Annotated in this window: 192 protein-coding genes, 6 tRNA genes, 3 rRNA genes and 2 pseudogenes (1 of these 203 cut by a window edge); 122 read left to right on the forward strand and 81 right to left on the reverse strand. The window is 70.9% G+C overall.

The window, feature by feature from the left end:
• Window positions 1-531: 531 nt before the first annotated feature.
• From HDA30_RS00005 to rrf, 3 genes are all read left to right on the forward strand, one after another.
• A 16S ribosomal RNA gene (locus HDA30_RS00005) occupies window positions 532-2055 on the forward strand.
• A 436-nt stretch (window positions 2056-2491) separates the two neighbouring features.
• A 23S ribosomal RNA gene (locus HDA30_RS00010) occupies window positions 2492-5580 on the forward strand.
• 178 nt (window positions 5581-5758) lie between these two features.
• Window positions 5759-5875 (forward strand): 5S ribosomal RNA (gene rrf / locus HDA30_RS00015).
• The 16S, 23S and 5S rRNA genes sit together here, the layout of an rRNA operon.
• A gap of 152 nt (window positions 5876-6027) precedes the next feature.
• Here the strand turns inward: rrf and HDA30_RS00020 are convergent.
• Window positions 6028-6450 carry a hypothetical protein gene (locus HDA30_RS00020; RefSeq protein ID WP_158495355.1) on the reverse strand — a complete coding sequence of 141 codons (423 nt, stop codon included), beginning with the start codon at window positions 6448-6450 and terminating at the stop codon, window positions 6028-6030.
• A gap of 115 nt (window positions 6451-6565) precedes the next feature.
• Between HDA30_RS00020 and HDA30_RS00025 the strand changes: the two genes are divergently transcribed.
• A tRNA-Pro gene (locus HDA30_RS00025) sits at window positions 6566-6642 on the forward strand.
• Between the two features lie 148 nt (window positions 6643-6790).
• On the opposite strand, the gene HDA30_RS00030 is transcribed toward HDA30_RS00025, so the two are convergent.
• The 4 genes from HDA30_RS00030 to HDA30_RS00045 all read right to left on the reverse strand — a co-directional run bounded on the left by HDA30_RS00030 (window position 6791) and on the right by HDA30_RS00045 (window position 11182).
• Entirely contained in the window at window positions 6791-8860 is a 2070-nt protein-coding gene (locus HDA30_RS00030) for a hypothetical protein (protein WP_184240704.1), read from the reverse strand.
• A gap of 203 nt (window positions 8861-9063) precedes the next feature.
• Complete coding sequence (locus HDA30_RS00035; protein WP_184240705.1) at window positions 9064-9570, reverse strand: carboxymuconolactone decarboxylase family protein; 507 nt, start codon at window positions 9568-9570, stop codon at window positions 9064-9066.
• A gap of 32 nt (window positions 9571-9602) precedes the next feature.
• Window positions 9603-10283 carry an NAD(P)-binding domain-containing protein gene (locus HDA30_RS00040; protein ID WP_184240706.1) on the reverse strand — a complete coding sequence of 227 codons (681 nt, stop codon included), beginning with the start codon at window positions 10281-10283 and terminating at the stop codon, window positions 9603-9605.
• Window positions 10280-11182, reverse strand: a complete 903-nt coding sequence (locus HDA30_RS00045; RefSeq protein WP_184240707.1) for a fumarylacetoacetate hydrolase family protein — start codon at window positions 11180-11182, stop codon at window positions 10280-10282. The genes HDA30_RS00040 and HDA30_RS00045 overlap by 4 nt, the downstream gene beginning before the upstream one ends.
• Before the next feature lie 84 nt (window positions 11183-11266).
• Here HDA30_RS00045 and HDA30_RS00050 point away from each other — a divergent pair, with 84 nt between their 5' ends.
• The 3 genes from HDA30_RS00050 (at window position 11267) to treZ (ending at window position 16995) form a co-directional block, all read left to right on the forward strand.
• Window positions 11267-12274: an aldo/keto reductase gene (locus HDA30_RS00050; protein WP_246418662.1), complete on the forward strand. Its 1008-nt coding sequence runs from the start codon at window positions 11267-11269 to the stop codon at window positions 12272-12274.
• 96 nt (window positions 12275-12370) lie between these two features.
• On the forward strand, window positions 12371-14962 hold the full coding sequence (gene treY / locus HDA30_RS00055; RefSeq protein ID WP_184240709.1) for a malto-oligosyltrehalose synthase: 2592 nt from the start codon (window positions 12371-12373) through the stop codon (window positions 14960-14962).
• Entirely contained in the window at window positions 14959-16995 is a 2037-nt protein-coding gene (treZ, locus tag HDA30_RS00060) for a malto-oligosyltrehalose trehalohydrolase (RefSeq protein WP_184240710.1), read from the forward strand. The genes treY and treZ overlap by 4 nt, the downstream gene beginning before the upstream one ends.
• Here the strand turns inward: treZ and HDA30_RS00065 are convergent.
• Window positions 16966-18312, reverse strand: a complete 1347-nt coding sequence (locus HDA30_RS00065; RefSeq protein ID WP_184240711.1) for a DUF4032 domain-containing protein — start codon at window positions 18310-18312, stop codon at window positions 16966-16968. The genes treZ and HDA30_RS00065 overlap by 30 nt on opposite strands.
• A 183-nt stretch (window positions 18313-18495) precedes the next feature.
• On the opposite strand from HDA30_RS00065, the gene HDA30_RS00070 reads away from it, so the two are divergent.
• Window positions 18496-19383 (forward strand): DsbA family protein, encoded by an 888-nt coding sequence (locus HDA30_RS00070; RefSeq protein ID WP_262337650.1) that lies wholly within the window; start codon window positions 18496-18498, stop codon window positions 19381-19383.
• A gap of 89 nt (window positions 19384-19472) precedes the next feature.
• Window positions 19473-19546: transfer RNA gene (locus HDA30_RS00075), tRNA-Thr, on the forward strand.
• A gap of 64 nt (window positions 19547-19610) precedes the next feature.
• Here the strand turns inward: HDA30_RS00075 and HDA30_RS00080 are convergent.
• A complete protein-coding gene (locus tag HDA30_RS00080) occupies window positions 19611-20792 on the reverse strand; it encodes an acyl-CoA dehydrogenase family protein (RefSeq protein WP_184240712.1) in 1182 nt (393 codons plus the stop codon).
• 232 nt (window positions 20793-21024) lie between these two features.
• Here HDA30_RS00080 and HDA30_RS00085 point away from each other — a divergent pair, with 232 nt between their 5' ends.
• Window positions 21025-22779: an AMP-binding protein gene (locus tag HDA30_RS00085; protein ID WP_158495365.1), complete on the forward strand. Its 1755-nt coding sequence runs from the start codon at window positions 21025-21027 to the stop codon at window positions 22777-22779.
• An 88-nt stretch (window positions 22780-22867) separates the two neighbouring features.
• Here the strand turns inward: HDA30_RS00085 and HDA30_RS00090 are convergent, their stop codons facing one another.
• From HDA30_RS00090 to HDA30_RS00100, 3 genes are all read right to left on the reverse strand, one after another.
• A complete protein-coding gene (locus HDA30_RS00090) occupies window positions 22868-23650 on the reverse strand; it encodes an enoyl-CoA hydratase-related protein (RefSeq protein ID WP_184240713.1) in 783 nt (260 codons plus the stop codon).
• The gene (gene mmsB / locus HDA30_RS00095; RefSeq protein ID WP_184240714.1) at window positions 23647-24714 is read right to left on the reverse strand and encodes a 3-hydroxyisobutyrate dehydrogenase; all 1068 of its coding nucleotides are present in this window, start codon (window positions 24712-24714) and stop codon (window positions 23647-23649) included. The genes HDA30_RS00090 and mmsB overlap by 4 nt, the downstream gene beginning before the upstream one ends.
• A gap of 83 nt (window positions 24715-24797) precedes the next feature.
• A complete protein-coding gene (locus HDA30_RS00100) occupies window positions 24798-26297 on the reverse strand; it encodes a CoA-acylating methylmalonate-semialdehyde dehydrogenase (protein WP_184240715.1) in 1500 nt (499 codons plus the stop codon).
• 378 nt (window positions 26298-26675) lie between these two features.
• Here HDA30_RS00100 and HDA30_RS00105 point away from each other — a divergent pair, with 378 nt between their 5' ends.
• From HDA30_RS00105 to HDA30_RS00115, 3 genes are all read left to right on the forward strand, one after another.
• On the forward strand, window positions 26676-28706 hold the full coding sequence (locus HDA30_RS00105; protein ID WP_184240716.1) for a S8 family peptidase: 2031 nt from the start codon (window positions 26676-26678) through the stop codon (window positions 28704-28706).
• 145 nt (window positions 28707-28851) lie between these two features.
• Window positions 28852-28925: transfer RNA gene (locus HDA30_RS00110), tRNA-Val, on the forward strand.
• A gap of 174 nt (window positions 28926-29099) precedes the next feature.
• Window positions 29100-30974: a threonine/serine exporter family protein gene (locus tag HDA30_RS00115; RefSeq protein WP_343059239.1), complete on the forward strand. Its 1875-nt coding sequence runs from the start codon at window positions 29100-29102 to the stop codon at window positions 30972-30974.
• A gap of 38 nt (window positions 30975-31012) precedes the next feature.
• On the opposite strand, the gene HDA30_RS00120 is transcribed toward HDA30_RS00115, so the two are convergent.
• Window positions 31013-31690, reverse strand: coding sequence for a uracil-DNA glycosylase (locus HDA30_RS00120; protein WP_158495371.1), 678 nt, complete (start codon window positions 31688-31690; stop codon window positions 31013-31015).
• A gap of 68 nt (window positions 31691-31758) precedes the next feature.
• Between HDA30_RS00120 and HDA30_RS00125 the strand changes: the two genes are divergently transcribed.
• The 3 genes from HDA30_RS00125 (at window position 31759) to groL (ending at window position 35292) form a co-directional block, all read left to right on the forward strand.
• The gene (locus HDA30_RS00125) at window positions 31759-32043 is read left to right on the forward strand and encodes a DUF3263 domain-containing protein (RefSeq protein WP_158495372.1); all 285 of its coding nucleotides are present in this window, start codon (window positions 31759-31761) and stop codon (window positions 32041-32043) included.
• Between the two features lie 6 nt (window positions 32044-32049).
• Entirely contained in the window at window positions 32050-33306 is a 1257-nt protein-coding gene (locus HDA30_RS00130) for a LytR C-terminal domain-containing protein (RefSeq protein ID WP_184240717.1), read from the forward strand.
• Between the two features lie 348 nt (window positions 33307-33654).
• On the forward strand, window positions 33655-35292 hold the full coding sequence (groL, locus tag HDA30_RS00135) for a chaperonin GroEL (RefSeq protein WP_158495374.1): 1638 nt from the start codon (window positions 33655-33657) through the stop codon (window positions 35290-35292).
• Window positions 35293-35378: 86 nt separating this feature from the next.
• Here groL and HDA30_RS00140 read toward each other — a convergent pair whose 3' ends face one another.
• From HDA30_RS00140 to HDA30_RS00165, 6 genes are all read right to left on the reverse strand, one after another.
• Window positions 35379-36041 (reverse strand): TVP38/TMEM64 family protein, encoded by a 663-nt coding sequence (locus HDA30_RS00140; protein WP_262337652.1) that lies wholly within the window; start codon window positions 36039-36041, stop codon window positions 35379-35381.
• Window positions 36042-36046: 5 nt separating this feature from the next.
• Window positions 36047-36982 (reverse strand): DUF4031 domain-containing protein, encoded by a 936-nt coding sequence (locus HDA30_RS00145; protein ID WP_184240718.1) that lies wholly within the window; start codon window positions 36980-36982, stop codon window positions 36047-36049.
• A 69-nt stretch (window positions 36983-37051) separates the two neighbouring features.
• Window positions 37052-37342: a WXG100 family type VII secretion target gene (locus HDA30_RS00150; RefSeq protein ID WP_158495376.1), complete on the reverse strand. Its 291-nt coding sequence runs from the start codon at window positions 37340-37342 to the stop codon at window positions 37052-37054.
• Window positions 37343-37543: 201 nt separating this feature from the next.
• Entirely contained in the window at window positions 37544-39208 is a 1665-nt protein-coding gene (locus HDA30_RS00155; RefSeq protein ID WP_184242207.1) for a sensor histidine kinase, read from the reverse strand.
• Between the two features lie 17 nt (window positions 39209-39225).
• A complete protein-coding gene (locus HDA30_RS00160) occupies window positions 39226-39933 on the reverse strand; it encodes a response regulator transcription factor (protein WP_158495377.1) in 708 nt (235 codons plus the stop codon).
• 100 nt (window positions 39934-40033) lie between these two features.
• Entirely contained in the window at window positions 40034-40288 is a 255-nt protein-coding gene (locus HDA30_RS00165; protein WP_184240719.1) for a hypothetical protein, read from the reverse strand.
• A 233-nt stretch (window positions 40289-40521) separates the two neighbouring features.
• On the opposite strand from HDA30_RS00165, the gene HDA30_RS00170 reads away from it, so the two are divergent.
• The 5 genes from HDA30_RS00170 to HDA30_RS00190 all read left to right on the forward strand — a co-directional run bounded on the left by HDA30_RS00170 (window position 40522) and on the right by HDA30_RS00190 (window position 44979).
• A complete protein-coding gene (locus HDA30_RS00170) occupies window positions 40522-40905 on the forward strand; it encodes a cold-shock protein (protein WP_158495379.1) in 384 nt (127 codons plus the stop codon).
• Entirely contained in the window at window positions 40902-41423 is a 522-nt protein-coding gene (locus HDA30_RS00175) for a DUF3027 domain-containing protein (RefSeq protein WP_184240720.1), read from the forward strand. Before HDA30_RS00170 ends, HDA30_RS00175 begins: the two co-directional genes overlap by 4 nt.
• 177 nt (window positions 41424-41600) lie before the next feature.
• Window positions 41601-42308 (forward strand): metal-dependent transcriptional regulator, encoded by a 708-nt coding sequence (locus HDA30_RS00180; protein WP_158495381.1) that lies wholly within the window; start codon window positions 41601-41603, stop codon window positions 42306-42308.
• A gap of 180 nt (window positions 42309-42488) precedes the next feature.
• The gene (locus HDA30_RS00185; RefSeq protein WP_184240721.1) at window positions 42489-42983 is read left to right on the forward strand and encodes an HNH endonuclease; all 495 of its coding nucleotides are present in this window, start codon (window positions 42489-42491) and stop codon (window positions 42981-42983) included.
• 127 nt (window positions 42984-43110) lie between these two features.
• Window positions 43111-44979: an ABC transporter ATP-binding protein gene (locus HDA30_RS00190; RefSeq protein WP_184240722.1), complete on the forward strand. Its 1869-nt coding sequence runs from the start codon at window positions 43111-43113 to the stop codon at window positions 44977-44979.
• A gap of 85 nt (window positions 44980-45064) precedes the next feature.
• Here HDA30_RS00190 and HDA30_RS00195 read toward each other — a convergent pair whose 3' ends face one another.
• The 3 genes from HDA30_RS00195 to HDA30_RS00205 all read right to left on the reverse strand — a co-directional run bounded on the left by HDA30_RS00195 (window position 45065) and on the right by HDA30_RS00205 (window position 47806).
• Complete coding sequence (locus tag HDA30_RS00195; RefSeq protein WP_184240723.1) at window positions 45065-46948, reverse strand: N-acetylmuramoyl-L-alanine amidase; 1884 nt, start codon at window positions 46946-46948, stop codon at window positions 45065-45067.
• Between the two features lie 83 nt (window positions 46949-47031).
• Window positions 47032-47105, reverse strand: a tRNA-Arg gene (locus HDA30_RS00200).
• A 56-nt stretch (window positions 47106-47161) separates the two neighbouring features.
• A complete protein-coding gene (locus tag HDA30_RS00205; RefSeq protein WP_184240724.1) occupies window positions 47162-47806 on the reverse strand; it encodes a hypothetical protein in 645 nt (214 codons plus the stop codon).
• Between the two features lie 102 nt (window positions 47807-47908).
• Between HDA30_RS00205 and pcrA the strand changes: the two genes are divergently transcribed.
• From pcrA to sucD, 3 genes are all read left to right on the forward strand, one after another.
• A complete protein-coding gene (gene pcrA, locus HDA30_RS00210; protein ID WP_184240725.1) occupies window positions 47909-50413 on the forward strand; it encodes a DNA helicase PcrA in 2505 nt (834 codons plus the stop codon).
• A gap of 184 nt (window positions 50414-50597) precedes the next feature.
• Window positions 50598-51767 carry an ADP-forming succinate--CoA ligase subunit beta gene (gene sucC / locus HDA30_RS00215; protein WP_184240726.1) on the forward strand — a complete coding sequence of 390 codons (1170 nt, stop codon included), beginning with the start codon at window positions 50598-50600 and terminating at the stop codon, window positions 51765-51767.
• 31 nt (window positions 51768-51798) lie between these two features.
• Window positions 51799-52719, forward strand: a complete 921-nt coding sequence (sucD, locus tag HDA30_RS00220) for a succinate--CoA ligase subunit alpha (protein WP_184240727.1) — start codon at window positions 51799-51801, stop codon at window positions 52717-52719.
• A 139-nt stretch (window positions 52720-52858) separates the two neighbouring features.
• On the opposite strand, the gene HDA30_RS00225 is transcribed toward sucD, so the two are convergent.
• The 5 genes from HDA30_RS00225 to HDA30_RS00245 all read right to left on the reverse strand — a co-directional run bounded on the left by HDA30_RS00225 (window position 52859) and on the right by HDA30_RS00245 (window position 58082).
• Complete coding sequence (locus HDA30_RS00225; RefSeq protein ID WP_184240728.1) at window positions 52859-53659, reverse strand: hypothetical protein; 801 nt, start codon at window positions 53657-53659, stop codon at window positions 52859-52861.
• Between the two features lie 256 nt (window positions 53660-53915).
• The gene (locus HDA30_RS00230; protein WP_184240729.1) at window positions 53916-54680 is read right to left on the reverse strand and encodes a hypothetical protein; all 765 of its coding nucleotides are present in this window, start codon (window positions 54678-54680) and stop codon (window positions 53916-53918) included.
• A gap of 329 nt (window positions 54681-55009) precedes the next feature.
• The gene (locus tag HDA30_RS00235) at window positions 55010-55774 is read right to left on the reverse strand and encodes a hypothetical protein (RefSeq protein WP_184240730.1); all 765 of its coding nucleotides are present in this window, start codon (window positions 55772-55774) and stop codon (window positions 55010-55012) included.
• Window positions 55775-56024: 250 nt separating this feature from the next.
• The gene (locus tag HDA30_RS00240; protein ID WP_158495392.1) at window positions 56025-56810 is read right to left on the reverse strand and encodes a hypothetical protein; all 786 of its coding nucleotides are present in this window, start codon (window positions 56808-56810) and stop codon (window positions 56025-56027) included.
• 144 nt (window positions 56811-56954) lie between these two features.
• Window positions 56955-58082, reverse strand: a complete 1128-nt coding sequence (locus tag HDA30_RS00245; RefSeq protein ID WP_184240731.1) for a VIT1/CCC1 transporter family protein — start codon at window positions 58080-58082, stop codon at window positions 56955-56957.
• A 212-nt stretch (window positions 58083-58294) separates the two neighbouring features.
• Between HDA30_RS00245 and HDA30_RS00250 the strand changes: the two genes are divergently transcribed.
• The 3 genes from HDA30_RS00250 to HDA30_RS00260 are packed head-to-tail and all read left to right on the forward strand — an operon-like array spanning window position 58295 to window position 61743.
• A complete protein-coding gene (locus HDA30_RS00250) occupies window positions 58295-58864 on the forward strand; it encodes a helix-turn-helix domain-containing protein (RefSeq protein ID WP_184240732.1) in 570 nt (189 codons plus the stop codon).
• Between the two features lie 40 nt (window positions 58865-58904).
• On the forward strand, window positions 58905-59909 hold the full coding sequence (gene speB, locus HDA30_RS00255; RefSeq protein ID WP_184240733.1) for an agmatinase: 1005 nt from the start codon (window positions 58905-58907) through the stop codon (window positions 59907-59909).
• Window positions 59910-59919: 10 nt separating this feature from the next.
• The gene (locus HDA30_RS00260; protein ID WP_184240734.1) at window positions 59920-61743 is read left to right on the forward strand and encodes a thiamine pyrophosphate-binding protein; all 1824 of its coding nucleotides are present in this window, start codon (window positions 59920-59922) and stop codon (window positions 61741-61743) included.
• Window positions 61744-61820: 77 nt separating this feature from the next.
• On the opposite strand, the gene HDA30_RS00265 is transcribed toward HDA30_RS00260, so the two are convergent.
• The 3 genes from HDA30_RS00265 to HDA30_RS00275 all read right to left on the reverse strand — a co-directional run bounded on the left by HDA30_RS00265 (window position 61821) and on the right by HDA30_RS00275 (window position 64739).
• On the reverse strand, window positions 61821-62378 hold the full coding sequence (locus tag HDA30_RS00265; RefSeq protein WP_425488376.1) for a pyridoxamine 5'-phosphate oxidase family protein: 558 nt from the start codon (window positions 62376-62378) through the stop codon (window positions 61821-61823).
• A 99-nt stretch (window positions 62379-62477) separates the two neighbouring features.
• Window positions 62478-63467, reverse strand: a complete 990-nt coding sequence (locus HDA30_RS00270; RefSeq protein ID WP_184240735.1) for an inositol monophosphatase family protein — start codon at window positions 63465-63467, stop codon at window positions 62478-62480.
• Window positions 63468-63635: 168 nt separating this feature from the next.
• Complete coding sequence (locus tag HDA30_RS00275) at window positions 63636-64739, reverse strand: alkene reductase (protein ID WP_184240736.1); 1104 nt, start codon at window positions 64737-64739, stop codon at window positions 63636-63638.
• A gap of 213 nt (window positions 64740-64952) precedes the next feature.
• On the opposite strand from HDA30_RS00275, the gene HDA30_RS00280 reads away from it, so the two are divergent.
• Both HDA30_RS00280 and HDA30_RS00285 read left to right on the forward strand, forming a co-directional pair.
• Window positions 64953-67034: a hypothetical protein gene (locus HDA30_RS00280; protein ID WP_184240737.1), complete on the forward strand. Its 2082-nt coding sequence runs from the start codon at window positions 64953-64955 to the stop codon at window positions 67032-67034.
• A 216-nt stretch (window positions 67035-67250) separates the two neighbouring features.
• Complete coding sequence (locus tag HDA30_RS00285; protein WP_184240738.1) at window positions 67251-69275, forward strand: acyltransferase family protein; 2025 nt, start codon at window positions 67251-67253, stop codon at window positions 69273-69275.
• A 195-nt stretch (window positions 69276-69470) separates the two neighbouring features.
• Here HDA30_RS00285 and HDA30_RS10395 read toward each other — a convergent pair whose 3' ends face one another.
• Together HDA30_RS10395 and HDA30_RS10400 are read right to left on the reverse strand one after the other, a co-directional pair.
• The gene (locus tag HDA30_RS10395; protein ID WP_246418663.1) at window positions 69471-70010 is read right to left on the reverse strand and encodes a hypothetical protein; all 540 of its coding nucleotides are present in this window, start codon (window positions 70008-70010) and stop codon (window positions 69471-69473) included.
• Between the two features lie 100 nt (window positions 70011-70110).
• Window positions 70111-70677, reverse strand: a complete 567-nt coding sequence (locus tag HDA30_RS10400; RefSeq protein ID WP_246418664.1) for a hypothetical protein — start codon at window positions 70675-70677, stop codon at window positions 70111-70113.
• 263 nt (window positions 70678-70940) lie between these two features.
• On the opposite strand from HDA30_RS10400, the gene HDA30_RS00295 reads away from it, so the two are divergent.
• From HDA30_RS00295 to HDA30_RS00315, 5 genes are all read left to right on the forward strand, one after another.
• Window positions 70941-72257 carry an App1 family protein phosphatidate phosphatase gene (locus HDA30_RS00295; protein ID WP_184240739.1) on the forward strand — a complete coding sequence of 439 codons (1317 nt, stop codon included), beginning with the start codon at window positions 70941-70943 and terminating at the stop codon, window positions 72255-72257.
• Window positions 72254-72769 (forward strand): acyl-CoA thioesterase, encoded by a 516-nt coding sequence (locus HDA30_RS00300; RefSeq protein ID WP_184240740.1) that lies wholly within the window; start codon window positions 72254-72256, stop codon window positions 72767-72769. Before HDA30_RS00295 ends, HDA30_RS00300 begins: the two co-directional genes overlap by 4 nt.
• 74 nt (window positions 72770-72843) lie before the next feature.
• Window positions 72844-73254: a hypothetical protein gene (locus HDA30_RS00305; RefSeq protein ID WP_184240741.1), complete on the forward strand. Its 411-nt coding sequence runs from the start codon at window positions 72844-72846 to the stop codon at window positions 73252-73254.
• Window positions 73255-73321: 67 nt separating this feature from the next.
• Window positions 73322-73966 (forward strand): hypothetical protein, encoded by a 645-nt coding sequence (locus HDA30_RS00310; protein WP_184240742.1) that lies wholly within the window; start codon window positions 73322-73324, stop codon window positions 73964-73966.
• Between the two features lie 106 nt (window positions 73967-74072).
• Entirely contained in the window at window positions 74073-74846 is a 774-nt protein-coding gene (locus tag HDA30_RS00315; RefSeq protein WP_184240743.1) for a hypothetical protein, read from the forward strand.
• 156 nt (window positions 74847-75002) lie between these two features.
• On the opposite strand, the gene gdhA is transcribed toward HDA30_RS00315, so the two are convergent.
• Both gdhA and HDA30_RS00325 read right to left on the reverse strand, forming a co-directional pair.
• Window positions 75003-76343, reverse strand: a complete 1341-nt coding sequence (gene gdhA / locus HDA30_RS00320) for an NADP-specific glutamate dehydrogenase (protein WP_158495409.1) — start codon at window positions 76341-76343, stop codon at window positions 75003-75005.
• Between the two features lie 191 nt (window positions 76344-76534).
• Window positions 76535-77767, reverse strand: coding sequence for a glycosyltransferase family 4 protein (locus tag HDA30_RS00325; RefSeq protein WP_184240744.1), 1233 nt, complete (start codon window positions 77765-77767; stop codon window positions 76535-76537).
• Window positions 77768-77958: 191 nt separating this feature from the next.
• Here HDA30_RS00325 and HDA30_RS00330 point away from each other — a divergent pair, with 191 nt between their 5' ends.
• Together HDA30_RS00330 and purN are read left to right on the forward strand one after the other, a co-directional pair.
• Window positions 77959-79410 carry a cell division protein PerM gene (locus HDA30_RS00330; RefSeq protein WP_184240745.1) on the forward strand — a complete coding sequence of 484 codons (1452 nt, stop codon included), beginning with the start codon at window positions 77959-77961 and terminating at the stop codon, window positions 79408-79410.
• A 435-nt stretch (window positions 79411-79845) separates the two neighbouring features.
• Entirely contained in the window at window positions 79846-80418 is a 573-nt protein-coding gene (gene purN / locus HDA30_RS00335) for a phosphoribosylglycinamide formyltransferase (protein ID WP_184240746.1), read from the forward strand.
• Window positions 80419-80428: 10 nt separating this feature from the next.
• Here purN and HDA30_RS00340 read toward each other — a convergent pair whose 3' ends face one another.
• On the reverse strand, window positions 80429-81784 hold the full coding sequence (locus HDA30_RS00340; RefSeq protein ID WP_425488377.1) for an MFS transporter: 1356 nt from the start codon (window positions 81782-81784) through the stop codon (window positions 80429-80431).
• Between the two features lie 198 nt (window positions 81785-81982).
• Here HDA30_RS00340 and purH point away from each other — a divergent pair, with 198 nt between their 5' ends.
• The 4 genes from purH (at window position 81983) to HDA30_RS00360 (ending at window position 87406) form a co-directional block, all read left to right on the forward strand.
• Window positions 81983-83671, forward strand: a complete 1689-nt coding sequence (gene purH / locus HDA30_RS00345) for a bifunctional phosphoribosylaminoimidazolecarboxamide formyltransferase/IMP cyclohydrolase (protein WP_343059241.1) — start codon at window positions 81983-81985, stop codon at window positions 83669-83671.
• A gap of 214 nt (window positions 83672-83885) precedes the next feature.
• A complete protein-coding gene (locus tag HDA30_RS00350; protein ID WP_158495414.1) occupies window positions 83886-84374 on the forward strand; it encodes a DUF4870 domain-containing protein in 489 nt (162 codons plus the stop codon).
• Between the two features lie 93 nt (window positions 84375-84467).
• Entirely contained in the window at window positions 84468-85028 is a 561-nt protein-coding gene (locus tag HDA30_RS00355; RefSeq protein ID WP_184240749.1) for a hypothetical protein, read from the forward strand.
• A gap of 155 nt (window positions 85029-85183) precedes the next feature.
• On the forward strand, window positions 85184-87406 hold the full coding sequence (locus HDA30_RS00360; protein ID WP_184240750.1) for an NADP-dependent isocitrate dehydrogenase: 2223 nt from the start codon (window positions 85184-85186) through the stop codon (window positions 87404-87406).
• Between the two features lie 107 nt (window positions 87407-87513).
• On the opposite strand, the gene HDA30_RS00365 is transcribed toward HDA30_RS00360, so the two are convergent.
• The gene (locus HDA30_RS00365) at window positions 87514-88107 is read right to left on the reverse strand and encodes a methylated-DNA--[protein]-cysteine S-methyltransferase (RefSeq protein WP_184240751.1); all 594 of its coding nucleotides are present in this window, start codon (window positions 88105-88107) and stop codon (window positions 87514-87516) included.
• Between the two features lie 70 nt (window positions 88108-88177).
• Here HDA30_RS00365 and HDA30_RS00370 point away from each other — a divergent pair, with 70 nt between their 5' ends.
• Window positions 88178-89839 (forward strand): TIGR01777 family oxidoreductase, encoded by a 1662-nt coding sequence (locus tag HDA30_RS00370; protein WP_184240752.1) that lies wholly within the window; start codon window positions 88178-88180, stop codon window positions 89837-89839.
• 15 nt (window positions 89840-89854) lie between these two features.
• On the opposite strand, the gene HDA30_RS00375 is transcribed toward HDA30_RS00370, so the two are convergent.
• Window positions 89855-91714: a glutaminase gene (locus HDA30_RS00375; protein ID WP_184240753.1), complete on the reverse strand. Its 1860-nt coding sequence runs from the start codon at window positions 91712-91714 to the stop codon at window positions 89855-89857.
• Window positions 91715-91799: 85 nt separating this feature from the next.
• Between HDA30_RS00375 and HDA30_RS00380 the strand changes: the two genes are divergently transcribed.
• The 6 genes from HDA30_RS00380 (at window position 91800) to HDA30_RS00405 (ending at window position 100917) form a co-directional block, all read left to right on the forward strand.
• Window positions 91800-94529, forward strand: a complete 2730-nt coding sequence (locus HDA30_RS00380; protein ID WP_184240754.1) for an ATP-dependent RNA helicase — start codon at window positions 91800-91802, stop codon at window positions 94527-94529.
• A 189-nt stretch (window positions 94530-94718) separates the two neighbouring features.
• Complete coding sequence (locus HDA30_RS00385) at window positions 94719-96029, forward strand: extracellular solute-binding protein (protein ID WP_184240755.1); 1311 nt, start codon at window positions 94719-94721, stop codon at window positions 96027-96029.
• Window positions 96026-97000, forward strand: coding sequence for a carbohydrate ABC transporter permease (locus HDA30_RS00390; RefSeq protein ID WP_425488378.1), 975 nt, complete (start codon window positions 96026-96028; stop codon window positions 96998-97000). The genes HDA30_RS00385 and HDA30_RS00390 overlap by 4 nt, the downstream gene beginning before the upstream one ends.
• Window positions 96997-97851 (forward strand): carbohydrate ABC transporter permease, encoded by an 855-nt coding sequence (locus HDA30_RS00395; RefSeq protein ID WP_184240756.1) that lies wholly within the window; start codon window positions 96997-96999, stop codon window positions 97849-97851. The genes HDA30_RS00390 and HDA30_RS00395 overlap by 4 nt, the downstream gene beginning before the upstream one ends.
• A gap of 34 nt (window positions 97852-97885) precedes the next feature.
• A complete protein-coding gene (locus tag HDA30_RS00400) occupies window positions 97886-99169 on the forward strand; it encodes an ABC transporter ATP-binding protein (protein WP_184240757.1) in 1284 nt (427 codons plus the stop codon).
• A 203-nt stretch (window positions 99170-99372) separates the two neighbouring features.
• Window positions 99373-100917: a hypothetical protein gene (locus HDA30_RS00405; RefSeq protein WP_184240758.1), complete on the forward strand. Its 1545-nt coding sequence runs from the start codon at window positions 99373-99375 to the stop codon at window positions 100915-100917.
• Between the two features lie 142 nt (window positions 100918-101059).
• On the opposite strand, the gene HDA30_RS00410 is transcribed toward HDA30_RS00405, so the two are convergent.
• Both HDA30_RS00410 and HDA30_RS00415 read right to left on the reverse strand, forming a co-directional pair.
• Entirely contained in the window at window positions 101060-101989 is a 930-nt protein-coding gene (locus HDA30_RS00410) for a formyltetrahydrofolate deformylase (RefSeq protein ID WP_184240759.1), read from the reverse strand.
• A 146-nt stretch (window positions 101990-102135) separates the two neighbouring features.
• Window positions 102136-103620 carry a catalase gene (locus HDA30_RS00415; protein ID WP_158495426.1) on the reverse strand — a complete coding sequence of 495 codons (1485 nt, stop codon included), beginning with the start codon at window positions 103618-103620 and terminating at the stop codon, window positions 102136-102138.
• A gap of 232 nt (window positions 103621-103852) precedes the next feature.
• Between HDA30_RS00415 and glyA the strand changes: the two genes are divergently transcribed.
• Together glyA and HDA30_RS00425 are read left to right on the forward strand one after the other, a co-directional pair.
• The gene (glyA, locus tag HDA30_RS00420; RefSeq protein ID WP_184240760.1) at window positions 103853-105133 is read left to right on the forward strand and encodes a serine hydroxymethyltransferase; all 1281 of its coding nucleotides are present in this window, start codon (window positions 103853-103855) and stop codon (window positions 105131-105133) included.
• An 8-nt stretch (window positions 105134-105141) separates the two neighbouring features.
• Window positions 105142-106026, forward strand: a complete 885-nt coding sequence (locus HDA30_RS00425) for a bifunctional methylenetetrahydrofolate dehydrogenase/methenyltetrahydrofolate cyclohydrolase (RefSeq protein ID WP_184240761.1) — start codon at window positions 105142-105144, stop codon at window positions 106024-106026.
• Between the two features lie 13 nt (window positions 106027-106039).
• On the opposite strand, the gene HDA30_RS00430 is transcribed toward HDA30_RS00425, so the two are convergent.
• The gene (locus tag HDA30_RS00430) at window positions 106040-107554 is read right to left on the reverse strand and encodes an MFS transporter (protein WP_246418665.1); all 1515 of its coding nucleotides are present in this window, start codon (window positions 107552-107554) and stop codon (window positions 106040-106042) included.
• A 184-nt stretch (window positions 107555-107738) separates the two neighbouring features.
• Between HDA30_RS00430 and HDA30_RS00435 the strand changes: the two genes are divergently transcribed.
• The 7 genes from HDA30_RS00435 (at window position 107739) to HDA30_RS00465 (ending at window position 113955) form a co-directional block, all read left to right on the forward strand.
• Entirely contained in the window at window positions 107739-108341 is a 603-nt protein-coding gene (locus HDA30_RS00435) for an MraY family glycosyltransferase (RefSeq protein ID WP_184240762.1), read from the forward strand.
• A complete protein-coding gene (locus HDA30_RS00440; RefSeq protein WP_184240763.1) occupies window positions 108341-109267 on the forward strand; it encodes an exodeoxyribonuclease III in 927 nt (308 codons plus the stop codon). Before HDA30_RS00435 ends, HDA30_RS00440 begins: the two co-directional genes overlap by 1 nt.
• Before the next feature lie 17 nt (window positions 109268-109284).
• Window positions 109285-110394 carry a tryptophan--tRNA ligase gene (gene trpS / locus HDA30_RS00445; protein ID WP_184240764.1) on the forward strand — a complete coding sequence of 370 codons (1110 nt, stop codon included), beginning with the start codon at window positions 109285-109287 and terminating at the stop codon, window positions 110392-110394.
• A 94-nt stretch (window positions 110395-110488) separates the two neighbouring features.
• The gene (locus HDA30_RS00450; protein ID WP_158495432.1) at window positions 110489-111274 is read left to right on the forward strand and encodes an ABC transporter ATP-binding protein; all 786 of its coding nucleotides are present in this window, start codon (window positions 110489-110491) and stop codon (window positions 111272-111274) included.
• Window positions 111271-112554 carry an ABC transporter permease gene (locus HDA30_RS00455; RefSeq protein WP_184240765.1) on the forward strand — a complete coding sequence of 428 codons (1284 nt, stop codon included), beginning with the start codon at window positions 111271-111273 and terminating at the stop codon, window positions 112552-112554. The genes HDA30_RS00450 and HDA30_RS00455 overlap by 4 nt, the downstream gene beginning before the upstream one ends.
• A 91-nt stretch (window positions 112555-112645) precedes the next feature.
• Window positions 112646-113305, forward strand: a complete 660-nt coding sequence (locus HDA30_RS00460; RefSeq protein WP_184240766.1) for a hypothetical protein — start codon at window positions 112646-112648, stop codon at window positions 113303-113305.
• Between the two features lie 125 nt (window positions 113306-113430).
• On the forward strand, window positions 113431-113955 hold the full coding sequence (locus tag HDA30_RS00465; protein WP_184240767.1) for a hypothetical protein: 525 nt from the start codon (window positions 113431-113433) through the stop codon (window positions 113953-113955).
• Window positions 113956-114067: 112 nt separating this feature from the next.
• On the opposite strand, the gene HDA30_RS00470 is transcribed toward HDA30_RS00465, so the two are convergent.
• The 4 genes from HDA30_RS00470 to sdhC form a co-directional block, all read right to left on the reverse strand.
• Complete coding sequence (locus tag HDA30_RS00470) at window positions 114068-114859, reverse strand: succinate dehydrogenase iron-sulfur subunit (RefSeq protein WP_158495436.1); 792 nt, start codon at window positions 114857-114859, stop codon at window positions 114068-114070.
• Entirely contained in the window at window positions 114859-116646 is a 1788-nt protein-coding gene (gene sdhA / locus HDA30_RS00475) for a succinate dehydrogenase flavoprotein subunit (protein ID WP_184240768.1), read from the reverse strand. Before sdhA ends, HDA30_RS00470 begins: the two co-directional genes overlap by 1 nt.
• Before the next feature lie 93 nt (window positions 116647-116739).
• Window positions 116740-117222, reverse strand: a complete 483-nt coding sequence (locus HDA30_RS00480; protein WP_158495438.1) for a succinate dehydrogenase hydrophobic membrane anchor subunit — start codon at window positions 117220-117222, stop codon at window positions 116740-116742.
• 3 nt (window positions 117223-117225) lie between these two features.
• Window positions 117226-117630 carry a succinate dehydrogenase, cytochrome b556 subunit gene (gene sdhC, locus HDA30_RS00485; RefSeq protein WP_184240769.1) on the reverse strand — a complete coding sequence of 135 codons (405 nt, stop codon included), beginning with the start codon at window positions 117628-117630 and terminating at the stop codon, window positions 117226-117228.
• Window positions 117631-117820: 190 nt separating this feature from the next.
• Here sdhC and HDA30_RS00490 point away from each other — a divergent pair, with 190 nt between their 5' ends.
• The 16 genes from HDA30_RS00490 to ilvA all read left to right on the forward strand — a co-directional run bounded on the left by HDA30_RS00490 (window position 117821) and on the right by ilvA (window position 135496).
• Window positions 117821-118972, forward strand: a complete 1152-nt coding sequence (locus HDA30_RS00490; RefSeq protein WP_158495440.1) for a mannose-1-phosphate guanylyltransferase — start codon at window positions 117821-117823, stop codon at window positions 118970-118972.
• A 96-nt stretch (window positions 118973-119068) separates the two neighbouring features.
• Window positions 119069-120364 (forward strand): amidohydrolase, encoded by a 1296-nt coding sequence (locus HDA30_RS00495; RefSeq protein ID WP_184240770.1) that lies wholly within the window; start codon window positions 119069-119071, stop codon window positions 120362-120364.
• On the forward strand, window positions 120357-120773 hold the full coding sequence (locus tag HDA30_RS00500) for a cytidine deaminase (RefSeq protein ID WP_343059242.1): 417 nt from the start codon (window positions 120357-120359) through the stop codon (window positions 120771-120773). Before HDA30_RS00495 ends, HDA30_RS00500 begins: the two co-directional genes overlap by 8 nt.
• A gap of 71 nt (window positions 120774-120844) precedes the next feature.
• Window positions 120845-122203: a thymidine phosphorylase gene (locus HDA30_RS00505; protein ID WP_184240772.1), complete on the forward strand. Its 1359-nt coding sequence runs from the start codon at window positions 120845-120847 to the stop codon at window positions 122201-122203.
• A gap of 25 nt (window positions 122204-122228) precedes the next feature.
• Window positions 122229-122861 (forward strand): VTT domain-containing protein, encoded by a 633-nt coding sequence (locus tag HDA30_RS00510; protein WP_184240773.1) that lies wholly within the window; start codon window positions 122229-122231, stop codon window positions 122859-122861.
• A gap of 22 nt (window positions 122862-122883) precedes the next feature.
• Window positions 122884-124113 (forward strand): adenosine deaminase, encoded by a 1230-nt coding sequence (locus tag HDA30_RS00515; protein ID WP_343059243.1) that lies wholly within the window; start codon window positions 122884-122886, stop codon window positions 124111-124113.
• Between the two features lie 7 nt (window positions 124114-124120).
• The gene (locus tag HDA30_RS00520) at window positions 124121-124867 is read left to right on the forward strand and encodes a MazG nucleotide pyrophosphohydrolase domain-containing protein (RefSeq protein ID WP_184240774.1); all 747 of its coding nucleotides are present in this window, start codon (window positions 124121-124123) and stop codon (window positions 124865-124867) included.
• 68 nt (window positions 124868-124935) lie between these two features.
• Complete coding sequence (gene eno, locus HDA30_RS00525; RefSeq protein ID WP_158495446.1) at window positions 124936-126213, forward strand: phosphopyruvate hydratase; 1278 nt, start codon at window positions 124936-124938, stop codon at window positions 126211-126213.
• A gap of 172 nt (window positions 126214-126385) precedes the next feature.
• Complete coding sequence (locus tag HDA30_RS00530) at window positions 126386-127279, forward strand: septum formation initiator family protein (protein ID WP_184240775.1); 894 nt, start codon at window positions 126386-126388, stop codon at window positions 127277-127279.
• A 10-nt stretch (window positions 127280-127289) separates the two neighbouring features.
• Entirely contained in the window at window positions 127290-128972 is a 1683-nt protein-coding gene (locus tag HDA30_RS10610) for a DUF501 domain-containing protein (RefSeq protein ID WP_343059244.1), read from the forward strand.
• A gap of 10 nt (window positions 128973-128982) precedes the next feature.
• Complete coding sequence (locus HDA30_RS00540; RefSeq protein WP_158495448.1) at window positions 128983-130395, forward strand: NAD(P)/FAD-dependent oxidoreductase; 1413 nt, start codon at window positions 128983-128985, stop codon at window positions 130393-130395.
• Window positions 130396-130546: 151 nt separating this feature from the next.
• Window positions 130547-130621, forward strand: a tRNA-Leu gene (locus tag HDA30_RS00545).
• 244 nt (window positions 130622-130865) lie between these two features.
• Complete coding sequence (locus HDA30_RS00550; protein ID WP_184242217.1) at window positions 130866-131741, forward strand: Bax inhibitor-1/YccA family protein; 876 nt, start codon at window positions 130866-130868, stop codon at window positions 131739-131741.
• 143 nt (window positions 131742-131884) lie between these two features.
• Window positions 131885-132820: an aldose epimerase family protein gene (locus HDA30_RS00555; RefSeq protein WP_184240776.1), complete on the forward strand. Its 936-nt coding sequence runs from the start codon at window positions 131885-131887 to the stop codon at window positions 132818-132820.
• A gap of 79 nt (window positions 132821-132899) precedes the next feature.
• Window positions 132900-134117, forward strand: a complete 1218-nt coding sequence (locus HDA30_RS00560) for an AI-2E family transporter (RefSeq protein WP_184240777.1) — start codon at window positions 132900-132902, stop codon at window positions 134115-134117.
• Window positions 134117-135496 carry a threonine ammonia-lyase gene (ilvA, locus tag HDA30_RS00565; protein ID WP_184240778.1) on the forward strand — a complete coding sequence of 460 codons (1380 nt, stop codon included), beginning with the start codon at window positions 134117-134119 and terminating at the stop codon, window positions 135494-135496. The genes HDA30_RS00560 and ilvA overlap by 1 nt, the downstream gene beginning before the upstream one ends.
• A 58-nt stretch (window positions 135497-135554) precedes the next feature.
• Here ilvA and HDA30_RS00570 read toward each other — a convergent pair whose 3' ends face one another.
• The 3 genes from HDA30_RS00570 to HDA30_RS00580 all read right to left on the reverse strand — a co-directional run bounded on the left by HDA30_RS00570 (window position 135555) and on the right by HDA30_RS00580 (window position 137637).
• Entirely contained in the window at window positions 135555-136289 is a 735-nt protein-coding gene (locus HDA30_RS00570; RefSeq protein ID WP_184240779.1) for a GPP34 family phosphoprotein, read from the reverse strand.
• A gap of 197 nt (window positions 136290-136486) precedes the next feature.
• Window positions 136487-136981 carry a transcription elongation factor GreA gene (gene greA / locus HDA30_RS00575; RefSeq protein WP_158495453.1) on the reverse strand — a complete coding sequence of 165 codons (495 nt, stop codon included), beginning with the start codon at window positions 136979-136981 and terminating at the stop codon, window positions 136487-136489.
• Between the two features lie 194 nt (window positions 136982-137175).
• The gene (locus tag HDA30_RS00580; protein WP_184240780.1) at window positions 137176-137637 is read right to left on the reverse strand and encodes a DUF4307 domain-containing protein; all 462 of its coding nucleotides are present in this window, start codon (window positions 137635-137637) and stop codon (window positions 137176-137178) included.
• 178 nt (window positions 137638-137815) lie between these two features.
• Here HDA30_RS00580 and mca point away from each other — a divergent pair, with 178 nt between their 5' ends.
• Complete coding sequence (gene mca, locus HDA30_RS00585; RefSeq protein ID WP_246418753.1) at window positions 137816-138784, forward strand: mycothiol conjugate amidase Mca; 969 nt, start codon at window positions 137816-137818, stop codon at window positions 138782-138784.
• An 11-nt stretch (window positions 138785-138795) separates the two neighbouring features.
• Window positions 138796-139221: a hypothetical protein gene (locus HDA30_RS00590; RefSeq protein WP_343059246.1), complete on the forward strand. Its 426-nt coding sequence runs from the start codon at window positions 138796-138798 to the stop codon at window positions 139219-139221.
• A 64-nt stretch (window positions 139222-139285) separates the two neighbouring features.
• Here the strand turns inward: HDA30_RS00590 and trhA are convergent, their stop codons facing one another.
• Complete coding sequence (gene trhA / locus HDA30_RS00595) at window positions 139286-139969, reverse strand: PAQR family membrane homeostasis protein TrhA (protein WP_246418667.1); 684 nt, start codon at window positions 139967-139969, stop codon at window positions 139286-139288.
• A gap of 215 nt (window positions 139970-140184) precedes the next feature.
• Between trhA and HDA30_RS00600 the strand changes: the two genes are divergently transcribed.
• A complete protein-coding gene (locus tag HDA30_RS00600) occupies window positions 140185-140940 on the forward strand; it encodes an isoprenyl transferase (protein ID WP_184242221.1) in 756 nt (251 codons plus the stop codon).
• On the opposite strand, the gene HDA30_RS00605 is transcribed toward HDA30_RS00600, so the two are convergent.
• Window positions 140911-141612 carry a rhomboid family intramembrane serine protease gene (locus tag HDA30_RS00605; protein ID WP_158495458.1) on the reverse strand — a complete coding sequence of 234 codons (702 nt, stop codon included), beginning with the start codon at window positions 141610-141612 and terminating at the stop codon, window positions 140911-140913. The two genes, HDA30_RS00600 and HDA30_RS00605, sit on opposite strands and share 30 nt — an antisense overlap.
• 236 nt (window positions 141613-141848) lie before the next feature.
• Here HDA30_RS00605 and phoH2 point away from each other — a divergent pair, with 236 nt between their 5' ends.
• Window positions 141849-143207, forward strand: coding sequence for an RNA 5'-3' helicase PhoH2 (gene phoH2, locus HDA30_RS00610; RefSeq protein WP_246418755.1), 1359 nt, complete (start codon window positions 141849-141851; stop codon window positions 143205-143207).
• A 94-nt stretch (window positions 143208-143301) separates the two neighbouring features.
• Here the strand turns inward: phoH2 and HDA30_RS00615 are convergent, their stop codons facing one another.
• Entirely contained in the window at window positions 143302-144045 is a 744-nt protein-coding gene (locus HDA30_RS00615) for a hypothetical protein (protein ID WP_158495459.1), read from the reverse strand.
• Between the two features lie 580 nt (window positions 144046-144625).
• On the opposite strand from HDA30_RS00615, the gene HDA30_RS00620 reads away from it, so the two are divergent.
• Window positions 144626-145096 carry a prepilin peptidase gene (locus HDA30_RS00620; protein ID WP_184240782.1) on the forward strand — a complete coding sequence of 157 codons (471 nt, stop codon included), beginning with the start codon at window positions 144626-144628 and terminating at the stop codon, window positions 145094-145096.
• A 53-nt stretch (window positions 145097-145149) separates the two neighbouring features.
• On the opposite strand, the gene HDA30_RS00625 is transcribed toward HDA30_RS00620, so the two are convergent.
• The 4 genes from HDA30_RS00625 to HDA30_RS00640 form a co-directional block, all read right to left on the reverse strand.
• On the reverse strand, window positions 145150-145893 hold the full coding sequence (locus HDA30_RS00625; protein ID WP_158495461.1) for a hypothetical protein: 744 nt from the start codon (window positions 145891-145893) through the stop codon (window positions 145150-145152).
• 252 nt (window positions 145894-146145) lie between these two features.
• Window positions 146146-147582 (reverse strand): class II fumarate hydratase, encoded by a 1437-nt coding sequence (locus HDA30_RS00630; RefSeq protein WP_158495462.1) that lies wholly within the window; start codon window positions 147580-147582, stop codon window positions 146146-146148.
• Window positions 147583-147601: 19 nt separating this feature from the next.
• Window positions 147602-148240 carry a carbonic anhydrase gene (locus HDA30_RS00635; RefSeq protein ID WP_288817799.1) on the reverse strand — a complete coding sequence of 213 codons (639 nt, stop codon included), beginning with the start codon at window positions 148238-148240 and terminating at the stop codon, window positions 147602-147604.
• Between the two features lie 44 nt (window positions 148241-148284).
• Window positions 148285-148863, reverse strand: a complete 579-nt coding sequence (locus tag HDA30_RS00640; RefSeq protein WP_158495463.1) for a DUF4245 domain-containing protein — start codon at window positions 148861-148863, stop codon at window positions 148285-148287.
• Between the two features lie 124 nt (window positions 148864-148987).
• Between HDA30_RS00640 and glpX the strand changes: the two genes are divergently transcribed.
• Entirely contained in the window at window positions 148988-150004 is a 1017-nt protein-coding gene (glpX, locus tag HDA30_RS00645; protein WP_184240783.1) for a class II fructose-bisphosphatase, read from the forward strand.
• A 108-nt stretch (window positions 150005-150112) separates the two neighbouring features.
• On the opposite strand, the gene manA is transcribed toward glpX, so the two are convergent.
• Genes manA through HDA30_RS00665 form a run of 4 tightly spaced genes read right to left on the reverse strand, consistent with a single transcriptional unit; the run spans window position 150113 to window position 154753 of the window.
• Complete coding sequence (gene manA, locus HDA30_RS00650; protein ID WP_184240784.1) at window positions 150113-151345, reverse strand: mannose-6-phosphate isomerase, class I; 1233 nt, start codon at window positions 151343-151345, stop codon at window positions 150113-150115.
• 29 nt (window positions 151346-151374) lie between these two features.
• Window positions 151375-152955: an LCP family protein gene (locus HDA30_RS00655; RefSeq protein WP_184240785.1), complete on the reverse strand. Its 1581-nt coding sequence runs from the start codon at window positions 152953-152955 to the stop codon at window positions 151375-151377.
• A complete protein-coding gene (gene purE, locus HDA30_RS00660; protein WP_158495467.1) occupies window positions 152952-153524 on the reverse strand; it encodes a 5-(carboxyamino)imidazole ribonucleotide mutase in 573 nt (190 codons plus the stop codon). Before purE ends, HDA30_RS00655 begins: the two co-directional genes overlap by 4 nt.
• Window positions 153525-153574: 50 nt before the next feature.
• Complete coding sequence (locus HDA30_RS00665; protein ID WP_184240786.1) at window positions 153575-154753, reverse strand: 5-(carboxyamino)imidazole ribonucleotide synthase; 1179 nt, start codon at window positions 154751-154753, stop codon at window positions 153575-153577.
• Window positions 154754-155036: 283 nt separating this feature from the next.
• Here HDA30_RS00665 and HDA30_RS00670 point away from each other — a divergent pair, with 283 nt between their 5' ends.
• A complete protein-coding gene (locus HDA30_RS00670) occupies window positions 155037-155630 on the forward strand; it encodes a GtrA family protein (RefSeq protein ID WP_158495469.1) in 594 nt (197 codons plus the stop codon).
• Between the two features lie 30 nt (window positions 155631-155660).
• Here HDA30_RS00670 and HDA30_RS00675 read toward each other — a convergent pair whose 3' ends face one another.
• The gene (locus tag HDA30_RS00675) at window positions 155661-156347 is read right to left on the reverse strand and encodes a hypothetical protein (protein WP_158495470.1); all 687 of its coding nucleotides are present in this window, start codon (window positions 156345-156347) and stop codon (window positions 155661-155663) included.
• Between the two features lie 224 nt (window positions 156348-156571).
• On the opposite strand from HDA30_RS00675, the gene HDA30_RS10415 reads away from it, so the two are divergent.
• Complete coding sequence (locus HDA30_RS10415; RefSeq protein WP_158495471.1) at window positions 156572-157120, forward strand: WhiB family transcriptional regulator; 549 nt, start codon at window positions 156572-156574, stop codon at window positions 157118-157120.
• Between the two features lie 4 nt (window positions 157121-157124).
• Here the strand turns inward: HDA30_RS10415 and HDA30_RS00685 are convergent, their stop codons facing one another.
• Entirely contained in the window at window positions 157125-157589 is a 465-nt protein-coding gene (locus HDA30_RS00685; RefSeq protein ID WP_158495472.1) for a hypothetical protein, read from the reverse strand.
• Between the two features lie 91 nt (window positions 157590-157680).
• Between HDA30_RS00685 and HDA30_RS10705 the strand changes: the two are divergent.
• From HDA30_RS10705 to HDA30_RS00700, 3 genes and pseudogenes are all read left to right on the forward strand, one after another.
• A pseudogene (locus HDA30_RS10705) lies at window positions 157681-157893 on the forward strand (DUF3499 family protein); the annotation flags it as partial.
• Between the two features lie 88 nt (window positions 157894-157981).
• Window positions 157982-159535, forward strand: coding sequence for an adenosylhomocysteinase (ahcY, locus tag HDA30_RS00695; protein ID WP_184240787.1), 1554 nt, complete (start codon window positions 157982-157984; stop codon window positions 159533-159535).
• Window positions 159536-159557: 22 nt separating this feature from the next.
• On the forward strand, window positions 159558-160625 hold the full coding sequence (locus HDA30_RS00700; RefSeq protein WP_184240788.1) for a TIGR01906 family membrane protein: 1068 nt from the start codon (window positions 159558-159560) through the stop codon (window positions 160623-160625).
• 70 nt (window positions 160626-160695) lie between these two features.
• On the opposite strand, the gene HDA30_RS00705 is transcribed toward HDA30_RS00700, so the two are convergent.
• Complete coding sequence (locus tag HDA30_RS00705) at window positions 160696-162501, reverse strand: AMP-dependent synthetase/ligase (RefSeq protein WP_184240789.1); 1806 nt, start codon at window positions 162499-162501, stop codon at window positions 160696-160698.
• A gap of 104 nt (window positions 162502-162605) precedes the next feature.
• Window positions 162606-164192, reverse strand: coding sequence for a dolichyl-phosphate-mannose--protein mannosyltransferase (locus HDA30_RS00710; RefSeq protein ID WP_184240790.1), 1587 nt, complete (start codon window positions 164190-164192; stop codon window positions 162606-162608).
• Window positions 164193-164268: 76 nt separating this feature from the next.
• Here HDA30_RS00710 and rsmI point away from each other — a divergent pair, with 76 nt between their 5' ends.
• The 10 genes from rsmI (at window position 164269) to lepB (ending at window position 175413) form a co-directional block, all read left to right on the forward strand.
• Window positions 164269-165177 carry a 16S rRNA (cytidine(1402)-2'-O)-methyltransferase gene (rsmI, locus tag HDA30_RS00715; RefSeq protein WP_184240791.1) on the forward strand — a complete coding sequence of 303 codons (909 nt, stop codon included), beginning with the start codon at window positions 164269-164271 and terminating at the stop codon, window positions 165175-165177.
• A gap of 157 nt (window positions 165178-165334) precedes the next feature.
• Window positions 165335-166819: an NAD-dependent succinate-semialdehyde dehydrogenase gene (locus HDA30_RS00720; protein WP_184240792.1), complete on the forward strand. Its 1485-nt coding sequence runs from the start codon at window positions 165335-165337 to the stop codon at window positions 166817-166819.
• 91 nt (window positions 166820-166910) lie between these two features.
• Complete coding sequence (locus HDA30_RS00725; protein WP_184240793.1) at window positions 166911-167948, forward strand: TatD family hydrolase; 1038 nt, start codon at window positions 166911-166913, stop codon at window positions 167946-167948.
• A gap of 39 nt (window positions 167949-167987) precedes the next feature.
• Window positions 167988-168938: a 16S rRNA (adenine(1518)-N(6)/adenine(1519)-N(6))-dimethyltransferase RsmA gene (gene rsmA / locus HDA30_RS00730; RefSeq protein WP_184240794.1), complete on the forward strand. Its 951-nt coding sequence runs from the start codon at window positions 167988-167990 to the stop codon at window positions 168936-168938.
• Window positions 168935-169936 (forward strand): 4-(cytidine 5'-diphospho)-2-C-methyl-D-erythritol kinase, encoded by a 1002-nt coding sequence (locus HDA30_RS00735; RefSeq protein ID WP_158495481.1) that lies wholly within the window; start codon window positions 168935-168937, stop codon window positions 169934-169936. Before rsmA ends, HDA30_RS00735 begins: the two co-directional genes overlap by 4 nt.
• Window positions 169937-170031: 95 nt before the next feature.
• Window positions 170032-171834 carry an ABC-F family ATP-binding cassette domain-containing protein gene (locus HDA30_RS00740; RefSeq protein ID WP_184240795.1) on the forward strand — a complete coding sequence of 601 codons (1803 nt, stop codon included), beginning with the start codon at window positions 170032-170034 and terminating at the stop codon, window positions 171832-171834.
• A 99-nt stretch (window positions 171835-171933) separates the two neighbouring features.
• Window positions 171934-172005: transfer RNA gene (locus tag HDA30_RS00745), tRNA-Gln, on the forward strand.
• A gap of 66 nt (window positions 172006-172071) precedes the next feature.
• Complete coding sequence (gene glmU / locus HDA30_RS00750; protein ID WP_184240796.1) at window positions 172072-173535, forward strand: bifunctional UDP-N-acetylglucosamine diphosphorylase/glucosamine-1-phosphate N-acetyltransferase GlmU; 1464 nt, start codon at window positions 172072-172074, stop codon at window positions 173533-173535.
• A 131-nt stretch (window positions 173536-173666) separates the two neighbouring features.
• A complete protein-coding gene (locus tag HDA30_RS00755) occupies window positions 173667-174647 on the forward strand; it encodes a ribose-phosphate diphosphokinase (RefSeq protein WP_184240797.1) in 981 nt (326 codons plus the stop codon).
• 1 nt (window position 174648) lies between these two features.
• A complete protein-coding gene (lepB, locus tag HDA30_RS00760) occupies window positions 174649-175413 on the forward strand; it encodes a signal peptidase I (RefSeq protein ID WP_184240798.1) in 765 nt (254 codons plus the stop codon).
• Window positions 175414-175419: 6 nt separating this feature from the next.
• Here lepB and HDA30_RS00765 read toward each other — a convergent pair whose 3' ends face one another.
• The gene (locus HDA30_RS00765; RefSeq protein ID WP_158495486.1) at window positions 175420-176529 is read right to left on the reverse strand and encodes a PqqD family protein; all 1110 of its coding nucleotides are present in this window, start codon (window positions 176527-176529) and stop codon (window positions 175420-175422) included.
• A gap of 373 nt (window positions 176530-176902) precedes the next feature.
• Between HDA30_RS00765 and HDA30_RS00770 the strand changes: the two genes are divergently transcribed.
• Window positions 176903-177562, forward strand: coding sequence for a 50S ribosomal protein L25/general stress protein Ctc (locus tag HDA30_RS00770; protein WP_158495487.1), 660 nt, complete (start codon window positions 176903-176905; stop codon window positions 177560-177562).
• Between the two features lie 8 nt (window positions 177563-177570).
• The gene (gene pth, locus HDA30_RS00775; protein WP_158495488.1) at window positions 177571-178143 is read left to right on the forward strand and encodes an aminoacyl-tRNA hydrolase; all 573 of its coding nucleotides are present in this window, start codon (window positions 177571-177573) and stop codon (window positions 178141-178143) included.
• Window positions 178144-178149: 6 nt separating this feature from the next.
• Here pth and HDA30_RS00780 read toward each other — a convergent pair whose 3' ends face one another.
• Window positions 178150-178830, reverse strand: a complete 681-nt coding sequence (locus HDA30_RS00780; RefSeq protein ID WP_221419026.1) for an arsenate reductase/protein-tyrosine-phosphatase family protein — start codon at window positions 178828-178830, stop codon at window positions 178150-178152.
• Between the two features lie 6 nt (window positions 178831-178836).
• Window positions 178837-179340, reverse strand: coding sequence for a DUF2505 domain-containing protein (locus HDA30_RS00785; protein WP_158495489.1), 504 nt, complete (start codon window positions 179338-179340; stop codon window positions 178837-178839).
• A 213-nt stretch (window positions 179341-179553) separates the two neighbouring features.
• Between HDA30_RS00785 and HDA30_RS00790 the strand changes: the two genes are divergently transcribed.
• Window positions 179554-180699, forward strand: a complete 1146-nt coding sequence (locus HDA30_RS00790; RefSeq protein ID WP_158495490.1) for a MauE/DoxX family redox-associated membrane protein — start codon at window positions 179554-179556, stop codon at window positions 180697-180699.
• Window positions 180696-184427 (forward strand): transcription-repair coupling factor, encoded by a 3732-nt coding sequence (gene mfd / locus HDA30_RS00795; protein WP_184240799.1) that lies wholly within the window; start codon window positions 180696-180698, stop codon window positions 184425-184427. Before HDA30_RS00790 ends, mfd begins: the two co-directional genes overlap by 4 nt.
• Here mfd and HDA30_RS00800 read toward each other — a convergent pair.
• The 4 genes from HDA30_RS00800 to HDA30_RS00815 all read right to left on the reverse strand — a co-directional run bounded on the left by HDA30_RS00800 (window position 184405) and on the right by HDA30_RS00815 (window position 189202).
• Window positions 184405-185448: an acyltransferase family protein gene (locus HDA30_RS00800; protein ID WP_221419027.1), complete on the reverse strand. Its 1044-nt coding sequence runs from the start codon at window positions 185446-185448 to the stop codon at window positions 184405-184407. The genes mfd and HDA30_RS00800 overlap by 23 nt on opposite strands.
• Before the next feature lie 61 nt (window positions 185449-185509).
• Entirely contained in the window at window positions 185510-185782 is a 273-nt protein-coding gene (locus tag HDA30_RS00805) for a hypothetical protein (protein WP_184240800.1), read from the reverse strand.
• 33 nt (window positions 185783-185815) lie between these two features.
• The gene (gene deoC, locus HDA30_RS10425; protein ID WP_343059248.1) at window positions 185816-188314 is read right to left on the reverse strand and encodes a deoxyribose-phosphate aldolase; all 2499 of its coding nucleotides are present in this window, start codon (window positions 188312-188314) and stop codon (window positions 185816-185818) included.
• Window positions 188315-188395: 81 nt separating this feature from the next.
• A complete protein-coding gene (locus HDA30_RS00815) occupies window positions 188396-189202 on the reverse strand; it encodes a purine-nucleoside phosphorylase (protein WP_184242227.1) in 807 nt (268 codons plus the stop codon).
• Window positions 189203-189381: 179 nt separating this feature from the next.
• Here HDA30_RS00815 and HDA30_RS00820 point away from each other — a divergent pair, with 179 nt between their 5' ends.
• Entirely contained in the window at window positions 189382-190803 is a 1422-nt protein-coding gene (locus tag HDA30_RS00820; RefSeq protein WP_158495494.1) for an NAD(P)H-quinone dehydrogenase, read from the forward strand.
• A 64-nt stretch (window positions 190804-190867) separates the two neighbouring features.
• Here HDA30_RS00820 and HDA30_RS00825 read toward each other — a convergent pair whose 3' ends face one another.
• The 9 genes from HDA30_RS00825 to HDA30_RS00865 form a co-directional block, all read right to left on the reverse strand.
• A complete protein-coding gene (locus HDA30_RS00825) occupies window positions 190868-192295 on the reverse strand; it encodes an MFS transporter (RefSeq protein WP_184240801.1) in 1428 nt (475 codons plus the stop codon).
• A gap of 148 nt (window positions 192296-192443) precedes the next feature.
• Window positions 192444-194294, reverse strand: coding sequence for an acetyl/propionyl/methylcrotonyl-CoA carboxylase subunit alpha (locus tag HDA30_RS00830; RefSeq protein ID WP_184240802.1), 1851 nt, complete (start codon window positions 194292-194294; stop codon window positions 192444-192446).
• A 98-nt stretch (window positions 194295-194392) separates the two neighbouring features.
• A complete protein-coding gene (locus HDA30_RS00835; protein ID WP_158495497.1) occupies window positions 194393-195091 on the reverse strand; it encodes a nucleoside triphosphate pyrophosphatase in 699 nt (232 codons plus the stop codon).
• The gene (locus tag HDA30_RS00840) at window positions 195088-196770 is read right to left on the reverse strand and encodes a DUF885 domain-containing protein (RefSeq protein WP_184240803.1); all 1683 of its coding nucleotides are present in this window, start codon (window positions 196768-196770) and stop codon (window positions 195088-195090) included. Before HDA30_RS00840 ends, HDA30_RS00835 begins: the two co-directional genes overlap by 4 nt.
• A gap of 68 nt (window positions 196771-196838) precedes the next feature.
• Window positions 196839-197807, reverse strand: coding sequence for a nucleotidyltransferase family protein (locus tag HDA30_RS00845; protein ID WP_184240804.1), 969 nt, complete (start codon window positions 197805-197807; stop codon window positions 196839-196841).
• On the reverse strand, window positions 197804-199387 hold the full coding sequence (locus HDA30_RS00850) for a polysaccharide biosynthesis tyrosine autokinase (protein WP_184240805.1): 1584 nt from the start codon (window positions 199385-199387) through the stop codon (window positions 197804-197806). Before HDA30_RS00850 ends, HDA30_RS00845 begins: the two co-directional genes overlap by 4 nt.
• A gap of 164 nt (window positions 199388-199551) precedes the next feature.
• Window positions 199552-199821 carry a PqqD family protein gene (locus HDA30_RS00855; RefSeq protein ID WP_184240806.1) on the reverse strand — a complete coding sequence of 90 codons (270 nt, stop codon included), beginning with the start codon at window positions 199819-199821 and terminating at the stop codon, window positions 199552-199554.
• Between the two features lie 24 nt (window positions 199822-199845).
• Window positions 199846-200169, reverse strand: a complete 324-nt coding sequence (locus tag HDA30_RS00860) for a hypothetical protein (RefSeq protein WP_343059249.1) — start codon at window positions 200167-200169, stop codon at window positions 199846-199848.
• Window positions 200166-201695: an acyl-CoA carboxylase subunit beta gene (locus tag HDA30_RS00865; RefSeq protein ID WP_158496123.1), complete on the reverse strand. Its 1530-nt coding sequence runs from the start codon at window positions 201693-201695 to the stop codon at window positions 200166-200168. The genes HDA30_RS00860 and HDA30_RS00865 overlap by 4 nt, the downstream gene beginning before the upstream one ends.
• Window positions 201696-201957: 262 nt before the next feature.
• Here HDA30_RS00865 and HDA30_RS00870 point away from each other — a divergent pair, with 262 nt between their 5' ends.
• The 13 genes and pseudogenes from HDA30_RS00870 to HDA30_RS00930 all read left to right on the forward strand — a co-directional run bounded on the left by HDA30_RS00870 (window position 201958) and on the right by HDA30_RS00930 (window position 215695).
• Window positions 201958-202809 carry a biotin--[acetyl-CoA-carboxylase] ligase gene (locus HDA30_RS00870; protein WP_158495502.1) on the forward strand — a complete coding sequence of 284 codons (852 nt, stop codon included), beginning with the start codon at window positions 201958-201960 and terminating at the stop codon, window positions 202807-202809.
• A 17-nt stretch (window positions 202810-202826) separates the two neighbouring features.
• Window positions 202827-203345 carry a PH domain-containing protein gene (locus HDA30_RS00875; protein WP_158495503.1) on the forward strand — a complete coding sequence of 173 codons (519 nt, stop codon included), beginning with the start codon at window positions 202827-202829 and terminating at the stop codon, window positions 203343-203345.
• Window positions 203345-204433: an adenylate/guanylate cyclase domain-containing protein gene (locus HDA30_RS00880; protein ID WP_184240807.1), complete on the forward strand. Its 1089-nt coding sequence runs from the start codon at window positions 203345-203347 to the stop codon at window positions 204431-204433. Before HDA30_RS00875 ends, HDA30_RS00880 begins: the two co-directional genes overlap by 1 nt.
• 45 nt (window positions 204434-204478) lie before the next feature.
• A complete protein-coding gene (locus HDA30_RS00885) occupies window positions 204479-205234 on the forward strand; it encodes a PP2C family protein-serine/threonine phosphatase (protein WP_184240808.1) in 756 nt (251 codons plus the stop codon).
• Window positions 205235-205339: 105 nt separating this feature from the next.
• On the forward strand, window positions 205340-207715 hold the full coding sequence (ligA, locus tag HDA30_RS00890) for an NAD-dependent DNA ligase LigA (protein ID WP_184240809.1): 2376 nt from the start codon (window positions 205340-205342) through the stop codon (window positions 207713-207715).
• Window positions 207712-208668: an inositol monophosphatase family protein gene (locus tag HDA30_RS00895; protein WP_158495507.1), complete on the forward strand. Its 957-nt coding sequence runs from the start codon at window positions 207712-207714 to the stop codon at window positions 208666-208668. Before ligA ends, HDA30_RS00895 begins: the two co-directional genes overlap by 4 nt.
• A complete protein-coding gene (locus HDA30_RS00900) occupies window positions 208668-209165 on the forward strand; it encodes a hypothetical protein (RefSeq protein ID WP_184240810.1) in 498 nt (165 codons plus the stop codon). The genes HDA30_RS00895 and HDA30_RS00900 overlap by 1 nt, the downstream gene beginning before the upstream one ends.
• Window positions 209162-209644: pseudogene (locus tag HDA30_RS00905) on the forward strand (GNAT family N-acetyltransferase); the annotation flags it as partial. The gene HDA30_RS00900 and the pseudogene HDA30_RS00905, both read left to right, overlap by 4 nt.
• A gap of 165 nt (window positions 209645-209809) precedes the next feature.
• The gene (gatC, locus tag HDA30_RS00910; RefSeq protein ID WP_158496124.1) at window positions 209810-210106 is read left to right on the forward strand and encodes an Asp-tRNA(Asn)/Glu-tRNA(Gln) amidotransferase subunit GatC; all 297 of its coding nucleotides are present in this window, start codon (window positions 209810-209812) and stop codon (window positions 210104-210106) included.
• Between the two features lie 8 nt (window positions 210107-210114).
• Window positions 210115-211743: an Asp-tRNA(Asn)/Glu-tRNA(Gln) amidotransferase subunit GatA gene (gene gatA, locus HDA30_RS00915; RefSeq protein WP_184240811.1), complete on the forward strand. Its 1629-nt coding sequence runs from the start codon at window positions 210115-210117 to the stop codon at window positions 211741-211743.
• Window positions 211740-213245 carry an Asp-tRNA(Asn)/Glu-tRNA(Gln) amidotransferase subunit GatB gene (gene gatB / locus HDA30_RS00920; RefSeq protein WP_184240812.1) on the forward strand — a complete coding sequence of 502 codons (1506 nt, stop codon included), beginning with the start codon at window positions 211740-211742 and terminating at the stop codon, window positions 213243-213245. Before gatA ends, gatB begins: the two co-directional genes overlap by 4 nt.
• A gap of 183 nt (window positions 213246-213428) precedes the next feature.
• A complete protein-coding gene (gene tdh, locus HDA30_RS00925; RefSeq protein WP_184240813.1) occupies window positions 213429-214475 on the forward strand; it encodes an L-threonine 3-dehydrogenase in 1047 nt (348 codons plus the stop codon).
• Window positions 214475-215695 carry a glycine C-acetyltransferase gene (locus HDA30_RS00930; RefSeq protein ID WP_158495512.1) on the forward strand — a complete coding sequence of 407 codons (1221 nt, stop codon included), beginning with the start codon at window positions 214475-214477 and terminating at the stop codon, window positions 215693-215695. The genes tdh and HDA30_RS00930 overlap by 1 nt, the downstream gene beginning before the upstream one ends.
• A 91-nt stretch (window positions 215696-215786) precedes the next feature.
• Here HDA30_RS00930 and HDA30_RS00935 read toward each other — a convergent pair whose 3' ends face one another.
• Window positions 215787-216848 carry a phosphotransferase family protein gene (locus HDA30_RS00935; RefSeq protein ID WP_184240814.1) on the reverse strand — a complete coding sequence of 354 codons (1062 nt, stop codon included), beginning with the start codon at window positions 216846-216848 and terminating at the stop codon, window positions 215787-215789.
• Window positions 216849-216899: 51 nt separating this feature from the next.
• On the opposite strand from HDA30_RS00935, the gene HDA30_RS00940 reads away from it, so the two are divergent.
• On the forward strand, window positions 216900-217781 hold the full coding sequence (locus tag HDA30_RS00940; RefSeq protein ID WP_184242229.1) for a CPBP family intramembrane glutamic endopeptidase: 882 nt from the start codon (window positions 216900-216902) through the stop codon (window positions 217779-217781).
• Window positions 217782-217790: 9 nt separating this feature from the next.
• Here the strand turns inward: HDA30_RS00940 and HDA30_RS00945 are convergent, their stop codons facing one another.
• Window positions 217791-218444, reverse strand: coding sequence for a VOC family protein (locus tag HDA30_RS00945; protein WP_158495514.1), 654 nt, complete (start codon window positions 218442-218444; stop codon window positions 217791-217793).
• Between the two features lie 237 nt (window positions 218445-218681).
• On the opposite strand from HDA30_RS00945, the gene HDA30_RS00950 reads away from it, so the two are divergent.
• Together HDA30_RS00950 and metX are read left to right on the forward strand one after the other, a co-directional pair.
• Window positions 218682-220037, forward strand: a complete 1356-nt coding sequence (locus tag HDA30_RS00950) for an O-acetylhomoserine aminocarboxypropyltransferase/cysteine synthase family protein (RefSeq protein ID WP_184240815.1) — start codon at window positions 218682-218684, stop codon at window positions 220035-220037.
• A 2-nt stretch (window positions 220038-220039) separates the two neighbouring features.
• On the forward strand, window positions 220040-221179 hold the full coding sequence (gene metX / locus HDA30_RS00955; RefSeq protein ID WP_425488397.1) for a homoserine O-acetyltransferase MetX: 1140 nt from the start codon (window positions 220040-220042) through the stop codon (window positions 221177-221179).
• A gap of 44 nt (window positions 221180-221223) precedes the next feature.
• Here the strand turns inward: metX and HDA30_RS00960 are convergent, their stop codons facing one another.
• The gene (locus HDA30_RS00960) at window positions 221224-222063 is read right to left on the reverse strand and encodes an SGNH/GDSL hydrolase family protein (RefSeq protein ID WP_184240816.1); all 840 of its coding nucleotides are present in this window, start codon (window positions 222061-222063) and stop codon (window positions 221224-221226) included.
• Between the two features lie 89 nt (window positions 222064-222152).
• Here HDA30_RS00960 and HDA30_RS00965 point away from each other — a divergent pair, with 89 nt between their 5' ends.
• A complete protein-coding gene (locus HDA30_RS00965) occupies window positions 222153-222854 on the forward strand; it encodes an alpha/beta hydrolase (protein ID WP_184240817.1) in 702 nt (233 codons plus the stop codon).
• A 54-nt stretch (window positions 222855-222908) separates the two neighbouring features.
• Here HDA30_RS00965 and HDA30_RS00970 read toward each other — a convergent pair whose 3' ends face one another.
• Window positions 222909-223178, reverse strand: a complete 270-nt coding sequence (locus HDA30_RS00970) for an RNA-binding S4 domain-containing protein (protein WP_184240818.1) — start codon at window positions 223176-223178, stop codon at window positions 222909-222911.
• A gap of 70 nt (window positions 223179-223248) precedes the next feature.
• Here HDA30_RS00970 and HDA30_RS00975 point away from each other — a divergent pair, with 70 nt between their 5' ends.
• From HDA30_RS00975 to HDA30_RS01005, 7 genes are read left to right on the forward strand one after another with little or no spacing between them, the layout of a single operon-like run.
• Window positions 223249-224631, forward strand: coding sequence for a glycine--tRNA ligase (locus HDA30_RS00975; protein ID WP_184240819.1), 1383 nt, complete (start codon window positions 223249-223251; stop codon window positions 224629-224631).
• On the forward strand, window positions 224628-225797 hold the full coding sequence (locus HDA30_RS00980) for a GNAT family N-acetyltransferase (protein ID WP_184240820.1): 1170 nt from the start codon (window positions 224628-224630) through the stop codon (window positions 225795-225797). Before HDA30_RS00975 ends, HDA30_RS00980 begins: the two co-directional genes overlap by 4 nt.
• Complete coding sequence (locus tag HDA30_RS00985; RefSeq protein ID WP_184240821.1) at window positions 225794-226315, forward strand: hypothetical protein; 522 nt, start codon at window positions 225794-225796, stop codon at window positions 226313-226315. The genes HDA30_RS00980 and HDA30_RS00985 overlap by 4 nt, the downstream gene beginning before the upstream one ends.
• The gene (locus HDA30_RS00990; RefSeq protein WP_184240822.1) at window positions 226312-226926 is read left to right on the forward strand and encodes a cation diffusion facilitator family transporter; all 615 of its coding nucleotides are present in this window, start codon (window positions 226312-226314) and stop codon (window positions 226924-226926) included. Before HDA30_RS00985 ends, HDA30_RS00990 begins: the two co-directional genes overlap by 4 nt.
• 43 nt (window positions 226927-226969) lie before the next feature.
• Window positions 226970-227365 (forward strand): ankyrin repeat domain-containing protein, encoded by a 396-nt coding sequence (locus tag HDA30_RS00995; protein ID WP_158495523.1) that lies wholly within the window; start codon window positions 226970-226972, stop codon window positions 227363-227365.
• Window positions 227366-227401: 36 nt separating this feature from the next.
• A complete protein-coding gene (gene dusB / locus HDA30_RS01000) occupies window positions 227402-228685 on the forward strand; it encodes a tRNA dihydrouridine synthase DusB (protein WP_246418670.1) in 1284 nt (427 codons plus the stop codon).
• Window positions 228686-228719: 34 nt separating this feature from the next.
• A complete protein-coding gene (locus HDA30_RS01005; RefSeq protein WP_184242233.1) occupies window positions 228720-230042 on the forward strand; it encodes a deoxyguanosinetriphosphate triphosphohydrolase in 1323 nt (440 codons plus the stop codon).
• A 375-nt stretch (window positions 230043-230417) separates the two neighbouring features.
• On the opposite strand, the gene HDA30_RS01010 is transcribed toward HDA30_RS01005, so the two are convergent.
• Window positions 230418-230686: the final stretch of an anthranilate synthase component I family protein gene (locus HDA30_RS01010; RefSeq protein ID WP_184240823.1), read on the reverse strand. Its footprint extends 1384 nt past the window's final position; only the last 269 of its 1653 coding nucleotides appear in the window; its start codon lies beyond the right edge, outside the window — the gene reads right to left on this strand; its stop codon occupies window positions 230418-230420.

Raw genomic sequence — 230686 nt, forward strand, 5'->3', positions numbered from 1 at the left:
GGTGGAGTGTGTGTAGAGTTCTTTCTCGTGCTGAGGCGCTGAACGAGTGATCGTGAGGCGCGGTGAATAACACGGTTTCCGCGGATTCAAGCCGATAGTTGCTGTTTCTTGTGGTTGTGCTCACCGGGCATGCATTCGATGGTTGGCCGCTGTGGTGGTTGGTGTCGGATGGGTTTCTTGAATAGGTCGGTCGGTTTTGACAGCCGGTTGTCGTGTGGTAGAGTTGAGGCTCTCCGCTTGATGAACGGTTCGTGACGGTCTCGGAAACGAGGTTGACATTGTCGGATCGGTTGGTCTAGGATGGAGAAGTTGCTCCGGAGCGATGTGCCGCGGTTGCGGTGAGCTGAGGTTCGGAAGCGCCTGTTGTTTGAGAACTCAATAGTGTGCCAAGTTTTTTGATGCCAATTGTTTGAAACATATTGGTTGCCGTTGTCCCCACACCCCCGTGTGGGTTGATGATGGCATGCCAGTGATTGAATTGACATTGTGGATGGTTTTTCCGGCTGTCTGTGATGTTGTTTCTGTATTTTTTTTACGGAGAGTTTGATCCTGGCTCAGGATGAACGCTGGCGGCGTGCTTAACACATGCAAGTCGAACGATGAAGCCGGAGCTTGCTCTGGTGGATTAGTGGCGAACGGGTGAGTAACACGTGAGTAACCTACCCTTGACTCTGGGATAAGCCCGGGAAACTGGGTCTAATACCGGATATGAGTCATCACCGCATGGTGGTGGTTTGAAAGATTTATCGGTCTTGGATGGACTCGCGGCCTATCAGCTTGTTGGTGAGGTAATGGCTCACCAAGGCGACGACGGGTAGCCGGCCTGAGAGGGTGACCGGCCACACTGGGACTGAGACACGGCCCAGACTCCTACGGGAGGCAGCAGTGGGGAATATTGCACAATGGGCGGAAGCCTGATGCAGCGACGCCGCGTGAGGGATGACGGCCTTCGGGTTGTAAACCTCTTTCAGTAGGGAAGAAGCGAAAGTGACGGTACCTGCAGAAGAAGCACCGGCTAACTACGTGCCAGCAGCCGCGGTAATACGTAGGGTGCGAGCGTTATCCGGAATTATTGGGCGTAAAGAGCTCGTAGGCGGTTTGTCGCGTCTGTCGTGAAAGTCCGGGGCTTAACCCCGGATCTGCGGTGGGTACGGGCAGACTAGAGTGCAGTAGGGGAGACTGGAATTCCTGGTGTAGCGGTGGAATGCGCAGATATCAGGAGGAACACCGATGGCGAAGGCAGGTCTCTGGGCTGTAACTGACGCTGAGGAGCGAAAGCATGGGGAGCGAACAGGATTAGATACCCTGGTAGTCCATGCCGTAAACGTTGGGCACTAGGTGTGGGGAACATTCCACGTTTTCCGCGCCGTAGCTAACGCATTAAGTGCCCCGCCTGGGGAGTACGGCCGCAAGGCTAAAACTCAAAGGAATTGACGGGGGCCCGCACAAGCGGCGGAGCATGCGGATTAATTCGATGCAACGCGAAGAACCTTACCAAGGCTTGACATGTTCTCGTTCGCCGTAGAGATACGGTTTCCCCTTTGGGGCGGGTTCACAGGTGGTGCATGGTTGTCGTCAGCTCGTGTCGTGAGATGTTGGGTTAAGTCCCGCAACGAGCGCAACCCTCGTTCCATGTTGCCAGCACTTCGGGTGGGGACTCATGGGAGACTGCCGGGGTCAACTCGGAGGAAGGTGGGGACGACGTCAAATCATCATGCCCCTTATGTCTTGGGCTTCACGCATGCTACAATGGCCGGTACAATGGGTTGCGATACTGTGAGGTGGAGCTAATCCCTAAAAGCCGGTCTCAGTTCGGATTGGGGTCTGCAACTCGACCCCATGAAGTTGGAGTCGCTAGTAATCGTAGATCAGCAACGCTACGGTGAATACGTTCCCGGGCCTTGTACACACCGCCCGTCAAGTCACGAAAGTCGGTAACACCCGAAGCCGGTGGCCTAACCCTTGTGGGGGGAGCCGTCGAAGGTGGGACTGGCGATTGGGACTAAGTCGTAACAAGGTAGCCGTACCGGAAGGTGCGGCTGGATCACCTCCTTTCTAAGGAGCATTTAGTGCCAGCGGCATCACCGAGTGTGTGGTGGCTGGTTGCTCATGGGTGGAACATCAAAGAATTGTGTCTGGCTGATGGCCGTGTGCGGTGAGTACGCAGCCCTGTGTGGGTTGTTGGAAAGTCGTGCGTGGTTGTTGGTTGGGTGATTGGCACGCTATTGGGTTTTGGGACAGCAGGTACTGGCTGGCTTTCGGGTTGGTTGGTGACTGTTGTTTCTGTTTTTCACTGGTGTGAAGCATGCTGCTGTTGGTGGTGTGTGGAGTGCTGTGTGGGTTGTTGTTTGAGAACTGTATAGTGGACGCGAGCATCTTATTTTTTGTTGCTGCACTGTTTGAGCATGGCATGGCCCCCTGGGTGTGTTGTGTGAGGTGTGGTGATGCCGAGAATGATATCTAATTGCTCATTTTTGGAGCTTCTGAGTGTTTGGAAGTTTCTAAGGGCGCATGGTGGATGCCTTGGCAACAGGAGCCGATGAAGGACGTGGGAATCTGCGATAAGCCTGGTGGAGTCGATAACCGGACGTTGATACCAGGATTTCCGAATGGGGAAACCCCGCGCAACGTGTTGCGTGACCCCCGGTTGAACACATAGACCGGGTGGAGGGAACGCAGGGAAGTGAAACATCTCAGTACCTGCAGGAAGAGAAAACAAAAGTGATTCCGTGAGTAGTGGCGAGCGAAAGCGGATGGGGCTAAACCGTATGTGTGTGATACCCGGCAGGGGTTGCATGTGCGGTGTTGTGGGCCCATGTTGGGCAGGTCTGCCGGCCTGTCGCAGTGAGGTGCGGGCATATAGACGAACCGGTGTGGATGCCGGACCGTAGAGGGTGACAGTCCCGTAGTTGTAATGTGTTCCGCCGCTGTTATGTGGTTGCCCGAGTAGCACGGGGCCCGAGGAATCCCGTGTGAATCTGCCAGGACCACCTGGTAAGCCTGAATACTACCTGTTGACCGATAGCGGATCAGTACCGTGAGGGAATGGTGAAAAGTACCCCGGGAGGGGAGTGAAATAGTACCTGAAACCGTGTGCCTACAAACCGTCGGAGCCCTTTTGGGGTGACGGCGTGCCTTTTGAAGAATGAGCCTGCGAGTTAGTGATACGTGGCGAGGTTAACCCGTGTGGGGAAGCCGTAGCGAAAGCGAGTCTGAATAGGGCGATTGAGTCGCGTGTCCTAGACCCGAAGCGGAGTGATCTACCCATGGCCAGGTTGAAGCGCGTGTAAGAGCGCGTGGAGGACCGAACCCACTTCAGTTGAAAATGGAGGGGATGAGCTGTGGGTAGGGGTGAAAGGCCAATCAAACTCCGTGATAGCTGGTTCTCCCCGAAATGCATTTAGGTGCAGCGTCACGTGTTTCTTCCCGGAGGTAGAGCTACTGGATGGACGATGGGCCCTACAAGGTTACTGACTTCAGCCAAACTCCGAATGCCGGGAAGTGAGAGCGTGGCAGTGAGACTGTGGGGGATAAGCTTCATAGTCGAGAGGGAAACAGCCCAGACCACCGGTTAAGGCCCCTAAGCGTGTGCTAAGTGGGAAAGGATGTGGAGTTGCTGAGACAACCAGGAGGTTGGCTTAGAAGCAGCCACCCTTGAAAGAGTGCGTAATAGCTCACTGGTCAAGTGATTCCGCGCCGACAATGTAGCGGGGCTCAAGTACACCGCCGAAACCGTGGCATTCAGTTTTCTGGATGGGTAGGGGAGCGTCGTTCATGAGGTGAAGCCAGCGGGTAACTTCTGGTGGATTGTGGACGAGTGAGAATGCAGGCATGAGTAGCGAAAGACGGGTGAGAAACCCGTCCGCCGGATGACTAAGGGTTCCAGGGTCAAGCTAATCTTCCCTGGGTGAGTCGGGACCTAAGGCGAGGCCGACAGGCGTAGTCGATGGACAACGGGTTGATATTCCCGTACCGGTGAAGAACCGCCCATGTTGAACTGGTGATACTAACCGCCCAAAGCATCCTTCACCCGGGTCTTTGACCTGGGGTGGGGTGTGGAGCGCGGGACCTGAACTGGGGAGGCAAGCGCATTAACAGGTGTGACGCAGGAAGGTAGCCGGGCCAGGCAGTGGAATCGTCCTGGTCTAAGGGTGTAGGGCTCACGATTGGTAAATCCGTCGTGTTTGTGCTTGAGACCTGATGGGCGCCCCGTGTGGGGTGATCCGGTGATCCTATGCTGCCGAGAAAAGCATCGGCGTGAGGTTTGAACCGCCCGTACCCGAAACCGACACAGGTAGTCAGGTAGAGAATACTAAGGCGATCGAGAGAATCATGGTTAAGGAACTCGGCAAAATGCCCCCGTAACTTCGGGAGAAGGGGGGCCCTGACCTTGAGCACTACTTGCTGGTGTGAGGGGATATGGGCCGCAGAGACCAGGGGGAAGCGACTGTTTATCAAAAACACAGGTCCGTGCGAAGTCGTAAGACGATGTATACGGACTGACTCCTGCCCGGTGCTGGAAGGTTAAGGGGACCCGTTAGCTTCGGCGAAGCGGAGAACTTAAGCCCCAGTAAACGGCGGTGGTAACTATAACCATCCTAAGGTAGCGAAATTCCTTGTCGGGTAAGTTCCGACCTGCACGAATGGAGTAACGACTTCCCCGCTGTCTCAACCATGAACTCGGCGAAATTGCATTACGAGTAAAGATGCTCGTTACGCGCAGAAGGACGGAAAGACCCCGTGACCTTTACTATAGTTTGGTATTGGTGTTCGGTGTGGCTTGTGTAGGATAGGTGGGAGACTGTGAAGCGGGCACGCCAGTGTTCGTGGAGTCATCGTTGAAATACCACTCTGGTCACTCTGGATATCTAACTTCGGCCCGTGATCCGGGTCAGGGACAGTGCCTGATGGGTAGTTTAACTGGGGCGGTTGCCTCCCAAAATGTAACGGAGGCGCCCAAAGGTTCCCTCAGCCTGGTTGGCAATCAGGTGTCGAGTGCAAGTGCACAAGGGAGCTTGACTGTGAGAGTGGCAGCTCGAGCAGGGACGAAAGTCGGGACTAGTGATCCGGCGACTCGTTGTGGAACGGTCGTCGCTCAACGGATAAAAGGTACCTCGGGGATAACAGGCTGATCTTGCCCAAGAGTCCATATCGACGGCATGGTTTGGCACCTCGATGTCGGCTCGTCGCATCCTGGGGCTGGAGTAGGTCCCAAGGGTTGGGCTGTTCGCCCATTAAAGCGGTACGCGAGCTGGGTTCAGAACGTCGTGAGACAGTTCGGTCCCTATCCTCTGCGCGCGTTGGAAATTTGAGAAGGTCTGTCCTTAGTACGAGAGGACCGGGACGGACGAACCTCTGGTATGTCAGTTGTACCGCCAGGTGCATGGCTGATTAGCTACGTTCGGGATGGATAACCGCTGAAAGCATCTAAGTGGGAAGCCGGCTTCGAGATGAGATTTCCTTGCCCCTTTGAGGGTGTGAGGCCCCCAGCTAGAACACTGGGTTGATAGGCTGGATGTGGAAGCACGGACTGAAGACGTGTGGAGCTGACCAGTACTAATAGGCCGATGACTTACAAACACTTGTCACACTGTTGTGTGGTGGGGTGTTCGCGTCCACTGTGCGGTTGTCTGATTGCAACTGTGGTTTGCTGAGTGTGTTATGCTTGGTTGACTGTTTTGTGAATATGGTTCATGTGTTGTGATCCTTTAGGTTTCGCCTGCGCCCCGTAGTGTGTGGGGTGTGTGGTGTGTAGGGTTACGGCGGTCATAGCGTGGGGGAAACGCCCGGTTCCATTCCGAACCCGGAAGCTAAGGCCCACAGCGCCGATGGTACTGCAACCGGGAGGTTGTGGGAGAGTAGGTCGCCGCCGGACATTCTTTTGTGGTTGAGGCCCCCTGCCTGTTGGTAGGGGGCCTCCCCTTTTTGTGGGTGCACAGACCCACGCGGGCCGCCTGGACCGGATTCTTCGGTTTGCCATGCGTTGAGGTTGCCCGGTCGGGCTGCCCCGTGCGCTCCGTCGAGAACTCAGTCATCGGGGTGCTGGTGCGTCGCCCGATGCTGCGGAAAGCGCAGTGCCGCGACCTCACCCGCAGCCCTCAGGCGCGATCGCAGTCGCCGTCCGAGGCGCCGAGTGGCCCGCAGATGTTCGTGGTCCAGGGTGGTCAGTTGCGCGAGCAGCTCATCGGCCGCCGCAGGTTTCTGCCTGTCGGGAATGGCCAGAAACGCCGTCAGGGCGTCGGGAAGGTACCTGCCCACCACGTCCTCGACGTCCAGGCAGCTCGCCGCGTCATCGGCGCGCAGACCCTCCCAGGACGGCAGCAGCTGAGCCGTCCGCTCCGTCATTTCCCAAGCCAGCGACCAGCAGTCCGGGCGGAGCCTGTCGCGTTCCTCGCGCAGGAGGCGTCGCAGGGCGTCGATCTGCGTGCTGAGGGGAAGGGGAGGGCTCATGATGGTGCTATCTTCGCAGCTGCCTGGCTGCTCAGCGCGATACGTCGGCGGTGATTTGTCGACGTGAGGTGGTGCTGGTAAAGTCGTCCCCTGTTGGTTCGCGCAGCGATCTCAACGGGGTGTGGCGCAGCTTGGTAGCGCGCGTCGTTCGGGACGACGAGGCCGCAGGTTCAAATCCTGTCACCCCGACCATCACGTCGGTCTCCTCAGGCCGACAGAACACACGAGTGGGCCCCTCCGATTCTCGGAGGGGCCCACTCGTGTCTGGTCTGCCTCGTGCCCGTGCTCGTGGTCCGATCCGGGCAGGCCGACCGCGTTCTGGGCGATCGCGATGACCGCCTCAGTCTGTGGCGAACCGCAGGGTGGGGAAACCGGAGTCGTCCATGTCCACGGCCGTGACCCGTGCTCCTGCGGGCTGCCGCCGCACCTGAGCGTACAGGTGCCCGTGGAATGCCCAGTGGCTCTCCACCGCGTCGAGGGTGACGTTGGTGGCGTCCAGTGGACCCCCCAGCAGCGGGCTGAGCGTGGGGGCCAGGCACTGCCCCGGGTCCAGGGCCGTGATGCCCACGGCGTCGAACGCGCGTCGACGAGTGGCATCGTCGAACATCCGCAGCGGCTCGTCGGTGAGCAGCAGCACCGGCAGCACGGACGCGAGGTCGGCGATCTCGGTCCGGGAGGCCGTCGCGGGGTCGTAGCCGACGAGCATGGGGGTGTGGTCCACCGCCTCCTGCACGAACACCCTGCCGCGCCAGTCCATGATCAGCGGGACGGTGTTCACGTCGTCGATCCCGAAGAACTCTCGCAGCAGGGACGCCGCCTGCTCCGCCTCGGGCGCGCTGAGGAAGCGGAACAGACCGTGGTTGTACTGGGTCCCCGCGATCTCGAACCACGTCAGCAGGTTTCCGGTCAGCACGTCGCGCCCGGAAGCCGGGTTGTGCACGCGCTGCGTGACGTGGACGCCGGTGTCTGCGACGGGCTGATGGCGGCGGGCGTCCGCCCGAGGGGCCACCCCGGCCGTCTGATCCTCGTCCGGAGCGGGAACGAACGGGGCCTCGGTGCGCGGCACCGCCTGGACCTTGAGCTCGCCGTCCGGAGTGAACAGGTAGCCCTGCACGCGCAGAGCAGGGTCGAGCTCGGCTGCTGTGCGGTGCAGCCGGACGGACAGATCCCAGTACTCGTCCCAGGGCACGACGCGCCGGCGCATCGGCTCGTCGACCCCCGTCAGATGCGCGGGCACGGGCGAGGCCAACGCCACGGTGGCCGGGAGCCGATGCAGACGCAGACGGGCACACAGCGCCGCCTTGTCGCCCTCGCCGAGCAGGGTCGCCACGCGGGCGCCCCCGTCTTCGGCCGTGCCCTCCAGCGCCGCCAGCAGCAGGTCGAGGGAGAGCAGCTCCTCGCGTTGCAGTGACGACGGGTCGAAGGCGTCGACGACGCCGTGGCCGAGGCGTCGAGCCAGCACCCGCCCCCGCCAGTCGAGCGCGATCGGCACGACGGTCTCCGCGTCGTCAGGGAAGGCCGCGCGCAGCAGTCGGTCCACCTCCGGGCCGGAGCCCGCGTCCACCACGTGCAGCAGACCGTGGTTGTACTCGGCGCCCGCGACGCCGGCCTGGGAGATCGCGCCGTCGAGCTCGTCGTCACGGTAGGCGGCCGCGGTGGGGCCGGCCTGATCACCGGTGCGATGTAGCCGCGCATGGGGCACGCCCGCCGGTCCGGTGAACTCCGGGTCCTGGTCCGTGTCGAACACCAGGACGGGGCCGGACTCGGTGAGGCGCCGACCGACGACCATGGCCCCCTCCGGCGCTCGACGCATCTGGGCGGCCATGGCACCGAAATAGGACAGATAGGTCGAGGTGTAGGCCTCGGCGAGCAGATCGGGGGAGTCTTGCCCGCCCGCGAAGACCGGCCACGGCAGAGCGAGGCACCGGTGCTCGTCGAGGCGTTCGAGGCCGATCCGGGAGAAGGCGGCACGACGGTCGACGTCGTCGGCCAGGCGCTGCAACTCCTCGAGGCGCCCGGGGTGCGTGAGCAGCTCGACGAACTCGGAGAACTCCACCAGAGCTCGGGCCTGCTGGTGCGCCGGGTCCACCCGGACCACCACATCGCGGGCCGCCGTCCGCGCCGACTCGACGGGCGCCACGGTCAGCCGTGCGTACTGGCGGCCGCGCCAGTCCACCGCGACGGGCACGAGTGCCTGCGCCACCTGGGGGGCCAGGTGCAGGGCCAGGAACTCGTCGGCCAGAGCCCCCGTCTCGGCGGTGTGAACGCGCAGCAGGCTTTCGCCGAGCGTCTCTCCGGCGAGGCCGTGCCGGGTGACGACTCCGTCGAGTTCGTCGTCGCGATGGGCGGCCGGGGCGGCAGGACGGCTCGAGTCCGGGTCCGGGCGGGTCTGCTGCGTCATGGTGGTCATGCTCTCCTGTGTCGGGGCGTGCTGCCTCGGGATGTGATGGGTCCGGTATCTGCCACGCTGCAGAGTCGGTGATCCCGCGATTCCACCACACCTGCGCTCGGACGGTGGGGCCGCCGCGTCGCGTGATCGCGCATTCCAGCTGATCGGCCGATCTGCCGCGAGGCTCGGGCCGACCCGGCCGTGCGGCGGCCATGACCCACGGGTCAGCCGCGCGCTTCGGCCTCACGCGGCCGGACCGGATGGTGGGAGGCCATGCTGATGCGGTTCGTGGCGTTCATCAGGACCGTCAGCCACTGCACGGCCGCGTACTGGTCGTCGGACAGGCGGGGGTGGGACAGCAACTGGGCCACCTGCAGCTGCTCGTGCCCCTCCAGTCGGGTGAGCGCCTCGGCGAGCTCGAGCGCGGCCTGCTCCTGTTCTGAATACACCGACTCGGCTTCGCGCCAGGCCGGCAGCAGCGCGAGCCGCTGCTCGGAGACGCCCGCCTTCACCGCGGAACGCAGATGAGTGTCCAGGCAGAAAGCGCAGCCGTTGAGCTGCGAGACGCGCAGACAGACCAGCTCCACGGTCTGCGGGTCGAGACCGGCCTGGGCTGCGGCGGCGTCCACGTCCTGGCGCCAGGCCACGAGGGAGGACCAGACCGACGGCGCGGCCTTGTCCAGGTAGAAACGCAACGGGTCCTGGCGATCGGGGGCGGCATCGGAGCTCATGCGGCCATCGAATCACAGGCCGTGGAACCGCGTCACCGCCCGTGCAGAAGACGCTCCAGGCTCTCGGCGTCGTGCTCCGTGCCGAACGCGGCGCCGCCGGGCTCGAGGACCGCGCCCGCGGCGGAACCGGCGAACTCGACCGCGTCGTAGCCCATGGTCCGCACCAGGTTCGCGATCTCGCGACGCGCTCGGACCTCGTCGGCGGCCGAGCCCACGGCCAATGCCCGTCGCGGCGCGCGGACTCGGCCCGCCGCGGCAAGATCGTGATGGGAAACGTCGAAGAACGCGCGCACCACGGGCAATTCCGTGCCCGTGCGCAGCCAGGCGTCGACCTCGGCCGTCGTCGGCTGGGCCGCCGCATCCACGCCAGGGGCGTCCCACGTGTTGGTCATGTCGACGACGGTGCGTGTGCGCGGGCCGCGCAGCGCCGCCGGGTCGACGTCGTCCAGGGCGTCGCGCGGTACCGCGAGCACGGACACCTCAGCCTGCGCGGCGAGCTGTTCGGCGCTCACGGCCTCGGCCCGGGGCGCATAGATCGTCAGGTGGTGGCGCAACCGACGCGGCGGCGCCGTACTGGCCAGGCGAACGACCGGTGCGGATGCGCCGGGGGTGAGGGTCGGGATGCGAGCCAGCGCCCGGGCGAGAGCCGTGCCCGCTCGGCCCGCACCCAGCACCCCGACCGTCAGGGGCGCGGCGGACTCGGCGTCGCTCACCGGATCTCGGTGTGCTGCCGGCCCAGGCCGGTGATCTCGACCTCGACGACATCCTCGGACGTCAGCCACGCGCGTCGACCGTCCGCGTCCTTGCGGCCCAGGGCCACCCCGGACGGGGTGCCCATCAGGATCAGGTCGCCCGGGTGCAGAGTCACCATCTGAGAGACGTAGGAGACGATCTGCTCCGGGGTGAACACGACCTCCAGCGCGCGGGAGCGCTGCCGGCGCTCGCCGTTGACCCGGGTGAGGATCTCGGCCTTCGGGGTGAACTCGTCGGGCGTCACCAGCCACGGGCCGACGGGGGTGGAGGCGTCCCAGATCTTCCCCTGCAGCCACTGCGAGGTGCGGCCCTGGAACCCCCGCACGGAGACGTCGTTCGCGACGGCGTATCCGGCGATGTGCTCGGCGGCCTGCGACTCGGGGATCCGCCGACCGGGCTCGCCGATCACGACGCACAGCTCGCCCTCGTAGTCGAGACGGTGATCCTCCTGCGGGACCTCGATCGCATCAAGCGGTCCGGTCAGGGACTGAGCGAACTTCGCGAACAGCGTGGGGTGCTCGGGCGCCTCGAGGCCCGTCTCGGCGACATGGTCCTTGTAGTTCAGGCCCACGCCGACCACCTTCGTCGGGAACGGCACGAGCGTCTCGTACATGAGCGTGGCGACGTCGAGCACGCGGTTCGGATCCCGTTCGGCCGCGGCCGTGGCCTCATCGAGGACCTCCTGCCGCTGCTCGGGGGCCAGCGTGAGGAACTCGCCCACGTCCGTGCAGTCCTCGAGCGCGACGGCCTCGACCGCGATCTGCGGGTCCGTCGGGTCGGTCGCGGTGATGATCGCGGCGAAGGTGTTGCCGGGATAGGCGGCCTCGTCGTCCGGGAGGCGGAAAGTCGCAAGCTTCATGCGCCCATCTCACCACACTCCTGGTCCCGCGCTCCCAGTGCGCGTCCCGGCGCACGGTCGGGGTCGTGTGCGATGCTGGCGCTCATGATCGCCTCCTCCGCCCTCACCCCTGAAGAGCTCTCCGCCGAACGCTCCGCCCTGGTCCTGGGGACGATGACCTGGGACGACACGCAGCCCGAGGTGAACGCCGCCGCTCTGCGCGCCGGGCTTGACGCGGGGATCACGCTGCTCGACACCGCCGACATCTACGGGGACGGCGCCTCCGAACGGGCCGTCGGCGCGGCGCTCGCCGAGCTCGACGACGCCGAGCGGACGCGGCTGCGCGTGCAGACCAAGTGCGGGATCGTGCGCGCGAACCGTGCAACCGGCGTCGGCACAAAGCACTACGATTCCTCACCCGCACACATCGCCGCGTCCCTGGCCGGCTCGCGGGAACGCCTCGGCGTCGAGACGGTCGACACGCTCGTGATCCACCGGCCCGACCTGCTCACCGACCCCGAGACGACCGTGCGCGCCTTCCTCGACGCACGCGAGGCCGGGCACGTCGGCGAGCTGGGGGTCTCCAACCTTTCAGTGAGCCGGGCACAGGCGTACCAGGCGGCACTGCGGCGCCTGGCCGGTCCCGAGAGCCGGCTGGCCTGCGTGCAGGTGGAGCTCGGGCTGCACCACCGCGGACTTGTGGAGGCCGAAGTGCTCGCGAACCACACGGCGGCCCCCGCGACCGGCGGCGCCGTCGGCCTGGGTCAGTGGTGCCGCGACGAAGGCGTCGAGCTGCAGGCCTGGGGGCCGCTGGGTCAGGGGCGCTACACCGGTCGGGCGGCCACCGAGTCGGCCGCTGACACCTCTGACGAGGCCACCGTGGCCGACACAACGCAGGTGGTCGCGGAGCTCGCGGACCGGTATGGCGTCAGCGGTGAGGCCGTCGTGCTGGCGTGGCTGACCCGCCTGCCCTGGGGTGTGCGCCCGGTGATCGGCACACGGGCGCCGGAGCGCATCGCCGCGTGCGCGCAGCAGGGCCGGGCGGCGGAGGCCATGACGACCGAGGACTGGCACCGGCTCTGGACCGCGGCGCGAGGCGAGAAGCTGCCCTGAGATTCGCCAGGCCCCGGCCCGTTCAGCCGCCCGGGCCCCGGTGCTAGCGTCGGCGTCGTGAACGTCACCGACACGCTCCCGTCCACGGTCCCCGTCATGAGCGAAACCGGGGACGACCCGATGCCGCGCTCCACGTGCCGCCTGCAGATCAGCGCCGACTTCACCCTGGCGGACGCGCGGGCCGTGGTGCCCTATCTGCACCGACTCGGCGTGCACTGGGTGTACCTCTCGCCGCTGCTCGCCGCCGAACCTGGCTCAGACCACGGGTACGACGTCGTCGACCCGGCGCGGATCGACCCGGCTCGCGGCACAGAGGAGGATCTCGCGGCCCTCTCCGCGACCCTGCGTGAGCACGACATGGGACTGCTGCTGGACATCGTGCCGAACCACATGGGCGTGGCGACCCCGCGGGCCAATCCCGCCTGGTGGGATCTGCTGACGCATGGACCGGGCGCCGAGTCCGCCGCGTGGTTCGACGTGGACTGGGAACGGCACCACGGACGCGTGCTCATCCCCGTCCTGGGTGACGGCACCGCCGAGGACCCCGAGGCCGAGCTCGCACACCTGCGCGTCGACGAGGCGACCGGGACGCTGCGCTACTGGGAGCACGAATATCCGCTCGCGCCCGGGACCCTGGAGCGGGCCCGAGAGCAGGTCGACGCGCGGCCGCATGCCGAGGCCGGGGCTGACGCGGACGAGTCGAGGCTGGCGCGGGCGGTGCACGATCTGCAGCACTACCGCCTGGCGCCGTGGCGTCTGGGCGATGCCGAGCTGAACTATCGCCGTTTTTTCACCATCACGACCTTGGCCGGCGTGCGGGTCGAGGACCCGAAGGTCTTCGACGCCATGCACGAGCGGGTGCGCTCGTGGGTCGAACGCGGCTGGGTGCAGGGACTGCGTGTGGACCATCCTGACGGGCTGCGCTCCCCGGGCGGATACCTGCGGCGCGTACGCGAGCGGGTGCTGCCGGAGGGTCCGCTGTACGTCGAGAAGATCCTCGAGTCCGCGCTCGGGCCTGCGGGGGAGCGGCTGCCGGCCGCCTGGCCGACCGAGGGCACCACCGGCTACGACGCGCTCGGGGACATCGAGCGGGTCCTGATGCCGGTGGCGGCCGCGGGCCCTGCCGAGCATGACGAGCAGAAGAGAGCCGAGTGGGCACGCCTGACCGTGCAGCTCAAGCGCGAGGTGGCCCTCGGCCAGCTCGCCGCGGAGACCCGGCGGCTCGTGCGGGAGCTTCGCTCTGACCTCGACGCCGAGGCGGGCGTGGCGCCGCCTCACGCCCTCGCCACGCTGCGGGACGCGGGCGATCAGGCCGTGGCTGAGGCGCTGGCGTGGCTCATGGCCCACCTGCCGGTCTACCGCACCTACCTTCCCCTCGGCGCCGAACACCTCGAAGCGGCCCGCCGAGGCGCGATCGAGGACGGCGCGGACGCCGCGCTGGTCGATGCGCTCGCCGCGGTCGCCGTCGCACGTGACGGGCGGTTCGCCGCGCGTCTGCAGCAGAGCACGGGCATGGTCATGGCCAAGGGCGTCGAAGACCGGGCGTTCTACCGCTACTGCCGCTGGGCCAACCTCAACGAGGTCGGCGCAGACCCGTCCCATGTGCACCTGCCCGCCGCGCAGTTCCACGCCCGTCAGCACCATCGGCAGGCGGCCCAGCCCCACGCCATGACCGCGCTGAGCACCCACGACACCAAGCGCGGGGAGGACACCCGAGCGCGGATCGCCGCGCTGTCCGAGCATCATGCGGCGTGGACGGAGGCCGCCGCCGAGCTCGAGCGCCTGCACCCGCTGGGCGATAAGCACGCCGCGCGCCTGCTCTGGCAGTCCGTGGTCGGGGTGTGGCCCACGGACGGCACCGCGCCCGAGGCGCAGCGGCTCATCGACTACGCCCTGAAAGCCGCGCGGGAGGCCGGCGTGCACACGACGTGGACGGACCCAGGCGCCGAGCACGAACGGCTGCTGACCGAGGCGATGCGGGCGGCCGCGGCCGAGGACACCGCCACCCGCCGCATCATCCAGTCGCTCGCCGACACCGTCGCCGCCTCGGGCCTGGCGAACCAGCTCGCGGCCACGCTGCTGCAGCTCACCGTCCCCGGCGTGCCTGATCTCTACCAGGGCACCGAGCTGCCCGCGCCCTGCCTCGTGGACCCGGACAACCGCCGTGAGGTCGACTTCACGCGGCGGGCCGCCCTGCTCGAGCAGCTCGACGCGGACCTGGCCGCCGGGCGGGCCCCCGTCTTCCCCGTGCTCGCCGACGGACAGTGGCGCCACCCGGGGCCCGAAGGGCAGGACCTCGCGAAACTCGCCGTGACCGCCGCCGGGCTACGGTCCCGCCGTGACCGCCCCGAGCTCTTCACCGGTCACCGCGCGCTCGAGGTGGTCGGCCCCGCCGACGAGCACGTGCTCGCCTTCGACCGTGGCGGTGCGGTCACCATCGTGCTGCGTGAACCAGAGCGGCTGGCCCGATCCGGCGGCCTGCAGGACACGAGCGTGCAGCTGCCCGCCGGGCCGTGGGTCGACGCCGTCACCGGCCAGAGGCTCGGGTCCGGCGGTGCGCCCGAGGCCGAGGAGACGGGCTGGCCCGTGGCCGCGCTGCTGGCCGCCGGGCCGATCGAACCCCACGACGCGGTGGCCGAGGGCGTACGCCCCGTCGCCCTGCTGCTGCCGGCGGACGGCGAGGCATGAGCGCGCCCTGGCTGGAGTCGGTCGCCCGGGGCCGGCCCGCCGCGTTCGCCGTGTGGGCGCCGCATGCGCACCAGGTCGAGCTCGTCCTCGTCGCAGCGGCCCCGGGGACCCTGCATGCCGCCGCCGACGGCCCGGTCGTGGGACATCGCTGGCCCGTCGACGCCGTCGTCCCGATGCGCCGGCACGTCGCTCCAGTCGAGGCGGCCGACGACTACGCCGGCTGGTGGGTCCCCGACGCACCGCTCGATCCGACCCTCGCCGCCGTCGGCGCGGATCCGTCCGCGGCGCAGCCGGACGTGCTGCCCGGATACGGTTACCGCGTCGACGGGGCCGACCCCGTCCCGGACCCGCGCTCGCGCTGGCTTCCGGACACCGTGCACGGACCCTCCCGCCCGGACCCGGCCGCCGACTTCGCCTGGAGCGACCGGGCCGGCGAGCCTGGCGGCTGGACCGGCCCCGACGGCGTCCTCGCCGACCCCGACCTGCCGCAGGGCGGCGGCCTGCGTGGCGCCGTGCTCTACGAGCTGCACCTCGGGACATTCACGCCCGGTGGAACGCTCGACTCCGCGATCGAGCGCCTGCCGCACCTGAGCCGGCTCGGCGTCACCCACGTCGAGCTGCTGCCGGTCAACGCCGTCGACGGGCCACACAACTGGGGGTACGACGGCGTCGCGTGGTACGCGGTCAACCAGGCCTACGGCGGCCCCGCCGCCTACCGACGCTTCGTCGACGCCGCCCACGCGGCCGGGCTCGGCGTCGTCCAGGACGTCGTCTACAACCACGTCGGCCCCTCGGGGAACTACCACGGCGTGTTCGGGCCCTACACGGGCGGCGGGAACACGGGGTGGGGCGACGGACTCAATCTCGACGGCCCCGACTCCGACGAGGTCCGCCGCCACGTGCTCGACAACATCGCGATGTGGATCGAGGAGTTCCACGTCGACGGACTGCGCCTGGACGCCGTCCACGCTCTCGTCGACTCCCGCGCCGTGCACCTGCTCGAGGAGGCCGCCGCGCTCGCCGACCGGCTCTGCGCCCGTCTGGGCCGACCGGTGCCGTTGATGGCCGAATCCGACCGCAACGACCCCGCCACCGTCCTGCCCCGCGCCGGCGGACCCGGCGGCGAGGCCACCTCCGCCGGCCTCGGCCTGGCCGGGCAATGGGCGGACGATGTGCACCACGCGATCCACGTGGCCGTCACCGGTGAGACGCACGGCTACTACGCGGACTTCGCCTCGTTGTCCTGCCTCGAGACGACGGCCCGCGGTGTGTTCCTGCACGACGGCCGACACTCGAGCTTCCGAGGCCGCCGGCACGGTCGGCCTGTGCCGGACGCGGTGCCGGCCGAGGCGTTCGTCGTCTCGATCCAGAACCACGATCAGGTGGGAAACCGGGCCGCCGGCGACCGCACCGGCGCGAGCCTCAGCGAGGGTGCGCTCGCCGCGGCCGCCGCCCTGTTGCTCACCGGCCCCGGCACGCCGATGCTGTTCATGGGCGAAGAGTTCGCCGCGTCCACCCCGTTCCCGTTCTTCACCTCGTTCCCCGACGAGGACCTCGCCGAGGCCGTTCGCACCGGCCGCCGCCGAGAGTTCGCCGCACACGGCTGGGATCCCGCCGCCGTGCCGGACCCGCAGGCGCCGGAGACCTTCGCCTCGGCCGTGCTCGACTGGCAGGAGACCGACCGCGGGCGCGGTGCCAGGATCCTGGCGTGCTATCGCGAGCTGATCGGCCTGCGTCGGAGCCTGCCTGCGCTGACGAATCCCGATCGTTCTGCCACCGTCGTCACGGTCGACGAGCAGCGCCGGCACGTGCGCTGGGACCGGTCCGGCGTGGCACCGCCGACGGCGACGGCGCAGCACGCGTCGACGGGACAGACGGTCACCCTGCTGGCCGCTCTTGGGGACGCCCCGATGACCGTGCCCCGGGACCTGCGCGAGGCGCGTGTGCTGGTCGGCCACGGCGACGACGGTCCGCTCACCTCCGGTGTGCCGCCGCGGACGGTGTCAGCGCCCGGGTTCGTGCTGCTCGGCTGAGCCGTCGGCGGTGCCCGCGCCCGGACTCGACGGCGCGGGCACCGCGCGCAGCATCGTGGTGGTCGGGTGCAGGGCCACGGCGTCCTCGTCTCGCCGCGCGGCCAGCACCGTCGAGATGTACGAGGCGACGGCGTCGTCGAACGGAACCTCGCGCTGCTGGGCCTCGGAGAGGTACCAGCGGTGCTCGAGCAGCTGGTGCATGATCTCGGCCGGCTCGAGCTTGAGGGAGAGCTCGTCCGGGATCGACGCGAGCACCGGTTCGAACACGTTCACCAGCCACCGATGCGCCGCCTCGCCCTCCGAGAGATGGGGGTTGTTCGCCTGCCGGTTCGACTCGATGTCCTGCAGCAGCCGCCTGGCCTGGTTCTCCTGCACGTCGAGCCCCGTCAGCGACATCAGCCGCCGCTGGTGGTGGCCCGGGTCCACCACCTTCGGCCGCAGCACCAGACGTGAGCCGTCGTCGGTCGGGTGCAGGGCGTACTCCTCCACGTCGAAGCCCAGCTCGTTGAGGCGGCGAATCCGCTCCTCCACGCGCCACTGCTCTTCGGGCGCGAACTCGGTGTCCGCGGTGAGCTCCGCCCACAGGCCGCGATACGACTCCACGAGCATGTCCGCGGTGTCCGCCGGGTCGACGTCCGGGTCCAGCATGCCGCCGGCGGTCAGGTCCAGCAGCTCGCCTCCGACGTTCGTGCGGGCCAGCTCCAGATCGTGCTCGCGCTGCCCGTCCGAGAGCCTGGGCCGCAGCTCGCCGGTCTCCGCGTCCACCAGGTGGGCGGCGAACGCCCCGGCGTCGCGGCGGAACAGCACGTTCGACAGGGAGACGTCACCCCAGAAGAAGCCCTCCAGGTGCAGTTGCACGAGCAGCAGGGCCATCGCGTCCGTCAGCCGGACGAGCGTCTCGCGGCGCAGGGTCCGAGAGAACGCCGCACGGTAGGGCAGCGAGAACCGGAGGTGCCGAGTGACGAGCACGGCGGGCAGCGGCTCGCCGTCCGCGTCGACCCGACCCGAGACGACCGCGATCGGCTCGACCGACGGCACATCCTTGTGCTCCAGGCGACGCAGCAGCCGGTACTCGTGCAGGGCCAGCTGTTCGGTCGTCTCCTTCACCGCGACGACCGTCTCGCCCAGGTGGGCGAAGCGGACGACATGGCGGGAGATGCCCCGGGGAAGGGCCGCCAGCACGGACTCGGGCCACTGTTCCAGCGGCACCGACCAGGGCAAGGTCGCGAGTCGGGCGGCGGGTCCGGCGTTGGCACGCCCGCCGGCGGTGATGCGCAGCGATGCGGGCGTCGTGCCGGAGGGCGGTGAGTCGACCATGGCGGGCCTTCCTGACGGTCTGTCGGTGCGGTGGGCCGGGCACAGTCGATGCCGCCGGGCGGGCGCCCACGGGCCGACCGGGGACACCGATTGTGACGGATCGTCCGACGGTGTTTCCAGATTCGATCAGTATGCTTGGGCGCGGACACAACGCAACCCTTCCGACGTCACCGAGGAGTGCCCGTGGGATCGAACACCCCCCAGCAGTCGAGGACGCAGCGCGCCGCCGATTCGCGCGCCCGCGCCCGGCAGATCCAGCAGGACCAGATCAAGCGCGAGAAGCGCAAGCGCATGGCGATCGTCTGGGGGTCGGTCGTCGCGACCCTGGCCGTCGTCGCCGTCGTCGTCGCGTTCGTGCTCTCGAACTCGGCCAAGGACGTCCCGGCGGCCGGCCAGTCCTCCGGCTCCGCGAACAAGCAAGGCGGCATCGTGCTCACCGCCTCGGACGCGCTCGCCGAGCCGAAGGAGAAGCTCGCCAAGGACGTCGACGCCGATTCGGTGGACGTGCCTGAGGAGCCGCCGCAGGAGGACCCGAAGACCGTCCCGGGGGCCAAGAAGCCCGGCAAGGATGAGCCGCTGCACATCATCATCTACGCGGACCTCGCCTGCGTGCACTGCTGGGATTTCGAGGAGCAGAACGCCGAGGCCATGAAGCGCTGGCTCGACGAGGGCAAGGTGACGGTCGAGTACCGTCTGCTGAACTTCCTCGACAGCCCCGGCAACAAGAACTACCCGGCGCGCGGCGCCAACGCCGCGTACTGCGTGGCAGAGAAGAAGCCGGAGGCCTACAACGAGTTCGTCTCCACCCTGTTCGGCACGTTCGGCGACCATCAGGGTCAGGGCCTGTCCGACGACGAGATCGAGGCCGAGGCCGACAAGCTCGGCGCGGACATCGGCGACTGCATGGACGACGGCACCTACCGTCCGATGGTGAACTACACGACCGCGAAGGCCCGCGCGGCCGGGGTGCGCGGCACCCCCACCGTCTTCGTGGGCGAGGAGAACATGAAGACCGAGATGCCCCAGGGCCAGTCCTTCGAGCAGTGGGTCGAGTCCAAGCTGGACTCGTGACCGGGCGAGGGCTGCCGCGCCGCTGAGCGGGGCACCCGCGCGGAGCGGTTACCCTGGAGGGGTCCGTCGACAAGGACGGGCCCCTCTTCGCCTCCTTAGCTCAGCTGGCCAGAGCATCTGTCTTGTAAACAGAGGGTCGCCGGTTCGAATCCGGCAGGGGGCTCACGTCACGACAGCCCTCACCCCGCGCGGGGTGAGGGTCGTCGTGCTGTGCGGCGCGGCCGGGATCAGCAGAATGCCGAGACGCCGGTGAGGGCCCGCGCCGCGATGAGCGAGTTGATCGCGTACGTGCCCTCGTACGAGTAGATCGCCTCGACATCGTTCATGATCTTGGTCATCTCAAAGTCGGCGACGATGCCATTGCCGCCGAGCGCGTCCCGACCGAGCGCGGCCGAGGCACGGGCCAGGCGGGTGGCCGTCGCCTTCGCGGTCGCCGCGTGCAGCATTGTGAGCCGGTCGGCCTCCTGGAGGTCGGCGATCTGCGCCATCATGCCCGCGGTCGCACACAGGTTCCCGGCGATCTCGGCCAGGTGCTGCTGGATGATCTGGAACCCGGCCAGGGGCTTGCCGAACTGTTCCCGCTCGAGCGCGTAGTCGCGCAGGACCTCGAGGACGCCCTGCTGGGCGCCGAGGCCCTGCCAGCCGACCCAGGCACGGGAAGCGAGCAGCAGGCCGTTCGCCTGGGCGAAGGAGGTCGCGCCCGGCAGCATCGCGTCGGCGGGCAGGGCGACGTCGTCGAACACAATGTCCGCGTTCTGCATGATCTTCAGGCCGGTCTTGTGCTCGATCTTCCGCGCGCGGTAGCCCGGAGCGTCCGTGGGCACGAGGAACCCTTTGATCTGCCCGTCCTCGGCGTCGCGCGCCCAGACAACCGCCACCTGAGCGAGCGTTCCCGCACCGATCCAGCGCTTCGACCCCGAGATGACCCAGCCGTCGTCGGTGCGTCGGGCCTGCGTGCCCAGCCCCCCGGCGATGTCTGAGCCGTGGTCGGGCTCCGTGAGGCAGAAGGCGCCGAGGGACTCGAAGCGCTCCAGGCTGGGCAGCCAGCGACGCTTCTGCTCTTCCGAGCCCAATGTCGCGATGGTCGCTACGATCAGCTCATTGTGGATGCCCACCAGTGCCGACAGCGACAGGTCCGTGCGGGCCAGGGTGGCGTGGACGAGGCCCTGGAAGAGCGGCGAGGAGCCGTCCGTGAAGACATGTCCGAGCCCGAGTTCGGCGAGCCCGGGCAACAGCTCGGGTGTGAAGCGGTCCTGGACCCACGGCTCGACGACCGCCGGGCGGACCACCGTGCGCAGGTGCTCCTCGATCCGCTCGAGTCGCTCGCGTTCGGCGACGTCGAGCCTTCCGCGCAGTTCCAGCAGGTCCGAGTGCGGGAGGGCGACGGTCGGGGCGGGCGCGGCGGTCATGGGTCTCCTTCATGCAGTGAGCAGGCCCGCATCTGGGGAGTGAGCGGGGCCACATTGACGATGGTCAACACCGTACCGTCGCCCGAATGCGGATGAAAGAGTGAATCGCGATTCACTGACCAAGCATGTCTTCCACGTGAGGTACATCACGTCTACTGTGGGGGCATCGTTCCGGTGCGCGGCCCATGGGCAGCGCGCCGGTGCCGCCAGCCACGAACGGGAGGAGAGCCCCATGACCGTCACCGATCAGCTGCGCCAGGCCCGCGACCTGCTCGTGCGGCATCAGCAGGACTGGGATGCCGCGCGCGCGGAGTTCCGGTGGCCGCGCTTCGAGGAGTTCAACTTCGCCACCGACTGGTTCGACGCGCTCGCTGCGGACCCGCAACGCGCCGACGCCGACGCCCTCGTGATCGTCGAGGAGGACGGTCGCACGCTGCGCCGCACCTATGCGGAGCTCGCCGAATCCTCGCGCCGCGTCGCCACGTGGCTGCGACAGCAGGGCGTCGAGCGTGGGCATCGGGTGATTCTGATGCTCGGCAACCAGGTGGAGCTGTGGGAGTCGATGCTCGCGTGCATCCGCATCGGCGCCGTCATGGTGCCGACCACGACGCAGATGACCCCGATCGATCTGCAGGACCGCGTCGACCGGGCCGAGGCGCGGTGGGCGGTGGCGAACGCGGAGAACCTGGCGAAGTTCGAGGATGTGACGGGGGAGTGCACGCTCATTCATGTGCCGGGGGTCTACGCGGAGGGCGACGACCGGCAGGTCCCGCGGATTCCGGGCCGCACCGTCCTGAGCTACAGCGAGGCCTCCCAGGCTGACCCCGATGGCGGCCACCTGGACCGACCGACCGCCGCCGACGAGACGCTGCTGCTGTACTTCACCTCAGGCACCACGTCGAAGCCCAAGCTCGTCGAGCACACGCACACCTCGTACCCCGTCGGCCACCTGTCCACGGTCTACTGGATCGGACTGCAGCCCGGCGATGTGCACCTCAACGTGGCCTCGCCGGGCTGGGCGAAGCATGCCTGGTCCACCGTGTTCGCCCCGTGGCTCGCCGAGGCCACGATCTTCGTGGTGAACTTCCGCAAGTTCGAGGCCGCCACGCTCATGTCGGCCATGGGCGATGGAGGAGTCACCAGCATCTGCGCTCCGCCGACGGTCTGGCGCATGCTCATCACGGCGGATCTGGCTCAGCTGACGACACCGCCGCTGAAGGCGATCTCCGCGGGCGAGCCGCTCAACGCCGAGGTGATCGATCAGGTGCACAGGGCGTGGGGCGTGACGATCCGGGACGGCTTCGGACAGACGGAGACGACCCTGCAGATCGCCAACACACCGGGCGCACGCATGAAGATCGGCGGCATGGGGCGGCCCCTGCCCGGCTACGAGATTGTGCTGATCGACCCCGTGACGGGGCAGCAGGCCGAGGAGGGTGAGATCTGCGTGCGGCTCGACCCGCGCCCCGTCGGCGTGCTGAAGTCCTACTACGGGAACGCGGAGAAGACCGCTGAGGTCTTCCGTGACGGGCTCTACCACACCGGCGACATCGCCTCGCGCGACGAGAACGGCGTCTACACCTATGTGGGCCGCGCGGACGACGTCTTCAAGTCCTCGGACTACAAGGTCTCGCCGTTCGAGCTCGAGTCCGTGCTCGTCGAGCACCCGGCCGTCCTGGAGAGCGCGATCGTGCCCACGCCCGATCAGATGCGTCTGGCCGTGCCGAAGGCCTTCGTGACGCTCGCCCCCGGGCACGAGCCGAACGAGGAGACAGCCCGGCGGATCCTGCAGTTCGCGGTCGATCGGCTGCCGCCGTACAAGCGCATCCGCCGCATCGAGTTCCGGGAGCTGCCGAAGACGATCTCCGGCAAGGTGCGGCGCGTGGAGCTGCGCCGCGAAGAGGTCAAACGGCACGGCGGTGAGCAGCTCGGCGGCGTGGAGTACCGGGAAGAGGACTTGGGGATCCGACGCCCGTCGCGGGGCTGAGCCGCCCGCGGGCCGGTGCGTGCAGAGTCGAGGGCGCCCCGTCCGGATCCGTTCCGGGCGGGGCGCCCTCGTGCGCGTCGTGAGCGTCTCAGCGCTGCGACCACCGGGGCGGGCGCTTCTCGGTGAACGCGTCCATGCCCTCCTGCTGGTCCTGGGTGGCGAACAGGGAGTGGAACACTCGGCGCTCGTGGACCAGGCCCTGCTGCAACGGCGTCTCGAAGGCGGCCGCGACGACCTCCTTGGCCTTTTGGGCGGACGGTGTGGAGAAGCCGGCGATGGTGGCGGCGACCTCGCGGGCCGTCTGTTGCACCGCCTCGTCGTCCACGAGCCGGGACACCAGGCCCATGCGCTCGGCCTCCTCTCCGCCGACCTGGCGACCGGTGAGCACCATGTCCATCGCCTTGGCCTTGCCGACCGAGCGAGTGAGCCGCTGCGAACCCCCCATGCCGGGGATGACGCCCAGCTGGATCTCGGGCTGGCCGAAACGGGTGCCGGGGCCGGCGATCAGCACATCGGCCATCATGGCCAGTTCGCAGCCGCCGCCGAGCGCGTATCCGGTCACCCCCGCCACGAGGGGCGTGCGGACACGGCCCAGGCGCTCCCAGTCCCGGAACCAGTCCGAGGCGTACATCTCGGCGAAGGACTTGTCCTTCATCTCCTTGATGTCCGCTCCGGCGGCGAAGGCCTTCTCGGAACCCAGCACCAGGATCGCGCCGATCTGCGGGTCGGCGTCGAACGCCTCGGCGGCCTCGACGACGGCGTGCATCGTCGCCCGGTTCAGCGCGTTCAAGGCCGCGGGCCGGTTCAGCGTGATGACGCCGACGCGGCCGTCGGTCTCGGTCAGGATCACGTTCTCGGGATTCTCGCTCATGTCCGGTCCTCTCGGTCGACGCCGTTCTCGGCGTGGTCGGTCTGTGCAGCGTCCTGGGTCGGGGAGGCGGCCTCCAGCGAGGCCGACGCGGCGTCGGCGCGCACGGTCTCGATGATGCCGGAGAAGTCCTGGTCAGCGCCCTCGCCCGCCGCGAACGCCGCGTACAGGCGCTGGCAGGTGCGGCCCAGGACCGCGTCGACGCCCTCGCGGTTCAGAGCGCTCAAGGCCAGGCCAAGATCCTTCGCCATCAGCGCGCCCATGAACCCGCCCTCAAAGCCGCGGTTCGCCGGCGAGGCCGGGACGGGGCCCGGGACGGGGCAGTTCACGTTCACGGCCCACGACTGGCCCGTGGACTGGCTCATGACGTCGTACTGCACCTGCGGGTCCAGGCCGAGGCGCTCACCGAGCACGAAGGCCTCCGCGGCGCCGATCTGCGTGATCGCCAGCATCAGGTTATTGCAGATCTTCGCGGCCTGGCCCATGCCGTGGCCGCCGCAGTGCACAATCCGTGCGCCCATGATCCGCAGCAGCGGCTCGGCGCGGGCGAACGCCTCATCCGCTGCGCCGACCATGAACGCCAGGGTGCCGGCCTCGGCGCCGACGACGCCTCCCGAGACCGGCGCGTCCACGGCGGCGAAGCCGGCGGCCTCGGTGAGCCGCGCGATGTCCTGCGCCTCGGCGATGTCGATCGTGGAGCAGTCGACGAACAGCGTCCCGGGGCGTACGGCGTCCAGCAGGCCCTCGGCGTTCTCCTCGGCGCCGGAGCCCTCGGCGCCGACGTAGGCCGAGCGCACGAGTCGACCGTGGGGCAGCATCGTGATCACCACGTCGGCCTGGCGGACAGCGTCGGGGCCAGACTCGGCGATCTCGACGCCCGCGCCGCGGGCCGCCTCGACGGCCTCGGGAACCGGGTCGAACCCGCTCACCCGGACTCCCGCGGCCACGAGGTTCCGGGCCATCGGGCCGCCCATGTTGCCCAGGCCCAAGAAGGCCACGCGGCGGACGTTCTCCGGCACGTCGGGGGTTTCTGCGGTCCCGCTCGGTGCGGCGGTGTTCTCGGTCATCTCGTCCTCGTTCCTCTCCTCGTTCCGGTGCCGGGCAGCCGGGGCGCGCCTCCCGGCCGTCTGTGCCGTCGGCCGCGTGCGGGTCAGCTTCCCCGCGGCATGACGAAGGACGCTCCTTCGCGCACGCCGGAGGGCCAGCGGGTCGTGACGGTCTTCGTCTTGGTGTAGAACTTCAGCCCGTCGGTGCCGTACTGGTTCAGATCGCCGAAGCCGGAGGCCTTCCACCCGCCGAAGCTGTAGTAGGCGATCGGGACCGGGATCGGCACGTTCACGCCGACCATCCCGACGTTCACCCGGGTCGCGAAGTCCCGGGCCGCGCCGCCGTCGGACGTGAAGATCGAGACGCCGTTGCCGAATTCGTGCTCACTGGGCAGGCGCAGGGCCTCCTCGTAGTCCGCAGCGCGCACGACGCAGAGCACCGGACCGAAGACCTCCTCGCGGTAGACCCGCATCTGCGGGGTGACCCGGTCGAAGAGGGTCGCCCCGACGTAGAAGCCGTCCTCGTGCCCGGCGACGCGGGCCCCGCGGCCGTCGACGAGCAGCTCGGCCCCCTCGGCTTCGCCCGCGCCGATCAGCTCCTCGATGCGCTCCTTCGCCGCCCGGGTGACCACCGGTCCGAAGTCGGCGGACCCGTCATCGGAGGCGCCCAGACGCAGGCTCCCCATGCGCTCGCGCAGTGCGGCGACGAGCCGGTCGGCCGTCTGCTCACCGACGGGCACCGCGACCGAGACGGCCATGCAGCGCTCGCCGGCCGAGCCGAAGGCCGCGCCGACCAGGGCGTCGGCGGCCTGGTCGATGTCCGCGTCGGGCATGATCACCAGGTGGTTCTTCGCGCCGCCAAAGCATTGGGCGCGTTTGCCCTGGCTCGTCGCTCGGGAGTAGATCGCCTGGGCGATCGGGGTGGAGCCGACGAAGCCCACGGCCTGCACGCGCTGGTCGTCGATGAGCGCGTCGACGGCTTCCTTGCCGCCGTGCACCACGTTGAGCGCGCCGGCGGGCAGACCGGCCTCGAGGCCGAGTTCGGCCAGGCGCAGCGGCACGCTCGGGCACCGTTCCGAGGGCTTGAGCACGACGGCGTTGCCGGCGGCCAGCGCGATGCCCGCCTTCCACAGCGGGATCATCGCTGGGAAGTTGAACGGGGTGATCCCGGCGACGACTCCCAGCGGTTCGCGGGCCGAGTGCACGTCGACGCCGCGGGCCGCATTCGAGGTGAACTCGCCCTTGAGCAGGTGGGGCGCCCCGGCGGCGAACTCGACCACCTCGACACCGCGCTGGATGTCGCCGTGTGCGTCCGGGATCGTCTTGCCGTGCTCACGAGCGATGCCCCGGGCGAGTTCGTCGGCGTGCTCGTTGATCAGACGCACCCATTCGAGCAGCACGCGAGCGCGGCGCTGCGGGTTGACCGCGGACCAGGCTTCGAAGCCCCGCTGGGCCGAGTCGACGACCGCGTCGACGGCGGCCGCGTCGGCCAGCGGGACCTGCGCCGAGACCTCGCCGGTGGCGGGGGTGAAGACGTCCTGAGTCGGCTGGTCGTCGCCGCTGACGCGCTCGCCGTGGATGAAGTGCTCGATGACCTGAGGCATGGTGCTCGTCCGTTTCTCTCGGAGTCGGTGTCAAGACGGCCAGCGCACCCGGACTCCGGCCGCGCATGTGAGCCGAATCTCAATAGACGACATTACCTGGTTGAGTGAGGGGCGTCACGAGGCTATGTTTTGGTGGTGTCGTCATCCGAGGTGGCGAGAGGGGATGCGTCGGCTGATCGGGGAGGTCAGCCGTCGCTTCGGTCGACGTTTCGGCCGATCGGCTAAACATTCCTGGACGCACTGTTGTTGTGGGACAACTCGGCCCTAGCGTGGTCGCCGCCACCTGACGAGACCCGGGGGCTCGCCGAGGCGAGTCGGTCCCGTCGAGACACTGGTGGACCATCCATCCCCTCCACCGTCCCAAGAGGAGAAGAAGACATGGCGAACATCAACGAAGTCCGCGCGACCGGCCCGCGCCGCGCCGGCGCCGCCCTGGCCGCGGCCGTCCTGACCGGCACCGCCCTGGCCTCCGCCCCGCTGACCGCCGGTGCGGTCGACGGGGCCGCCGAGTCCAAGGGCACCGAGACCAAGGCCGCCGAGTCCAAGGGCGCCGCGTCGCCGCTGCACGGGCTCGTCGCTGCGCAGGACGTCCAGGTCGACCCGAACGCTGACGGTTACGACCAGTTCATCGTCACCTACAAGGAGGGCGCCTCCGCGGCGGCCACCGAGAAGGGCCGCGCTCAGGCCTGGGGCCAGGCCGCGCGCGAGGCCGGCGTCTCGGTTCAGGAGAAGCGCCAGATGGCCACCGGTGCCCGCGTCGTCACCGCCGACAAGAAGCTCCAGGGCGAGGACGCCGAGGCGTTCATGCGTCAGGTCGAGGCCGACCCCAGCGTGGAGTCGGTGGAGCCGGACGTGATGATGACCATCAACCGTGAGGACTCCTCCGCCTCGCCGCTGCTGGAGCCGCAGGACTCGCTGTACGACCAGCTGTGGGGCCTGCACGGCGAGAACGGCATGAACGTGCCGCCGGCGTGGGACAAGACCACCGGTGAGGGCGCCACCGTTGCGGTGCTCGACACGGGCATTGTGTCGCACCCCGACCTGGACCCGAACGTGCAGGGCGGCTATGACTTCATCTCCCGCGCCGAGGGCGCCCGGGACGGCGACGGCCGTGACTCGGACCCGCAGGACGAGGGTGACTGGTTCCAGGGCGGCGAGTGCGGCTCCGGCACCGGATCGGGCTCGTCGTGGCACGGCACGCACGTGGCCGGCACCGTGGCCGCCGCGACCGACTCGGAGGGCGTCGTGGGCGTGGCCCCGGACGCGACCATCCAGCCGGTGCGCGTGCTCGGCAAGTGCGGCGGCTCGCTGTCTGACATCACCGACGCGATCATCTGGTCGGCCGGCGGCGACGTGCCCGGTGTGCCGCGGAACGAGAACCCGGCCGATGTCATCAACATGTCCCTCGGCGGCGGCGGCATGTGCGGCTCCACCTACCAGCAGGCGATCGACTTCGCCGTGCAGCAGGGCACCTCGGTGGTCGTGGCGGCCGGCAATGAGAACCAGCCCGCCGCCAACGTTCGCCCGGCCAGCTGCGACAACGTGATCACGGTCGGCGCGACCGACAAGTCGGGCAACCGCTCGTACTTCTCGAACTACGGCGACGCCGTGGACGTCGCGGCGCCCGGCGGCGACACCCGCACCCAGGGCGGCGGCATCCTCTCGACCGTGGACACGGGCCAGACCTCGCCGCAGGGCCCGGGCCACGCCGAGTACCAGGGCACGTCGATGGCGACCCCGCACGTCGCCGGCGTCGCGGCGCTGATGGCGGCCCAGGGCCAGCTGTCCCCGGCTGAGGTCGAGGCCAAGCTCAAGGAGAACGCCCGCCCGATCCCGGGTGAGTGCCCCGAGGGCTGCGGCGCCGGCCTGGTCGACGCGGCCGCGACGCTCGGCGCCTCCGACGGCACCGACCCGGAGCCGACGCCGGATCCGGACCCCGAGCCCACTCCGGACCCGGAGCCGGTTGACGGCGTGGTGACCAACGGTGGCTTCGAGCAGGGGACCGAGGGCTGGACGGGCAACCCCGCCGACTTCGTCGCCGAGGGCGACCAGGCCCTCTCCGGCACGCACTTCGCTGAGCTCAACGGTCAGGGCCGGTCGAACACCGCCGTGATCGAGCAGGAGATCCAGGTGCCCGAGGAGGGCGGCCAGCTCAGCTACAACGTGCAGGTCGACACCGAGGAGACCACGCAGTACTCCGAGCGCGACACCCTGCGCGTGCAGGTCAAGGACGGCTACTTCGGCACGTACACGCTCGGGTCGCACTCCAACCTGGACGCGGGCGACTACTCGTCCGAGTCCGTGGACCTGTCCAACTTCGCGGGCAAGACCGTGACCCTGCGCTTCGTCGGCCAGGAGGACTACTTCGACGCCACCACGTTCCGGGTGGATGACGTGGCCGTGAACTGACGTCGCGTCCCACCTGAGGTGGACAACGCCGGCGGGGTCGCATCAGCTGCGACGCCGCCGGCGTTCGTCGCCCATCGGCGGCTGGCGTCCTCCTCGGGCGTGGTGTAGCATTGCTCGAGTTGTTCGGGCGTCGCCCCGATCCCACGGATCTTTAGCTCAGTTGGTTAGAGCGTTCGCTTCACACGCGAGAGGTCGCTGGTTCGAGTCCAGTAAGATCCACCGCCCCGCAGGCCCCGTCCGATCAGGACGGGGCCTGCGTCGTCTCTGGCTTGCCTCTGGCGCATGTGCGGACACCGACGCGGCTCATCAGGGCGTCCTCAGGTCCGTCATGATGTAATTTTCCCGACTCGGCGGCGTCCGCCGACCGACCCCGCGGACGACGAGGAGGCGATCGTGTCTGATGAGATGAAGCAGCAGCACCGTCTGGCCGCAGACAACGGCGCAGGGGTGTCGGAGTCACGGGAACCCTTCGAGCCGCGACTCGATGCGGAGCCCACCGAGCCCACGGTCGAGGTCTCCCAGATTCCCCTCATCCGGTCCGCCCACGACGACGCCGGGGAGTCAGGGACCGACGGTCAGCTCCCGGTGCTCGCCGCCGAGGACGTCGAACCGGTTCCCGACGCCGAACCGGTCCCGGACGCCTCGCTCGTTCTCGACCAGAGCCCCCCGGCGGAGACGGTGCGCCCCGACGTCGTCATGCCCCCTCCGGTCAGCGGGCAGACCCTGCCGGACGCGCCGCTGAGCGGCACGCCGCAGACGGACCCCATCCCCACCTCGGTGTTCGCCGCCACCCAGGAGCACCAGCGCCACCGCCGCGGCCGCCTGCGGCGAGGGGCGAAAGGCAAGGACCGTGGCCGCGCCGTCTACGACGAGTCCCTGCCGACGCAGGCGATCGCCCTGGCCGGCCGCCTGAGCGCCTCCTCTTACGGCAGTCGGGTCCGCTCGCGGGTGCGCACGGCCCGTGAAGCCGACGACGCCGCCGTCGAGGCCCGCACCACTCTCGACTTCGCCCTCAAGCTCGGCGAGACGATGTTCCGCTTCGGTGCGAGTTCGATGGACGTGGAGTCCTCGATCATCGTCGTCACCCAGTCCTTCGGGATCCACGAGACCGAGATCGACCTGACCAATCAGGCGATCTCTCTGAACTACGCCCCGGACTCCTCACGCGGAGAGGTGCCTTACACGCTCCAGCGCGTCGTGCGGAACTGGAGCACGAACTTCGCCGGGCTGGGCGCCCTGTACCGCCTGGTCGAGCAGATCGCCGATGGCGACATCACGCGCTCTCAGGCCCAGCGGCGCCTGGTCGAGATCCGCCGCACCCCCAAGCCCTATCCGGGGTGGGCCGAGGTGGTCGCGGCCGGCGTGATGGCCGGTGCGTTCGTGCCGTTCATCGGCGGCAACTGGTTCGGCGCGGGAGTGGGCATGGTCTCCACCTGGATCGTGTTCGGCCTCGCGGTGTTCCTCGAGAACCGGGGGCTGCCGGAGATCTTCAGCACCGTCGCCGGCGCGTTCTTCGCCACGGTGATCGCGCTGGGACTGCACGCGGCGGACATGCCGCTCGACCCGTCCGTCGTGGTGGCCGGAGGCATCCTCGTGCTGCTGCCGACCGCGAGATTCGTGATGGCGGTGCAGGACGCCATCCACGGTTTCCCGCTCACCGCGGGTGGACGACTCGTCTCCGCGATGCTGGTCTACGTAGGCATCATGGGCGGCATCATGATCGGCGTGGTCAGCGCCGACATGCTCGGGTTCCCGCCGCTCGACCTCGCCGAGGAGCCGCAGGGCAAGGTCGCCGCCGTCGTCGTGCTCGTGCTGGTGACCGTCGCCGCGATGACGCACGCGATCATCATGCAGGCCAAGTGGACCACCATGCTGGCCTCGGGATTCGTCTCCGCACTGGGTTTTCTCAGTTACGAGTTCTTCGACGCCATCGGCGCCGGCTCCCGTTTGACCCCGGCCGCCGCCGCGACGGTCGTCGGGTTCGTCGGGCGCATGTTCGCCGTGCGCCTCGGGTACCCGAGCATCGTCGTGGTGCTCTCGAGCACGCTGTTCCTGCTGCCGGGCCTGGCGATCTTCCGCTCGCTGTACGGGTTCACCGTGGAGACGGACAGCACCCTGCTCGGCGTCGCCGGCATCTTCAACGCGTTCGTCATCATCATCGCGATCGCGGCGGGCGTCGCTCTGGGAGACACGCTCGCCAGACCCATCACCGACCGGTTCTTCGAGAACGCACGTCGGCCCGCGGCCATGGTGGTGCACCAGCGGTGAGCGCCGCGGTCGGGCCGGTCGGACGCTCCGGCAGGCGGTCAGGCGGGCAGCCGCCAGTCGATCGGCTCGGCACCGTGCTCGCTCAGCCAGGCATTCGCTCGGGTGAACGGGCGTGAGCCGAAGAAGCCGCGGTGCGCGCTCAGCGGTGACGGATGCGGCGACTCGATGACGCCGGCCCCGGCCGACCGCAGCAGCCGCGCCATGCGGCGGGCGTCCGCGCCCCACAGCAGCGCGACCAAAGGAGTCTGACGTGCGGCGAGTGCCTCGACGGCTGTCTGCGTGATCTGTTCCCAGCCGAGGCCGCGGTGGCCGCCCGCCTCGCCAGCGGTGACGGTGAGGCAGCGGTTCAGCAGCAGCACGCCCTGCCTGGTCCACGCGGTCAGGTCACCGTGCGCCGGCGGGGTGATCCCGGTGTCCGAGGCCAGCTCCCGGTAGATGTTCGCCAGCGAGCGGGGCAGCGGTCGAACGTCGGCGTCGACGGCGAAGCTCAGCCCGATCGGGTGGCCGGGCGTCGGGTACGGGTCCTGGCCGAGGATGAGCACCGTGACCTCGTCGAACGGCTGCCGGAACGCGCGCAGGATGTGTTCTGGAGCCGGCAGCACCTGCTGACCGGCCGCACGCCGAGCCTGGACCTGCCTGCCCACGGCCTGGAACGCGGCCTCATGATCGGCGAACACGCGGGCCCAGCCCGCCTCGAGGGGTTCGATCAGCTGCATGCGCCCAGGCTAACGAGGCGGACGCGCCGTGCGAGGCCGCACAACCGGGCGGACGTACAGTAGAAGGCATGTCGTCGGCCTCCCGTGATCAGCTCTCCGAGCAGGAGCGTGCCATCCTCCGGCTCGAGGAGCAGCGATTCCGCTATTCCGGGGCCAAAGACCGGGCGATCCGGGACCGCACGGGCCTGACGCCGACGGCGTACTACCAGGTGTTGAACGCCCTGCTCGACCGGCAGGCCTCGATGGCGTACCGGCCCCTGCTCGTCCAGCGGCTGCGTGCCATGCGCGGCACGCGGCGTCGCGCGGTGCGTCCGTCCCCGTCCCTCCAGCCTTCCCCCTCCCAGGAGAACTGATCCGCGATGGCCTACACGCCCGACCGATTCGACGACGTTCCGGAGTACACGGACCAGCGCGGCAGCCACCGCGAGCACTACGCGCCGGTCGCCGCGGGCGGCTCCTTGCTGAAGCCCCTGATGATCGCGGCGGCCCTGGCCGTCCTCATCGGCCTGTTCGTGGGTGTCGTGCTGCCGTCGATGCAGAAGGACGACGCGCCGACGGCGAGCTCCTCGGAGTCGTCCGCCTCGAGCGATGAGAAGGCCGACGGCAGCGCGGCATCGTCGAGCCGGGCGCAGGTGGAGGAATCGGGGATGAGCGAGCCGGCCGGTTCCGCCTCGTCCCAGGCCGGGTCTGAGCGTGAGGGCGAGTCGGCCGACGGTGAGGCCGCGGCAGGCGGCGCTGCCGGCGCGGCGGCCGGGGGCGCCGCAGGAGAGGACCAGGCCTCGGCGGCGCCGTCGTCCGAGTCCGCGGGCGGGTCCGACGGCGGTTCCGCGGACTCGTCGAGCCCGGCGCAGACGGCGGCTCCGCAGGGCTCGGCGTCCTCGCGCGCCGCTGAGCGCGCGGAGGAGGAGCCCGGCGACGCCGCGGACGCCGACCGCTCCCGCCGTGCCGCCGAGTCCTCGGCGGCGGCCCTCCAAGCGTCCGAGAAGGCCGCCGCTGACGAGTCCCGCAAGGCGGAGGCCTCGCGCAAGGCGGAGGAGTCGAAGAAGGCGGAGGCCTCGCGCGAGGCGGAGGAATCGAAGAAGGCGGAGGCCTCGCGCAAGGCGGAGGAGTCGAAGAAGGCGGAGGAATCGAAGAAGGCGGAGGCCTCGCGCAAGGCGGAGGAGTCGAAGAAGGCGGAGGCCTCGCGCAAGGCGGAGGAGTCGAAGAAGGCGGAGGCCTCGCGCAAGGCGGAGGAATCGAAGAAGGCCGAGGAGTCCCGCGCGGGGGAGTCCTCCTCGCGCCCCGAGCCGTCCCGCACCCCCGCGTCGTCGGACGACTCGCAGCGGTCCGAGGGCTCCGCGCCGTCCTCGCGAGCCGCGTCGAGCCCGGTGATCGTCTTCAACGGCACCAATGTGCGCGGCCTGGCGGCCGGCTATGCGGACCGGCTCGAGTCGGCCGGATTCAGCGAGGTGGCGGCCCGCAACTGGCGCGGCTACGGCATCTCTCGCCCCACCGTCCTGTACAACCAGGAGCAGTTCAAGGACACCGCGGAGGCCGTCGGCGCCGAGCTGGGCTACCCCGTCGTGCAGTCGCCGAACCTGCAGATCAACGGCGTGGCGGTCGTCGTCTTCCGCTGATTCCGCGCCGGATTCGCGTCTCGGACCGAGCGGTCCGGAGCGCGTGGACGCCCCCGGCCGGGCCCGCCGTTCGAGGCCCGGCCGGGGGCGTCGTCGTCCCGGGGTTCCGCCGGAAGCGGATCCTCGCGTGCGCCGGGCCGAGCCTTTTGCACTCTCCTGCACAGAGTGCTCATAATGGGGTTAGCACTCCGATGGGTCGACTGCCAGAAGCGCCGGTGGCGCACGGCCGACGGTCCAGCGGAGCCGACCTGATCCGATGAGGGCCGCCGAGATGGCGGTCCGTCCGTCGCGGGCATCGAGCCAGGTCACCCGTGTTGGAACCATTCGTCCAGAAAGGACTGGCATCACATGGCCAAGACCATCGCATTCGACGAAGAGGCGCGCCGCGGCCTGGAGAAGGGTCTGAACACCCTGGCCGACGCCGTGAAGGTGACCCTGGGCCCCCGCGGCCGCAACGTCGTCCTCGAGAAGAAGTGGGGCGCCCCCACGATCACCAATGACGGCGTGTCCATCGCCAAGGAGATCGAGCTCGAGGACCCGTACGAGAAGATCGGCGCCGAGCTGGTGAAGGAGGTCGCGAAGAAGACCGACGACGTCGCGGGCGACGGCACCACCACCGCCACCGTGCTGGCCCAGGCGCTCGTCCGCGAGGGGCTGCGCAACGTCGCGGCCGGCGCGGACCCGATGGCCCTGAAGCGCGGCATCGAGAAGGCCGTCGAGGCCGTCACCGCCGAGCTGCTGAGCGCCTCCCGCGAGATCGAGACCAAGGAGCAGATCGCCGCCACCGCGTCGATCTCCGCCGCTGACACCCAGATCGGCTCCCTCATCGCCGAGGCCCTGGACAAGGTCGGCAAGGAAGGCGTCATCACCGTCGAGGAGTCGAACACCTTCGGCCTCGACCTCGAGCTGACCGAGGGCATGCGCTTCGACAAGGGCTTCCTCTCGGGCTACTTCGTGACCGACACGGACCGCCAGGAGGCCGTCCTCGAGGATCCGTACATCCTCATCGTCAACTCGAAGATCTCGTCCGTGAAGGACATGGTCGCGGTCCTCGAGAAGGTCATGCAGTCCGGCAAGCCGCTGCTGATCATCGCCGAGGACGTCGAGGGCGAGGCCCTGGCCACCCTCGTGGTCAACAAGATCCGCGGCACCTTCAAGTCCGTCGCCGTGAAGGCCCCGGGCTTCGGTGACCGCCGCAAGGCCATGCTGGCCGACATCGCGATCCTCACCGGTGGCCAGGTCATCTCCTCGGAGGTGGGCCTGTCTCTGGAGAACGCGACCCTGGACCTGCTGGGCACCGCCCGCAAGGTCGTCATCACCAAGGACGAAACCACCATCGTCGAGGGCGCCGGCGATGCCGAGCAGATCTCCGGCCGTGTGGCCCAGATCCGCGCCGAGATGGAGAACACCGACTCGGACTACGACCGCGAGAAGCTGCAGGAGCGCCTCGCGAAGCTGGCCGGCGGCGTCGCCGTCATCAAGGCTGGTGCAGCCACCGAGGTGGAGCTCAAGGAGCGCAAGCACCGCATCGAGGACGCCGTGCGCAACGCGAAGGCCGCCGTGGACGAGGGCATCGTCGCCGGCGGTGGCGTGGCCCTGATCCAGGCCGGTTCGAAGGCGTTCGACGGCCTGCAGCTCGAGGGTGACGAGGCCACCGGCGCGAACATCGTGAAGGTCGCCATCCAGGCCCCGCTGAAGCAGATCGCCTACAACGCCGGCCTGGAGCCCGGGGTCGTGGCCGACAAGGTCGCCTCTCTGCAGGACGGCCACGGCCTCAACGCCGCCACGGGCGACTACGAGGACCTGCTGGCGGCCGGCATCAATGATCCGGTGAAGGTGACCCGTTCGGCCCTGCAGAACGCCGGCTCGATCGCCGCGCTGTTCCTCACCACCGAGGCCGTCGTCGCCGACAAGCCCGAGAAGGCCGCGCCGGGCGCGGGCGCCGAGGGCATGGACCCGATGGGTGGCATGGGCGGCATGATGTGATCGGTCGGTGACGACCGGGCGCACGCCCACCACGAGCGAGGCCCGCTTCATCGCGGCTCGGAGACCGAGCGGCGACGAGGCGGGCCTCAGCCGTGCCCGGTCCGTTCGGCGCGCCAGCGCCGCCACGTGAGAGCCGTGAGCGCGAGCACCGTCAGCCAGGACAGCACCAGGATCGTCACGGTCAGGGCCGAGGGGGCGTCGAGCACCGCCCCGATCGCCACCAGCGAGGCCTGCCCGGGCAGTGAGCCGGCGAGCGTGGAGGTCAGGAACGGGCGCAGCCGCGCGCCGAACGCCCCGGCGCCGTAGTTCACGGGCCAGTAGGGCACGCCGGGCATCAGCCGCAGCATCGACATGGCCAGCACCCCGTCGTCCGCTCGCAGCCGGGTCGTGATGGTCTCGGCGTACCGGCCCAGCAGTCGTGCCACGGTCCGGCGGCCCAGCAGCCGAGCCAGCCCGTAGCCGAGGCAGGAGCCGGTGACGACCCCGATCATCGACAGGACCAGGCCGGGCAGCCAGCCGAACAGCGCGCCGCCGGCCACCGCCATCACCGTCACCGGAATCGGGGTGACGGCCACCAGTGCATAGAGGCCGACGAAGACGAGCCAGCTCGCCCAGCCGTAGGAGCCGATCTGCTCCCGCAGCTGGGGCCAGGCGGGCAGGTCGACGGTGAGCAGCAGCCAGGCCATCGCGACGACGGTGGCGGTCAACACGGCGGTGCGCAGCCATTCGCCCCAGGGCGGCGTGTCCACGGTCCTCATGTCAGTGCCTCGAGTTCGCGGGCGAGGTTCGCGCGGGCAGGAACCTCCCATCTGGCTCGCCCGTACGCGGTCGTGAACAGCGTGGGTGCCTCGAGCAGCGACCGCAGCACGTGCGCGCGGCCGCGGGCCCATGCGTCGTCGTCGACGTGGGCGAAGTCGGCGCGGACCGCGACCCGGTAGCGCTCGTAGTCCTCGGCAGGGCCGGCGAGCACCGCCAGGTCGGCGTCGCAGAGGGCGGCCGCGGCGGCGTCGTTCGATGACGGACGGTGCGCCGCGGTGACGCGGACCAGTCGTGCTGTCTCGGCGGCCTGATGGGTGGGCACGCGCAGGGCGTCCTCATCGAGCAGGTCGAGTGCCAGCCGAGCGGAGGCCTCCTCGTCCGTGCCCGCGGGGGCGGACGGGTCCGCGTCGTAGACGGCGTCGTGGAACCACGCGGCGAGCCGCACCACGGCGGGGTCGGAACCGAACGGGGTGCCCGCGTGCTCGAGCACATCCAGGGCGGCGAGCACCGCGCTCAGGTGCGTCAGGTCGTGGTAGTGGCGGTGCGGTTGGGACCAGCGGCGCAGCAGTTCGCGGCCGAGTCGGTCCACGGCCCCGGCATCGGCGCGGGGGAGGTGCTGTGCCCAGAGCCGCCCCCAGCGTCGGTGGAGGGCAGTCGAGACCCGCTCGGGGCGGGCCCGCGCCGGCACGCGCAGTCCCGAGCGGATCAGTCGGCGTACCAGCTCCCGCCCGTCGACGGGTGTGGCGCCGGCGGCGACCAGCTCGTCGTAGCGGTGCTTCGGGACGTCGTAGTGGTCCAGGTCGAACGCCCGCGTGCTCAGGCCCGTCGCTGCAGCGAAACGGTGCAGCTCGTCGAGGGAGGCGTCCGAGACCACATGCGAGAACACGGTGCCGTGGGCGGGCCAGGCGGGCGGGTCGATGAGCACGGTCATGCGCACCAGCGTAGGCCCGGCGCGGCCCGTCCCCCTCGGGCTGCGCCGGACCCATGCCGGTGCGGCGACTCAGGCGCGGAACATGCCGGCGTTGGCCTGCTCGGTGTCCCGGTACTGCGTGGCCGCCTGGTTCATCGCCTGACGGATATTCGCCAGGGACTCCTCGACGCGCGCCTGAGTGGCGCGCCAGTCGGTCAGCACGGTCTGGAAGTTCGTCGACGCCTGGCCGCGCCACGTGTCCTGCAGCTGACGCAGCGAGGCCTCCATGGTGTTGACCTCGCTCTGCAGCCGGCCGATGGACGCCTCGACGGCCGAGCCCTTGGCCTGCAGGTCATCGATGTCGATGTGGACGACGGACATGGTGGTTCCCCCTCACGGTGGGCCGCGGCGCCTCGGGCGGCCACGGCGGTGTCGGATTGCTCGTCGGTCGCTGCGGCGGCCGACGGGGATCACGCTAGGCGGCCGCGGGTCCGCCACCGGGCGGCTGCCCGGGAGGCTGGGGAGAACCCGGGCGCGACCGGGACCCTGTGCAGGGGTGAGCGCACGGACCTGTGACGCAGCTCAGCGGCGATCTGCGTCAGCCGGGGACGTCGCGTCGTTGCCGTACTCGCCCGGGGTCGGCTCGTCGGCGGCGTCCCCGTCGGCCTGTCCGGTGGTCATCTCGTCGGTGTCGTCGTCGGGGCCGTCCTCGCCGTCCTCGTCCTCCGGCGGCGGGCACCACGGCAGGCGCACCGAGAAGGTCGCGCCTCCGCCCTCGGTCGGTTCGAACCGCACCGATCCGTCGTGCTGGGCCACGATGCCCGCGACGATCGCCAGGCCCAGACCCGTGCCGCCGGTCTCGCGGTGACGCGAGGAGTCGGCCCGGTAGAAGCGCTCGAAGATGCGTGCGGCGTCCTCGTCCGAGACGCCGGGGCCGTGGTCCCGGATCTCGATGACCGAGTGCCGCACCGAGCCTTCGTCCGAGTGGGGACCCACGCCCCCCGGGCGACCCGAGCTCTCCTGCGTGCCCGGGAGCACGTCCACCGTGCCGACCGCCAGCTCGATCGGTGTGCCCTCGGGCGTGTAGCGCAGCGCGTTGGTCATCAGATTGGCCACCACCTGTCGGATCCGGCCCTCGTCGCCGAACACGGGCGCGGACTCCGGGCGGGCCCCGTCGAGGCCGACGAGCGTGACCGCGCGCTCCGGCGCGTTCACCTTCGCATCGAGCACGGCGTCCATGCCGAGCATCCGCAGGTCCAGGATCGTGTGCTCCGGGGTGCGCTGCTCGTCGAGTCGGGCCAGAGTGAGCAGGTCCTCGACGAGCTGTCCCATGCGCGTGGCCTCGGACTCGATGCGCCCCATCGCCGCATCGACGTCCTCCGGCTTGGTGATCCCGCCGTGGCGGTACAGCTCCGAGAAGCCGCGGATCGTCACGAGCGGGGTCCGCAGCTCATGCGAGGCGTCCTGCACGAAGCGGCGCATCGTCGCCTCGGACTGTTCCTTGTCGCGGAACGCGCGTTCGATGTGCGTGAGCATCGCGTTCAGGGAACGGGACAGGCGACCGACCTCGGTGTCCGGCGGGGCGTTCTCCACGCGCTGGGACAGGTCACCGGCCGCGATCATCGAGGCCGTGCGGTCCACGCGGTTCAAGGGTTTGAACGCGTGGCGCACCGCCATGTTCGCCACCGCGATCGCACCGGCCGTCGTGATGAGCCCGACCGTGACGACCAGGGTGGTCACGCGCTCCACCGACGAGGACACCGTCTCCAGCGGCAGCGCGACGGCGACGGTGCCCTCGCCCGTGTTGAGCCGGTAGAGCCGCACACGCCAGCCATCCGAGTCCGGTGCGGTGCCCGGCACGTCGAAGGCCTCCGAGCCGCGGGCGACCGCCTCGTCGGCGGTGAGGGCGTCCAGCTTCGGCCCGTCCATCGTCGGGGAGATGGGGGTGTTCACCTGCTGCTGACCCTCGTTGTCCCAGAGCTCACCGTAGAAGCGCAGGATCGTGTGCTGGGGGACGATGAAGTCCGCCTGCGACTCGACGCTGGTCAGGTACACCGAGACGTTGTCCCGGTTGGACTCCAGGTCACTGTCCAGCTGCCGCACCAGCTCCTGACGGAACAGGGCCGCCGTTGTCACGGCGGTCAGGGCGACGGTGAGCAGCATCAGGCCCGTGATCATCACGACCAGCTTGGTGCGCAGCGAGGAACCGTGCCAGGTGCGCAGCAGCGAGTGCAGGGGGGTGACCATCACGGGCGGGGCAGGATTCAGCGCTTGTCCGCGGTGCGCAGCATGTAGCCGACGCCGCGCTTGGTGTGGATCATCCGCTCGTGGTCGCCCGCGTCGACCTTCCGGCGCAGGTACGAGATGTAGGACTCGACGATCGAGGCGTCGCCGTTGAAGTCGTACTCCCAGACGTGGTCGAGGATCTGGGCCTTCGAGAGCACGCGGTTGGGGTTCATCATCAGGTACCGCAGCAGCTTGAACTCGGTGGGGGACAGGTCCACGCTCTCCCCGGCGCGCCGGACCTCGTGGGCGTCGTCGTCCAGCTCGAGGTCGTCGACGCGCAGCACCGCGGCGTCGTCTTCGCTCGGGGCGGTGCGGCGCAGCACGGCACGGATGCGGGCGACCACCTCGTCGAGGGAGAAGGGCTTGGTCACGTAGTCGTCGCCGCCGACGGTCAGGCCGGTGATCTTGTCCTCGGTGCCGTCACGGGCCGTGAGGAAGACCACCGGGAAGTGGCGCCCCGCCGCGCGCAGGCGGCGGGTGACGTCGAATCCGTCCATGTCCGGGAGCATGACGTCGAGCACCGCGAGGTCCGGGTTGAACTCCTCTGCGGCGGCCAGCGCGCTCATGCCGTCCTCGGCCGCGGCGACCTCGAATCCGGCGAAGCGCAGGGACGTGGCAAGCAGTTCTCGGATGTTCGGTTCGTCGTCGACCACCAGCAGGCGGGCCTCGGGGTTCTGGGATTTCATGCCGCCGATTCTGACGGCCGAGTCTGGGCGTCAGCTGGGTGTTGGCTCCGTGAGGGGGTCCATGGGCCGGGCCGTGGCGCTGCGCGGCCTCGGCGACCGCTCAGCGGTGCTCGAGGCGGGAGCGGCGGATCGCCGAGAGGACGACGTGCAGGAACATCAGGGCGAAGCCGGCGGGCAGGCCGAACATCGTCAGCGCGTACAGCGGCGGCCAGGCGGTGCCCGCCGAGAAGTACGCCGTCAACAGCAGGATCAGGGCCAGCAGCGAGGCGAGCATCACCACGACGCCCAGCACGAGCACCGCGGTGAGCAGGGGCGAGCCCGCGTGCTTGCGGTCGCCGAGGGAGGTGTCAGGCATGACGACCATGGTAGGCCGGACGGGGTATCCTTCTCGGTCAGAGCTCGCTCGCCCGCGCGAGTCGCCACGCAGACACGCACGGCCAGGAACGGTCCCTCCGATGCCGCGGCAGACCCATCACGCCGCGCCGGGGCGAGGACCCCGCCGAGGCGCCGCGGCCGCCCGCCCTCGACGGGGCCGCAGACGACCACGCGGATGAGCACACACCACGACGTCGATGAAAGTGAAGGCCCATGCCAACCGGACGCATCAGGTTCTACGACTCCGCCAAGGGGTTCGGCTTCGCCCAGACGGACGACGGGGTCGATGTGCACGTGCCCTCCTCGGTGCTGCCCCACGGCGTGACCGAGCTGCGCGCCGGGACTCGCGTGGATCTCGGGGTGGCGGAGGGGCGCCGCGGCAAGCAGGCCATCTCGCTGACCGTGCTCGAGTCCGCGCCGTCGGTCGTGCGCAACAATCGGCCCAAGCCCGACCAGATGGCGGCGCTGATTGACGATCTGATCCGTTGGCTCGACCAGACGAGCAACGGACTGCGCCGCGGCCGGTACCCGCAGCGGGGGCAGGCGCAGAAAATGGCGCAGGTGCTGCGTCGCGTCGCGGACGACCTCGACGCATGAGCGGCCAGGATCTCACCTCCGCGACGGAGGGCCCCACGCCCGAGCCCGTCGCGTCCGACGTCGTGGCCCCGGCACGAGCGCGACGCCGTGCGCCGCGCAAGGACGAGGTGCTCATGGGTGCCGTCGACGAGGCTCGGGCAGGCCTGGCGGGGCTGGCGACGCCCGAGCAGATCGGCGAGCACGTGGGGGTCGTCATGGACGACGACCGGCTGGCCACCCACCGCTTCGTCTCGCATCTGCCCGGCTACCGTGGCTGGCACTGGTACGCGACGGTGGCGCGAGTGCCCCGTTCGCGGCACGTGACCGTGTGCGAGGTGGGGCTGAGCGCGGGGGAGGACTCGCTCGTGGCTCCGCCGTGGGTGCCGTACGCCGAGCGGGTCAGTCAGGCGGAGCGCGCCCGCATGCAGTCCGTGGCCGAGGGGCGCGATCCGAATCGACCCGCCCCGTCCGACGAGAACACCGAGTCCGAGGGCTCGGACGCTTCGGCGCCGGAGCAGGAGCGCAACCCAGCGGAGTGACCGTGGTCCAGGCGTGCCGACCGGAGGCGCATCGCCGGCCCGATCGCCGCGACCATCGCGAACGCGGGCGTTCGGTGCTCTCGAGTCTCGGCCACGAGCGAAGTGCCCGATCGCTGTGGGATGCGCTGTCCTAGACTTCGGCCCAAGCATCGGAGCACGGAAGGCGGATGACGGGCCATGACGGACCTGATCGACACGACGGAGATGTATCTGCGCACCATCCTCGAGCTCGAGGAGGAGGGCATCACGCCCCTGCGCGCGCGCATCGTCGAACGTCTCGAGCACTCCGGTCCCACCGTCTCGCAGACGGTCGCCCGCATGGAGCGGGACGGCCTGGTCCAGGTGGCGGCCGACCGGCACCTGGAGCTCACCGCGCGCGGGCGCGAGCTGGCCGTCGCGGTGCTGCGCAAGCATCGCTTGGCCGAGCGGCTGCTCTCCGACGTCATCGGCCTGGACTGGGCCTATGTGCACGACGAGGCGTGCCGGTGGGAACACGTGATGAGCGACAAGGTCGAGGCGCGGCTGCGCGAGCTGCTCGACGACCCCACGGTCACCCCCTACGGCACCCCGATCCCGCCGCATCCCAGCGAGCCGGGCGGCGCCGGCTGGGGTGAGCGGCTCGGGCTCGACGGACTGCCGTTGAGCGAGCTCGTCGACGGCACGGCGGAACTGCAGACGGTGCGGGTGACCAGCCTGGCCGAGGCGATCCAGACCGACCCGGTGCTCCTTGACCAGCTGTTCTCGGCCGGGATCCGCCCCGGGGCGACGATCACGGTGCGGCCGGTCGAGAACACCGAGTTCGTGCGAGTCGAGGCCGCCGGGACGGACGCGCTCGAGATCGCCCGCGAGGCCGCCGCACATGTGCGGGTCTCGACCCTGCGGTGACCCTCAGGTGAAGTCTTGGCGTCGTAGGTGCTGGAGCGTTCCGTCTCCCCGGCCTCGTCCCTAGCGTAGGGGTGTTCGTCCACCGTCACGGCGTCCGCCCGTGCACGGGTGCGCTCTGCGGTACGGGGCACATCGGTGCGGCCACGTGGCGCGCGTCGGGGCCGATCGGAGAAGACCTGTATGCGCACCCTCGTCCTCAACGCCGGTTTCGAACCCCTGTCCGTCGTCTCGGACCGGCGCGCCCTGCTGCTCGTCGCCACGGGCAAGGCCAGCGTCCTGGAAAGCGGGGCGGACCCGATGGTCAGTCCCGGCCGCACGTGGGGCCGACCGCTGGTGATCCTGCTCCACCGCTACGTGCGCGTGCCCCACGCCGATGCGACTCCCGTCTCCCGGCGGGGTGTGCTGCGCCGGGACAGCCACCGCTGTGCCTACTGCGGCGCCCACGCCACGACCGTCGACCACATCCACCCTCGCTCACGCGGCGGGGAGAACTCGTGGGAGAACCTCGTCGCCTGCTGCCTGACATGCAACGGGGCCAAGGGGGACCGTTCCCTCGACGCGATGGGCTGGACGCTGCGCGTCACCCCGGGCCGTCCCCGGGGCGCGCTCTGGCGGCTGCGGGAACTCGAACGCCCGGCGGAGGCCTGGCGCGGGTACCTCGAGCTCGCCGCCTGAGCGGGGCGCGAGCCCGGGTGCTGACCCCGCGTGGTCCGGGCACGGGGTCCTAGACTGAGTCGTTCCGTGCGCGACCGCGTGCGGGCGTGACGGGCCACGCACGGGCCCGGAGAGGTCTGGACGAGACATGAGCATGGAACGGGCCGCTATGGCCTCGATGCGTCGCATGTCCCATTCGGGACAGGCCGGCACGACGACACTCGCTCCGGGCACCGTGCGCCGCACTCTGGCGTTCGCGGACAGGTACCGAACCACGCTGGCGGGCTTCCTCTTGCTGTCGGTGGTCACGGCCGTGCTCGGGGTGGCCTCGCCCGTGCTCGCCGGCGACGTCGTGGACGCGATCACCGCAGGAGGGGAGGCCGCGCTGATCGTGCGCCTGGCCCTGCTCATCGCGGCGGTCGCACTCGTCGACGCGGTGCTGCAGGTCGTCACGAAATGGACCTCGGCGTCCCTGGGCGAACAGGTGATCTACGACCTGCGCACCCGCGTGTTCGACCACGTGCAGACGATGCCGGTCGCGTTCTTCCAACGCGCCCGCACCGGTGCGCTCGTCTCGCGGCTGAACAACGACGTGATCGGCGCCCAGTCGGCGATCTCTCGAACGCTCTCCGGGGTGGTGGCGAACCTCGTCTCGCTGCTGCTGACGCTCGCGGTGATGCTCGCGACCTCGTGGCAGATCACGCTGCTCGCCCTCGTGCTGCTGCCCCTGTTCCTCGTGCCGGCCCGCTGGGTGGGCGGCACGCTCGCGGCGCTCTCGCGGGAGCGGGCCGGGCACAACGCGGCGATGGGCGACCAAATGACCGAGCGCTTCTCGGCCCCCGGCGCGACGCTCGTGAAGCTCTGGGGCCGTCCGGCCGAGGAGTCCGCCGAGTTCGCCCGCCGCGCCGACCGGGTCCGGCGGGCGGGAGTCACGATCTCGGTGCGGCAGTCCGTGTTCACGACGCTGCTCACCCTCGTCTCGGCGCTCGCGCTGGCGGCCGTGTACGGCGTCGGCGGCCTGCAGGCGCTGGCCGGCGGGCTCGACGCGGGCGACGTCGTCACGATGGCCCTGCTGCTTACCCGCCTCTACGCCCCGTTGACGTCGCTGGCGAACGCGCGCGTGGAGATCATGACGGCGCTGGTGAGCTTCGAGCGGGTGTTCGAGGTGCTCGACCTGCGGCCTCTGATCCGCGAGCCCGAGCAGCCCACGGCCCTGCCCGCCGGTCCGCTCGAGGTGCGGCTCGAGGCCGTGCGCTTCGCCTACCCGTCCGCGAAGGAGGTCTCCCTGGCCTCCCTGGAGGAGGTCGCGGTGCTCGATGAGCGCGGCGGCGTCGAGGTGCTGCACGGCCTGGACGTCACGGTGCCGGCGGGCTCGACCGTCGCGCTGGTGGGCTCCTCAGGCGCGGGCAAGTCCACGATCGCGCACCTGCTGACCCGCCTGTACGACGTGACCTCCGGCGCGGTGCGGATCGGCGGCGTCGACGTGCGGCAGCTGAGTTTCGGCGACCTGCAGCGGGCGGTCGGGATGGTCACACAGGACGGGCACCTGTTCCACGACACCGTGCGCGCGAACCTCACGCTGGCCGCCCCCGACGCCGACGACGCGCAGATCTGGGACGCCATCGACAGGGCCCGGCTGCGCCCGGTGATCGAGGCGCTGCCCGACGGGCTGGACACGGTGGTCGGGGAGCGGGGCTACCGGCTCTCCGGCGGCGAGCGTCAGCGCATGACGATCGCCCGCATGCTGCTCGCCTCGCCGCGGGTCGTGGTGCTCGACGAGGCGACCGCCGCCCTGGACTCCACGAACGAGCGGGCCATCCAGGAGGCGCTGTCCGAGGCGTTGGCCGGGCGGACCGCCGTCGTGATCGCCCACCGACTCTCGACGGTGCGCGAGGCCGACCAGATTCTGGTCGTCGAGGACGGGCGGATCGTCGAGCGCGGCACCCACGCCGAGCTGCTGGCCTGCCAGGGCCGGTACGCGCAGCTGCACCGCACGCAGTTCGCGACAGGGACCTGACCGGGCCGGCCACGGATGCGGTGCCAGGACGCCGGGGCGAGGGCCCGCATGGACCATCGCCCCGGCGTCGGGACGGGATCGAGGATCAGTCGATCGGGCGCGGCGCCGTCACGCTCGTGGTGGGCACCCACGTGGTGCGGCCAGCGAGGCCGACTTCCGTCCAGGAGCCGACGACGCGGCCGGTGAGCGCGAACTGCGAGCCGCTGCGGCGCACGCCGATGCCGGAGTAGCTCGCATCCGGACCGGACTTCAGCGTGACGTCCCGCAGGGCCTGTGCCTCGTGCGTGAACGGGTGCTCACCGGTCAGCCAGGATCCGGACACCCACGCCAGGCGGCCGTCGTGGGCGACCTCGCGCCAGCCACGATCCACCCGCCCGGTCAGCTGCACGGTCTCGGAGGCGCCGATCACGCCGTCGCGTTCGGCGCCCCACTCGGGCGTCGTCCGGGCGTGGACGGCCATCGTCAGGCCCGCCACGCTCGGGACCACGCGCGAGTCGGTCAGATGCTGGCCGGAGATCCAGCCGGTGCGGCCACCGGGGACCGTGACCTGGTGCCAGCCGCGGCGGACCGCGCCGGTCGGGAACACCGTCTGGGAGGAGGGCACGACTGCCAGGTAGGAGGACTTCCACGAGGGGAAGGTGCGCAGGTTCACGGACATCGTGGTCCGCGCGACGTGCGGCACGTGCGGGGCGTCCACGGTCGGCGGGTCCGGCACCGGCGCCGGGGCGGGGGCCTCGTCCTGCTCGAGCGCCTCGGCCATCTGGGTGCGGATCGTCGGCAGAGCGGCGATCAGGTAGCGGCCCGGGCAGCCGGTGGCCGATGAGGTGATGTGTCCGAACACGGTGGGCAGGGTGACCTGCTGGCCGTACCGGAAGCGGGAGCTCGACCACGACGAGTCGGCGGTGGAGGTCATCACCGTCGTGCCGTTCGGGTCGATCTTGTGGCGGGCCGCGAGCCAGGTCATCACCCGGGTGATCGAGGTGCGCATGGCCGCGGGCGCCTCGGCGGTCTCGTAGTTGCCCAGCGCCGAGACGCCGATGGACTCGGTGTTCATCCCGGCGGCGTGGAAGCCCTGCACGGGGGCGTCGATCGACCCGCGGCGCCCCTCGTAGATATCGCCGTACTTGGTGACGATGAAGCTGTAGCCGATATCGCCCCAGCCGAGGACGGCCGCGTGGTAGCGGTGGATATTGCGCACCTGCTGGGCGGACTGTTCGCGCGTGTAGTCGTTGGAGCTGGCGGTGTGGTGCAGCACGAGCGCCTTCGGGGCGATGACGGTGCGGGCGTCCGTGGTGATGGACTCGTCCGCGCCCCAGGCGGAGCGGGGGATGATCGTCGGGCGCAGGGTCTGCACACTGGCGGCCGCCGCTGACGGATCGGACTGCCGGACGGTGGAGGCGGTGGCCGGAGCCGCGGACGGCGCCGAGGCCGGGGCCGGCGCGGTGCCCTCGACCGTGGTGACGGCGGCCTCACCGGAATGCACGAGAGCCAGGCGGGCGCCGGGCAGGGACGCGCCGTCCTTCGTGGTGATGCGCACCTCGACCCCGGTGGCGCCGTCGGTGACGAGCGGCTCGGTGCCCACGCGGCCGGTCTTCGAGGCCTCGGGCATGGCGTCCACGTCGAGCTGCTCCCAGTCGGACCAGCCGCCGTCCTCCTTCAGGCGCATCTGCACGCGCTCGACCCGGTCCGCGGCCGAGGCGTCCCAGGTCAGGCCGGCGAGGGTGAACTCGCGAAGGTCCTCGGCGCGGTGCTCGGCGCCCGAGACCGCGATCTGGCGGTCCCGGGCCTCGGCGACGCGCGAGGGAGCGAACTGGACCTCGCCCTCGGCGGCCACCTTCCGCTGTGTGGTGAGGGACGAGCGAGTCGACTCCGGGGCGGCGGTCGCGGCGGGCGCGGTGACCATGACGCACTGGGCGGAGATCACGACGGCAGCGGCCAGGGCACAGAGCGAACGGGGGCGTGATGACATGAGGGTGCCTTCGAGTCGGGGATGATGACGGGGACAGGTGGGCTCGAAGGGCGCGACCTCGCCGCGGGGTCTCGCGCACGGTGTGCCCCAGGCCGGAATCGAACCGACGGCCTACCCTTTAGGAGAGGGTCGCTCTATCCAACTGAGCTACTGGGGCGTCGGCGCCACGTCAGACGCCGCGGGCCAGTTTAGCCATGCTGGCGGCCTGCCTGCTCAGCCCCGTCGGGGCGGAGCCTCCTGCGCGACGGGACGGCGTCGGACCAGCAACGCGACGATGAGCACGACGATCGCGGCGAGCAGCGCCCAGCGGGCGACGGTCAGCGTCGCGGCGAGCAGGGCGCCCTCGCCGCCGGCGGCGATCGCTGACTCGATCGCGATGTTCTCGGCGACGTCCACCACGGCGAAGACCAAGCCCAGCCCCGCGGCGGCCCACTTGTGTGCGGGCGACGTCAGGCGCCAGGCCCCGACGGCGGCCGTGGACAGGGCGACGGCGATCGGGAAGATCACGCCGGCGGTCTTGTGCACCCAGTTCAGCTGGCCACGGGCCGCCTCATCCATGGCGTCGGAGAGCGTGGCGATGTGCTCGCGGCCATAGCCGAACAGCATCGAGTCCGGCATGGGCAGCCCGCCGGTCAGCTGCGTCATCTGCTGCAGCACCAGCAGGTGGTAGTAGCCGCCGACGAACAGCGTCGTGCCCAGCAGGGCGAGAATCAGCATCGACGGGTCGCCGGGGGACTGGCCGGCGGCGGCGATGTCCTCGCGCGGATTGAGGTCGCGCAGGCCGGGGCGGCGCTGGTTGGCGTTCGGGGCTCCCGGGCCGGCAGGGGAGTTCTTGCGGTGTCTGGAAGAGGGGCTCACCCCGACAACTGTGCCAGCAGGGCGGGGTCGGGTCGGACAGCAACGCTTCGGCGACCGGGTCCGCCTCATCGTCTCCGCCCCGCCTCCTAGACTGGGCGGGCCATGGATGACCTGTTCTCCGCGCTCGGACGCGCCGCCCGCCCCACCCGCACCGATGACGCCCCGCTCGATCCGGAGGCGACGCCGGACCAGTCGGCCGCGCCCCGTCCCGTCGCCGGACCGGGGGCCCTCGTCGAGGGGCTGAACCCGCAGCAGGCCGCGGCGGTCGTGCATGCGGGCTCACCGCTGCTGATCGTCGCGGGCGCCGGCTCGGGCAAGACGCGCGTGCTGACCCATCGCATCGCCCACCTGTTGGCCACGGGGCGCGCCCGGCCGCACGAGGTCCTGGCGATCACCTTCACGAACAAGGCGGCCGCAGAGATGCGCGAGCGCGTCGCGGCGCTCGTCGGGCCGGCCGCCTCCCGCATGTGGATCTCGACGTTCCACTCCTCGGCGGTGCGGATCCTGCGCAGCGAGGCCGCGTCAATCGGCTTGAAGTCCACGTTCACCATCTACGACGCGGCCGACTCGCTGCGGCTGGTCACACAGATCGCGAAGTCCCATGAACTGGACCCGAAGCGCTTCAACCCCAAGGGCATCCTGAACCGCATCAGCTCGCTCAAGAACGAGCTGACCGAGGCGGACGACTACGCGTCCACCGTCGCGTCGAACGACCCGTGGGGCCAGGCCGTCGCCGCCGTCTACACCGACTACACGGCGCGCCTGCGGCAGGCGAACGCCCTGGACTTCGACGACCTGATCGGCATGACCGTCCACATGTTCGAGGCGTTCCCGGCCGTGCTGGACAACTACCGCCGCCGCTTCCGCCACGTGCTCGTCGACGAGTACCAGGACACCAACCACGCCCAGTACCGGCTGATCCGTCTGCTCGCCGGCCCGGCCGGCACACCCGAGGGTGTCGAGACCGGCGGCGGTGAACTGACCGTGGTGGGCGACTCGGACCAGTCGATCTACGCGTTCCGTGGCGCGGACATCCGGAACATCGTCGAGTTCGAGCAGGACTTCGACGACGCCGCCACGATCAAACTCGAGCAGAACTACCGCTCGAGCCAGACCATCCTCGACGCGGCGAACGCCGTCATCGAGAAGAACCCGGACCGCCGGCCGAAGAGCCTGTGGACCGCCGAGGGGGCGGGCGCGAAGATCGTCGGCTACGCCGCCGAGAACGAGTCTGCCGAGGCCGAGTGGATCTCCTCGACGATCGACCGGCTGCAGGACGAGCACGGGATCCGTCCGAAGGACGTCGCGGTGTTCTACCGCACCAATGCGCAGTCCCGCTCGCTCGAGGAACGGCTGGTCACCCGCGGCATCCCGTACCGCGTGATCGGCGGCACCCGGTTCTATGACCGCAAGGAGATCAAGGACGCCCTCGCGTATCTGCGGGTGATCGTCAACCCGGACGACGACGTGAACCTGCGGCGCATCCTCAACGAGCCCAAGCGCGGCATCGGGGACCGGGCCGAGGGGGCCGTCGCGGCCTGGGCCGAGCGGAACCGGCAGCCGTTCTTCGACGCGCTGCGGGACGCGGAGAACGCGCCGGGCATCGCCGCCCGCTCGCTCAAGGCGGTGCGCGGCTTCGTTCAGATGATCGACGACCTCACGCAGCTGGCGGAGGGTTCCGGCCCGGCCACCGTGCTCGAGGCCGTGCTCGAGCAGTCCGGCATGCTCGCCGCCCTGCGCGAGTCCGAGGACCTGCAGGACGAGTCCCGCGCGGACAACCTCGGTGAGCTCGTGGCCGTCGTGCGGGCGTTCGAGAAGGAGAATCCCGAGGGCGGGCTGCTGGAGTTCCTCGAGCAGGTCGCACTGGTCGCCGACGCAGACCAGCTGCCGTCGGCGCCCGACGTCGAGGGGGAACAGCTCGCCGCAGACCAGGGCGAGGTGACGCTCATGACGCTGCACACCGCCAAGGGCCTGGAGTTCCCCGTCGTGTTCCTCACCGGCATGGAGCACGGGGTGTTCCCGCATTCACGGTCGATGACCGACGAGAAGGAGCTCGCGGAGGAGCGGCGCCTGGCCTACGTCGGGCTCACTCGCGCCCGGCAACGGCTCTACGTGACGCGCGCCGAGGCCCGCTCGCTGTGGGGCCAGTATCAGTACAACCCGCCCAGCCAGTTCCTCGCGGAGATCCCCTCCGCGCTGATCGACTGGGAGCGGGAGGGTTCTGCCGGCCCGCGCGCCGGGGCCGCCGAGTTCGGCTCGATCTCCACTCTCGGCGGGGCCGGGACCGCGCGTTACGCGGCCCGCTTCGACCGCGGCGGCTCCGACACCGCGCCGCGCCGTCCGCAGCGACTGACCCGGGGTGAGGAGGCCCGCGATCTGACGGTGCCCGCGCAGCCGGTGCGCGGCGCGGCGCCCAAGCGCGTGAGCGAGCGGGAGATCATCTCCCTGGCCGTCGGCGATCGGGTTTCGCACGGCACGTTCGGCACCGGCACGGTCGCCGCCGTCTCGGGGGCCGGGGACAAGACCGTGGCCACCGTCGTCTTCGACGAGACCGGCGCTCAGAAGCGGCTGCTGCTGCGCTACGCCCCCCTGGAGAAACTGGACTGACGATCCTGGCCGCGGCCCTCCGGAACCGCATGCCCGGGTGGTCTAGAGTGACCGGTGGAGCGCCGTCGCTCTCCGTCGTGCCGTGCCCTGGGCCGGACGCGAACGAGGGCGGGGCGTCAGCGCCGGCGCACGCCTTCGGGCGGTGCCGGAAGAACCTGTCTTCGACCGAGAAGGACATACCACCGTGGACCTGTACGAGTACCAGGCGCGCGATCTGTTCGAGAAGCACGGCGTGCCCGTGCTGGCCGGCATCGTGGCGCAGACCCCGGAAGAGGCCAAGGCGGCCGCTGAGAAGATCGGCGGCGTGACCGTCGTCAAGGCGCAGGTGAAGGTCGGCGGCCGCGGCAAGGCCGGCGGCGTCAAGGTCGCCAAGACCGCCGACGAGGCCTATGAGCACGCCAAGGCGATCCTGGGCATGGACATCAAGGGCCACACCGTGCACCAGGTGATGATCGCCCAGGGCGCCGACATCGCCGAGGAGTACTACTTCTCCGTGCTGCTGGACCGCGCCAACCGCACCTACCTGGCCATGTGCTCCGTCGAGGGCGGCATGGAGATCGAGCAGCTCGCCGTCGAGCGCCCCGAGGCCCTGGCCAAGGTGCCGGTCTCCGCGCTGACCGGCATCGACGCCGAGACCGCGAAGAAGATCGTCGCCGAGGCGAACTTCCCGGCCGAGCTGCAGGACGAGGTCGCCGCCGTCATCCAGAAGCTGTGGACCGTCTTCGAGAAGGAGGACGCCACCCTCGTCGAGGTGAACCCGCTGGTGAAGACCGGCGACGGCCAGATCCTCGCGCTCGACGGCAAGGTCTCCCTCGATGCCAACGCCGACTTCCGTCAGGAGGGGCACGCCGCCCTGGTCGACGAGCGCACCGAGGACCCGCTCGAGGCGAAGGCCAAGGAGAACGACCTCAACTACGTGAAGCTCGACGGTGAAGTCGGCGTCATCGGCAACGGCGCGGGCCTGGTCATGTCCACGCTCGACGTGGTCGCCTACGCCGGGGAGAAGCACGGCAACGTGAAGCCGGCGAACTTCCTGGACATCGGCGGCGGCGCCAATGCCGAGGTCATGGCCAACGGCCTGGACGTCATCCTGGGCGACGAGCAGGTCAAGTCCGTGTTCGTGAACGTCTTCGGCGGCATCACCTCCTGCGACGCCGTCGCCAACGGCATCGTGAAGGCCCTCGAGATCCTGGGCGACGCCGCGACGAAGCCGCTGGTCGTGCGCCTGGACGGCAACTCCGTCGAGGAGGGCCGCCGCATCCTGGCCGAGGCGAACCACCCGCTCGTGACCGTGGCCGCGACGATGGACGAGGGCGCCGACAAGGCCGCCGAACTCGCCCACTCCGCGAACTGATCCGTCCGCTCAAGGCTGTAAGGAACCAGACATGTCTATCTACCTGAACAAGGACTCCAAGGTCATCGTCCAGGGCATCACCGGCGGCGAGGGCACGAAGCACACCCGCCTGATGCTCAAGGCCGGCACCAACATCGTCGGCGGCGTGAACGCCCGCAAGGCCGGCACCACCGTGTCCCACGAGGACAAGGACGGCAACGCGCTCGAGCTGCCCGTGTTCGGCTCGGTCTCCGAGGCGATGGAGAAGACCGGCGCGGACGTCTCCGTGGCCTTCGTGCCGCCGAAGTTCGCCAAGGACGCCGCGATCGAGGCCATTGAGGCCGAGATCCCGCTGCTGGTGGTCATCACCGAGGGCATCCCGGTGCAGGACTCGGCCGAGTTCTTCGCGCTGTCCCAGTCGAAGACCGGCGCCGACGGCAAGCCGAAGACCCGCATCATCGGCCCGAACTGCCCCGGCATCATCACTCCGGAGCAGGCCCTGGCGGGCATCACCCCGGCGTCGATCACCGGGTCCGGCCCGATCGGGCTGGTCTCCAAGTCCGGCACGCTGACGTACCAGATGATGTACGAGCTGAACGATTTCGGTTTCTCGACCGCGATCGGCATCGGTGGCGACCCGGTCATCGGCACCACCCACATCGACGCCCTCGAGGCGTTCGAGGCGGACCCGGAGACCAAGGCCATCGTGATGATCGGTGAGATCGGCGGCGACGCTGAGGAGCGCGCGGCCGAGTTCATCAAGGCCAACGTCACCAAGCCGGTCGTCGGCTACGTGGCCGGCTTCACCGCCCCGGAGGGCAAGACCATGGGCCACGCCGGCGCCATCGTCTCCGGCTCCTCCGGCACGGCGCAGGCCAAGAAGGAGGCCCTCGAGGCCGCGGGCGTGAAGGTCGGCAAGACCCCGTCCGAGACCGCGCGACTGATGCGCGAGATCCTCGAGAACCAGGGCTGAGGCGCCACCCGGGCCTCGCGTCCGGGTGCGCTACGACGGCGGCGGCCCCGACCCACCCGTGGTGGGTCGGGGCCGCCGCCGTCGTGATGGGTTCTGTGGGCGGCCGGCCCCCGCCGGTGGCGGGGGCGTCAGCGTGGGGTCACTGCTGCGAGGACACCCAGCCGCCGGTGCTCGGGTTGTTCGAGCGGACGAGGCCGGTGAAGGCGTTCTCGGTGGTGAACGTGCCGAAGGAGCCGGGCTGGCTGCCCAACTGGGCGGCCGTGCCGCCGGCGTAGTAGTTCGAGAACCAGTGCAGCGTGGACGGAACGCAGTAGTTCGTGCGGACCGGGAAGCTGCCGCTCAGGGCGGTGCCGGCCCAGCTCTGCGGGCGCGTGCCGGTGGCGGTCTGGTCGGGCACGGTCGCCTGCGTGGTCTCGCCCTTCCAAGTGAAGGTGAACACGTCGTACTGCTGGGTACGGCCGGTTGTGGGGTTGTTCATGGTGACGGTGCGGCGGGTGGGGGCCGTCCAGTTTGCCCCGGTGCCGTTCGTGAACGTGAAGGCCCGAGCGGTGTCGACCATGCCCGTTGGGTAGGCGATGACAAACTGCACGGGCTCGGCAAGGGTCGCCATGGTGGTCGGGGACATGCCCGATCCGTCGGTGCGCGGCTGGTCCACGATGCTGAACCCGAGCGGTGAGGTGCCGTGCGCCTTCTGGTTGGACACGGTCAGGCTAGTCAGATAACCGCCGTACTGACCCAGTGCGGAGTTGTAGCAATAGCCGTTGTAGGGACCGCTCAGATTCCAGTTGTGGTCCGTGTACACGGATCCGCGGAAGCGGTACGCGACGGTCTCGTCGATGACCGGCTCAGTGGCGGCCATGGCCGGGGCGGCAGTGGCCGCGGCGACGGCCGGAACGGACCAGGCGATGCCCTGGGTGACGGTGCGGCGTGATGTGGTCACGGTGATAACTCCCTCAGGTCCAGATCGGTGTGGTGCGCATGCCGGGGGCGTCGTCCAGGAAAAGACCCCGTGGTGGGGCGGCACGCATGTGGACCATAGGCAAAATGGACGCCCCGCTTCCATACGCGAGTCACGTATCGGCCAAAGTTTTATCGAACCCAAAGGTGGGCACATTGAGGCCACAGCGGGTCACGCGCCAGGGCCCCGACGAGCGCTGCTCGTCGGGGCCCTGGCACGAGGGGCCGCGGCGCCGCGGTCAGTTGGCGTAGTTGTCGTAATCCACCCAGCCGATGGAGCCGAGCGTGCCGTTGTAGCCGTTCTCGGTGGTGAACGTGCCGGTGTTGTTCAGGTCGTCTGAGCCGCCGGCGTAGTAGTTGGCGTAGTAGTAGCGCTGGTTCTCGACTGCCATGCAGCAGTCGGTGTTCACCGTGAAATCACCGGCGAGTCGCGTGCCGTCCCAGGCCGGGGCGCGATTCACGCCGTCGAAGGTGACGGTCGGCTGGGTGTGGTTGCCCTGCCAGGTGAAGGTGAACACGTCGTAGGTCCACGTCGTGCCGTCCGGGTTCGTCATCGTCTGCTGGCGCACGGTGGGGCCGGACCAGTCGCTGCCGCCCTCGGAGAAGGTGAAGCCGTTGTTGGCCGCGGTGGTGTCCACCATGCCGGCGGGGTAGGCGACGACGAACTGCAGGGGCTCGGCCAGGGTGGCGACGGTCTTGGGGGAGAGCTCCCCGGAGCCGTCGGTCATGCCGAGCTCTTCGATGGCGAAACCGTGCGGCGAGTTGTCGAAGTTGCCGAGGTTGGAGACGTGGAGGGCGGTGAGCGTGGAACCGCTGTTGCCGTAGGTGTCGGTGTAGCAGGCGACACCGCTGTTGTAGACCTCGCCGTACACCTGGGTGGTCGCGCCGTAGCAGAGCGCCTGCGGCTGGGTGGTGGCGGCCATGGCGGGGGCGGCGGTGGCGACGGCGACGGCCGGGGCAGACCAGGCGATGCCCTGGGTGACGGTGCGGCGTGAGGTGGTCATGATCGGTAACTCCCTGTGTTGAGGTCGGTGTGCGGCGTAGGCCGTGAAGCGCCCCGCGGCCGGCCCTGGAGGGGCGGCGACGAGTGCGTTCGATGAGCTACCGTAGGAATAACGGACGTACCGTTTCAATAAGAAGAGGCCCTGAGGGGCAAAGTCATACCAAAGCCATAGCGAGACACGGAGTGTTCACAGTGAAGAGAGGAGGTGAGCGCGGTGGCGCGACGCAGCAGGGTTTGCCGGATCGAGAAATGGGGGCAGAACGCACAGGACCCCCGCCTGAGCGTGCGCTCAAGCAGGGGTCCTGTGGTGCGGATAGGGTCCGCTGGAGATCAGCGCTGACCCAGGGTGATCCAGCTCTCCGGGTTGTCCGGGTAGTTGGAGTCGATCGGGAAGTCGATGTCTCCGGTGTAGCCGGTCTCGGTCGTGAAGGAGCCGGTCTGCGTCCAGTCGCCCTGGTAGCCACCGGCGAAGAAGCCGGTTCGCAGGTCCAGGGTGCCGTCGGGGTTGACGCAGTAGTTCGGATCGATCTTCATGTCGTTGGTCGTCAAGCGCAACGTGGAGCCGTCGAAGGTGTCGCCCGAGCCGGGGGCCCCCGTCGGCTGGGTGAGGCTACCCTGGTAGCGGTACACGAAGACGTAGTAGTCCTCGGTGACGCCGGTGATGGGGTTCGTCATGGTCACGGTGTCGACCACCTCCGGCGGGGCGTAGTTGCCCTCGACGATGCGGAACGCGGTCGTCGGGTCAACCTGGTCCAGGAAAAGGCCGGCCGGAAGAGCGAACACCAGGTCCAGAGGCCCCTCCACCGTGGCCATGGTGGCGGGAGACTCGGCGCCGGCCATCTCGTAGATGCCGAAGCCGTCGTTGGCGCCCGAGAACGGATCCAGGGTGCCGAGGTCGATCCGGGACACGCCGCAACCGCTGGTGGCGAGGCCTGCCTGGCCGCCCACAGCGACCTGGTAGCTGTACAGCGGGTCAGCCGGCGTGGTCGCGGCCATGGCCGGGGCGGCCGAGGCGGCGGCGACGGCGGGGACGGACCAGGCGAGGCCCTGGGTCACGGCGCGGCGCGACGTTGTGTTCTTGGTCGTCTCGGTCATGAGATCTCCTTGTGTGTTGGTGCGACGACGTTGGATCGCCGGGAGGCGAAGCGGTCATGTGTCGTCATGCACATGACGGATCGCCCTCGTGGTCACGCCGGGTGGCGCGCCGTCGTCCAGACTAGAACAGCTGTGTAGAAGCTGACTAGTTGATTGATTGAATTTCTGAGATGTTCACGTGATTGTGATGGGCGCAAGGCCGTCGAGCGCGGAGCGGTCCGCACCCGGCGGCCTTCCCGCACGCGTCACGTCAGCGGGCGCGGTACGGCTTCGTGCCGTCGTCGCCGCAGGCGTCCACGTTGTTCGGATCCATCCACAGCGTGATCTGGACCGGATCCACCGTGATCGACGGATCGGAGAAGTCGTCGTTGAGGAAAGCCACGTTGATGGACTCGATCCACGTCTCGGACAGCGAGCCCGCCGGGCCGCCGGCGTTCCAGCTGAGCTCGACGGCGCCCGGGGCGCCACCGGTGGCGTAGTACACGTCCTGGTAGGAGCCGTCGGAGCCCAGGACCACCGAGTCCCACTGCAGGTCGCCCTCGAGGATCGTGCCGGAGCCCTCGCCGTTGTACGGGTCCTCCGGCGCGACGGCCTCCATGCGGTCGATGTCCCGGATGACCATCGAGCCGCCGTTCAGCGAGAAGCGGGGATCGTAGGCGAACTCACCCTCCGGCACGATGCGGAAGCCCGAGTAGTCGCGGCCGGCGGGGCGCTCCACCACCAGCTGGTTGCCGCTCACGCTGAGGGTGGTCTCCACCTGGTCGCGGTTCGCGTCGAACGAGCCCATGTTCTCCACCTGGAACCACACCTCGCCGATGCCCGGGAACGTCACCGGCACGCGCAGCCAGCCGGCCGTGCTGGCGGGCTCGGCGCGTGACCAATCCAAGGTGGAGGTCACGGCCTGGCAGCCGGACGGGTAGACGGTGGAGTTCGCGAAGGCCGGGGCGGCGGTGGCCGCGGCGACGGCCGGGACGGACCAGGCGAGGCCCTGTGCGACGGTGCGGCGGGACGGGCCCGCGGTGACGTTCTGAGTCATGGTGATGCTCCTTCAGGCGGAAGACGTGCGTCGGCCCGCGCCGGCACGAGTGACGGTGGTGCTTGGCGAGAGGAGGGTGTGCGCGACCTCCCCCAACAGCACATGATGGTAACAGTCTTCCATAGGGTTTTGACAGGAGGTGCTTCAGCTCACGTCGGCGCCGAAGAGCCGCCCGAGGGCGAAGGTGACCGCCGCCGCCCCGAAGCCGATGGCCAGCTGGCGCAGCCCGCGCGAGAGCGGCGAGGCCCCCGAGAGCAGCCCCACCACGCCGCCGGTGAACATCAGTGCCGCCCCCACCAGCGCGAGCGCCGGCACCAGGGCCCACAGGCCCGACAAGCCGACCAGGAACGGCAGGATCGGCACGACCGCGCCCGCGGCGAAGAAGCAGAAACTCGACAGCGCGGCCGTCCACGCCGAACCGATCTCGGCGTAGTCCTCGGAGTGGTCGACCGGGCCCTGTGAGCCGTCCGGCCGCGCGGAGAACTGCGGTTTGCAGTCGCAGTCCAGGTATCCCAGCCGCTCCATCGCCCGGTGGCGAGCGTCCTCCGGTTCCATGCCGCGAGCCAGGTACACCAGCTCGAGCTCGTTCGCGTCGATGTCCAGATGCTCGGCGGCCTCGAGCGTCACCTGCGTCGGGGACGAGGCCTCGAGCAGCTCTCGCTGGGATCGCACCGAGACGTACTCGCCCGCCGCCATGGACAGGGCCCCGGCCAGCAGACCCGCGATGCCGGTGAACAGCACCACCGACGGCGCCACGCCCGTCGCCCCGATGCCCATCACCAGCGCCAGGTTCGAGACGAGCCCGTCGTTCATGCCGAACACGGCCGCACGGAAGTTCCCCGCCAGCTGTTCACGGCCGCGTGCGGCCAGGCCGCGTACGACCTCCTCGTGGATCGCCTCATCAGCGACCATGCCCTCCGGGACGTCCGAGTCCTTCGCGTAGGGGCTGTCCGACTCGGCCCGCTGGGCCAGTGCCAGCACGAACACCGAGCCGAAGACGCGGGCCAGCCAGCGCAGCAGCATCCGGTGCAGCGACGGGCGCGGCAGATTCCGGGACCGCTCGTCGCCGAGCAGGCGGCGCCAGTGCATCTCGTGCCGACGCTCGGCGTCGGCCAGGCCGAGCAGGATCTGCCGCTCCGCGCCCGAGCGGCGGGCGGCGATCTGCCGGTAGACCTCGCCCTCGGCGATCTCGTCGGCCAGGTAGCGGCGCCAGCGGCGCACCTGCTCCGGCGTGGGGCCCGGGTGTGTGGACGAGGCGGGACGGGACGTCACGAGACTCCTGCGAACGAGACGGGGCCCGTGCGGGGCGCCGCGCGGGACGGGGGTCAGTCTAGTCGGCGGGGTGTCGTGGAGCCGATGCGGCAGAGTCCAATATGAACCGTGGAGGTAAACGAGGGTTGTCTACTGTGCAATTCGGAGTGACGATGGACACTGCCCGTCCGGTGGGGCTGGCACATCGACGCGACGGGGGAGAGGAGACGCCCATGAAGGCCCTGCCCATCGAGCCGGCCGCCGCCGACCCGCAGATCGGCCGGCGCCTGCGGGCCCTGCGCGAGCGCCGTCGCGTCACGATTTCCCAGCTCGCCGAGGCGACCGGCGTCTCGAAGGGCTTCCTCTCGCGGCTGGAGCGCGATCTCACCAGCCCGTCGGTGGCGACCCTCATCAGCCTCTGCCAGGTGCTCGGCGTGAGCCCCGGGCAGATCCTCGACGCCCCCGACGTCACCGTCATCGGCTGGGACGACGCGCCCAGCGTGAACCTCGGTGGCGAGGGCATCGCCGAACGGCTCGTCACCCCGCGCGGGCGCCGCGATCTGCAGATCATCCGCGCCGAGATCGCCCCGCACGGCCGCGGTGAGCCAGAGCTGTACACCGTGGACTGCGCCGTCGAAGCCGTCCACGTCGTCACCGGCCGCCTCGAGCTGCACACCGCCGGCGGCGTCCACGCCCTCGGCCCCGCGGACACCGTCACCTTCGCTGGCGACGAGCCCCACACCTGGGCCAACCCCGGCGACCAGACCACCGTCGTGCTCTGGACCCTCGCCGGCGGCACCTGAGCCCTCACCCCCCAGCCCACCCACACTCAGGAGGCAACAGATGCTGAACATCCCTCGCGTCGAGGAGAACGGCCATATCGGCCCCGTGAACTCCGCGCTCGTGCCCCGCTACGGCGGCGCCCCCACCTACGCCCTGCTGCCGCGCCTCGACGAGGTCGCCGCGACCGGTGGCACCGCGGACATCAAGGTCATCGGTGTCCCCTTCGACGCCGGCGTCTCCTACCGCCCCGGCGCCCGCTTCGGCTCCGGCCACGTCCGCCAGTCCTCGCGCCTGCTGCGCCCCTACAACCCTGCCACCGACACCTCCCCGTTCGCGCAGGCGCAGGTCGTCGACGCCGGCGACATGGCCGTCAACCCGTTCAACCTCAACGAGGCCATCGAGATGGTCCAGCAGGACGCCATGGACCTCACCGAGGACGGCGCCTCCCTGATGACGATCGGCGGCGACCACACCATCGCCCTGCCGCTGCTGCGCGCCGCCACGGCTCGCGCCGGCGAACCCGTCGCACTGCTGCACTTCGACGCCCACCTGGACACCTGGGACACCTACTTCGGCGCCGAGTACACCCACGGCACCCCGTTCCGCCGCGCCGTCGAGGAAGGCCTCCTCGACACCGAGGCGATCTGCCACGTCGGCACCCGCGGCCCCCTGTATGGCAAGAAGGACCTCGACGAGGACCACCGCATGGGCTTCGGCATCGTCACCAGCTCCGACGTGTTCCGCCAGGGCGTCGACGAGATCGTCGACCGGCTGCGCCAGCGCATCGGGAACCGCCCGCTGTACATCTCGGTGGACATCGACGTGCTCGACCCGGCCCATGCGCCGGGCACCGGCACCCCCGAGGCTGGCGGCCTGACCAGCCGCGAGCTGCTGGAGATCCTGCGCGGACTGCGCGGCATGAACCTTGTCGGCGCGGACCTCGTCGAGGTCGCCCCGGCCTACGACCACGCCGAGCTGACCGGCGTCGCCGCCTCCCACGTCGCCTACGACTTGATCACCCTGATGGCCGACCTGCGGGCCCAACGCGCCCAGGCCGAGAGCTGAGGAGCCCACCATGAGCACCGAGAACCTCGAGAAGACCGCCGACGCCGCCGGCCCGGGAGCTGAGCCCGCCGCGACCACCCGCAACGGCGGCGACCTGGCCGTCGAGACCCTCTACGGGCTCGGCGCCCGCACCGTGTTCGGCATCCCCGGCCAGCACGCACTGGGCCTGTTCGACGCCCTCAACCGTTCCCCGCTGGAATTCGTCTCCAACCGGGTCGAGAACAACGCCGCGTTCGCCGCCGACGGCTACTCCCGCGCCACCGGCGAGGTCGGAGTGCTGTTCCTCTCCACCGGCCCGGGTGCCCTCACCTCGCTGGCCGGCCTGCAGGAGGCCTACGCGAGCGCCGTGCCGATGGTCGTCATCGCCTCTCAGATCCCGCTCTCCGGGCTCGGCGCCCGCCGCAAGGGCATGATCCACCAGCTCGACGATCAGAAGGCCTCCGCGCGGAACGTCACGAAGGCCCAGCACACCGTGCACCATGCCTCCGGCATCCCCTCGGCCATCCAGGACGCGTGGGCCGAGGCGATCACCGTGCCGCAGGGCCCCGTCTGGGTTGAGATTCCGCAGGATGTGCTGCTCGGGGAGGTGCAGGTGCCGCCGGTCAAGGACGCGCTCGCAGTGGCCTACGACCACCCTCCCCGGGCCGAGCTGATCGACCAGTCCGTGCGGTGGATCCGCGATGCGCAGCGCGTGGCCATCGTGGCCGGCGGCGGTGTGCGTCGCTCGGGCGAGACCGCCACGCGCATGCTGCGTGAGGTGGCCGAGCACCTGCAGGCCCCCGTCGTCTGCTCGCCCGGCGGCAACACCGCACTGCCCTGGGACCACCCGCTCTCCCTCGGGTCCTGGGTGGAGGACCGTTACGTCACCGAGCTGCTCCAGGACGCCGAGGTGCTGCTCGTCGTCGGCTCATCCCTGGGCGAGGTCACCTCGAACTACTTCACGCTGGAGCCGCGCGGGCGCTTGATCCAGATCGACGCCGAGCCGCGCGTGCTCGAGACCAACCATCCGACGCTAGGCATCCGAGCGGACGCCGGAGCCGCCCTGACCGCACTCGCCGCGGGGCTGCGCGGCCAGGCGCTCGAGCTCGATCCGACGGGCAGAGGCCTGACCGTCCTGGGCACCGCGCCGCTGGACGCCTCGCTGGCCGTGCCGGCCGTCGCCGAGTCGGAGGCACGCTGGCACGGACGGACCGCCGCGGACACCGTGGCCGAGGTGAACGCCCGGGTGGCCGCGCGGCTCGACGCGCAGGACCTGGCCGTCGAGCGCCGATTCATGGCGGACATCCGCGAGGCCGTGCCCGCTGACATGCAGACCTACTGGGACATGACGATCGCCGCCTACTGGGGCTGGAACTGCTGGGACGCGAAAGACGGCCAGTTCCACTCGGCTCAGGGCGCCGGCGGACTCGGCTACGGGTTCCCGGCCGCCGTGGGTGGCGCCCTGGGCCTGGCCGCGCAGGGGCGGACGGGGCGCGACAAGCGCGTTCTGGCCGTCGCCGGGGACGGGTCCGCGATGTACTCGCTCGCCGAGCTGGCCGCCGCGAAACAGCACGACGCCGCGGTGACCTGGCTGATCATCGACGACGGCGGCTACGGGATCCTTCGAGAGTACATGGAGGGCGCCTTCGGCCAGGCGACGGCCACCGAGCTGGACCGGCCGGACTTCCAGCGGCTCGCCGAGTCGTTCGGCGTCCCCGCCGAAACCGTGGGCGTGGAGGACGTGGCCGAGGCGCTGCGGCGCGGCTTCGAGGCCGAAGGGCCGAACGTCGTGGTGGTGCAGACGAAGCTCGCGATGTGGGCGCCCAGCCACCTGGGGCTCGCGCCGCAGGTGTGAACGGGCCAGGGCTCTGGGCCTGGTTGCTCAGGGCTCAGGGCTCAGGGCGCAGAGGCCGCGGCTCAGAGCCGGGTTGCTCAGGGCTGGGCGGGCGGCGTCTGCTCCTCGTCGCGCTCGGGGTGTGAGCCGAACAAGAAGTGCCGACCCGAGACCTGCTCCACCTCGACCCGCACGTAGAAGTCCTTGACCGAGGGCACCCACGGGGCGATCCCCAGCGATTCGGCCTCGGCGATCTCGTCGCTGGACTCAAGGCGGCGGGCGGTGCCCCGGGCGATCACGGACCACGCCTGGTCGGAGAGGATCCCGTCGGCCTGCACCACGACGGCCGGGTTCACGGTCAGCCCGGCCAGCTTCGAGCCCGGGGCCGTGCGGAAGTACAGGGCGCCCTCGTGCGCGGCGATGTTCACCGGCACGATGTCCGGCTGCCCGCCGACGGCCAGCCCCAGCCGGGCGTGATGGGTGTGCTCGAGCAGGCGCCAGCACTGGTCCTCGTCGAGCACGAGCGCCGCCTCGCCGTCGGGGTGCGGGAACATCGACGGGCCGGACGGGGTGGTCGCGGCAGACGGGACGGTCGCGCCGGACGGGGCGGCGGAGCGCATCATGCCAGGGGCGCGGGTGGTCGGTGAGTCGGTCATGGCGGGGCCTCCTGAGTGATGGGTGACGTGAATCTCACCCTATCGGGGTCGGCGCTCGTGCTGGCCCGTGCTCGTGCTGGCCCGTGCTGACCGGTGGGTTCAGCGGCGAGCGGCCACGATCTGCCGGGCGATCGTCTCGACCGTCGGCGCCGAACGACCCGGGGCCAGCCCAACGTAGTGCGGAGCTCGGTGGGGCGCCGCGGTGGTGTCGCCCGTCCGGCCGCCGAGCGGGATGTACCGTCCGCCGGCCCGGGTCAGGATCAGCTGCGCGGCGGCCACATCCCACGGATTCGTGTCCACGCCGAGTACGACGTCGGCCCAGCCGGCCGCCGCGTGGCACAGCTCGAGAGCACCGGAGACGACCCGTCGGACCGTCGCATAGGTCGTCACCAGCCGGCCGAAGCGGTCGAGCGCGGCGGTTCCCTCATGCGCCACGGCCTCTGCGGCCGGGTACGAGGTGACGACGTTCAGGTGTCGCTCGTCCGTGCTCGGTCGTGGTCGGGCGATCTCGTGGAGGGGGCGGTCACCGAGCCAGGCGCCCGTGTCGTCGGCCGAGAACTCCAGGCCGTTGGCCGGGTCGAGCACCACTGCGGCGACGACCTCGCCGTCGACCTCCGCGGCGATTGAGACCGAGAACATCGCGAAGCCATGGGAGAAGTTCGAGGTGCCGTCGATCGGGTCGACGATCCACAGCACGCGGGAGGCGCCCTGGGGCGATGACGCGCCGGTCTCCTCGCCGAGCACGCTTGAGCCGGGGACGGCGGCCGTCACCATCTCGATGAGCGCGCGTTCGGTGGCGGTGTCGTGGATGGTGACGAGGTCGTGTCGGCTGGTCTTGGCCTCGGAGGCGGCGCCGGAGGTGCGGAACGCCTCAGCCAGGGCCGGGGCGACGGCGCGGGCGGCGTCGAGGGCGATGCGGCGCAGTCGGCCCGGGCTCGGTGCGATCTCCAGGCTCGGCCCGAGCCCCGAGCCCGGTCCGCCTCCCGGCGCTGTGGTGCCCGGCGTGGTGCGAGGGGCGGTCCCGTGGGCGACGGTGGAGTCGTGCGCGGCGGCGGAGTCGTGCGCGGGTGGACGATGCGTGTCGGCCATGCGGTCAGCGTAGCGGCGCTCGGCGGCGCTCTGGCCCCCTGACGCCCTACGTCCGGGTTGACTTATGACCCCCGGGAACCCTGGAGGGCGTCACAACTCAACCCGGAAGGCGGCGGCCGGGGAGGAGGGGAGCGCCGCCTGCCCCGCGCGCCCTGACGCGCGTCACGCTCAGTCCGACAGCGCCGGGTAGTCGGTGTATCCGGTGGCCCCGCCGACGTAGAAGGTCGTCGGGTCCGGCTCGTTCTCGGCCGCGCCCTCTCGCCAACGCCGGGCCAGGTCCGGGTTCGCGATGACCGGCCGACCGACGCCCACCGCCTCGGCCAGTCCGTCCGCGACGAGGTGCGCTGAGTCCTCGCGGGTCGTGGGCACGGCGAAGCTCGAGTTGGCGATCAGAGGGGCCCCGGTCGTACGGCGGATCGACTGGACGATCTCGTCGGCGGGGTCGATGTGCAGCACGTCCACGTGGGACAGCGGCAGGTCCGCCACGGCATCGGCCCACGCGGCGTAGACGGCCGCGGCCTCATCCCGGTCCGGCTCCTCGGCGCCCTGCACATTGTGCTGCGGGGACAGGCGGATGCCGGTGCGCTCGGGGCCGACGGCCTCGGCGACGGTGCGCGTCACCTCGCTTGCGAAGCGGGCCCGGTTCTCGGGCGTGCCGCCGTAGCGGTCGGTGCGGTGGTTCGACGACGGCGCGAAGAACTGCTGCAGCAGGTAGCCGTTGGCGCCGTGGATCTGCACCGCGTCGAAGCCGGCCTCGACCGCACGGCGGGCCGCGTCGGCGAACTGCTGCACGACCTCGCCGATCTCCTGCTCGCTCAGCTCGTGCGGCACGGGGGCGTCGACCTTGCCTTCGGCGATGCGCACCGGCTGCGGTGCCGCCACCGGGCTGGCGCCCACGACGCGCCCGGTGCCCGTGATTTCGGGGTGGGAGATGCGCCCGCCGTGCATGATCTGCAGGGCGATCGTCCCGCCCTCGGCGTGCACGGCGTCGGTGACGCGGCGCCACCCGGCGACGTGCTCGGCCGTCTCGATGCCCGGCTGCCCGTACCAGGTGCGTCCTTCGCGGACCGGCCACGTGCCCTCGGTGACGATCATGCCGGTGTCCGCGCGCTGGCGGTAGTACTCGACCATGAGGTCGTTGGGGGTGCCGTCCTGCTCGGCCCGCAGTCGGGTCAGCGGCGCCATGATGACGCGGTTCGCCGCCTGAACCGCACCGAAGCGGACAGGAGTGAACAGGGGGTCGGTCGTGTTCTCGGGGGTCTCGGTGCTCATGGCGGGTCTCCGTTCTCCGGCGGTCTCCGGGCGTCTGAGGCGGTCTCGGGCGGCGTCGTGTGCTCAGGGTGAGACGGCGCGTTCTCGAGCAGGGGCAACCGGAGGCAGACCGCGGCTATTCCACGGATCGGACGAGGCCTCCGACGACGCGCCGGAGCCGCGGGTGCGAGAGGATGGCAGGACGCACCCGCAGTCGTCGCCTGGGAGGCCCGCATGAGCACCGCCGATCACGAGTCCGTCACCGCGCAGCGCATCGAGGCGGTGCGCGCCCTGCGCGAGGCGCTCGCGGAGCTGACGGACGGCGCCGCCGAGGCTGCGACTGATGCTGCTACCGCGGCCCCGCAGCCGCCCTATGACGAGCGGATCGAGTCTGGCCTGAGCGCCGTGCAGGAGCTGACGGGAGAAGATCCGGATTATCTGGCGCACATCGACGAGGTCGGCGAGAACGGCATCGCGACGGCGTCGCTGGCGCAGCTGGGCACCGTCGTGACGTTCCTGCGCCGTGGCGAGCGGCATGCGCCGGGGTTCATCGGCGGCGGGATCGCCAACGGGAAGGTCTCGGCCGTGGTGGACCGCCTCATCGAGCTGCGCCCGCAGCTGCAGGCGCCGCAGCCGGACGAGGCCGTCGTGCGCCTGGCCGTCGAGATCGCCGAGGACCCGCACGGCTGGCTCGAGCGCACCGGCGAGGACGAGCGGCCGGACCGGGACGCCCCCGTGATCGCGGTGCTGTGCCGGATGGGCGCTGGACTGGTGCACGACCTTGCCGCCGCACTCGGCCTCACCCCGCGCGAGGTGTTCCGGCAGGTGCAGGTCAGCACACTCGAGGCGCTCGCCCCCGATCCGGACGACACCGAGGCCGCCACGGCCGTCTCCGGCGCCGACGGCGCGGCGGGTGGCGACACGCCCGACGGCGACGGGTCGGCGGGGCCGGCCGAGCAGCGGTTGCGGCAGCTCGCGTTGGCCGAGCAGGCTGCGGACGACGCGCACCGGGCGCTGCTCGCGGTCGAGAACGGCCCGGACAGCGAGTACTACGCTGCCGCGCTGGCCCGCATGGGTCCGGTCCAGGCGACCGTGACCTTCGGCGTGCTCCTGCACAGGATCGCCGCGACGACGGCCGGCAGCACCGAGACCGACCTCGACACGGTCCTGCACAGCCTGCGCGCCGGTGCGCATGCCGGGTTCGACGCGGGCCGTGCGCCCGTCGAGCCGGAGGAGGACAAGCTCAGGACGCTGCACGGCCTCGCGATCGACCTCTCGGAGCGCGCGCTCACCGACTCCGCCCTGCACAAGCGTGTGGCCACCGTCGGTGATCCCACCGCGTTGTGGACGATGATGTGCAGCCTCGGCGTCGCCCACGTGCACCTGATCGCGCAGGACCGCGACGTCGACCCCGAAGACGTGTGGCGCCAGCTGCACGAGGGCCTCGGCGCGGACGGCGAGGCCGAGGGTGAGCCCGACGACGCGGCGACCGCCGAACGCGTGCATGAGGTGGTCCCGATCGCCTGGGCCGCGATGCGCCAGGGGCCCGAGTCGCGACCGTTCCTGAATCTCACGCTCATGGCGCCCCTGCCGGCGCAGATCGTGGCGTTCGGTGTGGGCCTCGAGCGGGTCCTCGCGCTGGCCGGCGAGCAGTTCGACACCGGCGTCGACGAGATCCGCCACGTGCTGCGCACCGACGGGCTCGACGAGCTGCTCGGCCGGGACACGGAGGCGGCCGCAGAGTCGGAGACCGAGGGGACCGGCACTGACGCAGCCGACCATGCCCCGCAGGACGCCGAGCAGCACCCGGCCACGCCGCAGGCCGAGCGTCCGGCCGACATGCAGGCCGAGCACGAGGTCCGCGAGCTCATGGTGGACCCCGCGCGCGTGCAGCAGGTCCTGGCCGAGCTGGTCGTCTCGGACGACGAGGGTCCCGCGCTCGCTGAGGCCGCCCGCGAGGCCGGGGTGCCGGGTGCGTTCCTGCTGCTGGTGGCCGAGCGGATCGTCGCGGCCGGCGTGGACCACTTGGCCCGTCGTGCACCGGGGCAGGACCGTGACGAGGCGTCCGTCTGGGCGCGGTTGCGGGCCCTACTCGAACGCGAGGCGGAGGCCGCCAACGCGGCGAGCGCCCAGGGCCAGAGCGCGACCGGGCAGGGTGTCGGCAGCCCGGGCCTGACGCCGTCCGTCGTGCTGAGCGCCCTCGAGGCGGGCCCCGCGTCGTCGACGTTCACGGCGCTCTACGACGCTCCGGACCGGGCGCTCGTTCCGGCGCTCGTGCAGGCGGTGCGGACCGTCGACGACGCCGCTCGAGACTGAGGCGCGCTTGCGCAGTCGGCGGCCCGCCACGCGCACGGGCGACCCAGGGCTGTGTGAGACACTGACGCGTCCGAGTCGGTCCGTCGGCGCTGGTCGTCGCGCGGAGCCGCCACCGGCGCCTCTTCTGCGGCGCGGGTGTCCTGGGCCCAAGGCTCGAGGTCGCCGCGCGCTGCGGCACAGCGTGTGCCGGCACCCCGACCCCCGAGGGAGAGAACCGTGCCTCGTCCAGTCACCACGTCCGCCGCCTACTATCCCGGGCTGGACGGACTGCGGGCGGTCGCGGTGGGCCTGGTGGTGGCCTACCACATCGGGGTCCCCTTCGCGGGCGGCGGCCTGCTCGGCGTCGGCGTCTTCTTCACCATCTCCGGTTTCCTCATCACCTCCCTGCTGCTCTCGCGCTGGGAGAAGCACGGGAACCTGGACCTGAAGAACTTCTGGATCCGCCGGTTCCGCCGGCTGCTGCCGGCCGTCGTGCTGCTGCTGGCCGCGGTGCTGGCGGCCACGGCGATCCTCGCTACGCACAACCTCGGACGGATCGGCGCCGAGTCGCTCGCGGCCCTGTTCTACGTGGCCAACTGGCACACCATCTACTCGGGCAAGAGCTACTTCGAGCAGCAGGAAGGCGTCGGCCCGCTGGACCACCTGTGGTCGTTGGCCGTCGAGGAGCAGTTCTACATCGTGTGGCCGCTGCTGCTGCTCGGCCTGCTCACGCTGTGCCGAGGGAGGTTCAAGAAGGCGGCTGTCGTCACGTTCGTGCTCGGCGCCGGTTCGATGCTGCTGCTCTCCGCGCTCGCGGATCCGGGGGCCGATCCGACCCGCGCCTACGAGGGCACCGACACCCGCGCCGGGGGTCTGCTGTGGGGCGCCGTCCTGGCGATGCTGTGGCGCCCGGCGAGGATCGCCACGGTCACCGGCGGCCGGGTCCGCGCGCTGCTCGACGGGGTGGGCGTCGTCGGGCTGGCCGGGATCTTCTGGCTGGTGGCGACGACGGACCAGCAGAGTCACAGCCTGTACACGTGGGGCATCGCCGCGCTGACCGTCACTACGTGCCTGGCGCTGATGCCGCTCATGCACCCGCAGTCCGTGTTCGGCCGGGTGCTGGGCGTCGGACCGATGCGGTGGATCGGCGAGCGCAGCTACGGCATCTACCTGTGGCACATGCCGGTCGTCGCGTTCCTGCCCGACCGTGTGCTCTACGGCCAGGACGTCGCCCGCGGTGCGCTGATCGTCGGGCTGACGCTCGTGCTCGCCGAGATCTCGTGGCGGTTCGTCGAGGACCCGATCCGTCGGCACGGGTTCCTCGCGCTCGTGACGGGCCGGGCCCGCCGGGAGCAGCAGACCACGCCGACCACGCAGGCCGAGGTTACGCCCGCGGCGCGCCGGGCTCCGGGCCTGGTCGCGATCGCGGCCGGCGGGCTCGGCGTCATGGCGCTCTCGGCCGCCTCGCTCGTCGGCCTGAGCGCGCTGCCGCAGAAATCCGTCGTGGACATCGCCCAGGAGGCGAACCGCGGCAAGGACCAGAAGGCATCCGCGGACTCGAACGCGCAGGACCGATCCGCGGTGAGGCCGACGGCGGCGGCGACGCAGTGCACGGACGTCGTGCACGTGGGCGACTCCAGTTCTCTGGGCGCGAGCAACGACGAGAAGCGCACCGAGATCTCCGACCCGAGCAAGCGGATCACCGCGCAGTACGAGGCGGTGGGCGTCGAGAACGTGACCGAGGACGTGCTCGGCGGCCGCTCGATGCTCGAGCACATGGACCGTGGCGGCAAGGACACCAACGCACCGGAGGCCCTGGAAGAGAACGCGTCGAAGCTCGGCGCGGACGGCTGCTGGGTGGTGAACGTCGGCCTCAACGACGCGGCGAACATGGCCAAGGCCGGGGATTTCTCCGGGGCGCAGAAGCGCATCGACTCGGTGATGGCCGAGGCCGACGGCAAGCCCGTCCTGTGGGTGACCGCGCTGACCATGCCGTGGGTCAACAACGAGCACTACGCCAACGAGAACGTGCAGAAGTTCAACGAGGCGCTCGTGCAGGCGGCCGAGAAGCACGACAACCTGTGGATCTACGACTGGTCGGCCGAGGCCTCCGAGCACCCCGAGTGGTTCCTCGAGGACGACGCGAACCACAACAACGAGGAGGGTTCGATCGCCAAGGCTGACCGCATGGCGAAGGCCCTCGTGGCGGCGTTCCCGGAGGGTGAGGAGCCCTCGAAGGAGCGGGTGGTCCTGACGGAGTGAGGCGGGGCCGGCCCACTGCATCCGCCCGCCCGCGTGCGGTGCTCTGAAACGACCGACCGTTTGCAACATTGCCGCAGCGAATCGCGTCGGCGATGTTGCAAACGGTCGGTATTTCTTAGAGAGGCGATGCGCGGAGCTGCCCACACGGGTGCCATCCCTCACCCTCGCACCCCTCACCACCACACCCAGCACCCCTCACCGCCGCGGCACCCCGAACGCCGTGAGGATCCGCGCCAGACGCTGCGGATCCCGCAGGTCCGCCCACGTCCAGTGCGCGATGCCGCTCGTCACTCGCTGCAGCGCCACCTCGCGCTCTTTCTCCCGGCGGATGCTTCGGCGCCGGGCGGCGTCGTCGCCCCCGTGCAGGGCGAGGTCGTACTTGCCGATCCCGTCGAACTCGCCCACAAGCCGTTCTCGTTCCCACCAGAAGTCGACGCGTGCGACCTGCCACCCCCGCTCGTCCCGTACCGCATGCTGCAGGGCCGTCGGCGGGGCGAACCCGAGCTCCTCGATCAGCACGCGCGAGAGCGACTCGCCCGCCGACTCCGACCGGGGATCCGCGAACACCGCCGCCCGACGTAGCCGTGCGCGGGCAGCGGCGGCGGGCACATGAGCGGGCGCCTCGCTCACCCACCGCTGCAGGGGTACCGGATGGCGCGCCGCGATCGCGTCCAGGGGCGGCACGGCCTGTCGAAACGGGTGGTGGGCACCGAGCACGAGGGCCAGGCTGGGCATCGCGTCCACGAGGACCGGCCCCGGGACACCCCGGTCGACAGCACCACCCCGACCGGTTCGGCAGTCGAGTTTGTGTTCGACGTCGACGCCGTCCCGCCGGTCAGCGTGGGCAGCCCCACCTGGCCTGCTGATCGGGCACAGACGGGACTTCCACGGCGTGGTCGAGGCCGGCGCAGACCGCCTGGGCCGTGAGCGGCTGCCGTCCGCGGTGCCCACGGGTCGTCGCGCGCCACTGGAGCGTCGGCGGCAGCACGGCGACGGGCAGCCCGCGCAGGTGCGCACCCGTCAGCCCGGTGAAGACCACGGGACTGGGCCGCGCGAGCGAGAATGCCGCCGCGGCGATGCTGTGTCGGTCCCACGCGGGCACTGAGCACCACAGCTGCGCCGACACGTAGGTCCGCCGGGCGAGCCGCACGAGCCGACCGGACCGCCACGCTCGTTCGAGCAGACGACCGGTGCGGTGGTCCGTCGGGTCCGCCGCACGCAGCAGTGGCCCGCGTCCCGGCACGAGCCGATGAGCGATCTCGGCGGTCGCGACGTCGTGCGTCGTGAGCCCGGCGACTGGCGAGGGCGATGGCCGCGGGGCAGGCGTGGATGATGTGGCCGGAGGCGGTGTCAGGACGGTGGGATCGGCGGCGGTGACGGCGCGGTCAGACGATGCGGGCATGTCCTCAGCATCGGCCGTGGCAGGTACCGTCGCCGTCGAGTGGCGTCGGTCTGGGGACGGACGGCGTGGAGCGGTCTGCTGTGGGGGAGTGGACAAGAAATGCCGCACGTTTGCAACATCGCCGCAGCGGAGCACGTCGGCAATGTTGCAAACGTGCGGCATTTTCCAGGCGAGGCGTCGTCGGGCCCGCGTCGCTCCCTCGGGCCCGCCACCGCCGCCCGCACATTGCCCGATCGGCACGGGGGTGCGGAATACTGGCCCGCATGGCCGATGCTTCCACGCCGCAGACCCCGTCCGCCCGAGCCGAGCAGCCGGGCGGCGCCCCGGACGACGCCGCCACGCCGGACGCCCGCGCCTCAGGCGCCCGCTCGCGCGACGAGCACCACAGCGACGAGCGCAACCGGGACGCTCACCACGACGAGAGCCCGCCGCCGAGCCGCCTGCGCCGCCTGCGGCAGAAGCTCGCGGTCACGTCCTCGCCCGTCGGCGGCGAGCCCACCGCCCCCGAGCACCTGGCCACGCGCCTGCAGAACCGGTGGAACCGGTTCCACCAGCAGCAGGCGTTTAAGCGCGGCAACGTGCCCACCGTCATCGCGTTCACCGGCTACGGCACCACGTCGTGGGTGCGCGTGCTCTCGCGCGTCGTGCTCGCCCCGGACGAGGACTTCCTGAACGGCCACCGCATGAACAAGGTCGTCCTCGACGGCGTGCGCGGGTGGCGCAACTTCATCTCTGCGCCCCTGGCGCACACCGACGTGCAGGTCATCGCCGGCGGCCGCACGACCACGGTGCGCACCGACCGCATGGGCGTGATCGACGCCGTCGTCGAGGGGGAGTTCGCTCCCGGCTGGCAGGAGGTCACCCTGTCGATCGACGACGACGAGGACGTGACCGCGGACGTCTACGTCTGCGACCCGGACGCGAACATCGGGCTCGTCTCCGACATCGACGACACGGTCGTGGTCACGGCGCTGCCGCGCCCGCTGCTCGCGGCGTGGAACTCATTCGTGCTCGACGAGCACGCCCGCACGCCCACCCCGGGCATGTCGGTGCTGCTGCGCCGCATCGCGTCCGAGCATCCGAAGTCCCCGGTGCTGTACCTCTCGACCGGCGCGTGGAACGTCGCCCAGACCCTCACCCGTTTCCTCGGCCGGAACCTGTACCCGCTCGGCCCGTTGCTGCTCACCAGCTGGGGCCCGACGGAGGACCGCTGGTTCCGCTCCGGTCAGGAGCACAAGGTGCGGCAGCTTGAGCGCCTGGCCACCGAGTTCCCGCACGTCAAATGGATCCTCGTCGGTGACGACGGCCAGCACGACCCCGAGATCTACGCGGACTTCGCCCGCCGCCACCCCGACCAGGTGCGAGCCGTGGTCATCCGTCAGCTCACCCCGTCCGAGGCCCTGCTCGCCGGTGGCCGCGCCCAGCAGACCCGGTACACGACGCCGGAGATTCCGTGGTGCTACGGGCCCGACGGCGCGGCGCTCGCCGGCCAGCTCGAAGACCTCGGGATCCTCGAGACCGAGTTCGTGGACGTCCGTCCCGCCGGTTGGCGCGCGGAGATCGAGAGCCGTGAGGAATGAGCGCCGCAGACCGTCCCGACTCCGTTCCCCCGCGCCTCGACGCGGCTGCACGCCGCCGCGCCGACACGTCGACGCCTCGTTCGGTCGAGGTCGCGGTCCCGTTGCGCTGGGCGGACATGGACGCCTACGGCCACGTGAACAACATCGCGGTCGTCCAGCTGCTCGAGGAGGCTCGCGTCGCCGCGTTCGGTGTTCCGTCCGGCACGGGGGCCGGCGGCGGCCCCATCCCGCCCATCGACCTGCTCGAGGGCGTGGCCGAGGGCGTGCGCACGTTCATCTCCGAGCACACCGTGAAGTACCGGCGCCAGATCCCGTACCGGCCGGTGCCGATGCGGGTCGTCGTCTCGGTCGAGGCGGTCAAGGCCGCCTCCGTGCACGTCGGCTACGCGCTGCATGATGGGGTCGACGACACCCTGTGCGTCACCGCGACCTCCGTGATGGTGTTCGTCGACGGCACGACGGGTCGACCCGTGCGCGTGACGCCCGAGCAACGCGCGGCGCTGACCGGCTGACTCCAGGCGGGCGGCACGCTCCGGCATCACACCACGCAGGATGGCCGCCGCGCAGGCCCACTATGATGTGCGCCATGCCCCGCACTTCGAACCCGTTCCTGCGGGCCGTCGCCGGCCTGCTGATGATCATGGCCGGCGTGTGCTGGTGCAGTGCCCTGGCCTTCGACACGATCGCCTCCCAGCAGGCGGCCACCGTCAGCCTCGAGTCGGTGCAGGGCGACCGCTGGCTCAAGACGATCGTCCCCGGCGCCGGTCACGCCTTCGCGCTGCTGTCCGTCGCGGCCCGGCCCCGGAGGTCCAGCCTGGTGCTGCTCGTGCTCGCGGTCGTGCTGCACGCGGTGTTCCTCGTCGGCGGTCTGACCGGGCAGCGATTCCTGCAGGACGAGGGCCTGCTGATCAGCTCGCTGTTCGCCTCCGTCGCGCTCACGGTCGTCGGGCTCGCGGGCATCGGGCAGGGGTTCCGGCTCTTCTCGCGCCGCAGCTAGGATCACGACCCAGGCGGTCTGCGGCCACGGGACGCCAACGACCACATGACTCCTGAGGGGGAAGCACATGTCCACCACGCTGTCCGACCGTCCGCCGCACCCGTCCGGCGAGCAGCCGCAGCGCTACACGCAGGCGCCCTACCAGACTCACTCGCAGCCGTCCCCCGAGGGACGCCACCCCCAGGACCGCTCGCAGGATCACCCTCAGGCGTCGGGCCCGGTCGATCCGTCGAGGGCCTCGCGAGGGCGCAGCATCGGCGCGGGCCTGTGCTTGATGCTCGGCCCCCTGCTGCTGATCTTCTCTGGTGCGCACGCCATCTCGAGTGCCCCGGAGAGACTGACGACGGCTCTGGTGTCGCCGAGTTACGCGGCCGGTCAGCTGATCGCCGATGTGATGATCGTGGCCGCCGGCGTCATCCTGATTTTCGTGTCCTCGCGGCTGCGGCGCAGTCGCGTCACCCGCGTCCTGTTCGTCACCGTCGCCGTGCTCGCAGCTCTGAGACTCATCAGCCTCGTGATCGCCATCTCGGCGGTGGGCGTGGCCCCGGAGGCTGCGTCGTACCTCATGGTCGTCTCCGTCACCGCGACCGCCGTGCTCGACCTCGTCGCCCTCGTCGTGCTGGTCTACGGCATCGTCATGCTGTTCCGCCGCGGTCACGTGCTCGAGTCGCCCGCCGCCCGGACCGCGGCGGACGGCCAGGCCCGCCGCTGAGGGGTTCGCCCCGTCTCGGGGGCGTCTGTACAGTGTGCGACCAGTCCCGCCGCCTCGTGCGCGGAGGGGTGAGACCACCGTGTACCCGACGAGACGAGACCCAGGAATGAGCTCCACGCACCCGCAGGACGGCCAGAACCCCGACCATCTCGACCGCCTGGACCCGCGAGACGACGCGGGGCGCCGCCACGTCGACGACCATCGCGGCCACGAGCGGGGCGCCGACCTCCACGACGACCGCGAGCGCCGTCATGACGACCGCGACCTCGACCGTCGCGACGACCACGACCACGACCACGACCGCCCGTACGCCGCGGACACCGGCCGGGCCGTCGACGACCGCGATCGTCGCGAGCGCCGTCATGATGACCGCGACCATGACCTGGACCGTCGCCGCCATGACCGCCATGACCGGGACGCGGTGCGAGAGCCCGGCCGGGGCAAGGCGATCCTCGCGGGCCTGCTGCTCGTCCTCGGCGGCGCCCTGCTGCTGACCGAGCTTGTTTCGTTCTCCGACGCCGACACCGCCACCGGCGACGGCCTGCAGGGCCTGATGGGCTCGATGGGCCGCATGCTGCTGCCGGTGCTCGGCCTTGTGCTGATGCTCATCGCGTTCATGGTCCGCAAGAGCAAGGCGACCATCCTGCTGCTCGTGCTCGGCGTCCTCGCCCTGCTCACCACTGTGGGCGCCCGTCTGTTCGGCGATCAGCTCGGCGCGCAGGCGGACACCGGCAACATGCCGGAGATCGTCATGATCGCCGGCGTGATCGCGACGGTGCTGACCGGCCTGCTGACGATCGCCCACGGCATCGTCATGTTCGCCCGCCGCAACCACGTCTCCCGCGCCGAGCGCCGCGCCCTGGCCCGCCAGCACCGCTGACCGGCCGCCGGCGGCGGACCATCCGGCGGCGCCGGCCCGGCCCGCACGACGACGGCCCCGCACCGATCAGATCGGTGCGGGGCCGTCGCGCGCGGTCGGCTTCGCCGGCCCGCGTCAGACCCGGCGCCAGGCCGGCTCGCGGCGCGTCCGGTGCCGTCAGACGAGGCCCTGCGCGAGCATCGCGTCGGCCACCTTGATGAACCCGGCGATGTTCGCCCCGGCGACGTAGTTGCCGGGGGTGCCGTACTCTTCGGCGGTCTCGACGCAGCGGTCGTGAATGTCCCGCATGATCTGCTCGAGCCGCTCGTGGGTGTAGTCGAAGTTCCAGGAGTCCCGCGAGGCGTTCTGCTGCATCTCGAGCGCGGACGTCGCCACGCCGCCGGCGTTGGCCGCCTTGCCGGGCCCGAAGAGGATCCCGGACTCGACGAACAGGTGCGTCGCGGCCTCGGTGCTGGGCATGTTCGCGCCCTCCGAGACGGCCTTGACGCCGTTGTTCAGCAGGGTCTTCGCGGCGTCGTCGTCCAGCTCGTTCTGTGTGGCCGAGGGGATGGCCACGGTGCCGGGGACGTCCCACACCGAGCCGCCCTCGACGTACCGCACATGCCCGCCGCGGCGCTCGGCGTACTCCGAGATGCGGCCGCGCTCGACCTCCTTGATCTGCTTGAGCAGCTCGAGGTCCAGGCCCTTCTCGTCGACGATGTATCCCTTCGAGTCCGACGCGGTGACGACCGTGGCCCCGAGCGCCGCCGCCTTCTCCGCCGCGTGCAGGGCCACGTTGCCCGAGCCGGAGACCAGCACGCGCTGTCCGTCCATCGACTCGCCACGGGTGCGCAGCATCGAGTCCGCGAACATCACCGCGCCGTAGCCCGTCGCCTCGGTGCGGACCAGGGATCCGCCCCACGTCAGGCCCTTGCCCGTGAGCACGCCTGCCTCGAACCGGTTCGTCAGGCGTTTGTACTGGCCGAACATGTAGCCGATCTCTCGGCCGCCCACTCCGATGTCGCCGGCCGGCACGTCGGTGTGTTCGCCGATGTGCCGGTGCAGCTCCGTCATGAACGACTGACAGAAGCGCATGATCTCCCCGTCGGAGCGACCGGCCGGATTGAAGTCCGAACCGCCCTTGCCGCCGCCGATCGGCATGCCGGTCAGAGAGTTCTTGAAGATCTGCTCGAATCCGAGGAACTTCACGATGCCCAGGTACACCGACGGGTGGAAGCGGATGCCGCCCTTGTAGGGGCCGAGCGCGGAGTTGAACTCAACGCGGAAGCCGCGGTTCACGTGGACGACGCCCTGGTCATCGGCCCACGGCACCCGGAAGATGATCTGGCGTTCGGGCTCGCACAGCCGGTGCAGGATTCCCGCCTCGACGTACTGGGGGTGGCGGTCGACGACGGGGTCGAGCGCCTCGAAGACCTCGGAGACGGACTGGTGGAACTCGGACTCGCCGGGGTTGCGGGCGAAGACCTCGTCTCGCAGGGCGGACAGTTCGGCGTGCATGGGCGGAACTCCTTCACGGGTGGTTCGGCGCCGCGTCACCGGCGGCAGAAGCGGTGCGCGACCGATCGGCCCAGCGTCCTTGATGGGGTTGCGTCATCATGTCATGTGATGGCTGTGACGTGTGACGCTTGACGTTCTGGCTGCCGGGCACGGACGCCGACCGCCAGCGTGCCGGCCGGTTCGCCGGGTGCTCAGCGCAGCGGCAGCCAGTTCTCGAGGGTGCCGTTCCACGTGGACGAGTTGCGCAGGAACCGCAGGGCGAACTCTCCGCTGCGGCGCTGCTGCACACGGATCGCCTTCTCGTAGTAGCCGATGAGCTGCTCGCACAGCACCGGCCAGGTGCGTCCCTGCACGGTGTCCCAGGCGGCCCGCGAGAACGCTGCCCGCTTGGCGTCGTCGTAGGCCAGGTCCGCGACCTGCTCGCGCATCTGGTCCAGATTGCCCGGTTCGTAGATCCATCCGGTGCGTGAGGGGTCCACCAGGTCCAGGGGACCGCCGCGGCCGACGGCCACGACCGGCACACCCGAGGCCATGGCCTCCTGGATCGTCTGGCCGAACGTGTCGGACTCACCGGGGTGCACGAACAGGTCCAGGCTCGCGACGTGGCGGGCGAGATCCTCGCCGCCCTGGAAGCCCGCGAAGTGGGCGCCGGGCAGGCGCTGGGCCAGCGAGTCCTTCAGCGGGCCGGAGCCGATGATCACCAGACGCGTGTCCGGCAGGTCGGCCAGCACGGCGAGGTCCTCGACCTGCTTCTCATGGGCCAGACGGCCGACGAAGCCGATCAGACGCTCGCCGTTCGGGGCCAGGCGGGCGCGCAGCGCCTCGTCGCGCTTGTCCCGGTGGAAGCGCTGCGAGTCGACCCCGCGTGCCCAGCGGTGCACGCGGCGCACGCCCAGGCCGTGCAGCTGCGCGATGGTGAACGTCGACGGGGCCACGGTGAGCGTGGCCGTGTTGTGCAGGCGGACAACGTGGTTCCACAGCACGTCCTCCAGCCAGGGCAGCCCGTACTTCGCCGCGTAGCGCGGCACCTCGGTCTGGTAGACGGCGACCGAGGGAATGGACAGTTCCTCAGCGGCCTGCACCGCGCGCCAGCCCAGCACGAACGGCGAGGCGATGTGCACGACGTCCGGCCGGAAGCCCTCCAGGATGCCGCGAACGCGGGCGACGGAGCCGGCCGCGACACGCACCGAGCTGTACCCGGACATGGGGACCGAGGGCAGGCGGTGGACCGGGAACCCCTCGACCTCGCGGGGCGCGGTGCCCTCATCGGCCCGCTGGGTCCAGCCGGCGATCCACGAGGAGGCCGGGGCGATCACGATCGCCTCGTGCCCCTGCGCCCGCAGGTGCCGCAGCACGTGCAGGACCGAATTGGTGACCCCGTTCATGTGGGGCAGGAACGATTCAGCAACCAGAGCAACTCGCACGCTCCCCACGGTAGGGACGTCCGGCCACGGGGCGACCAGCGGCATGTGGCCCCGTCATGGCCCGACAGTGAACTCTCTGTGACGCGCTCCGATGGATTCGGGTCCGTTCCGGCCGACGTCGCGGACCTCGGCGGCCGTGGAGGGGCGGGGCTGGTCGGGGCGCGCGCATGCGCGGTGGCACCATAGGGGGGATGAGTTCCCGCAGCCACCGCCTGTTGAAGCCCTTGCCCCTGCCGCTCTGGGTGCAGGGGGCGATCGAGGCCCTCGTGTCGGCGCTGCTGAGCCTGACGATCGTCGTCGTGCCGACGCTGGTCGTGTGGATCACCGGCGGCATCACCCAGGACCGGGTCGAGGACGTCGTGCGTTCCGGCGGTCTGATCTGGCTGCAGCTGCACGGCGTGCCCCTGCACGTCACCGCCGGCCTTCCCGAGGACGCCGAGGCCGCTGCCCTGGTGTGGATGGTGCCGTGGGCGCTGACCCTGTTGCCCGCGTGGTTCTGCTGGCGCTCCGGGCGTCGGCTCGCGCGCGCCTCGTATCGCGACCAGGCGTGGCAGGCGCTGGTCGGGGGGATGGGCGCCTACGGCCTGGCGGGTCTCTCGCTCGCCCTGCTGCCCGGCGCATCCTTCGGGACGGTGGCGGCGCCGGCCGCTGTGGTGTTTCCGATGCTCCTGTTCGCCCTCGCCGCCGTCGCGGGGGCGCGACGTGAGGCCGGCACGTGGGCGCACCTGATCGGCGTCGACGTCACCGAGCGCATCGCCCGGCGCTCGCAGTACGAACGGTGGGCCGGGTCCTACGCGTGGTCGATCATGCGGGCCTGCGGTGTCGCCCTGCTGACTCTGGTGGCGTTGCACGCGGTGCTCGTGGCCGTGATGCTCGGGCTGCGCTGGGCGGAGGTCGTGCACGTGTATCAGGTGGTCGACGCGGGACCGGCCGGCGGCCTGATGCTGACGCTGCTGCAGATCGGTTACCTGCCGGCCATGATCGGCTGGGCGATGGGCTTCACCGCGGGACCGGGGTTCGCGGTCGGCGCGCAGAGCCTGTACTCCGCGTTCGGCACGACAGCCGCCCCGGTGCCGGCCGTTCCCGTACTCGCGGCCCTGCCGCATCCGTGGCAGGCGTGGTATCCGGTACTGGTCGCCCTGCCCGTGCTCGCCGGCGTGGTCGCCGGGTTCTGGCTGCTGCGCGAGGGCGAGAACCACCTCGACGACTGGGTGGCCGCGAAGATCCGGCCACGGTGGGCGTCCCTGACCCTGTCGACCCTCGTGCTCGCGGTGCTGCTCGGCGCCGTGACCGGACTGCTGCTGCTCGTGCCCCTCGCCCTGACCTCCGGTTCGATGGGCGTCGGCGCGATGGACACCATCGGCGTCAACGTCTGGTGGGTGTGCGCGGCCGTGGCCGGGTGGATCGCCGCGGGGGGCATGCTCGGCTACTTCGCGGCGCTCGGCGCCTACACGCTGGGAACTGAACGCTCCGTCGGCGACCGCTCGACCGACGACCGATCCGCGGAGCTCACGGCGCGGGGACGAGCCGCTGCACGTGGGACTCGAAGCCGTTCTGGCACGACGCGCGGGAGCGCTCCGTCAGGGCCGAGTCGAGGCACTGCTGGAACTGGATCGACGCGTCCCAGGCCAGCAGCGGACTGAGCGAGAGCACGGTGGCAGCGGCCGCGACGACCACGCCCAGCCCGATCATCGCCCGCGTGAACGCCACGGCCGCCGCATCGGCAGAACCGGACGCCGGCGATGGGGCTGCCGTGCTGTGGTCGCCGCGGGACCCGGCGGTCTGAGCGTCGGAGCGCGCCTGCGGTGCCGGCCCGTGCGGCGGGCGCACCGGGCGCAGCCGCAGCCACGAGCGGATTCCGACTCCCACCGCCGTCAGGCCCGCGACGGCCGCCAGCAGCGTGAACGGCAGCGGCAGGGAGAACGCGAGCATCGTGACGCCGAGCAGGCCGGCCTGCACGAGCAGCGCCCGGTTCGCCTCCTGACGCCGAGAGTCGGGGTGCGACGGCGGCTTCGGGGCGGACGGCTGGCGCTGCGGAGGAATCGGGGCGGACACGCCCTTCAGCCTACGATGTTCGCATGCGCATCGTTGCCCTCGTCTCCGGGTCCGGAACCAATCTGCAGGCTGTGATCGACGCCGTCGCCGGTGGACACCTGCCCGTCGAGATCGCCGCCGTCGGCTCCGACGTGCCGGGCGCCGGGGGTCTCGAGCGGGCACGAGCGGCGGGGATCGAGACCTTCGTCGTCGCCCCGGCCGATCACGACGACCGCGCCGCGTGGAACGACGCGCTCGCCGAGACCGTCGCCTCCTACGCGCCGGACTACGTCGTGTGCTCCGGATTCATGCGGATCCTGGGGGAGAGGTTCGTCGAGCGCTTCGCCGAGCGGATCATCAACACCCATCCTGCGCTGCTGCCCTCGTTCCCGGGCGCACACGGGGTGCGGGACGCACTGGCCCACGGCGTGAAGATCACCGGCTGCACCGTGCACCTGGTGGACGCCGGCGTCGACACCGGGCCGATCCTGGCGCAGGCCGCCGTGCCCGTGCTCGACGGCGACACCGAGGCCGAGCTGCACGAGCGGATTAAGGTGCAGGAACGGGCCCTGCTGGTGCGTGTGCTCGGCGAGACGGCCGCCGCGCACCGGTCCTGAGCGCGCTCGCTCAGCCCTCGAGACGCGCGCCGCGGGTCTCCGGCGCACACCGCAGCATCGCCGCGACCGCGATGACCACGAGCGCGCCCGTCACGGCGAAGGAGCCCGCCAGCCCCAGAGCCGGCTGGAGCACCCCGACGAAGACCAGCGGTCCGACGCCGGCCGCCACTCGTGAGGCCGCCGAGGCCCACCCGAATCCGGAGGCGCGCAGCGGCGTCGGATAGAGCTCGGTGACATACGTGTAGAGCACCGGGACGGCGACCTGCACCACGAAGCCGAACGCGAGCACCAGCGGCAACGCGACCGTCGGGACGCCGATGACCGCGGCGAGCGCCATGAGCACGACCGCGGCCGCTGTCGCGCTCACGGCCAGCAGCCAGCGTCGGCCCGTGCGCTCGACCAGCAGCGCCGCGAGCACGACGCCGCCCAGGCCCACGGCGGCCATGCCCGAGGTCATGACGAACGCCGTGGACTGCTCGTAGCCGGCCTCGACCAGGAAGGCCGGCAGCCACTGCAGTGCCAGGTAGTAGGTCAGCATGATCGTGCAGAACAGCGCCCATGCGATGGCGGTGACCCGCGGTCGAGACAGCCACACGGAGCGCAGCTGGCCGCAGGCCGCCCGCAGTGCCCCGCCGACCGTCGCGGCGTCGGCGTGCGGCTGCCGGAGGCGCCGGCGCCGGGACGGAGCGCTCTGCACCGAGTACGGGCGCACCGGGGCGCCGGTCGCGGCGACGAGTCGGTCGATCACCTCGCGGGCCCGTGCCTCGCGGCCTCGGCTGAGCAGGAACATCGGGGACTCGGGCACGCCCAGGCGCACGACGAACACGAGCAGCGCCGGCAGCACCATGGCCAGCAGGGGCAGTCGCCAGTCGCCCCACGTGGCCACGAGCCACGCGGAGACCGCACCGCAGGCCGCGGCGCCGACGGGCCACCAGCCGTCCATCGCCGTGAGCACGCGCCCGCGCAGCCGCCGCGGGGTGAACTCGCCGACGAGGGCGTAGTCGACGGGCACGGTGCCGCCGAGGCCGACGCCGGCCAGGAACCGGAAGGCCACGAACCACGCGAGCGAGTCCGTCAGCGCGCCGGCGACCGTGAACACGGAGAACATCGCCAGCGTGGCGGTGAAGGCGGTGCGGCGGCCGATCCGGTCGGCGACGGTGCCCCACACGAACGCGCCCAGGCCCATGCCGATCAGATTCGCGGTGCCGATCCACGCCGCCTCGGTTCGGCTCAAGCCCCATTCGGCGGTCAGCAGCGGGATCATCACGCCGTTCAGGGCGACGTCCCATGCGTCGAATATGAAGCCCAGGCCGCCGATCAGGAAGATCCGGCCCTGCACGGACCAGCGCCAGGGCAGTTCCTGCACGATCTGCTCGCCTGTCGGAAGGGCCCCGCAGTCGCAGGCGGCACGGCAGAGGCTGGCTGTGTCATGGGCGTCTCCTTCGTCGCGGGTCAGGTTCATTATGCGGGGCGCGGGCTGGTCCGTTCCGTCGGCGTCGGCGGTGCGGCGGCTCTAGACTTGGCGGCAGCCGACGCACCCGTCCCCGAAGGAGCCTGGAACCTCGTGAGCACCGATCCGAAGAACACCGTCCTGGACACGGTGCCGCTCAAGCGCGCTCTGATCTCCGTCTACGACAAGACCGGGCTGGACGAGCTCGCGACGGGCCTGCACGCCGCCGGTGTGCAGATCGTCTCGACCGGATCCACCGCGAAGCGCATCGCCGAGGCGGGTGTGCCCGTCACCGAGGTCTCCGAGGTCACCGGGTTCCAGGAGTGCCTCGACGGCCGGGTGAAGACGCTGCACCCGCGCGTGCACGCCGGGATCCTGGCCGATCGCCGCCGCGAGGACCACCTCGCTCAGCTCTCCGACCTCGAGATCGAGCCCTTCGACCTGGTCGTCGTCAACCTCTACCCGTTTGTGGAGACCGTGCGCTCCGGTGCCGAGGAGGACGCGGTCGTCGAGCAGATCGACATCGGCGGCCCCTCGATGGTGCGCGCGGCCGCGAAGAACCATGCTTCGGTCTCGATCGTCGTGGACCCGGCGCGGTATGACGAGGTCGTTCAGGCCGCGCAGTCCGGCGGGTTCGATCTGCGGGCGCGCCGTCGCCTGGCGGCCCTGGCGTTCGCGCACACCGCGGCCTATGACAACGCCGTCGCCGCGTGGACGGCGGCGCACTTCGCCGCGGAGACCGACGACGAGGACGTGCCGGTCTTCCCGCCCTATGCCGGCTTCTCCCTCGAGCGGGCTGAGATCCTGCGCTATGGCGAGAATCCGCACCAGCCGGCGGCGCTCTACGCGGACCCCGCGGCCGCGCCGGGCATCGCCCAGGCCGAGCTGCTGCACGGCAAGCCGATGAGCTACAACAACTACGTCGACGCCGACGCCGCCGTGCGCGCCGCCTACGACCACGCCGAGCCGGCCGTTGCGATCGTCAAGCACGCCAATCCGTGCGGCGTCGCGGTCGCGGGCACCGGCGAGGGCATTGAGCGCGCCCATGCCAAGGCCCACGCGTGTGATCCGGTCTCGGCGTTCGGCGGGGTCATCGCGGCCAACCGCCCGGTGACCGCGGCCCTGGCCGAGCAGATCAAGCCGATCTTCACCGAGGTCGTCGCGGCCCCCGGTTTCGACGAGGACGCGCTCGAGATCCTCTCGGCCAAGAAGAACCTGCGCCTGCTGAGCCTGCCGGAGGGCGTTGAGCGCGAGGCGGTCGAGGCCAAGCAGGTCTCCGGCGGCATGCTCCTGCAGATCGCCGACGCGGTGGACGCTGAGGGCGACGACCCGGGCACCTGGACCCTTGCCGCGGGTGAGCCGGCGGACGACGCGACGATGGCCGACCTCGCCTTCGCCTGGCGGGCCGTGCGCGCGGCGAAGTCCAACGCGGTGCTGCTGGCTGCCGACGGCGCGACCGTCGGGGTGGGCATGGGCCAGGTCAACCGCCTCGACTCGTGCCGCCTGGCCGTCGAGCGCGCGAACACCCTCGGGGCGGCGCAGACCGGCGGGCAGGACGTCTCCAGTGCCGGCGGCGCCGAGAACGTCTCCGGCGACGGCGCCCCCGAGCGGGCCCGCGGCGCGGTGGCCGCCTCGGACGCGTTCTTCCCCTTCGCCGACGGCCTGCAGATCCTGATCGACGCCGGGGTGAAGGCCGTCGTCCAGCCGGGCGGGTCCGTGCGCGACGAGGAGGTCGTCGAGGTCGCGAAGGCCGCGGGCATCACGATGTACCTCACCGGGGCCCGCCACTTCTTCCACGGCTGACCGCCGCGCGGAGCCACGGCGTCATGCGGCGCCGGCCGGGTGCGGCGCCGAGGGCCTCGTTGCCGACGTCACGTCGGCGCGGGGCCCTCGGCGCTCGACATCCGGTGTTCACGTGTTGTTAGTGTCCGGGGAAATTCCCGCCGTGACGGGTCGCCACCGTGGGGCGCAAGCCCGCGACGACCGGTCACCACGACACACAAAGGAGAACAGCACGATGGCTCATCCCGCCTCGAACCAGAACGGCCCCCTCGACGACCGCATGCGCGGCTCGGAGCAGTTCGACGACCGCCGTAACGGCGCGTACGACCGTCGTGACCTGGACCGCGACGGCGGCTACGGCCACTATGACGGGCGCCGTGACTTCGACCGCCGCGACGGAGGCCTGAGCCACCACGACGAGCTCAAGGGCAGCAAGCACGCCACCGTTTCGCTGGTTCTCGGCATCCTCGGCTTCTTCTTCTTCGGCATCATTCTCGGCCCCCTCGCCATCTGGCAGGCCGGCAAGGCCAAGAAGTACGGCGTGAAGGCCACCGCGGGCAAGGTCCTGGGCTGGATCGTCACGATCCTGTCCATCCTGGCGATCCTCCTCGGCATCGCTGCCGCGATCTTCCTGGCGGCCAGCGGCATGACCCTGAACGACGTGGTCAACAACCAGGAGCTCGACGCCGACTCGGTGAACCTGGGCCTGGCCCTGCTGGGCTGACCACCGCGCCGACCGTCCGACGGCCGTCCCGCACCGCGCGGGGCGGCCGTCGCCGTGTGTCCAGGCCCTGCGAGGTCTGCCAGGATGAGCGCCATGAGCAGCAGCGAATATCAGAGTCAGAATTCCTCCGCAGGCGACCGGCCGGCGCAGGATCCTTCCCCCTCCGACTCTCCGCAGGCCGACGCGCGCTGGCCCGAGGAGGCGCCGCGGACGTCGTCCGTGCCCGACGTCGATGGGCGCGGTGAGCCCGGCAGTGACGCGCAGACCGGCTACGGACCCGGCGGTGACGCACCGGGTGGATATGGTGTCGGCGGTAACGGGCCGACCCCGACGGCATATCTGCCGCCGGTGAATCACCCCGCCGAGCGGGCCGCCCAGCTGGGCCTCGCCTTCGGCGTGCTGGGCCTGATCACCGGCCTGCTCGGGTTCGTCTTCGGCCCGCTCGCCCTGATGAAGGCGAAGGAGGCCGAGCGCTCCGGCGGCGTCGGCACCGGTGCCCGCGTGCTCGGCTGGGTCGCGATCGCCCTGGCCGCGCTCCTGGCGCTGGGCTTCCTCGTGTACGGAATCATGGTCGCCGCGCTGATCGGCTCCCTGTCAGAGATGGCCGATACGGGCTCGTCGGCCGGCGCCCTCGTGCTGTCGCTGGTGGGCTGAGCGCGAGCCCTCTGCCTGCCCCGACGTGACGGCCGTCGCGCTCGCGACTGCATTCCCGCGCACCCACGCGGTAGATTGGCGAGCAGTGGGAAATCCCGCATGCCGACCCCGGGCGCTGAGCGATCGTGCGCCCGACGAAGGAGTGACGTATTCGCATGTCCAAGATCATCTACACCTTCACTGACGAGGCGCCCATGCTGGCGACCGCCTCGCTGCTGCCGATCGTCCGCGCCTACGCGGGCACCGCCGGCGTCGAGCTCGAGACCCGCGACATCTCCCTGGCCGGCCGCATCCTCGCCGCGTTCAACGACGTGCTGCCCGAGGACCAGCGCCACGACGATGCCCTCGCCGAGCTCGGCCAGATGGTCAAGACCCCCGAGGCGAACGTCATCAAGCTGCCGAACATCTCCGCTTCCGTGCCGCAGCTGCGCGCCGCGATCACGGAGCTGCAGGCCGCCGGTTACGACCTGCCGGACTACCCCGACGAGCCGAAGACTGACGCCGAGAAGGACGCGAAGGCCCGCTACGACTCCGTCAAAGGGTCGGCCGTGAACCCGGTGCTGCGCGAGGGCAACTCGGACCGCCGCGCTCCGAAGGCCGTGAAGAACTACGCCAAGCAGTTCCCGCACTCGATGGGCGAGTGGTCGAAGGACTCGAAGTCCGCCGTCGCCACGATGGGCGAGAACGACTTCCGCTCGAACGAGAAGTCCGTGACGATGCCGGCCGACGATGAGCTGACCATCGAGTTCACCCCGGCCTCGGGCGAGCCCAGCACCCTCAAGCAGGGCCTGAAGGTGCTCGAGGGCGAGGTCGTGGACGGCACGTTCATGTCCGCCAAGGCTCTCGATGAGTTCCTCGCCGCCCAGGTGAAGCGCGCCAAGGACGAGGGCATCCTGTTCTCGGCCCACCTGAAGGCCACCATGATGAAGGTCTCCGACCCGGTGATCTTCGGCCACGTCGTGAAGGCCTACTTCGCGGACCTGTTCGAGAAGTACGGCGAGCAGCTCGAGGCCGCCGGCCTGTCCGCCAACAACGGCCTCGCCGCGATCGAGGCCGGTCTGGACAAGCTCGACGCCGAGACCGCCGCGGGCGTCAAGAAGGCCATCGCCGACGCCTACGAGAACGGCCCGGACGTCGCCATGGTCAACTCCGCCAAGGGCGTCACCAACCTGCACGTGCCCTCGGACGTCATCGTCGACGCCTCCATGCCGGCGATGATCCGCACCTCGGGCCAGATGTGGAACAAGGACGACCAGACCCAGGACGCCCTGGCGATCATCCCGGACTCCTCCTACGCCGGCGTCTACCAGGCCGTCATCGACGACTGCAAGGCCAACGGCGCCTACGACCCGACCACGATGGGCACTGTCCCGAACGTCGGACTCATGGCCCAGAAGGCCGAGGAGTACGGCTCGCACGACAAGACGTTCATCCTCGAGGAGGCCGGCACGGTCGCCGTCAAGAACTCCGCCGGCGAGACGCTGTTCTCCCATGAGGTCGAGGCCGGCGACATCTGGCGCGCCTGCCAGACCAAGGACGTGCCGGTGCAGGACTGGGTCAAGCTGGCCGTGACCCGTGCCCGCGCCTCCCAGACGCCCGCCGTGTTCTGGCTCGATGAGACCCGCGCCCACGACCGCGAGCTCATCGCCAAGGTTGAGACGTACCTGAAGGACCATGACACCGAGGGCCTGGACCTCCGCATCATGTCCCCGGTCGAGGCCGCCAAGCTCTCGGTGGAGCGCATCCGTCGTGGCGAGGACACCATCTCGGTGACCGGCAACGTGCTGCGCGACTACAACACCGACCTGTTCCCGATCCTCGAGCTGGGCACCTCCGCGAAGATGCTCTCCGTGGTCCCGCTGATCAACGGCGGCGGCCTGTTCGAGACCGGCGCGGGCGGCTCGGCCCCGAAGCACGTGCAGCAGCTGCTCGAGGAGAACCACCTGCGCTGGGACTCGCTCGGCGAGTTCCTGGCCCTGGCCGTGTCCTTCGAGCATGAGGCCACGACGAACGACAACGCCCGCGCCCAGGTGCTGGCCGACACCCTCGACGCCGCCACCGGCACGCTGCTGACCGAGGGCAAGTCCCCGAAGCGCAAGGTCGGCGAGATCGACAACCGCGGCTCGCACTTCTACCTGGCCCTGTACTGGGCCCAGGAACTGGCGAAGCAGACCGCGGATCAGCCCCTCGCCGACGCCGTCGCACCCATCGCGACGGAGCTGGCCGAGAACGAGGAGAAGATCGTCGCCGAGCTGGCCGATGTGCAGGGCTCATCGGTCGACATCGCCGGCTACTACTTCCCGAACGTGGCGAAGGTTTCCGAGGCCATGCGTCCCTCGGCCACCCTCAACGCGATCATGGACAAGCTCGCCAAGTGACGCCGTGACGACGTGACGTCGGTCAGGGGCCTCGTCAGGGCCGCCGACCTCGACAGGGCCCTGCCCTCCCGCAGCACCGGGAGGGCAGGGCCTTGTCGTGTGCCCGGTCAGTCCGCGTGCGCGGCCTCGTGCTCAAGCAACGCGCGCTTGGCCGCGACGCCGTAGAGGTACTGGCCGATGCCCCCGTCCGCCCGCACGACCCGGTGGCAGGGCACCACGACGGCCGCCAGGTTCGTCGCGCACGCCCCGCCGACAGCCCGCACCGCGGTGGGGGAGCCGGCCCGCTCGGCCAGCTGCGCATAGGTCACCGGGGCGCCCGGCGGCACCGAGCGCAGCGCGTCCCAGGCCCGGCGGCGGAAGTCTGTGCCTGGCTGGGCGACGGTCAGCGCGTCGAGCGCGCGCACCCGACCGGCGGTGTAGGCGGCGAGCGCGTCCGGCACGGCGGCGTCGTGCTCGACGGGGCGCGGGTTCATCTCGCGCTCAGCTGTGGCGGGGTCCAGCTGCTCCAGACGGTCCATGAACCGCAGCAGCAGGCCGCCGACGGCCGATGCGACGGTCTCGCCCGCTGCGGGCACGGCCACGCCGCTTGCGCGCACCGCGTCGTCCTCCGGGGAATAGACGGCGACCAGGGTCAGTTCGGCAGCCTCGGGCAACGCCTGTGCGGTCCAGCGCAGTTCGGGCAGGAAGACGGGGGCGGTCATGGGGGACATTCTCCCGCATCGGTGCCCAGCACTTGTCCGGACGGGGCCGAGGCGTGCGAGCGTGGGGACCATGAGCGATCCGCAGGCCGCACCGCCGCACGACGACCACCGCCACGACGACCGGGCACCAGCGACCGGGCGCGTGTTCGAGCACCGCACGCTGCTGCGGCACCCGCGCGAGGCCGTCTGGCGGTGGCTGACGAACCCCGGTGCCCTGACCCGCCTGACCCCGCCGTACGCTGGCCGGGTCATCGCCGAGCCCGAGGTCGGGCTGCCCGTCGGGGCGCAGGCCGTGCTCGAGCTCGACGCCCCGGGCTCGGCGGGCCTGTTCGCCTCGGCCGCCCACGGGGCCGCCACGGGCCTGCTGCCCTCGGCGGTGGCCTCGCGCGTGCCGGCACCGATCAGCCGCGCCCTGACCCCGCGGCTGACGTGGCGGGCCCGGCACACGGCGCTCGAACCGGGGCGGGGCTTCACCGACGAGATGGTCTCCGGTCCCGTGGCCTCGTGGACGCACCGGCACACGTTGCAGGACGCCGCCCCGGGCGAGGCCGACGCCGCGGACGGGTCGCGCGGCACCGTCGTGGTCGATGAGATTCGCTATGCCCTGCCTGCCGAGCGCGTGCTCGCCCGGGCATCCCGGCTCGGGGCGTCCCGTCGGGCGGCGGACCTGTTCGACGCGGAACTGCGCCGCCAGTTCGCCTACCGGGCGCGCGTGATGACCGACGACCTGGACTTTCATAGCCGGCACGGTTCGCCGGTGGTCGGTGGGAGCGCCCGACGGATCGCCGTCACCGGTGCCAGCGGGCTGATCGGCACGCAGCTGGTTGCGCTGCTGCGCAGCGGCGGGCACGACGTCGTGCGTCTGACCCGCTCGGCGACGACGGCGCCGGACGCGGCGGCGTGGGATCCGCTGCGTGGCCGGGTGGACGACGACGTGCTCAGCGGCGTCGACGTGGTCGTGAACCTGGCGGGCGAGCCCATCGCCGGCCGGTTGAGCGCGGCGCACAAACAGGCCGTGCATGACTCACGAGTGCTCGGCACCCGCACGCTCGTGGACGCGATACGCCGGCTGGCCGACGCTGGCCGCCCGGCCCCGGACCTGGTGAACGGCTCAGCCATCGGCTACTACGGGGCGGACGCCGGCGCGGGGCCGGCAGGCGAGGGCCTCACGGAGATCCTCGCCCCGGGTGAGGACTTCCTCGCCGAGGTGTGCGCCGACTGGGAGGCCGAGGCGCAGCGGGCCGCCTCGATCCGCCGCGCCGACGGCTCTCGGGTGCGCGTGGCCCAGGTGCGCACCGGCATTGTCCTGGACCCGCGCGGCGGCATGCTGCAGCAGGTGTTGCCCCTGTTCGTCGCGGGGCTGGGCGGCCGCCTGGCCTCGGGCGGCACGGGACCGGACGGAACCCCGTGGATGAGCTGGATCGGCGGTGAGGACATCGTGGACCTGTTCGCCCACGCCGCTGTCGATGCGCGCGTGAGCGGACCGTACAACGGGGTCGCGCCGCGACCGGTCACGGCGGGCGAGTTCGCCCGTGCACTGGGGCGGGTGCTCCGGCGGCCCGCGGCGGTGCCGGTGCCCGGCCTCGCCCCGGAGCTCCTGCTCGGACGGGAGGGCTACCGGACCCTGATCGCCGCGGATCAGAAGGCGTCTGCCGCCCAGACCGAGAAGTCAGGGCACCGGTTCCGCGACACCGAGCTCGAGCCGGCGCTGCGGCATCTGCTCGGCCGCTGACGGGGCGGGCCCCGGTCAGTCCTGCAGGGCGCCGGTCTCGCGCACCAGCTGGGCCAGCGCGGTGTAGGCGTCCCGGGCCAGCGACTCCCACAGGCGCATCGCCAGCTGCGGTGAGGCCTCCTGCAGGGCGTACATCACCTGGGCGGTCAGCACCTGGGTCGTCACCTCCCCGCGGGCCCGGACAGTGGAGGGCTGACGGCCGGGCTGACCCAGGGCCATCTCGCCGAACGTCATGCCGGGGCTGAGCACCGTGCGTCGGGTCCGTCGACCGCCCGTCGACTGGCCCGTGAGCACCACCTCGCCCCGGGTGATCACGTAGATGCCGCCGAAAGGCTGGCCCGCGCGGCGGATGACCTGACCGTCGTGGAACCGCCGCGTCTCCATCATCGACTCCAGCAGGGCGGCGTCGTCCTCCTCGAGGTGTTGCATCAGCGGCGAGTGCAGCGCCTCCTGGGCGTCCTGCGGGAACAGGTGCGGTGCGTGCCGGGCCAGCAGTCGCTGCTCGCACCACTGCATCGCCTGCGAGCGAGAAGCGAAGAACACGAACTGCGGGGCCGCCGTCGTCGGGTCGTAGGTGGCTGGATCCGCCTCGCCCTCACGGTGCACCGGGGGCAGGTTCACTTCGACGGACTCGTCGGCGGTGGCCACGAGCTCGTCGAGCAGGGTCTCGGTGCGGTCGGCCAGCACGACATCGACGCCGGAGGCGATCGCGTGTCCGATCCACTGGCCGATCAGCCGACGCGCCGGCGCGGAGATGCTGTGCACCGAACGGATGTCGAACACGAGGGTCTCGAGGGTCTCGGGCAGATCGGCAATCACGTGCACGAGGGCCTCGACCTGGCTGAACCCGATGTGCCCGCCCAGCTCGAGCAGGTGTGCGTGCTCGCCGTGCGCCTCCAGCGCGTGCAGGGCCTCCGCGGTGCGGGACGTGCCGGAGGGCGCCTGATCCACGCGATAGTGGCTGCGCAGCGCCGACAGCGGCGAGGAGACCACGTCCGAGGCGTGCAGCTCGAACTCTTCGACGAGAGTGCGCAGCGCCGACATCCCGCGCACGGACATGCCGTTCTCGTCGAGCTCGTCCGAGCGCAGGGCCAGGCCCAGGTGCCCGGGCACCACGAGCATGGTCACCCCACCGCTCGCGCTCGCCCAGCCGGGCTGGCCCACGTTCATGGCCCACAGCGGGTCGCGTGTCGTCAGGCCGCATGAGGCGAGGATCGAGGTCACGGCGCGGGCGGTGGAGTCGGAGAACACCCGGTCTCCCGTGTGCGGGTGCACGCCGCCGAGCGCGAAGACCGTCGCGATGGTCGCGACCTCCTGGACCGACACGGTCACGGCGCGCAGCCGCGCGAGGTCGGAGAGCACCGCCGTCGGGTCCGCGTCGAACGCGTCGAGGGACTTCATCAGCCAGGCGGCGGCGCGGGGGCGGTCCAGGGTCTTCTCCTCCGCGCGGGTCGCGGTGTCGGTCACGGACACCTCCCGATCCAGCAGGGAGGAGGCCAGCTGCAGCAGACGAGCGGCGCGGTCGCGACCGCCGCGGCCCTTGACGAGCGCGGTCGCGGCGACCACACCGGCGTCGTGCAGCGGGTTGAGGGCGCGGCCGGTCTCCGGCTCCACGTCGAGCAGGTGTCGTTGATCCGGAGTGGGAACCGTGCCGATCCGCTCGAGCACGCGGGGCAGCCCCAGGTCCTCGAGGGCGAGCGCGTACACCAGCGGCGCCGCCAGTGAGCTCAGCGGCACCTGATCGGTGGCCCCCGCCTCGTACTGGTGGCCGTCCGCGAGTGTGAGCGCCACGCCGAGCCGGCCGTCGCCCTCGGGCGCTCCGGAGGAGAACGATGCGGCGAGCCGGGTGAGGTACAGCTGGACGGGGGTGCTCATGGCTCCAGCCTAGTCGGCGCCGCGGCCGGTGGGACCCGTCGGCCCGCCCGTCGCGGGGCCGATGAGCAGGCCACAATGGACGGCGATGTCTCCGCGATGCCACACCCCTGACGCCGCCCCCGCCCTGAGCCGTTTCCCCGTCGACGCGCGCGTCCACGGTGCCGGGCTGACGGTCACGGACGAGCTGGGCCGGGTGCGCAGAGCCCTGGCCGACCACGGGGCCCTGGTGCTGCACGCCCCGCCGGGCACGGGCAAGACGACGGTGCTGCCGCCCGCCCTCGCCGGCTGGGCGGCCGAAACGGCCTCCGGCTCGGCGCTGAGCGGCACGAGGCCTGGCCAGGAACCGGCCGGGGAGGGTGCGGCACCGATCGGCCCGGGCCGGGTGCTCGTCACCCAGCCCAGACGGGTGGCCGTGCGCGCGGCCTGGCGACGTCTGTACGCGGCCGCCGGCGGGGACGACCGGGCCGTGGGCTACACGGTCCGCGGCGACTCCGTCGGCGCCGGGGCGAGCGCGGTCGAGTTCCTGACTCCCGGCGTGCTCGTGCGGCGCCTGCTTGCCGACCCTGAGCTGGGAGGCGTGAGCGCCGTGGTGCTCGACGAGGTCCACGAACGCGACCTCGACACGGACCTGCTGTTCGGCCTGCTCGCGGACCTGCGCCAGCTGCGCGAGGACCTGAGCCTGGTCGCCATGTCCGCGACACTCGACGCCGAGGCGCTGGCTGCTCGCTGGGCGGCCGGCATGGGGCAGGACCACGTCCCCGTGGTCCGCACCGCAGAGGTGGTGCACCCGCTCACGATCGATCACCGGCCGCACTCGGGCTCACGCCTGACGCCCGAGGGCCGAGTGGACCGGGACTTCCTGGACCACGTGGCCCGTGTGACCGCGCAGGCCCACGCGCGCTCCCTGGCCGAGGACCCCGGCACGGACGCCCTGGTGTTCCTGCCCGGCGTCGCCGAGGTCGAGGCCGTCGCCGACCGGCTTCGCGGGCACGCCGCGCGGCACGGCAGAGCCCTGGACGTGCTGACCCTGCACGGCCGCCAGGATCCGCACGAGCAGGACGCGGCGCTCGCTGGCCGCGCCGGGGCCGACGCGGCGCCACGAGTGATCGTCGCCACCAACGTGGCCGAGTCCTCCCTCACCGTCCCCGGGGTGCGCCTGGTGGTCGACTCGGCGCTGGCCCGGGAGCCCCGCCGCGACGCCGGGCGGGACATGACGGGCCTGGTCACGGTCCAGGTCTCCCGCGCTGCGGCGAGGCAGCGCGCCGGACGCGCCGGACGCCTCGGACCGGGGCACGCCGTGCACTGCTGTTCCGAGGCCGCCCTCGGAACCGCCCCCGCCGCGCCGACTCCGCAGCTGGCCGTCGCCGATCTGGCTCCGCTGGCGCTGCGCCTGGCGGCGTGGGGCGCCCTGGCGCCGATGCTCGACCCTGCCGGCCGCGGCCCCGTGCTGCCCGAGGACCCGCCCGCGGGCGCTCTGGCCCGGGCGGCCGCCCGGCTGCGCGAGCTCGGCGCACTCGATGCGGACCACCGCGTCACCGACCACGGGGCGCGGCTGGCGCGGATGCCCGTGGACCCGTCTCTGGGCCATGCCCTGCTGAGCGCGGCAGCCGAAGTCGGCCCGCGCGCCGCGGCCGAGGCAGTCGCCCTGCTGGCCGCTGACGTGCGTGCCCCCGAGGCCGACCTGGCCCGCGTGCTGGCCGATCTGCGCTCACCGCACGAGGGGAACGCCCGGAGCCAGGCCCCGCCCGGGACGGAGCGGGTCTGGCGTCATGAGGCGCGACGGCTCGAGTCACTGGTGGGCCCCTCGGACCGCGTCGGCGCGCGGAAGGAGTCGCCGGCGGGGGAGGAGGCCGTGGGCCTCGTCGCCGCCCTCGCCGCCCCGCAGCGGATCGCCCGGCGCGTCGAGGACGACGAGTACCTGCTCGTCTCCGGCACCCGCGCCCGCTTGCCGCGCGAGAGTCCCCTGTCGGGGCGTCAGTGGCTCGCCGTGGCCGAGGTCCAGCGTGTGGGGGACGGGGCCGTCATCCGGGCGGCGGCCGAGCTCTCCGGTGAGCAGGCCCTGCGTGCCGGCGCCGGGCTCCAGCGCACCGTGCGTGACGCCCACTGGGACGCCGGACGGCTCCGGGGCCGGCAGCGCCGGATGCTCGGCGGCATCGAGCTCGACTCCCGTGCGGCGCCGGTCGACGCGGACACCGCCGCAGACGCCGTCGTCCGCGCGTGGACCGAGCACGGCTCCGAGGGCTGGGGCGGCGACCCCGCGCGAGGGCTGCGGCGGCGCGTCCAGCTGCTGCACCACCGGCTCGGCCCGCCGTGGCCCGACATGCGCGACGCCGCCCTGGCCGGACGCGAGGACCTCACCGCCGCGATCGGTGCCGAACTGGCCCGGGGCGTCCCCCGCGACCGCGTCGACCTAGCCGGGTCCCTGCAGGGCCTGCTGCCGTGGCCGGACGCCGCCCGCCTCGAGGAGCTCGCCCCCGAACGGCTGCCCGTCCCGAGCGGCCGCCGCGTCGCCGTCGAGTACCCGGACCTCGATGACGAGGACGGTGCGCCCGTGCTCGCCGCGAAGCTGCAGGAGTTCTTCGGTGCCGAGGAGAGCCCGACCGTGGCCGACGGGACCACGCCCGTGCTGCTGCACCTGCTCTCCCCGGCCGGGCGTCCGCTCGCCGTCACCGCGGACCTGCCCTCGTTCTGGTCCGGCGCCTACGCCCAGGTGCGGGCGGAGTCGCGTGGCCGCTATCCGAAGCACCCCTGGCCGGAGGACCCGACCGTCGCCGAGCCGACCGCCCTGACCCGCGCCCGAGCGCGGGGCCGCTGAACCTCGGACAGTGCCATCGGGGCTGGTCCGCTGACATGCACGGACAGGTGCGTGACGTCAGTCTCCTCATGAGACAATGTCGGCACTCCAGTCATCGGACCTGGCGGAGCTGAGCCCGTCCGGCCCGACCAGCGGCCGGCGTCACTGTCGTCGTCGGACCGGTGGACCACATTTCGAAAGCCGAGCGACATGATCACTCCCCACACGCGGCGCCGCCGCGGGCGGACGCTGGCCACGGCGGCCCTCGCCGCCGCAGCGCTCACGCTCTCCGGCTGCGCGCCCGCCGAGGACGAGACCCCCGTCCTGACCTGGTACACGAACCCCGACGACGGCGGTCAGGCCACGATCGCGGCCGAGTGCACCGATGCCGCCCAGGGCCGCTATGCCATCCAGACCTCGATGCTGCCCAACGAGGCCTCCGCCCAGCGCGAGCAGCTGACTCGCCGACTCGCGGCGGGAGACACCTCGATGGACATCATGAGCCTGGACCCGCCGTTCGTCCCCGAGCTCGCCGAGCCCGGCTTCCTCGCGCCCGTGCCGCAGCAGCTGCAGGACCACGCGAAGCAGAACACCCTCGAGGGGGCGCTGGCCGGTGCCACGTGGAAGGACGAACTCGTCGCCGTCCCGTTCTGGGCCAACACGCAGCTGCTCTGGTACCGCAAGTCCGTTGCGGAGAAAGCCGGGCTGGACATGTCGAAGCCCGTCACGTGGGACCAGCTCATGGACGCCGCCGCGGAGCAGGACAAGCACCTCGGCGTGCAGGGCGCCCGCGCCGAGTCGATGACCGTGTGGCTGAACTCCCTGGTCGTCGGCGGCGGCGACCGGATCCTCGCCAACCCCGAGGCCCCGGCCGAACAGGTGCAGACCACCCTCGACTCCGAGGCTGGGAAGAAGGCCGCCGAGATCATCGGCCGCATCGGCGACGAGGGTCTCGGCGGCCCCGGCCTGCCGACCCAGCGTGAGAACGAGGCCATGCTCCAGTTCCAGGGCGAGAAGGGCTCGTTCATGGTCAACTGGCCCTTCGTCTGGGCCGCGACCAACGCCTCCGTCGAGGACGGAAGCCTGCCCTCGGACCTGCCCGAGGACATCGGCTGGACCACCTATCCGCGCACCGACGCCGACCGTGAGGCGGCCCCGCCGCTGGGCGGGATCAACCTGGGCGTGGGCGCCAAGAGCGAGCACCAGGCCGAGGCCTGGGACGCGATCTCCTGCATCACCACGAAGCAGCACCAGGCCGATTACTTCGTCACCAATGGCAACCCGCCCGCGAACCCGGCCGCCTATGAGGACGAACGGATCAAGGACGCCTACCCGATGGCTGACGAGATCCGTGACTCGCTCGACATCGCCGCGCCCCGGCCGCAGACCCCGTACTACAACGAGGTCTCCACCGCGATCCAGCAGCGGTACGCGCCGCCGGGCAGCGTCGACCCGGCCACCACGCCGGCGAAGGCCAGCGAGTTCATCGAGAAGGTCCTGCGAGGGGAGCGCCTGCTGTGAGCCACGTGTCCACTGTCGAGAAGACGCCCGGCGCCCGCTCGGCCGCTGGGCGCCGGACGGGGCGCGCACCCCGCTCGGCCCGCGCGAGGTCCGAGGCCCGCCTCGGCATGATGCTGGCCGCCCCGGCGTTCCTGATCATGCTGTTCGTCGTCCTGTACCCGATCGTGCAGGCATTCATCGACTCGCTGTTCAGCTACCGCCTCACCGCTCCCGGCGAGAAGGAGTTCGTCGGCCTCGAGAACTACGCGACGATCCTCACCGACCCGGTGTTCTGGTCCGGTCTGGGGGTCACGCTGCTGATCACGGTGGTCACGGTGGCCGTCGAGCTCGTGCTGGGCTTTCTGCTGGCGCTGGTGATGCACCACGCCATCCGCTCCACCCGCGGCCTGGTCCGCACGATGATCCTGGTGCCCTACGGGATCATCACCGTGGTCTCCGCATTCGCCTGGTTCTACATGTTCTCGATCGACTCGGGGTACATGAACAACTGGCTCGACTGGGTGCCGGGCATCTCCGCCGACACCAACTGGTTCGCCCAGTCTGGCACGGCGCTGACCGTGATCATGCTCTCGGAGATCTGGAAGACGACGCCGTTCATCTCGCTGCTGCTGCTCTCCGGGCTCGCGCAGGTCCCAGGTGAGCTCACGGAGGCGGCCGCCGTCGACGGTGCGACCCGCCTGCAGCGCCTGACGAAGGTGATCCTGCCGAACATGAAGGCCGCGATCATGGTGGCCGTGCTGTTCCGCGCCCTGGACGCGTTCCGCATCTTCGACGCGATCTTCATCATGACCAACGGCGCCTACGGCACCGAGGTGCTCTCGCTGCTGGCCTATCGCACGTCCATCGGCCGTCTCGAGATCGGTCTCGGGTCGGCGGTGTCCGTCATCCTGTTCCTCTGCGTCGGCCTGATCGCGCTGGTCGCCGTGAAGGGCTTCAACGTCGACCTCGCTGACCGAGGAGGCCAGAAATGAGCGGAAAGCGCGCCCCCGGAGCGCTGAAGACCACGATCGGCTGGTGGGTGCTCACCGCGGTGATCGGCCTGTGGTGCCTGTTCCCGGTGTTCTCGATCCTGGCCACCAGCTTCAAGACCCCCGCCGACCTGTCCTCGGGGCGACTGCTGCCGACGACCTGGTCGACCGTCAATTACGAGGAGATCTTCGTCGGCGGTTCGCAGGAACTGTTCCTGACGGCCCTGCGCAATTCGGTGGTGATCTGCGTGATCGCCACACTCGTCGCGGTGGTGCTTGCCACGCTGTGCGCCTACGCGATCGCGCGCCTGGACTTCCCGGGCAAGAGACTCGTGCTGACGGTCTCCCTGATGGTCTCGATGTTCCCCGTGATCTCCCTGGTCACGCCGCTGTTCAACATGTGGCGCGCCATCGGGCTGTACGACACGTGGCTGGGCCTGATCATCCCGTACCTGTCTCTGACGCTGCCGATCGCCATCTGGACGCTCGCCGCGTTCTTCCGGCAGATCCCGTGGGAGCTGGACCAGGCCGCCCAGGTGGACGGCGCCACCCCGCTGCAGGCGTTCCGCAAGGTGATCGTGCCGCTGGCCGCGCCGGGCGTGTTCACGACCGCGATCATCGCGTTCTTCATCGCCTGGAACGACTTCGTGTACGGCATCTCCCTGACCTCGACCGAGGCCGCGCGCCCCGTGCCGGCCGCACTGGCGTTCTTCACCGGCGCGTCCCAGTTCGAGTCTCCGACGGGCGCCATCTCGGCGGCCGCGATCATCGTGACCATCCCGATCGTGCTGCTGGTGCTGTTCTTCCAGAAGCAGATCGTCGCCGGACTGACCAACGGAGCCGTGAAGGGCTGAAGCCCGGATCGTCCGTCCCGAAAGGAGAGAGGCGATGGCCTCCATCACCCTCAAGCACATCGACAAGATCTACGACGACGGCTTCCACGCGGTCAAGGACGTCAACCTGGAGATCGAGGACGGCGAGTTCGTCATCCTCGTGGGCCCCTCCGGCTCCGGTAAGTCCACTCTGCTGCGCATGGTGGTGGGTCTCGAGGACATCACCGACGGCGAGCTGCTGATCGGGGACCGCCGCGTGAACGAGGCGGCCCCGAAGGACCGCAACCTCGCGATGGTCTTCCAGAACTACGCCCTGTATCCGCACCTGACGGTCTACGAGAACATCGCGTTCCCGCTGCGCCTGAACAAGGGCGTCAAGCTCTCCGACGACGAGATCGACCGCAAGGTCCGCGAGGCCGCGAGCATGCTCGAGCTGAACGACCACCTCGAGCGCAAGCCCGGAAACCTCTCCGGCGGTCAGCGCCAGCGCGTCGCGATGGGCCGGGCGATCGTCCGGGAGGCCGACGCGTTCCTGTTCGACGAGCCGCTGTCCAACCTCGATGCGAAGCTGCGCGGCCAGATGCGAGCGGAGATTTCGCAGATGCAGCGCCGCCTCGGGGTCACGAGCATCTACGTCACCCACGACCAGACCGAGGCCATGACCCTCGGTGACCGCGTGGCCGTGCTGAAGAAGGGCGAGCTGCAGCAGGTCGCCAGCCCGCGTGAGCTGTACGAGCAGCCGTTGAACTTGTTCGTCGCGGGCTTCATCGGGTCGCCGTCGATGAACTTCCTGCCCGCCTCGCTGCGGCAGGGGCCGCAGGGCTGCGTGCTGTCGACGCCGATCGGCGACATCCCGGTCCCCGAGTCGAAGGCGCGCGCCGCCGAAGGCCGCGAGCTGGTGTTCGTGGGTCTGCGCCCGGAGTTCTTCGAGGACGCGGCGCTCGTCGATGAGGCCAGGAAGCCGCAGGGCTCGGTGTTCACCGCCGAGCTGACCCACATGGAGTGGCTCGGCCACGAGCAGTACGGCTACATCGAGTTCGAGCCGGACGGCGAGGTCGCGGACATGCTGGCCGACCTCGCGAAGGATCTGGACGCGGACGAACTGCGGCCGGTCATCGTCACGACGCTGTCGGCCGAGTCGCGCGTGCGTCCAGGGGTGCCGGCCCAGCTGTGGTTGGACGCCTCGCGCATCCACCTGTTCGACCCGAAGACCGGCGAGAACCTCACCCGTGATCCCGATGCCGGCGCCGAGCTGACCCGCCTGGCCGGCCAGGATCGGCGTCGTGAGATCGAGCTGGCGCAGGAGCGCGACGCCGCCCGGCGAGCCGAAGGCCGCTGAGCGCACGACCCGCGGCGGTGTGCCACGCCGCTCGCCGAAGCGGTGTGTGTCATGTCACGCGTTTGGGGCGGGCTGAGGCGTCGACGGAGCACAGCCGGATGCAGTGTGCGTGTGCGATGCTCGGACGACATCGGTCGGCATAGCGCCGCGCACCGGCGTCCGTCCGGCCGGCTCGTCAAGAATCTGTGAAAGAGGTGCCACCCATGGATCCGTTCCTTTTGACCTGGATCATCATCGGGGTCGTCGTGATCCTGCTGATCGTCATCATCGCGGTCGCCATGTCGAAGAAGAAACAGCAGCGCGAGCGTGAGCTCGCTGAGCGTGAGGCCCGACGCGAGTCCGCTCGCGGCGAGGCGCCGCGTCCAGCCTCGGGACCCTGGACCGGTGGCCAGGACACGGTGAAGCGGAACGAAGACGCCCGTGACGAGACGCGAGGTGCTGCTGCGAAGGCTGGCGCTGACGAGCAGCCTGGCGCTGACGCGAAGGCTGGCGCTGACGAGAAGCCTGGCGCTGACGAGCAGCGCGGGGGCGTCAGCGGTGCCGCGGCGACGGCGGGCCTGGCCGGTGCGACCGGCGCCGGTGTCGCGGCGACGCGTGGCGACGAGCGGCGCGAGACGGCCACGGACACGACCGAGGAGCAGGGTGGCCGGAACGGCCGTGACGAGCGTGGCGACCTCGGTGGGGAGCGTGGCGATGCGGCCGATCGCAGCGACGAGGGGCGTCCGGGCGGCAACCTGCTCGCCGGTCAGGACAAGCCGGTGCGGTTCCGCGACGAGCGGGTCAACGAGACCCTGGCCGCGCAGCGTCGCGACGCCGACCGCGCCGACGCCGATGTCGACGGCGTGACAACTGATCGCGCGGCCGCCGATCGCGCGTCGACCGATCCCGCCGCTGAGCGTGATGTGACCGGCCGGAACACCGCCGCCGGCCTCGGCGGGGCCGCGGCCGCGCCCGAGTACCGCGCCCACACCGACGAGGGCCAGCGGGAACGCGCTGACCAGTCCGGCCGGACCGGGGACGCGGCCCGCGTCTCCGGAACGAACGATGTCTCCGAGCAGGCCACGCCGACCTCGGCCGGCGCTTTCGGGCTGCCGACGGTCTCCAACGACCCGGCCGACCGGGAGACACACCCGGCCGACCGGGAGGCGCGCCCGGCCGCCCAGGAGCGCCAGCACGGTGTGACCGAGGCCCGGACCGCCGGCGCCGAGCGTGATGCCGAGAACCGCGTCCTGGGTCGCGACGAGGACCGCTCCGTCGAGAACGGTGCTGTGCGCGACGGCCAGCCTGAGGGCGGCGTGCGCGTGAACGAGCTGGGCGGTGAAGACCGACAGAGCCGCGAGCCCGAGCCCCAGGGCCAGGAGCCCCAGGTCCGCGAGACTGAGGTCCGCGAGCCCCAGGGTCAGCAGACTCCGGTCCGCGAGACTCAGGGCCTCGGCCAGCGTCGCGAGGCCGGCGAGCGTCTCGGCACGACGCCCGGCGTGGCCGGCGAGCGCGTTGACGAGCCCCGCGTGAGCGACGGGCACGCACAGCGGCCGTCCGCGCCGCAGACCCCGGCGGCCGGCCAGCAGCAGGGCTCGACGTCCTCACGCCTGGCCCGGCTGCAGCAGAAGGGGCGGGAGCTCTCGACCCGCCTCGAGGGCCCGCGCCAGAACGCCACGAACACGGCGAAGAAGACCTTCACCAAGGTCAAGTCGACGGCGCAGACCACGTACAACGAGGTCAAGCGCCGCCGCAAGAACGGCCGCTGAGCCGCACCTCTGGCCGTGCTCCAACCGGCGGCCGTACCGATCGACGGTCGTCACTGACCGCCGCTCGTACACGGGGCGCCGTCCTCCCTCGGGGAGGGCGGCGCCCCGTCGCCTGTGCCCCGTGCGGGACGACCCTGCCGGCCTAGGCGAACACGACGGTGCGACGCCCGTCGAGCAGCACGCGATGCTCGGCATGCCAGCGCACCGCCCGCACCAGGGTCGACCCCTCCACCTCGCGCCCGCGTTCGACGAAGTCCGCCGCCGTCTGTGCGTGCGTCACCGGCTGCACCTGCTGGGCGATGATCGGCCCCTCGTCGAGGTCACTCGTCACATAGTGGGCGGTCGCCCCGATCAGCTTCACGCCCCGTTCGTGCGCCTGGTGATAAGGCCGAGCGCCCTTGAACGAGGGCAGGAACGAGTGGTGGATGTTGATCGCGCGGCCAGCCAGATCTGTGCACAGCTCATCGCTGAGGATCTGCATGTACCGGGCGAGCACCACCAGGTCCACTTCGTGCTCGAGCAGCAGCTGCCGCAGTCGGTCCTCCGCGGCGCGCTTCGACGCCGGATCCCCGGGGGCCACCGGGACGTGCACGAACGGGATCTCGTGGAACGCGGCGAGCGGTTCCAGATCGCGGTGGTTCGACACGATGGCCGGCACATCGATCGGCAGTGCGCCGGCGCGGCGGGCGAACAGCAGGTCGTTGAGGGTGTGCCCGTCCTTGGAGCACATGATGAGCGTGCGGGTCCGGGCTGACGCGGGCCAGAGGGACGCCCGTGCGGCGAAGCGCTCGCGCAGCGGCGCGAGGACCGCCTCGAGCCGCTCAGCCGAGGCCGGGGAACGGAACTCGACACGCAGGAAGAACATGCCCGTGTCCGGGGAACCGTACTGCTGGGACTCCGCGATGTCCGCGTCCTGCTCGAGCAGAGCACCCGTCACCGCGTGGACGATGCCGCGTCTGTCCGGGCAGGCGAACGTGAGCACGTGACGGCGCTCCTGTGCAGCCTCCGGAGGGGTCTCGGTGCGGCAGGCAGCGGCGTCGGCGGAGGGGGAGCGGCGGTGGGATGCGGACATGGGCACACCCTAAGCCGAAGCTGCAACCGGAACCGAGCGGAGTGCACCAGAACAGCTCGGTCCTCGGTGTGGGACGGTCGACCGTCCCTCACCGAGGGCCGAGCTCAGGCGTCGGGGGTCAGCGGCCAGGCCGTGGCCGCTGGTGCTCAGGCGCCGGGGGTGTTCTCGCCCGCGTCGGCCTTGAGCTGGTCCTCGATGCGTCCGGCGATCTGCTCGTCGACGTTGCGCCAGTACTCGAGGGCCTTGCCGAGCACGGGCTCGCCCACGCCGGCCAGGGCGCCGGCGACGGTCTTCACGAACTCGGCGCGCTCGTCGTCGGAGAACACCTCGCGCAGCAGAATCCGCGCCTGACCGAAGTCGTCGTCATCCGCGCGCAGGGTCTGCGCCACGCGCACCAGCTCGCCGTCGGACTCCCACGAGGTGTCCGTCGGGCCGGTCTCGTCCGACCACGAGTCGCCGAACGAGTTCGGCACGTACTGCCGGCGCGTGCCGGTGTGGTGGTAGTTCATCTGGCCGTCGAAGTTGTACGAGTGCACCTCGTTCTTCGGCCGGTTCACCGGCAGCTGCGCGAAGTTCGTGCCGATCCGGTACCGCGCGGCATCGTGGTAGGCGAACGCGCGGCCCAGCAGCATGCGATCCGGCGAGAGGCCGATGCCCGGCACCGTTGCCGCCGGCGAGAACGCCGCCTGCTCGATCTGCGCGAAGTGGTTCTCCGGGTTGCGGTTCAGGGTCATGGTGCCGACCTTGATCCGCGGGTAATCCTTCTGGGACCAGGTCTTTGTCAGGTCGAACGGGTTGTACCGGTAGGTCTTGGCCTCCTCGTACGGCATGACCTGCACGTACAGGTCCCACTTCGGGAACTCGCCGCGCTTGATCGCCTCGAACAGGTCCTGACGGTGGAAGTCGGCGTTCTTGCCGGCCATCCGCTCGGCCTCGTCGTTCGTGAAGTTGTGCACGCCCTGCTGGGAGATGAAGTGGTACTTCACCCAGAACTTCTCGCCGGAGGCGTTCACCCACATGTAGGTGTGCGAGCCGTAGCCGTTCATCTCCCGCCAGGTGCGGGGCAGGCCGCGCGGACCCATCAGGTACGTGACCTGGTGGGCGGTCTCCGGGTTGTTCGCCCAGAAGTCCCACTGCATCTCACCGTCGCGCAGGCCCGAATCCGGCAGGCGCTTCTGCGAGCGGATGAAGTGGGTGAACTTCATGGGATCGCGGACGAAGAACACCGGGGTGTTGTTGCCGACCAGGTCGTAGTTGCCCTCGTCGGTGTAGAACTTCAGCGAGAAGCCGCGCACATCGCGCCACGTGTCGGGCGAACCCAGCTCGCCGGCCACGGTCGAGAAGCGGGCGAGCATCTCGGTCTTGGCGCCGGGCTGGAACAGCAGCGCCTTCGTGTACGCCGAGACGTCCTCGGTGACCTCGAACTCGCCGAACGCGCCCGACCCCTTCGCGTGCGGGCGGCGCTCGGGGATGTTCATGCGGTTGAACTGCTGGTGCGTCTCCACCAGGTGCGAGTCGTGCAGCACGATCGGGCCGTCGGGGCCGACCGTGAGCGAGTTGCGGTCCGAGACGGCCGGCGCACCGTGCATCGTCGTCGAGCCGGTGGCGTGCGGGGTCTTCTTCTCAGCCATGGGTCCTCCTTTGAGGGTCGTTCGATGACCAGTGCAGTCCACTGTGCCATCTGCCACCCCGACGGTGTAGTGGCGGCGGCCTTGACGGGGTGTCGAACCGGGCCTCCGAGGCCGCCGTCGTCGCTAGGATTGGCCGGGAGCCGAGGCCGCGCCGCGCGCCCGAGCCTGAGCGGACACGCCCCGTGCGCCTCCGCCGTACCCCACCGCACGCCCAGCCGAAGGGAAGTTCGACGTGACCCAGTCGCCCGACATCAACACGCAGCCGCTCTCCGAGGTGGATCCCGAGATCGCCCAGGCGCTCGCCGACGAGCTGGGTCGCCAGCGCGGCACGCTCGAGATGATCGCCTCGGAGAACTTCGTCCCGCGCGCCATCCTGCAGACGCAGGGTTCGGTGCTCACCAACAAGTACGCCGAGGGCTACCCGGGGCGTCGCTACTACGGCGGCTGCGAGTTCGTGGACGTGGCCGAGAACCTGGCGATCCAGCGTGCCAAGGACCTCTTCGGCGCTGAGCACGCCAACGTCCAGCCGCACGCCGGAGCGCAGGCCAACGTCGCCGTCATGACCGCCCTGATGAACCACGGCGACAAGCTCATGGGCCTGTCCCTGGCGCATGGCGGCCACCTGACCCACGGCATGAAGCTGAACTTCTCCGGCAAGAACTACGAGATCGCCGCCTACGAGGTGGACCCGGACACCTACCGCGTGGACATGGACAAGGTCCGCGAGCAGGCGCTGGCCGAGCGCCCGGACGTGATCGTCGCCGGCTGGTCCGCCTACCCCCGGCAGCTGGACTTCGCCGCGTTCCGCCAGATCGCCGACGAGGTCGGCGCGAAGCTGTGGGTGGACATGGCGCACTTCGCCGGCCTGGTGGCCGCGGGCCTGCACCCGAACCCGGTGCCGCACGCCGACGTCGTCTCCTCGACCGTGCACAAGACCCTGGCCGGCCCGCGCTCGGGCTTCATCCTCACCACGGAGGAGCTGAAGAAGAAGATCGACTCGTCCGTGTTCCCGGGCCAGCAGGGCGGCCCGCTGATGCACGCGATCGCGGGCAAGGCCGTGGCCTTCAAGATCGCCGGCTCCGAGGACTTCAAGGCCAAGCAGCAGCGCACTCTGGCCGGCGCCCGCATCCTCGCCGAGCGCCTGTCCGGCACGGACATGGCCGAACACGGGGTCTCGGTGCTCACCGGCGGCACCGACGTGCACCTGGTGCTCGTGGACCTGCGCGAGTCTCAGCTGGACGGCCGTCAGGCCGAGGACCTGCTGCACGAGGTCGGCATCACCGTGAACCGCAACTCCGTGCCGTGGGACCCGCGCCCGCCGATGACCACTTCCGGCCTGCGCATCGGCACCCCGGCCCTGGCCTCCCGCGGCTTCGGCGAGGCCGAGTTCCGCGAGGTCTCGGACATCATCGCCGCGGCCCTCACGCCGAGTCCGGACGTCGAGTCCCTGCGCGCCCGCGTGGACAAGCTGGCCGCCGACTTCCCGCTGTACGACGGCCTCGAGAGCTGGTGAGAGGGCCCATGACCGCGAAGACCCTCGACGGCAAGGCCACGGCCGCCACGATCAAAGACGAGCTGCGCGTGCGCGTGCAGGCTCTGGCCGAGCGCGGGGTCACCCCGGGTCTGGGCACGGTGCTCGTCGGCGACGACGCCGGCTCGCAGAAGTACGTGGCGGGCAAGCACCGGGACTGCGCGCAGGTCGGCATCACCTCCATTCAGCGCGAGCTGCCCGCAGACGCGACCGAAGAGCAGATCCTGCAGGTGGTGCGCGAGCTGAACGAGGATCCGGCCTGCACCGGGTACATCGTGCAGCTGCCCCTGCCGAAGCAGGTGGACACCCAGAAGGTGCTCGAGGCGATCGACCCGGCCAAGGACGCCGACGGCCTGCATCCGATGAACCTGGGCCGCCTCGTGGCCTCGGTCTCTGGCGAGCTCGACTCGCCGCTGCCGTGCACGCCGGCTGGCTGCGTCGAGCTGTTGCGCCGGCACGGTGTCGAGCTGGCCGGCAAGCACGTCGTGGTGATCGGCCGTGGAGTGACCATTGGCCGCCCGGCCGGCCTGGTGCTGACCCGCCGCGAGGTCAACGCGACCGTGACGCTGGCCCACACCGGCACCACCAACCTGGACGAGCTGCTCGCCAGCGCCGACGTGATCATCGCCGCCGCAGGCTCCGCGCACATGGTGAAGCCGGAGCAGGTCAAGGACGGTGTGATCGTGCTCGACGTGGGCGTCTCCCGCGTGACGGGCGAGGACGGCACCTCCCGTGTGCTCGGCGACGTGGACCCGGCCGTGGCCGAGAAGGCGGCGTGGATGGCGCCCAACCCCGGCGGTGTGGGCCCCATGACCCGCGTGATGCTGCTGGCCAACGTGGTCGAGGCGGCCGAGCGGGCCGCCGCGGCACGCTGAGCCCCAGCACGTCTCACACGTCGGTGCCGGGCCGCCCCGTGCGTGCCCGGTGCCGACGCAGCAGGTCCAGCCCGGAGGAGACGAACACGATCGTCCAACTGACGGCGACGACGCCGAGGGCGACGACGAGCGCGTGGGCGAACGGCTCGGCCGACGCCGTGGCGGTTCCGTCGCCCGGCCCGGTGGCATAGAACGCACCGAGCACCACGGCCATGCCGATCGAGGTGCCCACGCGCTGTGTGGTCTGCGCGACGCCGCCGGCGGACCCGGCGCGGGCGGGGTCGACGTCGTCCATCATGAGCACCTGCGCGCTCGTCATGATCAGCGCTTGGGAGGCGCCCTGCGGCACCAGCAGGGCGGCGATCGTCCACACCGGCAGCGTGCCGGCCGCGACGGGACCGGCGCACGCCATGATCGCCAGCATTGCACCGACGCCCATGGCGGCGCCGACGAACACGAACCACGGACCGCAGCGATGCACCCGCGCCCCGATCCACGTCGAAGCGGCCGTCACCACGAGCGCTCCGGCCAGAGTCATCAGGCCGGCGACGAACGCGCTGTGCCCGAGACCGCGCTGCACGAAGACCGCGATCACGGCGAACGCAGCCGGCATCGTGCCCATGTAGAGGGTCGCGTGCAGCGTCGAGAACGTGAACGAGGGGCGCTGGAACAGGGACGGGTCCACCATCGGGTGCACCCCGGTGCGCGGGGCGGCGGCGCGCACCCGCCGCTCCCACAACCACCACGTCACGAGCAGGGCGGCTGCCGGGGCGAGCAGCCAGACGGTCCCCGGGGCGATGAAGGGGACCATCAGGCACACGGTCGCCGCGGCCAGCAGCACGACGCCGACCGAGTCCAGGGCCCGCAGCGCCCCCAGCGGCGAGAGCGCCGACCGCTCCAGCACGGTCTGCGTCGGCGGGTGCAGCCAGAGGGCGGCCAGCACGGTGGCGAGCAGACCCACGGGCACGCTCACGAGGAAGGCGGCACGCCATCCCCACTGATCGCCGAAGGCCTCGAGCAGCAACCCGCCCAACGGGGGCCCGACGGCCACGCCGAGCCCGATCACCGTGCCGAACATGCCGTAGGCCTTGCCGCGCGCCGAGCCGGTGAAGGTCGACTGGATGACACCGATGATCTGCGGATTGAACAGACCCGCCCCGATGCCGGTGAGCAGACGCGCCGCGTTGAGCATTCCGGGGGAGACCGCCAGCCCGGAGAGCAGGGAACCGAGGGCGTAGACCGCGATGCCGACCAGGAACAGGGGCTTGCGGCCGAACAGATCGCCGGCTCGGCCGGAGGCCACGAGGACGACGCCGAAGGTGAGCGTGTACCCGGCGAGCACCCACTGCAGGTCCGCGGTGCCCGTTCCGAGTCCCGTCTCGATCGCGGGCAGGGCCACGTTGACGATCGACACGCTCATCAGCGAAATGAACAGCGGCATGAGCAGCACGGCCAGCACCCGGCGCTGTCGCGGGGTGAAGCGCGGCGCGTCGTCAGCGGGGGCGTCGGAGACGGGGGAGCGGCTCATCCGGCCAGGATAGGCGGACCCGCATCTCGAGCTGGGCTGTGCGGTGGGCGAACGGATTCGTGACTCGGGTCGCCGGTGCGGGACAATGGGGGCCAGCCTCGGCCGACCCGTCGGGGCATGTCCACGCTCGAGGCGTCGCCGCCGGCCGGCCGCGACGCTGCGGATCCAGGAGAACATCCGTCCCATGGCCCAGTCCCTGCCTTCGTCTGAGAACGTCTCGCAGTCCCGTCGCCCCCGAGGAGGCGGCCTGCAGATCGGCTCGCTCGGCTTCGCGGTGATGATCACCGTGCTTTTGGTCGCGCTGCTGTTCGCCGCGAACCAGAACACCGTGATCGGGTGGCTGCTGGTGGCGATCTCGGCAGGATGGCTGCTGTTCGCGGTCATCGTGTTCTGGCAGATGCGCCGGGGGCTGCGCTCCGCGGCCCGCCGCATGGACGACGCGGTCGCCCGCTCGGCCGACGCGATGGCCCGGCCCGCCGAGCAGGCGCCCGTCGCCGCGTCCCGCCGCGAGGCAGCGGCGCCGGAGGCCCCGGCGTCCTCCGGCGATCCGATGCGCGATACGAAGCTCGACCACTCGTTCAAGATCTGCCAGGTGCAGACCCGCGTCATCACCGAGCAGCTGAACCAGGACGGTCCGCTGGACCGCGAGATGGTCGAGCGCGCACTGGAGACCATCACCATCACGGCGTCGAACGCCCGTGACATGATCAAGGAGTCCGGCCCGGCCGCCGGCGGTGCCTCCCGCCGCGACGCCGAGGGCCCGGTGAGCGGAGAGGTGATCGACTGATGACGACGCTGCCCGAACGCGACCCCGAGACCGGCCGCTACCCCGAACCCGCCGAGGGGGAGCCCGTCGTCCATGCGAACGCGAACGCCCCCAAGGCCGACGGTGCGCTGCGCGTGGCCACCGTCAACGTCAACGGCATCCGCGCGTCGCATCGCAAGGGCATGGCCGCGTGGTTCGCCGGCCGCGGCGTCGATGTGCTGACCCTCCAGGAGGTCCGGGCCCCCGCCGAGGTCACCGCGACGCTCGTCCCCGAGATCGTCGGCGACGACTGGGACGAGGTCCACGTGGCCGACGCGATCGCCGCGGCGAAGGGCCGCGCGGGCGTCGCGATCGCCTCCCGTCTGCCGATCGAGGCGACGCGGGTGGGCATCGGCGACGAGGACGCGTACTTCGACGACGCCGGCCGCTGGATCGAAGCGGACCTGCGTCTTCCCGACGGCTCCCTGTTCACGGTGGTCTCCGCCTACGTGCACTCCGGCGAGGTCGACACCCCCAAGCAGGTCGACAAGTACCGCTTCCTTGACGAGATGACCCGCCGCCTGCGCGAGTTGGCCGCGGCGGACCACCCCGCGCTCGTGACCGGCGACCTGAACGTGGGCCACACCGAGCGGGACATCAAGAACTGGAAGGGCAACGTCAAGAAGGCCGGGTTCCTGCCCGAGGAACGGGCCTACTTCGACCGATTCTTCGGCGAGCTCGGCTGGGTGGACGTGGCCCGCCGCCTCGCCGGGGACGTCGCCGGCCCTTACACGTGGTGGTCCATGCGCGGCAAGGCGTTCGACAACGACGCCGGCTGGCGCATCGACTACCACATGGCCACCCCGGACCTCGCCAAGCGGGCGAGACAGGCCGTCGTGGACCGCGCCCCGAGCTGGGGCACCCGTTTCTCCGACCACGCCCCGCTCGTCGCCGACTACCAGTTCTGAACCCGGGAGGATCCTCGATGACCGAGCAGACCCAGCAGCAGGCGCGCGGCGCGCGCAGGAACACCGTGGCGGACGTCCTCGCCCAGGACCCCGCGACGACGGCCCACCTGCCCGGTGCAGGGCGGGGGCACCGCGTGCTCTCGGGGATGCAGCCCTCGGCGGACTCGCTGCACCTGGGCAACTACCTGGGCGCCCTCGTGAACTGGGTGCGCACCCAGGACGACGTCGAGTCCTTCTTCTTCGTCCCGGACCTGCACGCGATCACCGTGCCGCAGGAGCCCGAGGCGCTGGCCCAGCGCACGCGCGTCGCCGCGGCCCAGTACATCGCGGCGGGCATCGACCCGCAGCGCTCCACCCTGTTCGTGCAGTCGCAGGTGCCTGAACACGCCCAGCTGGCCTGGGTGCTCACCTGCATGACGGGCATGGGCGAGGCCATGCGCATGACGCAGTTCAAGGACAAGGCCGCGAAACAGGGCCAGGACGCCGCCGGGGTCGGGCTGCTGGCCTACCCGATGCTCATGGCCGCGGACATCCTGCTGTACCAGCCGCACGGGGTGCCCGTCGGTGACGACCAGCGCCAGCACGTTGAGCTCACCCGCACGCTCGCGCAGCGGTTCAACCACCGGTTCGGCGAGACGTTCGTGGTGCCCACCGGTTTCTATCCGGAGGCCGGCGCGCGCATCTATGACCTGCAGGCCCCCACGTCGAAGATGTCGAAGTCCGCGCAGTCCCCGAACGGGCTGATCAACATCCTCGACGCCCCGAAGACCATCGCCAAGCGCATCAAGTCGGCCGTCACCGACGACGGCACGCAGGTGCGCTTCGACCGCGAGGCCAAGCCGGGCGTCTCGAACCTGTTGACGATCCTCTCGGCGGTGACGCAGCGGCCGGTCGCTGCGCTCGAGGCCGAGTTCGAGGGCAAGATGTACGGCCACCTCAAGGTCGCCGTCGCGGACGCCGTGGTGGAGGCCCTCGCTCCCATCCGCGAGCGCGCCCTCGAGCTGCTCGAGGACCCGACCGAGCTGGACCGGATTCTCGCCGACGGGGCGCACAAGGCCCGCGAGGTCGCTCAGCCGGTGCTGCAGGACGTCTACGCCAAGGTCGGTTTCCTTCCTCCGATGGGCTGATCCGCGGGGCATCTCATCCCTGAGGGGGAAGCGTGCGACACAGGCGACTGCCAGGATGGTCACCGGCATAGAAACAGTGACGAAAGGCAGGTCGATGGCCGCGACAGCGACGCAGGGGGCACCGCCGAACGGGCCCCGCTCACCGAGGACAGGAACCGAGCCGGTCCTGGAGACGGAGAACCTGGTCAAGATCTACGGCAAGGGCCCCTCGCGCTTCGACGCGCTCAAGGGCCTGACCCTGCAGATCCACCGGGGTGAGTCCGTCGCGATCGTCGGCAAGTCCGGATCCGGCAAATCCACGCTCATGCACCTGATCGCGCTGCTGGACCAGCCGAGCGCCGGCGTCGTGGCGATGGACGGACAGCCCGTCTCCCAGTTGAAGACCTCCCAGGTGGCGAAGCTGCGCAATGAGACCTTCGGGTTCGTGTTCCAGCAGTTCTTCCTCAATCCGGGGCAGACCGTGCTCGAGAACGTCATGCTGCCCCTGAAGATCGCCGGCGTGGGCCGGGCCGAGCGCAAGCGCCGCGGCATGGAGGTGCTCGACCGCCTCGGCTTGGCGGACAAGGCCAAGAACAAGGCGACCGACCTCTCCGGTGGCCAGAAGCAGCGCGTGTGCATCGCCCGTGCCCTGGTGAACCGGCCGACGGTGCTCTTCGCTGACGAACCGACGGGGAACCTCGACACCGCGACCTCCGAGGTCGTGGAGGACATCCTCTTCAGCCTCAATCGTGAGGAGGGCATCACCCTGGTCGTGGTGACCCACGACGACGACCTCGCCGCCCGCTGCGACCGGCGGATCGAGATGCAGGATGGGCTGATTATCGCGGACAGCCGCGAGAGCACGACCGAGGGCGCACACCGAACGGGGGAGCGGGCATGAGGATGATGGACGTCGCCGGGACGGCGCTGAGCAACACGTGGCGGTCGAAGGCCCGCACCCTGCTGACGGTCATCGCGATCGTCGTGGGAGCGTTCACCCTGACCCTGACCTCTGGTCTGGGCGCCGGCGTGAACAAGTACGTGGACACCGTGGTCGAGGGCTTTGGCGCCCCCGACGAACTGAGCGTGTCCAAGCAGAGTGACACGCCCGCCGGCGGCGGCATGATGGGCGGTGCTCCGACCGAGTACGAGGAGGAGACCGGCGGTGGCGAGATGTTCGGCACGCCGCTGCTGACGAAGAAGGACCTGGAGGCGATCGAGAAGACCAAGCACGTCACCGACGTGGAGACGGTCCGCATGGTCGAGCCCGATTACATTCAGGGCGAGGACGGCACCAAGTGGCAGGTCCCGTTCATGGGCAGCTCGGCCGAGATCGACATGCTCTCCCTCGACGCCGGCCGCGCACCGGTCGAGGACGCCGCGGAGATCACCGTGCCGGTGGAGTGGGTTGAGCCCCTCGGTGGAAAGTCGGCCGAGGACGTCCTCGGGCAGCAGGTCACGCTCGCCGCCTCGAACCCGCTGCAGGAACGCGACACCGTCACCGCCACCGTGGTCGGCGTGACGGGCACGGCCGCCTCGGGCTCGGGAGCGGGCCCGGTGCCGTCGGTCTCGCTCGAGCAGGACCTGCACGACATCACGACGAAGGGTCTGCCCGAGCAGCAGCGCAACACCTACTTCCAGGCCACCGTGACCGTCGAGGACATGGAGGCCAACGAGCAGGCCGTCAAACAGTCGCTGGCGGAGCAGGGCTACCAGGCCCAGACACTGGAGGAACAGCTCGGCGTCATCCGCGGGATCATCGACGCGGTGACCTGGGTGCTCAGCGGCTTCGGCTTGATCGCCCTGCTGGCGGCGAGCTTCGGCATCATCAACACCCTGCTGATGTCGGTGCAGGAGCGCACCCGCGAGATCGGCCTGATGAAGTCTCTGGGCATGAGCTCCGGCAAGGTCTTCACGCTGTTCTCCATGGAGGCGGTCATGATCGGACTGATGGGCTCGGTGGTCGGCGTCGGGCTGGGCCTGGCCGTCGGCTTCGGGGCGAACGCCCTGCTCGTGAACGGCGCTCTGAAGGACGTCGCCGGGCTCACCCTGTTCGCGCTGAACCCGCTGGCGATCCTCGGCACGATCGGGCTGATCCTGCTCATCGCCTTCCTCGCCGGCACTCTGCCGGCCCTGCGCGCGGCACGGAAGGACCCGATCAGCGCCCTGCGTTACGAGTGACCAGCCCGCGGACGAGCGTCGCGTTCCCCGGCGTGGCGCCGCGACGCGTCCGCGCGACCCCAGACGACTCCAGCAGAGCTCAGAGGAAGGAATGACGATGAACCCTCAGGACCACGATGGCGCGCCGAATGCGGCTGAGCACGGCCGGCCGCCGCACGGTCAGCCGTACGGCCATCCGCAGCAGGAGGCCCCGGGCTCCCGGTACGGCACGCAGGCCTACACACCACAGGCCCAGTACGACGTGATGCAGGAGCCGAAGAAGTACCGCACGCTGCTCACGCTCACCCTGGCCAGCCTGGGCCTGTACGTGCTGAACCTGCTGCTCTCGATGCTCATGACCGGCGACGACAAGTACCGTCGCTACCTGCAGGAGTCGGCGACCGCCGGGGACCAGTCCCTGTCGGCCGACGAGCTCGAGCAGATCACCTCCGTCATGAATCTGGTGATGATCGGCACGATCCTGGTCTCCGGCATCATCGGCATTGCGATGTACCTGCTGGTGTACTTGGGCCTCAAGAAGAAGAAGGGCTGGGCGCGCATCCTGGGCATCGTGTTCGCGATCCTCGGGGTGCTCAGCACGGCGGGCAGCCTGATCACCATCGGCGCGACGGCCTCAGGCGTCCTGCTGGTCGCATTGCTGCTGGTCAGTGTCGCGTTCCTGGTGGTGAACGTGCTGTGGCTGCTCCACGCCTTCGGCAAGGACGTGACGGCGTACCTGCAGCAGCAGAAATTCCTGCACGCCGCCCGGTGAACCCGTGGGGCCGCCGCGCCCCGTATGGCACACGGCCACACCCGAGGACGCCCCGGCGTCCGAGCCGCGTCCCGACCGGGGCCGGCCCGGACGCCGGGGCGTCGGTCATGCGAGACAATGGCCCCATGGCTTCCCCGCAGGCACACCACCCCGACGTCCCTCCTGGCCAGCTGCACCCTGAGGTGCGCCGAGGGCGCTCGCGTCTGCTGAACATCACCGTCGTGACGGGACTGTTCTCCACGCTCGCGATCACCGGCATGACCGTCCTGCACCAGGACCAGGACCTCGTCCGCGGCATCCTCGAGGCCCGGTCTTGGGGCGTCGACGAGGTCACGGACCGTGAGGTCGCCGCGATGACCACGGGATCCGGCGACGTCGTTCTCGCGGCGCTCGGCTCGATCGCCCTCACCGCGGCCATCTGGTTCGGCGTGCACCGACTCTGGCGCCTCGCCCGGTGGGCCGCCGTCGTCATCGCCGTGCTCTGCCTGCTCACGGCGGCCTTCTGGTCCGTCGACGGCGGGCAGCTCATGTGGCACGGCGGCGGGCTCGGCGTCGCGGTGCTCGCGGCCGTGTGCGCGATGGGCACCTCCTGCGCCGTGTGGCTGCTCGTGGCGTTCAACCGGCTCGTGCGGGACGCCTTCGACAGGTGACGACGCCGCCGTCGAGGCCACGCTGAGCGCTGCATCAACGATGAGGGCCCCGCCCTCCCGGCAGCATGCCGGGGAGCGGGGCCCTGAGCGCATCAGGCGCCGTCGGAGCGGCTCAGACGGAGCGGGCCAGAATGGCCTGCTTGACCTCGGCGATCGCCTTGGTCACCTGAATGCCGCGCGGGCACGCATCGGTGCAGTTGAAGGTCGTGCGGCAGCGCCACACGCCTTCCTTGTCGTTCAGGATCTCCAGGCGCATGTCGCCGGCGTCGTCACGCGAGTCGAAGATGAACCGGTGCGCGTTCACGATCGCGGCCGGGCCGAAGTACTGGCCGTCAGTCCAGAACACCGGGCACGACGAGGTGCACGCTGCGCACAGGATGCACTTGGTGGTGTCGTCGTAGATCTCGCGATCGTGCTGCGACTGGAAGCGCTCACGGGTCGGCTCGTGGCCCTCGGAGACAAGGAACGGCATGATCTCGCGGTAGGACTGGAAGAACGGTTCCATGTCCACGATCAGGTCCTTCTCGACCGGCAGGCCCTTGATGGCCTCGACCGTGATGGGCTTGGACAGGTCCAGGTCCTTCAGCAGGGTCTTGCAGGCCAGGCGGTTGCGGCCGTTGATCCGCATCGCGTCCGAGCCGCAGATGCCGTGGGCGCAGGAGCGACGGAACGACAGCGAGCCGTCGTGCTCCCACTTGACCTTGTGCAGGGCGTCCAGCACGCGGTCCGTGCCGTACATGGTGAGCTTCCACTCGTCCCAGTACGCTGCCTCCGAGTCCTCCGGGAGGTAGCGGCGCACGCGCAGGACGATGTCGAAGCTCTCGACGCCCCCGGCGTCTCCGGAGCCCTGGTTCAGCTCGACCTTCGAGGCCGGCTCGGCGGTTTCGGTGACTGCAGTGCTCATCAGTACTTACGCTCCATCGGCTGGTAACGGGTGATGACGACCGGCTTCGTATCGAAGCGGATGCCCTTGACGCCCTCCATCTCCGCGGTCTCGTCGCGGTAGATCATGGTGTGCGCCATGAAGTTCTCGTCGTCGCGGTCCGGGTAGTCCTCGCGGTAGTGACCGCCGCGGGACTCCTTGCGGCCCAGGGCGGCCAGGGTCATCGCCTCGGCGATGTCCAGCAGGTACCCGAGCTCGACGCCCTCGAGCAGGTCGAGGTTGAAGCGCTTGCCCTTGTCCTGCACGGAGATGTTGCGGTGGCGGGTGCGCAGGTCCTCGATCTCGGCGAGCGCGCGGCGGATCGACTCCTCAGTGCGGAACACCTGCATGTCGGCGTCCATGACCTCCTGGAGGCGAGCCCGCAGGTCAGCGACCTTCTCCGTGCCGGTGGCCGAGCGCAGGTTCTCGATCTGCTCGACAATCGGCGCCTCGCCGTTCTCCGGCAGGTCCACGAAGCCGGCCGTGCCCGCGTACTCCGCGGCGTAGATGCCCGCGCGACGGCCGAACACGTTGATGTCCAGCAGTGAGTTGGTGCCGAGCCGGTTCGAGCCGTGCACGGACACGCAGGCGACCTCGCCCGCGGCGTAGAGGCCCGGCACGACGGTGTCGTTGTCCTGCAGGACCTCGCCCTTGATGTTCGTCGGGATGCCGCCCATGAAGTAGTGGCAGGTCGGGAAGACCGGCACCGGCTCGGTGTACGGCTCGACGCCCAGGTACGTGCGCGCGAACTCCGTGATGTCCGGGAGCTTGGCGTCGATGTGCGCCGGCTCCAGGTGGGTGAGGTCGAGCAGCACGTAGTCCTTGTTCGGTCCGCAGCCGCGGCCCTGGCGGACCTCCTCGGCCATCGACCGCGCCACGATGTCACGCGGCGCCAGGTCCTTGATGGTCGGGGCGTAGCGCTCCATGAAGCGCTCTCCGTCGGCGTTGCGCAGGATGCCACCCTCGCCGCGAGCGGCCTCCGAGAGCAGGATGCCCAGGCCGGCCAGGCCGGTCGGGTGGAACTGCACGAACTCCATGTCCTCGAGCGGCAGGCCGGCGCGGTAGGCGATGGCCATACCGTCGCCGGTCAGGGTGTGCGCGTTCGAGGTGGTCTTGAAGACCTTGCCGGCGCCGCCGGTGGCGAACACGACCGACTTGGCCTGGAAGACGTGGATCTCGCCGGTGGCGAGCTCATAGGAGACAACGCCGGCCACGCGCTTCTGCGTGTACGCGGTGCCGTCCTCGCGGGTGGCCTCCTCGTCGACCATGAGCAGGTCCAGCGCGTAGAACTCGTTGTAGAACTCCACGTTGTGCTTGACGCAGTTCTGGTAGAGCGTCTGCAGGATCATGTGGCCGGTGCGGTCCGCGGCGTAGCACGCGCGACGCACGGGCGACTTGCCGTGGTCGCGGGTGTGTCCGCCGAACCGGCGCTGGTCGATCTTGCCCTCGGGCGTGCGGTTGAACGGCAGGCCCATCCGCTCGAGGTCGAGCACCGCGTCGATGGCCTCCTTGGCCATGACTTCAGCGGCGTCCTGGTCCACCAGATAGTCGCCGCCCTTGATGGTGTCGAAGGTGTGCCACTCCCAGTTGTCCTCCTCGACGTTGGCCAGGGCGGCGCACATGCCGCCCTGGGCGGCGCCGGTGTGGGAGCGGGTCGGGTAGATCTTGGTGAGCACGGCGGTGCGGGCGCGCTGCCCCGATTCGATGGCCGCGCGCATGCCGGCTCCGCCGGCGCCGACGATGACCACGTCGTACTTGTGTACCTGCATTCTCAGGCTTCTCTCTTTCGTGTCTGTCTCGCGCTCGTCCCGGGCGGGCCCGGGGGCGTCGGGTCGATGACGTTGCTCGGTGTCTGAACGAGGTCAGCCGTGGCAGAACGCGGGGACGTCCTTCAGCAGCTGGCCGGACGCGTCGACCATGCAGGGCTCGAAGGTGAAGATCACCAGGGTGCCGAGGATGATGATGGCGGCGGTCGCCACGTACAGGATCATCGACAGCCAGAACCGGACCCGATCCTTGTGGGCGTAGTCGTTGATGATCGTGCGCATGCCGTTGGTGCCGTGCAGCATTGCCAGCCACAGCAGCAGCAGGTCCCAGAACTGCCACATTGGGTCGGCCCACTTGCCGGCCACGAAGCCGAAGTCGACGCCGGCGATGCCCTCGCCGACCAGCAGGTTCGAGATCAGGTGGCCGAAGATCAGCACGACCAGCACGACGCCGGACAGTCGCATGAACAGCCATGCGAGCATCTCGAAGTTGCCCTTGCCGCCCTTGCTTCGCGTGTACTTCGGGTCGATCCGACCCGTGCGCGGAGCGGCGATGGTGGTCTCAGTTGCGTGGCTCATGGATCAGTGACCTCCGAAGGCGAGCGCGAAGTGACGGATACAGAAGCCGATGGTCAGCACGGCCCAGAGGGCGAGCACGACCCAGAGCAGGGTCTTGTGGTGCTTCGTGCCACCGGCCCAGAAGTCCACGAGGATGATCCGCAGGCCGTTCAGCGCGTGGAACAGGATGGCGGCGACCAAGCCGGCCTCGCCGAGGGCGAAGTACCACGTCTTGTAGGCGCCGATGACGGCGTCGTAGGCCTCGGGCGAGACGCGTACGAGCGACGTGTCGAGCACGTGCACGAGTAGGTAGAAGAAGATGACGACGCCGGTGATGCGGTGGCCCACCCAGGACCACATTCCGCCGTAGCCGCGGTACAGGGTCCCTCGGCCTTCTTTGGCCGGGGCCTGCGCAGTGGCACTAGTCACGGTTGATTACCTCCCAGGGAAATGCACGGCCCCCGGCTCGTCGGCGAAGGTGTGCTGGCGAGGGGCGCAGGGGTACGCGGTGCGAAGTGGATTCCATCGTCCAGAATAGCCCCTGATTGAGCTGATAGCGGAGTGGGCGCCGGTGTGTGACGCGCCGTGCTCGCCGTGCGCGATGCGTACGCTGTGTCCCATGAGCGACCAGAACCTTGACGCAGCGCCCCTGTCGGAGGCGGCGCGCGACGCCCTCTCCCGTTTCCACGCGGTCATCCCGGCCGGCGGAGTCGGCACACGGCTGTGGCCCCTGTCCCGGGCGGCCGCCCCCAAGTTCCTCCACGACCTGACCGGATCGGGCCAGACGCTCATCCGCGCGACGTGGGATCGTCTCGCTCCGCTGGCCGAGCAGGGGATGACGGTCGTCACCGGACGCGTGCATCGCGACGCGGTCGTGGGACAGCTTGATGAGCTCGTCGAGGAGAATCTGGTGCTCGAGCCGGAGCCCAAGGACTCGGCGGCGGCAATCGGCCTGGCCGCGGCGATCCTGTCGCTGCGCGATCCCGAGACGATCATGGGCTCCTTCGCCGCTGACCAGGTGATCGCCCCCGTGGATCGCTTCCAGCAGGCCGTGACCCAGGCGGTCGTGACGGCGGCCACCGGGAAGATCGTCACCATCGGCATCACGCCGAGCCATCCGGCGACCGGCTTCGGCTACATCCGCACCGGCCGCTCCCTCCGCCTCTCGGACGCCCCCGACGCGCACGACGTGGCCGCGTTCGTCGAGAAGCCGGATCAGCGAGTCGCCGAGCAGTACGTGCGCTCGGGCCGCTACCTGTGGAACGCCGGCATGTTCGTGGCGCCGGTGCGCCTGATGCTCGAACACCTCGAGGCCAATGAGCCCGAACTGCACGCCGGGCTCATGCAGATCGCCCGAGCCTGGGACACCGACGAGCGCGATGAGGTGCTCGCCCGCGTGTGGCCCACCCTGAAGAAGACCGCCATCGACTACGCGGTGGCCGAGCCCGCCGCCGCGGTCGGCGACGTCGCGGTCGTGCCGGGCACCTTCACCTGGGACGACGTGGGCGATTTCGCCGCGATCGCACGACTCAACCCGGTCCGCGATTCCTCGGGCATCACCGTCATCGGCGAGACGCCGCGCGTCTACTCGACCGACGCCTCCGGCGTGGTCGTGACGGACACCGAGCGCGTCATCGCCCTGATCGGCATCGAGGACGTCGTGGTGGTCGACACCGAGGACGCCCTGCTGGTGACGACCACGCAGAACGCGCAGGAGGTCAAGAAGGCCGTCGAGTCGCTCAAGAAGGACGGGCGGGACGACGTCCTCTGAGCGGCCGTCCGCCATGAGGGCGCCGGCCGCGCGAAGATGACGAGATCGGCCTCGAGGCAGCCGCCGCCACCGGCTCCTCCGGTAGCCTCGCGGAGCATGACCGACGCCACGACCCGTCCTGCCGACCCCACGGCCCCGCCGAGTTCAGCGGTCGAGGTCCCGTCGACCAGACCGACGGTCGCGGCCGTTGAGCCCGGGGCGCGTGCGCTGCGCCGGGCGGTACACGCGGAGCCGGAGCTCGGGCACGTCGAGCACCGCACGACCGCCGCCCTTCTCGACCACCTGGCACGTGCAGGCCTTCAGCCACAGCAGCTCGAGGACACCGGTGCATACGTCGACGTCGGGACCGGGCCGCTCGTGCTCGGCCTGCGCGCGGACATCGACGCCCTGCCAGTCGACGAGCTCACCGGCCTCGATTACGCCTCGCGGCACCAGGGCATCGCACACGCATGCGGCCACGACATGCACACCGCGGTCATGGCCGGCACCGCCGTGAGCCTGCATCGAATCCTGACCGGCCGCGGCGGAAGCCGGGCCCTCGACGAGGCGGCCTCCCGGGCCGGCGGCCGGGTCCGCGTCATCTTCCAGCCGGCCGAGGAGATTCAGCCCGGCGGAGCTCTCGGCGTCATCCAGCAGGGGGCGCTCGAGGGTCTGCCACGCATCCTGGCCGCGCACTGCGAGCCGCGCTTCGACGTCGGGACGATCGGCACCCGCATCGGCGCGATCACCTCGGCCGCGGACACCGTGCGGATCACGCTCACCGGGCGCGGCGGGCACACCTCCCGCCCGCATCTGACCGAGGACATGGTCTTCGCGCTGAGCCAGATCGCGGTGAACGTGCCCGCCGTGCTCTCCCGCCGCATCGACGTGCGCTCGGCCGTCTCTGTGGTGTGGGGACAGATCGCCGCCGGCTCGGCGCCGAACGCGATCGACTCCGTCGGCACTCTCTCCGGCACGATGCGCTGCCTGGACGCCGAGGTCTGGGAAGAAGCCGGAAGCCTGCTCGACGAGGTGGTCACCCAGGTCGCGGCCCCCTACGGGGTCCGGGTAGAGCTCGAACACATCCGCGGTGTGCCGCCGGTGACGAACAGCGAGGCGGAGACCGCGGTGATCGAAGCGGCGGCTCGGCGCGAGCTCGGGGCGGACGCCATCCAGCTGACGCCGCAGTCGATGGGCGGCGAGGACTTCGCCTGGATGACCCAGCAGGTGCCCGGGTCGATGCTCCGGCTCGGCACACGCACCCCCGGAGGACCCGTCTACGACCTGCATCGCGGCGACTATGCGCCCGATGAGCGCGCGATCGGCGTGGGCATGCGTGTGTTCACGTCTGCGGCGCTCGGCGAGATGCTCGGTGCATCCGGTGCCGGCACGGAAGGCCGTGGCCGTGGGTGACGTGGACTGGACGGCTCTGCGTGCCGCGGCACTGGCAGCGGCCGCCCGCGCCCATGCCCCGTATTCGGGGTTCCGCGTCGGTGCTGCGGCCCTGGTCGACGACGGCCGGACCGTGGCCGGCTGCAATGTCGAGAACGCCTCCTACGGGCTGACGTTGTGCGCCGAATGTTCGCTCGTGTCCGATCTGCACATGAGCGCCCCGACCGATGCACGGGGACGACCCCGCCCCGGCAGGCTCGTCGCGTTCGTCTGCGTGAACGCCGCCGACGAGGTCACCATGCCGTGCGGACGCTGCCGGCAGCTGCTCTGGGAGTTCCGGGCCCCGGAGATGCTCGTGTGGGGTCCGTCCGGCCCCCTGCCCATGACGGCAGTGCTGCCCGAAGCCTTCGGTCCCGACGATCTGAGCTGAGGCACTATCCTGGCCGGACCGCGGCGGGGCCGTCCCGGCCGCGACCGTCCCGGACCCCGCAGGAGGAGCCCATGACCGACCCGGCCGGCGCCGCGACCCGCCACGAGTCGTTCGACGCGATCGAGGTCATCCGTGCCAAGCGGGACGGACAGCGCCTGTCCGACGAGCAGATCGACTGGGTCGTCGACGCGTTCACCCGCGGCGTGGTGGCCGACGAACAGATGTCTGCGCTGGCCATGGCGATCCTGCTCAACGGCATGGACCGGGCGGAGATCGCGCGGTGGACGCGGGCGATGATCGCGTCGGGGGAGCGGATGGACTTCACCGGGCTGCGCACGGCAGACGGCCGACCCCTGGTCACGGCCGACAAGCACTCCACCGGAGGCGTGGGGGACAAGATCACCCTGCCGCTGGCCCCGCTCGTGGCGTCCTACGGGGTCGCGGTGCCGCAGCTGTCCGGCCGCGGACTCGGCCACACCGGGGGCACCCTCGACAAGCTCGAGGCGATCCCGGGCTGGCGTGCCGAGTTGAGCGGCGAGCAGATCATGCGGCAGCTGAGCGAGGTCGGCGCGGTGGTCTGCGCGGCCGGCGCGGGGCTCGCCCCCGCTGACAAGCGCCTGTACGCGCTGCGCGACGTGACCGGCACGGTCGAGTCGATCCCGCTGATCGCCTCCTCGATCATGTCCAAGAAGATCGCCGAAGGGACGCGGGCGCTCGTGCTGGACGTCAAGTGCGGTTCCGGGGCCTTCATGAAGGACGAGGCCGACGCGCGCGAGCTCGCGCGCACGATGGTGGAGATCGGACGTGACGCCGGCGTCGACACCACGGCGCTGCTCACGGACATGTCCGCACCGCTGGGACGCGCGGTCGGCAACGCCCTCGAAGTGGCCGAGGCGCTCGAGGTGCTCGCCGGTGGCGGACCGCCCGACGTGGTCGAGCTGACCGTCGAGCTGGCCCGGCACATGCTGGCCGGTGCGGGGGTGTCCGACGTGGACCCGGCCGAACACCTCGCCGACGGGCGCGCCATGGACGTGTGGCGGCGCATGGTCGCCGCCCAGGGCGGAGACCCGGACGCCGCCTTGCCACGGGCCCGTCACACCCAGACCGTCACCGCGTCCCACGACGGGGTGCTCACGGGCACCGACGCGATGGCCGTGGGCCTGGCGGCGTGGCGCCTGGGCGCCGGCCGGGCGCGTCAGGGTGACCCCGTGCAGGCCGCGGCCGGAGTCGAGCTGCACATCGGCCTCGGCGAGCCGGTGCATGCCGGCGACGTGCTGGCGACCCTGCACACCGATGAGCCGGAGCGGTTCGATCGCGCCCGGGCCGCGCTGGCCGACGCGTTCGTCGTGCAGGCGCCCGACCTCGCCCGCGACGCGTCGCTGCGCGCTCGGTCCGTCGTGCTCGAGACCGTCCGTCCGGACGTCGCCTGACGCCCGCCCGTCGCCGACCGCCGCCGTGTTCGCTCGTCTCGAGGACTTCATCCTCCACGCCGCCGCTCAATGGTGGGTGCTGCCGTTCACGTGGCTGATGTGCGTCCTGGACGGGCTCGTCCCGGTGTTCCCGTCCGAGTCGCTGCTGGTCGCCCTGGCCGCGATCGTGGACGACGGCCGCCCGTTCCCCCTCGGCGCCCTGTGGGTCGTCGGGATGCTCGGCGCCTTGATCGGCGACAACGCGGCCTACGCCCTGGGCCGGATCGTCGGCGTCGACCGCTGGCGCTGGATGCGCACGTCGGTGGTGGCCGGGGCCATGACCACGGCGCGGCGCCACTTGGACAGGCGCGGTGCGTTCTTGTTGCTGACGGCTCGCTTCGTGCCCGGAGGCCGCGTCGCGGTGAACCTGACGGCCGGCGCGAACCGCTACTCCTACCCGCGGTTTCTCGTGCTCGACGCCGTCGCGGCGTCGGTGTGGTCCGCGTACTCGATCCTGATCGCGCGCCTCAGCGCCGGATGGCTGGACTCTCCGCTGCTGCAGATCGTCGCCGCGCTGCTCGGCGCCGCGATCGTCGGCCTGGTGCTGGACCGGATCGTGAGCGCCGCGCTGCGTCGCCGTGGAACCCCAGCGGCGGGGGAGGGCCCTCGAGCGGGCTGATGCGCTGACCTAGACTGCGGGCGTGATCACCGCAGACTGGCAGAACAGCTTCTCCGACGCCCCCGGACCCCTCGAGATCGACCTGGCCGCGCTGCCGAAGGCATGCCTGCACGACCACCTGGACGGCGGGCTGCGCGTGGGCACCGTGCTGGAGCTCGCCCTCGAGGCGGGACTGACGCCGCCGGCGGACACCGAGGAGGAGCTCGCCGAGTGGATCTCCTCCCACGCCAACGGGGAGTCCCTCGAGAAGTACCTCGAGGTGTTCGCGCTGACCACCTCCGTCATGCAGACCGCCGACCAACTGCGCCGCGTCGCCCGCGAGTTCGTCGAGGACCTGGTCGAGGACGGCGTGGTCTACGGCGAGATCCGCTGGGCCCCCGAACAGCACCTCGAGGCAGGCCTGAGCCTGGACGAGGCCGTCGAGGCGGTGCAGTCCGGGCTCGACGATGCCGTGGCGGCGGCTGCGGCCGACGGGCACGAGATCCGCGTGGGCCAGCTGATCACCGCGATGCGGCACGCCGACCGTGCTCAGCAGGTGGCCGAGCTGGCCGTGCGGCACCGCGACCGCGGGGTCGTGGGCTTCGACATCGCCGGCGCCGAGATCGGGTTCCCGCCCTCGCGCTTCACCGACGCCTTCACGTACCTCGCGCAGCACCACGTTCCGGTCACCGTCCACGCCGGCGAGGCAGACGGGATCGAATCGATCCGCGAGGCTCTCGTGCACGGACGCGCCCAGCGGCTCGGTCATGGCGTCCGTCTGGCCGACGACATCTCGGTGCAGTACGGCGGCGTCGACGAGGACGGGACCGAACTCGACGCGGACACGGGCCTGGTCGAGCTCGGGGACACCGCGGCGTGGGTGCGGGACCGTCAGATCCCGCTCGAGGTGTGCCCGTCGTCGAACCTGCAGACCGGCGCGGTGGCCGCAGACCAGGGGATCGCGGCGCACCCGATCGATCTGCTCGTGCAGCTGGGTTTCCGCGTCACGGTCAACCCGGACAACCGGCTCGTCTCCGGGGTGTCCCTGACCGATGAGCTGTACCTGCTGGCCGAGACGTTCGGCCACTCGCTCACCCAGTTGCTTCAGCTGCAGCTCAACGCCGTCGAGTCCGCCTTCCTACCGCTGGACGAACGTGAGGAGCTGGCCGAGACGATCGTCACCGGCTGGGCCGAGGCGATCTCCGGCCAGACTCCGCGGCTGACCGTGCTGGAGGCCGACCAGGACGGCCCCGACGACGACCTCGAGGACTGAGCCGCCCATGAGTGAGGCCGTCGGACGGCTCGTCGCGGTCGTCGACGCCCTGCGCCAGCACTGCCCGTGGACCCGGGCGCTTACCCATGAGGAGCTCACCGAGTACCTCGTGGAGGAGGCCTATGAAGCGCTCGAGGCCATCGAATCCGGCGCGCCGGAGGCAGAGCTGCGCGGCGAGCTCGGGGACGTCCTGTTCCAGGTGGTGCTGCACGCGGCCATCGCCGACGGGCGCGGTGCGTTCAGCCTCGACGATGTGGCCGAGACGATCACCGCCAAGATGCTCCGCCGCAACCCGCACGTGTTCACCCCGGACGGCCGGCTGCGCCCGCCCGAGGAGCTTGCCTCGGTCACGGTCGAACAGATCGAGCGGCAGTGGGAGCGCATCAAGGCCGAAGAGAAGCGGGCCCTGGCCGCGGACGAGCGTGGTGGGACGGCGGGGTCGACGGACGATGCCGCCGACCCGGCGCAGTCCGTGTTCGCGGAGCTGCCGGCGCACCTGCCGGCGCTCGCGGCCGCGGCCAAGGCCGTCGACCGGGCCGCGCGTCGCGACCCGGATCCGCTCGTCGCCGAGCGCTCCGCGGCGGCCGCTCCCACCCCGGGAGAACCCGGCGCCGCAGCGGCCGACCCGCTGGCTGACGAGACCGCCCTCGGCGCCCACCTGTTCGAGCTCGCCGCCCGCGCCCGCCGGGCCGGCCTCGACCCCGAACGAGCGCTGCGCAGGCATCTGGCGGTCCGGGCCGGCCGGGTAGGCTGAGCCGTGCGCCGTCCAGTCGGACCGCCCGAGCCACATCCCGGACCTTTCGCTTTCAAAGGAGACTGCACATGGCCCTGATCGATGCCATCCACGCCCGCGAGATCCTCGACTCGCGCGGCAACCCCACCGTCGAGGTGGAGGTGCTGCTCTCGGACGGCTCCGTCGGCCGCGCCGCAGTGCCCTCGGGGGCCTCGACGGGCGAGTTCGAGGCCGTGGAGCGTCGGGACGGCGACGCGAAGCGCTACCTGGGCAAGGGCGTCCAGGACGCCGTCGCCGCCGTGGACGAGCTCGCCGACGAACTCGAGGACGAGTACGCGATCGACCAGCGTGCCGTGGACGCCCTGATGCTCGCCGTGGACGGCACCGCGAACAAGGGAGCGATCGGCGCCAACGCCATCCTCGGCGTCTCCATGGCCGTGGCCGCCGCGGCCGCCGAGTCCTCCGAGCTGCCGCTGTTCAAGTACCTGGGCGGACCGAACGCCCACGTGTTGCCGGTGCCGATGATGAACATCCTCAACGGCGGCGCGCACGCCGACTCGAACGTGGACATCCAGGAGTTCATGATCGCCCCGATCGGCGCGCCCTCCTTCCGGGAGGCCCTGCGGTGGGGTGCCGAGGTGTACCACAGCCTCAAGAAGGTGCTGCAGGAGAAGCAGCTGAGCACCGGGCTCGGCGACGAAGGCGGCTTCGCCCCCTCCCTGGAGTCGAACCGCGCGGCACTCGACCTGATCGCCGAGGCCGTGACGAAGGCCGGATACACCCTCGGCGAGGACATTGCCCTGGCTCTTGATGTGGCCTCCTCCGAGTTCTGCGAGAACGGCTCGTACACCTTCGAGGGCGAGACGCGCACGGCGGAGCAGATGGCGGCCTACTACACGGAGCTCGTCGACGCCTACCCGATCGTCTCGATCGAAGACCCGCTCGATGAGAACGACTGGCAGGGCTGGCAGCACCTGACCGAGCAGATCGGCGACCGGGTCCAGCTCGTCGGCGACGACCTGTTCGTCACCAACGTCGAGCGCCTGCAGCGCGGCATCGACGAGAAGGCCGGCAACGCCCTGCTCGTCAAGGTGAACCAGATCGGCTCGCTCACCGAGACCTTCGACGCGATCTCGCTGGCCCAGCGCCACATGTTCCACTGCATGATCTCGCACCGCTCCGGCGAGACCGAGGACACCTTCATCGCGGATCTGGCGGTGGCGACCAACGCCGGCCAGATCAAGACCGGTGCCCCGGCCCGCTCGGATCGCGTGGCGAAGTACAACCAGTTGCTGCGCATCGAGGAGGAGCTGGGCGAGGCCGCCGTGTACGCCGGCCGCTCGGCGTTCCCGCGCTACCAGCGCTGAGTCGGCGCCCACCGGCGCTCGCCCCGGGTCAGACTCGCCGCCGTGTCCGGTCCGTCTCAGCGACGGTCGGAGCGGCGGCGGGTCCGCCGTCTGTCCGAACCCCGGACCACTAGTCTGGAGGCCCGCGCCGCCCCGGTCCGCACACGCCTCGCACGGAAAGGAGTCAGGAGCCATGTCCCGACGCCCTCGCGTGCCTCGCGTGACGCCCGCATCGGGCACCGCACCGTCCTCGGGTCGCACGCCGGAGCCAGGGGACTCGGCGCCTGTCGGGGGCACTGCCCCGACGCCGGGGCCGGCGCCTGAGCCGAGCCCGACCGTCCAGGCGCCTGCGGGCCCGGAGCAGGACGGACCGCCCGAGGAGCCGACCGGGGCGGGCCAGGACGACCCGGCGGCCCGGCGGCGTGCTCGCGCGGCCTCGATCGCCCGCGAACCCGGCGCCACCGTACTGCGGCTGCCCAACCGGCGAGAGATGCAGCGCCGTGGCGCCTCCGAAACGCAGGCCGAGGCGAATGAACCCACCACAGCCGCCGATCCCGCGCCCGGCCCCGCTCGGCGTCGGCGGCCTCGCAGGAGGTCGGGGCAGGGACGTTTCTCCCGCTGGCCGGAGGGTGCGGCCGCCCGGCGGCGCCAGGCCGCGCGGAGCGTCGAGACCCGACGCCAGGCCCCGCCGGCCCCCGTGCCGGCCCGCGCCCTGACCGGTCGTTCACTGCTCGTCATCGCCGTCGTGCTGCTGGCCGCGGTGCTGGTTGCCCCGACGCTGCGGGTGTTCCTCAATCAGGAGCTGGAGATGAACGCTGTCCGAGCGGACATCGCCGAGCAGGAACGCCAGCGCGACGAGCGTGAGGAGCGCATCCGCCGCTGGGACGACCCCGAGTACGTGAAGCAGCAGGCGCGCGAGCGGCTCGAACTCGTGCGGCCGGGGGAGACCCTCTACACCGTCACCGGCGTCGACGAGCTGCCGGAACAGGATCCTGAGACCTCCTCCGTGGACGAGAATCCCGTCAATGAGCGGCTGCCGTGGGCGGAGGGCCTGTGGGACTCCGTCGTCCGCGCCGGCACCGAATGATCCCGTGCCCGTGGGCACCCTGAAGGAAGAGAGCGCCATGGCGTCTGCCGAGCCCGACCTTGACCGCACCGTCTCCGCCGAGGACCTCGACACCCTCTCATTGCAGCTGGGCCGCCCCGTGCGCGACGTCGTGGAGATCGACGCGCGCTGCGTGTGCGGCAACCCGCTCGTCGCGACGACGGCCCCGCGCCTGTCCACCGGAATCCCCTTCCCCACGACGTTCTACCTGACGCACCCCGCCCTCACCGCGGCCGTCTCGCGTCTGGAAGCCGACGGCGAGATGGCACGTATGAACGAGCGGCTGGGCCAGGACGACCAGCTCGCTCAGGCCCATCGTCGAGCCCATGAGGCCTACATCGCCGAGCGTGATCGCGTCGGCCGCGAGGCCGGTGTGGCCGAGGTCCCCGAGATCGATCACGTCTCCGCCGGCGGCATGCCCGAGCGGGTGAAGTGCCTGCACGCGCTGGTCGGCCACGCGCTGGCGGCCGGGCCGGGCGTCAACCCGCTCGGTGACGAGGCGCTCGAGGCGGTGCGCCCCTGGTGGTCCCCGGAGACGTGCGCGTGCGCCGGGGCCTGGGACGCCGAGGCCGCGGTGCCGACGAAGGACCTCTCGCGGCACGTGAAGCACCTGAAGAAGGTCGCCGCGCTGCAGCGGGTGACGGTCGCCGGTGTGGACTGCGGCACAAACTCCATCCGACTGCTCATCGCGCGGCCGGAGGGCACCGAACAGGCGGCGGCCCGCGCCGCTGCGGATCCGGACACCCCGCTGCCCGGCGAGGGTGACATCGCGCTGGACACCACGGGTGCGCCCGTCGACGTGGTGCGTCAGATGCGGGTGGTGCGTCTGGGCCAGGGTGTCGACGCGACCGGTGCGTTCGCCGGCGAGGCCCTCGAGCGCACGTTCGGCGCGGTCGAGGAGTATGCCCGCCTGATCCAGCGCCACCACGCCGGGCGGGTCCGCTTCGTCGCGACCTCGGCCAGCCGGGACGTGTCCAATCGGGATGAGTTCCTCGACGGGGTCGAGGCCCGTCTCGGAGTGCGTCCCGAGATCATCTCCGGCGGTGAGGAGGCTCGGCTGTCCTTCTCCGGGGCCGTCTCCGTCCTGGACGCGCTCGACGAGGGCGCCGGACCGGCGCCGGCTGCTGAGGACCGGGTGCTCGTCGTCGACCTCGGTGGCGGCTCCACCGAGTTCGTGCTGGGCACCGCCGCGGGGCAGGTGATCGACGCGGTGAGCATGGACATGGGATGCGTGCGCTTCACCGAGCGGTTCCTGCGCACCGATCCGCCGACCGCGCAGGAACGTGACCAGGCCGCCGCCGCCGTGGACGCGGTGCTCGACGAGGTGGCCGAGCGGCTCGACCTCGGCTCGGTGCGTGCGCTGATCGGCGTCGCCGGGACCGTCACGACCGTCACCGCGGCCGCGCTCGGGCTCGAGGAGTATGACTCGGAGAAGATCCATGCGGCGGTGCTGCCGTCCCAGACCGTCCACGCCACCGCGCAGCGGCTCGTCTCGGCCACGCGCGAGGACCGTGCCGCGCTCGGGTACATGCACCCTGGGCGCGTCGATGTGATCGGGGCGGGATCGCTCATCTGGTCGCGCATCGTCGACCGGCTCGAGCGCACCGCCGGCCTCACCCACACGATCACGAGCGAGCGGGACATCCTTGACGGAATCGTGCGGTCCGTCGCCTAAGATCATGGACATGGCTATCACCCCTGATCTGTCCCCGAAGCCCCGCCTGCTCGTCGTCGGCGGCGGTTATGCCGGGTTCCACATCGCGAACGACCTGCAGAAGACCGTGAAGGAGCGCGGGGGTGTGGTCACCCTCGTGGACCCGCTGCCGTACATGACGTACCAGCCGTTCCTGCCGGAGGTCGTCGGCGGCCACATCGACGGCCGGCACATCGTTGTGGACCACCACACGCACCTGAAGCACACCGAAGTCGTCCGCGGCTCGGTCGTGAAGGTCGAGCACGCCCGCAACACCGCCGTGGTGCGTGGCCACGACGGCGGCGAGTTCGAGGTGCCCTACCAGGACATCGTGATGACCGCGGGCGCCACGACCCGCACCTTCCCGATTCCGGGCCTGGCGGAGCAGGGCATCGGTCTGAAAACCGTCGAGGAGGCCGTCGCACTGCGCAACCAGATCCTGGAGCGCCTCGACGCCGCCTCCCTGATGACCGACGGGGATGAGCGCCGGCGCGCCTTGACCTTCGTCGTCGTCGGCGGCGGCTTCGCCGGCGTCGAGGCCATCGCCGAGATGGAGGGCCTCATTCGCGATGCCGTCGAGCGCGACCCGCGCATCTCGCAGACCGAGGTCCGCATCGTCATGGTCGAGGCCATGGGCAGGATCATGCCCGAGGTCTCCGAGGACCAGGCCGAGAAGGTCGTCGAGCACCTGCGCGGCCGCGGCATCGAGGTGCTGCTGAACACCTCGCTGGGCAGCGCCGAGGACGGCCAGATGCAGCTGATCAACATGGCGGACAAGTCCGAGGCCGAGCGTTTCGGCGCGGACACCCTCGTGTGGACCGCCGGCGTCGCCGCCAATGCGGTCGCGAAGTCCACTGACTTCCCGGTCGAGGAGCGCGGCCGCATCGAGGTCACCCCGACCCTGCAGATCAAGGACGGCCAGGACGGCGTCCTGGAGGGTGCGTGGGGCTGCGGCGACGTGTGCGCCGTGCCGGACCTGACCGGGGCCGGACCCGGCGGCATGTGCGTGCCGAACGCGCAGCACGCGATCCGTCAGGCCAAGCGCCTCGTCGCGAACTACCTCGCCGTGCGCCACGGGGAGGGCGAGGTCGAGGAGTACCGCCATGAGTCCCTCGGCGCGGTCGCCGGACTCGGCTTCGGCAAGGGCGTCGGCAACCCCAAGGGCGTCAAGCTGTTCGGGCCTCTCGCCTGGCTGGCCCACCGCGGATACCACGGCTACGCGATGCCCACTCTCGAGCGCAAGGCGCGCGTCATCGGTGGCTGGATTGCCGAGACCGTGTTCGGCCGGGACACCACGTCGGTGGAGAACCAGGAGACTCCGCGCAATGCGTTCCTGGCGGCCGCCGGCGGCACCCCCGAGCCGCGCCGCTTCGAGCGCCGCGACGAGAAGCAGCTTTCGGCCTGACCGGCCGAGCGCGCGGTCGAACCGTTCGACCGTGCCTCGATCCTGACGGCGACCGCGCGCCCCGCCGTGCGCGCGGTCGCCGTCGCGGTCTGCGGCGGATTTTCCCAGCGGGGACGCCGCCGTGCGACGGTCGGCCGTGCTGGCCGTCCCCGCCCCCGTGGCCCAATCGGCAGAGGCAGGCGACTTAAAATCGTCATCGGTGTGGGTTCGAGTCCCACCGGGGGCACCGTGCCGTCGCCGATGGCACCAGCATGGTCCCGTCGGACGTCCGCTACGCCCAGCGTGAAAGCGGGGTCGTCCGCCCTGCTGAACCCGGTATTCGGCTGTCAGCAGCGGCGCATCCGCACTAGACTGAGCCAAGACACTCTGTCGCCCCGCCCGTCGCGGACTCGACCGTTCGGCCAACACCGCACGGTGGACCGAGGCGCGGGCCTTTCCCACCGAAGGAGACCGCCGTGGCCAATCCGGTGATGAACAGCAAGAACTTCCAACAGCAGATGCACTCCGGCCAGTCGCAGCCCTCGTGGTATGCCGGTGCCCCGCAGGGGGCCGCGCAGACCCCCTACGGCCAGACCCCCTACGGCCAGGCGCCCCAGGGCCAGCGGCCGTACGGCCAGGCCCCCTACGGGCAGCAGGCCGGAGCCCCGGACCTCGAGCAGATGTACGCGGCCCCCGCGGCCGGCCCGGCCGACACCGGACGGATGACGTACAACGACATCGTGGGCAAGACCGCGTTCTGCCTCGTGCTGGTCGTCGTGGGCGGTGCCGTGGGGTGGATGTTCCCCGGCATCGGCATCGTCGGCGCGATCATCGGCTTCGTCCTCGGCCTGGTCAACGCGTTCAAGAAGAACCCCTCGCCGGCGCTGATCCTCGCTTACTCGGCCGCGCAGGGCCTCTTCCTTGGCGCATTCTCCTCGATCATGGAGGGCACGTACCCGGGCATCGTGGTGCAGGCCGTGCTGGGCACTCTGTCCGTGTTCGCCGTGACCCTGGCGCTGTTCTCCTCGGGTAAGTTCCGCCCGACCCCGAAGATGACCAAGATCTTCATGATCGCCATGCTCGGTTACCTCGTCTTCTCCCTCGTCAACGTCGGCATGATGCTCTTCGGCGTCACCGACTCCATGTTCGGCATGCGTTCGGGCATGATCGGCGTCGTGATCGGCCTGCTGGCCGTCCTGCTCGCCTCCTACTCGTTGGTGATGGACTTCCAGATGGCCGAGGACGGCGTGCGCAACGGCGTCCCGGAGAAGTTTTCCTGGACCGTGGCCTTCGGCCTGACCGTCACGTTGATCTGGCTGTACGTCGAGATCCTGCGCATCCTCGCGATCCTGCGCGGCGACGACTGACCGTCAGCACGACCGTCTCGACGGGACCGCCCGTCACGAACGCCCCGGCCGCCCAGATGCCGGGGCGTTCGTCCGTGCCGGGGGCGCGCCCCCATTCGCCGCAGCCCTGACGACGCCTGCATTGGCGTTCTGAAAGGAGACACATGACCGCCCAGCACGCCGTGTCTGGAGACGACTCCGCGGCCACAGGAGCCCAGTACCGTTTGCGTTCTGGCACGGCCGAGGCCACGGTCGTCGGACTCGCCGGGGCGCTGCGCGAGTACCGCGTCGACGGGATCGACTACGTCGAGCCGTATCCAGCCCAGAGCATTCCGCCGGCGGGCAATGGCATCCAGATGTCCCCGTGGCCCAACCGCGTCGCCGGCGCTCGCTGGAGCCTCCACGAAGCGCAGCAGCAGCTGGACGTCACGGAGCCGACCCGCGGGCACGCCAGCCACGGGCTGCTGCGCAACACCCAGTTCATTCCGGAGGCCGTGACCGCGGACCGCGTCGTGCTGCGCGGAGAGATCCACCCGCAGCACGGTTGGCCCTTCCGCATGACGCACCGGGTCGAGTACGCCCTCGCCGAGAACGGGGATCTCACCGTGTGCCAGCGGCTGCTCAACCGCACCGACGTCGCGGCCCCCGCAGGCTTCGGCGCCCACCCGTTCCTGAGGATCGGCGAGGTACCCAGTCGGCTGCTGCGTCTGACCGTCGAGGCCGATACGTGGATCGACACCGACGAAAGCCTGATACCCATCGCCGACCATCCGGTGCAGGGCAGCCGGCACGATTACCGCGACGGACAGAGCGTGGGCGCAGAGCCGGTCGACGTGTGTCTGACCGATCTGGCGGCGCACGACGGTCGGCACGAGGCGCGTCTGGAGGCACCGGACGGCAGCGAGCTGACCCTGTGGTCCGACGAAGTCTTCGCGTACACGCACGTGTTCGTCACGGACCGGCTTCCCGGCCGCGAGCACGCCGTCGCGGTGGAACCGCTCACGATGCCGGCCAACGCCCTGAACACCGGACGCTCCCTCCGCTGGTTGGAGGCGGGGGAGAGCCTGCTGGGGCGCTGGGGCCTGCGGCCTAGAGGATGAAGACCGCCGCGGACGCGCGGTAGGCTCAGGCGACCCGCCGTGGGCCGCACCGGCCCCGCCTGATGCCGAGGAGAAGCACATGACGTTGGCCTCACCCACCGAACGCAAGATCGATCGGGACGTCCCCTACGGGCTGTCGGTCGCGGCGGCCTGGGCCTGGCGGGTGATCGCCGTCGTCCTGATGGTCGGCGTCGTGCTCTGGCTGCTCGGCCACGTCACGCTGATCCTCATCCCGGTCATCGTGGCGGCCCTGCTCGCCTCTCTGCTGGAGCCGCTGCACCGACGCCTGCACATCACCCTGCCGGCCATCGCCGCGTCCCTGCTGAGCGTGCTGGCGCTGATTCTCGGGGTGGCCGGTCTGCTCGCCCTCTCCGGCCAGCAGCTCGTCACCGGCTTCGCGGACATGAGCGAGCAGATCAGCAAGGGTGTGAAGTCGGCCATGGCCTGGGCTGAAGGCATGGGTCTGCCGATCGGCGGCTCCGGCGGCGGGCTCGAGAGCATGATGTCGACGCTCAAGGAGAACTCCGGGGCCATCATGTCCGGGGCGATGAGCTTCAGCTCCACGGCGACGAACATCCTGGCGGGGATCGTCATCGCTCTGTTCACGCTCATCTTCTTCCTCTATGACGGCGACCGGATCTGGGCGTTCTGCCTGCGCTTCGTGCCGCGTGCCCACCGCCGCGCCATCGACCACGCTGGGCGCTCCGGCTGGCACGCCGTCGGCTCCTATGTGCGCGTGCAGATCGTAGTCGCGGCCATCGACGCGCTCGGCATCGGCCTGGGCGCGTGGCTGCTCGGCGTGCCCCTGGCGTTCCCGCTGGCCGTGCTCGTCTTCCTCGCCTCGTTCGTCCCCATGGTCGGCGCCGTCGCGACGGGCGCCCTGGCGATCCTGCTGGCGCTCATGGCCAACGGGCCGATCAATGCGCTCCTGATGCTCGGCGTCGTGATCCTGGTGCAGCAGCTGGAGTCGAACGTCCTGCAGCCGCTCATCATGGGCAAGGCGGTCGCACTGCACCCGCTTGCCGTCTTCTTGGCGGTGGCCGGCGGCTCCGCGGTGGCCGGCCTGGCCGGCGCGGTCTTCTCCGTGCCGATGCTCGCGTTCCTCAACGCCTTCGTGCGTGGTCTGCGCAAGGAGCAGCACGAGAACGAGGAAGCCGACGGCGACTCCGAGGCCGGCGACGCGGACCGGACGCCGTCGGACGGTGCCGACGCGGGGGTGTCCGACGGGGCCGTCCCGGCGCACGAGCCCTCCGCCGCACGGGTTTCCGGCACCGGCTCCTCGGCGCACGAGGGCTGATGCCGGACGCCGCGCAGGATCCCGGCGAGCAGAGCGGGATCGCCACAGCCGACTCTGCTCCTGAGAGCTCCGGCCTGGACCTGACGCCCGGCTGGGTGCGGCCCGAGCGGAACGGACCCACGGACGGGCAGGTCGCCGGCACCGATCTGGCGGTGGGGCTGGAACAGATCGAGCGGGCGCGCTCGCGCATCGAGGACGTCGCGGTGACCACCCCCATGCTGGCGGCACGAGAGCTGTCCGCGCAGACCGGCCTGACGGTGCAGTACAAATGCGAGAACCTGCAGCGCTCCGGCTCTTTCAAGGTCCGCGGTGCCTCCGCCCGCATCGCGGCGCTCACGGAGGCCGAGCGCGACCGCGGGGTGGTCGCGGCCTCGGCGGGCAACCATGCCCAGGGGGTCGCCCTGGCGGCGGCCCGCCGTGGCATCCGCGCGCGCATCGTCATGCCGCGCGGCGTGGCCCTGCCGAAGCTCCAGGCCACGCGCTCCTACGGCGCCGAGGTGGTGCTGCACGGCGCGAGCGTTGACGAGGCCCTGGCCGAGGCGGAACGTCACGCGCAGCACAGCGGCGCCGTGCTCCTCCATCCCTTCGACCATCCGGAGATCGTCGCGGGTCAGGGGACGGTCGGTCTGGAGATCCTCGAGCAGATGCCCGAGGTCGAGACGGTCGTCGTCGGCATGGGCGGGGGAGGGCTCATCGCCGGGGTCGCGCTGGCGGTGAAACAGCGAGCCGCGCAGCTCGGGCGTCGGGTGCGCGTCGTCGGCGTGCAGGCGGCCGAGGCCGCGGCCTACGTCGGTTCGCTCGAGGCGGGGCAGGTCACCGCGCTGAAGAGCGTGTCGACGATCGCCGACGGCATTGCCGTCGCTCGTCCCGGGCAGGTGCCCTTCGAGATCATCCGCGACACGGTCGACGCCGTCGTCACGGTCAGCGAGGACGAGATCGCGGGGGCGATCGTCCATCTCATGGAACGGGCGAAGCTCGTGGTGGAACCCGCCGGAGCAGTCGGGGCGGCCGCACTGCTCTCGGGCCGGATCCAGGCGCTCGGCCTCGACCCGGGGCCGACGGCGGTGGTTCTCTCGGGCGGCAACATCGACCCAATGCTCATGCTCAAGTCCATTCAGTCGGGCCTGGCGGTGAGCGGACGATACCTGGGGGTGCGGATCGCGCTGCGCGACCGGCCCGGCGAACTCGCGACTATCTCCCGGATCATCGCGGAGGCCGAGGCAAACGTGGTGCGGGTGGACCACACCCGTGCCGGGCCCGAACCGGCCGTCTCAGGGGTCTACATCGTGATCGACATGGAGACCCGCGGCCATGAGCACTCCGCCCGCGTGCTCGCCGCGCTGCGCGCGCACGACTATCGGTGCGACCGGCTCTACTGAGCTGAACCCGGGCGGAGCCCCGAGGGGAGCACGCCGGGCGCGGCTCCCCTCGTCCGGCTCAGGCGGTGCGCGGGCTGGAGCCGTGCGGATCCTGCGTGGAAGCGCGATGCTCCGGCACCTCGGCCTCGGCGGCCCGCTCGTGCTCCTCGCGTGCGGCGTCCTCGGCGGAGGGCAGGGCCGCGGCGCTGAGCGCTCCGGACAGGGACCGCACCGATGCCCCCAGGGCCACGGCATAGGGGTTCGACTGGGTCTTGGCGGCGATGCCTCGCACCAGCTCGCGTCGTCCCTGCTCGCGGCCGGCGCCGGCCAACAGCGTGGGAGCCAGGTTCAGTTCGCCGAGCGCCGCCAGCAGCAGTTCATCGGCTTCGGTGGCCTCCGCGCCGCCGGTGAGCACGGCGGCCAGGCGTTCCCGGATCTCGTGGCGGGCCGTCGTGGAGGCGGGCAGATGGGTCGTGCTCAGCAGCGACTTCTCCCGTCTCAGCAGCCCCTGCTCGGTCAGGTGCGCTTCGACGGCCTTGCGGGCCTTCGGGGTTCCCGCCGCGACGAGCTTGTGCAGCGGCGTGTTCGCGGCCTTGTCGACGGCGGGCAGCAGGGCGTCAAGGACGGGATGCCCGGCGGTTCCGCCGGCGACGACGATGACGCGCGCCTGCGCGGGGTCGCGGGACTCCTCGAGCCGCACCACCCCCGCTTCGGCGAGGTCCTGCAGGGCCGCCGCCGCAAGGGCCGGGCCGTGCGCGGACGGTGACTCGCTCGACCCGTCCGCGCGGGTGAGCAGCAGGTGCATCTTCTCCATGGTGAGCATGGTGCAAACCTAGCAGCGGCGGTCCGTGGCGACGACGGCCCGAGCGCGGCGCACGGTGGCCAGCATGGGCGGGCGCACAAGGCCCGAGACGACCCGGGGGGACGGCCCGCCGTGCGTGGCGGACCGTCCCTCCGGGAACTCACGCGGTCGGGCACAGCCCGAACGCCGCTGTCGATGTCGTCTCTGACTCAGGCGCCGTAGCCCTTGACCTCGAGGATCTCGACCTTGATCTCCTTGCCGTTCGGCGCGGTGTAGGAGACCTTCTGCCCGACCTTCGCGCCGGAGATGGCCTCGCCGAGCGGAGAGCGCTCCGAGTAGACCTCGAGGTCCTCGCCGTCGGCGGCGATCTCGCGGTTCCCGAACAGGAACGTCATCTCGTCGCCGGCGACGGTGGCGGTGACGACGGTGCCGGGGTGCACGAGGCCGTCGTCCTCGGCTGCCTCGCCCACCCGGGCGGTCTCGAGCAGCTGCGTGAGCTCGGCGATGCGGCCCTCGTTCTTGGACTGCTCCTCGCGCGCAGCGTGGTAACCGCCGTTCTCCTTCAGGTCGCCCTCGTCACGGGCCGCCTCGATGCGGTCGATGATCTCCTGGCGGTACGGGCCGGAGATGTGCTCGAGTTCCTTGGAGAGACGGTCGTACGCCTCCTGGGTGAGCCACGGGGCGTCAGCCGAGTTCGTCGACATGGTGGACTCCTTCGTTTGCCGTGTGCCGCGCCCGGGGCGGGAGCGGCGTGGAAGAGGACTGCGCATGACGGCGTCGCGCCGTATGACAGAGCCCCGCCGGGACCAGCGAGCGTCGTCACCTGGTCGGCGGGGCCGTGCATGCTGAGGGTCAGTCTAGCCGGTGGCGTGGGCCACGGTCGACGCGGGCCGGCGTCTCACCGCTCGCGGCACGTGTCGACGACCCCGGTGACCCCGCGACCGACCGTGCGCACGTCGACGGTGTAGTAATGGGTGTCGTCGCCGGGCGTCGAGCGGTCCTCAGGGTTCAGGCCGTCGAGGCGGACGGTGCGGAAGCCGACGGGGCCGGCCTGTTCGTCCAGCACCGTCACGTCGCACTCGACGGCGACGCCGGCCGGGGCGCCCACCTGGAAGGTCACTCGAGTCAGCGAGGAGTCGACGACTTCGTAGCCGACGTCCTTGAACGAGATGCCCGTCGAGGACTGCGTGAACGCCAGCCACGCTGCGACCAGCACGGCGGCGACGAGTGCCATGATCGCCCACATCCGGCGCAGTCGCCCCTGTGACGGGCGCCGTTGAGGGCGTCCGTAACGGTTGGCTAGGGTGGACGACTGCGCGTCTGCGCCGCTGTCCACGGCGGCGGGAACGGTGGGTTTCATTGCCCGCCAGCCTACCGGGCGCACCCGATCCCTCCGCGAAGGAAGAATGAGGTATCCCGTGAGCGCAGAGCATCCCGCCGGCGGTGTCCCGGTCGGACACAGCGGCCGCGTGAATGCCGCTGAGCCGCTCGAGCCGAATCCCGCCACCGGCGTGCCCTCGTCCGCGGGTCTGCGTCTGATGGCCGTGCACGCCCACCCTGATGACGAGTCCTCGAAGGGCGCCGCGATGATGGCCGCGTACGAGGACGCGGGGGCGGAGGTTTACGTGGTCACCTGCACCGGCGGCGAGGCCGGTGATCTGCTCAACGAGAACTATGAGGATCCGATCGCGTGTGAGCGTGACATCGCCGCCGTGCGCCGCGCCGAAATGGCCGAGGCGCAGGCCGCTCTGGGCGTCGATCACGAGTGGCTCGGTTTCCTTGACTCCGGCCTGCCCGAGGGAGACCCGCTGCCGGATCTGCCGCCGAACAGTTTCGCGACCCTGGACCTGCGCACGGCGGCCCTGCCCCTGGTCTCCTTGATCCGACGGATCCGCCCCCACGTGCTCATCAGCTACGACGAGGTCGGCGGCTATCCGCATCCCGACCATGTGCAGGCGCATAAGGTGACCGTCGAGGCATACCGTGCCGCCGGGATCGCCGAGGAGTATCCCGAGGCCGGTGCTCCGTGGGAGGTCTTGAAGCTGTACTACGACCGCGCCTTCAACCCGGACAAGTACCGCACCCTGCATCAGGCCTACCTGGACAGCGGGCTCCCGTCGCCCCTCGAGAAACGGATCGTCATGTACGACGCCATGGAGCGGCTGCGCGAGGCGCGCGAGCGGCAGGCCGCGGGCGAGGACGTCCCGGACCCGGAGGACGCCCCCGGGTGGTTCATCCCCGCGCACGAGGTGACGACTCAGGTTCCCGTTGGCTCCCACCTCGAGCGGCGGGATGCTGCACTGCGGGCGCATCGGACGCAGGTGGACCCCGAGGGATTCTTCTTCGACACCCCGAACGACATGATCCGCGAGAGCTGGCCCTGGGAGGATTACGTGCTGGTGGACTCCCGCGTGCCGGTGACCCTGCCTGAGGACGACCTCTTCCACGGCCTGCGCGAGGGGTCGGGCCGGGTCGGCTCGCCCGAGGATCTCCGACCGCGCGAGTAGACTGGACCGCTGTGAACACCTGGACCGACCTGCCCCTGGCCCTCACGGCCCCGCTGACGCGGATCGTGCTCGGCGCCGATGCGCAGAACGAGGCACCCGCGCCCGCCGTGCCGGAGCCGACTCTGCGCCCCGGGCTGGACAAGACGGACATCACTCCCGGCATCGAAGGGTTCCTGTTCACCGCCCTGATGGTGGCCATGGCGGTGATCGTGCTGCGCCTGATGGTCCGTTCCGTGCGGCGTGTGCAGCAGCGTTCGCCGGACGCGGAGGCCATGCTGGTGGAGCGGCACCAGGGTCATCTCACGCCCGAGCAGCGGGCGGCCGGAGAGCAGCTCGACGCGGACGCCGGGGACCGTCTGGCCCGGCTGCAGGCCAAGTACCCCGGATATCTCGCCGAACCGACACCGGAACCACGGGAGCCCGACACCGGCCGGTGACCTCGTCTGGGCGCGGCGTCGTCGGCGTCGTCGGGATCAGGCTCCCGCCCTCGCGGGCTGCCGCTCAGCGCGCAGCCAGAACGCCGAGCAGGATCGCGACGTAGTGGCAGGAGAATCCGGCCACCGTGAACGCGTGGAACAGTTCGTGGAAGCCGAACCACTCGCGGTGCAGCGTCGGCGCCTTCAGCGCATAGCACACGGCCCCGACGATGTAGGCGGCGCCGCCCACGCAGATCAGCACCGCGGCGGGCGCGGACGCGTCGAAGAACTCGCCGATGTACAACAGCGCCGCCAACCCCAGCACCACGTACACGGGGGTGTAGAGCCACCTCGGCGCGTCGGTCCACAGCAGCCGGAAGGCGACGCCCGCGGCGGCACCGACCCAGATCAGCCACAGCAGCAGAGTCGCGCTGGACCGTGAGAGCAGGCATGCGGCCAGCGGGGTGTAGGTGCCGGCGATCACCAGCATGATGTTCGTGTGGTCCAGTCGTTTGAGCACGCGGGACACCGTCGGGTTCCACTGCGCGAGGTGGTAGGTCGCCGAGACGCTGAACAGCGCCAGTCCGGTGACGGCGTACACTCCGCAGGCCCAGCGCAGCGTCGCGGTCGGGGCGAGCACGAGCAGCACGACGCTGGCCACGAGCACCACCGGGATCATCGCGGCGTGGCTCCAGCCGCGCAGACGCGGCTTGAACAGAGGGTCGTCCGGGTCGGTGACCCGCGGAATGCGCAGGCGGGCAGAGGTCATGTCCTTCATCCTGTCACCGACGCGGGATCCGAGCGTCGGGGTGGACGGGACGCGCCGAGACCGGTCCCCAGCGACGGCCACGACACGTCGACCCCGCTGCGGCGCGTATCCTTCAAGGGCGGACCGGTCGGACGTCGTCCTGGCCCCGCGGGTCGGCCACGTCAGTCAGGAGTCGAACGGAAGAGGTGATCGTCAGGGTGCGACAGCCCGAGGTCATGTATCGGCTCTACGAACGGCGGCTGGCCGCACGCCTCGACCGCCAGCGCCTCCCGCACCACGTGGGGGTGATGGTCGACGGGAACCGCCGCTGGGCGCGCGCGTTCGGTGCGAGCACCGAGCAGGGGCACCAGGCGGGGGCGGACCGCATCGTCGAGTTCATCGGCTGGTGCGACGACCTGGGCATCCGCGTGGTCACTCTGTACATGCTCTCCACCGACAACCTCACGCGGCCGGAGGCCGAGCTGGCCCCGTTGCTGCGGATCATCGACGAGACCGCCCGCCGCCTGGCCGAACCGCGCCAGGACCGTCAGCCGGCGCGCGTGCAGCCGGTCGGCGCCGTCGATCTGCTCCCGGACACGTTGGCGCAGAGCCTGCGGCGGATCTCCGAGCAGACGGAGTCGAACACGGGCATCCATATCAACGTGGCTGTCGGCTACGGCGGCCGACGGGAGATCGTCGACGCGGTGCGTGAGCTGCTCCACGAGGCGCATGGGCGGGGGCGGACGGCCGCGGAGGTCGCCGACCGGCTCAGCGTCGAGCAGATCTCGGACCGTCTGTACACCCGCGGACAACCGGATCCGGACCTGGTGATCCGCACCTCGGGGGAGCAGCGGCTCTCCGGGTTCTTGATGTGGCAGTCCGCGTACTCGGAGTTCTACTTCTGCGAAGCGCTGTGGCCGGACTTCCGGCGTGTGGACTTCCTGCGCGCGCTGCGCGACTTCTCAGGCCGTCAGCGCCGCTTCGGAGCCTGAGTCCAGCGGGGGCCGACCGCCCTCGACCCGGTCGATCTTGCCGAGCAGCAGGGCCGCGAGCACGCCGGTGATGGCACCAGCCAGGTGCGCGCTCCAGGAGACGCCCGCCTGGGGGATCAGCCCGGCGATCGTGCCGCCCAGCAGCGGGCCGGTCACCAGCAGGCAGATCGACAGCGTCAGCCACCGTCGCGCCGAGAATCCGTACACCAGCAGGAAGCACGTGAACGCGTACACGATGCCCGAGGCGCCGATGTGCGCTCCCGGCGTCCCGAGCAACCAAGTGAGCAGCCCCGCACCGAGCCAGCACACCGTCGTCAGGTACCAGGGCCGGCGCGAGACGAGCGCGGCGGTCGGGGACAGCACCAGCACGACGGCGGCATTGCCGACCAGATGCTGCCATGAACCGTGCATGACGGGCATCGAGAACATCCCCGCGAGCCCGTCCATGGTGCGCGGCACGACGGCGAACGTCGCCTGCACGGCGGGCCCGCCCAGCCATCCGACCGGGAAACACACGAACATGAGGGCCAGCAGGATCAGCGTCGGTCCGAACCACCGCAGCAGGGCGGCCCCGGAGCCGTTGAGAAGAGCGCCGAGCAGCCCCTCTCCGGGGCCCTCGGAGCTGGCCGCGGACAGGCTCGATTCGAGGCTCGGCAGCAGTCGATCACGCATGAGGTCTCCCGGAGGTCTCGTGGAGGACGAGGTCGGGGCGTCCGCCGACCGCGGTCACCACCGGTTCACGGGACATTCACCGCCGAGGCGGCCCGTCCGTCACCGTCGGAGCCTAGCGTGGTCGTCGTCACCGAATCATCAGAAAGGGCCCGACTGTGGACACCTCGCTGGAGAACCTGACCGTCGCGCACGACGCCGCTGCGGAGGAACGGGAGGGGGAACGCAGTCGCGAACGTCTGAGCGTCGGCGAGCGTTCCTACGTGCTGGACACCTCTGTGCTGCTGTCGGATCCGCGGGCCACGCTGCGCTTCGCCGAGCACGAGGTGATCCTCCCGCTGGTGGTCATCTCGGAGCTGGAGAACAAGCGGCACGACCCGGAGCTCGGCTACTACGCTCGTCGGGCTCTGCGCCTGCTCGACGACCTGCGCATGCGCCACGGCTCGCTCGCGGCGGACATCCCGCTCAACGCCGAGGGCGGGACCTTGCGCGTCGAGCTCAACCACATCTCCACGGACGTGCTGCCCTTCGGCATCAGGGGCACGGACAACGACTCACGCATCCTCGCGGTCGCGAAGGCGTTCGCTGACGAGGGGCGCGACGTCACCGTCGTCTCGAAGGACCTGCCGATGCGGGTGAAGGCCTCGGCGATGGGCCTGACCGCCGACGAATACCGCAACGACCAGGTCCGGGACACGGGGTGGACCGGGGTGGCGCACCTCGGCCTCGACGAAGCCACCATCCACGAGCTCTACGACGGCGGCGCCGTGCCGCTGGCAGACATCGACGTGCTGGGCGAGTACATCGAACAGACCCCGGAGCTGCCCGACGGGCAGGGGCCGGCCGAGGAGCTGCCGGTGAACACCGGGCTCGTGCTCACCTCGCCGCGCGGCTCGGCCCTGGCGCGCGTCGGCGCCGACACACGCGCCCATCTGGTGCGCGGGGACCGGGAGCTGTTCGGGCTGGCCGGCCGTTCCGCCGAGCAGCGGCTGGCGATCGACATGCTGCTCGACCCGTCCGTCGGGATCGTCTCGCTCGGCGGCCGCGCCGGCACCGGCAAGTCCGCGTTGGCGCTGTGTGCGGGGCTCGAAGCGGTCCTTGAACGGCAGGAGCACCGCAAGATCATGGTCTTCCGCCCGCTGTATGCGGTCGGAGGGCAGGAACTGGGTTATCTGCCGGGTTCAGAGGCCGAGAAGATGAACCCGTGGGCGCAGGCGGTCTACGACACGCTCTCGGCGGTCGTCTCGGAACCGGTGATCGAGGAGGTCATGGAACGGGACCTGATCGAGGTGCTGCCGCTGACGCATATCCGTGGCCGGTCCCTGCACGACGCATGGGTGATCGTCGACGAGGCGCAATCGCTCGAGAAGAACGTGCTGCTCACGGTGCTCTCACGCATGGGACGCAACGCCCGCGTGGTGCTCACGCACGACGTCGCCCAGCGCGACAACCTGAGAGTGGGCCGGCATGACGGAGTCTCGGCCGTCGTGGAGACGCTCAAGGGGCATCCGTTGTTCGGCCACATCACGCTGACTCGTTCGGAGCGCTCGCCGATCGCGGCGCTGGTGACCGAGCTGCTGGAGGAACGCGAGCACTGAGCTGCGCCGAGAGGCGCCCGCACACGCGAGGGGCGCCCGGACCCTCAGGTCCGGGCGCCCCTCGTCGTGTCGCACAGGCGGGGATGCTGGGGTCTCAGCAGTCCGTGGGCGGCACCGTGAGCTTGAAGTCGGTGAGGAACACCCGCTGGTCGCGGTCCTGCTTTTTGCCCGTGGCGTACTGCCACTCCTGATCGAAGTTCGAGTACCGGATGGTGAACTTGGTGATGTTCTCCCCGTGGGCCTTGAGGTTGTTGCCGCCGCTCGCGTTGTCGTAGAGCACGAATTTGTCAGGGAGGTAGTGGGTCCGCCCGTTGTAGGGTCGGGGGCCGATGCCGGGGTTGGGTGTGGTGACCAGGTTGTCCGAGATCGACACGGCGTCGACGAAGTCGCCGCGTGAGGCGTCGATGTCCGTGACTGCGAAGTCGATCGACGCGATCGGCCGGTCGAACGTGAAGGTGACGTCCTGGTGGCCGTAGGTGTTCCAGTGGTACCAGTTGTTCTGATGCAGCACCAGGCCGGGCTGACCGGTGCCGCCGATGTTGAACTCGGACAAGGCCAGGTTGTCGTTGACGCGGGTCCAGGCGTCCCCCGAGTTCATCTGGCTGAAGGTGCTGTTGATGTCCATCCGGATGGTGGTGCCGTCCGACAGGGGGATCTCGTAATAGGCCTGTGTCGCGCTGACGCGGGTGAACTGGGCCGATTCCCAGTCGACGATCGCGGTGACGGGCTCGCAGGGGACGGTGCTCGTCGCGTGAGCGGGTGCGGCGGCGGAGGCGGCGACCGCGGGCACGGACCACGCGGTGCCTCGCACGAGGGTACGACGGGTCACGTCGTTCATGATTCTCCTGGGGTTGAGGTTCGATGTGGGGTTCGAACTGTCATGACGTGCCGAACCCGGCGTGGCCACGTGAGGCTGAACCCGGCCAACGCGCGTCGCCCAGGCTAGGCGGGGCCTGCCCCTCGCGTCGACGGCACAGACGCTGTTGGGTGGGGCACATGACATGAAAGAGGGGCCGCTGCCGAATGGCAGCGGCCCCGTGGCGGGGGTGCTCGGCCCCGTGGAGGGGGGATGAGGGGACCGAGGAAGCCCGCCGACCATGGCCCCATGAAACGGGATGACGAGGCCATGGAGTCTGTCGGATCGCGCGATCACCTCGCGCGACGTCTTTAAACCTACGGTGTCGAGAGGCTAAACGCAAGTGGTCTTCGCTGTGAACTGCCATGGAAGAACTGCCATGGACGGTGAAGAGGCCGACTGTAGCCGGGAATGCCGATGAGCCGACGTGGTCCGTCACCATCTGGGTGCCCCGATGCTACGCCTGTGGACGCGGGCGGGGAAGAGCGCCTCCCCGCATAGGATCGCCCCGGAAGAGCTGAGGACTCAAGGCCGCGGTCACGGCGGTGGTGGAGGGGCAGTAGTGGTGCACGTCGTGCTGATCGGTGGAGGCCTCTGGGGCCTGATCTGTTGCGGGTGTCTGTGGCGGTGGGATGCACGCGAGCATCGTCTGCCGAATCGGTGGACGGGGCTCCTTGCCCTCGGCGGATTCGTGACGGCCGGCGTGGTCTGTCTGCTCGCGGGCACCGTGAGCGCCCTGATCGGCGCAGTGCTCGGGGCAGCCGGCTACGCCCTGTCCATGGGTGTCCTGCGGCTGCTCAGCCGAGGGCAGTTGGGAATGGGGGATGTGAAGCTCGCGGTCGGGCTGGGCGCCTATACCGGACTCTGGGGGCTCGGCGTCACCGCTGTGGCGGCACTCCTGGGCGTTGTCCTCGGCGGGCTGGCCGCTCTTGGAGCCGTCGTGCTGGGCCGTGCACGGATCGACTCCTCCCTGCCCTACGGCCCGCCCATGATGCTGGGCGCGTTCGGTGCGCTCGTGCTGGCGGCGACGTGACCGAGCGCGCGGAGCGCGGGCGACGCGTGCACGCCCGCACTCCGCGCGCGTCATCAGGCGACGATGGCGCCGGTCGTCGACTTCGTGAAGGTGTGTGTTCCGTTCGCGTCGGTCCAGCTTGCAGTGATGGAGTTCTTCACGGTGAAAGAGCTCTTGCTGGTGGCAGGGCAGAACGTGCGTGTGGTGTTCGTGAACTCATAGTTCAGGAAGTAACCGGGCAGATATGTGCCGGTGCCGTTCACGCCCGTGGAGGTCTCCAGCAGGGTCGGGCCGGCATAGGTGAGGGTGAGCGTCTTGCCGTCGGCCGACAGGGTGTAGGTCCAGCCGTTCAGGTCGTTGCTCTTGGACCAGCGCCACGTGCCGGTGGTCCGAGCGCCTGACGAGGCGAGATCGACGATCCGGATCGGCTGGCTGAACACGAAGGTCTGGGTGACCGAGTTGACGACGGCCGTGCCGGAGACGGTGTTGGCGGTTTCGATCCAGACTCCGACCGAGGACGTGGTGCTGAGCTTGCCGTCGGCGGAGGCCACGTTCGACGTGTTGCGGGGCGAACCGGTCGTAGCGGTGCCCTGCGTGCTGAGGTAACCGCCCTGCGCATCGACGGTGCAGGTGCCCAGGGAGCTCGCGGACCGGTAGAAGCGGTCCGTGAAGTACTGCATGGTGTTGTTGGTGCCCGTGACCTGGGACACGGCCGAGGCCGGCGCGGCGGCGGCGAGGGCGACGGCGGGCGTCGTCCAGGCCAGACCCTGGGTGATCGTGCGTCGCGAGAGAGAGGTGGGACGGGTCTGATTCGTCATGTGCGTCCTTCGGATGGTTGGGGCGGCGCGTGATGTGGGGCGTTCATGACACCCGGTGCGCCATTCCACCTCACTGTGACATTTGCCCCTGTGCATGGACAGACGGCTGGACTGGGCGTTCACTATGACTTTTTCGACGTTGATTTCTTGATGTCGGCAGGCGAGGGAAACCGAAGGCGCCTGAGTGCAGAGAAGCGCCGCGGCCCCGAACCGACTGCTCGGGGGCGCGGCGCTCATCCGGCGGGCCTCAGATCACTCCGGGTGGGTCATCGACATGGTGTCGAGGGCCTTGTCCAGCTGCTCCTCGGTGATCTCACCGCGCTCGACGTAGCCGAGATTCAGCACGGCCTCGCGCACGGTCATCTTGTTGGCGACGGAGTGCTTGGCGATCTTCGCCGCGGCCTCGTAGCCGATCACCTTGTTCAGGGGGGTCACGATCGACGGGGAGGCGCCGGCCAGGAACGAGCAACGCTCCTCGTTCGCGGTCAGGCCGTCGATCATCTTCTCGGCCATCACCCGGGAGGTGTTGGCGAGCAGGCGGATCGACTCGAGCAGGTTGGCGGCCATCACCGGGATGCCCACGTTGAGCTCGAACGCCCCGTTCGTCGAGGACAGGGACACGGTGGTGTCGTTGCCGATGACCTGAGCGCAAACCATGATCGCGGCCTCGCAGATCACCGGGTTGACCTTGCCCGGCATGATCGACGACCCCGGCTGCAGGTCCGGGATCGCGATCTCGCCGAGACCGGTGTTCGGGCCGGACCCCATCCAGCGCAGATCGTTGTTGATCTTCATCAGCGAGTAGGCGATGTTGCGCAGCTGGCCGGAAGCCTCGACGAGGCCGTCACGGTTCGCCTGGGCTTCGAAATGATCGCGGGCTTCGGTGATGGGCAGGCCGGTCTCCTCGGCCAGCAGCTCGATCACGCGGGCCGAGAAGCCCTTCGGGGTGTTGATGCCGGTGCCGACGGCGGTGCCGCCCAGCGGCACCTCGGCCACGCGCGGCAGGCAGGACTGCACACGCTCGATGCCGTAGCGCACCTGAGCGGCGTAGCCGCCGAACTCTTGGCCCAGGGTCACCGGGGTGGCGTCCATCAGGTGGGTGCGGCCCGACTTCACGATCGAGGAGAACTCCTGTGACTTCTTCTCGAGCGAGGCGGCCAGCTGCTCGAACGCCGGGATCAGGTCGTTCACCAGCGCACCGGTCACGGCGACATGGACGGACGTGGGGAACACGTCGTTCGAGGACTGCGAGGCGTTCACGTGGTCGTTGGGGTGCACCTCGGTCTCGGAGCCGGACTCTGTGAGCGAGCGGGACGCCAGCGTCGCGAGCACCTCGTTGGTGTTCATGTTCGACGAGGTGCCCGAACCGGTCTGGAACACATCGATCGGGTAGTGGTCGTCGTGCTTGCCGGCGATGACCTCGTCGGCGGCGGCGATGATCGCGTCGGCCCGCTCCTGCGAGATCACGCCGAGCTCGGCGTTCGCCGTGGCCGCGGCCTTCTTCACCTGCGCCAGCGCGTGGATGTGCGCCGGTTCGAGGGTCTTGCCGGAGATCGGGAAGTTCTCGACGGCACGCTGGGTCTGGGCGCGGTACAGCGCGTCGACCGGCACCTTCACCTCACCCATCGTGTCGTGCTCGATGCGGAACTGCTGCCCGGTGGTCTGCGAATCCGTGTTCTGTGCGGTCATGGGGTCATCCTAGTCAGGCTCACGCCTCGAGGTCCCCGATCACGCGGCCGCGCTGCGCCGTGCCGTCCGCGAGGGAGTAGGTCAGTCCGACGACGGCGGTGCGGCCGTCGCGCACCGCGCGGTACAGCGAACGGGAGCTGGCGACGAGGCGGTCGCAGGTCTGGTCGGTGTGCTCGGCGACGGTGCCGTTCACATCGTGCACGTCGTTCTGCTTCGCCGCGAGCACGGACGGGATGATGCGCTCGACGAGCGAGCGGACGAACCCCGGGGGCATCTGACCCGTGGCGTAGGACTCGACGGCCGCCGTGACGGCACCGCACGAGTCGTGGCCGAGGACGATGACCAGCGGCACGTTCAGCACGTCCACCGAGTACTCGAGGGAACCGAGGACGGCGTCGTCGATCACCTGGCCCGCGGTGCGCACGACGAACATGTCGCCCAGGCCGACGTCGAAGATGATCTCCGCGGCCAGACGCGAGTCGGAGCAGCCGAAGATCACGGCGATCGGATTCTGCCCCTGGGTCAGTGCGCTGCGTCGGTCGGCACCCTGGTTCGGGTGTCCGGGCGTGCCGGCGACGAAGCGACGGTTTCCCTCCTCGAGAATCGCGAGGGCTCGGCCGGGGGTCAGCGGGGTCTGCTCGGTGGCGGTGTCGGTCACGGGATGCTCCTGTGGTGGTCGTCGGGAAGGGAACGGGGTGGCGGTCAGGGGCCGGTGACGGCGCGTGCCAACTCATGCAGCACGTCCTCGTCGCCGGTGGTGGTGAGGATGACGGTGTCCCCGTCGACCTCGCCCACCCAATGTCGCTCGTGGCCGGCCTCGCGTGGCTGCCAGCGCACGCCGCCGACGCTCTGCTCGCCGCCCGGGACCGGATTCCCGGTCTCCTGGGACAGCCAGGTGGGATTGGACTGGTCGGTCTGGGTGAGCCCGGCGAACACGTCGTCCGTGACCACCCAGCCGGCCTCCCACACCGGGACACCGTCCGTCACCCGCGTGCGAGCGTAGCTGGAGTCCCACTTGTCGGGCACCGCAGGCGCGAGGGCGTCGAGGCCGCCGCCGGATCGGACGGTCTCCGCCTCGGCGGCGACGTCGACGCGGTCCTGGCGCGGGGCCTCAGCCGGGCGCGGCTGCAGCAGCATGAGCGCGGCGGAGATGCCCAACGTCGCCAGCACGCACAGCAGCATGGCCACCGACGAGCTGCTCGCGCGCTTGGCCTGCTTCGGGGTCAGGCGCGGTGGCGGTGCGGGGGGAAGCGACTCTCCGGGGGAACTCACCTGCAGCATTCTGCCACCGTCCTCGGACGCGCCGAGGACGAGCGGCGGGCCGCACGTAGGATGGGCGCGGGGCAAGGAGGCCCCGACGTCGTGAGAGCACTCCGCGGCGTGAGGCGATCTGGATCGGAGAGAGATGACCACCGCGTCCTCGCAGAACACCGGGTACGAGAACCATGTGCCGGACCGCAACCTCGCCATGGAGCTGGTGCGCGTCACCGAAGCGGCCGCGATCGCCGCGAGCCCGTGGGTCGGGTACGGCGACAAGAACAAGGCCGACGGGGCGGCCGTGGACGCGATGCGCTCGTTCATGGACACCGTCAACATGGACGGCGTGGTGGTGATCGGCGAGGGCGAGAAGGACGAGGCGCCCATGCTGTTCAACGGCGAGAAGGTCGGCGACGGCTCCGGCGCCGCCGTGGACGTCGCCGTGGACCCCATCGACGGCACCCGTCTGACCGCGATGGGCTACAACAATGCGCTGTCCGTCTTCGCCGTCGCCGAGCGCGGCACCATGTTCGACCCCTCGGCCGTGTTCTACATGGACAAGCTCGTGGTCGGCCCCGAGGCCGCCGAGTTCGTGGACATGCGTCTGCCCGTCAAGCAGAACGTCACCCTGGTGGCCAAGGCTCTGGACAAGCCCGTCTCGCAGGTGACCGTCTGCGTGCTGGATCGCCCTCGCCACGAGGGCCTGGTCCAGCAGATCCGTGAGGCCGGCGCCCGGGTGAAGTTCATCCTCGACGGCGATGTGGCCGGCGCGATCGCCGCGGCCCGTCCGGGCACCGGCGTGGACATGATGATGGGCGTGGGCGGCACGCCCGAGGGCATCGTCACCGCGTGCGCCATCAAGGCCACCGGCGGCGTGATCCAGGGTCGTCTGGCCCCGACTGACGACGCCGAGAAGCAGAAGGCGCTCGAGGCGGGCCTGGACCTGGACGCGGTGCTCACAACCGATGAGCTCGTCACCTCGGACCACTGCTACTTCGCCGCGACCGGAATCACGGACGGTGATCTGTTGCGGGGCGTCCGCTACCAGGACCATCGCGTGCACACCCAGTCGATCGTGCTGCGCTCGAAGTCCGGAACCGTGCGTACGGTCGACGCCGAGCATGACGTCGCCAAGTGGTCGACGTGGCTGGAGCAGGCACGCTGATGCGCTGAAGGACCCTCACGACCGCCGCGCCGCCCCGCGACTGACGTCGCGGGGCGGCCCGCTCACGTGGTGACCAGGCGGCATGGGGCCCGGGCGTGCGTGCGGCGCTCAGCCGACGGTCGCGATGTGGGCCATCGCGTGCCCGTCCTCTGCCGCGCGCACGCGCAGGGGACGGCCGGTGGTCTCGTCGGCGCTGACGAACACCGCCTGGCCGGGGCCGAGCACGACGGCTTCGTCCCCGCACGACACCTCGACCGAGGAGCGCGTGGCCACGGCGATGGCCGGGCCGTTCGCCTCGACGACCGGCACGGTCCGACCGTCGGGGCTGACCTGGTGGAGCCGGAACTCCTCAAAGGGCGGGCGGAACAGCACGTGTCCCTCGGCGACCTGCTCGGGGTTCGTGTAGGGCACCGGCAGCGGCTCGAAGGCCACGACCTTCTCCAGCTCGGGGACATCGACGTGCTTGGCGGTCAGCCCGCCGCGCAGCACGTTGTCCGAGGACGCCATGACCTCGACGCCCAGACCGTGCAGGTAGGCGTGCACGTTGCCGGCGGGCAGGTGGATCGCCTGACCGGGCACGAGGTCGACGCGGTTGAGCAGCAGTGCGACGAGCACCCCAGGGTCGTCCGGATGGACGCGCGAGATCTGCAGGGCCGTGGCCAGTTCGGGCTCGAGCGCTTCGAGGTCCGGGAGGGCCTCGATCACCGAGACGACCTCGGCCGTGCCTCCGCGGCGGAACACCGAGCCCGGCGTCAGCAGGGCCTCGAACGCGCCGGCCAGGTCCGCCTCCGCCAGCAGCAGGTGCAGGCGCCGCACCTCGGCGGCGGCCTCGGTGACCTCGCCGTCGGCGTGCTCGCGCATGTGTGCGCTCAAGCGCTCGAAGGTCGCGCTCGAGTCCTCGGTCCGGCGGAACCCGCACAGTGCGGCGAACGGGGTGAGCGCGACGATCATCTCGGGCTTGTGGTTGTCGTCGCGGTAGTTGCGGTGCGTTGCGTCGCGCGGCACGCCGGCGGCCTCCTCGGCGGCGAAGCCCGCTCGGGCCTGCTCGAGCGTCGGGTGGGCCTGGATGCTCAGCGGCTCGCCGGCCGCGAGCAGCTTCATCAGGAACGGCAGCCGGCCGAAGCGAGCGGCCTGGCCGAGGTGTCGGTCGGGATCGGCGGAGATCAGCTCATCCAGTCCGATCGCGCGACCGTCGACCTCGGCGAGGCTCGGGGCGCCGGGGTGGGCGCCCAGCCACATCTCCGCCTCGGGGCGGCCCGTGGGGGTGCGCCCCTGCAGCTCGGCCAGCAGATCGGTGGAACCCCAGGCGTAGTCGCGGATGGGAGCGTCGAGAACGTGCATGAGACCAGACTAGGTGAGCGGGGGTGACGTCAGCCGCCGGAGGAGCACAGTTCGTTCGTGGCGGCAATCTCGCTGAGCGCGGCCTCGTTCCCGGCGTCCTCGAGCTGCATGAGCAGCTCGTCGGTGATCGGCTGCCCCTGGTACTCGGTCGGGGGAGCCGGCCATGTGTCGGGATCGTCCTCCTGGACCCCGTCCTGCTCCGCGATCGGCTCCTCGTCCTGCGCCACGACCGTCAGCAGCGGCAGCGGCGAGGCGCCCGTTCCGGCCGCCTGGGCCGCGTCTTCGGCGAGCAGCTCGTCGACGCGGGTGTGGATGCGGTCGAAGTCGGGATACGTGGAGAACTTCTCGGCCTGCGTGCCGAAGTCCGGGGCGCCGATGGTGAGCCGCTCCATCTGCTGCCCGCGCGAGCGCTCGGCGAGGTCGACGAAGGTGCCGAGCTGGGACTGCGGCAGGTTCGTCTCCACGATCTGCTCTCCGGCCGCCATGATGCCCTCGAACTTCGTCAGGACGGTCGCCGGGGTGAACTGGTCCAGCATCGCCTGCTGCATGCACTGCTGGCGGCGGATGCGCGAGTAGTCCGAGGCGAACTTCCGCGAGCGAGCGAAGGCCAGGGCGTCGTCGCCGTCGAACGTGTGGGTGCCCGGCTCCCACCACACGTTGCCCCACTGTCCGTCGGGGCGCTGACCGCGATGCGTGACCCACCCGCCCGTGGTGATGGTGACCCCGCCCATCGAGTCGATCAGCTTCGAGAACCCGTCCATGTCCACGAGCACATAGCCGGTGACCTCGAGCCCGAGAATGCCGCCGGCGGCGTCCATCATGGCCTCGGCGCCCGGGTCCTCCGCCTCGGGGTAGAGATCCTGGTGGTTCTTCATCACGTCCATGTAGAGCGCGTTGATGATGCACTCGTCGCCGCAGTCGAAGCCGTTCGGATAGGCCCGCCACAGGGGGGAGTCCTCGCTGAACTGCGCGTTCTGGAAATTGCGGGGGATCGAGAACAGCACGGTCGACCCGGTGTCGGCGTCCACGGAGGCGACGTGGATCGAGTCGGGGCGCAGCCCCGCTCTGCCCTCGCCGGCGTCGCCGCCCATGACGAGGAAGTTGTACCGCCCGTCGACCTCCTCCACCGCGGGGCCCGAGCCGAAGATCGTGCTCACGGCGGAGCGGCCCGAGTTCGCCAGCCAGGCGGTGTAGGCGAGCCCGCCGCTGGAGACGACGAGAGCCAGCACGGTCGCGATCACCGTGGCCTTCTTCGCCCCCGGGGCGAGCAGGTGTAGCCGCACCAGGCGGAACGTGTCGAACCACAGGAACGCCCAGCCGAGCGCCAGAACGACCAGGACGGCGATGAGCACGGTCAGCACGACCGGGTTGGTCACCAGGTTCAGCAGGGTGCCCCGGGCGACGACGAACAGCACAGCGGCGACGGCCACAAGCACCCACACCGCGAGAGTGACGCGCAGGGCCGCGCGACCCAGCCGTCGGCTGCCGGCCACGACCTGCGCGCCGCCGGGCACCAGCAGGGTCAGCAGCAGCAGGATGCCCGCGCGACGGGTGCGCTCGGACGCGCTGCCCGAGCGGGGGTCGCGGACCGGGTCGCGGTCGAGCCTCATGCCCGAGACGCCGCCGCGTCCTCGGCGCCGGCCCGCTCATGCAGGCGCTCGCCCTTGGTCCGGGCCTGGGTGTTCAGATCGCTCGAGTACTCGACCAGGCGGTCGCGCAGTGCGGCGGCCGCCTCGTCCTCGCCGGCGGCGAGGATCCGAGCGGCCAGCAGGCCCGCGTTGGCCGCGCCGTCGATCGACACGGTGGCCACCGGCACGCCCGCGGGCATCTGCACGATCGACAGCAGCGAGTCCAGGCCGTCGAGAGACTTCAGCTTCACGGGGACGCCGATGACCGGCAGCGGGGTCAAGGACGCGAGCATGCCGGGCAGGTGAGCCGCGCCGCCCGCGCCGGCGATGATCACCCGGATGCCGCGCTCGTGAGCGCGACGGCCGAACTCGACCATCTCCTGCGGCATGCGGTGAGCGGAGACGACGCCGACCTCGACCGGGATGTCAAAGCGCGCGAGCATCTCGGCCGCAGCCTGCATGACGGGCCAGTCGGAGTCGGAGCCCATCACGACGGCCACGCGGGCCGGCTCCTGCTGCAGCGGTCGGGTGTCCGGAGCGAGCGGGTTCATGGTGCCTCCTGGCGGTGGATGTCTCGAGAGGACAAGGGAAGGGGACGGGGTCAGTCCGAGGAGCCGTCGCGCAGGATTGCGCCGGCGCGCTCGGCGGCCTCGCGTGCCGCCGCGATGTCGTCGGGGGTCTCCGCCACGACGTTCACGTGGCCGATCTTGCGTCCGGGCTTGACGTCCTTGCCATAGGTGTGGATCTTCGCGTTCGGGGCGGCGTCGAGAGCGGCAGGCAGAGCCGAGTACAGGTCCTGGTTCCGGCCGCCGAGCAGGTTCTTCATGACGGTGTGCGCCCCCAGCGGTCGGGTGTCGCCGAGCGGGAGGTCCAGCACGGCGCGCACATGCTGCTCGAACTGACCGGTCACGGCTCCGTCCATGGACCAGTGGCCCGAGTTGTGCGGACGCATCGCCAGCTCGTTGATCTGGAAGTCCGCCGCACCCTCGCCCGTCTGGAAGACCTCGACCGCGAGCATGCCGACGACGCCGAGCGACTCGGCGATCCTGACCGCCGCGGCGGCGACGGCGGAGGCGAGCTCGTCAGGCAGGTCGGGGGCCGGGGCCACGACGAGGTCGCACACGCCGTCGGTCTGCAGGGAGTCGACCACGGGATAGGCCCGCACCTGGCCGGAGGGCGTGCGGGCGACCTGGGCTGAGAGCTCGCGCGTGAACGGGACGAACGCCTCGGCCAGCAGCGGCGAGATGCCCGCGGCCAGCCAGGTGCCGAGCGTACCGTCGGTCGCGGAGGCGCGGGCCTGGTCAGCCGAGTCGAGCTTGAGCACGCCCTTGCCGTCGTAGCCGCCGCGCGGGGTTTTCAGGATCATCGGCCAGCCGTGCGCGTCCCCGAATGCGAGCACGGCCTCGAGGTCCTCCACGGGGGACCACGCCGGGTTCGGCAGGCCGAGGCGTTCGACGGCGGCGCGCATCTGCAGTTTGTCCTGGGCGTAACGCAATGCCGCCGGACCGGGGCGCACGGCCACGCCCTCGGCCTCGAGGGCCTGCAGGTGCGCGGTGGGCACGTGCTCGTGGTCGAAGGTGATCACGTCGACCGTCTGCGCGAATGCGCGCAGGTCGTCCAGGTCCGTGTGGTCGCCGACGACGTGCCTCGCCACCTGGGCGGCCGAGGCGTCCGAGGCCTCCGCCAGCACCGAGAAGGGCACGCCCAGCTGGTCCGCCGGGGCGGCCGTCATCCGGGCGAGCTGTCCGCCGCCGATCATTCCGAGTCGAGGAAAAGTCACCGCAGTAGGTTACCGGCCCCGGCTGTGCTCCCCGGTGGTCGTGTCTGGGGGAGGGCGCATGATCTGCTGGGCATCCGCTGGGCCTCAGGATCTGCTCGGGCCGGAACGGCGCGGATTCGCCGGGGAGAGTGTGTCCGAGATCGCGTGGGGACGGGCAGCGGCCACGGAGGCGTGCCGTCCCGCCCCGGCGTCCGGCGAGTGCCCGGCTTAGAATGACTGCCACGCCTGGGCCCTGTCCGGCACTGCCTTCTGCCCCCGAATCACTGTGAGGACGACGTCTCGCATGCTCTCGAAACTCTGGACTCGACTGCGGGAGCTCGTCCGCACCCTCTGGCGCGAGGTCGCCAAGTTCGGCGTGGTCGGCGCCGCCGCGTTCGTCGTGGACTCGGGCGTCTGGTGGTGGCTGATGCACGGGCCCATGGAGGGGTCGAACGTCAAGTCCAAGATCGTCGCCGGCATCGTCGCGACGTTGTTCTCGTGGCTGGCGAACCGCCTGTGGACCTTCCGGCAGCACCGCAACGGCAATAAGGTGCGCGAACTGGTGATGTTCCTGATCATGAACGCGATCGGCCTGGGCATCCAGGCGTTCTGTGTGTTCGTCTGCCAGTACTGGATGGGCCTGGACGACCAGCGCAGCGTCTTCATCGCCGGCAACGTCATCGGCCTGTTCTTCGGCACGGTGTTCCGCTACTTCGCGTATCGGTTCTGGGTGTTCCAGTCGCACCTGGACGGGGCTCCGGACCATGCTGAGGCGCCCGCCCTGATCACCGGCGAGATGCCCTACGTGCCGAATGAGCGGCATCGCCTCGCGCCGGAGGATGCCTCGACGCCGCAGGCTCCGCGTGGCGCCGACGCCGGGCATGAGCGCGCGGGCTGACGGGGTCGTCCGGCGCGCCCGGTCGCCGGCTCAGTCGGCGCGCAGGGTGACCGAGCCGCCGGCGTGCCAGGCCCGCACCGCCGCCTCGACGTGGTCCCGGCTCAACGCGGGGGGCAGGCCGGCTCCCGTGAGTAAAGCCACGCAGCGCTCGCTCTCCCACACGATCGACTCGGACTCGGGCCTGCGCGGCAGCAGGAGGCCGGGGGCGACGGCCTCCGGATCGCCGTCGTAGAGATCCGGTTGGGTCGGCAGCGCGTCGGCCAGGTCCACGGCGTCGGCGGGCACCGAGACCTCGGCGGTGTGCATCGGCTGCAGTCCGCGGGGCGGGGAGAGCACCAGCGGCAGCTCCCGACCGCGGGCATGGTCGGGATCCGTGAGGAGTGCGGCGTCCGCCCGTTCCTCGACCAGCTCCGCTCCAGCGAACGCGAACCCGAGGGCGACCGCCAGGGACATCCAGTGCAGCGGGGCGTCCAGTCGGAGCCGGGTGCCGTCGGTCAGGTCCTCCTCGAGGCACAGACCGTGGACCTTGGCGGCCCAGCGCATCAGGACCGTCCCGGAGATCTCGATGCGGTCGTCGACGCCCGTGTCCGCAGGGCGGGTGCCGGGGTCAGCGCTCTGCGCTGCGGAGGCCGGCAGGTGGATCAGGACGGGGCGGGCGGTGGAGGCCAGACGCCGGGCGAACGGGGCGTCATCGGCGGTGATGGTGAGGCTGACCATGCCGCCAGTCTGGCATGTTCAGAGGGTTCGTGACCGGGCTGCAGCGCCGGGGGTCAACGGGGCGCTCGGCTTGACGGGAGTTACTTACAACGATGTAATTGAACAGTCGTCAGGTCCGCACGGCCTTCGGTCCACTCGGCTGCGGCGCGCACCGTGAGCCCCCGCCGAAATCGGCGACGCAGCCCCCACGCCCACACTTCGTCCCGCCTTCGGGAGGTCTCGTCATGGAGAACACGCAGCGCGCGGAGGAGCCCGGCACTCCGTCGCAGTCCGGCGGCCTCGCCACCCGTTCCGTCCCCGCCGACTGGTTCCTCGATCCGGCGGCGCCGGGGTGGTCTGACGGGTCTGAGCTTCCGGGACGGACCTCGCTCGAGGATCAGGCCACGGCCCTGCTCGCCCGCCATGACGCCGAGTCGTCTGAGGCGCCGGCCTCCGCTCGTGGCGACGCCACGGTCACCGCGCTCTTCCCGTCCGAGCCGACCGCGCCCGAGCATTCCGAAGCCCAGTCGAGCATCTGGGAGGCGCTGAGCCAGCCGCTGGCCGAGATCGAAGGCGAGCTCGCCTGGCAGGTGGACGCGCTGTGCGCCCAGACCGACCCCGAGGCGTTCTTCCCGGAGAAGGGCGGTTCCACGCGGGATGCCAAGAAGATCTGCGCCTCCTGCACCGTGCGGTCCCAGTGCCTGGACTACGCCATGCAGAACGACGAGCGTTTCGGCATCTGGGGCGGGCTGTCCGAGCGGGAGCGTCGTCGACTCCGCAAGCTTCAGGGCTGAGACCTCACCCGTCGACCCACGCGGGGTCGAGGTCCTCGGGATCCACCCCGAGCGCGTCCGCGCAGGCCAGCAGCAGCGCCGCGTAGACCGTGCCGACCAGATCGACAGGGGCGTCAAAGCCGCGCAGGGCGCGCTCGTGCACCGTCACCACCAGGCGCGCGTCCACGATGCGCGCCTGAGCCCACAGCTCCGGGCGTTCCGGTCGGTCCCCCGCGCGCAGGCGCGCCACGAGGGCGTCCGGTGCGTCCGGGATCCGCTGGACCTGCACTGCCGTGCCGGTCAGCTCCGGGCGGCCGAGCGCGCCGAGCCGGTCCACCGCCTCGCGGACGGCGCGCACGATCGCCGGGGCGCGCCCCCGTCGGGCCCGCACGCCCCGTGGCAGGGGGTGACGCATGCCGCGCCCGTGGCGGTCGCGCAGTCGCCGGGAGTCGACGGGCGGGCTGGACGTGGCGCGGTGGGCATCGGTCATGGCGCCCACGGTAGGTCACCGGGGGCGACGGCAGCCCCGCACGGCGTCGACGCAGGGCGAGAGCGGGGCGCAGCGAGTAGGCTGGTGCGCCGTGACCTCCACGCGCCGATGCAGCAAGACAGGGTGCCCCGAGCCAGCGATGGCCACCTTGACGTACAACTATGCGGACTCGACGGTCGTCATCGGCCCGCTGGCCGGGCGCGCCGAGCCGCACACCTACGACCTGTGCGTCGGTCACGCCCGGACGATCACGGCACCGCGCGGCTGGGAGGTCCTGCGGCTGCCGCTTCCGGAGTCCTATGAGCACCCCATGCGGGAGGCCGACCCCGGCTGAGGGCCCGCCGCCGGGTGAGGCCGCCGTCGGGCGCAGTCGCATCGGTACTCTTGGGGGCATGACTTCGACCCACGTGAGCACGCCCGCCGACAGCACCGATTTCGCGAACCGCGCCACCGTTCCCGGTGCTGAATTCGACTTCGCGGTCCGGGACCTCTCTTTGGCCGAGGCCGGCCGGCACCAGATCCGCCTGGCCGAGCACGAGATGCCCGGCCTGATGGCGCTGCGCGAGGAGTACGGACAGTCCCAGCCCCTCAAGGGCGCCCGGATCGCCGGCTCGCTGCACATGACGGTCCAGACAGCCGTGCTGATCGAGACCCTCACCGCGCTCGGCGCGGAGGTGCGCTGGGCCTCGTGCAACATCTTCTCCACGCAGGACGAGGCGGCCGCGGCCGTCGTCGTGGGGGAGGGCACGCCCGAGAAGCCGGCCGGTGTGCCCGTCTTCGCCTGGAAGAACGAGTCTCTCGAGGACTACTGGTGGACCGCCTCCCAGATCCTGACGTGGCCCGGTGCGGACCAGGACCCCGAGCGCGGCCCGAACATGATCCTCGACGACGGCGGCGACGCCACCCTGCTGGTCCACAAGGGCGTCGAGTTCGAGGCCGCCGGCGCGGTGCCGGCCCCCACCGAGGACGACCCGGAGGAGTTCCGCATCGTGCTGGCGATGCTAGCCCGCTCCCTCGAGCGGGACCCGCAGCACTGGACCCGCAGCGCCGAGCGTCTGCGCGGCGTCTCGGAGGAGACCACCACCGGCGTCATGCGCCTCTACCAGCTCGCCGCCGAGGGCCGACTGCTGTTCCCGGCGATCAACGTGAACGACGCTGTGACGAAGTCCAAGTTCGACAACAAATACGGCATCCGGCACTCCCTGCCGGACGGCATCATGCGCGCCACGGACGTGCTGATCGGCGGCAAGGTGGCCGTGGTGTGCGGGTACGGCGATGTGGGCAAGGGCGCGGCGGAGGCGCTGCGGGGCCAGGGAGCCCGCGTGATCGTCACCGAGATTGACCCGATCTGCGCGCTGCAGGCCGCCATGGACGGCTACCAGGTGGCCCGGCTGCAGGACGTGGTGTCCGAGGGCGACATCTTCGTCACCACCACCGGCGGCAAGGACATCATCATGGCCGAGGACATGCTCGCCATGAAGGACAAGGCCATCGTCGGCAACGTCGGACACTTCGACAACGAGATCGACATGGCCGGCCTCGGGGCGGTCGCGGGGGTGCGCAGGACCGAGATCAAGCCGCAGGTCCACGAATGGACGTTCGATGCGGGCACCGAGGCCGAGCGCTCGATCATCGTGCTCTCCGAGGGCCGCCTGCTGAACCTCGGCAACGCGACGGGGCATCCCTCGTTCGTGATGAGCGCGTCGTTCACGAATCAGGTGATGGCCCAGATCGAGCTGTTCGGAGCGTCGGGAGGCACCGGTGCCCTCACCGCGCAGACCTATGAGAACCAGGTGTACGTGCTGCCGAAGGTGCTCGATGAGAAGGTCGCGCGTCTGCACTTGGACGCCCTCGGCGTCGGGCTCACGGAGCTGAGCAAGAGCCAGGCCGAGTACCTCGGCGTCGATGTGGCGGGCCCGTACAAGGCCGACCACTACCGTTACTGAACACCCAGGAAGCGAGGACGGCATGAGCGCGAGCACCCCGGGCCGCCGGGCGGTCTCGGCCGCGGACCACGGCTTTCGGACCGAGGCCTTCAGTGCCGAGGATCTCGCCGCCATCCGGCGGGCCGACGCCGAGGGACGGGCCGCGAGGGGGCAGTCGCAGACGGCCCCTGCCCAGCAGGAACGCGAGGACAGGGTGCAGCAGGAACGCGGGGACAGCAAGGGTGCGGGCGCGGGCCTCTCGGCCGACGAGCAGCAGACGCGCCCGCTGGACCGGGTCTCCGCTCGCCGTGATCCGTTCGCGCGAACGACGCCCGCCACGACGCCGTCACAGACCGACGCGGGCCTCGACGCAGGCCGGCTGCCGCGCGGCGGCCCCCGTGTCGCGCAGGTGCTGCTGGCGGTGCTCGCGCCGCTGGTGCTGCTGGTCGGCCTGGTGCGGATGGTCGCCTCTCCGGTGTTCCTGTGGCTCGAATACCACCGTCCCGGCTTCCCTGCGGACCCCTACGGGTTCTCCACCTCGGACCGCATGCACTACGGCTCCGCCGGTCTGGACTACCTGTTCAACCTCGCGCCGCCCCGGTATCTGGCGGACCTGCGCTGGCAGGGCGTCCCCGTGCTGTCGGAGGCGGAGATCTCCCACATGGACGACGTCAAAGCCGTCATGCTGGTGACCACGTCCATCGGAGCCGTCCTGGGTCTGCTGTGCTTGGCGCTGCTGGCCTATCTGGCGCGTACGAGTCCGGGCGGCGTGCGCCGGGCCCTGTTCGCCGGTGCCGTGTGGCTGCTCGTGGCCCTGCTCGTACTGGCTGTGGCCGGTGTGCTGGGCTGGGAGGCGCTCTTCGCCGGCTTCCACGCCCTGTTCTTCGCGGAGGGAACCTGGACCTTCGCCGCCAGTGACGGGCTGATCCGGCTCTACCCGGGCCGGTTCTGGATCGACGCCGCCCTCGTCCTGGCCGGCTCGGGTCTGCTGACGGCACTGCTCACGCTGATCTGCTGCGCCCCGACCCGGCGCCGCCGCGAGCGGGATCGGCGGCGCCGTGACCACCTGATGCAGCTGCGCGCTGAGCGGGTCCTGGCACGACGGCGCTGAGCCGTGGCATCGGTGCCGGGCTTCGGCGTCGGCACGAGGTGGAGGGCGCCGAGGACCGCGAACCGAACGCTCAGGCGTACAGCCGCCCGATGTCCTCGGCATAGTCGTCCAGCACCGCCGCACGCTTGAGCTTCATCGACTGGGTCACGTGCCCGGAGGCCTCGGTGAGCTCGTGGTCGAGAATCAGGAAGCGGCGGATCGACTCGGCGCGGGAGACGTTCCGGTTCACAGCGTCGACGGCGTCCTGGACCGCTGCGCGGACATCGAGGTCCTCCGCGGCCTCGGCCATCGAGAGGATCGGGCGGCCCCGGTCCTGGCACCAGCGGCGCAGCTCCGCCTCATCGAGGGTCAGCAGGGCCCCCACGTAGGGACGGTTCTCGCCGACCACCACGACCTGATGCACCAGGCGGTGGCGGCGCAGACCCTCTTCCATGGGGGTGGGGTACACGTTCTTGCCGCCGGCGGTCACGATGAGCTCTTTCTTGCGGCCGGTGATCCGCAGGTATCCGTCCTCGTCGAGGGAGCCCAGGTCGCCGGTGCGCAGGAACCCGTCCTCGTCGAGGGCGGCGGCGCTCGCCTCTGGCTGGGCGTGGTACCCGCCGAACACGATGGGCCCGGAGATGAGCACCTCGTCGTCCTCGGCGATGCGCACGCGGGTGCCCGGGATGGGGAGCCCGACGGTGCCCAGGCGGGTCGCCCCCGGAACGTTGACGGTGGCCGGAGCGGTCGTCTCCGTCAGCCCGTAGCCTTCCTTGATCTCGACGCCGATTCCGCGGAAGAAATGTGCCAGGTCCGGAGCCAGGGCGGAGGCGCCGGAGACGGCATAGCGCACCTGACCGCCCATGATGTCGCGAATCTTCGTGTAGACCAGACGGTCGAACAGGGCGTGACGGGCGCGCAGCCACGGTGACGGTCCCGACGACTCGCCACGGGCCGCGGCCTCGAGGGCCTCGGAGTACTCGATGGCCGTCGCGCGGGCCGCGCGGAAAACGGAGCCCTTGCCCGCGTCCTCCGCCGAGGCGGCCGCCCCGGCCTCGAGCTTCTCGAACACGCGCGGCACCGCCAGCAGCCAGGTGGGTCGGAAGGACCCCATGTCCGCCGTCAGCTGCGCCATGGAGGAGCAGTGGGCGACCTGGATGCGGGCATAGAGGCAGATGACCTGCACCGCGTGTGCCAGCACGTGCGCCAGCGGCAGGAACATGAGGGTGCGCGTGGTCGCGTCCACGCCATAACCGACGATCTCGTGGGCGTAGGGGAGGATGTTGACCGTGCCGAGCGCCAGATTGCCGTGCGTGATCTTCGCGCCCTTGGGCAGACCGGTGGTGCCGGAGGTGTAGACGATCGAGGCGGTGTCCTGGAGGGTCGCCGTGCTCCGGGCCAGCTCGACCTGCTCGTCCGGGACGTCCGATCCGTCGTCGGCCAGCGCCGCCAGCCCCGCGGCGTCGAGAGGCAGAGTCAGCACCTGCGGGCCGCCGTCGGCGCAGGCCTCGGCGACGACGTTCTGCTGCGCCGCCGTGCCGTACGCGACGATCTCGGTGCCGGAATCGGTCAGGATGTGCCGCACCTGGTGGGCCGAGGAGGTCTCGTAGATCGGCACGGACACGCCACCGGCGAACCAGACCGCCTGATCCATGACGGCCCACTCGTAGCTGGTGGCGGCGAAGAGCGCCACCTTGTCCCCGGGGGAGATGCCGCAGGCGATTAGGCCGCGGGCGGCCGCGCGCACCTGCTCCAGGAACGCGGCGAAGCTGACGTCGAGCCAGCCGCCGGTGCCGTTGCGCACCGCGTACACCGGCGCCTGCGGATCCTCGGCATAGGACGAGAGGATCAGGTCGGTGATGTTGGAGTCGGCGGCGAGCTCGGCTGCCGTCTGCATGGACGCTTCAGTCAACGCGGTGGGTGTATGCACACGCCCGAGCCTAGCGAACGGTCCCCGGGGATGGGCATGCGCGGGGGATCGTTTGTGGCGGGTTCGGTGCGTCAGATCCAGCTGGGCAGCCACATCCGCGAGCGCCATTGGCCGTACTCGACGGGCTCGCCGATCCACACGGGCAGGAAGAACAGGCTGACCGCGACGACCGCCGCCACGTAGACCAGCACGAGCGCGGAACCGACCCGGGGGCTCGGCCGTCGGCCAGGCCGCAGCAGCAGTGAGAGTGTCAGCACGATCATGAGTACGAGGAACGGCTCGTAGGCGATCGAGTAGAAGAAGAACATGGTGCGTTCCGGCCACAGGAACCACACGACCTGACCGGCGGCGTAGGCGCCGAGCAGAGCTGCGGCGCGCCAGTCGCGGCGACGCAGCCACAGGGCCAGGCACACCAGCACGGCGAGCAGGCCCGTCCACCACAGCAGCGGGTTCGCGATGTCGGTGATCGCGGCGGAACAGCGGTCCGCCGCGTCTGACGGGCACAGACCCTCACCCGGGTCGTGGCCCTCATAGAAATAGCTGACGGGCCGGCCCATGAACGGCCAGGACCACGGCGTCGAGGCATAGTCGTGAGGGCTGTGCAGCCCGCTGTGGAACCGCGTGGACTCCGCGTGATAATGCGCGAGCGAACGCAGAGCGTCCGGCACGAGCGCCTCCCACCATGATTCGGGCGGGTGCTGGGCGCCCCACTGCCGATAGTAGGCGCGTGCGGACCGGAACCAGCCGGTCCACGACGCCAGATAGGTCAGCGCCCCGGCGCCCACGACGCAGACGAACGCCCACAGCCCGTCCCGCACGACCGCGGCGCGCGCCCAGCGACGCACGCCGGCCACGTGTCTGGCCTGGGCGTCCCATATGACGGTCATGAGGCCGAACACCGCCATGAACGCCAGTGCCGAGAGCTTCACCGAGCAGGCGGCCCCGAGCAGCACGCCCGCCAGCAGCCGCCACGGGCGCCAGCCCAGCCCCGGCCCGTACAGCAGGGCACGCCGCCGCGCCGCGTGATCCGGTGCCGCGGCGCTCGCGGCGGCCAGCCGGTCCGCGAGGCGACGGCGCCCGGCGTCACGGTCCTTCAGCAGCGCGGCGAAGGCGGCGAGCACGAACAGGGACAGGAAGATGTCCAGCAGGCCAATGCGAGAGAGAACGAGGTGGTGGCCTTCGACCGCGAGCAGCAGACCGCTGACCGCGCCGAGCGACACCGAGCGGAACAACCGCTGTGCGACCAGGGTCGTCAGCAGCACGGAGAGGGTGCCGGCGGCGGCCGCGGCCGAGCGCCAGCCATAGCCGTTGTCCGGGCCGAACACGAGCATGCCGAGGCCGATCAGCCATTTGCCCAGCGGTGGGTGCACGACGTAGGCGGCCTCGTCGAGGGGCTGGGCCTCGCCGCGGGCGAACGCTTCGTCGGCGTCGTCGGCCCAGTCGAGCTCGTAACCGACCTGCAGCAGCGAGAACGCGTCCTTGGGGTAGTACGTCTCGTCGAAGATCAGGCGGTCGGGGAAGTCCAGGTGCGTGAAACGCAGCACTGCGGCCACCACGGCCACCGCCAGCGGGATGATCCAGTGCCAGCGTGTGCGGGCCGGCTCGACGACGTCGAGACGGCGGCGCAGAACGGAGGCGGAGAAGGGCACGCCCGCCATGCTACGTCGCTGGCCTACGCTGGGGCGGACCCGCCCTCGTGCACCCCCACCCGTTCACGTCACCAGGAGGCCGCCCATGCCGGATCGGACACCGCAGCCACACCGGAGCTCGCGCGCGGCGCCGCCCGGCGAGGGGCGGGTCGTGCTCGCGGCCACCCCCATCGGCAACCTCCAGGACGCGAGCGATCGGCTGCGGTCGCTGCTCGCCGAGGCCGACCTGATCGCCGCCGAGGACACGCGGACGGTGCGGCGGCTGTGCGATCAGCTGGGCGTGCACCCCCGGGGGCGGTTCGTGGCGCACCACGAGCACAACGAGCAGGCGTCGGCGGCGGGACTGCTCGAACAGGTCCGCCACGGGGCTCAGATCGTGGTCGTCTCGGACGCCGGCATGCCCGTGGTCTCGGACCCCGGGCACCGCCTGGTGCAGGCGGCGGCCGCACAGGGGCTGACGGTGACCTGCGCTCCGGGGCCCTCGGCCGTGACCACGGCGATCGCCCTGTCGGGCCTGCCGACGGATCGGTTCGCCTTCGACGGGTTCCTGCCACGTCGGTCCGCCGAACGTCGGCGCGCGTTCGAGGCGATTCGCGCTGAGCCGCGCACCGTCGCGTTCTTCGAGTCGCCTCGCCGGGTGGCGGCGAGCCTGACGGAGTTGGCCGAAGCCCTCGGCGAGGACCGGCCGGTGTGCCTGGCGCGTGAGCTGACGAAGCTGCACGAGGAGATCGTTCGCGGCGACGCCGGCTCGCTCCTCGCCTGGGCGCGTGAGCGTGAGGCCGGCGAGGGAATCCGCGGCGAGATCGTCCTGGTGGTGGGGCCGGCGACGGCCCAGGCCGACGAGCCGGCGGGGGAGGAGCAGCTGGTGGCCGAGGTCGAGCAGCTCACGGCCTCCGGCACGCGGATGAAGGAGGCCGTCGCGACGGTGGCCGCAGCGCACGGCGCGCGCGCCCGCGAGCTGTACGACGCGGTGCTGCGCTCTCGGCGCGGCTGAGACCGACCTGGGCGCCCGCACCCGGCGTGCGGCTGTGGGGCGGTGCCGGTCGGATCAGTATCATTCGCCACAGCAGACCCCGTCCGCGGCAGATCCGAGGGCCGACGACGCCGTTGGCGGCGCGGCGGGGACGAACCGACCAAGGAAGAGGTGTCCCATGACCGTGACCGACGCGCGCGAGAAGGCCCTGCTCGAGTCCGTGCCGACCGGACTGCTCATCGACGGACAGTGGCGTGAAGCCTCCTCCGGCAAGACCTTCGATGTGAAGGACCCCGCCACGGGCCGGGTCATCGCGAGCCTGCAGGACGCGAACTCGGATGACGCCACGGCCGCGTTCGATGCGGCCTGCGCCGCGCAGGCCGACTGGGCTCGGACCCCGGCCCGCGAGCGCGCGGACATTCTTCGCCGCGCCTACGACATGATCAACGAGCGGGCCGAGGACTTCGCTCTGCTGATGACGCTCGAGATGGGCAAGCCGCTGGCCGAGGCCCGCGGCGAGGTCGTCTACGGCAACGGCTTCCTGCGCTGGTTCTCCGAGGAGGCCACCCGCCACTACGGCCGCACCCTCACCGCTCCCGAGGGCACCCTGCGCATGCAGGTGAACCACAAGCCGGTCGGACCGTGCCTGCTCATCACCCCCTGGAACTTCCCGCTGGCGATGGCCACCCGCAAGGTGGCCCCGGCCGTCGCCGCCGGGTGCACCATGGTCCTCAAGGCCGCGAAGCTGACGCCGCTCACCACGCAGCTGTTCGCCCAGGTGATGATGGAGGCCGGGCTGCCCGCCGGCGTGCTGAACGTGGTCGCCGGGTCCTCGGCGTCGTCTCTCTCCGGGCCGATCATGGCGGACGAGCGGCTGCGCAAGATCTCGTTCACCGGTTCGACCGCCGTGGGCAAGAAGCTCATGGAGACGGCCGCCGGGACGGTGCTGCGCACCTCGATGGAGCTCGGCGGCAATGCCCCGCTGATCGTGTTCGAGGACGCCGACGTCGACGCGGCCGTCGAGGGCGCATTCAACGCGAAGATGCGCAACATGGGAGAGGCGTGCACCGCGGCGAACCGCTTCCTGGTGCACGAGGACGTGGCCGAGGAGTTCACCCGGAAGTTCGTGGCCCGGCTCGAAGCCCTCACGCCGGCACGCGGCACCGACCCGGAGTCCACGCTCGGCCCGATCATCGACGACGGCGCGCGGGAGGACATCCACGCTCTGGTCACCGAGGCCGTGGCGGCCGGCGCCGAGGTGCTCACCGGCGGCGAGAAGGTCGCGGGCGAGGGCTACTTCTACCAGCCGACCGCACTCAAGGTCGCCAGGGACAACCCGATCTTGACGCAGGAGATCTTCGGGCCCGTCGCGCCGATCGTGACCTTCACCACCGAGCAGGAGGCCATCGAGATGGCCAACGACACCGAGTACGGCCTGGCCTCCTATCTGTTCAGCCGCGACCCGAGCCGCATGTACCGCGTCGCCGAACAGATCGAGTTCGGGCTGATGGGGTACAACGTCGGCGTCATCTCCAATCCGGCGGCGCCGTTCGGCGGCGTCAAACAATCCGGCCTCGGCCGCGAGGGCGGCGCCGAAGGCATCGAGGAGTACACGACGCTGCAGTACATCGCCGTGAACGACCCCTTCGCCGCGCAGGGCTGATCATCGGGCGCACCCGTGCAGGGCCGCTCCGCGGCGCGACCGTGACGGCCGTCCTCTCCGTCGAGGGAGGGCGGCCGTTAGTCTGACGGGCATGTCGACCCCCGCAGCCACCAGCCCCCGCCCCGACCACGGCCGGACCCCCGCCGAGTCCAGTTCGGCCGGCGACGCGAGCCCGGACGTGGACCAGGCGCCGGCGGCGTACCGTCCGCGTCCCGACTCGGCGACGGGCGGGGGGCCGGCACCGCTCGCCGCGCGCGAGGCAACCGAGGAGAAGTCCGGGCGCAAGCGTCGGCTCGAGTTCCCGCCGGCACCCGAATCACTGCCCGTGCCGGTCGTCGACAACCACACCCACCTGGGCTTCCGGGACGGGCTGGTGCGCGTGAGCGTCCACGAGGCGATGGACGCCGCCCAGGCCGTCGGCGTGCGCGGAGCCGTGCAGGTGGGATGCAACGTCGAGGCGGCCCGGTTCACGGTCGAGGCGATCGAGGCCGAACCCCGACTGCTCGGCGCCGTCGCGATCCACCCGAACGACGCCGCCCGCCTCGCCGAAACGGCAGAGCTGGAGACCGCCCTGGCGACGATCGCCGAGCTCGCCGAGCACCCCCGCGTGCGCGCCGTCGGCGAGACAGGACTGGACTACTTCCGCACCGGCGAATCGGGGCGCGCGGCGCAGCACGAGTCGTTCCGGTGGCACATCCGACTCGCCCGACGCCTGGGCAAGGCCCTGCAGATCCACGACCGCGACGCCCACGACGATGTCGTGCGGATCCTGCTGGAGGAAGAGCAGGACGGCGGCCTGCCGCCGCACGTCGTGTTCCACTGCTTCTCCGGCGGCCCCGAGCTGGCGCACACGTGCAACGAACACGGGTGGATGACCTCGTTCGCCGGGCCCGTGACCTTCAAGGCCAACGACAAGCTGCGCGAGGCGCTGGCCCTCGTGCGGGAAGACCTGATCCTGGTGGAGACGGACGCGCCGTTCCTCACCCCGCATCCGTTCCGCGGCCGGCCCAATGCGCCCTATCTCGTGCCGCACACCCTGCGCCTGATGGCCCAGGTGCGCGGCGTCGGGGTCGATGAGCTGGCCCGCCGCATCGACGAGAACACCGCCCGGGTCTACGGGGAGTTCTGAGCCCCGAATCCTCGGGTGTCGGCGGATACAATCGCCCCCATGCCCCGAACCCCCGCCCCGCCCGCATCCGAGGCCGCCGGCGACGCCGCGCGTTCGCTGCTGAGCGCCGCCGATGTGCGCCGCATCGCCGAGGAGCTGGACCTGCGGCCCACCAAGACGTGGGGGCAGAACTTCGTGATCGACCCGAACACGATTCGCCGGATCGTCGCCGCCGCCGAGCTGACCGACGAGGACCACGTGCTCGAAATCGGCCCCGGCCTGGGGTCGCTGACCCTCGGGCTGCTCGACCGCGCCGCCGCCGTCACCGCCGTGGAGATCGACCCGCTCACCGCGGCTCGTCTGCCCGAGACGGTCGCCGGATTCCGCCCGGACCGCACCGACGCGCTCGCCGTGCTCCACGCCGACGCGCTGCGCCTGAGGCGCGATCAGCTCGACGCGGCACGTCCGGCCGCGGCCGACGGTCCGCCGACGGCCCTCGTGGCGAACCTGCCCTACAACGTGGCGGTGCCCGTGCTCCTGCACGCTCTCGAGCACCTGCCGAGTCTGCGTGCGGGCCTGGTCATGGTCCAGGACGAGGTCGCCGACCGTCTTGCGGCGGGTCCCGGTTCCAAGGTCTACGGCGTGCCGTCGGCCAAGGCGGCGTGGTACGGCCGGGTGCGCAAGGCCGGGGTCATCGGCACACACGTGTTCTGGCCGGCACCGCGGATCCACTCGGGTCTGGTCGCCTTCACGCGGCACGACGCGCCCCCGGCGCCGGTCGACCGCGAGCACGTGTTCGCGGTCGTGGACGCGGCCTTCGCCCAGCGTCGCAAGACCCTGCGTGCCGCGCTCGCCGGATGGGCCGGCGGCGCCGCCCGAGCCGAGGCGGTCCTGCGCGCCGCAGACGTCGAACCGAGCACTCGGGGCGAAACACTGGGCATCGAGGACTTCGCGCGGATCGCGGCCCACCGTGACGCCGCGGGGGTCGCCGACGGGAAGGAGGACGCATGAGCGAGCACGAGGCCGGAGCCTGCGGCGGCGCGCACCGCACCGACGTGCATCTGGACGTGACCCGCCGTCACGTGACCGTCACCGCGCCGGGCAAGGTGAATCTCTCCCTGCGGGTGGGGCCGTTGCGCGAGGACGGCTACCACAGCGTCGCGAGCCTCTACCTGGCCGTGAACCTGGTCGAGACCGTCACCGCCGTCGGGCGTGCGGACGGGGAGATCACCGTGGGTCCCTCCCACCGGCACTCCAGCGCCGTGGCCGCCGCCGACGTCCCGTGGGACGAATCGAATCTGGCGCATCGTGCGGCCACGCTGCTGCGCGAGCGCGTGGGCCTCGACCCGGCCCTGCACGGCGCGGACATCGAGATCGCCAAGCAGGTGCCCGTGGCCGGCGGCATGGGCGGAGGCTCCGCCGACGCGGCCGGGGCGCTCGTCGCGTGCTCGGCGCTGTGGGAGACGGGACTGACCCGGACCGAGCTCGCCGAGCTCGCCGCCGAGCTGGGCGCGGACGTGCCCTTCGCGGTCGTCGGCGGCGCCGCCGTGGGACGGGGCACCGGCGCGGAGGTCATGTCCGTGCCCGCGCGCACGCCGGTGCACCTGGTGCTCGTGCCGGCCGCGGGAGGGCTCTCCACCCCCGAGGTGTTCGGTGCCCTGGACCGCCTGCGTGAGGAAGGCACCCTCGCCACGCCCGACGGCGCCCCCGAGATCAACGAGGACGCATTGCGCGCGCTGACCTCGGGCGACCCCCTGGCCCTGGCCCTGGCCATGGACAACGACCTGCAGACCCCGGCCGTCGCGCTGTACCCCGAACTCTCCGACGCCCTCGACCTGGGGCTCGACGAGGGGGCGCTGCGCGGCATGGTCTCCGGCTCCGGCCCGACGCTGCTGTTCGTCGCCCGGGACGCGATCGAGGCCGAGCGCATCGCCTCGGCCCTGACGGAGCGCACGGGCGCCGAGGCGCTCGCCGTGCACGGACCCGTGCACGGCGCGACGGTGCTCTGAACACCGGCTTCCAGGCCGCCTCGCTCGGAGCCGATGCCTGCCCGACACACCCTGACGACCCTGAGACGACACGCAAAGGACCCGGACACCCGCTCATGGCACATCTGCTCGGCGCCGAGAACATCGGCATCTCCTTCGGCACTCGCACCGTGCTCGATTCGCTGTCCCTGGGGGTGGACTCCGGCGACCGGATCGGGCTCGTCGGACGCAATGGCGATGGCAAGTCCACGCTGATGCGCATCCTCGCGGGGCTGCAGCCGCCGGACAACGGGCGCGTCACCCGCCGCGGCGGCGTGCAGGTCGGCGTCCTCGATCAGCGTGATGAGCTCGACCCGGCCCACACGGTCAAGCAGGCTGTCGTCGGCGACGCCGAGGACCATGAGTGGGCCGCGGACGCGAAGATCCGGGATGTCCTGCAGGGACTGCTCGTCGGCCTCGACCTGGACCGTCCGGTGCAGGGGCTCTCCGGCGGCCAGCGCCGGCGGGTCGCCCTGGCCCGGCTGTTGGCCGGCGACCACGACGTGCTGTTCCTCGACGAGCCCACCAACCACCTCGACGTCGAGGGTGTGGCATGGCTCGCGCGTCATCTGCAGGGCCGCTGGCGCCCGACCGAGGGTGGCCTGGTCGTCGTGACCCACGACCGCTGGTTCCTCGACACGGTGTGCACGCGCACATGGGAGGTGCATGATGCCACGGTCGACCCCTACGACGGCGGGTATGCCGCGTGGGTGCTCGCGCGCGCGGAGCGGGCCCGCCAGGCCGCGGTGGCAGAACAGAAACGCCAGCAGCTGGTCAAGAAGGAGCTGGCCTGGTTGCGCCGCGGCGCTCCGGCCCGCACGTCCAAACCCAAGTTCCGCATCGACGCGGCCAACCAGATCATCGAGGACGTGCCTGCGCCGCGCGATTCGGTGTCCCTGCAGAAGATGGCGACGGCCCGCCTGGGCAAGGACGTCCTGGACCTGGAGGACGTGAGCCTGAGCATGGGGGAGACGACGCTGCTCGACGACGTCACCCTGCGGCTGGCCCCGGCCGAGCGTCTGGGCGTCGTCGGCGTCAACGGTGCCGGCAAGTCGACCCTGCTGAAGCTGCTCGACGGACGGATTCAGCCCGATGCGGGACGGGTGAAGCGCGGCAAGACGGTCGTCACCGCGACGCTCACGCAGGACGTGACCGAGCTCGACGAGGTGGGACACCTGCGCGTCGCCGAGGTCATGGCCCGGGAAGGCACGAGTTTCCAGGTGGGCGACCGGGAACTCTCGGCCGGACAGCTGCTCGAGCAGCTGGGCTTCGGCACGCAGAAGCAGTGGACGCCGGTCGCGGAGCTCTCCGGCGGCGAGCGGCGACGCCTGCAGCTGCTGCGCCTGCTGGTGGGGGAGCCGAACGTGCTGTTCCTCGACGAGCCGACCAACGACCTGGACACCGACACCCTCGCGGCGATGGAGGACCTGCTCGACGGCTGGCCCGGCACGCTCGTGGTCGTCTCCCACGACCGGTACCTGCTCGAACGCGTCACCGACCACCAGGTCGCCCTGCTCGGCGACGGGAAGGTGCGCGGTCTGCCCGGCGGCGTCGAGCAGTACCTCGCGCTGCGCGCGGAGATGGACGCCGCGGCCGGTCCGTTGACCGCCTCGGGCAGCACGGGTGACTCCGAGGCCGCGACCGTCCCCGCGGTGTCCGCGGCCGAGCAGCGCCAGGCCCGCAAGGACGCGGCGCGTCTGGAACGTCAGATGGAGAGGCTGAAACAGCAGAAGGCCGCCGTCGAGCTCGAGATCGCCGAGCTCAGCCAGCAGGGGCGATTCGACGAGGTCACCGGGCCGACCGCGCGGCTGCACGAGATCGACACGGAGCTCGAGACGGCCGAGGAGCAGTGGCTGGAGGCGGCGGAGCGGGCCGAATAGGGTGCGCCCGGAGCCGGCGGCGACCTCGACGAGAGCGGCGCGACCGTGTGGAACAATGGCTGTCCGTCGCCTGGCGGGGCACCTCGTGCGCCGCGGCGCTCCGCCCTGGTGTAATGGCAGCACGCCGGCCTTTGGAGCCGTGCAGTCTAGGTTCGAGTCCTAGGGGCGGAACACCGGTTCGGCGCCCCCGCGTGCTCGAGTCGTCCTCGTCCGCTGGTTTCAGGAGCATCCCCCCGCATGTCTGAGAACACCGCCCCTCGTCCGTCCGCCGTGATCGTCCTGGCCGCGGGCCAGGGGACCCGCATGAAGTCGACTACGCCGAAGGTCATGCACTCCATCGGCGGGCGCTCCCTGGTGGGTCACGCGCTGCACGCCGCGGCCTCGCTCGAGCCGGAGCACCTGGTGGCCGTCGTGCGGCACGAGCGGGACCGCGTCGCCGCCCACCTGACCGAGGTGATGCCGCGGATCGCGATCGCGGACCAGGACGAGGTGCCCGGCACCGGGCGCGCCGTCGAACAGGGCCTCGAGGCCGTCCCGGCCGATGTGACCGGCACCGTCGTCGTGACCTACGGCGACGTGCCGCTGCTGACGGCGCAGACGCTGCAGGATCTGGTGCGCACCCACGAGGCCGACGGCAATGCCGTCACCGTGCTGACCGCCGATCTGCAGGACGCCACCGGATACGGCCGCATCGTGCGCGACGCGGACGGCCTCGTCGAACGGATCATGGAGCACAAGGACGCGCTCGCCCACGCGGCTGAGACCGGCGACCGTCGCTACGTCGAGATCACCGAGGTGAACTCGGGCATCTACGCCTTCGACGCCGCCCTGTTGCGCCGTGCGCTTCCGGCGCTGTCGACGGACAACGTGCAGGGAGAGAAGTACCTCACCGATGTGCTCGCGATGGCCCGGGCCGAGGGCGGTCGTGTCGCCTCCGTCGGGACCGACGATGTGTGGGAGGTCGAGGGCGCCAACGACCGCCGTCAGCTCTCGGAGCTGGGCCGTCAGCTCAACGAACGAGTCCTGCGCCACTGGATGAAGCAGGGCGTGAGCGTGGTGGACCCCTCGTCCACGTGGGTCGACGTGACCGTCGAGCTCTCCTCGGACGTGACTCTGAAGCCCGGCACGCAGCTGCACGGCGCGACGCGGGTGGACACCGGCGCCGTGATCGGCCCGGACTCGACCCTGACGGACACACAGGTCGGCGCCGACGCCGTCGTGAAGCGCACCGACGCCACCGGTGCCGTGATCGGTGAGGGCGCGAGCGTCGGTCCGTTCACCTACCTGCGTCCGGGCACCGTTCTGGGCGAGCAGGGCAAGATCGGCGCCTTCTACGAGACGAAGAACGTGACGATCGGCCGCGGGTCGAAGCTGTCCCACCTGGGCTACGCCGGGGACGCCGAGATCGGCGAGCACACCAACATCGGCTGCGGCAACATCACCGCCAACTACGACGGGGTGAACAAGCACCGCACCGTCATCGGCTCGCACGTGCGCACCGGTTCGAACACCGTCTTCACCGCGCCGGTGACCGTCGCTGATGGCGCCTACACGGGCGCGGGCGCCGTGGTCCGCGAGGACGTGCCCGCGGGCGCCCTGGCGCTCAACCAGGTCTCCCAGCGGACCATCGCCGGCTGGGTCCAGGCCAAGCGCCCCGGCAGCGCCGCCGCCGAGGCCGCCGGGGCCGCCCAGCAGGACTGAGCGCGGCCCCTCGACCGCTGGCCGCGGCGGGCCCCTAGGATGGGTCCATCGCCGGTCGTGGGGAAACACGCGATGCAGGTAGGCCTCCGCCGCAGCGACGGGGGCGCACACGTGAGGAGAGCAGGATTCCAATGACCGAACTCAGCCGCAGCGAAGACAAGCGACTCGTCCTGGCCTCGGGACGGGCGCACCCCGAACTGGCGCAGCAGATCGCCGACGAGCTCGGCACCGAGCTGCTGCCGATGAGCGCCTACGATTTCGCCAACGGTGAGATCTACGTCCGCTCGGGGGAGTCGGTGCGAGGCAAGGACGTGTTCGTCATCCAGTCGCATCCGGCGCCGCTGAACAACCACCTCATGGAACAGCTCATCATGATCGACTCCATGAAGCGTGCCTCGGCCCGTCGGATCACGGTGGTCTCCCCGTTCTACCCGTATGCGCGTCAGGACAAGAAGGGGCGCGGCCGCGAGCCCATCTCCGCGCGCCTGGTGTCCGATCTCTACCAGGCCGCCGGCGCCTCGCGCATCATGAGCGTCGACCTGCACACCGCCCAGATCCAGGGTTTCTTCGACGGCCCCGTCGACCACCTCTTCGCGATCCCGCTGCTCGCGGACCACATCCACGAGACGCTCAAGGACGAGGAGATCACCGTCGTCTCACCGGACACCGGTCGGGTGCGTGTGGCCGAACAGTGGGCCGACCGGCTCGGCGGCGTGCCGCTGGCCTTCGTGCACAAGTCCCGCGACCTGACGATGCCGAACCAGGCGGAGTCCAAGACGGTCGTGGGTGACATCGAGGACCGGGTGTGCGTGCTGATCGACGACATGATCGACACCGGTGGCACCATCGCCGGCGCTGTGCGGGTGCTGAAGGAGGCCGGCGCGAAGGACGTCATCATTGCCTCGACCCACGCGGTGTTCTCCGATCCGGCCGCCCAGCGCCTGGCCGACTGCGGAGCCCGCGAGGTCGTCGTCACGAACACCCTGCCGATCCCGCAGGAGAGGCGCTTCGAGAACCTCACGGTGCTCTCCATCGCCCCGCTGATCGCACGCGCCATCCGCGAGGTGTTCGAGGACGGCTCCGTGACCAGTCTCTTCGACGGCAACGCCTGAGATGGCCAGCGTCGAACACGAGTCCGCGGCCTCCGGCGATGAGGCGCGCGCCGACGGGTCCCGGCCCGAGGGCCGCAAGCGCCGGCAGCTGCCCTTCGGGCTGTCGGTGCTGGTGAACGTCGTCGTGGCCCTGACGGTCGTCGCGATCGTGCAGGCCCTCTGGGTGAAGGTGTACTCCGTGCCCTCGGGCTCGATGGAGACCACGCTCAACGTCGGCGACCGCATGCTCGTCAACCGGACGGCCTACCCTGACGGGAAGGCCGCGGCCCAGGACGTCATCGTGTTCGAAGCCGATGAGGCGTGGGCGATGCCCACCGCCTCGGGCGGACCCGTCGACGCCGCGCTGCGGGCTTTCGGCGACGTCACCGGCATCGGTCGGTCGAACTCGCAAGCGCTCGTCAAGCGGGTGATCGGGACCGAGGGGCAGACGGTCGAGTGCTGTTCCGCCGATGGCGCCGTGCTCGTGGACGGCACGCCGATCGACGAGCCGTACGTCCACAACGACCTGCCCTTCGCGAAGGACGAGCTGGACTGTGACACGCCGCAGCGCTCCGCCCGCTGCTTCGGCCCCGTCGAGGTGCCCGAGGACAGCATGCTCGTGCTCGGTGACCACCGCTCCAATTCGGCCGACTCCGTGGTCGAGTGCCGCGGACGCCCCGAGGGACAGGCCGACGATTGTGCGCGCTTCGTCCGTGCCGAGGACGTGGTGGGCGAGGTGTTCTTCGTGATGTGGCCGCCGAGCAACTGGTCCTCGCCGGCCTCCTGACTCTGCTCAGGCGAGCTCGAGCAGCCCGCGGCCGCGCAGGCCGTTGACGGCCGCGTCGAGCCGCTCGCGTGCGTCCTCGGGCAGCGGCCCGCTCTCGGCGAGCAGGTCGAGCAGCTGCTCCGGCGTGCGTGGAGCGTCCAACAGCAGCCACAGCGCCGGGCCGAGCCCGTCGAGCATGCTCAGACGCGTGCCGTGCAGCAGGGCCAGTCGCCCGTCCTCGACGAAGAGGCCGTCATCGACGGCGACCCGGCGCAGAGCCCCGGCGGGCACGAGGGTGTCGATGTCGTCCGCGGGGACGCTCGCGCCGAGCTCGTGGTCGTCGAGGGGGTCCCAGCCCCGCTCGGCCGCCTCCGGGGCGTGCGAGAGCAGCTCCTGGACGACGGGCACCAGATCGGCGGCCTCGCGATAGACCAGGCGTACGGCTCCGCCGGTGCGGTCCAGCGTCTCGCACAGGGTGACAAGGCCGCGGGGGAGGCGGCACAGCGAGGAGGTCTGCGGCACCAGCAGCGGGAGCACCTCGCCCACGGTGGCCGGCTCGGCGCACGCGGCGACGTCCTCGTCGCCGTGCCGGACGCGGTCCAGGACGGCGACGCGCTGCAGGACGCCGTCGACCTCGGGGAGCAGCCCCAGATCGTCCGGGGCGTGCTGCCGCTTCGGGCGCCGTCCCGAAGGGCCCAGGACGGACAGCGGTTTCGCATAGGGGCTGAGCGCGAAGGACACGGGGTCGATCATGGCCGTCTCGTCGGTCAGATACGCCAGGGCGGTGCCGAGCGTGCGCGTCGCCGTGGTCTTGCCGGTGCCCGACTCGGCGGCCAGGACGATCGTCGCGCCCGTCTCAGGCAGCGCGAGCGCGGCCGCGTGCAGCATCAGCTGCGAGCCGACGCCGGAGTCGATGGCCTCGGAGGTGGCCCGGTGGATCGCGCGTTCGTGGAATGTGTCCCAGTCCTCGCCGCGGCGCGGACGCAGCTCGATGCTCTCGTCGTCGGGCACGGCCTGGGCGTGGCACCGGGCCCATTCGTGCAGCAGCCGGTCCCGTTGCTCCGCCGTGAGACCGCCGACCCGCACCGAGGAACGGCACACGGTGAACTCGACGGCGTGGGTGGTGGCATCGGTCATGCGGGGCTCCTGCGGGCGACGGCGGCGAGGCGCGAGCGGCCGGGACGGGGGGGGCACCCGTCCTGACCGGTCCGCACCATCCTACGGGGCCGCGGCACAGGCGGCGGGACCGCGGCGCTCTGCCGCTGGGGCGAACCTGCCGTTCCCGCTGGCCCGCGCCCCGGCGGCGTGGTGGCTGGTAGAGTTGTCGAGTTGCCCAGGCGAGGGAGTCGCGAACTCCGTGATCGACGAGGCTGCCGTCCTGCTCCGATGTGACGCTGCGGGCGCCCCCGAAGGCGCGCGAGGTGAATCTCACGGACGGCCCCCTTCCCTGGAGACCCTCGCGGGCCGCGTCGGCCCGCGCATGAACGTTCATCCCAGAGGAGGAAACCTGATGTCCGATCAGATCAAGATCAAGGTCACCGAGCGCACCGAGTTCGGCAAGGGCGCCGCCCGCCGCGCCCGTCGCGCCGACCTCATCCCGGCCGTCGTCTACGGCCACGGTGCCGAGCCGCGTCACATCCTGATGCCGGCGCTGGAGACCATCCTGGCCGTTCGCAACCCGAACGCCCTGCTGGTGCTGGTCGACGAGGCCGGCGAGGAGACCCTGGTGCTGCCGAAAGACATCCAGCGCCACATGCTCAAGATCAACGTGATCGACCACATCGACCTGCTGGTCGTGCGTCGCGGCGAGAAGGTCGTCGTCGAGGTGCCGGTGCACGTCGAGGGCGAGACCGCCCCGGGCACCGAGTACGTGCTCGACTACGCCTCCGTGCCGGTCGAGGCCGAGGCCACCCACCTGCCGGAGTCGGCCACCATCTCGATCGAGGGTCGCGAGGCCGGCGATCACGTGTACGCCACCGACGTCACGCTGCCGGCCGGCACCGTCATCCAGCTCGATGACGAGCAGGTCATCGCCACCGTCTCCGAGGTCGTCGAGCAGGACCTGGGCGACGAGTCCGACCAGGAGGCCCAGGCCGCCGAGGAGTCCGGCGAGGGCGAGTCCTCCGACGCCGCGCAGGAGTCGAGCGACTCCGAGGGCTCCGAGGACTGATCCTCACGATGGCGGGCACCACGCTGATCGTCGGTCTCGGCAATCCGGGGCCGGAATACGAGCGCACCCGTCACAACATCGGCCAGATGGTGGTGGGTGAGCTCGCCTCCCGCATGGGAGTCGGGTTCACCCGCCACAAGGCCGGCGCCATGGCGGCCACCGGCCGTCTCCGCCCCGGCGGGCCGAGAGCCGTCCTGGCCTATTCGACCGGGTACATGAACGTCTCGGGCAAGCCGGTCTCGGCGCTGTGCCGCTTCTACGGGCTCACGCCCGAGGACCTCGTTGTCGTGCACGACGAGCTCGACATCGACTTCGACACGCTCAAGCTCAAGACCGGTGGCGGCGAGGGTGGCCACAATGGCCTGAAGTCCATCTCGTCGGCGCTGGGCACCAAGGACTACACCCGTGTCCGGGTCGGCATCGGCCGTCCGCCGGGCCGCATGGACGTCGCCGACTTTGTGCTGCGTCCCTTCACCGCGGGTGAGCGAGAGGTATTGCCCCTCCACGTCGACCGCGCCGCCGACGCCGTCGAGGCCCTGCTGGACGACGGTCTCGCCGCCGCCCAGCAGCGTTTCCACTGAGACCGCTCAGCCGGTCGGCCGGGACTCGGCGGGTCCCACGGCACGTTCGATCGTGCGGCGGATCCGGTCGAGGACCGGGCCCACACGGTCGACCATCTGCCGGTAGTCCTCCTCCGCCTTCCCGAAGGGGTCCGGCAGGTCGAGACGACCGTCGGCAGCATGCACTTTCGACCGGTGCCGGGCGGCGGCCCGCGCCATGGCCGGCACGCCCATGCCGGGCTCGAGCCAGCCGGGCTCCTGCGAGTCCAGCAGGACCACCAGCTGCGCGAACTCCAGCATGGTGAAGGTGCGCATCATGCACTGTGGGGCGTCATGGAGCACCCGATCCATGTGCTCGGCGGTCGCCGTGAGGATCAGGTGGGCCTGCCCGAGCTCATGCGGCACTAGAGCCCTGGGCCGATGCGTCTCGAGACCCACGACGCCCTCCTGTGCCCCGAGCCGCTGCAGCGTGCGCGGCACGCCGAGGGCCTGGTTCGGCTGGGTGCCCATGCTCGTCACCGTCACCCGGCCGGCCGCCGGCCCCTCCGCCAGCGTCGTGGCGAGGGCCCGCTCGGCATAGGCGGAGCGGCACACGTTTCCGGTGCACACGAACATCACGAGCGTGTGCTCGGGCGGCGGTGCCGAGGCCCCGACGGGTCGCGTCTGGGCGAACGGCTGGTTCGCCCGCAGCAGCAGGTTCTCCGCCATGGGTGCTCAGCCCCGGCGCGTCGACAGCCAACCGTCGATCTCGCGGGCCTGGCGCTCGACGACCTTGCCCACCATCGGCTCGGCCTTCGTGGCGAGCTTCGAGCCGACCAGCGGAATCCGGCAGGACAGCGAACCCTGCACCGCGTACTCGGTGCCCGCGCCGGCGGCGCGCAGATGCATCGACGCCTCAGCGGTGGCCTTCGCCTTGGCGACCGTGATGGTGGTGGTGCCGGAGCGCGAGCCGTCGGCTTCGGGCGCCTCCCACCGCTCGACCTGCTCCACCTGGACGTGGTCGCCGATGAACTTCTGCGCCGCCTCGGGCAGCTGACGGGCCGGAGCGGACCGCACGGTTGTCACGGTCATGGGGCCTTCGGCATCTCCCTCGCGGGAGAACGAGACGAGAGTGCCCCCGAGCGACTCGATCACGCTGCGGTGGAACTCCTCGGAGGCGAGGGCCTCCGCCGTCTCGGCGGGGGTGTGGTGCACGGTGCGCTGGGCGGAGAATGCCATGAGCGGGCTCCTTGTGGTGGGGCAGAAAGCGGCGCCGTTCGGCTGTCGGTCACGGGTGCGTCCCCGGGTGACGATGCGCCGAAGGGCGTGTGCGTCAGCCTAGTATGCTGGACCGCGCCTGTCGGCCCTGGGCCTCGGTCTGCGACGCTCGTCGGGACCCGCCGGGAGACCGACGGACCTCATCTGCGACCCCGCTCGGAAGGCACCGCCCCCATGTCCGCACTCTGGGCTCTCTCCGTCATCCTCCTGGCCAGCGGCCTGGCCAAGCTGCAGGACCCCGACGAGACCGCCGCGACCTTCACCCGGCTCGCAGTGCCCTCGCCCCTGGCCGGACCCCGGCTGGTCCGCGCGTTCCCATTCCTCGAAATCCTGCTGGCCGTGGCGCTGTTCCTGCCGTTCACGGCCCTGCGGCCCGTGTTCGCCCTGGCCGCGCTGGCACTGTTCATCGGCTTCCTGTTGCTGGTCGTGCGGGGCATGGGGTCCGGTGAGTCCTGCGGTTGCTTCGGCGCGGCCTCGGCCCGCCCCATCACGGGGTGGACGGTGCTGCGGAACGTCGTCTTCGTGCTGCTCGCCGCCGGCGGCCTGCTCGAGGCGATCATCGGCCTTCTCGTGCAGGGGGCGACGATCGATTGGTGGCCTCTGTCCGGTCTGACGGTGGGCCTGGTCGAGTGGACCGCGGTCGTCACGGTGCTCAGCGCGATCGCCGCCTTCCTCATCGGTCGGGAGACCGCGCCGCTCGAGGAGACCGCGCCGCTCGAGGCCGGCACCGGTCCGGAAGCGGTCGATGCCGAGCCGGGCGAGCCGGCGTCGGGAGACGGGGCCGGCCACGGATTCGGCCAGTCCAGCGATGAGCCGCCGCGCAGGCCGTTGCCCGACGCGCCGCTGTACTCCGACGGGCGCCTCACCACGGTGCGCGCCTACTCCCAGGTCGGCGCCGTGCTCTTCCTGTACCTGTCCCCGACGTGCGGTTCCTGCATGAGCGTGATCGAGCGGATCGAAAAGTTCGACGGCGCGATCGGCCCGGTGCGCGTGAGGGCGCTGCTGCCAGTGCACAACGATGACCTGAGCCTGCCCATGAAGAACGGACGCATCCCCGCCGAGATCGTGCTCCAGGACCCCACCGGCGTGACCGGGCGTCGGCTCGGGCTGACCTCCTTCCCCTCGGCCGTGATCGCGGGCGTCGACGGCAAGACCGCCGGCGGTCCCGTGTTCGGTGCGGACGAGGTGATCGCAATGATCGACGAGCTCGAGGAGGTCATGCAGGACGCGGATCTGCCCAGCGCAGCCGAGCTCGAGCAGACGGAGCAGGAGCGTGTGGCGCGCCAGCGTGAGCGCCGCGCGGGGAAGGCCAGCCGGTGAGCCGCGCGAAGACCGAGGTCGCCGACGCTGACGTCCGGGAGTCCGCCCCGACGCTCGCTGGTCTGCTGCCCCTGCTCGCGCAGGATCCCGCGCTGCGGGCCGCGAGCGATTCGGCCGCCCGAGCCGGCGCTCGGACCCCGGACCTCGAGATCGCCCTGCCCGACGGCGCTCGGGCGCCGCTGCTGGCTCTGCTGGGGCAGGCTGCCGCCGAGTCCCCCGATGGACCGGGCGTGGTGTTGGCCGTGACGGCGACGACTCGTGAGGCCGAGGACGTGGCGACCGATCTGAGTGCGTGGACCGATCCGGACACGGTCGCCCTGTTCCCGTCGTGGGAGACGCTGCCGCACGAGCGACTCTCCCCGCGCTCGGACACGGTCGGCGCGCGCCTGGAGGTGCTGCGCCGCCTGACCCACCCCGGCGAACACGACCGGGCCGGTCTGCGCGTGGTCGTCGCGCCCGTGCGCTCGGTGCTGCAGCCGCTCGTCGCCGGGCTGGGCGATCTGGAGCCGGTGAGTCTGCGCGTCGGTGAGGAGCGCGACTTCGACGGCGTGGTCGAGGCGCTCGCCGCGGCGGCCTATGCGCGCGTGGACATGGTCACCAAGCGCGGCGAGTTCGCGGTGCGCGGCGGCCTGATCGACGTGTTCGCCCCGACGGCGGACCACCCGGTGCGGATCGAGTTCTTCGGCGACGAGGTCGAGCAGATGCGCTGGTTCGCGATCGCGGACCAGCGGTCCCTCGAGGACACCTCGGCCGACGGCACGGGGCACCCCGAGTCGCTCGTGGCGCCGCCGTGCCGCGAGCTGCTGATCGACGAGGCCGTGCGTGAGCGCGCTCGCCGACTCGTCCCACAGATGCCCGCGGCCGCCGACATGCTCGACCGCATCGCCGAGGGCGTGGCGGTGGAGGGCATGGAGTCGCTCTCGCCGCTGCTGGCCGAGTCCATGACCTCGCTGGTCGAGCTGTTGCCGGCCGGCTCTCTCACGCTGCTCGTCGAGCCCGAGCGCATCCGCGGCCGCGCCGACGACCTGCTCGCGACCAATGAGGAGTTCCTGCAGGCCGCGTGGGCCGGTGCCGCCCACGGAGCACAGGCGCCCGTGGACGTCGGCGGCGCCGAGGCCCGGGCGGACGTCGATGACCAGGCCGCGGCCGGCGGGTTCCTGACGACCGCGCAGCTGCGCGAACAGGTGCTCGAGGCCGGCCAGGGCTTCTGGTCGACGACCTCGCTGCACTCCGCCGACACGGGCGACGAGGCCGATGGGGCGGAGCTGGCAGAGGCGGACGCGTTGCGCTCACAGCTCTCGGCGCCTATGAGCTTCGGCGGCGACATGTCCGCGTTCGTGGCCCGGATCCGTGCCCGTCTCGACGACGGCTGGCGCGCCCTCGTGCTCACTGACGGTCCGGGGTCCGCCCGGCGTCTGGCCGAGCTGTTCTCCGAGGAGGGCGTCACCGCAGCCACCTTCTCCGGTGCTGCCCCGGCCGATCCTCCCGCCGGTCAGGTCGGCCTCGGCGCGGCTGCTCTCGGCACGGGCTTCGTGCTGCCCGAGGCCAGGCTCGTCGTCGTCACCGAGCAGGACGTGTTCGGACGGCACCGCACCGTCGGCACGCGCGCCTCCGGCGGCAAGCTCGCCCGTCGCAAGCGCAACGCCGTCGATCCGCTCACGCTGGCTCCGGGCGACTACGTCGTGCACAGCCAGCACGGGATCGCCCGGTTCGTGGAGCTGCAGCGCCGGAAGGTGTCCGGCTCCCGCGCGTCGAGCGCCGCCGGCGAGGAGAGCTACCGCGAGTACCTCGTGCTCGAATACGCCTCGTCGAAGCGTGGCGCCCCCGGGGACCGCCTGTTCGTGCCGACCGAGCAGCTGGACATGGTGTCCCAGTACGTCGGCGGTGAGACCCCGACGTTGTCGAAGATGGGCGGCTCGGACTGGGCGCAGACCAAGTCGAAGGCCAAACGCGCCACCCGGCAGATCGCCGGCGAGCTGATTCGGCTCTACTCGGCGCGCATGGCCTCCCGGGGTCACTCCTACGGGCCGGACACCCCGTGGCAGAAGGAGCTCGAAGAGGCGTTTCCGTTCATCGAGACGCCCGACCAGCTCACGACCATCGACGAGGTCAAGAAGGACATGGAGTCCGAGGTCCCGATGGACCGTCTCGTCTCCGGTGACGTCGGCTTCGGCAAGACCGAGGTGGCCGTGCGCGCCGCGTTTAAGGCCGTGCAGGACGGCAAGCAGGTCGCCGTGCTGGTGCCGACGACCCTGCTGTCGCGCCAGCACCACCAGACCTTCGCCGACCGGTTTGCCGGCTTCCCGGTGCGGGTCGGGGCCCTGTCACGGTTCCAGACGGCCCACGAGTCGAAGGACGTGCTGAACGATCTGGCCTCGGGCGACCTGGACGTCGTGGTCGGCACGCACCGGCTGCTCTCGGACCAGGTGCAGTTCAAGGACCTCGGGCTCGTGATCGTCGATGAGGAGCAGCGCTTCGGTGTCGAGCACAAGGAGGCGCTGAAGAAGATGCGCACCAACGTGGACGTGCTGTCGATGTCCGCGACGCCGATCCCGCGCACCCTCGAGATGTCCATGACGGGCATCCGTGAGACCTCCACCCTGGCGACCGCACCCGAGGAACGGCATCCCGTGCTCACCTCGGTCGGCCCGTACACCGACCAGCAGGCCGTCGCCGCGATTCGGCGCGAGCTGATGCGCGAGGGGCAGGTGTTCTACGTCCACAATCGGGTCACGAGCATCGACGCGGTCGCCAAACGCATCGCCGAGCTCGTCCCCGAGGCACGCATCGCGGTCGCCCACGGCAAAATGGGTGAGGCCCGGCTTGAGCAGATCATGGTGGACTTCTGGGAGAAGAAGTTCGACGTGCTCGTCTCCACCACGATCATCGAGACGGGCTTGGACATCGCCAACGCCAACACCCTGATCGTCGAGGACGCCCACCGGTACGGCCTGTCCCAGCTGCACCAGCTGCGTGGGCGCGTGGGCCGTGGCCGCGAGCGGGCCTACGCCTACTTCCTGTATGATCCGCTCAAGCCGCTGGGCGAGGTGGCGCTCGAGCGCCTGAAGGCGGTCGCGACGCACAACGAGCTCGGGGCGGGCATGCAGCTGGCCATGAAGGACCTCGAGATCCGCGGTGCGGGCAATCTGCTCGGCGGCGAACAGTCCGGGCACATCGCCGGGGTCGGGTTCGATCTGTATCTGCGGATGGTCGGCGAGGCCGTCGCGGATTTCAAGGGCGAGCAGGATGCCGCACCGGCCGAGGTGAAGGTCGAGCTGCCCGTCAACGCGCATCTGCCGCACGACTACGTGCCGGGGGAACGCCTGCGCCTGGAGATGTACCGGAATCTCGCCGCGGCCCACGACGACGAGGCAGTCGACGCCGTCGTCGAGGAGCTCAAGGACCGTTACGGCGAGCCGCCGGCGCCCGTCGAGGCGCTGATCGCCGTCGCGCGGTTCCGCAACCGGGCGCGGGCGGCCGGCGTCACCGAGGTCATGCTCATGGGATCGAACGTGAAGTTCGGCCCCGTCGAGGATCTGCCGGAGTCGCGCCGTCTTCGGCTGCAGCGAATGTACAAGGGCGCGACGATCAAGCCGGCCCTGAACGCCGTGATGATCCCGAGGCCGAAGACCAAGCCGGTCGGCGGCACGGACCTGACCGACGCGCCGCTGCTCGAATGGGCGGACCAGGTGATCGCCGCAGTGTTCAGCCCCGTCGAGCAGGACTGACCGGCGCGCCGAACTGACGCGGCACTCCCGTCAACAGCTGCGAGGCCGGCGTGGACAGCAGAGCCACGCCCACGGCCCAGCTGACGCCCAGAGCGATCAGGAAGCGGGCGAGCGGCTCATGGTCGCCGGCGTTCATCAGTTCCATCAGCACGTAGCCGTGAACCAGGACGACGACGGTGCCGGTGCGCACCAGGGCGGAGACGACGGCACGGATCGCCCGGCCGGCGCCGGTCCGGACCGCCAGCCAGGTCAGCGCCGCGTTGACCGTCGAGCCGAAGATCAGGACCATGCCGCACGCGATGAGGACCCCGATCAGCGGGGTGAGCACGGGCGTGCCGAAGCCGCCGTATTTGATCGTGTGCGGCTCCAGCCCGCCCGCGACGGCGCCCAGACCCGCGGTGACCGCGGCGGCGCCGAGCAGGAAACGCAGCGTCAGGCTGGAGGGGATGCGCGGCTCCACGCGGCGGCGGAACAGCTCGCCGCAGAGCACGAAGAACAAGCAGGGGAACGCCAGGCCGACACTCAGCGGCGTCCGGGCGATCGCCGAGTCCGGGACGAGCCAGGAGAATGCCAGGCCACCGGCCGCCACGAGCCAGGCCACCGGCCACGGGGCCCGCTCGAGCCCGCGTGCCAGCAGGGCCGTGAAGAACAGTACGGAGATGAACCAGAACGCCCACCAGGGCGGGTCCTGGTCGACGCCGCCGTACCAGCCGGTACGGAGCATCTCGCCCAGGGTCTCGGCGTCGCCGCCGGCGAAGCGCACGGCGGCGACGGACATGAGCACGGCCCAGACCAGGTACGGGATCCCGAGGGAGCGCCAGCGCGAGCCCAGGTCGGCGCGGAACGAGCGTCCGCGGGTCCAGAAGTAGCCGGTCAGGAAGAAGAACAGCGGCATCCGCCAGATCTCAAGATAGGCGGAGACCGTCAGGGCCTCGAGGTAGGCGTGGCCCAGGACCACGGCGGCGACCGAGAACAGACGAAGGACGTCCACCCCGATGTTGCGGGGGAACGTCCTTGCCATGCGAGGGTGTCAGTCGCCTCAGCCGGAGCGAGCCGCCACGGTCGTGGCGGCACCGGCTGGCTCAGTGCCCGTGGCGCTCGGCCTCGGCGTGCGGAGTGTGCACGACCACCGGGTCGACCGAGTCGCTGCCGCCCAGGATCTGCTTGGGGATCATGAACGCCACGACCGACAGGGCCAGAGCGATGAGGCCCGGGACCCAGGCCGAGTCCAGGGACCAGAAGCTCATGGCGTACAGCGAGCCGAGGAAGCACACGAACGCGACGGCGAAGGCGATCAGGCTGCCGAAGACGCCGCCGGCGTTCGAATGAGAAATGGGCTTGCCGTTGCGGATCACGTCGATGCTCCTTGGTGCGTGAAGACTGAGTGCTCAGGACAGGATATCAACACTGGCGCTCGCCCCGATCCGCGTGGCGCCGGCGTCGATCAGGGCGAGGGCATCCTCGCGGGTGCGCACACCGCCGGAGGCCTTCACCCCGATCGAGGCGCCCACGGTGCGGCGCATCAGCGCGACGTGATCGACGCGCGCGCCGGCGGAGCTGAACCCGGTGGACGTCTTCACGTAGTCGGCACCGGCGGCCACGGCGGCCTGGCACGCCAGGACGATCTGGTCGTCGTTCAGCAGGCAGGTCTCCAGGATCACCTTCAGCAGCCCGGCGCCGCCGGGGGCGTCCGCGGCGTGCACCTGCTCGGCCACCGCCCGCACGTCCTCCTCGAGCCGTTCGCGGTCGCCCGCGCGGGCCGCCGCGACATCGATGACCATGTCGATCTCCCGAGCCCCGTCGGCGAGCGCCCGGTGCGCTTCGTAGGCCTTGGTCGCGGTCGTGGTCGCGCCCAGCGGGAACCCGACGACGGTGCACACGAGGACCGGGGAGCCGGCGAGCGCCGCGGCCGCGTCGGCGACCCATCGGGGGTTCACGCACACGGAGGCGGTGCCCAGGCGGCGGGCCTCGTCGGTCAGGCGGGTGATGTCCTCGGCGGAGGTCTCCGGCTTCAGGGCGGTGTGGTCGATCATGCGGGCCAGCTCGGCGGTGTCGATCATGCGGCCCACCGTATCGGTCGGTCCGGGGCCGTCGGAGCCGGGCGCGGCGGTGGCGAGGCGGCACGCGTGCCGGTCATCGCCGCGGTCCAGCAGAGCGTCCACCTCGGTGCTCAGGCGTGCGAGTCGGGCGTGAGCGGCCCGGGAGTGCTCTGCCGGGACTTCGAGGTAGCCCTTGAGCTTGGGTTCGGTGCCCGAGGGGCGCACGATCAGCCGTGTGCCGTCCTCCGCCGCGTACAGCAGGCCCTGCGTCGGCGGGAGGGCATCGGCGTCCGACGCCCCCGAGCCTTCGCTGTCCGGTGCCGCGAGGTCACGCCGTGTCGTGACGGGGCTGCCGTCCAGGTGGGTCGGGGGGTGCTCACGCAGTCGGCGCAGGGCACGCTCTCGAGTGGCGGGGTCGCTCGTGCGCACCGACACCTGAGCTGTGGCGACGGCACCGTGCTCGGCGTCGAGGCGCGCGAGCTCCGACTCGACGGTGCGGCCCCCGGTCGCCAGGCCCGCGACGAGTTCGGCGGCCAGCAGTGCAGCGGTGAGCCCGTCCTTGTCGCGGACCAGGTTCGGGGCGACGCAGTAGCCGAGGGCTTCCTCGTAGCCGTACCCGAGGCGCGGGGCGCGAGCGATCCACTTGAAGCCGGTGAGGGTCACGTGGTGTTCCACCCCGGCGGCTCGGGCCAGGTGGCCGAGCCGGGTGGAGGAGACGAGCGAGGTGGCCGTGCTGCGGCCCATCGCCTGCAGCCGTGGCATCAGGTGCGCGCCGAGCAGCACGCCGATCTCGTCTCCGGTGAGCAGCCGCCAGCCGCCGGGCGTGTCGGGGGAGGGCACGGCCAGGGCGAGTCGGTCGGCGTCGGGATCGTTGGCGACGACCAGGTCGGCCTGACGACGCCGTGCCTCGTCGAGGGCGAGGTCCAGCGCGCCGGGCTCCTCGGGATTGGGGAACGTCAGGGTCGGGAAGTCGGGGTCCGGTTCGGCCTGTGCCTCGACCACGTGCAGGTCGCCGAACCCTGCCTCGGCGAACAGCCCGGGCAGGATGGCACCGCCCACGCCGTGCAGCGGCGTGTAGACGATCCGCAGTCCGCGGTCGGGGCCGCCGGAGGGTCCGGACACGGTGTCGAGCACACCGAGCGCGGCCTCTCGGTACGCGTCGATCAGGTCCTCGCCCGCCACGTCCCAGCCGTCCTCGGACATCGGGATGTCCTTCGGCCAGGCCTCGTGGTCGATGCGGGCGGCGATCTGCTCGTCGAACGGGGCGACGATCTGCGCACCGCGGCCGGGCTCGTCGGTCATCCGTCCGCCCGCGTAGACCTTGAGACCGTTGTCCTGCGGCGGATTGTGGGACGCCGTGACCATAACGCCGGCATCCGCGTTCAGATGGCGCACGAGGAACGCCAGCACGGGGGTGGGCAGCGGCCGGGGCAGCACCGTGACGTGCGCGCCGGCGGCCAGCAGCACGCCGGCCACGTCGCGGGCGAACGCCGCGGAGCCGTGACGGGCGTCGTGGCCGACCACGACCCCGGCCGGGCCCTCATCGTCGCCGATGCCGTCGGTCAGCCAGCGCGCGAGGCCAGTGGCAGCGCGACGCACCACGACCCGGTTTATGCGGGCCGGCCCCGGCCCCACGGAGGCGCGCAGACCGGCGGTGCCGAAGCGCAGGGGGCCGGCGAAACGATCGGCCAGCGATGCGGCGGCCTGCCCCGCGTCGGCCGCTGAGCCGGACTCGGCCGCGGCGAGCTCGCGTTCCAGGACGCGGACGTTCTCGGGGTCGGGATCGTGTGCGGCCCACTGCCGGGCCGCGAGGCGGACGGCGGGATCGAGGGGGAGTGAGGCGGTCACGTCGAGCTCCTGGATCAGGCGGGAGGTACGGGCAGGGGCGGTGGTCCGGTCGGAGGACGCTGCGGGTGGGGGCCGCCGAGGTCAGAGCCGCGCGATGATCCGCGCGAGCAGCTCGGAGATGCGGGCGGAGGCGTCGCGTCCGGCGGCGACGACCTCGTGATGGGACAGCGGTGCGGACTGGATGCCCGCGCCCAGGTTGGTCACGAGCGAGACGGCGAACACCTCGAGTCCGGCGTGGCGGGCGGCGATCGCGTCGAGGGCCGTGGACATGCCGACCAGGTCTGCACCGAGTCGGCCGGCCATGCGCACTTCCGCCGGCGTCTCGTACTGGGGGCCGGCGAACTGGGCGTAGACGCCTTCGGTGAGCGTGGGGTCGACCTCGCGGGCGATGGCCCGGATGCGCGGTGAGTACAGATCGGTCATGTCGACGAAGCTCGGGCCGAGCAGCGGGGTAGTGCCCGTGAGGTTCAGATGGTCGGAGACGAGGACGGGGGTGCCCGGGGCGATCTGCGGGTCGAGGCCGCCGCATCCATTGGTGAGCACGACGGTCTCGGCCCCGGCTGCCGCTGCGGTGCGCACGGTGTGCGCGACCGCCTGCGCGTCGCGGGACTCGTAGTAGTGCGTGCGGGAGCCGAACACGAGGGCGTGCGAGCCGTCGGCCAGGCGCACCGACCGGATGCTCGCATTGTGCCCCGGCACCGCAGGGGCGTGGAAGCCCGGCACATCGGCCAGGCCCAGGGTGTGCTCGGTCTGGCCGATCAGCTCCGCGGCCCCGCCCCAGCCCGAGCCGAGCACCACGGCGATCCGGTGACGGTCGACGCCCGTGGCCCGAGTGATCGCGGCGGCCGCGCGGCGGGCCTCGTCGAATCCGGGGTGGTCGCCCGCCAGGAACGAGGTGGGCGAGGCGGCCGCGCCCGCGAGCGCGGCGGCGCTGTCGTGGTCGCCGTCGGGTCCGTCGACGGGGCGGGGGACGGGCGGGTTCTGGCTGAGGTGCTCGCTCACGCACGCCAGTCTAGGACGCGAGCCGATGCTGTGACTTTCCCGTCCCGAACGGCAAGAATGGGGCCGTGAGCACCTCGGAGAGCACCTACACCCCGACCCTGACCATCATCGGCGGAGGCCCCGGCGGCTATGAGGCCGCCCTCGTCGCCGCGAAGCTCGGCGCCCAGGTCACCGTCGTGGAACGCAAGGGCATGGGCGGCGCGGCCGTCCTGACCGACGTCGTCCCCTCGAAGACCCTGATCGCGACCGCCGACTCGATGCGTCGTGTGCAGCGCGCCGCTCAGTTGGGCGTGGATCTCGGTGACGTCGAGCCGCGGGCGCGCATGTCGGAGGTCGACCACCGCATCCTGCAGATCGCCGGCGAGCAGTCTCGCGACATCGAGGCGGATCTGGAACGCCGGGGCGTGCGCATCGTCCGCGGGCGCGGTCGCGTCGTCGGTCCGCATCAGGTGCAGGTGACCCCCGAGGGTGCCGAGGAGCCGAGCGAGACCCTCACCTGTGACGCCATCCTGGTCAGCGTCGGCGCCTCGCCGCGTGAACTGCCCACGGCCAAGCCCGACGGCGAGCGAATCTTCAACTGGACGCAGCTCTATGCCCTCGAGGACATCCCTGAGCACATGATCGTGGTCGGTTCGGGCGTGACGGGCGCCGAGTTCGCCTCCGCCTACGATCTGCTCGGTGCGCAGGTCTCCCTCGTCTCCTCCCGCGAGCACGTGCTTCCGGGCGAGGACCAGGACGCCGCTCAGCTGCTCGAGCACGTCTTCGCATCCAACGGCGTCAATGTCGTCTCGAAGTCTCGCGCGGAGGCCGTCGAGCGCACGGCCGACGGGGTCCGGGTGACCCTCTCCGGCGAGGGCGCTGCGCAGACCCCGACCCTCGAGGGCTCACACTGCCTTCTCGCCGTCGGCGGTGTGCCGAACACCGAGGATCTCGGCCTCGAGGAGGTGGGCGTGCGCCTGACCGACTCCGGCCACGTCGCGGTCGACGGAGTCTCCCGCACGAGCGTGCCGAGCATTTATGCCGCCGGCGACTGCACGGGCGAGCTCGCCCTGGCCTCCGTCGCGGCGATGCAGGGGCGCATTGCGGTCGCCCACCTGATGGGCGACGCCGTCAAGCCGCTGCGCAAGCACCTCGTCGCCTCGAACATCTTCACCTCGCCCGAGATCGCGACCGTCGGTGTCACACAGGCGCAGGTCGACGCCGGCGAGTGTCAGGCCGATGTGGTGAAGCTGGAGTTCGCGACCAACCCGCGGGCCAAGATGCAGGGCATCAGTGAAGGTTTCGTGAAGGTGTTCGCCCGCAAGGGCTCGGGCACCGTGCTCGGCGGTGTCGTCGTGGCCCCGCGCGCCTCCGAGCTGATCTGGTCGCTCGCGCTGGCCGTCACGCACAAGCTGCATGTGGACGACTTGGCGGACACCTTCACCGTGTACCCCTCCATGTCCGGATCGCTGGCCGAGGCGGCGCGCCGCCTGCACGTGCGCCTGTGAGCGTCGGGGCCCCGGTCGCCAGCCGGCGGCCGGGGCCCGCTTCGGCGCGTCGCGGGACGTCTCGTTACCGGCGCTCGTCGGCCCGGCGCTCGCGCGCGGAGGTCACCCCGCTCAGGTCCGCGTGTCTGGTCTCGGGCGTGAGCACCAGGGCGACCAGGGTGATCGTCGAGGCCGCCGCCAGGTACCAGCCGACGGCCGCGACGTCGAACTCGGTGACCAGCCAGGTCGCGATGAACGGCGTCAGGGCCGCACCCAGGATGGAGGACATGTTGTAGGCGATCCCCGAGCCGGTGTATCGGGTGTTTGTCGGGAACAGCTCGGGCAGCACCGCGGACATCGGGCCGAAGGTCAGGCCCATCAGAATCATGCCGACGATGAGGAACCCGACCATGCGCGGGGTGCTCATCGCCTCGCCCGTGCCCATGGCGGTCGGATCCAGCCACGGGCCGAACGCCAGGCCGAAGACGATCATTAGCGCGGTCACCACCATCAGCGTGGGCCGACGACCGAAACGGTCGGCCAGCTCACCGGAGATCGGGATGAACGCCGCGAAGAACAGGATGCCGACCAGCTGCAGGACCAGGAAGTCCGCGTAGTCCACACCCAGCAGGCCGATCCGCGTGCTGCCGATCGCGTACGAGAGGATCCACGTCGTCATCAGGTAGAACAGCACGTACGTCGCGTACATCACGAACGTGCCGAGGAGCAGCTCCCACCAGTTGCGGCGGAACACCTCGCCCAGGGGTGCCTTCACGCGCTCGTCCTGCTGTAGGGCCCGCTGGAAGACGGGCGTCTCTTCGAGCTTGAAGCGCACGTACAGGCCCACCAGCACCATGATGATCGACAGCAGGAAGGGCACGCGCCACACCCACGTCAGGAACACGCCGTCCGGGTCAGGATCGGTCGAATCGAATCCGGCCGCGGTGACGAGGGCGAGGAACAGGCCGTTGGCCAGCAGGAAGCCGATCGGGGCGCCCAGCTGCGGCCACATCGCGGCGCGGGCGCGTTTGCCCTCGGCCGCGTACTCCGAGGCCAGCAGCGCGGCGCCGGACCACTCTCCGCCCAGGCCCAGGCCCTGACAGAAGCGCAGGATCGCGAGCATCGTCGGAGCCCAGAGTCCGATCTGCTGATAGGTCGGCAGCAGTCCGATCAGGAACGTCGCCAGGCCCATCGTGAGCAGGGCGCCGATCAGTGTCGCCTTGCGACCCACGCGGTCGCCGAGGTGACCGAACACCACCGCGCCCACCGGGCGGGCGATGAACGCGACGCCGAACGTGGCCATCGAGACGAGGAACGTCATGGCCTCGTCGTCGCCCGAGAAGAAGATCAGCGGGAACACCGAGACCGCGGCGGTCGCGTAGATGTAGAAGTCGTAGAACTCGATCGACGTGCCGATCAGGGACGCGAGCACGACGCGCGAGCGCGGCACCGTCTCCTGGGACGGCGTGGAGTGCGCAGCCGGATCGTACGGGGCGGGGGAAGCAGCGGACATGATGCCTTCCGGAGGTCGGGTCGGTGAGACCCACGCGCGGTGGGTTGCGCAGAATCATCGACCGGCGGTCGGCAGGATTCCAGACTCCGAGTCATCCGTCCACTATTTGGAACATCGCGGGGATGCGGTGGTCCGTGACCGGTGGAGATCAGTCAGTGGCGGTGATCTCGGCGACCACCGAGCCGGGGCTGACCGCCTCGCCCTCGGCGACAGAGATCGACGCGACCACGCCGGGGCGATGCGCCGTGAGCGGCTGTTCCATCTTCATCGCCTCCATGACCATGATCGTCTCGCCTTCGTCGACCTGCTGGCCGGCCTCGGCGACGACCTTCACGATCGTGCCCTGCATCGGCGCGGTCAGGGCGTTGCTGTTCCCCGCCGTCGGGGCGGTCCCGCCACGGCGTGCCGCACGAGGCTTACGCCGGGAGCCGGCCCGCTGCGCCGCACCCTGCATCTGGTGCAAGGCGCCCGCGAAGGTCGGCAGGGTGACCTCGACACGCTTGCCGTTGACCTCCACGGTCACCGTGTGCCGTTCCTCCGGCTCGGCCACGCCGGCGGCCTCCGTCTGCCCCGCAGGCAGGGACGTGGAGAAATCGTTCTCGATCCAGCGCGTGTGCACGCCCAAGCCCGTCTCGGCGCCCGAGATCTCCGGGGCGAACGCCGGGTCGCGCACCACCGCCCGGTGGAAGGGCAGCACTGTCGCCATGCCCTCGATTGTCATCTCGTCGAGGGCGCGGGCCGCCCGTCGCAGAGCCTGCTCTCGGTCCGCCCCGGTGACGATCAGCTTGGCGATCATCGAGTCGAAGGCGCCGGAGATCGTCTCGTCCTCGACAACGCCGGCGTCCACGCGCACTCCCGGCCCCGCGGGCATGCGGAATGTGGACAGCGTGCCGGGGGCCGGCATGAAGTTGCGCCCCGGATCCTCACCATTGATGCGGAACTCGATGCTGTGGCCGCGCACCTGAGGGTCGTCATAGCCCAGCGCCTCGCCGCGGGCCAACCGGAACTGCTCGCGCACCAGGTCGAGGCCGGTGACCTCCTCCGAGACGGGGTGCTCCACCTGAAGACGGGTGTTCACCTCGAGGAACGAGAGGGTGCCGTCGGTGCCCACGAGGAACTCGCAGGTGCCGGCGCCGACATAGCCGGCGGCCTTGAGCAGCTGCTTCGACGAGGAGACGAGACGCTCGTGCTGCTCATCGCTGAGAAACGGGGCGGGGGCCTCCTCGACGAGCTTCTGGTTGCGGCGCTGCAGCGAGCAGTCACGGGTGGAGACCACCACGACGTTGCCGTGCTCATCGGCCAGGCACTGCGTCTCCACGTGGCGGGGCCGGTCCAGGAAGCGTTCGACGAAGCACTCGCCGCGGCCGAACGCGGCGACGGCCTCGCGGACGGCGGAATCGTACAGCTCCGGGATCTCCTCGCGGGTGCGAGCCACCTTGATGCCGCGGCCACCGCCGCCGTGCGCCGCCTTGATCGCCAGGGGCAGGCCGTGCTCGTCCGCGAACGCGAGCACCTCGTCCGCGCCGGAGACCGGCTCGGTGGTGCCCGGAGCCATGGGGGCGCCCACATCGGTGGCGATCTGCCGCGCCGAGACCTTGTCGCCGAGCGCCTCGATCGCCGCCGGCGGCGGGCCGATCCACGTGAGCCCGGCGCCCTCGACGGCGCGGGCGAACTCCGCGTTCTCGGACAGGAAGCCGTAGCCGGGATGCACCGCGTCCGCACCCGAGCGCTCCGCCGCATCCATGATCTTGTCGATCAGCAGGTAGGAGTCCGCCGCGGTGCTGCCGCCCAGCGAGACCGCCTCGTCCGCCATCCGCACGTGCAGGGCGTCCCGGTCCGGCTCGGCATACACGGCCACCGAGGTCAGGCCCTCGTCGCGGCAGGCGCGGATCACACGGACCGCGATCTCGCCGCGGTTGGCGATCAGCACGCGGGAGAAGCGGCGATCGCGCTCGACGACGGTCACGTCGTAGTCCTTCTGCTCGATGGCGGAGGTCATGGGGCAGGCTCCTCGTTCCAGGTGGCGGGCACGGCTTCCCCCGAACCTTAGTGCGACGACGTGGGATCCCTACAGAAGCGCGGCGTGTTTCAGCGGATTCAGCACGCGGCGTTGGAGGAATCCCACAAGCGGGCCAGGCTGACGCCGAGCTCGGCGCACTGCGCGCGCAGCGTCGACACGGACAGGCCGATGACGGCGTTCGGGTCCCCCTCGACGCCGTCGACTAGGGCCGCACCGGCGCCGTCGATCGTGAACGCCCCCGCGCAGTGCAGCGGCTCGCCGGTCGCCACGTAGGCCGCCAGCGTCGCCTCGTCCGCCTCGGCGAAGCGGACCACGGCCGAGACCACCGTCTCGCTCGATCCCCGCAGTCGACCGGAGGAGTCGAGCAGGCCGACCCACTGGCCGGTGTGCAGCGTGCCGGTGCGTCCCGCCTGCCTCCGCCACCGGGCCAGGGCGACCTCGGGCTCGTACGGCTTGCCGTGGGCGTTGCCGTCGAGCTCGAACACCGAGTCGCAGCCGATGACGATCGTGCCGCCGGATCCGGCCTCGTCCTCGGCGGCGAGCTGTGCGGCCACGTTCTCACCCTTGGCCGCGGCCAGCAGGCCGGCCAGCTCGGCGGGCGTCGCCTCGGGGGAGCGCGCCCCCACCGCCTCTTCGTCCACCATCGAGACGGCGACGCGGAACGGCAGTCGGGCTCGCGTGAGCACCTGGGCTCGCGCGGGTGAGGCGGAGCCGAGCACCAGCGTGACCGGGGCCGGATCGCCCCGGCCGGCTGCGGGGTCGCCGGGCGTGCTCATCGCAGGGCCTCCCGGAGGGTGTCCAGACCCATCGAGCCCAGACGCAGAGCCCGGGTGTGGAATGCCTTGAGGTCGAAGTCGGCTCCCTCGCGCGCCTCGTGTTCGGCCCGGATCTGCTCCCAGATGCGCTGGCCGACCTTGTAGGACGGCGCCTGCCCCGGCCAGCCGAGGTACCGGGTGAACTCGAAGCGCCGCTGGCCCTCGGAGATGTTCAGGTGCTTGGACAGGAACTCGTAGCCCTTCTGCGGGTCCCACGCGCCGCCGCCCACCGAGGCAGGCGCCTCGAAACCGCAGTGGTAGCCGATGTCGAACACAACGCGAGCGGCGCGCATGCGCTGCATGTCGAGCATGCCCAGGTGGTCGCCGGCGTCCTCGAGGAAGCCGAACTCCTCCATGAGGCGTTCGGCGTACAGCGCCCAGCCCTCCCCGTGCCCGGACGTCCAGCACGCCGTGCGACGCCACGCGTTGAGCTCCTCGCGGGCCATCATGGCGGTGGCGATCTGCAGGTGGTGGCCGGGAACCCCCTCGTGGTAGACGGTCGTGGTCTCGGCCCACGTCGTGAACTCGTTCTCGCCGGCGGGGACGGACCACCACATGCGGCCTGGCCGGGAGAAGTCCTCGGACGGGCCGGTGTAGTAGATGCCGCCCTCCTGCGTCGGCGCGATCATGCACTCGATCCGGTCCATGGGGGAGGGGATCTCGAAGTGCTCTCGCATGCGCTCCAGGGCCCGGTCGGAGAGGCCCTGCATCCACGAACGCAGCGCCTCGGTGCCCGAGAGCTGGCGGGCCGGGTCCCCGTCGAGGATCTGCCGGGCCTGGTCGATCGAGGCGCCCGGACGGATGCGCTCGGCGTCCTGCTCCTGGGCGGCGATGATGCGGGCCAGCTCGTCCTGGCCCCAGGCGTAGGTCTCTTCGAGGTCGATGCGCGCGCCCAGGAACTGCCGCGATGCCAGGGCGTAGTGTTCCTGGCCGACGGCGTCCTCTGCGGGGGCGTGCGGGCGCAGGCCGGTCTCGAGTGCCTCCGCGAACTCGGCATACGCGGCCGCGGCGGTGGCGACGCCGCGCTCGATCCTGCTGTGCAGGGCCTGCGGCACGGCGTCGGCGGTGCGGGCACGGTCGAGCAGGCTCGGGAAGAACCCGCCGACGGCGACGTGGGCCCGGGCCTGGTCGATCACGATGTCCACCTGCCGGGCGGCCGCGACGTGGCCGGCCTCACGCGAGGCGAGCAGCGACTGCGTGTAGCCGGACAACGCCGCGGGGAGGTTCTCCAGACGACCGCCGATGTGCTCCCAGTGCTCGGTCGTGTCCGTTGGCATCAGGTCGAAGATCGCGCGGATCCCCTGGGCCGGGGACGCGATGTTGTTCAGTACGGTGCGTCCCGTGGCGTGGAGTTCGCGCTCGAGGCCGATCCGCTCCTGCATGGCGGCCTTGGTGACGCGGTCCACGTCGTCGGTCGGCTCCAGGCGGTCGAGGTCCTCCAGTAGCCGGCGGTTCAGCTCGTCGAGGGCGGCGGCGCCGGTGGGGGAGTAGTCGCCATACTCGGTCTCGTGACCGGGCAGGCCGAGGCTCGTGGCCTCCTCGGGCCGCAGGGTGAGCACGTCATGATGGTGCTGTTCGGCCCGAGCGTCGATGGCCGATGGCGTGCGCGGGGCGTCGAGGCGGGGTGTGGGCTGCGTCATGGCCGACAGTCTAGGCGCCCCGCCCGTCGGCGTGGGCGCAGGGGCGGGGAGCGTCGGTCGATCCCGGGTCAGGAACGGTAGCCGTGCGAGCGCAGCTCGCGACGCAGCCGCCGGTATTCGGCGAAGGTCGCCCGCGGCTGCGAGAGCTTCTTCTTGAGGCGGTTCAGGCGGGCGCGACGGATCTCTGCGGGGCTCGCCTCCGCGCTCAGGGACGGCGCCGAGTAGGCCAGCCCGTCGGCGCTCGGCGCCACCGCGGCCAGCGCCATGCGCACCTTGAGGCGCCACGGGGCGTGGACCAGCTGGGCCAGGCGCAGTGTTCCGGGATGCTCGGTGTGCGTGATCAAGAGCCATTCCCGAGGCGGCGTGCCGTAGGCATCCCAGTCCGGCGTGGGCTCGTCGTCGGGCTGGGTGCGCTCGAAGAACGGACGCAGGGCCGGCAGCGCCCCCATGGCCTCGGCGGCGGCGAACGTCTCGCGACGCTCCTCGCGCTGGGAGCGCCAGCGCAGCTCCACCGAGGTCAGCAGCGTGTCGTGCCGGTGCTGCCAGGGCTCCCGCAGCGCGGTGAGCAGCAGGAGCACGCGGTGGTGCGCCGGGGACGGCACCCGCACGGGAGTGTGCGCCAGCTCGACACGGTCGACGGCAGGCCAGAGGGCGTCGAACGCCTGGCGGCCGTCGCGTGCCATGCCGGGATACCAACGGTGCACGTCCACGGTGCAGGGCCAGGAGTCGTGGATCATCGTCACCGCGTGGAGCGGGAAGATCCCCAGGCGATCATCGGCCGGCACGGGGCGCCAGCCGTGCTGGCCCATCGCCGCGAGCAGCGCATCGAGGTCGTCCGGGTGGGGGAGCACATCGACGTCCATCGAGTCGCGGCGAGGGCGCAGCCCCTGCAGGGCGGCCGCGGGGCCCTTGATCGTGAGGGTGCGCAGTCCGTGCTGGTCGGCGATCCGCTCGATGAGCACGGACACCAGCGGCACGCCGGCCTCGGCGGGGAGGCCGGCGTCCCACTTGGACGTCGCGGCGCGCTGTCCGGTCACTTCGACGAGCGGCGGCGCCGCTTCTTCTTCGTCGGGGCCGCGGCGCCGTCCTCGCCCTCGGGGCGGCTCTCGTAGGCGTCCGCGTAGTAACCGCCGTAGTACTGGTAATAGCTGGCCTGGCTGCCCTTGGTCGGGACCTGGTTGAGCACGGTGCCCAGCAGCTTGGCCCGGACCTTCTTGAGGTTGTCCGCGGCCTTCGAGATTGCGTCGACGTTGGTCGACCCGGCCTTCACCACCAGGATGCAGCCGTCGTAGCGGGCCGCGAGGATCGCGGCGTCGGTGACGGGCAGCAGCGGCGGCGCGTCGATGATGACCATCGAGTCCTGGGCCAGGCCCTGCACGAGCTGATCGAAGCGGCTGGAGGCGAGGATCTCCGAGGGGTTCGGGGGCACAGAGCCGCCGGCGAGCACGCGCAGGGCCGGATGACCGGGCACCTCCTGCAGCACGTCCTCCGGGTAGGCGTTGCCGACGACGACGTTCGTCAGACCGACGGTGTTCACGAGGCCGAAGGCGCGAGCCACGACCGGGCGGCGCAGATCGGCGTCGATCAGGACGGTCGGGATGTTCGACTGCGCGAGCGTGAGTGCGAGGTTCGTCGAGATGGTCGACTTGCCCTCGCCGGGCACCGACGAGGACACGACGATCACGCGCGGCGGATTGTCCGGGTTCATGAACTGCAGGTTGGTGCGCAGCTCCTTGAAGGACTCGGTGATGCGGAAGCGCTCGCGGCGCTCCTTGGAGCCGACCTCGCCGGCCTCGGCCTCGTCCCGGGCGAGCAGCGCGCGGGTGGCGCCGTCCTCGTCGGGGTTCTTGACGCCCTTGCGCACGAGCGGCACTGAGGCCAGCACGGGCGCCTTGACGCGCTCCTCGAGCGCGGAGGCGGACTTGATGCGCCGGTCCAGGATGGTGCGCAGGGCAGCGATGCCCAGACCGACCGCCAGGCCGGCGGCCAGGCCCACGAGCAGAGCCAGGGGGATGTTCGGGGAGAACGGGGCCGAGGGCTTGGTCGCTTCGACCAGCTGCTGCACCTTGATGATGGACGACTTCGAGCCGCCCTCCGTGACGCCCTTCTCGTCCACGGACGTGCCGCCGTTTTCGACCCGGTCCACCTCTTCGGCGAGCCCCTTCACCCATGCGTTGGAGAGCGCGGCGGCGGCGTCGGGAGTCGGCGCGACAACCTCGACCTGCATCTGGGCGGTGTCCTTGGGCACGGTGACGGAGACGGAGCTGAGCGCGCGGGCCGACGTGACGTCCAGGCCGGAGTGCTTGACGGCCTTGTCCGCCACGGCCGAGGACTTGGCCAGCTGCTCGTACTGCACGGCCTTCGACTTGGCGAGGTTGTCGGCGGTCAGTGCGACGCCGAGGTTCTCGCTCGATCCGGCGGTCACGACGGCCGTCGTGGTGGCCTTGTACGTCCTCGGCTGCATGAGGGCCCATCCGGCCGCGAGGAGAACGCCGATGAGGGCCGAGGCCAGGATCGTCTTCCAGTGGTTCCGCAGAAGCTGGATCACATCGCGGACCGGCGAGGAGGTCTGTTCCCCGGGGGTCGGGTTCTCCGTGGCGGGAGGGTTCTGAATCACTGAGTTGTCCTCACAGACGCGGGCTCGTGGGTGTCGGGACGCCATGGTGCCGGGCCCAGCACGCAGGCTCGAGGGCCGGCAGCGGCCCGGGGCCCCGAGGTATCCCCAGCAGTGTAGCGGTCACCGCTGCGCGAGGCGTCGGGGACGGGGCGGCAGCGGCGGGATCAGGCGGAGGGCTCGTCTCGGATGAGACCCCACTCACGCAGGGACCTCAGGTGAGCCGTCACGGCGGTGAGAAGACCCGCCCGGTCCAGACCGTCGACGTCGCCGATCTCGTCGACGATCTGCTCGGCCGCGCGGGGCGTCTGCACCAGCTCCCAGACGAGCACCGCGGCGTCCTGCAGGACGATGGCCTCGTCGCGGTCGGGGGGCAGCACGTAGCGGCGGCCGTCACGGGCGTCATGCCACGGCACGGGGACCTGGGTGTAGCGCATGGCGGCGAGTCTAGTCAGGCGCGGTCACTGCGGCCCGGCGGCATCGCGCCACTGGCCGGCGCCGGGCCGGGCCCACAGGCCGAGACGGCGACGGCGCTCCAGGGTGCGATCGATGCCGCGCGGACCACGCGGGGACACACGCTCGCGTGGCGACGCGGCCGCGGCCTGCTCGTCGGTGTTCGGCAGCTGGGCCAGCAGCGCGGTGAGTGCGGCCATCTCCTCGGGCTCGAGCTGGGCTCCGCTGATGCGCAGCTGCTCCTCGACCTCGCCGACCGCCTCGTCGGGGCCGACGCCGTCGTCGGACGACGGCTCGACGGGAGGGTCCGGATGCTCGTCGTGGGGGCTCACAGCGGCATGTTCCCATGCTTCTTGGCCGGACGCGCCTCGCGCTTGTGCAGTGTGGCGTGCAGGGTGCGCACCAGCTGCGACCGCGTGTGCGAGGGCGGGATGACCGCGTCCACGTAGCCCAGGTCTGCGGCCTGATACGGGTTCAGCAGCTCGGCTTCGTAGTCCTCGACCAGCCCGGCGCGCTTGGCTTCGACGTCCTCGCCGGCCTGTTCGGCGGCCTTCAGATCGCGCCGGTAGAGGATGTTGACGGCGCCCTGCGGGCCCATCACGCCGATCTGCGCGGTCGGCCAGGCCAGGTTCAGGTCCGCGCCGAGCTTCTTGGAGCCCATCACGATGTAGGCGCCGCCGAAGGCCTTGCGGGTGATCACGGTCAGCTTCGGCACGGTCGCCTCGGCGTAGGCGTAGATGAGCTTGGCGCCTCGACGGATGATGCCGCTGAACTCCTGCTCGGTGCCCGGCAGGAAGCCGGGCACATCGACGAACGTGAGGATCGGGATGTTGAACGCGTCGCACAGTCGCACGAAGCGCGCGGCCTTCTCGGAGGCGGCGATGTCCAGGGTGCCGGCGAACTGCATCGGCTGGTTGGCGACGATCCCGACGCTCATGCCGTCGACGCGGGCCAGGGCCGTGATCACGTTCGGCGCGTAGAGCTCCTGCAGCTGCAGCATGTGGCCGTCGTCGACGATCGAGCCGATCACCTCGCGCATGTCGTAGGGTTGGTTGGCCGAATCGGGGATCAGGGTGTCGAGCACTTCGTCCTCGGCAGTGACCTCGGTCGGCGAGTCGGCCTCGAATGCGGGCGCCTCGGCGAGGTTGTTCGAGGGCAGGAACTCGAGCAGCTCCTGCACGTAGGCGATCGCGTCCTCTTCGGAGTCGGCCATGTAGTGGGCCGTTCCGGAGGTCGAGTTGTGCGAGTGGGCGCCGCCGAGCGTCTCCATGTCGACGTCCTCGCCCGTGACGGTCTTGATGACGTCGGGGCCGGTGATGAACATGTGCGAGGTCTTGTCCACCATGACGACCACGTCGGTCAAGGCGGGCGAGTAGGCGGCGCCGCCGGCCGAGGGGCCCATGATCAGCGAGATCTGCGGAACCAGGCCGGAGGCCATCACGTTGCCGCGAAAGATGTCCGCGAACTGGGCCAGGGATGCGACGCCTTCCTGGATGCGGGCGCCGCCGCCGTCGAGGATGCCGACCACGGGGCATCCATTGCGCAGGGCGAACTCCTGCACCTTCACGATCTTCTGGCCGTTGCGCTCGGACAGGGACCCGCCGAATACCGTGAAGTCCTGGGCGTACACGGCGACCTGGCGGCCGTCGACGGTGCCGAACCCGGAGACGACGCCGTCGCCGGCCGGGTGCTTGGCGTCCATGCCGAACGCCGTGGTGCGGTGCACGGCCAGGGCGTCCAGCTCGACGAACGATCCCTCGTCCAGCAGCATCTCGATCCGCTCACGGGCGGTGCCCTTGCCTCGGGCGTGCTGGCGCTCCACGGCGGCCTCGCCGCCGGGTGCCTGCGTGGCGGCCATGCGCTCCTGCAGGTCCTCCAGTCGTCCGGCGGTGGTTCTCAGGTCGGGTCCGGTCACGGGTGGGTGCTCCTCGCCTGCGGTCAGCGGTCGGTGGGTGGCGGACGGGGCCGACCGCGTGGTCGAGTCCCACAATCCGCCCCGCCGCGCTGGCGGCCCGTCAGGACCGGCGGCGGCGGTCTGGAGCGCAGTCTACGCGGCGGCTGAGCCTCGGCCCCGCTGAAGGAATCCTCCAGCACCGTGCGTGTGCGCTATACCTGGGGGCATGACCGAGATGATCTGGCTGGACTCCGTCGACTCCACTCAGGACGAAGCCCTGCGCCGGCTGTCCGAGGACCCCGCGTCGCTGCCCCACGGCACCGCCCTGGCGACGGCCGACCAGCAGGCCGGCCGCGGACGCAGCGGCCGAGTCTGGACCGCGCCGCGTGGCTCGGGCCTCGCGCTGACGCTCGTGCTGCGCCCGGGTGAGCTGCCGCGTCCAGTGGGGCACCAGCATTGGAGCTGGGTGTCGCTCGTGGCGTCCGCGACGCTCGCCGGTGAGCTCGAGGCCCTCGGCGTGCCGACGCATGTGAAGTGGCCCAACGACGTGCTGACCACCGACGGGAGGAAGCTGTGCGGCGTGCTGGCGGCGGTGGGTCCGGGTGACTCGCTCGTGTTGGGCATGGGGGTGAACCTGGACCACAGCGCCGGCGCGCCGGTGCCCACGGCCACGGCCATCGCCGACTGGGCGCCGCGGGGACAGGTCCCCGAGGCGCCTGAGCTGGCCGAGCGGCTGCGGGACGCGGTTCTGCACGCTCTGCAGGACTGGGCCGCGGCCCTGCCTGAGGGACCGGAGCCGATCGACGGTACGGCGGCCGCGGTGGCCGGCGTCGTCGAACGCATCTCGACGCTGGGGCGTCGGGTGCGCGCGGAGCTGCCCGGCGGCGGCTCCTTCGAAGGCGAGGCGACCGGCCTCGGGCCCGGCGGCACACTCAAGGTGACGCCGACGACCGGCGGACGTGACGACGACCATGAGAGGATGACCGGGCGCGAGATCAGCGCCGCCGACGTGGTGCATCTGCGCGGCGACGTCCACCGGGGCGGGGAGGACAGCCCTCAGCGTCCCCCCGGAGAGTGAGAGAGGAAGGTCACCACGTGCGCTTGCTGCCCGAGGAACACGTCATCGTGCGCACGCGCGCGCATCCGCGGGCGCTGCTGAGCGCGGCCGCGGTCCTCGTGGTCACCGCGGGTGTTCTGTCGTACGTGCTCGGCGTTCTGGCTCGTCCCGACCTCATCCCGGCGCTGGACCGGGCCTCGGGGGTGCTGGGACTGCTCGCGTGGGTCGCGGCCGGAGTCGTCGTCCTGCTCGGCACCGTCCGCCCGGTGTGGCGCTGGCTGACCCGCCGGATCGTGCTCACCTCGCATCGGCTCGTCACGCACGCCGGTGTCGGCGGGGCGGCCACGCAGGCCATGCCTCTGCCCGCCATCGTGGCGGTGGACCGTCGCCTGCGCGGCAGCGGGGCCGGCGACCTGCACCTGCGGTTCCAGGACGCGTACAACCAGGTGTACTGGCGCCTGACGAACGTGCCGGAGATGGAACGGTTCGAGCAGGTGCTCGCGGAGGCGACCCGCGCAGCCCGCGCGCAGGCGTACGTCGGTGGGGCGGTGCGCTGATGAGCGAGCACACGGAGCCGGACGAGGTCCGGACCGCACCGTTGCCCCGGCTGGGGTGGACGAGCGCGATGCGCACCCTGGGCGCGGGACTCGTCATGGGCCCGCCGCGGTACACGCGGCGCGAGATGGCCGAGCGGTTGGGCATCTCCTCGGTGTCGGCCCGCAAGATCTGGCGTTCCCTGGGTTACTCGCAGGTCGCGGAGGGCGAGCGGGTGTTCACCGAGTCGGATGCCGAGGCCTTTGAAACCGTGCTCGGCCTCGTCGACTCCGGGACGTTGCGGGAGGCGACCGCCGAGTCGCTCGCCCGCTCGGTGGGGCAGATGACCGACCGTATGGTGGTCTGGCAGATTGAGGCGCTCGTGGAGGACCGGGTGGCCGCCGGGGTCGCGGATCAGGACGCGCGACGCGAGGTCATCGACATGCTGCCGCAGTTGATCGCGCCGCTGGAGAAGGTCATGCGGACCGTGTATCGGCGCCAGCTGAACAACGCCGTCAAGCGGCTGACCGTCAACGTGCAGGCGGGCCTCGACGCCACCGAGCGCGGCCGCGATGGTTCCGAAGACGACGCTCCGCTGCCGTTGGCGCGCGCCGTGGGTTTCGCGGACATGGTCGCCTACACGTCGATGTCCCGGCAGATGGATGAGCGGACCCTCGCCCGGATGGTGCAGCGTTTCGAGTCGAAGGCCGCGGAGATCATCACCGCGGGCGGCGGCTGGCTGGTGAAGACCATCGGCGATGAGGTGATGTTCAACACCGAGACGCCGGAAGAGGGGGCCCGGATCGCGCTGAGCCTGGCCGACCAGATCAACGACGACCCGGTCCTGCCCTCGGCCCGCGTGGCGCTGACGTGGGGCCGCGTGCTCTCCCGGCTCGGTGACATCTACGGGCCCACCGTGAACCTCGCGGCCCGGCTGACGGCGCTCGCCGACCCGGGTACCGTGCTCGTGGACGCGATGACCGCCACCGTCCTCGCCGACGACGACCGGTTCGTCCTCGTGCCTCAGCCGCCGCAGCTGGTGCGCGGCTTCGGCGAGGTCCGGCCCTCGATGCTGATGGCCAGCTCGAACCAGGCCCTGGACCTCGACTGACGGCCCTCGCGCTCGGCCCCGCCCCTCGCACCTCGGAGAACCCTCATGGACCAGCCCGTTCCGACCACCCGACGCCCGATCGTCGCCGCACGCACGGACGTGGGTGTCGTCCGAGAGCTGAATGAGGACGCGTGCGTGCGGGTCGGCGACCCCCTGCGCATCGCGGTCGTCGCCGACGGCATGGGCGGTCACGAGGCCGGCGAGGAGGCCTCGGCGGCCGCGATCGCCGCCGTGCAGGAGCAGGCGGAGTCTCGGCTGGCCGACGCGCACGCCGAGGAGGCCCTGCAGCGCCTGGGCGAGATCGTGCATGCCGCCCATCAGGCCGTGCTCGAGCGCGCCCCGCGCGGCGCCGGCACGACCTTCACCGCTCTGGCACGCCTCGACGCCGACGCAGAACGATGGGCGGTGGCGAACGTGGGCGACTCGCGCGTGTACCGCCGGCCGGCCGCCGCGCGCATGCTCGAGCAGCTCACGGTCGACCACTCGGCGGTCCAGATGCTCGTGGACGCCGGTCAGCTGACCGCAGACGAGGCGCGGGTGCACCCGCGACGCAATGTGATCACCCGCGCGCTCGGTTCGGACGAGCAGCTGGTCGTGGACGTCGGCGAGGTCGAGGCCCGGACGGGGGACCGGTTCCTGCTGTGCAGCGACGGGCTCACCGGAGAGCTGCGCGACGAGGAGATCCTCGATCTGCTCGACGCTCACGAGGACGTCGAGGACGCGGTCGACGCGCTGATCGACGCGGCCCTGTGGCGCGGCGTCCAGGACAACGTGACCGTCGTGCTCGTGCAGATGCCCTGAACCCGCCCTGAGCCGGGGGCCGCCTGCGGCCTGCTCGACACCGGGGCGGGCGACCGCCCGGGGCGGTCCTCGGCCGTGGTCGGCCAGCGTGACTACGCTGGTGGCGTGAGTCAGACCGAGCATCCCCACGAGAGCCAGTCCGCGCCGGAGCAGATCCCCGCCGAGGGACTGCGTCAGGAGTACGAACGGCTCGTTGAGCAGGTCCGCGCCGCGCGCACGGCCTACTACCAGAAGAACGAGCCCGAGCTCTCCGACGCGGAGTACGACCGGCTCTACCGGCGTCTTGAGGACCTCGAGGCGATGCACCCGGAGCTCGTGGCGAATGATTCGCCGACGCAGCAGGTCGGCGGCGAGGTCTCGGCCGCGTTCTCCCCGGTCACGCATGGGGCCCGCATGTACTCGCTCGAGGACGTCTTCTCCGAGCAGGAGCTGCGGGCGTGGTTCGAGCGCACGGCCGACGCCGTGGCCGGCATGCACCCGGGCCAGGAGCCGACGTGGCTGGTCGAGGTGAAGATCGACGGGCTCGCGGTGAACCTGCGATACGAGCGCGGCCGGCTGGTCCAGGCGGCGACCCGCGGCGACGGCGTGACGGGTGAGGACGTCACCGGCAACGTGCTCACGATCGCCGATGTCCCGCGCCGGCTGGCCGGGGACGGCTGGCCCGAGACCCTCGAGGTGCGCGGCGAGGTGTTCATGTCCTCGGCTGATTTCCAAGCGGTGAACGAGGCCCGCGCCGAGACCGGCCAGCCGCCGTTCGCCAACCCCCGCAACGCGGCGGCCGGCTCGCTGCGCCAGAAGGACCCGGAGGTCACCGCGGCGCGTCCGCTGAGCATGTTCGTCCACGGCATCGGCGCCCACTCCGGGTTGGCGGCGGCAGGTCAGGCCGAGACCTACGACGCGCTCGCGGCATGGGGTCTGCCCGTCAGCCCCTACACGCGCACGGCCCGGGGGACGGGGTCTGCGGCCCTGGACGTGATCCTCGAGGTGATCGCCGAGTACGGCCGCCGCCGTCACGAGCTGGTCCACGAGATCGACGGGATCGTCGTGAAAGTCGACTCCTACGCCGATCAGCGGGCGCTCGGGCACACCTCGCGCGTGCCGCGGTGGGCCGCGGCCTACAAGTACCCGCCCGAGGAGGTGCACACGCGTCTGGTGGACATCGCGGTGTCCGTCGGTCGCACCGGTCGCGTCACCCCGTTCGCGGTGATGGAGCCGGTGCGGGTGGCCGGATCGACCGTCTCGATGGCGACTCTGCACAATCAGGACGTCGTGAAGGCCAAGGGTGTGCTGATCGGCGACACGGTCGTGCTGCGCAAGGCCGGTGACGTGATCCCCGAGGTGGTCGGACCCGTCCTGCCGCTGCGTGAGCAGGCCCGCGAGCGCGGCGAGCAGCTGCACGAGTTCGTCATGCCGGCGCAGTGCCCCTCGTGCGGGACCGACCTGGCCCCCGCGAAGGAGGGCGACGTCGATCTGCGCTGCCCCAACGCGCTGACGTGCCCCGCCCAGCTCGCCGGCCGCGTCGAGCACCTAGCCGGCCGCGGCGCGTTCGACGTCGAAGCGTTGGGCGAGGAGGCGGCGATCTGGCTGACGAGCGGTCCGGGACCGCGTCCGCAGGGTCCGGACGCCGTGCCGACGCCGGAGGGGCCGGGCGTGCTGACGTCTGAGGCGCAGGTGTTCGACCTCGCCGCGGGCACCCCCGAATCCGTGGTCGGGCCGCGCAGCGAGGACGGGCTGACCGAGCTGCAACGGTCCCTGGCACGGGTGCGGGTGTGGCGACAGCGGCGCCGACGGGTGGACGGAGTATCGACGCCGTCGGGGCAGTGGGAGCTCAAGCCCGCGTTCTTCACCCAGGGCACGACGGCCCGCCCGTCGGCGCCGACGGCCAACACCCTGCGGTTGTTCGAGGAACTGGAGAAGGCCAAGGCGCAGCCGCTGTGGCGCGTGCTCGTGGGCCTGTCGATCCGTCACGTCGGCCCCTCGGCGGCCCGAGCCCTGGCGACGGCCTTCGGCTCGATGGACGCGCTGCGGGCCGCGGCCGACGCCGAACCTGGCTCGGACCAGGCCGCCCGGCTGGCCGAGGTCGACGGGGTGGGCCCGACGATCGCGCTTCAGCTGCACGAGTGGTTCGCCGTGCCCGAGCATCGGGCCATCGTCGACGCGTGGGCGGCCGCGGGCGTGCGCATGGTCGATGAGCAGGATGAGTCGACCCCGCGCACCCTCGAGGGCGTGACGGTCGTCGTGACCGGCACGCTCGAGGATTTCAGCCGCGACTCCGCGAAGGAAGCGATCCTGGTGCGCGGCGGCAAGGCCTCGGGCTCGGTGTCGAAGAAGACCGACTTCCTCGTCGCCGGCGCCTCGGCAGGATCGAAGCTGGACAAGGCGGAGAGCCTCGGGGTGCGCGTGCTCGATGAGGCCGGGTTTCAGGCGCTGCTGGCCGGCGGGCCGCAGGCCGTCACCGGGGACGCGGAGCAGGACGCATGAGTGCCGCACAGCCCACCGCCGCCGGGTTGCTGGCCGTCGCCCGGGCCGCCGCCGCGGCCGGTGCCGCGGTGCTCGCCGAACGCTGGCACGGGGTCCACCCGGCGCGGCAGCTCCCGCCCGAGGCCCTCGGCGCCGAGACAAAGAGCTCCGGCTCGGACTGGGTGACCGAGTTCGACCGACGTGCCGAGGACGCGGTACGCCGCGTGCTCGCCTCCTACCGTCCGCACGATGAGATCTCCGGAGAAGAGCACGGCGTCACGACACCCACGGATCCCAGCGGACTGCGCTGGTCGATCGACCCGCTGGACGGCACGACGAACTTCATCCGAGGTGTGCCCCAGTTCTGCACGTCCGTCGCGGTGTGCGGGCCCGCTCTCGACGCGGCTGACCAGACCGCCGGGACGCGAGGTGACGGCGAGCCGGTGTGGCTGGCCGGGGCCGTCGTCGCGCCAGCCCTGCACCGCACGTGGTACGCCGCGCAGGGCGAGGGGGCGTTCTGCGTGCTGGACGCCGATCCCGTGCGCCTGGGCGTCGGGCCCGGTCATGCCGCCCCGGACGCGGCCCAGCCGGTGCGACTGACCGGGCCGGTGCCCTCACGCTCCGGTCGCCTGCTGGCCACCGGCTTCGGCTACGACCCGCGACGGCGCGCCCGACAGCTGCGCGACCTCGGTCGGCTGATGGAGGGCTTCGGCGACGTGCGCCGCATCGGTTCGGCCGCGCTCGACCTGTGCATGGTGGCCGACGGCACCCTGGACGCCTACGCCGAGCTCGGCACACAGGAACACGACTGGGCCGCCGGCGCCCTGATCGCCGAGGAGGCCGGCGTCGTCGTGCATCGGCCCCGTCATCCGGACGGCGGCGCCCGGCCGGACTGGGCGCTCGCCGGGACGCTCGAGGGCGGACTGGTCGAGAGCCTGCGTGCCGAGTACGTAGACGAGAAGGAGTCCCGCTGATGCGCGTGTGGGGCAGCCCGTGGCTGTATCCGTCCCTGTTCATCGTCCTTGCCCTCGGCTGCCTTGGCTTCGGCACGGCACAGGCCAACGTCGTGCTGCTGGCCGCCGGTGTGCTCGCTCTGGTGTGCGCGCTGTTCTACGTGCCCGTGCTGCGGGTGCGCTCGCGGCCGGCCGCCGGGGCCGAGCAGCATGTGCGTGATGGCGGTGTGGTGGTGCTGTGGCGGCCGGGGGAGCGCAACTGCCTGCGCCTGCTGAAGTCCCTCGACCCCGCCGATCGCGACGCGATCTACTGGGTGAACGTCTGGGCCGACGAGGACGGCCCCGCGCTGCTGCAGCGCACGCACATCACGGGCACCGGCCGCGCCACCGCCGAGCACCGCGACGACACCGTGCCGGTCGCCCTGGGACGGCGCGCCGCGTTCGTCGTCGCCGACGCGGATGATCGTGCCCGCGTGGCAGACCTGGCCGCCGCCGCACGGGACCGGAGGCGCCGATGAGCACGGTCGACTCTGCGGCCGGCGCAGCACCGTCCGCGGGCGCGCGGTCCCGGGTGGTCGTGCGGGCCCTGGCCGAGAGCGACCACGAAGCCGTGGCGGAGCTGACGGTGGCCTCCTACGTCGGCGGCGGACACATCCCGGCCGGTGACGCCTACGAGGCTGTCCTGCGTGATGTGGCCGGACGCGCCGCTCGGGCCGAGGTGCTCGTGGCCGAGCTCGACGGCGAGGTCGTCGGCTCCGTCGTTCTCACGCCGCACGGCACCGCGATGTCCGAGACCGCCCGGGCCGATGAGTACGAGTTCCGCATGCTGGCCGTCCACCCCAGGGCGCACCGGCGCGGAGTGGCCCGAGCCCTGCTGCGGGCCGTGCTGGATCGCGCCCGCGCGGCCGAGGGCGTCCGGGCGGTCGCGCTGACGACCATGCCGAGCATGCGCCACGCGCACCGCATGTACGAGGCCCTGGGCTTCGAGCGCGTCCCGGAACGGGACTGGTGGCTGCGCGACGTGCTGCCCGAGGTCGAGCCCGCTGAGGATCCAGGCCCGTTCCTCGTGTACCGCCTGACCCTGGACCCTGCGGATGTCACCGTCTTGGGCAGGACAGTAGACTCGCCCGAGTCACGCCCGATCCCGTCACAAGGAGCTGAATTGGCTGAGATCACGCGCGAACAGGTGGCCCATCTGGCCTCCCTGGCGCACATCCGGATGAGCGAGACGGAGCTGGAGACCCTCTCCGGCGAGCTCGGGCTCATCCTGGACTCGGTGTCCGCGGTGCAGAAGGTCGCCGGGGCCGACGTCGAGCCGACGTCCCACCCGATCGCCCTGCACAACGTCTTCCGCGAGGACGTGCCGGCCGGCATGCTCACGCAGGAGCAGGCGCTGGACCAGGCGCCCGACGCCGAGGACGGCCAGTTCAAGGTCCCCGCGATCCTGGACGGAGAGTGATCACGGATATGACGCAGCCACACCACGACGTGCACGCCGAGCTAACCGCCGACCAGCTCGTCCGCCTCACCGCGCTGCAGATGGCCGAGCGCCTGCGTGCGGGCACCACCACCGCGGTGGAGCTCGTGCAGGCCCACCTGGACCGCATCGCCGCGTTCGACGGCGACCCGCGCGCCGATGCCGCCTCCGACCGCGGCGTGCGTGCGTTCCTGCACGTGAACGCGGAGGAGGCGCTCGCCGATGCCGCCGAGGTGGACCGCATCCGCGCCGCCGGTGGCACCGAGGCCGAGTCCCTGCACCCGCTGGCCGGCGTGCCCGTGGCGGTGAAGGACAACATCGTCACCGTCGGTCAGCCGACCACCGCCGCCTCGATGATGCTCGACGGGTGGATGAGCCCCTACGACGCGACGGTCGTGACCCGGCTGCGGCAGGCCCGCATGCCGATCCTCGGCAAGACCAACCTCGACGAGTTCGCCATGGGCGGCTCGACCGAGCACTCCGCGTTCGGTATCACCCGCAACCCGTGGGACGGCGACCGGGTGCCCGGCGGATCCGGCGGCGGGTCGGCGGCGGCGGTGGCCGCGTTCCTGGCTCCGCTGGCCCTGGGGTCGGACACGGGCGGTTCGATCCGCGAACCCGCCGCGTTCACCGGCACCGTCGGCATGAAGCCGACCTACGGCGCCGTGTCCCGGCACGGCGTGATCGCGATGGCGTCCTCACTCGACCAGGTGGGCCCGGCGGCTCGCACCGTCGCGGACGCGGCCGCGCTGCAGCAGGTCATCGGCGGACACGACCCGCTCGACTCGACCTCGCTGCCGGAGGCTCTCGGCGACCTCGGGGCCGCCGTGGCCGCTGGTTCCGGGCGGTCGAACCTGGCGGGCCTGCGCGTCGGCGTCATCACCGACCAGCCGATGGAGGGCTACCACCCGGGCCTGCGCGAGGCGTTCGAGCAGCGCGTGGCCCAGCTGCGCGAGGCCGGCGCCGAGATCGTCGAGGTCTCGTGCCCGCACTTCTCCGCCGCACTGGGCGCGTACTACCTGATCATGCCCTCGGAGGTCTCCTCCAACCTGGCCCGCTTCGACGGAGTCCGCTACGGCAACCGCGTGGTGCCCGACGGCGGCGGCACGATCGAGCAGGTCATGGCGGCCACCCGCGCCGAGGGTTTCGGCGACGAGGTCAAGCGCCGCATCATCCTGGGCACCTACGCCCTCTCCGCCGGCTATTACGACGCCTACTACGGTTCGGCGCAGAAGGTCCGCACCCTCGTGCAGCGGGACTTCGCCGAGGCGTTCGAGCAGGTCGACGTGCTGCTGACCCCGGCCTCGCCACATCCGGCGTTCCCGCTGGGCGAGCAGGTCGACGACCCGCTGGCCATGTACCTCAACGACTACACGACGATCCCCGCGAACCTGGCCGGTGTGCCGGGCGTCTCGGTGCCCGGCGGCCTGGTGGACGGGCTGCCGTGGGGCCTGCAGCTGATGGCGCCCGCCCGCGAGGACGCCCGCCTCTACGAGGTGGGCGCGGCCGTCGAGGCTCTCGTCGAGCGCCATGAGCCGGCCCCGGTGTGGGCGCGGATCCCCGAGACCGAGCGCGGCGTGGCCCGCGCGACCGCGACGACCGCAGGAGGCCAGCAGTGAGCCGCGCAGAAGAGACCATGGACTTCGCCGAGGCGATCGAGCGGTTCGACCCGGTCCTCGGCTTCGAGGTGCACGTCGAGCTGAACACCGCGACGAAGATCTTCTCGTCCGCGCCGAACGCCTTCGGCGACGAGCCCAACACCAATGTGACCCCGCTGGACCTCGGCCTGCCTGGCACCCTGCCGGTGCTCAACCGGGAGGTCGTGGAGTACGCGATTCGCCTGGGCCTGGCCCTCGACGCGACGATCGCGCCCTCGTGCCGCTTCGCCAGGAAGAACTACTTCTACCCGGACACCCCGAAGAACTTCCAGACCTCGCAGTACGACGAGCCGATCGTCTACGACGGTCATCTGGACGTGGAGCTCGAGGACGGCGAGGTGTTCCGCGTCGAGATCGAGCGCGCGCACCTCGAGGACGACGCCGGCAAGCTCACCCATCAGGGCGGCTCCGGCCGCATCCAGGGCGCATCGAGCTCGCTGGTGGACTACAACCGGGCCGGCGTTCCGCTGATCGAGATCGTCACCCGGCCGATCGTGGGTGCCGGGGCGCGGGCACCGGAGATCGCACGCGCCTACGTGGCCGCGCTGCGCGACATCGTCAAGGCGATCGACATCTCGGACGCCCGCATGGAGCACGGCAACGTGCGCTGTGACGCGAACGTGTCGCTGATGCCCAAGGGGTCGGACACCTTCGGCACCCGCACCGAGACCAAGAACGTGAGCTCGACCCGTGCCGTGCAGCACGCCGTCACCCACGAGATCCAACGCCAGGCGGCGCTGCTCGCCGCGGGCGGCAGCGTCACGCAGGAGACGCGTCACTGGCACGAGGACACGCGCACCACCACCTCGGGGCGGCCGAAGTCCGACGCCGACGATTATCGCTACTTCCCGGAGCCGGACCTCGTTCCGGTCGTCGTGGACGAGGCGTGGATCGAGCGCGTGCGCGCCGACCTTCCGGAGTTGCCGGCGGTGCGGAACAAGCGGCTCAAGGCCGAGTGGGGCTACTCGGACGAGGAGTTCCGCGATGTCGTCAATGCCGGCGTCCTCGACGAGATCGTCGCGACGGTCGAGGCCGGAGCCACGGCCGCCGCGGCGCGCAAGTGGTGGATGGGCGAGATTGCTCGACTGGCCAATGTCCGCGACTGCGCCGTGGCCGACCTGGGCGTCGAGCCGGGGCACGTCGTCGAGGTCGAGGAGCTCATCGCGGCCAAGACCATCAACGACAAGATCGCCAAGCAGGTGCTCGGGCACGTCGCCGACGGTGAGGGCGCGCCGAAGCAGATCGTCGAGGACCGGTCTCTGGCGGTGGTGTCCGACGACGGCGCGCTCACCGAGGCCGTGGACGCGGCCATCGCGGAGAACCCCGATGTGGTCGAGAAGATCAAGGGCGGCAAGATGCAGGCCGTCGGTGCTCTGATCGGCCCGGTCATGAAGGCCACACGCGGGCAGGCCGACGCCGGACGCGTCCGCGAGATCGTGCTCGAACGTCTCGGCGTGGGCTGAACCCGTCGCCACCTCCTGCGACGAGGGTGCAGTCGTGGTCGCCTCAGAGTCTGCGAGGCGACCACGACTGCACCCTCGTCTGATGCTGGGCGACTCGGCCCTCGCAGCGAACACCGCGTACAGTGCTCCTCGTCACCATGACGTCGACCACCTCGCCGTTCCTCGAGAGGACCTGCCTGTCCCATGAAGGCCCTGTACAAGCCCGGACCCCATGCCGGCTTCGAGTTCACCGACCGTCCCGAGCCCGACTGCGGCCCGGCCGATGTGAAGATCTGTGTGCACACCACCGGCATCTGCGGCACGGACCTGCACATCGAGTGCTATGACGCCGCGGCCGAGGCCATGATCCAGGCCCCGATGATCCCGGGCCACGAGTTCTACGGCGAAGTCGTCGAGGTCGGCGACCTCGTCGAGCACGTGCGGGTGGGCCAGCGCGTCTCGGGCGAAGGGCATCTGGTGTGCGGCATGTGCCGCAACTGTCGTGCGGGACGGCGGCAGATGTGCATCAACACGGTCTCCGTGGGGGTGCAGCGCGACGGCGCGTTCGCCGAGTATGTCGTGATCCCCGAGGCGAACGTGTGGGTGCATCGCGATGAGCACATCACGGCCGAGCTCGGCGCGATCTTCGACCCCCTAGGCAACGCCGTGCACACCGCCCTGAGCTTTCCGCTGGTCGGCGAAGACGTGCTCGTCACGGGCGCCGGGCCGATCGGGCTGATGTCGGTGGCGATCGCCCGCCACGCCGGCGCCCGGTTCATCGCGATCACAGACGTGTCCGCGCAGCGCCTCGCGCTGGCCGCACGCATGGGCGCCGACGCGACGATCGACGTCTCGGCCCAGCGCGTCCACGAGGCCCAGGGGTCGTTGGGCATGCTCGAGGGCTTCGACGTCGGGCTCGAGATGTCGGGCCGCGCGAGCGCTCTGCAGGAGATGGTGGCCAATATGAACCACGGCGGGAAGATCGCCCTGCTGGGCCTGCCCGCCGAGGAGATCTCGATCGACTGGCAGTCCGTCGTCACGCATATGCTCACGATCAAGGGGATCTATGGTCGTGAGATGTTCGAGACGTGGTACGCGATGTCCGCGATGCTGCAGACCAATGAGGCTCTGCGCGCGAACGTCGAGTCCGTCATTACCGACGTGATCGACGCACCCGACTGGAAGCGGGGCTTCGATACCGCCCGTGCCGGGGCCACCGGCAAGATCGTCCTGGACTGGAGGAATCTCTGATGTACGCGTTCAAGGAACAACTGGCCGCCGAGCTCGACGAGTTGCGAGCGGCGGGGCTCTACAAGCACGAGCGGGCCATCACCACGGCCCAGTCGGCCCGCGTCTCGGCCCGCGCGGCCGACGCCGAGGACGGCCGGAGCAGGCCCGTGCTGAACTTCTGCGCCAACAATTACCTGGGCCTGGCCAACGACGAGCGGCTGATCGAGTCCGCGAAGCGCGCGCTCGACGAGCGGGGCTTCGGCATGGCCTCGGTGCGTTTCATCTGCGGCACGCAGGATCGCCACGTCGAGCTCGAGCGCCGGGTCTCAGCCTTCTTGGGCACCGACGACACGATCTTGTTCTCCAGCTGCTTCGACGCGAACGGCGCGGTGTTCGAGCCGCTGTTCGGCCGTGAGGACGCGATCATCTCCGACGCGCTGAACCATGCCTCGATCATCGACGGTGTGCGCCTGTCCAAGGCTCACCGGTTCCGCTACGCGAACCGAGATATGACCGAGCTGCGGGCCCGCCTCGACGAGGCCAAGACCCTCAACGACGGCGCGGGGGCCCGCCGCACGGTGATCGTGACCGACGGGGTGTTCTCGATGGACGGCTACCTGGCCCCGCTGCGGGAGATCTGCGACCTCGCTGACGAGTACGGGGCCCTGGTGATGGTGGACGACTCGCATGCGGTGGGCTTCATGGGCGCCACCGGCGCGGGCACTCCGGAGCACGCGGGCGTGTCCGATCGGGTCGATATCTACACCGGCACCTTCGGCAAGGCCCTGGGCGGTGCCTCGGGCGGCTACGTGGCCGCACGGCAGGAGATCGTCGATGTGCTGCGTCAGCGCGGTCGGCCCTACCTCTTCTCCAACTCGATCGCGCCGGCCATCGTCGAGGCGACCATCACGGCGCTCGAGCTGCTGGAGAGCTCGGGTGAGCTGCGCGCGGCCTTGTTCGAGAATGCCGCCCTGTTCCGCCGCCGCATGGACGAGGAGGGGTTCGAGCTGCTCGAGGGCGAGCACGCGATCATCCCGGTGATGTTCGGTGACGCGGCTCTGGCCGCGCGGATCGCCGAGGCGATGCTCGACCAGGGTGTCTACGTCACCGCGTTCTCCTACCCGGTGGTGCCGAAGGGACAGGCGCGCATCCGCGTGCAGCTCTCCGCTGCGCACTCTGCCGAGGACGTCGAGGCGGCCGTGCAGGCGTTCGTCGCCGCCCGTGAGGCCGTGCAGGGCTGAGCCGACCCCGGCTCCACTGCGACGAGGGCGCAGTTGTGGTCGTCTCACCGACGCTGAGGCGACGACGATTGCACCCTCGTCGGGGAGGGGCTCAGCGTGCCGCGGCGTGCACGATGCGCGGCAGCGTCGTGCGCAGCAGCTTCGCCCAGCGCAGCGGCCGACCGGTCGTCTCGTGACGGGCACATGCGTCGTCGAGGGCGTCGAGACTCGCCGCGGCCAGCCACACACGGGCCCGGGCGGCCTCGGCGGGTGAGGCGGCGACGGCGTCGATCTGCCGCTTTCCGTGCCAGAGCCCGAGGTAGGCGAGGTTCCGTGCGGGGTCGCCGGCGTGGGCGAGGTCCCAGTCGAGCACGCCCCGCAGCCGCCACTCGACGCCGGGAGCCCCGTCGGTGTCGCGCCCGCCCGGCCGGGGCTGCCACAGCATGTTGTGCCCGGCCAGATCGCCGTGGACCAGCCCGGGGGTGACCGGCGGCGTCTCATGCCAGCGTCGGACTCTGTCGAGCACGGCCCGCACGGTTGGCTCCCACGGTCGAGGGAGCCCGTCGAACGCGGAGGACGCCGCGACGTCCCTCTCCGCCAGAAATCGGGGCAGGCCGAGCACACGCTCGACGCGCTCGTCCGTCCACGGGCCGCGGAAATCGTGCGGTCCGCCCAGCTGCGGCGCCAGGTCCGGCGCCGTGACGTCGACGGCGGCGAGCGCATCGAGCACCCACCGCAGCGTCGCCGGGTCGCCGTCGTGCGGCGGGTGAGCCTGCCCGGGGACGAAACGCTGGAGCACGGCGGCGGTGAGCGGCTCGTCATCCTCGCGGGTGCAGACCACCTCCGTCAGCGGCTCGGGCAGGGCGAACGGTGGCCGCTGAGCGGCGAGGGCCTCGAGCAGGCGCATGCGTCGGGGCAGGTGCGCGGCCGGAGAGTTCCGTCGCGACCAGCTGGAACCCGGGGCGGCCCCGGCCTCCTGCAGCCGGGTCATCCGCAGCACCGCGACGTCCGGCACGACGAGCACGCGATGGAACTGGCCGGATTCCTCGACCCGGCCGGAGCGCGGGTCGGCGCCGGCCACCGCGTCCGCGACGGCGTCGGGGACGGTCGGCCTCAGGCGCTCGGCCAGGGTGTGCCATAACTCGATCTCGACGGGGTCCGGATCCGAGGCCATGTTCGCCAACCTACACTGGCGGCCGTGATCAGCTCCGCCTCCGCCAGGCCCATGCCGCAGCCCCGGTCCGACGCGCACGAACGCCGAGCCACGGGCGCCCTGCCCGCCCCGAGCGCGCGCGTGGTGCGCTGGGAGATCGCGATCGTGCTGGGTCTGAGCCTTGGCCGGGCGGCGGTCTACGCCGTCGTCGAGCTGCTGGAGAAAGCCACGCGCGCTCCGCTGTCCGACCAGTCCACCGTGCTGAACCCGTCGTTGGCCGAGCGGCCGCTGTTCGACCTGGTCCACCAGTTGCTCGGCATCGGCTTCGCGTTCGTGCCCGTGGCGCTCGTGCTGCACCTGACGTGGCTGCACGGTCGGAACCCGTTCCGGGCGTTCGGCCTGGACCTGCGCCGTCCCGGCCGCGACCTCGCGTGGGGCGTGGGCCTGTTCTTGATGATCGGCGTGGGCACGCTGGCCGTCTACGCGGCGGGCCGCGCTGCCGGTGTGACGACGGCGATCGTCGGCACCGGTCTGGGGGAGCAGTGGTGGTCGGTGCCCGTGCTGCTGCTCAACGCGGCCCGGCACGCGCTGGTGGAGGAGGTGATCGTCGGGGCCTGGCTGGTGGACCGGCTCGGCTGGCTGCAGCAGCTGCGCGCCGCCGGCCAGCACCGCGCCCCCGTGCCTCGCCTGGCCGATCCCGTACGCACCTCGACGGGCGCGTTCCTGCCGACTCGGCTGCTCAGCGCGGTGCTCGCCCTGGCGCTGCTGCGCGGGGCCTACCACCTGTATCAGGGCGTCGGACCGGGCATCGGCAACGCGCTCATGGGCGTCGCGTTCGTCCTGGTCTTCGTCCGGTACGGCAGGGTCGCCCCGCTCGTGCTCGCACACCTGCTGCTCGACGCGGCCGGTTTCGTCGGCTACCCGCTGCTGGCGCGGGCGGGGCTGCTCGGCTGAGCCGCCCGGTCAGAGCGTGACGGTGCCCTTCGGCGTCTGCACGGTGACGGACAGCAGGCCCGGGGTGCCGGAGGGGGCGACGAACTCCATCGTGAGGTCCTCGACGTTCTGCTCCGGCTCGTCCAGGCCCAGCCACGAGCGCACCCGCTCCTCAGAGCCGGCCAGGCTCACGGATACCAGCTCGCCCTGCGGCTCGGCGGCGCGGGAGGGGTGCAGGTCCTCGGTGCCGTCGTCCCAGCGCAGGATGTAGGGGACCTGGGGGTCGGCGAGCAGACCCTTGATGCCGATCTGCTGCCACGTCAGTTCCCGTCCGTCCGGGAACTTGCGGTTGCCCGGCACGGAGGCGCGCCCGAGGCGCTCTTCGAACGGGGCGAGGTCGTCGGTCGCGACGACCCAGCCCATCCAGCCGCCGCCCTGTTCGGAGCGGGCGCGCACAGCCTGGCCGAACGGGGCGTTGTCCGAGGCGGGGTGGTCGAGTACCTCGACGACCTCGAGGTACTGGTTCCGACGCAGTGGGAACAGCACGTTGCGGGTGCCGAAACGGGGGTGGATGCCGCCCTTGACCCGGTCCATCCCCAGCGCCTCGGCGATCTTCTCGACGGTGGCGTCGAGTCCCTCGGGGCCGGCGGCGTAGGAGACGTGGTCCAGTCGGATGCTGCTCACGGGGCGCGGTTCCTCTCGTGCGGCCGCCTCGAGTCTCCTCGGGCGGGGCTGGCGTCGCGGATGCGTCGCGACGTCGGATATCGGCAGCCGCGGCGCGCGCGGCCGGTGGTCGGCTCAGGCTAACGTCGTGTGACGCGCGCCGTGAAATCAGACACGTCCCCGCCTAGCGTCGCTGCCCACCGGCCCCAGGGGCACCGCCCTCGGGTGCAGAGGCGACAGCACAGAGGAGACACGGCTATGACCAACAAGCACCACCTGACTCCGGACGGCGGGCGCGCCCGGGACGAGGGCCTGGGGTTCAGCACCCGTCAGATCCACGCGGGCGTTCCCAGGGACACGCCGACGGGCGCGACGGCCCTGCCGATCTTTCAGAGCACCTCCTTCGACTTCCCAGATTCGCAGACGGCGGCCGACCGGTTCGCGCTCGCCGACCTCGGCCCGCTTTACACGCGCATCGGCAACCCGACCCAGGAGGCGGTCGAGAACAAGATCGCCGCGCTCGAAGGCGGCGTCGGGGCGCTGCTGGTGGCCTCGGGGCAGGCGGCCACGACGGTTGCGATCCTCAACCTGGCCGGGGCCGGCGACCACGTCGTCGTCTCAGCCTCGCTCTACGGCGGCACACAGAACCTGTTCAAGCACACCCTGGCCCGCGTTGGGATCGAGACGACGTTCGTCGAGCGGCCCGAGGACCTCGAAGCCTGGCGAGCGGCGGCGCGTCCGGACACGAAGGCCTTCTTCGGTGAGTCGCTGGGTAACCCGCGCGGCGATGTGCTGGACGTCGCCGGTGTCGCGGCGGCCGCGCACGAGGTCGGCGTCCCCCTGATCGTGGACAACACGCTGGCCACGCCGTACTTGCTGCGGCCCCTCGAACACGGTGCGGACGTCGTGATCCATTCCGCCACCAAGTACCTGGGCGGGCATGCGGCGGCCATGGGTGGGGTCATCGTCGACGCCGGCCGCTTCGACTACGGTGCCGAGCCGGGCCGGTTCCCCGGCTTCACTGAGCCGGACGAGTCCTACAACGGGACGGTGTTCTCGCGGGACCTGGGCGTCGACGGCCCGTTCGGGACGAACCTGTCCTACATCCTCAAGGCCCGCGTGCAGCTGTTGCGGGACTACGGCTCGGCCATCTCCCCGTTCAACGCGTTCCTGCTGAACCTGGGCCTGGAGACACTCTCGCTGCGCGTGCGCCAGCACGTGGCCAATGCGGCCGCGGTGGCCGCATTCCTCCAGGCGCATCCGCAGGTGGACTCCGTCGTGTACCCGGGACTCGAGTCCAGTCCTTGGTACGAGGCGGCCCGGCGCTACCTGACCGAGGGGGCGGGCGGGATCGTGTCCTTCCGGATCGTCGGCGGGCGCGAGGCCGGCGCGGCGTTCGTCGACGCGCTGAGACTGCACCACCACGTGGCCAATGTGGGCGATGTGCGCTCACTGGTGATCCACCCGGCCTCGACGACGCACTCGCAGCTGAGCGATCAGGAGCAGCGCCGCGCCGGCGTCGACCCCGGGCTCGTGCGGCTCTCGGTGGGCCTCGAGGACGTGGCGGACATCCTGGCAGATCTCGCGCACGGCTTCGAGGCGGCGGCGCGTTGACCGTGACCGGGCTGCACGCCTCGTCCGAGTCGGGCACGTCCCCGCGCCGATTGCCGACCGGTGCCCGCGGGCACGCCGAGATCGGCCCGGTGGACCTGGAGACGGGTGGCCGCCTGGACGCCGTGACCGTGGCCTACGAGACCTGGGGCGAGTTGGATGCCGACGGGAGGAACGCCGTGCTCGTGCTGCACGCGCTCACCGGCGACGCCCATGTCGCTTCGCACGCTGCGGACCCGTCCGCCGGCTGGTGGGAACAGCTCGTCGGGCCCGGGCGGGCAGTCGACACAGACCGATGGTTCGTCCTCGCCCCGGCGATGATCGGCGGCTGTCACGGCTCGACCGGGCCAAGCTCGCCGGCCGCTGACGGCCGACCCTGGGGGTCGCGGTTCCCGTTCCTGACCCTGCGCGACGCGGTCGCGGCCGAGGCCCGGCTCGCCGACGTGTTGGGCGTCGAGCGGTTCCACGCCGTGATCGGCGGGTCGATGGGCGGCGCCCGGGCCCTGGAATGGGCCGTGACGCAGCCCGAGCGCGTCGGCGGCGTCGGCGTGTTCGCGTCGACGGCCGCGTCCTCGGCCGAGCAGATCGCGGTCGCGCAGGCCCAGTGCGCAGCGATCCGGCTGGATCCGTGCTTCGCCGGGGGCGACTACTACGGCGGACCGGCTCCTGAGGCGGGACTGGGGCTGGCCCGGCGCATCGCGCATGTGACCTACCGCTCCCGCGCTGAGCTGGCCGAGCGCTTCGGCCGCCACGCCCAGCCGGGGGAGGACCCGTTCGGCACCGTGGCCGGGGCGCGGGTCGGGCGTTATCAGGTGGAGTCGTATCTGGACCATCAGGCGGCCAAACTCGTCGACCGCTTTGACGCGAACAGCTACCTGACGCTCACCGAGGCCCTGATGAGCCACGACGTCGGCCGCGGCCGCGGCGGCGTGGCCGCGGCCCTGGCCCGGTTCAGCGGCCCGGCGTTCATCGCCGCCGTGGACTCGGACCGCCTCTACCTGCCCGCCGAATCCGAGCGACTGGCCGCGGCGCTGCCCGGGGCCGAAGGCGTGCACGTGATCCGTTCCGACATCGGTCACGACGGATTCCTCACCGAGTACACGCAGGTGGCCGACCCGCTTGCCCGCGCCCTCGCCCTGCTCTGACCGGGGCCGCCGGCCGGCCGTCGCCACCACGGCCGGGCGGGCGCTCAGCCGTCCGGGTTCGATCCCTGCGGCATGCGCTCGCCGAACAGGGGCGCCGGAACGGGCCGCTTGGGCTCGATTCCGTCACCGGAGGACACGCCGCGGATGCGTCGGACCACCCACGGCATCAGGTGCGTGCGGGCCCAGGCCCGGTCCTCGGCACGGGCCTGGCGCCACGTCCGGGGCACCGGCGGCCGGGCCTCGTGACGTTCGAGTCCGTGGGAGACGCCGAGGGTCTCGAGCACCATCGCGGCGATCCGGTGGTGGCCCAACGCCGAGAAGTGCAGTCGGTCCTCGGCCCACATCTGCGGTCGGGCGAGCTCCTTGAGGGACCACATGTCCGGCACGAGGGCGTCGTGTCGCGAGGCGATCGTGCGCACGTTCTCGTTGTAGATGGCCACGCGTCCGCGCAGCCAGCCGATCACGGGGGTGCCCTTGATGTCGGTGGCGTTGAACAGCAGAACGGTGGCCCCGGTGGCGGCGACCCGGGCCACGACCGCGTCGAGGCGTCGGGCGACCTCGTCGGGATCAGCCCGACGCAGGATGTCGTTGCCCCCGGCGCAGACGCTCACCAGGTCCGGAGAGAGGGCGACGGCGTCGTCGACCTGCTCCGCAGCGATCTGGTCGAGCAGTTTCCCCCGCACGGCCAGGTTCGCGTACGAGAACGGCTCCGGCCCGTCGGCCAGCCGGGCGAGCTCTTCGGCGACCCGGTCGGCCCATCCGCGGTGGTAGCCGGGACGGTGAGGGTCTGGGTCGCCGATGCCCTCGGTGAACGAGTCTCCCAGGGCGACGTAGCGACGCCATGGGTGGGCGGTGGAGAACCGGTCGGAGTCGTCGATGTGCATGCACACATTGTGGCCCTGCCGGTCGGTGGGCTCGACCCCGTGCCTCCGGGGCGCCCCGCGTGCTGTCCGGCCGTCGATAGGCTGGGGGCATGACTGCCCAGAGCACCCCGCGCGCCGAGTCCGCCTCCCGCCTCCGCGACGAGTTCACCGTCCGCTGGTCTCGTCCCGAGGGCGAGCGCACCGGACACCTGCTCGTCGTCCTCCACGGTTACGGCGCCGACGAGAACGACCTGTTCTCTCTGTGCCGCGAGGTCCCCGAGCGGATCACGGTGGCCAGCCTGCGCGCTCCGCTGGGCCTGCCGACCGGTGGGTACGCCTGGTTCCCGCTCACTGAAGGCCTGGACACGGACCCGGCCTTGCTGCGGCGCGTGATCGAGGCGACGCACGCGTGGGTCGACGAGGTGCGTGAGGAGTTCGAGTCCGTCTCGCTGCTGGGCTTCTCGCAGGGCATGGCGGTGGCCACCTCGCTGCTGCGCCGGGATCCCGCCGGCTTCGCGTGCACCGTCGCGCTGAGCGGCTTCGTCGTGGACCCGCAGGCTCAGGTGCCCCAGCTGGCGGGCGCGTTCCGGCCCGACGGCGAGGTCGCCGCGGCGAAGCCGAAGGTGTTCTGGGGCCGCGACCAGGACGACCCGGTCATCCCCGAGGAGCTGGTGGCCCAGTCCCACGCGTGGCTGAACGAGAACGTGGATTTGATGAAGATCGTCTACACCGGCACCGGGCACGGCATCGGTCCGCAGGAGATCGGGCACATCGTGGAGTACCTGGACCAGTTCGTCCCCGGGCGCGGCTGAGTCCTGACGGTCCAGAGCTGTCCGGTCGGACCGCCCGGGCCGTCAGGGCGGGGCTCAGGCGCGGCTGGCGGCCACGACGAACGCCTCGCCGGCGAACTCGACCACGTCCCCGTCGCGCAGCTGGGCCCCGCGCTGGGTGCGCACCTGGCCGTTGACCGTGACCTCGCCGGCCTCGATCACCTCGCGTGCCATCGCGCCGTCGTCGACGAGGGCGGCCAGCTTGAGGGCCTGCCCAAGCCGGATCATGTCGTCTCGCAGCGGCAGCGACTCGGCGTGGGCAGGCGCGTCGGAGGTGGTGGCGGCGTGGTCATCGCGGTTGGTCATGCCCCTGATTGTCCCCGGTAGGGTGGCCTGCGAACCACCGCCGTCTCGATCACAACGGAGCTGATGCCCCATGACCGCCACGTCCGCGCTGGACAACGTCATCAACCTCGCCAAGCGGCGCGGTTTCGTGTTCCAGGCCGGTGAGATCTACGGCGGTTCGCGCTCCGCCTGGGACTACGGGCCCCTGGGCGTGGAGCTGAAGGAGAACATCAAGGCCGAGTGGTGGAAGACCTTCGTGCGTTCGCGCGCGGACATGGTCGGTCTGGACTCCTCGATCATCCTGCCGCGCGATGTGTGGAAGGCCTCGGGCCACGTCGACACCTTCACTGATCCGCTCGTGGAGTGCACCCAGTGCCACAAGCGCCACCGCCAGGACCACCTGCTCGAGGCGTACGAAGCGAAGAAGGGGCGCGCCGCTGAGGGCATGGAGCAGATCACCTGCCCCGACTGCGGCACCACCGGCGGGTGGACGGATCCGCAGATGTTCTCCGGCCTGATGAAGACCTACCTCGGACCCGTCGACAACGAGGAGGGACTGCACTACATGCGGCCCGAGACGGCGCAGGGCATCTTCGTGAACTTCCTGAACGTGGTGCAGGCGGCGCGCAAGAAGCCTCCGTTCGGGATCGGGCAGGTCGGCAAGGCGTTCCGCAACGAGATCACCCCTGGCAACTTCATCTTCCGCACCCGTGAGTTCGAGCAGATGGAGATCGAGTACTTCGTGCCGCCGGCCCAGGCGCAGGAGCACTTCGACCGCTGGGTGGAGGACTGCTGGAACTGGTTCATCGACCTGGGGCTGAACCAGGACAACCTGCGCCGGCTCGACGTCCCCGCCCAGGAGCGGGCCCACTACTCGGACGGCACGATCGACCTGGAGTACCGGTTCGGCTTCGCCGGCGGCGACGGCTGGGGGGAGCTGATGGGCGTGGCCAACCGCACCGACTACGACCTGTCTCAGCACACCGAACACTCCGGCACGAAGATGCAGTTCTTCGACCAGGCCAACGACGAGCACTACACGCCGTACGTGATCGAGCCCTCGTTCGGCCTGACCCGCGCGATGATGGCGTTCCTCGTCGACGCCTACGCCGAGGACGAGGCGCCGAACACCAAGGGTGGTGTGGACGTGCGCACCGTGCTCAAGCTCGACCCGCGCCTCGCCCCGGTCAAGGCCGCCGTGCTGCCGCTGTCGAAGAAGGACGACCTCAAGCCGGTCTCGCAGGACCTGGCCGCGCAGCTGCGCGGACTGTGGAACGTCGACTACGACGATGCCGGCGCGATCGGCCGCCGCTACCGCCGCCAGGACGAGATCGGCACCCCGTTCTGCATCACCGTCGACTTCGACACCCTCGAGGACCAGGCCGTCACCATTCGTGAGCGCGACACGATGCAGCAGGAGCGCGTATCCCTCGACCAGGTGAAGTCCTATCTGATCGAGCGTCTGGTCAAATGAGCGGCGAGACGACGGCCGGGCGCGGCCCGGCGGACACGGCGGGCCTGCCCTCGGGCGTGCGTCTGCGCGCCTGGGCCGACGGCGACGACCTCGCCCTGCTCGAGGTGTGGGGCGACCCGGTCAATGCGCAGCAGCACCAGGACCGCTCGATGCTCGCGGCGGACTCGACGTCCCCGTGGCGACGCACGCTCGTGGCCGAGGAGGACGGAGTGCCGGTGGCCGCGGGCACGGTGTTCCACTCCACCGTGCACCCGCGTCGGCTGTGGACCTACGTCGAGACGGCGCCGACCGCGCGTCGTCGGGGCATCGGCTCCGCGCTTCTGAACGCTCTGCGGGCCGAAGCGTCTGCGGCGCATGCCGCCGGAGCTGTGCCCTCCGCAGCACTGAAGACACGCTTCGCGAAGAACGCGCTGGTCGCCGCGACCTCGCAGACGCAGGCGGAGGAGGACGCCGACGGCGAGACCAGCCTGGCCCGACACGGCCTGCACGAGCCCGAGCGGACGCAGGAGCAGACCGCGCGGCTCGCGGAGGCTGCTGAGGCCTTCCTCGTGCCCCGCGGGTTCGCCCCCGTGCAGCGCTCGCGGCGCGTGGCCATCGCCCCGGGCAGCCTCGAGCTGCCCTCGGTGCGGGATGAGCAGCACCCGGACGGGCTCGTGTTCGAGGAGGCGGCGACCGGTTCGGTCGAGCTGACGCAGGCTGTCGTGGACTTCTACGACGCGGTGCACGACTGGGACCCCTCGGCGATGAGCCTCGGGGCGGCGCAGAACCTGCTGCTGGGCCCGAGCACGGGCGCGGCCGGGGCCGTGGTGCAGCGCGAGCGGCCGAAGGAGGACGGCGGTGCGATCCGCGCGTTCGCCGTCTCCTACACGGCGCAGCGCCAGGATGAGCCAGCGGACGTGCTGCTCGGCTGGGACCCGCAGCTGTCGGAACCGGAGGCGCTGCAGGCGGTCGCGGACATGCTCGCGGTGCTCGTGGCCCAGCACCCGGTGCAGGTCGAGGTCGACGAGGCGATGGCGCCGCTCGAGCGGATCGTCGATGGGCTCGAGGCCGCCGGAGCGGCCCGCACCCTCGTGGACGCCTATGTGTTCGTCGACGACGCCGACTCCGGCGACGAGCAGGTCACACACACCCGTGCGGAGCCGACGGGGTCCGGGGCCGCCCGGTGATCGACGAGGCCCTGTTCACCCCGAGCACCGCGACCTGGTCCGGCACGTGCGCGTTCCGGCTGCTGCCGGATCACGAGCTGTCGCCGGCGCCGGCGACGGCATCGACGCGGGGCGTGGCCGAAGGCGTGGCCTGGACACTCGACTACGTGTGGCTGCATCCCGAGGACGGCGTGCAGGAGGGCCATCTCGTCGTGGGCGGTCCTCGCGAGGACGGCACCGTGACGGCCGGCTGGGTCGACTCGTGGCACCAGAAGGACGAGATCGCGCTGCTGGCCGGCACGAGCGCCTGCCCGGGTGACAGGACCGGCGAACATTCCGAGGCGGCGACCGGGGCCGGCGCCGTGCAAGTGGCCATGGGGCACTCCGGCTGGGGCTGGCGCATCGAGGTGTTCCGCTCCGATGACGCGCTGCGGTTACGCATGTACAACGTCGTCCCGAAGGGCGTCGAGGGTGTCGAGGGCGTCGACGCGGGGCCGTATCTCGTGATGGACGCCGCGTGGGAGCCGGTGCGGGCATGAGTGTGGACCGGGCGTCGTTGCGCCGGGCGGTGCTGCTCGTCGCCGGGCTCAACCTGGCCTACATGCTCGTCGAGCTGGCGGTCGCGGTGTCGATCGGCTCGGTAGCGCTCGTGGCCGACGCCGTCGACTTCTTCGAGGACTTCGCGGTGAACCTGCTCATCGCGATCGCCCTGGGCTGGTCCGTGGCCCGGCAGGTCCGTGTCGGCAAGATCATGGCGGTGCTCATCGTGCTGCCGGCTATCGCGGCGCTGATCATGGCGGTCATGAAGGTCGGCGACCCCGACCCGCCGGCGTCCGGCCCGCTGCTGGCCGCCGCCCTCGGTGCGCTCGTCGTGAACCTGGTGTGTACGGGGGTGCTCGTGCGGTTCCGCTCGGGCGTGGGTTCCCTGACCGCGGCCGCCTACCTGGCCGCGCGGAACGACCTGCTGGCGGGCGTCGCGATCGTCGCGCTGGCAGGGGTGACTGCGTGGACCGGCTCCGGCTGGCCGGACATCCTGCTCGGCGTGGGGCTCGTGCTGCTCAACGGCACCGCGGCCAGGGAGGTCTGGGAGAAGGCCGAGCAGGAGCGGCTGGCCGAGCAGGCGCTCGCCGGAGAGCTCGACGACGACTGACGAGCACGGGCACGGTCGGGACGGTCCGTGGCAGGCTGGCCTCATGCGTGAACAGGACATCGAGCTGGCCAATCGCCTCTTCGACGCCGCCCGGGCCGGTGAGACCGCTCTGTTAGAGGCGTATCTCGAGGCCGGGGTGAGCACGCGCATCCGCAACCACGCCGGAGACACGTTCCTCACGCTCGCCGCGTACCACGAGCAGTCGGAGACGGTCGCGATGCTCCTGGCCCGCGGAGCCGACGTGGAGGACGCCAACGACCGTGGTCAACGGCCTCTGACCTGCGCGACATTCAAACAGGACGAAGCGTCGATGCGCCACTTGCTGGCCGCCGGTGCGGACCCCGACGCCGGCACCCCCTCGGCCCGACAGACCGCGCAGATGTTCGGCGGGGAGCACCTGGTGCCGCTGTTCGACGAGGCGCGCCACACAGACGCCTGAGTCGGCCCCGGCGCGTCTGGGACAATGGTCCCCACCATGACTGCCTCTTCCCAGACCGCTCCCGTCGACCCGAACGCCGCGCACTATGCGAAGTCCGCCGGCGCCGGTCGACGCATTCCCGACGACGAGCAGCTGCACGAGGGCCGGCACGCCGGGCCCACGCAGAGCACGCTCTCGCTGCCGCCGCTGCGTCTCGGCCCGATCACGATCGACACCCCCGTCGTGCTCGCCCCGATGGCCGGCATCACCAACACGGCGTTCCGTCGCCTCTGCCGCGAATACGGCGGCGGCCTGTACGTGAACGAGATGGTCACCGCGCGCGCCCTGGTGGAACGCAAGCCCGAGTCCATGCGGATCATCCAGCACGACCCCGACGAGGTGCCCCGCTCCGTCCAGCTGTACTCGGTGGACCCGGTCACCACCGGTGCGGCGGTGCGCATGCTGGTCGAGGAGGACCGCTGCGACCACATCGACATGAACTTCGGCTGCCCCGTCCCGAAGGTCACCCGCCGCGGCGGTGGATCGGCCCTACCGTGGAAGTCGGAGCTGTTCGCCTCGATCGTGAAGGCGGCCGTCACGGAGGCCTCGAAGAAGGACCTCCCGGTCACCGTGAAGATGCGCCGCGGCATCGACGAGGACCACCTCACCTTCCTCGATGCCGGCCGCACCGCCCGGGATCTGGGCGTCGCCGCGGTCGCTCTGCACGGGCGCACCACGCGGCAGTTCTACTCGGGCACGGCGGTGTGGGAGGACATCGCCCGGCTGCGCGAGGCCCTGCCGGACATCCCGGTGCTGGGCAACGGGGACATCTGGTCCGCCGAGGACGCGATCGCGATGGTCGAGCAGACCGGCGTGGACGGCGTCGTGATCGGCCGCGGCTGCCAGGGCCGCCCGTGGCTGTTCGGTGACCTGCAGGCCGCGTTCGAGGGCCGCACCGACCGGTTCCGCCCGAACCTCGGCACGGTCGCTGACACCCTGTACCGGCACGCCGAGCTGCTCGTGGACACCTTCGGCGGTGACGAGGTGAAGGCGCTGCGGGACATCCGCAAGCACGTGGCCTGGTATTTCAAGGGCTACGCGGTCGGATCGGCGGTGCGCACTGCTCTGTCGACCGTCCCGGACTTGGCGACGATGCGTCAGATCCTCGCCCAGGTTGACCGCGACGCCCCGTACCCCGGCCTCGACGCCGAGGGGCCGCGCGGTCGTGCCGGCGCCCCGAAGCGCCCGCACCTGCCGGAGAACTGGCTCGACTCCCGCGAGCTGAACGCGGAGCAGAAGGCCATGATCGCCGCGGCCGAGCTGGACGTCTCCGGTGGCTGAGACCCGCGCGCGCCACGACGCGCTCCCGCACCCGGTGCTCTTCGGCCCCGAGGGCCGCCCGCCGTATGCGGGGGAGGCCGTTCAGACGCCCGGGTACACGGCGTGGGACCGCGCCCGCTGGCTGCCCGAACCCTCGAAGTCGACGTACCGTTCGGACTTCGAACGGGACCGGGCGCGGGTGCTGCACTCCTCCTCGCTGCGCCGGCTCGGGGCGAAGACGCAGGTCGTGGCCCCCGACGCCGACGACTTCGCGCGCACGCGCCTGACGCACTCGCTCGAGGTCGCGCAGATCGGCCGCGAGCTGGGCCGGTCGCTGGGCTGCGACCCGGACGTCGTGGACACCGCGTGCCTCTCGCACGACCTGGGGCATCCGCCGTTTGGCCACAACGGGGAGAAGGCGCTCGACGCGGTCTCCGGGGACATCGGCGGCTTCGAGGGCAACGCCCAAACGCTGCGGCTGCTTGCCCGGCTCGAACAGAAGAAGTTCTTCGACGACGGTGTCTCGGCCGGCCTGAATCTGACGCGGGCGAGCCTGGACGCGGCGTGCAAGTACCCGTGGCGGGCCGAGGATGCTCCGCTGCGCGCCGACGGCACCCGCTCGAAGAAGTTCGGCGTCTACGAGGACGATCTGCCGGTGTTCCGCTGGTTCCGGGAGGGGCTGACGGGCACTCGGACGTCAATGGAGGCGCAGGTGATGGACCTGGCCGATGACGTCTCCTACTCGGTGCACGACGTCGAGGATGGAGTGGTCAACGCCGCGTTCCAGCTCGGCTGGCTGCGCCGGGATCACCACCGCGAACGGGTCATCGAGACCACACGGCAGTGGTATCTGCCACAGACGGACCCGGACGAGATCGACGCGGCTCTGGCCCGGCTCGAGGCCACGGAGGTGTGGGTGGCGCAGTTCGACGGCTCCCGTCGGGACCTGGCCGCGATGAAGGACATGACGAGCCAGTTGATCGGCCGGTTCTGCACCGCGGCGTTCGACGCGACGCGGGCCGTGCACGGCAATGAGCCACTGACCCGGCACAACGCCGACGTGGTGGTGCCGGCCGAGACGGAGACGGAGATCGCGGCGATGAAGGGCATCGCGGCGGCCTACGTCATGACCTCGGAGCAGCGGCAGCCGATGTACGCGCGGCAGCGGCAGATCCTCACCGAGCTCGTCGAGCTGTTGGAGGTGACGGGGCCGCGGTACCTCGAGCCGATGTTCGCCCATGACCATGCCGAGGCCGCTGACGACGCGGCGCGCCGGCGGATCGTGATCGATCAGGTGGCCTCGCTGACCGACTCGACGGCTCTGGAGTGGCACCACACCCTCGTGCAGGGCACGGAGTTCCGGAGGGTGTGGATCTGAACGGTCGGGGGTGAGGTGTAGCGTCCGGCGGTCGGGGGTGAGGTGCGGTGCCCGGCGGCCTGACCCTCCGACGATGGTCCCGTGGCAGGTTGCGCGTCCGGTCGGCTCGAGCGCGTCATCGAAGCCGAAGCCGAAGCCGAAGCCGAAGCCGAAGCCGAAAAAGTCGACTTCATACGGTTGAGTGGGGTTCGCAGAGGCGCGTAGGCGTATGAAGTCGACGCAAGAGGCAGGGGCCGGGCACGATGCGGGGCCGCGCACGAGGTGCGGTGCCGGGGCCAGGCACGATGGGGCCCGGGCACGAGGTGCGGTGCTGGGGCCGGGCAGGTGCCGGGGCCAGGCGGACCGCACTGCCGACGGCACCGTCGGGCCCAGGAGTCACCGCCTCCGGGTGGCGCCCGGCAGCTGCTGCCCGCGTCCCCTCGCGCGTGCCATCGCCCGCTGCAGGGCCGCGGCCTTGAGGAGCACCTCGTCGTGCTCGGACTCCGCGTCGGAGTCGGCGACGATCGCCCCGCCCGCCCCCACGCTCCAGCGCAGCCCCGAGGCCGTCGGGGCGAGCACGGCCGTGCGGATCACGATCGACAGCTCGCAGTCCCCGTCGGCGCCGAACATCCCGAGCGCCCCCGAGTAGACACCCCGTGGGGCGG

Origin of the sequence: Micrococcus cohnii, assembly GCF_014205175.1 — a bacterium.
Lineage (GTDB): Bacteria > Actinomycetota > Actinomycetes > Actinomycetales > Micrococcaceae > Micrococcus > Micrococcus cohnii.

Bases quoted from the DNA above. Each gene is read 5' to 3' on its own strand.
- HDA30_RS00990 (WP_184240822.1), top strand. From the start codon at position 226,312: ATGAGTGTGGACCGGGCGTCGTTGCGCCGGGCGGTGCTGCTCGTCGCC.
- HDA30_RS00835 (WP_158495497.1), bottom strand. From the start codon at position 195,091: ATGAGCACGCCCGGCGACCCCGCAGCCGGCCGGGGCGATCCGGCCCCG.
- HDA30_RS00250 (WP_184240732.1), top strand. From the start codon at position 58,295: ATGAAGGCCCTGCCCATCGAGCCGGCCGCCGCCGACCCGCAGATCGGC.
- HDA30_RS00030 (WP_184240704.1), bottom strand. From the start codon at position 8,860: ATGACCACCATGACGCAGCAGACCCGCCCGGACCCGGACTCGAGCCGT.
- HDA30_RS00315 (WP_184240743.1), top strand. From the start codon at position 74,073: ATGAGCTCCACGCACCCGCAGGACGGCCAGAACCCCGACCATCTCGAC.
- HDA30_RS00520 (WP_184240774.1), top strand. From the start codon at position 124,121: ATGAGTGAGGCCGTCGGACGGCTCGTCGCGGTCGTCGACGCCCTGCGC.
- HDA30_RS00865 (WP_158496123.1), bottom strand. From the start codon at position 201,695: ATGGCCGCCACGCAGGCACCCGGCGGCGAGGCCGCCGTGGAGCGCCAG.
- HDA30_RS00720 (WP_184240792.1), top strand. From the start codon at position 165,335: ATGACCGTGACCGACGCGCGCGAGAAGGCCCTGCTCGAGTCCGTGCCG.
- HDA30_RS00540 (WP_158495448.1), top strand. From the start codon at position 128,983: ATGGCTATCACCCCTGATCTGTCCCCGAAGCCCCGCCTGCTCGTCGTC.
- HDA30_RS00970 (WP_184240818.1), bottom strand. From the start codon at position 223,178: ATGACCAACCGCGATGACCACGCCGCCACCACCTCCGACGCGCCTGCC.
- HDA30_RS00235 (WP_184240730.1), bottom strand. From the start codon at position 55,774: ATGACCGAGACGACCAAGAACACAACGTCGCGCCGCGCCGTGACCCAG.
- HDA30_RS00560 (WP_184240777.1), top strand. From the start codon at position 132,900: ATGACGTTGGCCTCACCCACCGAACGCAAGATCGATCGGGACGTCCCC.
- trpS (WP_184240764.1), top strand. From the start codon at position 109,285: ATGACCGAGCAGACCCAGCAGCAGGCGCGCGGCGCGCGCAGGAACACC.
- HDA30_RS00900 (WP_184240810.1), top strand. From the start codon at position 208,668: ATGCGCGTGTGGGGCAGCCCGTGGCTGTATCCGTCCCTGTTCATCGTC.
- HDA30_RS00230 (WP_184240729.1), bottom strand. From the start codon at position 54,680: ATGACCACCTCACGCCGCACCGTCACCCAGGGCATCGCCTGGTCTGCC.
- HDA30_RS00495 (WP_184240770.1), top strand. From the start codon at position 119,069: ATGACCGACGCCACGACCCGTCCTGCCGACCCCACGGCCCCGCCGAGT.
- purN (WP_184240746.1), top strand. From the start codon at position 79,846: ATGCGCATCGTTGCCCTCGTCTCCGGGTCCGGAACCAATCTGCAGGCT.
- HDA30_RS00830 (WP_184240802.1), bottom strand. From the start codon at position 194,294: ATGACCTCCGCCATCGAGCAGAAGGACTACGACGTGACCGTCGTCGAG.
- HDA30_RS00270 (WP_184240735.1), bottom strand. From the start codon at position 63,467: ATGGCCGACACGCATCGTCCACCCGCGCACGACTCCGCCGCCGCGCAC.
- HDA30_RS00490 (WP_158495440.1), top strand. From the start codon at position 117,821: ATGAGCGACCAGAACCTTGACGCAGCGCCCCTGTCGGAGGCGGCGCGC.
- manA (WP_184240784.1), bottom strand. From the start codon at position 151,345: ATGCACGTTCTCGACGCTCCCATCCGCGACTACGCCTGGGGTTCCACC.
- HDA30_RS00305 (WP_184240741.1), top strand. From the start codon at position 72,844: ATGCCCCGCACTTCGAACCCGTTCCTGCGGGCCGTCGCCGGCCTGCTG.
- mca (WP_246418753.1), top strand. From the start codon at position 137,816: ATGGCCGTGCACGCCCACCCTGATGACGAGTCCTCGAAGGGCGCCGCG.
- purE (WP_158495467.1), bottom strand. From the start codon at position 153,524: ATGAACCCGCTCGCTCCGGACACCCGACCGCTGCAGCAGGAGCCGGCC.
- HDA30_RS00640 (WP_158495463.1), bottom strand. From the start codon at position 148,863: ATGCTGCAGGTGAGTTCCCCCGGAGAGTCGCTTCCCCCCGCACCGCCA.
- HDA30_RS00415 (WP_158495426.1), bottom strand. From the start codon at position 103,620: ATGGCTGAGAAGAAGACCCCGCACGCCACCGGCTCGACGACGATGCAC.
- HDA30_RS00125 (WP_158495372.1), top strand. From the start codon at position 31,759: ATGTCGTCGGCCTCCCGTGATCAGCTCTCCGAGCAGGAGCGTGCCATC.
- lepB (WP_184240798.1), top strand. From the start codon at position 174,649: ATGGCCAGCGTCGAACACGAGTCCGCGGCCTCCGGCGATGAGGCGCGC.
- HDA30_RS00360 (WP_184240750.1), top strand. From the start codon at position 85,184: ATGTCCAAGATCATCTACACCTTCACTGACGAGGCGCCCATGCTGGCG.
- HDA30_RS00430 (WP_246418665.1), bottom strand. From the start codon at position 107,554: ATGAGCCGCTCCCCCGTCTCCGACGCCCCCGCTGACGACGCGCCGCGC.
- HDA30_RS00160 (WP_158495377.1), bottom strand. From the start codon at position 39,933: ATGAAATCCCAGAACCCCGAGGCCCGCCTGCTGGTGGTCGACGACGAA.
- HDA30_RS00100 (WP_184240715.1), bottom strand. From the start codon at position 26,297: ATGCCTCAGGTCATCGAGCACTTCATCCACGGCGAGCGCGTCAGCGGC.
- pth (WP_158495488.1), top strand. From the start codon at position 177,571: ATGGCGGGCACCACGCTGATCGTCGGTCTCGGCAATCCGGGGCCGGAA.
- HDA30_RS00710 (WP_184240790.1), bottom strand. From the start codon at position 164,192: ATGGCGGGCGTGCCCTTCTCCGCCTCCGTTCTGCGCCGCCGTCTCGAC.
- HDA30_RS00085 (WP_158495365.1), top strand. From the start codon at position 21,025: ATGACCGTCACCGATCAGCTGCGCCAGGCCCGCGACCTGCTCGTGCGG.
- HDA30_RS00450 (WP_158495432.1), top strand. From the start codon at position 110,489: ATGGCCGCGACAGCGACGCAGGGGGCACCGCCGAACGGGCCCCGCTCA.
- greA (WP_158495453.1), bottom strand. From the start codon at position 136,981: ATGTCGACGAACTCGGCTGACGCCCCGTGGCTCACCCAGGAGGCGTAC.
- HDA30_RS00870 (WP_158495502.1), top strand. From the start codon at position 201,958: ATGACCGAGATGATCTGGCTGGACTCCGTCGACTCCACTCAGGACGAA.
- speB (WP_184240733.1), top strand. From the start codon at position 58,905: ATGCTGAACATCCCTCGCGTCGAGGAGAACGGCCATATCGGCCCCGTG.
- HDA30_RS00975 (WP_184240819.1), top strand. From the start codon at position 223,249: ATGACCGCCACGTCCGCGCTGGACAACGTCATCAACCTCGCCAAGCGG.
- HDA30_RS00785 (WP_158495489.1), bottom strand. From the start codon at position 179,340: ATGGCATTCTCCGCCCAGCGCACCGTGCACCACACCCCCGCCGAGACG.
- HDA30_RS00155 (WP_184242207.1), bottom strand. From the start codon at position 39,208: ATGGTCACCCCCCTGCACTCGCTGCTGCGCACCTGGCACGGTTCCTCG.
- HDA30_RS00385 (WP_184240755.1), top strand. From the start codon at position 94,719: ATGATCACTCCCCACACGCGGCGCCGCCGCGGGCGGACGCTGGCCACG.
- HDA30_RS00310 (WP_184240742.1), top strand. From the start codon at position 73,322: ATGTCCACCACGCTGTCCGACCGTCCGCCGCACCCGTCCGGCGAGCAG.
- HDA30_RS00440 (WP_184240763.1), top strand. From the start codon at position 108,341: ATGACGACGCTGCCCGAACGCGACCCCGAGACCGGCCGCTACCCCGAA.
- HDA30_RS00185 (WP_184240721.1), top strand. From the start codon at position 42,489: ATGCGCACCCTCGTCCTCAACGCCGGTTTCGAACCCCTGTCCGTCGTC.
- HDA30_RS00735 (WP_158495481.1), top strand. From the start codon at position 168,935: ATGAGCGAGCACGAGGCCGGAGCCTGCGGCGGCGCGCACCGCACCGAC.
- HDA30_RS00195 (WP_184240723.1), bottom strand. From the start codon at position 46,948: ATGTCATCACGCCCCCGTTCGCTCTGTGCCCTGGCCGCTGCCGTCGTG.
- HDA30_RS00655 (WP_184240785.1), bottom strand. From the start codon at position 152,955: ATGAGGCTCGACCGCGACCCGGTCCGCGACCCCCGCTCGGGCAGCGCG.
- HDA30_RS00950 (WP_184240815.1), top strand. From the start codon at position 218,682: ATGACCAACAAGCACCACCTGACTCCGGACGGCGGGCGCGCCCGGGAC.
- HDA30_RS00630 (WP_158495462.1), bottom strand. From the start codon at position 147,582: ATGACCGCACAGAACACGGATTCGCAGACCACCGGGCAGCAGTTCCGC.
- HDA30_RS00935 (WP_184240814.1), bottom strand. From the start codon at position 216,848: ATGGCCTCGGATCCGGACCCCGTCGAGATCGAGTTATGGCACACCCTG.
- HDA30_RS00295 (WP_184240739.1), top strand. From the start codon at position 70,941: ATGGCCGATGCTTCCACGCCGCAGACCCCGTCCGCCCGAGCCGAGCAG.
- HDA30_RS00530 (WP_184240775.1), top strand. From the start codon at position 126,386: ATGTCCCGACGCCCTCGCGTGCCTCGCGTGACGCCCGCATCGGGCACC.
- HDA30_RS00080 (WP_184240712.1), bottom strand. From the start codon at position 20,792: ATGACCGCCGCGCCCGCCCCGACCGTCGCCCTCCCGCACTCGGACCTG.
- HDA30_RS00580 (WP_184240780.1), bottom strand. From the start codon at position 137,637: ATGAAACCCACCGTTCCCGCCGCCGTGGACAGCGGCGCAGACGCGCAG.
- sucD (WP_184240727.1), top strand. From the start codon at position 51,799: ATGTCTATCTACCTGAACAAGGACTCCAAGGTCATCGTCCAGGGCATC.
- HDA30_RS00375 (WP_184240753.1), bottom strand. From the start codon at position 91,714: ATGAGCACCCCCGTCCAGCTGTACCTCACCCGGCTCGCCGCATCGTTC.
- HDA30_RS00380 (WP_184240754.1), top strand. From the start codon at position 91,800: ATGTCTCCGCGATGCCACACCCCTGACGCCGCCCCCGCCCTGAGCCGT.
- HDA30_RS00065 (WP_184240711.1), bottom strand. From the start codon at position 18,312: ATGGTCGACTCACCGCCCTCCGGCACGACGCCCGCATCGCTGCGCATC.
- HDA30_RS00425 (WP_184240761.1), top strand. From the start codon at position 105,142: ATGACCGCGAAGACCCTCGACGGCAAGGCCACGGCCGCCACGATCAAA.
- HDA30_RS00165 (WP_184240719.1), bottom strand. From the start codon at position 40,288: ATGCCTGACACCTCCCTCGGCGACCGCAAGCACGCGGGCTCGCCCCTG.
- HDA30_RS00825 (WP_184240801.1), bottom strand. From the start codon at position 192,295: ATGTCCGCTGCTTCCCCCGCCCCGTACGATCCGGCTGCGCACTCCACG.
- tdh (WP_184240813.1), top strand. From the start codon at position 213,429: ATGAAGGCCCTGTACAAGCCCGGACCCCATGCCGGCTTCGAGTTCACC.
- HDA30_RS00765 (WP_158495486.1), bottom strand. From the start codon at position 176,529: ATGACCGATGCCACCACCCACGCCGTCGAGTTCACCGTGTGCCGTTCC.
- HDA30_RS10395 (WP_246418663.1), bottom strand. From the start codon at position 70,010: ATGCCCAGCCTGGCCCTCGTGCTCGGTGCCCACCACCCGTTTCGACAG.
- HDA30_RS00940 (WP_184242229.1), top strand. From the start codon at position 216,900: ATGCCGCAGCCCCGGTCCGACGCGCACGAACGCCGAGCCACGGGCGCC.
- HDA30_RS00355 (WP_184240749.1), top strand. From the start codon at position 84,468: ATGAGCAGCAGCGAATATCAGAGTCAGAATTCCTCCGCAGGCGACCGG.
- ilvA (WP_184240778.1), top strand. From the start codon at position 134,117: ATGCCGGACGCCGCGCAGGATCCCGGCGAGCAGAGCGGGATCGCCACA.
- HDA30_RS00555 (WP_184240776.1), top strand. From the start codon at position 131,885: ATGACCGCCCAGCACGCCGTGTCTGGAGACGACTCCGCGGCCACAGGA.
- HDA30_RS00960 (WP_184240816.1), bottom strand. From the start codon at position 222,063: ATGCACATCGACGACTCCGACCGGTTCTCCACCGCCCACCCATGGCGT.
- HDA30_RS00370 (WP_184240752.1), top strand. From the start codon at position 88,178: ATGAGCGATCCGCAGGCCGCACCGCCGCACGACGACCACCGCCACGAC.
- HDA30_RS00600 (WP_184242221.1), top strand. From the start codon at position 140,185: ATGTATCGGCTCTACGAACGGCGGCTGGCCGCACGCCTCGACCGCCAG.
- HDA30_RS00685 (WP_158495472.1), bottom strand. From the start codon at position 157,589: ATGACCGATGCCCACCGCGCCACGTCCAGCCCGCCCGTCGACTCCCGG.
- HDA30_RS00505 (WP_184240772.1), top strand. From the start codon at position 120,845: ATGACCGACCCGGCCGGCGCCGCGACCCGCCACGAGTCGTTCGACGCG.
- eno (WP_158495446.1), top strand. From the start codon at position 124,936: ATGGCCCTGATCGATGCCATCCACGCCCGCGAGATCCTCGACTCGCGC.
- HDA30_RS00365 (WP_184240751.1), bottom strand. From the start codon at position 88,107: ATGACCGCCCCCGTCTTCCTGCCCGAACTGCGCTGGACCGCACAGGCG.
- HDA30_RS00705 (WP_184240789.1), bottom strand. From the start codon at position 162,501: ATGCAGACGGCAGCCGAGCTCGCCGCCGACTCCAACATCACCGACCTG.
- HDA30_RS00930 (WP_158495512.1), top strand. From the start codon at position 214,475: ATGTACGCGTTCAAGGAACAACTGGCCGCCGAGCTCGACGAGTTGCGA.
- HDA30_RS00035 (WP_184240705.1), bottom strand. From the start codon at position 9,570: ATGAGCTCCGATGCCGCCCCCGATCGCCAGGACCCGTTGCGTTTCTAC.
- HDA30_RS00895 (WP_158495507.1), top strand. From the start codon at position 207,712: ATGAGTGCCGCACAGCCCACCGCCGCCGGGTTGCTGGCCGTCGCCCGG.
- HDA30_RS00840 (WP_184240803.1), bottom strand. From the start codon at position 196,770: ATGACGCAGCCCACACCCCGCCTCGACGCCCCGCGCACGCCATCGGCC.
- rsmI (WP_184240791.1), top strand. From the start codon at position 164,269: ATGCCGGATCGGACACCGCAGCCACACCGGAGCTCGCGCGCGGCGCCG.
- HDA30_RS00240 (WP_158495392.1), bottom strand. From the start codon at position 56,810: ATGACTCAGAACGTCACCGCGGGCCCGTCCCGCCGCACCGTCGCACAG.
- HDA30_RS00880 (WP_184240807.1), top strand. From the start codon at position 203,345: ATGAGCGAGCACACGGAGCCGGACGAGGTCCGGACCGCACCGTTGCCC.
- treY (WP_184240709.1), top strand. From the start codon at position 12,371: ATGAGCGAAACCGGGGACGACCCGATGCCGCGCTCCACGTGCCGCCTG.
- HDA30_RS00175 (WP_184240720.1), top strand. From the start codon at position 40,902: ATGAGCGGCCAGGATCTCACCTCCGCGACGGAGGGCCCCACGCCCGAG.
- HDA30_RS00405 (WP_184240758.1), top strand. From the start codon at position 99,373: ATGGATCCGTTCCTTTTGACCTGGATCATCATCGGGGTCGTCGTGATC.
- HDA30_RS00350 (WP_158495414.1), top strand. From the start codon at position 83,886: ATGGCTCATCCCGCCTCGAACCAGAACGGCCCCCTCGACGACCGCATG.
- HDA30_RS00995 (WP_158495523.1), top strand. From the start codon at position 226,970: ATGCGTGAACAGGACATCGAGCTGGCCAATCGCCTCTTCGACGCCGCC.
- HDA30_RS00670 (WP_158495469.1), top strand. From the start codon at position 155,037: ATGCTCTCGAAACTCTGGACTCGACTGCGGGAGCTCGTCCGCACCCTC.
- sdhA (WP_184240768.1), bottom strand. From the start codon at position 116,646: ATGCAGGTACACAAGTACGACGTGGTCATCGTCGGCGCCGGCGGAGCC.
- HDA30_RS00725 (WP_184240793.1), top strand. From the start codon at position 166,911: ATGTCGACCCCCGCAGCCACCAGCCCCCGCCCCGACCACGGCCGGACC.
- HDA30_RS00330 (WP_184240745.1), top strand. From the start codon at position 77,959: ATGAGTTCCCGCAGCCACCGCCTGTTGAAGCCCTTGCCCCTGCCGCTC.
- HDA30_RS00180 (WP_158495381.1), top strand. From the start codon at position 41,601: ATGACGGACCTGATCGACACGACGGAGATGTATCTGCGCACCATCCTC.
- HDA30_RS00770 (WP_158495487.1), top strand. From the start codon at position 176,903: ATGTCCGATCAGATCAAGATCAAGGTCACCGAGCGCACCGAGTTCGGC.
- glpX (WP_184240783.1), top strand. From the start codon at position 148,988: ATGACCACCGCGTCCTCGCAGAACACCGGGTACGAGAACCATGTGCCG.
- HDA30_RS00145 (WP_184240718.1), bottom strand. From the start codon at position 36,982: ATGACCGTGCTCATCGACCCGCCCGCCTGGCCCGCCCACGGCACCGTG.
- HDA30_RS00740 (WP_184240795.1), top strand. From the start codon at position 170,032: ATGGCACATCTGCTCGGCGCCGAGAACATCGGCATCTCCTTCGGCACT.
- HDA30_RS00280 (WP_184240737.1), top strand. From the start codon at position 64,953: ATGAGCACCGCCGATCACGAGTCCGTCACCGCGCAGCGCATCGAGGCG.
- HDA30_RS00625 (WP_158495461.1), bottom strand. From the start codon at position 145,893: ATGACGAATCAGACCCGTCCCACCTCTCTCTCGCGACGCACGATCACC.
- ahcY (WP_184240787.1), top strand. From the start codon at position 157,982: ATGACTTCGACCCACGTGAGCACGCCCGCCGACAGCACCGATTTCGCG.
- mmsB (WP_184240714.1), bottom strand. From the start codon at position 24,714: ATGACCGAGAACACCGCCGCACCGAGCGGGACCGCAGAAACCCCCGAC.
- HDA30_RS00260 (WP_184240734.1), top strand. From the start codon at position 59,920: ATGAGCACCGAGAACCTCGAGAAGACCGCCGACGCCGCCGGCCCGGGA.
- HDA30_RS00090 (WP_184240713.1), bottom strand. From the start codon at position 23,650: ATGAGCGAGAATCCCGAGAACGTGATCCTGACCGAGACCGACGGCCGC.
- HDA30_RS00120 (WP_158495371.1), bottom strand. From the start codon at position 31,690: ATGCAGCTGATCGAACCCCTCGAGGCGGGCTGGGCCCGCGTGTTCGCC.
- HDA30_RS00965 (WP_184240817.1), top strand. From the start codon at position 222,153: ATGACTGCCCAGAGCACCCCGCGCGCCGAGTCCGCCTCCCGCCTCCGC.
- HDA30_RS00170 (WP_158495379.1), top strand. From the start codon at position 40,522: ATGCCAACCGGACGCATCAGGTTCTACGACTCCGCCAAGGGGTTCGGC.
- HDA30_RS00755 (WP_184240797.1), top strand. From the start codon at position 173,667: ATGACCGAACTCAGCCGCAGCGAAGACAAGCGACTCGTCCTGGCCTCG.
- HDA30_RS10400 (WP_246418664.1), bottom strand. From the start codon at position 70,677: ATGCCCGCATCGTCTGACCGCGCCGTCACCGCCGCCGATCCCACCGTC.
- HDA30_RS00615 (WP_158495459.1), bottom strand. From the start codon at position 144,045: ATGAACGACGTGACCCGTCGTACCCTCGTGCGAGGCACCGCGTGGTCC.
- HDA30_RS00700 (WP_184240788.1), top strand. From the start codon at position 159,558: ATGAGCGCGAGCACCCCGGGCCGCCGGGCGGTCTCGGCCGCGGACCAC.
- HDA30_RS00265 (WP_425488376.1), bottom strand. From the start codon at position 62,378: ATGACCGACTCACCGACCACCCGCGCCCCTGGCATGATGCGCTCCGCC.
- HDA30_RS00480 (WP_158495438.1), bottom strand. From the start codon at position 117,222: ATGAGCCACGCAACTGAGACCACCATCGCCGCTCCGCGCACGGGTCGG.
- HDA30_RS00435 (WP_184240762.1), top strand. From the start codon at position 107,739: ATGGCCCAGTCCCTGCCTTCGTCTGAGAACGTCTCGCAGTCCCGTCGC.
- gatA (WP_184240811.1), top strand. From the start codon at position 210,115: ATGACGCAGCCACACCACGACGTGCACGCCGAGCTAACCGCCGACCAG.
- HDA30_RS00190 (WP_184240722.1), top strand. From the start codon at position 43,111: ATGAGCATGGAACGGGCCGCTATGGCCTCGATGCGTCGCATGTCCCAT.
- HDA30_RS00150 (WP_158495376.1), bottom strand. From the start codon at position 37,342: ATGTCCGTCGTCCACATCGACATCGATGACCTGCAGGCCAAGGGCTCG.
- HDA30_RS00395 (WP_184240756.1), top strand. From the start codon at position 96,997: ATGAGCGGAAAGCGCGCCCCCGGAGCGCTGAAGACCACGATCGGCTGG.
- HDA30_RS00460 (WP_184240766.1), top strand. From the start codon at position 112,646: ATGACGATGAACCCTCAGGACCACGATGGCGCGCCGAATGCGGCTGAG.
- HDA30_RS00980 (WP_184240820.1), top strand. From the start codon at position 224,628: ATGAGCGGCGAGACGACGGCCGGGCGCGGCCCGGCGGACACGGCGGGC.
- HDA30_RS00020 (WP_158495355.1), bottom strand. From the start codon at position 6,450: ATGAGCCCTCCCCTTCCCCTCAGCACGCAGATCGACGCCCTGCGACGC.
- HDA30_RS00045 (WP_184240707.1), bottom strand. From the start codon at position 11,182: ATGAAGCTTGCGACTTTCCGCCTCCCGGACGACGAGGCCGCCTATCCC.
- HDA30_RS00855 (WP_184240806.1), bottom strand. From the start codon at position 199,821: ATGCGCTACACCCAGGTCCCCGTGCCGTGGCATGACGCCCGTGACGGC.
- HDA30_RS00410 (WP_184240759.1), bottom strand. From the start codon at position 101,989: ATGTCCGCATCCCACCGCCGCTCCCCCTCCGCCGACGCCGCTGCCTGC.
- trhA (WP_246418667.1), bottom strand. From the start codon at position 139,969: ATGACCTCTGCCCGCCTGCGCATTCCGCGGGTCACCGACCCGGACGAC.
- HDA30_RS00885 (WP_184240808.1), top strand. From the start codon at position 204,479: ATGGACCAGCCCGTTCCGACCACCCGACGCCCGATCGTCGCCGCACGC.
- HDA30_RS00605 (WP_158495458.1), bottom strand. From the start codon at position 141,612: ATGCGTGATCGACTGCTGCCGAGCCTCGAATCGAGCCTGTCCGCGGCC.
- HDA30_RS00470 (WP_158495436.1), bottom strand. From the start codon at position 114,859: ATGAGCACTGCAGTCACCGAAACCGCCGAGCCGGCCTCGAAGGTCGAG.
- glmU (WP_184240796.1), top strand. From the start codon at position 172,072: ATGTCTGAGAACACCGCCCCTCGTCCGTCCGCCGTGATCGTCCTGGCC.
- HDA30_RS00550 (WP_184242217.1), top strand. From the start codon at position 130,866: ATGAACAGCAAGAACTTCCAACAGCAGATGCACTCCGGCCAGTCGCAG.
- treZ (WP_184240710.1), top strand. From the start codon at position 14,959: ATGAGCGCGCCCTGGCTGGAGTCGGTCGCCCGGGGCCGGCCCGCCGCG.
- pcrA (WP_184240725.1), top strand. From the start codon at position 47,909: ATGGATGACCTGTTCTCCGCGCTCGGACGCGCCGCCCGCCCCACCCGC.
- HDA30_RS00570 (WP_184240779.1), bottom strand. From the start codon at position 136,289: ATGGAGAAGATGCACCTGCTGCTCACCCGCGCGGACGGGTCGAGCGAG.
- rsmA (WP_184240794.1), top strand. From the start codon at position 167,988: ATGCCCCGAACCCCCGCCCCGCCCGCATCCGAGGCCGCCGGCGACGCC.
- HDA30_RS00455 (WP_184240765.1), top strand. From the start codon at position 111,271: ATGAGGATGATGGACGTCGCCGGGACGGCGCTGAGCAACACGTGGCGG.
- HDA30_RS00105 (WP_184240716.1), top strand. From the start codon at position 26,676: ATGGCGAACATCAACGAAGTCCGCGCGACCGGCCCGCGCCGCGCCGGC.
- HDA30_RS00300 (WP_184240740.1), top strand. From the start codon at position 72,254: ATGAGCGCCGCAGACCGTCCCGACTCCGTTCCCCCGCGCCTCGACGCG.
- HDA30_RS00465 (WP_184240767.1), top strand. From the start codon at position 113,431: ATGGCTTCCCCGCAGGCACACCACCCCGACGTCCCTCCTGGCCAGCTG.
- groL (WP_158495374.1), top strand. From the start codon at position 33,655: ATGGCCAAGACCATCGCATTCGACGAAGAGGCGCGCCGCGGCCTGGAG.
- HDA30_RS00800 (WP_221419027.1), bottom strand. From the start codon at position 185,448: ATGGCAAGGACGTTCCCCCGCAACATCGGGGTGGACGTCCTTCGTCTG.
- HDA30_RS00780 (WP_221419026.1), bottom strand. From the start codon at position 178,830: ATGGCGGAGAACCTGCTGCTGCGGGCGAACCAGCCGTTCGCCCAGACG.
- HDA30_RS00130 (WP_184240717.1), top strand. From the start codon at position 32,050: ATGGCCTACACGCCCGACCGATTCGACGACGTTCCGGAGTACACGGAC.
- HDA30_RS00400 (WP_184240757.1), top strand. From the start codon at position 97,886: ATGGCCTCCATCACCCTCAAGCACATCGACAAGATCTACGACGACGGC.
- gdhA (WP_158495409.1), bottom strand. From the start codon at position 76,343: ATGCACGCCGAACTGTCCGCCCTGCGAGACGAGGTCTTCGCCCGCAAC.
- HDA30_RS10415 (WP_158495471.1), top strand. From the start codon at position 156,572: ATGGAGAACACGCAGCGCGCGGAGGAGCCCGGCACTCCGTCGCAGTCC.
- HDA30_RS00275 (WP_184240736.1), bottom strand. From the start codon at position 64,739: ATGAGCACCGAGACCCCCGAGAACACGACCGACCCCCTGTTCACTCCT.
- HDA30_RS00790 (WP_158495490.1), top strand. From the start codon at position 179,554: ATGTCCGCACTCTGGGCTCTCTCCGTCATCCTCCTGGCCAGCGGCCTG.
- HDA30_RS00050 (WP_246418662.1), top strand. From the start codon at position 11,267: ATGATCGCCTCCTCCGCCCTCACCCCTGAAGAGCTCTCCGCCGAACGC.
- HDA30_RS00675 (WP_158495470.1), bottom strand. From the start codon at position 156,347: ATGGTCAGCCTCACCATCACCGCCGATGACGCCCCGTTCGCCCGGCGT.
- dusB (WP_246418670.1), top strand. From the start codon at position 227,402: ATGACTGCCTCTTCCCAGACCGCTCCCGTCGACCCGAACGCCGCGCAC.